General features: G+C 50.5%; 162 protein-coding genes, 3 tRNA genes and 4 pseudogenes (1 of these 169 only partly in view). 84 read left to right on the top strand and 85 right to left on the bottom strand.

The window, feature by feature from the left end; all coding sequences use genetic code 11:
- The 4 genes from C7452_RS07525 to mmp11 form a co-directional block, all read left to right on the top strand.
- The coding region (locus C7452_RS07525; RefSeq protein ID WP_245942893.1) for an isocitrate/isopropylmalate family dehydrogenase at positions 1-273 on the top strand (273 nt) is incomplete at its 5' end.
- Between the two features lie 5 nt (positions 274-278).
- Positions 279-1,472, top strand: a complete 1,194-nt coding sequence (locus C7452_RS07520) for a cysteine desulfurase (protein WP_170130328.1) — start codon at positions 279-281, stop codon at positions 1,470-1,472.
- A gap of 98 nt (positions 1,473-1,570) precedes the next feature.
- Entirely contained in the window at positions 1,571-1,990 is a 420-nt protein-coding gene (gene ribH / locus C7452_RS07515; RefSeq protein WP_010877002.1) for a 6,7-dimethyl-8-ribityllumazine synthase, read from the top strand.
- A gap of 16 nt (positions 1,991-2,006) precedes the next feature.
- On the top strand, positions 2,007-2,939 hold the full coding sequence (gene mmp11 / locus C7452_RS07510; protein WP_115892727.1) for a methanogenesis marker protein 11: 933 nt from the start codon (positions 2,007-2,009) through the stop codon (positions 2,937-2,939).
- 75 nt (positions 2,940-3,014) lie between these two features.
- Here mmp11 and C7452_RS07505 read toward each other — a convergent pair whose 3' ends face one another.
- Positions 3,015-4,709, bottom strand: coding sequence for a glycosyltransferase (locus C7452_RS07505; protein ID WP_115892726.1), 1,695 nt, complete (start codon positions 4,707-4,709; stop codon positions 3,015-3,017).
- A gap of 154 nt (positions 4,710-4,863) precedes the next feature.
- On the opposite strand from C7452_RS07505, the gene purE reads away from it, so the two are divergent.
- Positions 4,864-5,868, top strand: coding sequence for a 5-(carboxyamino)imidazole ribonucleotide mutase (gene purE, locus C7452_RS07500; RefSeq protein ID WP_048175943.1), 1,005 nt, complete (start codon positions 4,864-4,866; stop codon positions 5,866-5,868).
- Positions 5,869-5,925: 57 nt separating this feature from the next.
- Positions 5,926-7,197, top strand: a complete 1,272-nt coding sequence (locus tag C7452_RS07495; RefSeq protein ID WP_115892725.1) for a UbiD family decarboxylase — start codon at positions 5,926-5,928, stop codon at positions 7,195-7,197.
- Between the two features lie 71 nt (positions 7,198-7,268).
- Here the strand turns inward: C7452_RS07495 and amrS are convergent, their stop codons facing one another.
- Genes amrS through C7452_RS07475 form a run of 4 tightly spaced genes read right to left on the bottom strand, consistent with a single transcriptional unit; the run spans position 7,269 to position 10,100 of the window.
- A complete protein-coding gene (amrS, locus tag C7452_RS07490; RefSeq protein ID WP_115892724.1) occupies positions 7,269-8,276 on the bottom strand; it encodes an AmmeMemoRadiSam system radical SAM enzyme in 1,008 nt (335 codons plus the stop codon).
- Between the two features lie 10 nt (positions 8,277-8,286).
- Complete coding sequence (thiL, locus tag C7452_RS07485; RefSeq protein ID WP_115892723.1) at positions 8,287-9,270, bottom strand: thiamine-phosphate kinase; 984 nt, start codon at positions 9,268-9,270, stop codon at positions 8,287-8,289.
- A gap of 28 nt (positions 9,271-9,298) precedes the next feature.
- Positions 9,299-9,730, bottom strand: coding sequence for a sirohydrochlorin nickelochelatase (gene cfbA / locus C7452_RS07480; protein ID WP_048061042.1), 432 nt, complete (start codon positions 9,728-9,730; stop codon positions 9,299-9,301).
- Entirely contained in the window at positions 9,702-10,100 is a 399-nt protein-coding gene (locus C7452_RS07475; protein WP_048061298.1) for a Zn-ribbon domain-containing OB-fold protein, read from the bottom strand. Before C7452_RS07475 ends, cfbA begins: the two co-directional genes overlap by 29 nt.
- 272 nt (positions 10,101-10,372) lie before the next feature.
- Between C7452_RS07475 and C7452_RS07470 the strand changes: the two genes are divergently transcribed.
- Positions 10,373-11,275 (top strand): hypothetical protein, encoded by a 903-nt coding sequence (locus C7452_RS07470; RefSeq protein WP_115892722.1) that lies wholly within the window; start codon positions 10,373-10,375, stop codon positions 11,273-11,275.
- A 48-nt stretch (positions 11,276-11,323) separates the two neighbouring features.
- Positions 11,324-12,109, top strand: coding sequence for a hypothetical protein (locus C7452_RS07465; RefSeq protein WP_115892721.1), 786 nt, complete (start codon positions 11,324-11,326; stop codon positions 12,107-12,109).
- On the opposite strand, the gene C7452_RS07460 is transcribed toward C7452_RS07465, so the two are convergent.
- From C7452_RS07460 to C7452_RS07445, 4 genes are all read right to left on the bottom strand, one after another.
- Positions 12,110-13,441 carry a magnesium transporter gene (locus tag C7452_RS07460; RefSeq protein WP_115892720.1) on the bottom strand — a complete coding sequence of 444 codons (1,332 nt, stop codon included), beginning with the start codon at positions 13,439-13,441 and terminating at the stop codon, positions 12,110-12,112. It lies immediately after the preceding gene.
- 35 nt (positions 13,442-13,476) lie between these two features.
- Entirely contained in the window at positions 13,477-14,040 is a 564-nt protein-coding gene (locus tag C7452_RS07455; RefSeq protein ID WP_173402648.1) for a potassium channel family protein, read from the bottom strand.
- Between the two features lie 203 nt (positions 14,041-14,243).
- Positions 14,244-15,299, bottom strand: a complete 1,056-nt coding sequence (cobJ, locus tag C7452_RS07450) for a precorrin-3B C(17)-methyltransferase (RefSeq protein ID WP_115892719.1) — start codon at positions 15,297-15,299, stop codon at positions 14,244-14,246.
- Between the two features lie 78 nt (positions 15,300-15,377).
- Entirely contained in the window at positions 15,378-15,875 is a 498-nt protein-coding gene (locus C7452_RS07445) for a hypothetical protein (RefSeq protein ID WP_245942892.1), read from the bottom strand.
- Positions 15,876-16,029: 154 nt separating this feature from the next.
- Here C7452_RS07445 and C7452_RS07440 point away from each other — a divergent pair, with 154 nt between their 5' ends.
- Both C7452_RS07440 and C7452_RS07435 read left to right on the top strand, forming a co-directional pair.
- On the top strand, positions 16,030-17,478 hold the full coding sequence (locus C7452_RS07440) for a DNA-directed DNA polymerase II small subunit (RefSeq protein WP_115892717.1): 1,449 nt from the start codon (positions 16,030-16,032) through the stop codon (positions 17,476-17,478).
- Between the two features lie 48 nt (positions 17,479-17,526).
- On the top strand, positions 17,527-18,102 hold the full coding sequence (locus C7452_RS07435) for a class II aldolase/adducin family protein (protein WP_115892716.1): 576 nt from the start codon (positions 17,527-17,529) through the stop codon (positions 18,100-18,102).
- Between the two features lie 120 nt (positions 18,103-18,222).
- On the opposite strand, the gene C7452_RS07430 is transcribed toward C7452_RS07435, so the two are convergent.
- From C7452_RS07430 to cbiB, 3 genes are all read right to left on the bottom strand, one after another.
- A complete protein-coding gene (locus C7452_RS07430) occupies positions 18,223-18,477 on the bottom strand; it encodes a UPF0147 family protein (protein WP_048061044.1) in 255 nt (84 codons plus the stop codon).
- A gap of 74 nt (positions 18,478-18,551) precedes the next feature.
- On the bottom strand, positions 18,552-19,541 hold the full coding sequence (locus C7452_RS07425; RefSeq protein ID WP_115892715.1) for a cobalt-precorrin 5A hydrolase: 990 nt from the start codon (positions 19,539-19,541) through the stop codon (positions 18,552-18,554).
- Positions 19,538-20,431 (bottom strand): adenosylcobinamide-phosphate synthase CbiB, encoded by an 894-nt coding sequence (gene cbiB / locus C7452_RS07420; protein WP_115892714.1) that lies wholly within the window; start codon positions 20,429-20,431, stop codon positions 19,538-19,540. Before cbiB ends, C7452_RS07425 begins: the two co-directional genes overlap by 4 nt.
- Before the next feature lie 108 nt (positions 20,432-20,539).
- Here cbiB and C7452_RS07415 point away from each other — a divergent pair, with 108 nt between their 5' ends.
- Both C7452_RS07415 and cdc6-1 read left to right on the top strand, forming a co-directional pair.
- Positions 20,540-20,995, top strand: a complete 456-nt coding sequence (locus tag C7452_RS07415) for a DUF2299 domain-containing protein (RefSeq protein ID WP_245942891.1) — start codon at positions 20,540-20,542, stop codon at positions 20,993-20,995.
- Between the two features lie 799 nt (positions 20,996-21,794).
- A complete protein-coding gene (gene cdc6-1, locus C7452_RS07410) occupies positions 21,795-22,943 on the top strand; it encodes an ORC1-type DNA replication protein Cdc6-1 (protein WP_115892712.1) in 1,149 nt (382 codons plus the stop codon).
- A gap of 24 nt (positions 22,944-22,967) precedes the next feature.
- Here cdc6-1 and pyrB read toward each other — a convergent pair whose 3' ends face one another.
- The 6 genes from pyrB to C7452_RS07380 form a co-directional block, all read right to left on the bottom strand.
- Positions 22,968-23,906 carry an aspartate carbamoyltransferase gene (pyrB, locus tag C7452_RS07405; protein WP_115892711.1) on the bottom strand — a complete coding sequence of 313 codons (939 nt, stop codon included), beginning with the start codon at positions 23,904-23,906 and terminating at the stop codon, positions 22,968-22,970.
- 38 nt (positions 23,907-23,944) lie between these two features.
- Positions 23,945-24,676 carry a tRNA (adenine-N1)-methyltransferase gene (locus C7452_RS07400; RefSeq protein WP_115892710.1) on the bottom strand — a complete coding sequence of 244 codons (732 nt, stop codon included), beginning with the start codon at positions 24,674-24,676 and terminating at the stop codon, positions 23,945-23,947.
- 11 nt (positions 24,677-24,687) lie between these two features.
- Positions 24,688-26,904, bottom strand: a complete 2,217-nt coding sequence (locus C7452_RS07395; RefSeq protein ID WP_115892709.1) for a DEAD/DEAH box helicase — start codon at positions 26,902-26,904, stop codon at positions 24,688-24,690.
- Between the two features lie 176 nt (positions 26,905-27,080).
- A complete protein-coding gene (locus C7452_RS07390) occupies positions 27,081-27,401 on the bottom strand; it encodes a DUF5400 domain-containing protein (RefSeq protein ID WP_115892708.1) in 321 nt (106 codons plus the stop codon).
- 10 nt (positions 27,402-27,411) lie between these two features.
- The gene (locus C7452_RS07385) at positions 27,412-28,209 is read right to left on the bottom strand and encodes a DsrE family protein (RefSeq protein WP_245942890.1); all 798 of its coding nucleotides are present in this window, start codon (positions 28,207-28,209) and stop codon (positions 27,412-27,414) included.
- A 2-nt stretch (positions 28,210-28,211) separates the two neighbouring features.
- Positions 28,212-28,880 (bottom strand): DUF169 domain-containing protein, encoded by a 669-nt coding sequence (locus C7452_RS07380; protein ID WP_115892706.1) that lies wholly within the window; start codon positions 28,878-28,880, stop codon positions 28,212-28,214.
- A 116-nt stretch (positions 28,881-28,996) separates the two neighbouring features.
- Between C7452_RS07380 and C7452_RS07375 the strand changes: the two genes are divergently transcribed.
- Positions 28,997-30,508, top strand: coding sequence for a GAF domain-containing protein (locus C7452_RS07375; protein ID WP_115892705.1), 1,512 nt, complete (start codon positions 28,997-28,999; stop codon positions 30,506-30,508).
- Between the two features lie 10 nt (positions 30,509-30,518).
- Here C7452_RS07375 and C7452_RS07370 read toward each other — a convergent pair whose 3' ends face one another.
- The 5 genes from C7452_RS07370 to C7452_RS07350 form a co-directional block, all read right to left on the bottom strand.
- On the bottom strand, positions 30,519-31,700 hold the full coding sequence (locus C7452_RS07370) for an aconitase X catalytic domain-containing protein (RefSeq protein ID WP_281270466.1): 1,182 nt from the start codon (positions 31,698-31,700) through the stop codon (positions 30,519-30,521).
- A 27-nt stretch (positions 31,701-31,727) separates the two neighbouring features.
- Complete coding sequence (locus C7452_RS07365) at positions 31,728-33,101, bottom strand: single-stranded-DNA-specific exonuclease RecJ (RefSeq protein WP_115892703.1); 1,374 nt, start codon at positions 33,099-33,101, stop codon at positions 31,728-31,730.
- Positions 33,067-33,468, bottom strand: a complete 402-nt coding sequence (locus C7452_RS07360; protein ID WP_048061047.1) for a 30S ribosomal protein S15 — start codon at positions 33,466-33,468, stop codon at positions 33,067-33,069. The genes C7452_RS07365 and C7452_RS07360 overlap by 35 nt, the downstream gene beginning before the upstream one ends.
- Positions 33,468-34,031 carry an XTP/dITP diphosphatase gene (locus C7452_RS07355; RefSeq protein ID WP_115892702.1) on the bottom strand — a complete coding sequence of 188 codons (564 nt, stop codon included), beginning with the start codon at positions 34,029-34,031 and terminating at the stop codon, positions 33,468-33,470. The genes C7452_RS07360 and C7452_RS07355 overlap by 1 nt, the downstream gene beginning before the upstream one ends.
- A 61-nt stretch (positions 34,032-34,092) precedes the next feature.
- Entirely contained in the window at positions 34,093-35,697 is a 1,605-nt protein-coding gene (locus C7452_RS07350; protein ID WP_115892701.1) for a bifunctional N(6)-L-threonylcarbamoyladenine synthase/serine/threonine protein kinase, read from the bottom strand.
- A gap of 94 nt (positions 35,698-35,791) precedes the next feature.
- Here C7452_RS07350 and cobT point away from each other — a divergent pair, with 94 nt between their 5' ends.
- Positions 35,792-36,865 (top strand): nicotinate mononucleotide-dependent phosphoribosyltransferase CobT, encoded by a 1,074-nt coding sequence (gene cobT, locus C7452_RS07345; protein WP_048175971.1) that lies wholly within the window; start codon positions 35,792-35,794, stop codon positions 36,863-36,865.
- 22 nt (positions 36,866-36,887) lie between these two features.
- Positions 36,888-37,529, top strand: coding sequence for a hypothetical protein (locus C7452_RS07340; RefSeq protein WP_048175973.1), 642 nt, complete (start codon positions 36,888-36,890; stop codon positions 37,527-37,529).
- A gap of 112 nt (positions 37,530-37,641) precedes the next feature.
- Here the strand turns inward: C7452_RS07340 and uppP are convergent, their stop codons facing one another.
- Both uppP and ilvE read right to left on the bottom strand, forming a co-directional pair.
- On the bottom strand, positions 37,642-38,472 hold the full coding sequence (uppP, locus tag C7452_RS07335; RefSeq protein WP_048175975.1) for an undecaprenyl-diphosphatase UppP: 831 nt from the start codon (positions 38,470-38,472) through the stop codon (positions 37,642-37,644).
- Positions 38,473-38,516: 44 nt separating this feature from the next.
- On the bottom strand, positions 38,517-39,437 hold the full coding sequence (ilvE, locus tag C7452_RS07330) for a branched-chain-amino-acid transaminase (protein ID WP_115892700.1): 921 nt from the start codon (positions 39,435-39,437) through the stop codon (positions 38,517-38,519).
- Positions 39,438-39,603: 166 nt separating this feature from the next.
- On the opposite strand from ilvE, the gene C7452_RS07325 reads away from it, so the two are divergent.
- The 3 genes from C7452_RS07325 (at position 39,604) to C7452_RS07315 (ending at position 40,610) form a co-directional block, all read left to right on the top strand.
- Positions 39,604-39,675 (top strand) — tRNA-Val (locus C7452_RS07325).
- 24 nt (positions 39,676-39,699) lie between these two features.
- Positions 39,700-39,771: transfer RNA gene (locus tag C7452_RS07320), tRNA-Val, on the top strand.
- 218 nt (positions 39,772-39,989) lie between these two features.
- Positions 39,990-40,610 (top strand): NPXTG-anchored protein, encoded by a 621-nt coding sequence (locus C7452_RS07315; RefSeq protein ID WP_048175977.1) that lies wholly within the window; start codon positions 39,990-39,992, stop codon positions 40,608-40,610.
- Positions 40,611-40,691: 81 nt separating this feature from the next.
- Here C7452_RS07315 and C7452_RS07310 read toward each other — a convergent pair whose 3' ends face one another.
- Positions 40,692-41,456 carry a restriction endonuclease gene (locus tag C7452_RS07310; protein WP_052457394.1) on the bottom strand — a complete coding sequence of 255 codons (765 nt, stop codon included), beginning with the start codon at positions 41,454-41,456 and terminating at the stop codon, positions 40,692-40,694.
- Between the two features lie 210 nt (positions 41,457-41,666).
- On the opposite strand from C7452_RS07310, the gene surE reads away from it, so the two are divergent.
- The 6 genes from surE to C7452_RS07280 all read left to right on the top strand — a co-directional run bounded on the left by surE (position 41,667) and on the right by C7452_RS07280 (position 44,767).
- Positions 41,667-42,443, top strand: coding sequence for a 5'/3'-nucleotidase SurE (surE, locus tag C7452_RS07305; protein WP_048175979.1), 777 nt, complete (start codon positions 41,667-41,669; stop codon positions 42,441-42,443).
- A 166-nt stretch (positions 42,444-42,609) separates the two neighbouring features.
- The gene (locus tag C7452_RS07300; RefSeq protein ID WP_115892699.1) at positions 42,610-42,924 is read left to right on the top strand and encodes a hypothetical protein; all 315 of its coding nucleotides are present in this window, start codon (positions 42,610-42,612) and stop codon (positions 42,922-42,924) included.
- The gene (locus C7452_RS07295; protein ID WP_115892698.1) at positions 42,921-43,595 is read left to right on the top strand and encodes a hypothetical protein; all 675 of its coding nucleotides are present in this window, start codon (positions 42,921-42,923) and stop codon (positions 43,593-43,595) included. The genes C7452_RS07300 and C7452_RS07295 overlap by 4 nt, the downstream gene beginning before the upstream one ends.
- 195 nt (positions 43,596-43,790) lie before the next feature.
- Positions 43,791-44,075: a winged helix-turn-helix domain-containing protein gene (locus C7452_RS07290; protein WP_048061051.1), complete on the top strand. Its 285-nt coding sequence runs from the start codon at positions 43,791-43,793 to the stop codon at positions 44,073-44,075.
- Positions 44,072-44,389, top strand: coding sequence for a hypothetical protein (locus C7452_RS07285; RefSeq protein WP_115892697.1), 318 nt, complete (start codon positions 44,072-44,074; stop codon positions 44,387-44,389). Before C7452_RS07290 ends, C7452_RS07285 begins: the two co-directional genes overlap by 4 nt.
- A 174-nt stretch (positions 44,390-44,563) precedes the next feature.
- Entirely contained in the window at positions 44,564-44,767 is a 204-nt protein-coding gene (locus tag C7452_RS07280) for an LSM domain-containing protein (RefSeq protein ID WP_010877050.1), read from the top strand.
- A 35-nt stretch (positions 44,768-44,802) separates the two neighbouring features.
- On the opposite strand, the gene C7452_RS07275 is transcribed toward C7452_RS07280, so the two are convergent.
- The 4 genes from C7452_RS07275 to C7452_RS07260 form a co-directional block, all read right to left on the bottom strand.
- Positions 44,803-45,795 carry a methanogenesis marker 12 protein gene (locus C7452_RS07275; protein WP_115892696.1) on the bottom strand — a complete coding sequence of 331 codons (993 nt, stop codon included), beginning with the start codon at positions 45,793-45,795 and terminating at the stop codon, positions 44,803-44,805.
- A gap of 29 nt (positions 45,796-45,824) precedes the next feature.
- Positions 45,825-46,811: a ketol-acid reductoisomerase gene (gene ilvC, locus C7452_RS07270; protein WP_048061053.1), complete on the bottom strand. Its 987-nt coding sequence runs from the start codon at positions 46,809-46,811 to the stop codon at positions 45,825-45,827.
- Between the two features lie 90 nt (positions 46,812-46,901).
- Positions 46,902-47,399 carry an acetolactate synthase small subunit gene (gene ilvN, locus C7452_RS07265; protein ID WP_115892695.1) on the bottom strand — a complete coding sequence of 166 codons (498 nt, stop codon included), beginning with the start codon at positions 47,397-47,399 and terminating at the stop codon, positions 46,902-46,904.
- Position 47,400: 1 nt separating this feature from the next.
- The gene (locus C7452_RS07260) at positions 47,401-49,125 is read right to left on the bottom strand and encodes an acetolactate synthase large subunit (protein ID WP_115892694.1); all 1,725 of its coding nucleotides are present in this window, start codon (positions 49,123-49,125) and stop codon (positions 47,401-47,403) included.
- A 136-nt stretch (positions 49,126-49,261) separates the two neighbouring features.
- On the opposite strand from C7452_RS07260, the gene purD reads away from it, so the two are divergent.
- A complete protein-coding gene (gene purD, locus C7452_RS07255; protein ID WP_115892693.1) occupies positions 49,262-50,575 on the top strand; it encodes a phosphoribosylamine--glycine ligase in 1,314 nt (437 codons plus the stop codon).
- 13 nt (positions 50,576-50,588) lie between these two features.
- Positions 50,589-51,494, top strand: a complete 906-nt coding sequence (gene argF / locus C7452_RS07250; RefSeq protein WP_115892692.1) for an ornithine carbamoyltransferase — start codon at positions 50,589-50,591, stop codon at positions 51,492-51,494.
- Between the two features lie 239 nt (positions 51,495-51,733).
- On the opposite strand, the gene argS is transcribed toward argF, so the two are convergent.
- From argS to ilvD, 3 genes are read right to left on the bottom strand one after another with little or no spacing between them, the layout of a single operon-like run.
- Positions 51,734-53,416 carry an arginine--tRNA ligase gene (gene argS / locus C7452_RS07245; RefSeq protein ID WP_115892691.1) on the bottom strand — a complete coding sequence of 561 codons (1,683 nt, stop codon included), beginning with the start codon at positions 53,414-53,416 and terminating at the stop codon, positions 51,734-51,736.
- A 17-nt stretch (positions 53,417-53,433) separates the two neighbouring features.
- Positions 53,434-53,868 carry a signal peptidase I gene (locus tag C7452_RS07240; RefSeq protein WP_010877058.1) on the bottom strand — a complete coding sequence of 145 codons (435 nt, stop codon included), beginning with the start codon at positions 53,866-53,868 and terminating at the stop codon, positions 53,434-53,436.
- Positions 53,869-53,876: 8 nt separating this feature from the next.
- Complete coding sequence (gene ilvD / locus C7452_RS07235; protein ID WP_115892690.1) at positions 53,877-55,526, bottom strand: dihydroxy-acid dehydratase; 1,650 nt, start codon at positions 55,524-55,526, stop codon at positions 53,877-53,879.
- A gap of 84 nt (positions 55,527-55,610) precedes the next feature.
- Here ilvD and C7452_RS07230 point away from each other — a divergent pair, with 84 nt between their 5' ends.
- Entirely contained in the window at positions 55,611-56,840 is a 1,230-nt protein-coding gene (locus C7452_RS07230; protein ID WP_048175991.1) for an MgtC/SapB family protein, read from the top strand.
- A 37-nt stretch (positions 56,841-56,877) separates the two neighbouring features.
- Here the strand turns inward: C7452_RS07230 and C7452_RS07225 are convergent, their stop codons facing one another.
- A complete protein-coding gene (locus tag C7452_RS07225) occupies positions 56,878-57,174 on the bottom strand; it encodes a cupin domain-containing protein (RefSeq protein ID WP_115892688.1) in 297 nt (98 codons plus the stop codon).
- 26 nt (positions 57,175-57,200) lie between these two features.
- Positions 57,201-58,676, bottom strand: coding sequence for a hydroxylamine reductase (gene hcp, locus C7452_RS07220; RefSeq protein ID WP_115892687.1), 1,476 nt, complete (start codon positions 58,674-58,676; stop codon positions 57,201-57,203).
- 131 nt (positions 58,677-58,807) lie between these two features.
- On the opposite strand from hcp, the gene C7452_RS07215 reads away from it, so the two are divergent.
- The 4 genes from C7452_RS07215 (at position 58,808) to C7452_RS07200 (ending at position 62,704) form a co-directional block, all read left to right on the top strand.
- Entirely contained in the window at positions 58,808-59,545 is a 738-nt protein-coding gene (locus tag C7452_RS07215; RefSeq protein ID WP_170130325.1) for a TrmB family transcriptional regulator, read from the top strand.
- Positions 59,546-59,737: 192 nt separating this feature from the next.
- Complete coding sequence (locus tag C7452_RS07210; protein WP_115892685.1) at positions 59,738-61,555, top strand: threonine--tRNA ligase; 1,818 nt, start codon at positions 59,738-59,740, stop codon at positions 61,553-61,555.
- An 83-nt stretch (positions 61,556-61,638) separates the two neighbouring features.
- Positions 61,639-62,409 carry a ParA family protein gene (locus C7452_RS07205; RefSeq protein ID WP_115892684.1) on the top strand — a complete coding sequence of 257 codons (771 nt, stop codon included), beginning with the start codon at positions 61,639-61,641 and terminating at the stop codon, positions 62,407-62,409.
- 1 nt (position 62,410) lies between these two features.
- Positions 62,411-62,704, top strand: a complete 294-nt coding sequence (locus C7452_RS07200) for a hypothetical protein (RefSeq protein WP_115892683.1) — start codon at positions 62,411-62,413, stop codon at positions 62,702-62,704.
- A gap of 26 nt (positions 62,705-62,730) precedes the next feature.
- Here the strand turns inward: C7452_RS07200 and C7452_RS07195 are convergent, their stop codons facing one another.
- Positions 62,731-63,843 (bottom strand): radical SAM protein, encoded by a 1,113-nt coding sequence (locus C7452_RS07195; RefSeq protein ID WP_115892682.1) that lies wholly within the window; start codon positions 63,841-63,843, stop codon positions 62,731-62,733.
- Positions 63,844-64,451: 608 nt separating this feature from the next.
- Here C7452_RS07195 and C7452_RS07190 point away from each other — a divergent pair.
- The 6 genes from C7452_RS07190 to C7452_RS07165 all read left to right on the top strand — a co-directional run bounded on the left by C7452_RS07190 (position 64,452) and on the right by C7452_RS07165 (position 70,055).
- Positions 64,452-64,979, top strand: coding sequence for a hypothetical protein (locus tag C7452_RS07190; protein ID WP_211305662.1), 528 nt, complete (start codon positions 64,452-64,454; stop codon positions 64,977-64,979).
- On the top strand, positions 64,976-66,319 hold the full coding sequence (gene cfbB, locus C7452_RS07185) for a Ni-sirohydrochlorin a,c-diamide synthase (protein ID WP_048175996.1): 1,344 nt from the start codon (positions 64,976-64,978) through the stop codon (positions 66,317-66,319). The genes C7452_RS07190 and cfbB overlap by 4 nt, the downstream gene beginning before the upstream one ends.
- Positions 66,320-66,359: 40 nt before the next feature.
- Positions 66,360-67,439 (top strand): oligosaccharide repeat unit polymerase family protein, encoded by a 1,080-nt coding sequence (locus C7452_RS07180; protein ID WP_115892681.1) that lies wholly within the window; start codon positions 66,360-66,362, stop codon positions 67,437-67,439.
- Between the two features lies 1 nt (position 67,440).
- Positions 67,441-68,457 (top strand): hypothetical protein, encoded by a 1,017-nt coding sequence (locus C7452_RS07175; RefSeq protein ID WP_115892680.1) that lies wholly within the window; start codon positions 67,441-67,443, stop codon positions 68,455-68,457.
- 185 nt (positions 68,458-68,642) lie between these two features.
- A complete protein-coding gene (locus C7452_RS07170; protein ID WP_245942889.1) occupies positions 68,643-69,056 on the top strand; it encodes a C39 family peptidase in 414 nt (137 codons plus the stop codon).
- 168 nt (positions 69,057-69,224) lie between these two features.
- Complete coding sequence (locus tag C7452_RS07165; RefSeq protein ID WP_010877074.1) at positions 69,225-70,055, top strand: F420-dependent methylenetetrahydromethanopterin dehydrogenase; 831 nt, start codon at positions 69,225-69,227, stop codon at positions 70,053-70,055.
- 126 nt (positions 70,056-70,181) lie between these two features.
- On the opposite strand, the pseudogene C7452_RS07160 reads toward C7452_RS07165, so the two are convergent.
- From C7452_RS07160 to C7452_RS07115, 9 genes and pseudogenes are all read right to left on the bottom strand, one after another.
- A pseudogene (locus tag C7452_RS07160) lies at positions 70,182-70,939 on the bottom strand (class II glutamine amidotransferase).
- Positions 70,940-71,317: 378 nt separating this feature from the next.
- On the bottom strand, positions 71,318-71,893 hold the full coding sequence (gene hisB / locus C7452_RS07150) for an imidazoleglycerol-phosphate dehydratase HisB (protein WP_115892677.1): 576 nt from the start codon (positions 71,891-71,893) through the stop codon (positions 71,318-71,320).
- Positions 71,859-72,098, bottom strand: coding sequence for a ferredoxin family protein (locus C7452_RS07145; protein WP_342769721.1), 240 nt, complete (start codon positions 72,096-72,098; stop codon positions 71,859-71,861). The genes hisB and C7452_RS07145 overlap by 35 nt, the downstream gene beginning before the upstream one ends.
- A 47-nt stretch (positions 72,099-72,145) precedes the next feature.
- Positions 72,146-72,820: a TOBE domain-containing protein gene (locus tag C7452_RS07140; protein ID WP_115892675.1), complete on the bottom strand. Its 675-nt coding sequence runs from the start codon at positions 72,818-72,820 to the stop codon at positions 72,146-72,148.
- A gap of 44 nt (positions 72,821-72,864) precedes the next feature.
- Positions 72,865-74,421: an oligosaccharide flippase family protein gene (locus C7452_RS07135; protein WP_115892674.1), complete on the bottom strand. Its 1,557-nt coding sequence runs from the start codon at positions 74,419-74,421 to the stop codon at positions 72,865-72,867.
- A 58-nt stretch (positions 74,422-74,479) separates the two neighbouring features.
- Positions 74,480-75,064 (bottom strand): flavodoxin family protein, encoded by a 585-nt coding sequence (locus C7452_RS07130; protein ID WP_115892673.1) that lies wholly within the window; start codon positions 75,062-75,064, stop codon positions 74,480-74,482.
- 16 nt (positions 75,065-75,080) lie between these two features.
- Entirely contained in the window at positions 75,081-76,301 is a 1,221-nt protein-coding gene (locus tag C7452_RS07125) for a bifunctional 5,6,7,8-tetrahydromethanopterin hydro-lyase/3-hexulose-6-phosphate synthase (protein ID WP_115892672.1), read from the bottom strand.
- A 10-nt stretch (positions 76,302-76,311) separates the two neighbouring features.
- A complete protein-coding gene (locus C7452_RS07120; protein WP_115892671.1) occupies positions 76,312-76,596 on the bottom strand; it encodes a hypothetical protein in 285 nt (94 codons plus the stop codon).
- 137 nt (positions 76,597-76,733) lie between these two features.
- A pseudogene (locus C7452_RS07115) lies at positions 76,734-78,022 on the bottom strand (TrpB-like pyridoxal phosphate-dependent enzyme).
- Between the two features lie 148 nt (positions 78,023-78,170).
- Here C7452_RS07115 and C7452_RS07110 point away from each other — a divergent pair.
- From C7452_RS07110 to albA, 6 genes are all read left to right on the top strand, one after another.
- Complete coding sequence (locus tag C7452_RS07110; RefSeq protein ID WP_115892670.1) at positions 78,171-79,187, top strand: DUF1786 domain-containing protein; 1,017 nt, start codon at positions 78,171-78,173, stop codon at positions 79,185-79,187.
- A 43-nt stretch (positions 79,188-79,230) separates the two neighbouring features.
- Complete coding sequence (locus C7452_RS07105; protein WP_173402637.1) at positions 79,231-79,893, top strand: PHP domain-containing protein; 663 nt, start codon at positions 79,231-79,233, stop codon at positions 79,891-79,893.
- A 144-nt stretch (positions 79,894-80,037) separates the two neighbouring features.
- Positions 80,038-80,829, top strand: a complete 792-nt coding sequence (locus tag C7452_RS07100) for a DUF63 family protein (protein ID WP_010877090.1) — start codon at positions 80,038-80,040, stop codon at positions 80,827-80,829.
- Between the two features lie 142 nt (positions 80,830-80,971).
- Positions 80,972-82,489, top strand: coding sequence for a 2-isopropylmalate synthase (locus C7452_RS07095; protein ID WP_115892669.1), 1,518 nt, complete (start codon positions 80,972-80,974; stop codon positions 82,487-82,489).
- Between the two features lie 23 nt (positions 82,490-82,512).
- The gene (locus tag C7452_RS07090) at positions 82,513-83,706 is read left to right on the top strand and encodes a nitrogenase component 1 (protein WP_048061062.1); all 1,194 of its coding nucleotides are present in this window, start codon (positions 82,513-82,515) and stop codon (positions 83,704-83,706) included.
- A 79-nt stretch (positions 83,707-83,785) separates the two neighbouring features.
- The gene (albA, locus tag C7452_RS07085) at positions 83,786-84,061 is read left to right on the top strand and encodes a DNA-binding protein Alba (protein WP_013294904.1); all 276 of its coding nucleotides are present in this window, start codon (positions 83,786-83,788) and stop codon (positions 84,059-84,061) included.
- Between the two features lie 109 nt (positions 84,062-84,170).
- On the opposite strand, the gene C7452_RS07080 is transcribed toward albA, so the two are convergent.
- From C7452_RS07080 to C7452_RS07060, 5 genes are read right to left on the bottom strand one after another with little or no spacing between them, the layout of a single operon-like run.
- The gene (locus C7452_RS07080; RefSeq protein WP_010877094.1) at positions 84,171-85,112 is read right to left on the bottom strand and encodes a pyridoxamine 5'-phosphate oxidase family protein; all 942 of its coding nucleotides are present in this window, start codon (positions 85,110-85,112) and stop codon (positions 84,171-84,173) included.
- A 35-nt stretch (positions 85,113-85,147) separates the two neighbouring features.
- Positions 85,148-86,359: a beta-alanine-activating enzyme beta-propeller domain-containing protein gene (locus C7452_RS07075; protein ID WP_231855279.1), complete on the bottom strand. Its 1,212-nt coding sequence runs from the start codon at positions 86,357-86,359 to the stop codon at positions 85,148-85,150.
- Positions 86,360-86,386: 27 nt separating this feature from the next.
- On the bottom strand, positions 86,387-87,538 hold the full coding sequence (locus C7452_RS07070) for an ABC transporter permease (RefSeq protein WP_010877096.1): 1,152 nt from the start codon (positions 87,536-87,538) through the stop codon (positions 86,387-86,389).
- 5 nt (positions 87,539-87,543) lie between these two features.
- The gene (locus C7452_RS07065) at positions 87,544-88,596 is read right to left on the bottom strand and encodes a DrrA-related ABC transporter ATP-binding protein (protein WP_010877097.1); all 1,053 of its coding nucleotides are present in this window, start codon (positions 88,594-88,596) and stop codon (positions 87,544-87,546) included.
- On the bottom strand, positions 88,593-89,018 hold the full coding sequence (locus C7452_RS07060; RefSeq protein WP_115892668.1) for a PadR family transcriptional regulator: 426 nt from the start codon (positions 89,016-89,018) through the stop codon (positions 88,593-88,595). Before C7452_RS07060 ends, C7452_RS07065 begins: the two co-directional genes overlap by 4 nt.
- A gap of 252 nt (positions 89,019-89,270) precedes the next feature.
- Between C7452_RS07060 and C7452_RS07055 the strand changes: the two genes are divergently transcribed.
- Entirely contained in the window at positions 89,271-90,020 is a 750-nt protein-coding gene (locus C7452_RS07055; protein WP_115892667.1) for a sugar phosphate isomerase/epimerase family protein, read from the top strand.
- 10 nt (positions 90,021-90,030) lie between these two features.
- A complete protein-coding gene (locus C7452_RS07050) occupies positions 90,031-90,588 on the top strand; it encodes a TMEM175 family protein (RefSeq protein WP_245942888.1) in 558 nt (185 codons plus the stop codon).
- Positions 90,589-90,634: 46 nt separating this feature from the next.
- Here C7452_RS07050 and C7452_RS07045 read toward each other — a convergent pair whose 3' ends face one another.
- The 6 genes from C7452_RS07045 to ala all read right to left on the bottom strand — a co-directional run bounded on the left by C7452_RS07045 (position 90,635) and on the right by ala (position 95,262).
- Positions 90,635-90,976, bottom strand: coding sequence for a DsrE family protein (locus C7452_RS07045; protein WP_115892666.1), 342 nt, complete (start codon positions 90,974-90,976; stop codon positions 90,635-90,637).
- Positions 90,977-90,989: 13 nt separating this feature from the next.
- Positions 90,990-92,414 carry a bifunctional metallophosphatase/5'-nucleotidase gene (locus tag C7452_RS07040; RefSeq protein WP_245942887.1) on the bottom strand — a complete coding sequence of 475 codons (1,425 nt, stop codon included), beginning with the start codon at positions 92,412-92,414 and terminating at the stop codon, positions 90,990-90,992.
- A 29-nt stretch (positions 92,415-92,443) separates the two neighbouring features.
- On the bottom strand, positions 92,444-93,235 hold the full coding sequence (locus C7452_RS07035) for an HAD family hydrolase (RefSeq protein WP_115892665.1): 792 nt from the start codon (positions 93,233-93,235) through the stop codon (positions 92,444-92,446).
- A gap of 141 nt (positions 93,236-93,376) precedes the next feature.
- Positions 93,377-94,003, bottom strand: a complete 627-nt coding sequence (locus C7452_RS07030) for a LysE family translocator (RefSeq protein WP_115892664.1) — start codon at positions 94,001-94,003, stop codon at positions 93,377-93,379.
- A gap of 12 nt (positions 94,004-94,015) precedes the next feature.
- Positions 94,016-94,180, bottom strand: a complete 165-nt coding sequence (locus C7452_RS09095) for a hypothetical protein (protein ID WP_162828725.1) — start codon at positions 94,178-94,180, stop codon at positions 94,016-94,018.
- 89 nt (positions 94,181-94,269) lie between these two features.
- Positions 94,270-95,262, bottom strand: coding sequence for an alanine dehydrogenase (ala, locus tag C7452_RS07025; protein ID WP_048061064.1), 993 nt, complete (start codon positions 95,260-95,262; stop codon positions 94,270-94,272).
- Between the two features lie 230 nt (positions 95,263-95,492).
- On the opposite strand from ala, the gene gatA reads away from it, so the two are divergent.
- Entirely contained in the window at positions 95,493-96,848 is a 1,356-nt protein-coding gene (gene gatA / locus C7452_RS07020) for an Asp-tRNA(Asn)/Glu-tRNA(Gln) amidotransferase subunit GatA (RefSeq protein ID WP_115892663.1), read from the top strand.
- Positions 96,849-96,861: 13 nt separating this feature from the next.
- The gene (locus C7452_RS07015; protein WP_115892662.1) at positions 96,862-98,325 is read left to right on the top strand and encodes an AAA family ATPase; all 1,464 of its coding nucleotides are present in this window, start codon (positions 96,862-96,864) and stop codon (positions 98,323-98,325) included.
- Positions 98,326-98,399: 74 nt separating this feature from the next.
- Here C7452_RS07015 and C7452_RS07010 read toward each other — a convergent pair whose 3' ends face one another.
- The 4 genes from C7452_RS07010 to sepS all read right to left on the bottom strand — a co-directional run bounded on the left by C7452_RS07010 (position 98,400) and on the right by sepS (position 101,903).
- Positions 98,400-99,128 (bottom strand): ATPase domain-containing protein, encoded by a 729-nt coding sequence (locus tag C7452_RS07010; protein WP_115892661.1) that lies wholly within the window; start codon positions 99,126-99,128, stop codon positions 98,400-98,402.
- An 11-nt stretch (positions 99,129-99,139) separates the two neighbouring features.
- Positions 99,140-99,814: a 3,4-dihydroxy-2-butanone-4-phosphate synthase gene (ribB, locus tag C7452_RS07005; RefSeq protein WP_048061068.1), complete on the bottom strand. Its 675-nt coding sequence runs from the start codon at positions 99,812-99,814 to the stop codon at positions 99,140-99,142.
- Between the two features lie 99 nt (positions 99,815-99,913).
- Positions 99,914-100,282 carry a DUF120 domain-containing protein gene (locus tag C7452_RS07000; RefSeq protein WP_010877110.1) on the bottom strand — a complete coding sequence of 123 codons (369 nt, stop codon included), beginning with the start codon at positions 100,280-100,282 and terminating at the stop codon, positions 99,914-99,916.
- 22 nt (positions 100,283-100,304) lie between these two features.
- On the bottom strand, positions 100,305-101,903 hold the full coding sequence (sepS, locus tag C7452_RS06995; RefSeq protein ID WP_010877111.1) for an O-phosphoserine--tRNA ligase: 1,599 nt from the start codon (positions 101,901-101,903) through the stop codon (positions 100,305-100,307).
- 207 nt (positions 101,904-102,110) lie between these two features.
- Here sepS and tfrA point away from each other — a divergent pair, with 207 nt between their 5' ends.
- Positions 102,111-103,769 (top strand): fumarate reductase (CoM/CoB) subunit TfrA, encoded by a 1,659-nt coding sequence (tfrA, locus tag C7452_RS06990; RefSeq protein ID WP_115892660.1) that lies wholly within the window; start codon positions 102,111-102,113, stop codon positions 103,767-103,769.
- A gap of 23 nt (positions 103,770-103,792) precedes the next feature.
- Here tfrA and C7452_RS06985 read toward each other — a convergent pair whose 3' ends face one another.
- From C7452_RS06985 to C7452_RS06975, 3 genes are read right to left on the bottom strand one after another with little or no spacing between them, the layout of a single operon-like run.
- Entirely contained in the window at positions 103,793-104,128 is a 336-nt protein-coding gene (locus C7452_RS06985; RefSeq protein WP_010877113.1) for an HAD family hydrolase, read from the bottom strand.
- A gap of 14 nt (positions 104,129-104,142) precedes the next feature.
- Positions 104,143-104,487 (bottom strand): HAD hydrolase-like protein, encoded by a 345-nt coding sequence (locus tag C7452_RS06980; RefSeq protein WP_115892659.1) that lies wholly within the window; start codon positions 104,485-104,487, stop codon positions 104,143-104,145.
- Positions 104,484-105,767 carry an amidohydrolase family protein gene (locus C7452_RS06975; protein WP_115892658.1) on the bottom strand — a complete coding sequence of 428 codons (1,284 nt, stop codon included), beginning with the start codon at positions 105,765-105,767 and terminating at the stop codon, positions 104,484-104,486. The genes C7452_RS06980 and C7452_RS06975 overlap by 4 nt, the downstream gene beginning before the upstream one ends.
- Before the next feature lie 190 nt (positions 105,768-105,957).
- Here C7452_RS06975 and hisG point away from each other — a divergent pair, with 190 nt between their 5' ends.
- Positions 105,958-106,821, top strand: coding sequence for an ATP phosphoribosyltransferase (hisG, locus tag C7452_RS06970; RefSeq protein ID WP_010877116.1), 864 nt, complete (start codon positions 105,958-105,960; stop codon positions 106,819-106,821).
- Between the two features lie 11 nt (positions 106,822-106,832).
- Complete coding sequence (locus C7452_RS06965; RefSeq protein ID WP_048061071.1) at positions 106,833-107,606, top strand: fumarylacetoacetate hydrolase family protein; 774 nt, start codon at positions 106,833-106,835, stop codon at positions 107,604-107,606.
- Between the two features lie 166 nt (positions 107,607-107,772).
- On the opposite strand, the gene leuS is transcribed toward C7452_RS06965, so the two are convergent.
- Genes leuS through C7452_RS06950 form a run of 3 tightly spaced genes read right to left on the bottom strand, consistent with a single transcriptional unit; the run spans position 107,773 to position 111,705 of the window.
- Positions 107,773-110,619, bottom strand: coding sequence for a leucine--tRNA ligase (gene leuS, locus C7452_RS06960; protein ID WP_048061305.1), 2,847 nt, complete (start codon positions 110,617-110,619; stop codon positions 107,773-107,775).
- The gene (cutA, locus tag C7452_RS06955) at positions 110,600-110,917 is read right to left on the bottom strand and encodes a divalent-cation tolerance protein CutA (protein ID WP_010877119.1); all 318 of its coding nucleotides are present in this window, start codon (positions 110,915-110,917) and stop codon (positions 110,600-110,602) included. Before cutA ends, leuS begins: the two co-directional genes overlap by 20 nt.
- Positions 110,905-111,705, bottom strand: a complete 801-nt coding sequence (locus C7452_RS06950; protein ID WP_115892657.1) for an NAD+ synthase — start codon at positions 111,703-111,705, stop codon at positions 110,905-110,907. Before C7452_RS06950 ends, cutA begins: the two co-directional genes overlap by 13 nt.
- Before the next feature lie 133 nt (positions 111,706-111,838).
- Between C7452_RS06950 and C7452_RS06945 the strand changes: the two genes are divergently transcribed.
- Together C7452_RS06945 and C7452_RS06940 are read left to right on the top strand one after the other, a co-directional pair.
- The gene (locus C7452_RS06945) at positions 111,839-112,813 is read left to right on the top strand and encodes a TRC40/GET3/ArsA family transport-energizing ATPase (RefSeq protein ID WP_010877121.1); all 975 of its coding nucleotides are present in this window, start codon (positions 111,839-111,841) and stop codon (positions 112,811-112,813) included.
- 325 nt (positions 112,814-113,138) lie between these two features.
- Complete coding sequence (locus tag C7452_RS06940; RefSeq protein ID WP_048061073.1) at positions 113,139-114,164, top strand: H(2)-dependent methylenetetrahydromethanopterin dehydrogenase-related protein; 1,026 nt, start codon at positions 113,139-113,141, stop codon at positions 114,162-114,164.
- 161 nt (positions 114,165-114,325) lie between these two features.
- Here C7452_RS06940 and C7452_RS06935 read toward each other — a convergent pair whose 3' ends face one another.
- Positions 114,326-118,444 carry an SBBP repeat-containing protein gene (locus C7452_RS06935; RefSeq protein WP_245942886.1) on the bottom strand — a complete coding sequence of 1,373 codons (4,119 nt, stop codon included), beginning with the start codon at positions 118,442-118,444 and terminating at the stop codon, positions 114,326-114,328.
- Positions 118,445-118,862: 418 nt separating this feature from the next.
- The gene (locus tag C7452_RS06930) at positions 118,863-119,486 is read right to left on the bottom strand and encodes a cobalt-precorrin-7 (C(5))-methyltransferase (protein ID WP_010877124.1); all 624 of its coding nucleotides are present in this window, start codon (positions 119,484-119,486) and stop codon (positions 118,863-118,865) included.
- 134 nt (positions 119,487-119,620) lie between these two features.
- On the opposite strand from C7452_RS06930, the gene C7452_RS06925 reads away from it, so the two are divergent.
- The 3 genes from C7452_RS06925 to C7452_RS06915 all read left to right on the top strand — a co-directional run bounded on the left by C7452_RS06925 (position 119,621) and on the right by C7452_RS06915 (position 124,008).
- Positions 119,621-120,811, top strand: a complete 1,191-nt coding sequence (locus C7452_RS06925; RefSeq protein ID WP_048061074.1) for a redox-regulated ATPase YchF — start codon at positions 119,621-119,623, stop codon at positions 120,809-120,811.
- Positions 120,812-120,975: 164 nt separating this feature from the next.
- Complete coding sequence (locus C7452_RS06920) at positions 120,976-123,696, top strand: cation-translocating P-type ATPase (RefSeq protein WP_170130322.1); 2,721 nt, start codon at positions 120,976-120,978, stop codon at positions 123,694-123,696.
- 57 nt (positions 123,697-123,753) lie between these two features.
- A complete protein-coding gene (locus C7452_RS06915) occupies positions 123,754-124,008 on the top strand; it encodes a hypothetical protein (protein WP_143485786.1) in 255 nt (84 codons plus the stop codon).
- Here the strand turns inward: C7452_RS06915 and C7452_RS06910 are convergent.
- Positions 123,981-124,382 carry a hypothetical protein gene (locus C7452_RS06910; RefSeq protein ID WP_010877128.1) on the bottom strand — a complete coding sequence of 134 codons (402 nt, stop codon included), beginning with the start codon at positions 124,380-124,382 and terminating at the stop codon, positions 123,981-123,983. The two genes, C7452_RS06915 and C7452_RS06910, sit on opposite strands and share 28 nt — an antisense overlap.
- A gap of 125 nt (positions 124,383-124,507) precedes the next feature.
- Here C7452_RS06910 and C7452_RS06905 point away from each other — a divergent pair, with 125 nt between their 5' ends.
- Both C7452_RS06905 and mthK read left to right on the top strand, forming a co-directional pair.
- Positions 124,508-124,783: a hypothetical protein gene (locus C7452_RS06905; RefSeq protein ID WP_144245656.1), complete on the top strand. Its 276-nt coding sequence runs from the start codon at positions 124,508-124,510 to the stop codon at positions 124,781-124,783.
- A gap of 102 nt (positions 124,784-124,885) precedes the next feature.
- On the top strand, positions 124,886-125,896 hold the full coding sequence (gene mthK / locus C7452_RS06900) for a calcium-gated potassium channel MthK (RefSeq protein WP_115892654.1): 1,011 nt from the start codon (positions 124,886-124,888) through the stop codon (positions 125,894-125,896).
- Between the two features lie 13 nt (positions 125,897-125,909).
- Here mthK and sfsA read toward each other — a convergent pair whose 3' ends face one another.
- Positions 125,910-126,632 carry a DNA/RNA nuclease SfsA gene (gene sfsA, locus C7452_RS06895; protein WP_115892653.1) on the bottom strand — a complete coding sequence of 241 codons (723 nt, stop codon included), beginning with the start codon at positions 126,630-126,632 and terminating at the stop codon, positions 125,910-125,912.
- Positions 126,633-126,813: 181 nt separating this feature from the next.
- Between sfsA and cfbD the strand changes: the two genes are divergently transcribed.
- The 9 genes from cfbD to C7452_RS06850 all read left to right on the top strand — a co-directional run bounded on the left by cfbD (position 126,814) and on the right by C7452_RS06850 (position 134,901).
- The gene (gene cfbD / locus C7452_RS06890; protein WP_115892652.1) at positions 126,814-127,893 is read left to right on the top strand and encodes a Ni-sirohydrochlorin a,c-diamide reductive cyclase catalytic subunit; all 1,080 of its coding nucleotides are present in this window, start codon (positions 126,814-126,816) and stop codon (positions 127,891-127,893) included.
- Positions 127,893-128,897, top strand: coding sequence for a sugar phosphate nucleotidyltransferase (locus C7452_RS06885; RefSeq protein ID WP_115892651.1), 1,005 nt, complete (start codon positions 127,893-127,895; stop codon positions 128,895-128,897). The genes cfbD and C7452_RS06885 overlap by 1 nt, the downstream gene beginning before the upstream one ends.
- Before the next feature lie 6 nt (positions 128,898-128,903).
- Positions 128,904-129,500, top strand: a complete 597-nt coding sequence (gene hisH / locus C7452_RS06880) for an imidazole glycerol phosphate synthase subunit HisH (protein ID WP_048176042.1) — start codon at positions 128,904-128,906, stop codon at positions 129,498-129,500.
- A 22-nt stretch (positions 129,501-129,522) separates the two neighbouring features.
- Positions 129,523-130,881, top strand: coding sequence for an AIR synthase-related protein (locus C7452_RS06875; protein ID WP_048176043.1), 1,359 nt, complete (start codon positions 129,523-129,525; stop codon positions 130,879-130,881).
- A 34-nt stretch (positions 130,882-130,915) separates the two neighbouring features.
- The gene (locus C7452_RS06870) at positions 130,916-131,299 is read left to right on the top strand and encodes a hypothetical protein (protein ID WP_048176045.1); all 384 of its coding nucleotides are present in this window, start codon (positions 130,916-130,918) and stop codon (positions 131,297-131,299) included.
- A gap of 71 nt (positions 131,300-131,370) precedes the next feature.
- A tRNA-Arg gene (locus C7452_RS06865) sits at positions 131,371-131,442 on the top strand.
- 215 nt (positions 131,443-131,657) lie between these two features.
- Positions 131,658-133,019 (top strand): coenzyme F390 synthetase, encoded by a 1,362-nt coding sequence (gene ftsA / locus C7452_RS06860; protein WP_084126285.1) that lies wholly within the window; start codon positions 131,658-131,660, stop codon positions 133,017-133,019.
- A 153-nt stretch (positions 133,020-133,172) separates the two neighbouring features.
- Positions 133,173-134,420, top strand: a complete 1,248-nt coding sequence (gene truD, locus C7452_RS06855; RefSeq protein WP_048176048.1) for a tRNA pseudouridine(13) synthase TruD — start codon at positions 133,173-133,175, stop codon at positions 134,418-134,420.
- 85 nt (positions 134,421-134,505) lie between these two features.
- Positions 134,506-134,901 (top strand): DUF126 domain-containing protein, encoded by a 396-nt coding sequence (locus C7452_RS06850; RefSeq protein WP_048176049.1) that lies wholly within the window; start codon positions 134,506-134,508, stop codon positions 134,899-134,901.
- On the opposite strand, the gene C7452_RS06845 is transcribed toward C7452_RS06850, so the two are convergent.
- Positions 134,898-135,245, bottom strand: coding sequence for a DUF5518 domain-containing protein (locus C7452_RS06845; protein ID WP_115892650.1), 348 nt, complete (start codon positions 135,243-135,245; stop codon positions 134,898-134,900). The genes C7452_RS06850 and C7452_RS06845 overlap by 4 nt on opposite strands.
- A 260-nt stretch (positions 135,246-135,505) precedes the next feature.
- On the opposite strand from C7452_RS06845, the gene C7452_RS06840 reads away from it, so the two are divergent.
- Entirely contained in the window at positions 135,506-135,958 is a 453-nt protein-coding gene (locus C7452_RS06840) for a hypothetical protein (protein ID WP_147299769.1), read from the top strand.
- Between the two features lie 204 nt (positions 135,959-136,162).
- Here C7452_RS06840 and C7452_RS09210 read toward each other — a convergent pair.
- Positions 136,163-136,327 (bottom strand): annotated as a pseudogene (locus C7452_RS09210) (class III signal peptide-containing protein); the annotation flags it as partial.
- A gap of 95 nt (positions 136,328-136,422) precedes the next feature.
- Between C7452_RS09210 and C7452_RS06830 the strand changes: the two are divergent.
- Complete coding sequence (locus C7452_RS06830; RefSeq protein WP_231855280.1) at positions 136,423-137,634, top strand: metal-dependent hydrolase family protein; 1,212 nt, start codon at positions 136,423-136,425, stop codon at positions 137,632-137,634.
- Positions 137,635-137,677: 43 nt separating this feature from the next.
- Positions 137,678-140,050 carry a heavy metal translocating P-type ATPase gene (locus C7452_RS06825; RefSeq protein WP_115892648.1) on the top strand — a complete coding sequence of 791 codons (2,373 nt, stop codon included), beginning with the start codon at positions 137,678-137,680 and terminating at the stop codon, positions 140,048-140,050.
- Between the two features lie 24 nt (positions 140,051-140,074).
- Here the strand turns inward: C7452_RS06825 and polC are convergent, their stop codons facing one another.
- Entirely contained in the window at positions 140,075-143,350 is a 3,276-nt protein-coding gene (polC, locus tag C7452_RS06820; protein ID WP_048176670.1) for a DNA polymerase II large subunit, read from the bottom strand.
- A 148-nt stretch (positions 143,351-143,498) separates the two neighbouring features.
- On the opposite strand from polC, the gene C7452_RS06815 reads away from it, so the two are divergent.
- The 4 genes from C7452_RS06815 (at position 143,499) to nrdD (ending at position 148,585) form a co-directional block, all read left to right on the top strand.
- Entirely contained in the window at positions 143,499-143,657 is a 159-nt protein-coding gene (locus C7452_RS06815; RefSeq protein WP_013294958.1) for a preprotein translocase subunit Sec61beta, read from the top strand.
- Between the two features lie 15 nt (positions 143,658-143,672).
- Complete coding sequence (purB, locus tag C7452_RS06810; RefSeq protein WP_048176052.1) at positions 143,673-145,022, top strand: adenylosuccinate lyase; 1,350 nt, start codon at positions 143,673-143,675, stop codon at positions 145,020-145,022.
- A 94-nt stretch (positions 145,023-145,116) separates the two neighbouring features.
- Entirely contained in the window at positions 145,117-146,019 is a 903-nt protein-coding gene (locus C7452_RS06805; protein WP_048176054.1) for a hypothetical protein, read from the top strand.
- 280 nt (positions 146,020-146,299) lie between these two features.
- On the top strand, positions 146,300-148,585 hold the full coding sequence (gene nrdD, locus C7452_RS06800; RefSeq protein WP_173402650.1) for an anaerobic ribonucleoside-triphosphate reductase: 2,286 nt from the start codon (positions 146,300-146,302) through the stop codon (positions 148,583-148,585).
- 251 nt (positions 148,586-148,836) lie between these two features.
- Here nrdD and C7452_RS06795 read toward each other — a convergent pair whose 3' ends face one another.
- The 6 genes from C7452_RS06795 to C7452_RS06765 form a co-directional block, all read right to left on the bottom strand.
- On the bottom strand, positions 148,837-149,934 hold the full coding sequence (locus tag C7452_RS06795) for a hypothetical protein (RefSeq protein ID WP_052457411.1): 1,098 nt from the start codon (positions 149,932-149,934) through the stop codon (positions 148,837-148,839).
- Positions 149,935-149,938: 4 nt separating this feature from the next.
- The gene (locus C7452_RS06790) at positions 149,939-150,448 is read right to left on the bottom strand and encodes a UGSC family (seleno)protein (protein ID WP_048176055.1); all 510 of its coding nucleotides are present in this window, start codon (positions 150,446-150,448) and stop codon (positions 149,939-149,941) included.
- 1 nt (position 150,449) lies between these two features.
- A complete protein-coding gene (lysS, locus tag C7452_RS06785) occupies positions 150,450-152,024 on the bottom strand; it encodes a lysine--tRNA ligase (protein ID WP_048176057.1) in 1,575 nt (524 codons plus the stop codon).
- Positions 152,025-152,121: 97 nt separating this feature from the next.
- Positions 152,122-153,423 (bottom strand): phosphomethylpyrimidine synthase, encoded by a 1,302-nt coding sequence (gene thiC / locus C7452_RS06780; RefSeq protein WP_048176058.1) that lies wholly within the window; start codon positions 153,421-153,423, stop codon positions 152,122-152,124.
- Between the two features lie 229 nt (positions 153,424-153,652).
- Positions 153,653-154,582, bottom strand: coding sequence for a carbohydrate kinase family protein (locus C7452_RS06775; RefSeq protein ID WP_048176060.1), 930 nt, complete (start codon positions 154,580-154,582; stop codon positions 153,653-153,655).
- A gap of 220 nt (positions 154,583-154,802) precedes the next feature.
- On the bottom strand, positions 154,803-155,657 hold the full coding sequence (locus C7452_RS06765) for a LysR family transcriptional regulator (RefSeq protein ID WP_048176063.1): 855 nt from the start codon (positions 155,655-155,657) through the stop codon (positions 154,803-154,805).
- Positions 155,658-155,920: 263 nt separating this feature from the next.
- Here C7452_RS06765 and hxlB point away from each other — a divergent pair, with 263 nt between their 5' ends.
- A complete protein-coding gene (gene hxlB, locus C7452_RS06760) occupies positions 155,921-156,505 on the top strand; it encodes a 6-phospho-3-hexuloisomerase (protein ID WP_048061311.1) in 585 nt (194 codons plus the stop codon).
- A gap of 169 nt (positions 156,506-156,674) precedes the next feature.
- Here hxlB and fdhD read toward each other — a convergent pair whose 3' ends face one another.
- On the bottom strand, positions 156,675-157,421 hold the full coding sequence (gene fdhD / locus C7452_RS06755) for a formate dehydrogenase accessory sulfurtransferase FdhD (RefSeq protein WP_048176065.1): 747 nt from the start codon (positions 157,419-157,421) through the stop codon (positions 156,675-156,677).
- Between the two features lie 117 nt (positions 157,422-157,538).
- Here fdhD and nuoE point away from each other — a divergent pair, with 117 nt between their 5' ends.
- Positions 157,539-157,988, top strand: coding sequence for an NADH-quinone oxidoreductase subunit NuoE (gene nuoE, locus C7452_RS06750; protein WP_048176066.1), 450 nt, complete (start codon positions 157,539-157,541; stop codon positions 157,986-157,988).
- 10 nt (positions 157,989-157,998) lie between these two features.
- Positions 157,999-159,876, top strand: a complete 1,878-nt coding sequence (locus C7452_RS06745) for an NADH-quinone oxidoreductase subunit NuoF (protein WP_052457413.1) — start codon at positions 157,999-158,001, stop codon at positions 159,874-159,876.
- Positions 159,877-159,982: 106 nt separating this feature from the next.
- Here C7452_RS06745 and moaA read toward each other — a convergent pair whose 3' ends face one another.
- Positions 159,983-160,900: a GTP 3',8-cyclase MoaA gene (gene moaA, locus C7452_RS06740; protein WP_048176068.1), complete on the bottom strand. Its 918-nt coding sequence runs from the start codon at positions 160,898-160,900 to the stop codon at positions 159,983-159,985.
- A gap of 73 nt (positions 160,901-160,973) precedes the next feature.
- Entirely contained in the window at positions 160,974-161,675 is a 702-nt protein-coding gene (gene mobB, locus C7452_RS06735; protein WP_231855281.1) for a molybdopterin-guanine dinucleotide biosynthesis protein B, read from the bottom strand.
- Positions 161,676-161,735: 60 nt separating this feature from the next.
- Here mobB and fdhF point away from each other — a divergent pair.
- The 8 genes and pseudogenes from fdhF (at position 161,736) to C7452_RS06695 (ending at position 170,500) form a co-directional block, all read left to right on the top strand.
- Positions 161,736-164,390: pseudogene (gene fdhF / locus C7452_RS06730) on the top strand (formate dehydrogenase subunit alpha).
- A 95-nt stretch (positions 164,391-164,485) separates the two neighbouring features.
- Positions 164,486-164,962: a helix-turn-helix domain-containing protein gene (locus C7452_RS06725; protein ID WP_048176070.1), complete on the top strand. Its 477-nt coding sequence runs from the start codon at positions 164,486-164,488 to the stop codon at positions 164,960-164,962.
- Positions 164,940-165,989: a tungsten-dependent formylmethanofuran dehydrogenase subunit FwdF gene (gene fwdF / locus C7452_RS06720; RefSeq protein ID WP_048176071.1), complete on the top strand. Its 1,050-nt coding sequence runs from the start codon at positions 164,940-164,942 to the stop codon at positions 165,987-165,989. Before C7452_RS06725 ends, fwdF begins: the two co-directional genes overlap by 23 nt.
- Before the next feature lie 14 nt (positions 165,990-166,003).
- A complete protein-coding gene (locus C7452_RS06715) occupies positions 166,004-166,252 on the top strand; it encodes a 4Fe-4S binding protein (protein ID WP_010877164.1) in 249 nt (82 codons plus the stop codon).
- Positions 166,249-166,641 (top strand): tungsten-dependent formylmethanofuran dehydrogenase subunit FwdD, encoded by a 393-nt coding sequence (fwdD, locus tag C7452_RS06710; RefSeq protein ID WP_010877165.1) that lies wholly within the window; start codon positions 166,249-166,251, stop codon positions 166,639-166,641. The genes C7452_RS06715 and fwdD overlap by 4 nt, the downstream gene beginning before the upstream one ends.
- 20 nt (positions 166,642-166,661) lie before the next feature.
- Positions 166,662-168,371 carry a tungsten-dependent formylmethanofuran dehydrogenase subunit FwdA gene (gene fwdA, locus C7452_RS06705; RefSeq protein WP_048176073.1) on the top strand — a complete coding sequence of 570 codons (1,710 nt, stop codon included), beginning with the start codon at positions 166,662-166,664 and terminating at the stop codon, positions 168,369-168,371.
- Positions 168,368-169,180 carry a tungsten-dependent formylmethanofuran dehydrogenase subunit FwdC gene (fwdC, locus tag C7452_RS06700; RefSeq protein WP_048176075.1) on the top strand — a complete coding sequence of 271 codons (813 nt, stop codon included), beginning with the start codon at positions 168,368-168,370 and terminating at the stop codon, positions 169,178-169,180. The genes fwdA and fwdC overlap by 4 nt, the downstream gene beginning before the upstream one ends.
- An 18-nt stretch (positions 169,181-169,198) precedes the next feature.
- The gene (locus C7452_RS06695) at positions 169,199-170,500 is read left to right on the top strand and encodes a formylmethanofuran dehydrogenase subunit B (protein ID WP_255350880.1); all 1,302 of its coding nucleotides are present in this window, start codon (positions 169,199-169,201) and stop codon (positions 170,498-170,500) included.
- A 198-nt stretch (positions 170,501-170,698) separates the two neighbouring features.
- Here C7452_RS06695 and C7452_RS06690 read toward each other — a convergent pair whose 3' ends face one another.
- The 3 genes from C7452_RS06690 to glnA all read right to left on the bottom strand — a co-directional run.
- Positions 170,699-170,983 carry a DUF2097 domain-containing protein gene (locus tag C7452_RS06690; protein ID WP_245942885.1) on the bottom strand — a complete coding sequence of 95 codons (285 nt, stop codon included), beginning with the start codon at positions 170,981-170,983 and terminating at the stop codon, positions 170,699-170,701.
- A gap of 45 nt (positions 170,984-171,028) precedes the next feature.
- Positions 171,029-172,711: a DUF128 domain-containing protein gene (locus C7452_RS06685; protein ID WP_115892647.1), complete on the bottom strand. Its 1,683-nt coding sequence runs from the start codon at positions 172,709-172,711 to the stop codon at positions 171,029-171,031.
- Positions 172,712-172,784: 73 nt separating this feature from the next.
- Positions 172,785-173,847 carry the 3' portion of a type I glutamate--ammonia ligase gene (gene glnA / locus C7452_RS06680; protein WP_048176080.1) on the bottom strand. 266 nt of this gene lie beyond the right edge of the window, so 1,063 of the gene's 1,329 nt are visible here — the last part of the coding sequence; the start codon falls outside the window, past its right edge — the gene reads right to left on this strand; it ends in the stop codon at positions 172,785-172,787.

Here is a 173,847-nt window from a genome sequence, read left to right as displayed (position 1 = left end):
GCACCATCAGCAAACATAGGAGAAAAAAACGCACTATTCGAACCAGTACACGGATCAGCACCCCAAATCGCAGGAAAAAACATAGCCAACCCCACCGCCATGATACTAACAACCACACTAATGCTAAAACACCTCAACAAAAAACAAGAAGCCCAAAAAATAGAAAAAGCACTCCAAAAAACCCTTGCAGAGGGTCTTGTGACACCAGACCTCGGTGGGAAGCTTGGGACCATGGAGATGGCTGCCGAGATAGCCAGACACCTGGAGGATTGATATTCATGCGTACAGAGGACGTCAGGAGAGACATACCCCTCCTCAGGGATCATGTCTACCTCGACGCTGCCAGCACAACCCCCACTCCACTCCCGGTTGTCAGGGCCATGACAGAATACTTTGAGGAATACAATGCCAACACCGGGAGGGGCGCCTACTCCCTGGTGCTAAGGGCCACCAGGAAACTCCAGGAGGCCAGAGAGAAGGTGGCTGGGTTCATAAACGCCTCCAGTGATGAGATAGTATTCACCAAGAACACTTCTGAGGCCATCAACATCGTGGCGGGGGGTCTCAGGTTCAGGAAGGGGGACTCAGTTGTTGTGCCAAACATCGAACACCACTCCAACTTCCTCCCCTGGCTGAGGCTCCGTGAAAGGGGAGTTGATGTGAGGGTGGTGAAGGCAGATGAAGGGGGAGTGGTGGACCCCGGCAGAATAGAGGACGCCGTTGATGAGACCACAAGGCTCGTCACCGTGACCCACATCTCCAATGCCCTCGGTACGGTGCAGGACGTGGAGGAGATAGGGAGGATAGCCCATGACGTGGGGGCCCTCTACCTGGTTGATGCCGCCCAGTCAATAGGTCACATGGAGGTTGATGTGAGGGCCATTGGGGCTGACTTCGCAGCATTCCCTGGACACAAGGGGACCCTGGGACCTGTTGGCACGGGATTCCTCTACTGCAGCACTGATGTCCAGGGAGAACTTGAACCCCTTATGCTGGGGGGAGGTACTGTGCTTGATGTCTCAGAGGACGGTTATGTGCTCGAGGACTTCCCGGCGAAGTTTGAGGCCGGCACCCTCAACATTGCAGGATTCATAGGCCTCGGTGCCTCAATAGACTACATGAACAGGATAGGAATCAGGAGGATCCAGAAACATGGCATGAAGATGACAGAGGAACTCCACGCTACCGTTTCATCCATCGATGGTATTGAATGCTATGGTGACCCCCAAAATATTTATGGTATCCTCTCCTTCAACATAAATAACATGGACCCCCACGACGTTGCAAAGATTCTTGACGAAACCGCCGGGATCTGTGTTAGAAGTGGTCACCACTGCGCTATACCTGCAATGAAGCACCTGGCGCTCCATGAAACCGGCGGCACCGTCAGGGCATCCATACACTACTACAACACATCAGAGGAAATCCAGCTCCTCGGAGAGACCCTCGAGGAAATAGCAGGGATGGGGTGATTTAATGAATAAGGCACAGGCAATAGCATTACTGATAGTGATAATAATGGTCCTGAGTACCATTGCAGGTGCACTTGTACTCTAAATGGAGGTATTGAATGAAGAAAGTCAGGATAGGGGCTGTTGTAGCTGAGTTTAACTATGACATAACCCATATGATGCTGGAACTTGCAAAGGAACATGCCAGATTCCTTGATGCAGAGATAACCAGGGTGATTGCTGTACCCGGCGTGTTTGACATGCCACTTGCAGTGAAGAAACTCCTTCTGGAAGATGAGATAGACGCCGTGATAACCCTGGGGGCGGTCATCGAGGGAGCCACCGACCATGACCAGATAGTCGTGCAGCACGCCTCACGTAAAATAGCCGACCTGGCCCTTGATTATGACAAGCCCGTGGCCCTTGGAATATCAGGACCCGGAATGACGAGGCTCGAGGCCCACCAGCGCGTTGACTACGCCAAGAGGGCTGTTGAGGCAGCTGTTAAAATGTACAGAAGACTTAAAGAGGATATCTAGTTTCCGGGGAGCTTCCATGGAGATACTCAGGCCATCTGACCTGAAGGAGAGGTTCCAGGACCCCTGGATCTCACCATACCGGAAGGTCCTCACAATGGTGGACAGGGACATGGTTGAGATCCTGGAGTACCACCCCTGCGTTTCAGGGTCAGAGTGGATGATATACCAGTACCAGAGATCCAGCAGACTCATAGAGAGGGCCCGGAGAGACGGTAACAGGCACAGTTACCTTGCACGTACAGGTAAAGCTCCCATAGAACTCCAGGCCAGCCTTAACGCCGCTGGAATAGAGGAGGTGGCGGTTGAGGGTGATGAGGTCCGTGTTGTGCATGCAGGCCTTGCAGGTGCAGGTGTCGGCGCCGCCATGTGCCGGGGCATGGCTGAGGGTGTTAAGAGGATAGAACTCTACGAGGTCGGTGGTGGTTCAAAGCCGGGCCGGGCCGCTGTTATAACCCCCCGCCTTGAGAAGGTTGTTATCGGGATAGATGACACAGACACGCCAGAGAGCGGGGCCACCTGGACCCTTGCAAACAACATAGGACTGGAGGCCAGAAACCAGGGTTTTGAGTACATCGACCATGTCACGGTACAGCTCTACCCCCACAACCCACACAAGACACAGAACTGTGTGTCGGTTGCCCTTGCATTTGCAGTCAGACCCGGTGAAGCAGATAAACTGGTGGCCCTGGTAAGGGACCTCCTGAGGGATAACACCCTCTCAGATAAGACAGCCATGGCAGTCCTGAGGGGTATAGTGGTGCCTGAAAAACTGAGGGAGTACTCTGCAAAATCCAAGAGGACCCTCATGGAAGTGGAGGAAGCCGAAGGGGTTGCCAGGGAACTTGGCGTGGAGCTAATCGAGGTCACCGGTTCTCAGGGCAAGATAGGGGCCCTTGCAGCCCTTGGACTCTACGATGATCCGGAGGAGGCCGCCAGGGTCTACTACTAGTACGGAATAAATCCAGCTACTTATGGGGCCCTTCAGAGACATCAAGATGGGCTCTTAAGAACTCAGACCACCAGATCAGAGCCATACATTCAGGAACCTGCCCTCAGAGGATTTAGCAAAGCGCATATCATCCATGGCCCCGCTCCGGACCTCAATTTTTATTACATGAGCTCCCCAGTAAATCCTGTGATCGGTGTCCTTGCCCCTGAATATTATCCTGCCCGCGGCAACACCATCCACGTAAACTGTGTAGGTCCCATTCTCCATTGCCCCTGTGGTGCGGGCAACCATCCTGTCATCCAGATAGACCCGGACCTCTGCCCCCGGCGAATCATCATCCTGGATTATGATGCCATTGTAGACCGTCAGATTTGAGTCTGAGATGTTTCTCAGTGCATAGACGTTGCTGAATACCTTGCGGAGGTTCCCGTCCTGGATAACATCGCCCACGTTGAGCCCCAGGGCGTTCCTTGCCCCGGATGGTATCCTCATTATGTTGGTTTCGCCTTCCCGTGTCCTGTTAAGTGTATAGGCCTCTCCGGCCAGGAATATGCGGTCGCCGTAATTGAGGTCAAGGGTGTTTATGGCCTCCTCAGGAATTCTTATTGAATTATTTTCATTTTCAAGGGCACTGTCAACTCTGTAGGGTCCCCTGACATCGAATGTCCTGTTTTCATTGCTCTTCTTCCATATTATAAGGTTTCCAGATGTTGGCTCAATGGATATTTTCCCGTCGTCCACCTCCACGGCTCCAAGGAGGGTTGATATCATTGCAATGAGTATGAGGGCAGATATGAGTATGGGGAAGTGCATGTAGATGAAGGACCTCACTGTCTGAAGCTTACCTGCTGAACGCCTGAAAACATAGATGGATCTCCTGATGAGCCTTAAAAAATAGTAGACCGCCATTATAAATCCTGTGAGGGATATTATGACACCCAGGACTGCTGGTATGGCCCTTATGAAAAATATGCTGAAGACCCCAAGGGTTGTGAGTGATAGACCAAGGATGCACATCCTTATTGATTTCCCCATGGAATCCATCATGGTTATTCTGCCGTACTCCAGGGCCCTGTCAACTATTGTCCTCACAACCTCGTTGGCGACGACATTGAGATCCTTCAGGCTCGCCATGTCATGGTGTATGCTCCCGATATCCACCTCCCTCACGGTGAGGCCCAGGACATCGGCGTCCAGTACTATGCCAACATCAACCCCGTAGTCCTCCTCAAATTTCATCTTCTCAAGGGCCGATCTTTTAGCTGCGAACTGTCCGCTCAGGGGCTGTTCAAATTTTATCTCAGGGAAGAAGAACTTAAGAAGGGGTTTGGCTGTTAACTCAGTAACCCTCCCGGCCTTTCTTCTGAATCTGGTCTTTGTGAGGTCGGCCCTCCCCGTTATTATGGGTTTTATCATCCTTTCAATCTTCTCTGTTGTCATGTTCTCAAGGTCAGCGTCGACAAAGACCACTATGTCGCCCCGGGAATGCTTGAAACCTGTTTTTAGGGCTGCCCCCTTTCCGCGGTTGCTTGTATGCCTTATAACAGTGGCACCTGCCTCCTCTGCAGCACCAGCAGTGTTATCTGTGGATCCATCATCCACAACGATAACCTCGTCCACCATATCTGATTTTCTGGCTGCTTCAATTACACGTCCAACTGTTTTTTCCTCGTTGAATGCAGGTATAACCACCGATACAGTGTGGCTTTTATCCTTCACTGCTCTGAAAGCGCATAGAAAGAACACAACCATGAGAATGAGCCATGACATCAGTACACCTTCTGATACTCTGTAACTCTCTATTGGTAGAATCCCCTTATATACTGTTATGAAGACCTGTAAATGGTCCCTGCGGGATGGTGCCATCTATTAAATATGACCTCAGATAGATTCTCTATATATAAAGTTAAAGGTGAATCTCCAGATGAAGCCCAGAGTGATGATACTCCTTGGAAGTGCATCTGATTTCAGGATAGCCGAAAAGGCAATGGAAATCTTTGAGGAACTCAGGATACCCTATGACCTGAGGGTTGCCTCAGCCCACAGGACACATGAAAAGGTAAAGGCAATAGTCTCAGAGGCCGTGAAGGCGGGTGTTGAGGTATTCATAGGAATAGCGGGGTTATCAGCCCATCTTCCGGGCATGATATCTGCAAACACCCACAGACCCGTCATAGGGGTCCCTGTTGACGTTAAACTTGGAGGACTCGACGCCCTCTTTGCATGTTCACAGATGCCCTTCCCTGCCCCCGTCGCCACTGTGGGGGTAGACAGGGGAGAAAACGCCGCAATACTCGCTGCCCAGATAATAGGGATAGGAGATCCAGGGGTAAGGGAAAGGGTTGCAGATCTAAGGAGAGGTTTCTATGAACGCGTGCGGAGAGATGAATGTCAGGTGCTCAACAGCATAGAGGGGTCCTACTATGCACCCCTGGAGGTTGAAATGCCTCCCATGGGTGATAAGGTCCCGTCAGATTCCCAGGATGACCCCATGGTATCTGTGATACCTGGCAGCTACTCTGACATGAAGATAGCCAAGAAGACCACCATGTTCCTCGAAAGGATGGGTATAAGCTATGATCTGAACGTCATATCACCCATAAGGTACCCTGAAAGATTTGAGAGGTACCTTGAGAAGATGGAGAACGTGAAGCTCTTCATAGCCATAAGCGGCCTCTCTGCACATGTTACGGGTGCTGTTGTTGCCCTCAGCGACAGACCGGTGATAGGGGTTCCCTGCCCCCTCAAGATGAACGGCTGGGACTCACTCCTCTCAATGATCAACATGCCTCCGGGTGTGCCCGTTGGAACGGTGGGGGTAGGTAACGGTGGTAACGCCGCAATACTGGCTGCTGAAATGCTTGGAATATACGATGAAAAGATAGAATCGAGGATAAAGAGGATAAAGAGCCGTTCCGTTAAGTTCTAAATATAAAAAATGGAGACCAGGATAAAGAGCCGTTCCATAACTTCTGATGGTGATTGAATGAGAAACTTTCTTGATAAAATCGGCGAGGAGGCCCTGGTGGTTGAGGATGAAGTATCAACCAGTTTCGAGGCTGCCAGCATACTCAGAGAGCATCCAAGGGACCTTGTTATACTCAAAAACCTGAAGGAATCAGATATACCCGTCATATCAGGACTCTGCAATACCCGGGAGAAGATAGCCCTCTCCCTGAACTGCAGGGTCCATGAGATAACCCACAGGATCGTTGAGGCCATGGAAAACCCCACCCCAATCAGTAGGGTGGGGGGACTGGATGGTTACAGATCAGGGAGGGCTGACCTCTCAGAGCTCCCCATCCTCAGGCACTACAGGAGGGACGGTGGCCCCTACATAACTGCAGGGGTCATATTCGCCAGGGACCCTGATACAGGGGTGAGGAACGCCTCAATTCACAGGATGATGGTCATCGGTGATGACAGGCTGGCTGTCCGCATAGTACCCAGGCACCTCTACACCTACCTCCAGAAGGCTGAGGAGAGGGGTGAGGACCTTGAAATAGCCATAGCCATAGGTATGGACCCTGCAACGCTCCTTGCCACCACCACCTCCATACCCATCGATGCAGATGAAATGGAGGTGGCGAACACCTTCCATGAAGGTGAACTGGAACTTGTCAGATGTGAGGGAGTCGACATCGAGGTCCCCCCTGCAGAGATAATCCTTGAGGGACGTATACTCTGTGGTGTGAGGGAGAGGGAGGGCCCCTTTGTTGATCTGACAGACACCTATGACGTTGTAAGGGATGAACCTGTTATCTCCCTTGAAAGGATGCATATCAGGAAGGATGCAATGTACCACGCCATTCTGCCGGCCGGCTTTGAGCACCGTCTCCTTCAGGGTCTCCCCCAGGAGCCAAGGATATACAGGGCCGTTAAGAATACAGTCCCCACTGTAAGGAACGTTGTTCTGACGGAGGGTGGGTGCTGCTGGCTCCACGCCGCTGTATCAATTAAAAAACAGACTGAAGGTGATGGTAAGAACGTTATAATGGCTGCCCTTGCAGCACACCCCTCCCTGAAGCATGTTGTGGTTGTGGATGAGGATATAGACGTCCTTGACCCTGAGGAAATTGAATATGCCATTGCAACCAGGGTTAAGGGTGATGATGACATCCTCATAGTTCCAGGGGCCAGGGGTTCATCCCTTGATCCTGCAGCACTGCCTGATGGCACCACCACCAAGGTTGGTGTCGATGCAACCGCGCCCCTTGCTTCAGCTGAAAAATTCCAGAGGGTCAGCAGGTCAGAGTAACCGGGCCCTCAACCCTTTTCCTTGCTGCTATAAATCCATGGCTAATTCAGCATATTCGCTTGAATCTTAATTCAGTCAGTAACAATATCAATTTTGGAGTTGCAGGATCTGCATCTGCCATCAGCGAGTCCAGAGGTATCTGTGATGTAGCCGTTCCTCCTTATAACCACTTCCCCGCAGGACGGACAGTAGGTATTCTCTGCATCGGTGCCTGGCAGGTTACCGACATAGACGTACTTCATTCCAGCCTCAAGTGCCAGCTCCCTCGCCCTCATAAGTCTGTCAGTTCCTGTGGGTGGCACGTCCTGCATCCTGTAATGTGGGAAGAACCGTGTGAAGTGCAGCGGGACCCTAACTCCGACCTCAGAGACCATGAAGTTTATGAGGGCCATTATATCATCATCTGAGTCATTGTATCCTGGTATGAGGAGGTTTGTTACCTCAATGTGGATACCCATATCATGCATCCTTATGATGTTCTCAAGCACTGGCCCGGGTTTTGCATCACAGAGTTCCCTGTAGAAGGTCTCTGACATTCCCTTGAGGTCAACGTTTGCAGCGTCCAGGAGGGGGCCCAGTATGTCAAGCGCCTCCCTGCTCATGTACCCATTAGTCACATAGACCGTCGAGAGACCCTCCTCCCTTGCAAGTTCCGCTGAGTCAAGGGTGTATTCAAGCCACATGGTGGGTTCATTGTAGGTCCAGGCTATGGACCTGCAGCTGGCGCTGAGGGCATTTTCAACTGCCTCCTCCGGTGAAATGTACCTTGTGGGGAATTCGTCTATCCTGGCCTGGGATATGCTCCAGTTCTGACAGTACCTGCACCTGAAGTTACAGCCCACACTTCCAAGTGAATATGCAAGGGTCCCTGGATGGAAGTGAAAGAGAGGTTTCTTCTCTATGGGGTCAACGGCTGCCGATGACACCTCCCCATAGGTGAGTGAGTATATCCTGCCGTCACTGTTCTCACGGGTGAGACAGTAGCCCCTCCCACTTTCAGGTATCAGGCACTTCCTGTTACATACCAGGCACCTGAGCCTGTCATCGACCCCTTCATAAAGTATGGCTTCCTTCCTCATGGCATACCCCCTAGCCGGGGCTGAGATGTTCATAGCCCCTCACATGAAGTTTATATGTAACTCCATCCTTATCAACCATTTCAATTCCACCTCCACCGGTGACCTCACCGATTACATGGAGCTCCATCATGTCAGAGAGTTCTTCCATCCCGGTGAGTGGTGCTGTGAATACCAGTTCAAAGTCCTCTCCATAGTATAGGGCGAGTTCCAGTGGGTCCCTGCCGAGAATGGATGCAATTTCAGGGACCTCCCTGCCCAGGGGCAGCCTCTCCTCATATATCCTCATACCTGTCCCGCTTGCATCCATGAGCTCCCCGAGCTCACTTACAAGGCCATCGGTTATGTCAGTGGCCGAGGATACCAGACCTGATTCTGCAAGGATGAGTCCCTCCTCTATGCGGGCCACCGGTCTGAGGGATCTCTCAACCGCATTTTCAAAGCCCCCTCTATCTCTACCCGAAAGGATGAGTTCTGTCCCTGCTGCACCAACTCCCAGGGGTCCCGTGACAGCCACGAGGTCCCCTGGCCTGGCCCCGGACTTCAGGAGGACCCTGTCCTTTCCAGCCCGCCCTATGGCTGTTCCTGAGAGTATTATCTCATCGGCCTCGTTTGTGTCCCCTCCGATGAGTGGAGCCTGGTAGTGGCAGCATGCCTCTATCACGCCATCCATGAGGGAGTCAAAGAATTCCAGTTCAAGGTCGGGTAGGGCCACCGAAAGAATGAATCCTTCAGGTCTAGAGCCCATTGCAGCAAGGTCGCTCATGTTAACAGTGACGGTCTTCCAGCCCATGTCCCGTGGCCTTCCAGGGTCAGGGAAGTGTCTTGTCTCAAGGAGGAGGTCAGAGGTTAGTACCAGGAACTCTTCCCCTGCATCAATGAGGGCTGCGTCGTCCCCGAGGCCCATGACCTCTGATGATCCGAAAACTGATCTTGCTCTGGATATTATCCTGGATATGAGCTTTTTTTCTCCAAGGGAGGATATTCTATCATGCATTTTATCAAAAATAGTTGGATGGGAACAGTTAAATTGCTGATTTAACCCTGTCCCTGATTATCTCGGCTATCCTTGGATCAGCGCCGAGGGGTTCCGTATAGACTATCTCACCATCGAATTCAAATTCTTCATGCTCATGTTCGTGTTCATGGTGATGGTGACCTTCGGCACCGTTGTCAAGGCCGAGTATGTGGGGTATGTCATGTTTGGTGTGCACTCCATGGGCCAGGAAAACCGGTGTGACGATGATCTTCTCAACACCCATGGCTGCAAGTTCATTTATTGCCTCGGGTATTGATGGTCTTGACATGTTCATGAAGCCCACTGCAACGGGGTGGTCGGCCTCCTGGCGGTAGATGTCAGCTATGCCGTTTATAACCTCCTCACCGTAGGGGAGGCGGCTGCCGTGCCCCACCAGCAGAACGCCTATCTTAGGTTTTTGGTTTGAATTTGAATCCATAGGATATCACTCCATCCTCGCCCTCTTCTCTAACCTTCCTGAATACCATCTCGACCTCATCACCTATTTCTATTGAATCAGGGTCGCAGTCAACTATCTGGCTTGTTACCCTTGCACCCTCCTCCAGTTCAACTATGGCCACCACGTAGGGGGCTATGTCCTTGAACTCGTCGGTGGGGGTGTTTATGACGGAGTAACTGTGTATCCTTCCCTTCCCGCTGAACTTCAATTCCTCGAGTTTGCCCTTGCGTCTGCATTCCGGGCATATTATCCTGCTGGGGAAGAAAACATTCCCGCACTGAAGACATTTTGATCCTGTAAGATTGTAGCGCTGGGGTATATGGCGCCATGTCCTGACGGTTTCTGTCATCATGTAACCTCCATACAGTAATCACTTTTCATTATCTATCTTGGTTCATTATAATTAAATCATACGGTCATCTGATATTTAAATCACTGCCTCCCTGAGGGGATAATAAAGACCCCTCTTGCTCGCAGCTACTTTTTAATGTGTTATGGGCGTCCTTTAGTCCTAAAATGGGCCCATATTCATTCTCTCCAGCACAAAGAATTAATAATACTTTATTAATATTTAGGTAATATTTTTATATCTGTAATACTTAATTTTCATTTGGTGATATTATGGATGATTGTGGATACGTCATGGCAGGTGCATCCCTACTGCTGATGATACCCGTAATCATAACCACGGCCATGATTCTGAGTCTCGGTGAAGCACACAGTGACATGAACACGGAGAGAAAACTTTCAGCCTGTGTAGAGGGTGCTGCATGGGACATCAGGGACAACGTCCCCATCATAACACTGGATGTGCTCAATGAAACCGCAGGGGAGGCCATCAATGGGGCCCTTCCCTCAGATGATGTCAGGAATCTGGTGAGGGAGAGGGTGCAGGAGCGTATTGACCGTCTATGCAGAAGCCACAGGAACGTCAATGCAAGCTGCAGGGTGAATTCGGTTGAAGGAACAGAGGACCCCTTTCAGGTTGAGGTCAACTCAACACTTGAAATACGGGCAGGGAACATTGAACACACTGAGAACCTTTCTGTGAGGGTCACGGTTGATGGACTCCCGGATCCGCTGCCCTTCAGGGTCCTCGGGAGGCTTGAACACAGTAACACCACAATGGAATATGGTGATGCCCTTGCAGAGTATCTTAACTCCAGTGGCGTGGATGGTGGAGCCTACATCAATGCAACGGGGCCCCTCATCATAAGAAGATGCCCCTACGAACCCTACACCTCCCATGGACCTGAGGGGGTCCATGCCTGCATCCTCAATGGATACTACCATGAAAGCAGGGATGGTGCCTGTTACCTCTGCAGACTGGAGGGAAAAACATCCTGCCCCCACATGGGGCTTGAAACATTCATAATCCCGTCGAAGGAATTAGGAGAGGCCCCGGTATCCATTGACCACGTCCTCTTTAATGAAAAATACACTGGCGAAGCACTGAACATCTCAGGATTCATCATTTACCTGGACGCAGGTCACATGACAAAGTACGGGGTGAGAAGACAATGATAACCCCTGCCAGCCCTCTGCCCTCGCCAGAGTACGGATGGGGAAACCATGATACTGTCAACTGACTTTCTGCTTTCACTGATCATAGTGGCCCTTATCCTGGGAACATCTGCAGAACTTGTGGACATGCAGGAGAGTCGCCTCAGCGAGGAGTTCAGGGAGGGTCATGTGAATCAGAAAGCCGCTGCTGCAGCTGATATCCTGGTAAGCACTCCAGGGGATCCGCCCAACTGGGAAAAAATTCCCGCGAGTGCCTGTAAATCCCCTGGACTTGCAGTGCCCGGTGAGAGGGGAATGATATCCTATGAAAAGTTCAGGAAACTCCAGAGCAGGCCAGAACTCCTTGGCAGGGCCTTCCAGGGTATGAGGGTGCAGCTTGTCCTGAGACCCATCAACTCCAGCATCAGGCCCCTGGTCGCAGGTGAAAACATCAGCGGGGATGAGATCTCAGTGATGAAAATACCCGTTAACTGCAACTTCCTCTCAGGCCATGTAATAAAACTCCAGAAGGCTGTCTGTCCCTGCGGACACCCGGAGAACTGGACCTGCATGAATTTTAGATTTAACAGTTCACTGGACTACTATCTGATCTCTGACAGCCCGGACGGCTCATGGATGCTGGATACCGAGAACAGCCACATTGATGAGGTGGATCTCATATATGGGAGTGTTAAACTCAATCTGACTGGTGAAGGCGTGGCATGGCTGCATGTACATGGAGGTGGGTGGGTGTCCGTTGTGGCCCTTCCCCACGGCAGCAGGGATTATCTCATGTCACCAGCCCACTTCCGGGTCCAGCCATGCGTCCTTGAGGTCATAACAGCCCCCTTCTGATCAGAGACCCATGATTGTTATAATGGCTATGACCAGACACGTGTTTGCCACCGGATCCGTCATGCTCGTTGAGAGGGGGATCACGATGTTATCCGGGTCAAGTCTGAGTCTGTATGATGCCGAGCTGAGATAGAAGCCCACAAGAAGGAGGAATGGTGTGAGCATGTAGCCTGCCATGGAACTTATGAGAACCATCCTGAAGGGGCCCAAGGACCCTATGCCAAGGAAATCACTTACAAGGTGGGCCAGAAGCCCTATGGTAGGGTATATGAGGAGGGACAGTACAGCTATTATCCCAAAGTTCCTCAGGGCCTCCCCGTGGGGTCTCAGGGATGCTGGAATTATACCTGAGTGAAGCCCTGAGGAGAGCCTTGCACCAAGTATACTCACCAGGTCCCCGCTTTCACCTGAAAATAGGGGTACAAGTGCCAGTATTGCCGGGTTGTCCAGTATAAATGACAGTTTACTGTTCAGAACTGTACCTGCAGTTGTTCCGAGGGCCGAACATATGAGGAGGACAGGTACACTCTGCCTGATAATCTTTCTGAGATCGTATCTCCCCCTGAAGCCTGCTATGAGTCCGGCTGCACCTATCAAAAGGAATATGGCAAAGAGTATCCATTCAAAAAATCCGTTCCTGACCATCTCAAGGACTGCGAGGGTTGCAAATATTGATGGCAGGGTGAAAAGATCTCCTGAAGCTGCAATCAGGGGTGTGGTGACATTATCCGGGTCCCATCCATTTTCATAGCTCTTAAGGGATATGAGGACCGTTGCAGGGAGCAGAAAAGCCCCTGATATTATACCCCCTATGACCGAGATGACCGTGAAGTCCATTATCCCCATGCTCTCAAAGCCAAAGAGCTGGCAGAAGATCCATGCCATGAAGCCCAGAAAGAGCGACATGACCACCGTCAGTATTATGGTCCCCTCAATGTTATCTGCAAGGACATCTGATCTTCGCAGTTCAGGTGAGAGCACACCGATATGGAGGCCAGATCCAAGGCGTGAGCCCAGGGCTCCGAAGATGTTACCCCTCATACCTATGGCCCCGGGTATGAGAACAAGGAGACCCGGGTATGATTCAAGCATGGGGGACATCTTACCCAGGAATATGCCGGCTATGAGGTCCCCGATTGCACAGATGAAAAGGGCCGCGAAGCTTTCCCCGAGAATCCTCCTGGAATCCCTGAAAAAGCTACCAAACTTTCTTGATAGGTTAAATGCCCTTACCCATCCCCTTGAGGCTGCTATGGAGATGTTCACGGTGAATGTTAGCAGGGACTGAAGCAGGATCCGAGTCATCCTCAGCAATCTTTCTCTTCTCTTCATGAATATCACCTGCTAACATTTCCATCATCCCGTCACTATTCTATACTGCAGCCAATATCCTCAAGGGTCATCTCATTCTTTGCCAGTGCAAACAGTAGCTCTGCTCCCGCCTCGTTTCCCTTGGCAATGAGTGTATCCTTCTCTGCCAGCACCGTGTTCCTGTCGGGTCCATAGATCCAGGACTCACCTCTCCTGATGGCTATAACCCTCATACCAGTCCTGGTTGCAAGGAGAAGATCCCCCAGGGATTTCCCTGCGAGCTCGGATCCCTCTTCAATGGTGACCCTGACGATGATCTCGTCGGACTCCTCCATGACCATCTTGAAGACCGGATGGGGCTTTATTCCCTTGAGCACCAGGTCGGCGATATCCTTGGCCGAGTTTGCAATGCTCTCAGCAGCTTCACCCACCTCAAGAAGGGCTGTAAGCTCCTCAGCGTCCTCAACAGACCTTGCTGCAAGAAGAGACTCCTTCTTTATCTCATAGTTGAGTCTGTTAACCTTGTTCTCAAGTTTTATGACTTCTTCAGCTGCATCCCTGCTGTTGAATAGCAGTGCCGAGTATGCAAGATCCACCATGAGCTCCGAAAGGTTCTTCATCTCAATGAGGATATCCTTAACACTCTTAGACAACTTTCATCCTCCTGGGCTGGTGGGTTGATATTGGATAAATTAAAATAAATATGTTGCTGTGAGGGACGCGGGTGCTCATGAAGATCATCCAAAATCAGGTGCCATTGAGATCTTCAGGATACTCCTTTACAAATAACCTTGAGATGCCTGAACTGCATTACTTAAAGTGATCATCCCCTCATCAGGCACTCTCTACGGAGTTTCAGGAGCTCCCTCTTTTTGTCCGTGAGATCATCTGGCCCTGAAATTATATCCCCCAGGCTCCTCTTCACGCATTCAACTGCGCTGTCTGTGTGTATCCATGTGCAGTCCTGGCAGCTCCACACACCGCGGTCCCTTATCCATCGCCCGCCTGTGGATCCCTCCGCACATGGGTAGAAGGGGCAGTAGCAGAATGCACAGTTCTGGCCTTCAAAGTGACAGGGATAGAACTCACAGTTTTCATCTGGACCCGAGGCTTTTCCCAGTGGATTTTCCTCGTAGAACTCCCTTGCAAGTTCATGGAGGGGTGTCTCCACCGCGTAGCCCCTTGGTGTTATCATCTGACCATCCCTTGTGTAGGTGGTTACGTTGCCCACCAGCACTATTGTTGACATGTCCACCAGGGACTCGTCAAGGGATTCAAGGTCCACTATCCTCACATCAGGGGCCCCATCCACGGTCCTTACTATGCCAACCGGTGTCTGAGGGGGCAGCAGAGACCTCAGTATTTCAACAGCCTCCCTGAAGGGCCTCTTCCTCCTCTTTCCCAGTGGATTGTAAAGGGCTATTATCATCCCGGACTCTGCGGCGGCCCTGACCTTTGCCATTATTTCAGATAGTGGTGTCAGGATGTCACTCAGACTTATAACCGCGAAGTCGTGAAGGGGTGCTCCCAGCTTTGATGCGGCGTAGTTAACCGCTGTGACACCGGGTATGACCTCAAATTCGATGCCTGAATATTTATCGAATATCTGGAAGAACACGTTGGCCATGCCGTAAACACCAGGGTCCCCTGAACTCACAAGTGCGACGTCAAGGCCCTCACGGTGTTTTTCAATTGCAAGTTCCACCCTCTCAATCTCATCCCCCATACCACTCCTTATGACCTCCTTTCCATCAAGGAGGTCCTCTATCTGGCGGATATACCTCGCATACCCTATAACGACGTCAGAATCCTCCAGGGCCCTCAGGGCCCTTATGGTTATATCATCCCTTCCTGGTCCAATTCCTATTATCCTGATCATTAAGCCACCAACCGCCTAAGACTTGATTAAATCCCTCGCAGAAGGACACTGATCATGAAGCTGTCGCAAATGACAGACTCAGTAGATCCTTGTCACAGATAAAATCCTCAGGGTCTTCACATCGACCCAGACCCCCGAGGACCTTGTCTGTGCCCTTGCAGCTGCAATTACACTGAACTGTTCAGTTGGTCTTATTACTATCTGGCCCTCCCCTGTCTGGTTTTCACGGTAACCTGTCGCCGTTATATTGATATCAATCATCTCAAGGGAGGTATCCTGGGTGGTTGTTGCGTTGAGGGATTTTATGTTTATACCATCCAGTCCCGTCCTGGCTTTAAGGGCATCTGCAACGTCTGCATTGTTTATTATTCTAACCTCCTCGGGGCCTCCGGTAATCGTGGATGTTATGTTTTTACCGGAATCAAGGAAAGATGAGACCGTGTCTATCTGCATGTCCAGGAGTTTTTCTATATCCGGGGGCTTTGACGTTACAAGGGTGTATGAGCTTATAAGTCCCACCTCAAAGAAGGCCAGGAACATGATGAGGAAGAGGAAGAGTCTGATTATCCTTGGCAATGCATCACCTTTTTCTCTGTGATTAAACCCAAAGGGTAAATTAATATTTTGATAAAGAATATATGAACTCAATAAAATATTTTACTGCACACACATTTTAAAACTTTCTGAATTAGATGTTAACAACCACTTTACAGGGCAGTGAAGGATTAAAATGAACGAGATAATCGGAAAATTTGCAAGGGAAGGGATCCTCATAGAGGATAATGCCTACTTCCGGCTCAGGGAAATGGATGATCCTGCAAGCGTGTCCTCAGAACTCATAGTTAAGATAAAGAGCAATGGTGGTAAATTCACTGTTTTAACCTCTGAAATGCTTGATGAATTCTTTGAAATAGATAACCCCGCGGAGATAAAGGCCAGGGGTCCTCTCATGGTTCCGGCAGAGAGGGACTTCGATTTTGAGGTTATAAGTGATACAAGTAACCGGTCCTACACCAGTGGTGAGATAGGGGACATGATCGCATACTTCAACAGCCGCTACAGTCGCCTGAAGAACCTTCTCAGTAAGCGCCCTGAACTGAAGGACCACATGCCAATTGCTGACCTCCGGGGGGGAGAGGACGTCGTCAGCATCATCGGGATGGTCAATGATGTGAGGAACACCAAGAACAATCACAGGATTATTGAACTTGAGGATGATACCGGCGAAATCAGTGTTGTTGTGCACAACGAAAACCATAAGCTCTTTGAGAAGTCCGAGAAAATCGTGAGGGATGAGGTTGTGGGTGTCCATGGAACCAAGAAGGGAAGGTTCGTGGTTGCCTCCGAGATATTCCACCCGGGGGTCCCCAGGATACAGGAGAAGGAGATGGACTTCTCAGTTGCCTTCATATCAGATGTTCATATAGGAAGCCAGACCTTCCTTGAGGACGCCTTCATGAAATTTGTGAAATGGATAAACGGGGACTTCGGTTCAGAGGAGCAGCGAAGCCTTGCAGCGGATGTTAAGTACCTGGTGGTTGCCGGTGACATCGTTGATGGCATCGGAATCTACCCTGGACAGGAAAAGGAACTCCTTATAAGGGACATCCATGAACAGTATGAGGAGGCCGCAAGGCTCTTCGGTGATATAAGGAGCGACATAAAGATCGTTATGATCCCGGGAAACCACGACTCCTCGAGGATAGCGGAGCCCCAGCCAGCAATACCCGAGGAATACGCAAAGTCCCTCTACAGTATCAGGAACATAGAATTTCTCAGCAACCCATCCCTTGTGAGCCTTGACGGTGTGAGGACCCTCATATACCATGGCCGTAGCTTTGATGACATGGCCATGAGTGTCAACGGGCTCTCACATGAAAGGTCAGACCTCATAATGGAGGAACTCCTTGAGAAGAGGCACCTTGCACCGATATATGGTGAGAGAACACCGCTGGCATCTGAGATAGAGGACCACCTGGTCATCGATGAGGTCCCACACGTACTCCACACCGGCCATGTTCACATAAATGCCTACAAAAAATACAAGGGAGTGCACCTCATAAATTCAGGGACCTTCCAGTCCCAGACAGAGTTCCAGAAGATCTACAACATCGTCCCAACCTGCGGCCAGGTCCCGGTGCTTAACAGGGGTGTGATGAAACTCCTTGAATTCAGCTGAATGTTATCTACACCTGAACCCTGCAACTGTATGTTGATGTAATACAAGGTGATACACTTGAACCCGATAAGAGAAGTCGTTGATGTTTCACTTCATATTTACAGGACCGGCCTTGTATCCGGCATAGGTGGAAATGTGAGTGCAAGAATGGGTGATAGGGTCTTCATAACCCCGACCATGGTCCCCCTGGGGGAGGTTTCACTCAGGAATGTTGTTGTGGTGGACCTCAATGGAGGGGTCATCAGGGGAGGGAGGCCATCATCCGAACTGGGACTCCACCTTGAGGTATACAGGGCACGGCCAGATGTGGGTGGAATAGTGCACACCCATTCGCCCCATGCGAGGGCCTTCTCCATTGCAGGAGTCCAGATTGAGAAGATGGAGGGATTCATGGGTCTCGGGAGGGGTTACATACCCATGGTCCCGTACCACCCGCCAGGTAGCAGAGAACTTGCAGCTGAATGTGGCAGGGTAATGGTTGATGAGGATGCTGCTATCCTGGAGAACCATGGAGTTGTATGTGCAGGTGAAAGTTTAAGGGACGCCCTTCTACTGGCGGAATTCATTGAGGAGTCTGCAAGGACCCAGTTCATAGCCGAGACCCTGAAATCCATGAAAAAATAATCAGCGCTTAAGTGCACAGCCAGAACCCTCAAAAAATCCAGGGAAAAAGATATCATCACTTAAAAATAGTAAAACTATTTTTAACCTCTGGAAAACCCTGAAAAATTCAGAAACAGTTTTTTATTCCCTTATGGATTCAAGTTCGCTGAGTATCTCCCAGACCAGCGTCCTCGCATGTATGGGTATGTTGGGGTCGTTGCTTATCTCATCCAGTATGGATATAACTGTACTGGCCCTGACGGTGCTGTCCTCATCAGGGTTATTCAGAATTTCGTTTGATTCCTCTGCAGCTCTTCTAATGTTCCTGGGGACGCTGTTGTCTTCCATAATGTGCCTTAAAATTTCAGAAACGCGATTGAATGTTTCGTTACTCATATTGAGTCCTCCCTGCTGAATTCTTGAAGAATACAGAATAATGTTTATATTCAATCTGGTTTATATCATCTGGGTTAAAAAGCTTTTGGTGTCCCTGAAACTGCAAGTGCAGCTGTAACTCCAGAGGACTTTGTTTTTCTTATTACAAGTTTTGAATCCTTACCTGCACTGCTGAGGGCCGCTGCTTCACATACACTTCCCACACCAAACTTTTCATAGACGAAATCAGAAAAGGAACAGGTATTCTGGGATCTGAGTTCCTGGGGCCCTATGAATTCAAGGGGGACTCCTAGGAGCCTGGCAGCCTCCCTGATACCATCCTCATCCCTTTTCATGTAGCCTGTTGCAATGGCATCAAGCCGTTCGGGGGGTATTTTCAGCAGTTTCAGGGTCTCCCTGATGAGACCGATTACTCTATCTGATCCAACCCCCCTCCTTGTCCCTATCCCCATTGAAAGCTTGAGGGGTGCAAGCCTCATGACCCTTGAGTTGCAGTGGGCCCTCACAACCTCGTCCCCCTCCGGGACATAGGTGTAGGTTCTGCGCATATCATCATCAATCAGGGCCTCAAGGTCCCTGGAGGAGTGAAGTTCAACCCGGTGCCCCTGGATAATTGAGGAGTTGAAGTGCCTGATAAGGTGGGGATCAAGGATCCTGTAGAAGTACCTCGCTGCAAAGATATCAATACCAACAAGACCATTGACGTCTGTGGATGTTGTTATAACGGGATTAGCACCTATCAGACCTGCAAGTTTAATTGCAAAGTCATTGGCACCCCCCGCATGACCGGAAAGTAGACTTATAACATTTGACCCCTTTTCATCAACAACCAGGACCCCCGGATCTGATAATTTGTTATTGATCAGTGGTGCTATCTTCCTCACCATTATACCTGCAGCCATTATACCCACTATAATGTCGCTTTCAGCGAAAACTTTCCCCAGATCCATGTTCCGGTGTATGACTTCGACTGAAATAATGGTCGGGTCCCGGAGGAGTTTCTCCCTCATCTCCCCTGCGAGTCTTCTGGCCCTCTCTGTTAGTGTGAGTATTGTAACTATCATGGTATCACCAGCATTACCCCTGCTGCAGCTGCCGTGAACAGTATCAGGGTCAGTGAACTCAGCTTCACGGCCTCAAGAAGTTTTTCATTGTCCAGTCCATCACATGGATCCCCGAGGACGTACACGCCCGGCTTTTCCAGCTGAACAGAAAGGGCCCCTGCCGCTGCAGCCATGGTGAAACCTGAATTGGGGCTTGGAGTACGCCGGGCATCCCTCAAGAGAATCCTGAAGGATCCCCTCCAGTTCATGCCGAGTAGGAGGGCTGCAGGGACCATCAGGACACCGGTGATTCTTGATGGGATGTAGTTGAGTATATCATCCAGCCTTGCAGGGAACCACCCTATGTCCCTGTTCTCGCTGTCAAGGTAGCCCACCATAGCATCAAGTGTATTGACCACCCGGTAGAGGAAGGCCCCTGGAAGGCCCAGGAGGATGAAATAGAAGATGGGGGCTGTCACTGAATCCGTGATGTTTTCTGTGAGTGTCTCAATCGCCGCTGAGGTTATCTGTTCATCTGAGAGGGAAGTGGTGTCCCTGCTGACGAGCATTGAAAGTTTCTTCCTGGCATCTTCAATGTCCTCCTTGAGGGATCCTCCAACCTCCAGGGCAGAGGTTACAAGCATCCTTATGGATATCACCGCTGAAAGTAAGATGGAGGATATAATGAGATTCAGGGGGTCTTGAAGATGGTTGATAAGGAACAGGGGGAGTGTGAAGGGCGCTGCAACTGCAATGGTGAGTATTATGCCGGATATACGGCTGTTTCCAAGGATGTTCCGCATCCATTCCACTGCTGACCCCATCCAGACCACTGGATGAAGCCGGTGTGGTGGTTCCCCAATGAGTAGGTCAAGGATTACAGCAAGCAGGAGGACTGAAACTTCATTCATGTACTCCTCTTTTAACTGTGCTCTGTTATATATCTGAGACATGTAATAATTTTTATCTATATATTCATGAAGGGAGATAGTTATAGCCGTGATAACATGTCCCAAGAAATGATCAAGAAATGGCTTGATGAAGAGGGGTTCCTCCGCATGGAGGTTCCTGACGAAAACGCCAGATTTCACTATGTTGTGAACTACCCTGAGGATCACGTTATCGATATAATCCAGCCCGCCGGAAAGGATGACATGATTCTCATAGCCTGCGCAACCAGTGTCAGTCCAGAGCACCAGGCAGGGATCCGGGCACTCAGCATGGAGAAGAGGACTGAGTTCATATGGAAGGTCAGATTCACGCTTAACCGGTTTGGGGTTGATTTCCAGCTCGACCATCCAGAAAACGTCCTTAACAGTTACCTCGTGACAGATGAAATATTCTTCGACGGCCTTTCAAAGGACAGATTGATTTCAAATATAAAAAATGTCTTCAGGGCAAAACTTCAGGTCATGTGGATGATACAGGAACGTTTCGGTGAAGAAAGACCAGAACATGATAGCATGTATGTCTAGGGGAGGTCCGGTTCAACTGTAAGGACTCCCTGTAACCATTTTTCATATGTGGGGGATGGTTTTCAACTGTAAAATCATTTGGGTTTCCTGTTTCTCTGGGTGTGGGTCAATGGTTTCAAGTGTAAAGTTTTTTTCTCTCGTTTAGTTGCCCGGGTGAGAGAGGTCAATTTCAACTGTAACCAGCGAAACTTTATTTGGGATTAAGAGAGAGAGGTCAATTTCAACTGTAACTTTATTATTAAAAATTTGTTTAAAATGGTGACATCAGATTCAACTGTAAAGGATCTTTTCCTTATTTAGCCTGGTTTACAGAGCGAAAAAACAAAAACCCCAAATACACTTGAAATGGATGTCTCAAAAAATCGAGATCAATTAATACTAACTTACACTTGAAATGAATGTCTCCCTTACAGGTCATCAGAACCATGGCCAGATTACACTTGAAATGAATGTCTCACACATCTCCCACTGAATCAGAGAAAGGGCCGAGGAAGAGCAGGATTTTTACACTTGAAATTCATCTCTCATGAGTTCCCATCGAGGATGCAGATGGTTACACTTGAAATGGATGTCCCACATACGTTATTATCAATCAACCTGATTTTAATAAAAACTTTTATCTAATAGTTGGAATAAGAAAATTTACACTTGAAATCTACCATACTCCCACATCAGGGGATGGTAGTACGGGGCGCTGCCAGCTGAAAAGGTCATCCTGAATTTCGTGTATCCAGATTTTAGGGCCTTTATTGATAATTTGATGCAGCAGTTTTCTCTAAAAATTCGTTGAAGTGGTATCATGAACATTTTTGATGAGATAGGGGACAAAGAATCTGTTTTTAAGGATAAGAAATATCTTGATCACAGGTTCCTTCCTGACAGATTACCTCACAGGGAGGAGCAGATACGATCAATAGCCAAGTACTGGGTCGAGGCCCTCAATGGAGTGACACCTCCAGACATCACAATCTATGGTAAAACAGGTACAGGGAAAACTGCCGTTGCAAAATTTGCCATGAAACAGCTGAAGGAGGCATCAAAGGACTGTGACGTGAATATAAGGACGGAATACATCCGTTGCACAGATTACACAACAGAGTACCAGGTCATAGCAAGATTATGCCAGCAGCTCGGTCGTGATGTCCCCTACCGTGGCTGGACAAAGGCTGAAATCGTGAACACCTTCAGGAACATGTTCAAGAAAAACGCCTTTGGTCAGGACATGATACTCATGGTCGTACTTGATGAAATAGACATACTCCTCAGAAATGATGGAGATGGACTCCTGTACACCCTCACAAGGACAGATAATGTCTCCATCTTATCCATAAGTAACTACGTGGAATTCAAGAAATTCATAAAACCCCGGGTCAGGAGCAGCCTCAGGGACAGGGAGATAGTTTTCCCACCCTATGGGGCCCAGCAGCTTGTTGATATCCTTGAGGAGAGGTCAAAGATGTCCTTCAAGGAGGGGGCCCTTGATGATGATGTCATACCCCTATGCGCAGCTCTGGCAGCCAAGGAGGAGGGTGATGCAAGGTACGCCCTGGACCTTCTCAGGACAGCAGGTGAAATTGCCGATGAAAGGGACTCAGATAAGGTACTGGGGGACTTTGTGAGGGAGGCCAAGGACTACATAGAACACAACAAAATCACAGACATAATACTGACACTACCAAGCCAGCAGCAGAGGGTGCTTGAGGCCATACTCTACCTCACAAAGAGGAAGGAGGAAATAACCTCCGGGAGGCTTTATGAGGTCTACAAGGAAATAGCAAAGGGGGACTCTGTTTCCTACAGGAGGATATTTGACTTCATAAACGAGCTTGAAATGCTCGGCCTGATATCCACAAATACTGTTTCACGGGGAAGGGGAAAGGGACGTACAAATATCATAGACCTGCAGTGCGACACATCCCTCCTTGAGGACTCACTCTGGGGTGTTTAAAGCTTTTTTCTAGAGCCATCCCGCTCAAACTATCTTCTGGTTTTCAGATCCTCCCCTCTCACTTATCAGCAGCCTCAGGAGGGCCATCCTGACCGGCACACCATAGAACGCCTGCCTGAAGTACATGGCCTGTGGGAGGGAATCCACCTCTGGGGATATCTCATCTATCCTTGGGAGTGGATGCATCACAATCAGGTCCCTATCAGCCACAGTGGATCCATCTATGTGGTAGGCTCCTCTTATCCTTGAATACTCCTCAGGGTCAGGGAAACGTTCCTTCTGTATCCTTGTAACGTAGAGGACATCCACCTCATCTATGACATCATCAAGCCTTTCTGTCTCTTTAACTTCAACCCCAGCCCCCCTCAGATCATGTATGATGTTATCAGGCATTCTGAGGACGGGTGGTGATACGAAGCTCATACTGGCACCGAAAACAGCCAGGGCATAGGCCAGTGAGTGGACAGTCCTCCCGTACTTGAGGTCACCAACCAGTGCAACCCTCAGGGAACCTATCCTCCCGAAGAACCTCTTCATGGTGTAGAGGTCCAGGAGGGTCTGGGTTGGATGCTGCCCGGCACCATCCCCTGCATTTATCACTGGAACATCCACAACATCTGATATGTAACGTGCTACACCCTCCAGGTTGTGCCTTATAACTATGGCGTCAGAGTAGGCTGAAAGCATCATGGCGGTGTCAGCCAGGCTCTCACCCTTAACGGCAGATGTCGCCCCTGTATCTGCAAATCCAACAACGTCCCCTCCCAGACGCTTCATGGCAGTTTCAAAGGATAGACGTGTCCTTGTGGACGGCTCATAGAACATCATGCCAAGTATCTTTCCTCTGAGGGCGCTGGAGGATTTTTCTCCCGATGCAAATGGCTCCATCTTCTCGGCTTCCCTGAGGATGAACTCGATATCCTCCCTCTTAAAATCCTTTATTGAGATAACGTTTTCAAACATCAGTACCCCTTCCAGATTTTCATGTATAACCCTATTCCTTAAATCTTTCTCATGAAGGTGAGATACCCTGTATGGCCGACCATCCTTGTTCTGGGCCTTGTACCCTGCTTTCTGACCTCTATTTCACGTTCAATGGTTTCGAAGGTCCTTATATCTGCAAATCCAACCTTCGACCCTATCCTGTGTATCAGCTTCACCTGTTCAATGTAGGGGTTGTAGAAGACTGCCCACCCACCCCTGAGGAGGGAATCATGGACATCCTCCATCAGCTCCCAGGGCCTGGGCAGATCAAGGAAAACCAGGTCGAGGTCCTCCTCCTCTATACCCTCCTTTATATCCCTGTTCTTGACCTCCACGTTTTTGAATCCAAAGGCTGCAATGTTCTTCTCTGCTATCTCAGCAAAGTCCTCACGTATTTCATAGGTTGTGACGTGCCCTGATTCTCCCACCAGATTGGCAAGGTACATTGCAACTGTACCCGCACCGGTACCCGCATCAACAACCCTTGAACCTTCAACTATCCCTGTATATGCACATATCATTCCTATGTCCTTGGGAAGGAGTATTGAACACCTCCTCTCCATGAGTTCAAGGTAATCTGAGAGTCCGGGTTTAAGGACGTAAATCTCCCTGCCAAGGTGGGTTTTGAGGACATCCCCGGGCCCGGAATCCTCCAGGTTTTCTGCTTTTATGACCCCCATGTCACTCTGAAAGTCCTCTCCTTCTTCCAGGAGATATTTTTTACCTCTCTCATCCATAAGTATGCGCAAGTCCAATCACCTTACTCCTTGAATTTATATGTGGCTTCATCGGGTCCCTTAAATTCTGCCTCAATGACCCTCCTGATTTCCGAAGCCCTCTTTGCACCTATGCCCTCCACGCTACGGAGTTCCTTCTCTGAGGCGTTCATAACACCTTCAACTGATCCGAAGGCTTCCAGGAGCCTTTCAGCGTACTTTGAACCGATATTTGGCAGGGATTCCACGATGAAGAGCTGCTTCTCCCTGAGGGTAAGGGGCTTCTTATCCGTGCGAACACGCATATCAGGCCTGCCTTCCCTCTGTTCCCTTATGGCTATCCTCCTTATCATTGCAGCGGTATCCTCGGCTGACCTCGTGGGGATTACAGGTATTCCAAAGTCCACAGCAACAGCTGCAAGGGCACCCCTCACGGCGTCCGGGTTTATGAATCCTGAATAGAGGTCATCCCCCTCTATGATCATAACAGGCCTTTTGAAGTTTTTGACCATCTCCCTTGCCTGTTTATACAGTCTTTTATCTATAATTGAACCAATAAAGTCCTGTGTTGTCTTCCTCTCAATTATGGTGTCCTCGCTTATCTGATAGTCACCAACTGCGAGGGGTTTGAGTTCAAAATCCACTCCTATCTTTTTGAGTTCCCTGAGGACCCTTGAGTTGACCTCCCGGGAATCAGCATAGATGAAGGGTCCCTCCCCTGAGGGTTCCATTATGGGGTTAACCTCCACGTTAACTGACCCGCCCCTGAGGTTCTCCTTCATGGATCTCTCCTTCCTGATACTTGAGTAGTAGTATGCCTCGTCGCGGGTCTTCTCTGTTATGAGGACAACCATGCGGCCCTTCCTCTTCCTCCCGGTCCTTCCACGTCTCTGTATCATCCTTATCTCAGAGGGAACAGGTTCATACATCACCACAAGGTCCACCGAGGGGATATCTATACCTTCCTCAGCGACACTGGTTGATAGGAGCACGTCATGGTTCCCCATGCGAAATGATTTTATTATATCCCTCTGCTGTTTCTGGGTGAGGCCCTTCTCTCCGCTCCTGCTGTTCTGTCCATAAAATTTAACTGCGTTGATACCTTCACGTTTGCATCTCTGGTATATCTCCTCAAGGGTGTCGCGGAACTGTGTGAACACTATTATCCTTGCTTCATCTCCTTTAAGTTCCCTTTTCAGTATCTCCATTAGCCTGTCAAGTTTAGGGTGTTCCACCCCTGACATCATGGCCCTTCTTGTGAGGTGCATGGCCCTTGTAAAGTCTGGATCTGCCAGGAGACCCTTAGCAGCCTTTGTTTTCTTCTCCTTTAGCCGTAGAAGGTACTGGTGGAGTGGCCTTATGCCCTGTGTTTCAAGGAGTTCAAGGGCGTGTTCCACGTTTATACAGGATGCAAGGAGTGATATGGCCCTGTAGCATGCCCTTGGAGGGCTCGTTGATCGCGCTATCCTGTTCTGGACACGGCCCCTTGCCTTCAGAAGGTCCTTCTTACCCACACTGATGGTGTCTATAACACCGAGGTTTTTAAGCATCTTCAAGCGATTTTTAAGGACCTTCCTCAGGAGTTCCCTTATATCCTCAAGCTCCTGTGTCATCCTGACCTTTACCCATTCTATTTTTATGGGCTTGAGGTAGGGGCGCACATCAGGGTCCCCCTCTGTTTTCACCACAACCTCATTCATGAAGAGGTTCTCACAGACAGTTTTTATCTTATCCTCATCTGCACCCGGAGACGCTGTGAGTCCCAGTATGAGGGGGTGCCTGGCGTTCTGTATATAATTTGATGCAAGGAAGACGTATGAGTATGATCCAACTGCGCGGTGGCATTCATCGAATACGATGAGTGAGACGTCCCTGAGGTCGTATCTTCCAGCCAGGATGTCTGATTCAACTGTCTGGGGCGTGGCGGATATTATCTGGGATTTAATCCACCGTTCTTTTCTCTCTTCAGGTTTTATGCTGCCTGTAAGGGATGTGCAGGTTGCAAGCATGAACTCCCTGAAGCTCTCCTCATGCTGTATGGCCAGGGGTTTGCTGGGTGATAGGATGAGTACCTTTGAGCCCCTGTATTTCCTGAGTCTCTCTGCAGCCACAAGGACAGCCACAACAGTCTTTCCAAGGGCTGTGGGGGCGACTATCATTGAGTTGCCCTTTCTGATGACATCTGCTGCCAGCAGCTGCTGATAGGTCCTTGCCTCTATTTTCTCTGGCTTTATGAGGGGGTGCTCTATGTACCTTGCCATGGTCTTTTATCTGGTCATCAATTTATTTAAGGTTCAGGTTCCTTTCAGTGCTGAAAATCAGGTTACCTGAGGCTTTGGCCTTCCTAATTTGAGGTTTCAGGGATTAAAAGAAGGAGTAAATGTGGTTTTATTTGGGATGATGCGTGTTCAACCGGTCTAAAAGATTTAAGGGGAGGTTAAAGTGGGACTGAGGCAGCTGCTAGCACCGCAGCAACGGTGACTGTGCTCAGATGGCAGGCGTAGAGTGGAGCTGTCTGGAAGCTGTCCCTCAGAACCGGGAGGAACTGTGTGTAGGCTGAAATCCCTGTGAGGACCTGCAGAGCCAATGCAACGTAGTTCAGGGTTACATTGCCAGACATGATATTTGCTGCCGTTGCAATGAGGGCCAGGATAAGGACTCCGAAGTGTGGCGCCATCCTCATCCCCATTATACGGAAGGTTATGAAACCTGATGAGATTCCTGCAAATAGGAGTGCGAATATAATGACCTGATACATTTAATCACCTCTAGAAGTTCACCACTGCGTAGCTCGGGTCACTAAGCAGTGTTATGAAGGTGGCTGCACCTGCTATCTTGCAGCCCTTGACCATGTTGTCCTCTCTGAGCCCCCGGAACTGGGCGCTCATTTCACAGACGTAGATCTTAACGCCCATCTCAATGACCTCGGCCATGAGTTCATCCAGCCGCGGGAAGGCCGGGTGTTTTACGGCGGCCGCACCACCCTTCCTTGCAATGCTCACGCCATCCATGAGGAGGAATATTGTGACATCCTTTCCCATGCTGAGGGCAGCCTTTGAGAATATGAAGGTGGCGTAGGCCCTCTCTGCATTCCCTGTCCCGTTGCTCTGGACAACGAGTACCTTATCCTTTCCTGTAAATTCCCTTTCCCTGCTAACATCTGTTTTTTCAAGGATGAGGTGGCTGGCCGATTTTTCAATGACCTCTGCGTTCATTTCAGGAGCTGAAAGTGCAAGGTCATCGATCACGTCACTGCTTTCTGATTTTATCTTTATCCTCATCCCCGGCTCCATTGAGGAGAGCCTATCCCCTACGATTATAACCGGGCCGGGACAGGTTTCTCCGGTAACATCTATCTCTTCAATACCCTGAGGTGAAATGTTAACCACCAGCCCCTTTTCTGTTTCTCTGGGAGAATATTCCATATGGTGCTTCTCTGCAACTCTCCTGACCTCTTCAGAGTCCTCCTTCAGGATCAGCTGAAGGTTCTGAACACCATTTTTAAGTATATTGTCTGTTATTATGGCTGCAGCGTATCTGTTTACTCCCCTGAGGTTTAATTTCATTTTTATCCCCATTTTTCCCTGAATTTTCTGAGGGCCTCCACAATTCCCTCAAGGTCAGATACTGGTACTCCGACTGCAAGTTCCTCAGGCCTGATCCCGGCGTATTTCCTTGAACCGTTACACCCCATTGTCATGTTTGGGATGCCCCTCTCCCTTACAGCTGCAACGGCGTCTGCACAGAGTGACTGTATCCCTGAGTAGTCCCCGCTTATTCTGCCACCCCTGTCATGGAGGTATGCCTGGCTGAGTCTAAGCGCCTGGGCCGGTTTAAGTAGGAATACAACGGCATCTGGTTCGAAATCAGCCTCTTCGAGCGGCGCATAGACTGAGGCATGGTATTCCCCTTTCACCGCGGGAACGACCTCTACGGTTTCAGCAGCAGCTTCCAGTGTGCTGTAGTTTCCGAGTTTATGGTACAGGCTTCCATCCGCAACCTGGGGTGGTACCCTGCAGAGTCCAAGGACCGCTGCGCCACCCTTGCAGAGATGTTCGTCTGCAGTTGCATAGCCACAGGCACCCCTTAAGCGTGCATCCTGTATGAACTCGCAGTGCCTCTTCTTTTCAAGCTTTTCACCATATATTTCCTCATTTTTGACTAACCTGACAGCCACGGGGCTGCCCTCCATTTCCAGGAGTTTCTTAAGTTCTTCTGAAATCTTCCTGTAATCCATACAACCACCTATACATGATAGTATAACTATACGATAAAGTATAAAGATCAAATATTTAAATTTTTCTCTAAAGTTATAATTCATGGTTATACCATAGCTATCATGGGGTGAGGTCAGTGGAGAAACTCTCTGAAACCGAGAAGATGATAATGTCCTACCTGGAATCAAATCCTCCAGAGGAGTGCATGCTCGACAAGATAACCCGTGGAATAAACAGGAGCAGGGCAACGGTTCTCAAGTACCTTCACATACTGGAGGCCAGGGGTCTTGTAACATACAGGACGGTTGGCAGAAGCAAACTATGGATGCCTGCTGGAGACCTTGAGGGAACTGTGGAATACACTGGAGACACATCCAGAGATTCTGAGCTTATAAAAAACGCATCAAAAATTCACAGAAACCTCCTGGAACTCCTGGAACTTGAAAGAAAGATAGATGACCCTGATAAACTCGTCTTCACCATAAACACCCTCATGGACATAGTAGTATCCAACGGCCTTTTCAGAAGAATGTTCCCCGGTGCACAGTGCCTTGGGGACATCATGGACAGGGAGAGCCTGGTCCTCATTGAGAACAGGATGAAATCCCGGGGCACGATACAGGTCGATCTGCGGGGAAGGGATGGGATAAGGAGGAACTACAGCCTTTCAGTCACACCTGTAAACAACTTCTGGGTCATAATAGGAAGGGACCTTGCAAGTTCCTCATTTTCCAAGAATGAACTTGAGGTCCTCCTCACAATCACAAGGTTGAGATCATCCTCTGGCAGCCTTGAGGAGCTTATGAACTCAATAAGGGATGAATTATCCACCATAATGGACCTTAACCAGCTTTCGGTGGTCCTAAGCGATGCCTCCGGGTTCAGCATGGCCTACGAATACCCTGAGTCAGAGGATCTCACTGAATTTGAATACTTCATCTACAGGAGCATTGAAACCCTCGAGACGGTATCATGGAGGCATGACTCGGGTCTCATGCTTTCAGTACCCCTCATCACAGAGGAGAGGGCAAAGGGAGCCCTTATAATCAGAAGCCCCGAGGACTCCATAGCCTCACAGAGCCTTGAAATCATAGAGATGGTGGCCGACGAGGTCTCAGAGTATCTAGAAATGGAGAAACTGAGGCAGGAGAAGGATGAGTTCATAAGAACACTTCTGGCCATGAACAGGGTTTCCGAAATTATAAACAGTGATGAGGAAGAGGAAAAAATGCTTGAGAAATCCATCGAGGCCGTCATAGAAACCCTGGAATTTGAAATGGGATGCATATACCTCATGGAGGAGAAAAGGGAACTCCAGCTCAGGGTTCAGAGGAACCTGCCAGAAACACTCAGCAGAATGTGCATGGCCGGGGTCTTCACAGACCTCTTTGAGAGGTCCATTGAGAAGGAGGGGGTTATATACATAACCTCTGAGTCCCCTGAATACCGCATGATACATGAGTCCATAAGGAGAAACAATATAAGAACAATTCTAATGATTCCGATTAAGTTTTCAGGGGAAATAACAGGAATCTTAAACCTGGCAAGTTACAGTGTTAAACCCTACAACAGGATAAGCCTTGAGAACATTTCATCAATAGGGCTTCAGCTTGGAAGCGCCCTCCAGAGGAAAAGTTATAACTTATAAGTTATAACTTTTAAGGTCTGATGAGGTTCATCCAGTCATCATAGACGGCATCAAGGCCACACATACCAGGGACATAGTTGGCGGCCTTGGCAGAGTCAACACCAAGGACCTCATAGCCAAGATCTTCCACAGGTGCAACCACCATGCAGGTGTCAGATACAACCATCCCACCTGCTGCCTCTATAACGTCTGTGTAGCCCATCCTGCTGGCAGCACTTCCTATGGCAGCAGAGGTGCAAACCCAGAGGTCACAGGCAGGCTTATTTTTCCTTAAAAATGAGGCTATCCTCCGGATCTCATCCAGGGAACAGTGGGGGCACCCCAGGCATATGAGGTCAGGATCATCATCAGTGGTGGACAGCTCCTCCCTTGCCTCCAGTATATCCCCGGCATCAACCGTAATGCTCTCCCCTGCCTCATCAGGAGAGGCTTCCATGTACTCGGGTGTCACCCCATCAACATGGTAGAGTGCAACCGCACCGGACGACGCCATGGCAGCCCCAAGGGCCTTGAGGTCATCAGCTGATGGATGACCATTGAAAGTGAAATATGGGACACCCTCACCGGCAATTTTTCCTGTAATGTAACCCAGGGCCCCGTAATCCGATCCTGAGAGTTCACATTCAACATCAACCCTCAGGGTGGCCCTCCGGTTCTCCTGGAGATGGTAGCCATACTCAGGGGTCTTACCGCATATGGCGGCTGCAAGGGCCCCTGGACCACCCTCACGGTTGGTCCTGGCTCCCAGAACAGAGTTGGCATAGGAAACTGCAGAGGACTCTGACCAGGCAACATGGGAGCCCCTCAGGGGGACGTTCCCTATGAGGTAGGGGGTGCAGGTGCAGGTGTTCATGACATCCATGGCAGAGTATGCCTCCACAATCCTTATCTGTCTACTGGCGAATTCCTCTGAGAAGCCCATCTCCCTCCATCTCTGGAGGTCCATCCCCGCAGGGTTAAGGGTACTTGCAACCTTCACTCCGGCACCCCTGGCACGGAGGTCCTCCAGGTATTCAAGACCGGCGTCCCCTATTGTCTTGTAGGATACCCCTGAAACCTGGGCAGAGGATATGTCAACCATCCTCTCAGCACCATAGATATCACCCAGGGCAACAAGTATCTCCATACTCTGCTGGACTGTCTCACCGAATTCACCATCATACATCCTCTCTTCTGTCCTATCAAGGTACACTTTTCCAACCCCACACATGGTGTCTCTTCAGGGACCGGTCTGGGTCCCCAGTATCTCATCAACAAGCTGCAGAAAACTCTCCATATCCCTGTAGGGCACCATCGCCCCGGCCGCTATATCATGTCCTCCCCCGGTACCACCAAAACTTGCGGCGGCATCCCTGAGGGCAACCCCGAGGTTAACACCCCTTTCAACAGCTGGCCTGGTTGTCCTTGCAGATACCTTAACGTGCTGATCCATCCGTGAAAGTCCGAGGAGGGGGATGTCAGGGTCAAGAATTTTGAGGGAGAGTGATATGCTTGCTATGGTCCCCATGATCCCCTTGAAGGCCTTATCCTCACTGTAGATGTACTGCAGGTTCTCCAGGGTGGTGGAGCCCTCCCTCCTTATCCATGCAAGGCCCTTCACAAGCTCCTCACGGTAGTTCTTCTGGAGCTCGAGGGCCACATCAAGGGCACCTTCCCTTTCACCGAGGCACAGTCCGATTCCTATGCCATATTTACGGTTCTTTCCACAGGCATCAAGCACCCCTGCAATGTCAGAGAGGTCACCTATATTCCGGAATTCCCTGCTCGTGAATACCTCTCCGAATATCTCAGGGTTTATCCTTGTAAGTTCATCCCTCAGAACATCCCTCTCCTCAGGGGACAGGTCAGGATATTTAACGCCATAGGATACACCTATATTCTCAAGGAAGCCCATAGAAGCCTCCATATCCCCGGTGAGGCCAGGCAGGGCCGGGTTGAAGGTGTATGCAATGGAACGGTAAAGGGGCTCGGTGTACCTTGATGCCAGCTTGAGGTCACTGTGGACCTGAAGGACACCCTCTTCAACAGCCTCCTCCATGATGAACCTGTTTGCACCGGTGAATCCGTCAGTGTACTGCATGTCCCCCAGGGCACCCACAAGGGCAAGGGGGGCGGTCTCCCTGTTAAGGAGTCTCGTGGCCAGGTAGGCCGTTCCAGATGCACTGAGGTCCCTGCTACCATCAAGGCCATGCAGATGAGGGTTTATGTGAACAACATGGGGTCCTGCCTCGGATTCAGAGGGCTGATGATGGTCAGCGACGATGACATCACCCTTCAGGCGGGATATCTCCTCAAGGTAGGCGCTTCCCATATCACAGAAAAAGAATAGGGAGTATTTCTCTCCCGACAATTTCTTAATGAACTCCTTCTTCAGCCTGGAGAGGATGGAGATGTGGAACTGACCATTCATGGATGAAATGGCCCTTGCAACAACTCCTGCGGCTGATAGACCATCTGCGTCGTTGTGGGAGATGATCCTTATTATGTTTCCCCTTTCAAGGTGCTCCTCAAGGACCTTTGAGGCCTCTGCACCCCTCTTGAGAATTGAGTCGGGGAGTTTACTTGACGAGGAGGGCTGCTTTCTGTGGGTCATATCTCCATCCTTCAGGAAGGACACCTTCTCTCACATAGTACCTGACAAGGCGCCTTATCTTTGATTCAACGATCTGAAGGCCCCTCCTTGTGTGGAGGTCCTTTGGGTGTTCCTTAAGGTGATCCCTTATGTTAACAGCCTTCCTTATGAGATTCATGAGGTCCTCAGGGTATTCAGGTTTCATTTCATGCTTCTCAAGTATCTGTGTTATTTTAAGCCCTGTAACGGCCTTTACGCTGGGTATGCCGTGCTGGTCCCTCAGTATTATACCTATTTTGCTGGTGGAGTTACCCTCCCTGTATAGTTTGACTATAAGATCCTCTATTTCTTCATTTGAGTATTCAACCCAATCAGGTTTTAGAGACATCAAATCACCTCATAATTTTCAATGTACCATTCTGCAAATTTTTTAAGGGCCCTGCTTCGATGCGAAAACCTGTTCTTCTCTGAGGTACTGAGTTCTCCGAAGCTTTTATCCATCCCTTCAGGATAGAATAACGGGTCGAAGGCGAAACCCATTGTTCCGCGCTCCTCAGTACCTATACGTCCCTTCACCACGCCTAAAAAAACCTCGGGTTCGGAGTTGGGGGTGCAGAACCCAACAGCCGACCTGAACTCGGCGTAGCGATCTTCAACATTTTCCATGAGCTTTAATATGCCCTGGTTTCCTATGGTATCCTGTACATAGGCAGAATAGGGTCCTGGAAACCATTTAAGAGCCCTTATAAACAGTCCTGCGTCCTCAACGATCACAGGACCATCCATGATCCTGGCAGCATGTTCTGCACCGTAACGGGCCACCTCCTCAAGTGTTCCCTGAAGTTCCGGGTAGCCCAGATCAGCATGCATCAGTTCTATTCCAGTACCATGGAATATCTTCTCTGCCTCAGATAACTTGTGTTTATTACCAGTTATAAATGTTACCTTCATGATGAACCTCCTCATTCAGTGTATTCATGGGTTCAGTATGGTGTGGATATTAATTCTGAGCTCACTCAGTGTATCTTCCCCGGGACTCTATCTCCCTTATCTTTGACTGGATGTCAGCATCTATTATCTTGCCGTACCCCTCAAGGACCCTGCTGAAACACTCGCCGGCCAGGGCGTAGTGGGTGCTTTCAAGGGACTTTTTGAGGACAAGGAGATCCACACCCATATCCTCGATTTCATCTGAGAACCTCCCGAGTCCAAAGTCTATGAAGACCACATCACCCCCCCTGATGATTATGTTGGATCCTGTGAGATCCCCGTGTATTATACCCGCCCGGTGGAGCCTCCCTATGGCCTCACCGATCCTTGAACAGAGCTCTGTATCCTCAACAGCGTCCCTGAATGGGGTGCCGCGAACCTCCTCCATGACCATAACCCCTCCATCAGGGTCGACATCAAACAGGAGTGGTGTCTGCACACCGGCGCCCTTGGCCTGGTTGATGAGCCTGGCCTCCCTCCGGGTCCTGGATGACCTGAGCTTCTGATCAATTTCAGGTATTCTGTAACCCTTGGATATCCTCTCCTTTATTATGCAGGGCCTCCCAATCCACTGGCCCCTGTAGATATTTGCCTCGGCACCCTTGGCCAGGATGTCAGGGGGGAGCTCTATTCCTGCCTCTGATTCCCTCATCCAGGGGACATCCACCTCATCGGTCCGGTAACGCTGCACCACCGTGGTGTCCTCCAGGGCATCCGGCCCCCTGTACCTGTAGACGAGCTGACCGAGCCAGGCAATCATCGCACCGTTATCACCACAGTACTCAGGGGGAGGCATGTGGAATTCCACGTGGTGCTCCTGGCACATCTCCCTCAGCATATCCCTCAGACGCCTGTTAACAGCCACTCCACCACAGAGGAGGACCTGATTCTTTTCTGTGTATGCCAGGGCCCGCTCTGTAACCTCCACCAGCATTGAAAACGCTGTCTCCTGGATGCTGTAAGCCAGATCCTCAAGGCCTGCACCAGCCTCCATTTTTCTTAAAGCAGCTGTTAGAAGCCCTGAGAAGGATATATCCATCCCCTTAACGCTGTAGGGGAGTTCAATGTACTCTGAGGCCTTCAATGCAAGCTGCTCAATGACCGGACCGCCCGGGTGTCCCAGGCCCGATTCCCTTGCAAACTGGTCGAGCATGTTACCGACGGCTATGTCGAGGGTTTCACCGAAGACACGGTACCTTCCCTCGTTGAAGGCTATGACCTGGGTGTTCCCGCCGCTCACATAGAGTGAAACAGGGTCACTGGCCCCTGTGGTGAGCCGGCCTATCTCTATGTGACCTATGCAGTGGTTAACACCAACTATCGGAACATCAAGTGAAAGTGCGAGTGTTCTAGCTGCTGTTGCAACGGTCCTGAGTGCTGGCCCAAGGCCCGGACCCCTCGAAAAGGATATCAGTCCTATTTCCCCGAGTTCAACACCTGCATCACGGCATGCCTCAGCCATGAGACGGGGTATCCATTTTGCATGGTGTTCAGCAGCCTCCCTGGGATGTATACCTCCCTTTTCAGGTATAAGTGGCTTTCCCCGCAGTGATAGGACATTTCCAGCCTCATCGACGATACCAACACCTGTCTTCTCTGCAGTTCCCTCTATACCAAGACACAACATTTAATTAACCACCTGTGACCCTGCTCCTTCTGGAGTGTAACTAATTTATGTATCTCCGGTTATAACTATTGTATCGTTGGAAAGGTGAATGGAAATGTTTGATGGACTGAAGATCTATGGTTCTGGCAATTACCTTGAAGGTGTTACTGACAGGGATTCCCTGTTCATCTGCGCCGTTGCAACAACCGAGACATCAAGAATCCCGGGAATAACAGGGGCAGGAGCAAGCCCCGAACTCACAGAGTACACTCCAGCAGCTGATGTTGAACTCATAGTTCATGATGCCCCCAGGTGTCTTCCTGAGATACCCCAGACCATCGTGGAGGGGGAGGCAGCCCCCACACCGGCTGTGATAACCAAGGCGGCCCTGGAACTTGCAGAGGTCCCCTTCATGGTCGCCGATGCAGGCGCCTCGGTTAAACCTGATGTTCCCTATATAAACATTAACTCCGAACCCGGAGGTGATATAAGGACAGGGAGGGCGGTCACCGAACCTCAAAGGATATATGAGAGGGGGTTGATGGTTGGAAGGACCCTCTCCTCCCTCACAGAGCATCTGGTGGTGGGTGAGAGCACACCGGCAGGTACAACAACTGCCCTGGGCGTTTTAACGGCCCTGGGATATGATGCTGATTTCAGGGTCAGCGCCAGCATGCCCCACAACCCACATGACCTCAAGAGGGAGGTTGTGATGGCAGGACTCAGTAATGCAGGGATCGAGAAGGGGGACTGTTCCAGGGAACCCTTCAGGGCAGTGGAGGCAGTGGGGGACCCCATGATACCTGCGGTTGCAGGGATATGCATGGGCAGCACTGTACCGGTGACCCTTGCAGGGGGTACCCAGATGACAGCGGTCTGCGCCCTTATGAGGGCCATTGACCCGGACTTCGACTTTTCAGATACAGCAATTGCAACGACCATATTCGTTGCCGAGGACAGCACCTCCGATATAAACAGGATAGCAGAGCAGATAGGTGATATTGACATCTATGCGGTTGACCCGGACTTCGGGTCTGCCTCGCACAGGGGGCTCCATGAGTACCTCAACGGTTCTGTGAAGGAGGGTGTTGGGGCCGGCGGCGCCATGCTACTGGCACTTCTCCATGGCATACCCGTTGAAATGGTGAGGGAGCGTATCGAGGAACTCTGCAATACAATACTGGCCTGAAATCCTTTAATGGAGGTTCCAGATGACTTCAGGGTCCCGCTGGGATGGGATCATCCCACACCCTGGAATTCTTGCCTTTGCAATGGCACTCTACATTCTTGGCTTTGTACTGGATGCCTCGGGAAGACCACTGGCCTATGGGTTCCTCACAGGGGACATGGTGGTCCACTTCTCCACATTCCCTGGTCTCAGGGAGCAGTTCATCGATTACCTGTTAGCAACTGCGTTCTGGATATTCATATCAAACATAACCCAGGTTACAGTCTTCATATTCTCCCTGGCAACATTTTATCCTGTTCTTAAGATGTTCGTCCTTGCAGGGGCCATCTTACATAACCTTCTGGTGAGGTGGGGTGTCAGGGGGCTCCTGATCTATGCGGGGACACTGCACCTGCACCTTGAGGTCACAGGGTGCCTACTTTCACTTCAGGCAGCCCTTGTATTTGTGAGGTCCCTCCTCGGGGCCATCCAGCACAGGTCCAGACGACCTCTCGTCACAGCCCTCAGGGAGAACCTTGCATACCTTATCCCACTTATAATACTTTTATTCGCCATTGCAGCAATTCTGGAGGTCTTCTGGAGTACCTGGTGGGTTTATAACCTCACCCATGGACCGGTATCATGGAGATACTTCTATACCCATGTATTCTCTGTGGAACTCTGATTTTTAATCGATTCAGGAGCTTGGTATCTGAAACCCTTTAACCTTTATGCATCTGCTTTAAGAAAATGAACAGCTTTGAATAAAAAAAGGTGGTGCGGATACGTCTTCACCATTAGATGAGGGCGGCTGCAAGGATCAGGATACCCAGTGCCCAGCAGTAGTAGGCGAATATGTAGAGGTCCCTCTCCTTTATGAGTTTAAGGAGGAACTTTATGGCTATGTAACCTGACACAGCCGCTGCAGCAAACCCTGCAACCATGCTGGCACCCAGGAGGTCCATTCCGGCTCCAATGTCCTTGACCTGGATGAGGGCGGCCCCGAGTATCGCGGGTATGGAGAGGAGGAAGCTGTACCTTGCTGCAAGTTCCCTCTCAAAGCCGAGAAACAGGCCCGCAGAGATTGTTGCACCTGAACGTGATATGCCGGGTGCTATGGCAAGGGCCTGGGCACACCCTATTATGAGTGACTCCCTGACACCGAGTTTTTCAACTGGAAGCTTCTTCCTCACACGCCTGCTGATATTCTCTGATCCCCACAGCAGAAAGCCTGTGACCAGCAGGAAGAATCCCACGGCGGTTAAACTGCTGAAAAGTGACTCAAAGAAGTCCTTGAACAGTACACCAGCAAGGCCGGCCGGCACAGTACCGATGATCACCATCCAGGCAAGCCTCTTGAAGGGATCCTCAATGATTCCCCTCCTGAATCTACCTGCGGGGATGTCCCTCAGACTTGAGAGGAAGGCCCCCAGCATGTGAACTATATCGTTCCAGAAGTATCCAACGACAGCCACCAGTGTGCCCACATGCAGCACGGTGTCGAATGCAAGGCTGGAGCTAACACCCATAAGTTCCGGCACCAGCACCAGGTGGCCTGAGCTGCTTACTGGCAGGAATTCGGTCAAACCCTGCACTGTTCCAATGACTATGGCCTGAAAAACGTCCATGAACATCACTTTTAACTTATAAGTTATCACTTATAACCTCGTCATCAGATGTAGGTGAGCCATCCGAAGCTGTCCTCTGTCTCTGCCCTGATTATCCTGAAGAACTCATCCTGCAGCAGCTTTGTCACGGGACCCCTTCGCCCGGCACCTATCTCTATGCCATCAACTGATCTGATGGGTGTTATCTCTGCGGCTGTACCTGTGAAGAAGGCCTCATCTGCGATGTAGAGCATCTCCCTGGTTATGGGTTCCTCATGCACGGTAACACCCTCGGTCCTGGCTATCTTTATTACGGAGTCCCTTGTTATCCCCCTCAGAAGGGATGATGAAACAGGGGGGGTGTAAATTTCACCCTCACTGACGAGGAATATGTTCTCCCCGCTACCCTCACTTATGTAGCCATGGTAGTCCAGCATTATGGCCTCATCATAGCCGTGTCTCACAGCCTCCATCTTGGCAAGCTGTGAGTTGAGGTAGTTACCGCCGGCCTTTGCCATGTTGGGCATTGTGTTTGGTGCCATCCTCCGCCAGGTTGAAACACCAGCATCGACACCAACCTCAAGGGCCTCTGCACCCAGATAGGCCCCCCATTCCCAGGCAGCCACAGCGACGTCCACTGGGCAGTTCACCGGGTGAACACCCATCTCACCGTATCCCCGGAATACCACGGGTCTTATATAGCACTCCTCAAGTCCGTTCTCCCTGACGGTCTCAACTATGGCATCAGATATCTGATCCTGGGTGTAGGGTATGTCCATCCGGTATATCTTTGCAGAATCAAAAAGGCGTTTAACATGCTCCCGCAAACGGAAGATGGCTGACCCCTTACTGTTCCTGTAGCACCTTATTCCCTCAAAGACAGATGATCCATAATGCACAACATGTGAGAGTACGTGGACGGTGGCTTCTTCCCATTCAACCATTTCACCGTTTAACCATATCTTTCCACTGGCTTCGCATGACATGATAATAACCTCAGGTGATTTACTAGGATAGGTTATGGTTGGAGGCCTATATAATGCTCTCCATAACCGGAAAACTTTAGTGGGGTATGTTATGGTCGGAGGTTTATATTAATGCTCTCCATAACCGGAAAACTTTATATATTGTGAAAATTTAAAGTCACACTGAGGGCCGGTGGTCTAGGGGTATGATACCTCGCTTACAACGAGGTGGTCACGAGTTCGAATCTCGTCCGGCCCATTTATTATTCTTCGGGCTTCAGAGGGGCCGGTGGTCTAGGGGTATGATACCTCGCTCACACCGAGGTGGTCACGAGTTCGAATCTCGTCCGGCCCACTGGATTTTCATTTTTTCAGAGGCACACGCCACTCTCAAACTTATTTAATGCATTCAGTGCTCACAGGAATATGGTCTGGAGGCAGCACTATTAAGGCAGTGCCAGGGACCGGTGCTTTTGATTATTCACCACCAAATATATTATCAATGAAAGATAAATAACAAACAGTACATTGGAATTTATTTTTCCGATGTTAGAATTTGGGGGGGGGTGAAAAATGTACAGATTTCTTTTGGTTGCCATGATTTTCCTTGCCATGGGCGCTGCAGCTGCCCAGGAAACTGATGACAACTTACAGGCAAATTCAGATCTTGCAGTGGACGCAGAATACCTTGATCTTGATGAAAACATTATAACCACTGCCAGCGTTGGCGATGAGGTCTTTGAGGGAGTTGCAGTCACAAACCTCGGCCCTGGAAATGCAACCGGAGTGAAGGTCGATATAACAAGGAGCAGTCAGTATCCCTTTGAGTACCTTGAACATGAGGTTTCATGGGACAGTGGGGCAAACTGGATCTACAATGATCCATCCTACGACCCATTGACCAGCCGGTGGACCATCGGGAACCTACCTGTGGGCGCGGTCTACAAACTTGTTGTGCACCAGAGGGCCACGGCGTCCGGGACCTCACAGTTCACAGCAACAATCTCAGGGGATCAGCCAGACCTCAATACCACAAACAATAATGACACTGCAACAATCATAATAAAGGAATCTCAGGAAGTTCCAGCAGCTGGAGCAGGAATGGTCCCAATGCAGGAGACAGGCGCAGCAGCAGGTTTACTTGTGGCTGGAATAGGCATACTTGGAGCAGGAATGGTTATCTCAAGAAGATAACCCAAAAATTTATTTTTTTGATTCAAGGTTGCTTTGCCATTGCGCATATACTGCAGATACCTGTTTTTTTGGTGACGGGAATCAGATCAGTATCAGGATGACCAGCAGAAGGAGTGAACTGAAAAATACTATCGTACCCTTTATCATTATAACGGCACCGTCCTCCTCCACCAGGTAGGGTATACCATAGGATAGGGCTGCTGCGATCATCAGCTTCAAAACACCGGTGAGGCTCGTTCCAAGACCAGCCGCAAGCTGCAGAAGGGTCGCAATGATGAATGACACAGCAACAACTGTCAGGATAAGTATTATGGTGTTCTGCATCAGACCCCTTATAACTGGAGCCAGAGGTTTGCGGCTCTCCCTTCTTGATAGAACCCCCCTCTGGGGTGTAGTGTGGAATATGTTTGATGGGGGAGTGTAGACCTCAACCTCCTCCTCATCAGGGTACTCCTCATCCTCCTCTTCAGGGACCTGGATTTTCTTTGAGAAGTCCTCTGCAATCCGTATAAGGCCCTTCCTATCTATGAGCTTCATGTTTCTCTTCACAGCATAATTTCTTGCCTGGGATGAGAAATCAGATGTCGTTACAATTACGACCTTGGATGCCTTGAGGGTCTTTGCAGCCATTTCCATTTCCTTCAGAACATCCATTCCAACCTTCCAGTTTTCATCATAATTCTTACAGGCAACAACGACCCCGATGTCCCCGAGGGCGGTTGGAAGAATTCCGTAGATATCCACTATATGCTGGGAGGTCCTGAAGTCCTTGTAAACCTTAAAACCAGAATCCTCCATGACCTTGGCAATAAAATCCACCAGTTTCTGTTTCTTCAATTCTTCCACCTGCCGGGGTTAGACTTAATAGAGCTATGTTATAAGATATACTTAAAATTTGATATAAAGACTATAAAAAGATAGAGATGATTATTGATGAAGATCAACCATCAGTTTTTTGGATCCATAGAAGAAGATAAGGGCGAGAATTAACATAATTGAGCATAAGATAATGATGATTGGTATCAGTTTAGTTCAAATGGAGGAAGATGATCAGCAATGAAGATTCTTATAACAAATGATGATGGAGTTAACTCTTCAGGCATCATTGCAGCAAGAAGGGCCGTTGAGGACCTTGGGGAGACAATCATAGTGGCCCCCGCCACCCAGCAGAGCGGGATAGGCCATGCTCTGACACTCTTTGAACCTGTGAGGGTAAGTGAGGTCACCCTCAGGGATGGATCAGGGGCCTATGCTGTTTCGGGGACACCCACCGACGCTGTTATCATAGGGATATTCGAGCTTATGGATGAAAAGCCCGACCTCGTGATATCAGGGATAAATATGGGTGAGAACCTTGGTAAATCAGAACTGACAACATCAGGGACAATAGGGGCGGCAATGGAGGCTGCAGTGCATGGGGTGCCATCCCTGGCAGTTTCTCTCCAAGTGAGACGGGGTGATATCAAGTTCCATGACGGCCATGTTGACGTTGACTTTTCACTGGCAGCTGAACTCACAGGGAGGGTTGCATCGAGGATACTCAGGAGGGGACTCCCTGAGGGTGTTGACTTCCTGAATCTGAATGTCCCCTCTCATCCAGCAAGCGATGAGATAAGGCTCACGAGGCTGGGGGACCGGATGTACAATGTTCACATAAAGAAAAGGCTGGATCCCCGTGGACGCCCATACTACTGGATAGATGGTGACCCTGCAGGTACAGACCTTCCGGGTACAGATGTCCACACACTTAAGGCTGAAAACACCGCCACCCTCACCCCCATATCACTCGACTGCACAGCAGGCCCTGACTCAATGGAGGGCTGGCTTGATTAGAGCATGGAACTAATTTTTAAAAATTTTTTATCCACAGCCATCCAGGTCCCAACCGTGACCTGTTATACCTGTGAATCTGGTGGAGATCTGGGTCTAAATCCGGAAAAATTTCTTTTAAGAGGCATACCCATCCATTATAAAAAGAGAACTTAAAGGTGATAACAGGATGGGATACAGTATTTTACCGGCAATACCCGTCACGGGACTTTATATGGTCACCTATTTACTCTACAGGACGGGTTTTATAGGCAGGGCCCTTCATGTGAACCTCTGGAATCTCGTAATACTGCTGGCATTTACCATATCCGGAATTGGGGGCTTCGTCCTCATGCTGCTTACTGAAGCCGGTGTGAAGTTTTACCTCAACCCGCAGCTGCTCTACTGGCACGTGGAGGCCGGGATTGCGCTCATACCCCTCACAGTTTTCCACTTTCACTGCTACAGGGGGAGTTTGAAGAGAATAATTGGGGTGGGAAAATGAGAATCAGGAGAATTTTAAGAACTCTAACCGGGGTATTGCCCTTCGCAGGTATCATGGCGGCTGGCGTAGCATGTAGTGCTTCCTGTCCCTATGGACTTGTGAATGACCCCTACCCAGGACAGTGCCCCAGGTTCACGGATCTTAACGGAGACGGGATATGTGACCTATCACAGTCAACCACAGATTACAGCACCTCTGGTGATACATCCCGGGACAGCTCTAATGATCAGAGCACCTCAGATGATTCCACGGCGGCTTCAGACGATTCAGGTCACAGTGTGGGGGTTGATGCTCCAGATGAAACACTGCAGCATCCCTCAGTGGAGGAACCCACCACAGATTATCATCTCATACCCCTGAGCCTCATCCTGATCGCGGCTTATATGATCACACTCTACCTGATGGGGAGTGGCCGTATCAGGGGATCAGTGCACAGGAGGATCTGGAATATTATCCTGACAGCTGGCTATGCAGGGACTGGAGTCACAGGGGTTCTCCTCCTCCTCTTCATACGCTTCGGCATAAAAACGGCTCTTAACCCATCGTTTACCTACTGGCACGCCGAACTGGCAATCCTCATGGTCATAGGAACATTAATCCACATACACATATACTGGAAGCAATTCAGGGGGATTTTCAGGCACATCAAAAATCAGATATCATCCCCTTAAAACATGAATTCCTCTCTGGCAGCTGCAATGGCGCGGCCGAGAGCGGATTTCAGGCGGAGATCAACATTCTGCACTCAGAAAGCCAGTTGATAATCAGCTGGAGCAGCATATCAAAGACGCTGCTTCACCGGTGAATAAGAAAGTGATATCTGGAGGGACCACCATAACTCCATCCAGAACTTGAATGTGGTCCCTATGAAGAGGTTGTTATGGTGGCTTCTTGCAGGTACAAGGGGAGGTCACAACCGTGGGAGGATAATCCGGATGCTGCATGAGAGACCATACAATAACAACCAGCTGGCCGAGGCACTGGGACTTGACTACAAGACAGTTCAGCATCATCTGAGGGTCCTTGAGAAGAATAAGATCATAGTATCCTCGGGGGAGAGGTATGGTAAAATGTACTTTCTTTCAGATGTAATGGAGGATAATTACCCCCTCTTTGAGGAGATATGGAGCAGAATCGAGGTGTGCGAATGAGGGGAAGGGGTGCCCATGATTTCATTCAGGACCAGAACTTCACGTTCCTGGCCATAATAGTGGGGCTTTTGAATGTTTTCCTTCTCATGATCCTTCTCGGAATTTATCTTTCAAGCTACAGGAAGATAAAGTCCAGCTTCACACTGGGACTGGTGGCCTTCACAGTCCTTCTTATATTGCAGAACACAATATTCATAATCTTCATGATAACGAGGGAAGGATTCCGGGGTCATGGAATCGGATTTCCTGTTCTGAGTGTTAATATATGCCAGTTTGCAGCTTTAACAGTACTCCTGAGGATAGCATGGGAATAGTCTGTGTCTGGTGGCTGCGTTACCTTAGATGGGCAGTGGTCTGTGCTGAGGGAGTAAGCCTGTGAAGTGTATGTGAATCATTACAGGTGTCTGGTCCGTGCTGGAGATTTAAGGCTGTGAACTATATATATGTGAATCATTATATGATTACTAAATCAGTTAAGGGGATTAATAATGAAGGGCAGTGACAAGGAATTCAGGGTTAACAAACAGTTTCTGAAATTTAAAAATAAGAACGTTCTACTCACCCTGAAGAACAATGAAGAGACAAGGGGAAAACTCATATCAATCGACAACTACCTTAACACGGTTCTACAGACAGAAGAGGGTCTCCAGTTTATTAAGGGCACCAAGATAGCCTTCATAGCCATGGAATAAGTAGTCACTGATTTTATCTGGCAAAGAACTGGTAGCTAAACCTCCACCTCTATTCCAAGGATCTCCCTTTTACCATTATATATGTCTCTTGCTATCTGGGCACTTCCCATGGAGCCTGAGGTGGGATCCGTACACCTTACATCTGCGATTTCCTTCACCATATCCTTCAGCTTTTCATAGAAGTCATAGGGTTCCCTCATGGCACCAACAGATCCCGTGAGGACGATTCCATCGATTCCACTGGAGATACCTGCAAGTCCCCATATCTCCATGGCAATGGTCATCAGCATGGTATCGAGGGCAAGCCTCGCCTCATCCCGACCTGCAAGGTACATCTCAAGGAGTTCCTCTCTGGCCCTTGAGACCTTTGTGTCGATACCTGCTATCTTAACTGCTCCTGCATGTGAAAAACACTCATTCGCTGTTTTCTCACCATCGTCTATCTTCCTGAGCATTTCAAGGTCAAGGGGTCCGTGTATAACTCCCATGGCACCTACACATGCATCCAGGGCACCGACTATCCTGCCATCCTGTATCAGCATCGTGACGGTATTTGAACTTATGTCCGATACAATCATATTCTCCCAGCCGGTCTCAAGGTATGCATTGTAGCAGATACTCACCTTCTCGGGGCTCGCATGGTGGGAGTAGGCTGCCCTGAACCTTTCATCAAGGCAGGGCGTGTTCCGGTGGAGGCCAGGTATGAGGAGGGTGGGTATCCCCGATGATTCGATTTCACTGTATACTGCTGTTCCACCGCCTGTGACCTTACCTGCCCCTCCAATGGAGATTATACCCCTGTTCTTCACCCTCTCAATGGGCTTTATGGTGCTTATGGCGTCACCCATGGCATAGGTTATTGCCATGAGGTCTATCTCGTTGAGGGGAACCCTATCTTTGAGTTCATCAAGGGCAGAGGCTCTACCTGCTGATAGGTCCTCCCTCCCTATCTTGAAGTGTTCAGCATCATCACCGAGGATGGTGAAGGAGACACCCGTGGTCCCATGGTCCATACCCACGAATACCAAACCAACCACCTGAAAGAGGTTAAGGGGGTTTACTTCTCGAGTCCGCAGAGTTTCCTCAGCTTTGACCCGACTTCCTCTATCTCCAGTTCACTCTCCAGCTTCCTCATCCTCTTGAGCATGGGGGCACCCGCCCTGTTCTCAAGGGCCCACTCCTTGGCGAATTTACCGTTCTGGATCTCCTTGAGGATCTCATCCATTTCCTTCTCAGTCTCCTCTGTTATGATCCTTCCTCTCCTTGTAAGGCCGCCGAACTCTGCGGTGTTACTCACATTGTGCCACATCCCCCTGAATCCCCTCTCATAGATGAGGTCCACTATGAGTTTGAGTTCATGGCAGGTTTCAAAGTAGGCTATCTCTGGCTGGTAACCGGCTCTCACAAGGGTTTTGAATGCCGTGTTTATGAGTTCTGTGACACCACCACAGAGCACAGCCTGCTCACCGAACAGGTCTGTCTCTGTTTCCTCCCTGAAGGTCGTCTCAAGGACCCCTGCCCTGGCAAGTCCACATGCCTTTGCCATTGCAAGTGCCTGCTCCATTGCATCGCCTGTTGCATCAACCTCAACAGCCACAAGGCCGGGTATGCCGAAGCCCTCAAGGTAGGTCCTCCTTACCATGGCACCCGGACCCTTCGGGGCCACCATTGTAACGTTGACTCCTTCGGGTGCCTTTATGTAGCCGTAGTGTATGTTGTATCCATGTGAGAAGGATATGGTGTTACCCTCCTTGAGGTAGGGCCTTATTGACTGTTCGAAAACGGTTTCCTGTATCTCATCGGGTATGAGTATGTGTATGATGTCGGCCTCCCTTGAGGCGTCCTCGATGGTCATGACATTCATGCCATCATCATGGGCCTTCTTCCAGGAGCTACCCCCCCTTCTGAGTCCAACTATCACGTTGAGTCCGCTGTCAGCCATGTTCCTGGCCTGGGCTTCGCCCTGGCTCCCGTAACCTATAACCGCTATCTTTTTATCTGCTAGTATCTCCATGTCAATGTCATTTTCATAGTAGATCTTCATAAAAAACCTCCTCAAGTTCTAATTAACAGCTCATTTAAAATAAAATTTATGGGAGTCTCGGTCTGATCCGGAATTTTTCCGCATTGAGCATCACATTGTCCTGCTTCCACGGGACATTGCAGTTGGCCCTGTCCTTGTGAGTTCCTTTATTCCAAAGTTCCTCAGAAGCTCCAGGAAGGCGTCTATCTTTTCAGAGTCCCCTGTAACCTCAACTGTCAGGGCATCGGGACTCACATCCACTATCCTCCCCCTGAATATGTTGGTGTACTGTATTATCTCTGACCTTTCACTCTCTGATGGGGCGTGGACCTTGACCATGCAGAGCTCCCTCTTAACAGTTGCCGCGGGTTCAAGGTCCCTGACCTTTATGACGTCTATAAGCTTGTTCAGCTGCTTTGTTATCTGCTCAAGCACCCTGTCGTCGCCCCTGGCGATTATGGTCATCCTGGCAATGCCGGGGGTTTCTGATTCCCCGACCGTTATGTTTTCAATGTTGAATCCACGTCTTGTGAAGAGTCCTGCAACTCGCTGGAGCACTCCTGGTTTGTGCTCCACGAGGGCGCTTATGATATGGGTATCGGGTTCCATCTCAATCACCATCCTCCTTCCCTGGGGAGTATTTAATTTCCTGGGGGTCCTCCCTTTCAACCCGGTACTCCCCCACTATCTCGGTGAGACCACAGCCGGGGGGGACCATGGGGAGTATCTCATCAGGATCTATCACTATATCAAGGAGGGCAGGTTCACCAGACCTTATTGCCCTTGAAAGAGCTTCAGAGGTTTCACCGGGTTTTTCTATCCTCTCAGCATCCACTCCAAATGATTCAGCCAGCTTCACAAAGTCCGGAACTTCGCCCAGGTGTGTATGGGACATTCTCTCATCATAGAAGAGGCGCTGCCACTGCGCCACCATTCCAAGGTGCCTGTTGTCCATGATACATATCACCACCGGGATGTCGTATTCCCTTATGGTTGCAAGGTCCTGGCAGACCATGAGGAATCCGCCGTCACCGCACACTGCAACAACGTCACTATCAGGTAGCGCCACCTTGGCACCTATGGCGGCTGGAAAACCGAAGCCCATTGTTCCAAGGCCTCCTGATGATATGAACTTTCTGGGGGCACGGGACGTGTAGAAGTGGGCCATCCACATCTGGTTCTGTCCCACATCCGTTGTAACGACTGTCTCGTCATCAAGGACCTGGCTTATCTCCTTTATAACCTGCTGGGGCTTCAGGGGCACATCATCATAGCTCATCCTTGGCATGCAATCGGCGCGGAATTTCTGGACGCTTTCAAGCCATTGGCTGTCCCTCTTCTCATATTTTTTGAGTTTTGCTATGAGTTCCCTGAGGACGTTTCCTGCATCTCCAACGATGGGGACATCAACTCCAACGTTCTTACCTATCTCAGCGGGGTCGATGTCGACGTGTATTATCCTGGCGTTGGGGGCGAATTCTGCAACGTTCCCTGTTGTACGGTCTGAGAATCTGCATCCAACGGCTATGAGGCAGTCGCATTCGTCCACTGTCAGGTTCGCCACCTTGCGGCCGTGCATGCCGAGCATACCCATGGCTGAAGGGTGGTCCTCAGGAAAGGAACCCTTACCAAGGAGTGTTGTTGTCACCGGGGCCTTTATGAGATCTGATAATTCCTTTATCTCCCTGGACGCCCCTGATATTATAACTCCTCCACCAGCAAGTATGACGGGTTTTTCTGACCTCCTTATGAGTTCAGCGGCCCTCTTTATCTGGAGGGGGTGGCCCTTTACATTGGGCCTGTACCCTGGGAGCTCCAGGTCATCAACCTCCTCCATGATCTCCTGTTCCTGTATATCCTTGGGGAGGTCTATAACAACCGGTCCTGGCCGTCCTGTCTTTGCTATGTGGAAGCTTGCCCTGACAATTGCAGGTATCTCGCTGGCGTCTGATGGCTGGAAACTGTGCTTGGTGATGGGCATGGTTATCCCTATCATGTCCACCTCCTGGAATGCATCATTTCCAATGAGGTGTGTTGGGACCTGACCTGCAATGGCCACGATGGGGGCTGAGTCCATGTAGGCCGTTGCAATGCCTGTTACAAGGTTTGTTGCCCCGGGACCGGAGGTAGCTATGCAGACCCCCACCCTTCCTGAGGCCCTTGCATATCCGTCTGCAGCGTGTGCTGCGCACTGTTCATGTCTTACGAGGATGTGTTTAAGTTCAGAATCATAGAGCATATCATAGAGTGGCAGTAACTGTCCACCGGGGTATCCGAATACGGTGTCTGCTCCCTGATCCAGAAGTGATCTGATTATTGCCTGGCCACCTTTCATTGGAAACACCTTGAACGGAATCTGTCATTATTATTAATGACATATTTCCTATAAAATATATACTTTCAAATAAGTGCTAAGATTATATAAAACAATAGGGAGATTTAACCTTATCAATTTCCAGGAGGATTATCCGATGAAAATACTTGTTGTGGGAACAGGAGCAAGGGAACATGCCATATGCAGTGCACTGGCAGATGAAGCAACCATATACTCTGTGATGGGTAACAGAAACCCGGGTATATCAAGGCTCGCCAGGGAATTCACTGTTGCTCCTGAAGTTGACACCGAAGGGGTGGTCAGGTTCGCATCAGAGAAGGGAGTTGACATGGCATTCATAGGGCCGGAGGCCCCCCTTGAGGCTGGACTGGTGGACGCCCTTGAGGAGGCAGGTATACCCTCGGTGGGACCCACCAGGGATGCAGCCCGCATCGAAACAGATAAATCATTCATGCGCAAACTCTTTGAGGATTACAGAATACCGGGGTCAATAACCTACCGGGTCTTCAGTGACCCTGAGGAGCTACGTGAATTCATGGAAGACTTTGACAGGGAGGCAGTTGTAAAGCCAGTCGGCCTCACAGGAGGAAAGGGCGTCAAGATAGTTGGAGAACACCTCAGGGATAACATGGAGGCCCTCAAATACGCAACAGAGGTCATTGAGAAAAGGATAGGCGGTCATCCCAGTGTGGTGATAGAGGAGCGGGTTGTTGGAGAGGAATTCACTGTACAGGCCTTCTCCGACGGTGAACACATAGTGCCAATGCCAGCAGTCCAGGACCACCCCCACGCCTATGAGGGCGACCAGGGCCCCATAACAGGAGGGATGGGATCATATTCTGACTCAGACGGGCTTCTTCCATTCCTGACACAGAAGGACTATGAAGACGCCGTGGAAATAATGCAGAGGACGGTTGATGCCATAAGGAAGGAGACAGGGCCCTACAGGGGCATACTTTATGGTCAGTTCATGCTCTCTGCAGATGGCCCGAAACTCATAGAGTACAATGCACGATTCGGTGACCCTGAGGCAATGAACGTGCTCCCATTACTTGAATCCAGCATGCTGGAAATATGTGAGGGTATAGTGGACGGAAACCTTAAATCAGCAAGTTTCATGAACCTTGCAACGGTCTGCAAGTATCTGGTACCTGAGGGCTACCCTGAATCAGGTGTTGCCGGCGCCGAGATAAAGGTTGACGAGAAGAAAATAGAGGATATGGGCGTCATAACCTATTATGCGGCTGTGAACCAGGAGGATGATCACATATACACATCATCATCCCGTGCACTTGCACTCGTGGCCCCTGCAGATGACATATACTCTGCAGAGGAGCTCTGTGAGGAAGCAACGGCCCATGTGAAGGGAAGGCTCTACCACAGGAGGGATATAGGTACCAGGGAACTCGTTGAGAAGAGGATTAAACACATGGAGGACCTGCGGTCCTGAGGGAGTTGGGCAGATGAAGCACCTTCTATCTGTATGTGACATGGATAACGTGGTGGACCTCCTTGACCTCGCAGATGACTACAAGGAGGGGAGGATCAGGGAAAAGGTCCTCAGGGGTAAAACACTTGCCATGATCTTTGAGAAGTCATCAACAAGGACCAGGGTATCCTTTGAGGTTGGGGCATTCCAGATGGGAGCTCAGCCCCTCTACCTCTCTGCATCGGACCTTCAGCTTGGAAGGGGCGAACCAATAGCTGATACAGCAAGGACACTCAGCAGATACGTTGATGGAATAATGATAAGGGCCATAAGCCACTCCGATGTGGTTGAACTTGCAGGCGAGGCATCTGTCCCGGTCATCAATGGTCTGACAGACCTGGAACATCCATGCCAGGCCCTGGCCGATATGCAGACCATCAGGGAGAAGCTGGGGGGATTCGATGGAAGGCTGGTTTTTGTGGGTGATGGTAACAATGTCTGCCACTCTCTCCTCCTCATAACAGCCACCCTTGGGATGGACATGGATGTTGCCTGCCCCCCCGGCTATGAACCTGACCCCGGCATCAGGGAGATGGCAGGGAAAATAGCAGATGAGACAGGTTCACGGATAAGGGTAATTCATGATCCCTCCGAGGCTGTCAGGGGGGCCGACGTGGTTTACACCGATGTCTGGGTGAGTATGGGATACGAAGACGAGGCTGAGGACCGTTTAGAGGTCTTCAGACCATACCAGGTGAATATGGAGCTCATGGAACTTGCAGCTCCCGAAGCCATATTCATGCACTGCCTGCCGGCTGTGAGGGGCCAGGAGACAACAGCCGAGGTTATTGACGGTCCCCATTCGGTTGTCTGGGATCAGGCAGAAAACAGGCTCCATGCCCAGAAGGCCATAATGCACTGGCTCATGGGAGATATATGAGTTCCACTCAGCAGGTTTATGGGCTTAAAGCTCATTAAAACCTTATCATATTCATTCAGGACCCCAGAATCGTGACACAGGGATGTATGGCAGGATCATATTCCTGGAGTGGCAGTGATGCATGTTTAAAGGAATTTTTCATCCGTCAATTAGTTTTAATAGAAAAACCTTATGATCGTGATCCAGTCCAAAGATTCCAGGCCACTCAAAAAAATTTTAATGAAGGATCCGAAGTGATCCTACATGGTCTCCGGGGCATGGATTCCCAGGAGATTGAGGGCGTTCCTGATGGTTTTTCTAACAGAATCAACAAGTCTAAGGCGTGCACCCTCAAAATCAGATCCTATAACAGGAGTGGACCTGTAGAAACTGTTGAAGGTATTTGCAAGGTCCTGGGCATACTGTGCCACAGGGTGAACCCTCCTTGCAAGTGCAGATTCTTCAACCACCACAGGGAAACGTGCAAGAAGACGGACAAGTTCTCTCTCATCACCTTCGGGTTCCCATCCATCTTCAATATCCTCCTCACCAGTGAATGACGCCTTCTCAAGGAGTTTACATGCCCTTGCATGGGCGTACTGGATGGATGCACAGCCACGCTCAAAGCTGAGGGCATCATCCCACCGGAATACGATGTGCTTCTCGGGTGAGAGCCTTGCTATGTAGTACCTTATGGCACCGTTGCCGATGGACTCTGCAATATCATCTGCAACATCATCGGGAAGATCCCGCCGCTTTTTAACCTCATCAAGGGCCCTGCTGTGGGCTTCATCCATAAGCTCATCCACGGATATGAACACACCCCTCCTGGTTGACATTGAACCCTCAGGGAGTGTTATGAACTCATAGAATATGACCTCGGGTCTTTTACCTCCCAGGAGTTCCACTGCAATTCCCACCTGCTCGGCTGCAAGTTTGTGGTCCGATCCAAGGACATCGATGATAACATCCCCCTCCTCTGACTTCTGGAGGTGGTAGGCTATGTCCCTGGTTGAGTAGAGGGAGGTTCCATCTGACCGTGTGAGCACCAGTTCCTTCTCCAGGCCGAATTCCTCAAGGTCGAGGTATAGGACGTCGTTCTCGCCGGTGTAACCGGTTTTCCTGAGGGATTCTATCACCCTGTCAACGGTACCATCCCTTACGAACTGGCCCTCCCATACGAAGCGGTCGTGGTGAACGTGGAGCCTTTTCATGGTCTCCTCCATTCCGCTGAGGCAGTACTCAACAACCTTTCTGAATAGCTCCTCGTTCTCCCCTGCCTCATACTTCCTTATTAGTTCATCCACCTCGTCTCTGATCCCTGGATTTTCCTGTAGCCTCTGGTTGACCTCGAAGTAGAGTTTACCTACCCTGTGGTCCATCTTATCCCCGGGGTAGTCCTCAAGGTCTCTATCGAGGTTCAGCAGGCCCCAGACTATCATGGCGATCTGTCTCCCCATGTCATTAACATAGTACTGGGTTTCGACGTCGTAGCCAGCCATCCTCAGTATCCTTGCAAGGGAATCCCCTATGATGGCGTTCCTTATATGGCCTATGTGAAGGGGGCCGTTGGGGTTGGCCGAGGTGTGTTCGAGGATCACCCTCTCCTCCCGGGAGGGATGTGAACCGTAGTCATCCTGGATGGACTCCAGTAGTCTGCTGGAGAATCTGCCGTAATCGACGAAAAAGTTGATGTAGGGCCCCTTGGATTCAATGGTCTCAAATATTTCAGGGGTTTCTATCACAGACATTATATCCGCCGTTATTTCAATGGGGGCCCTTCTGAGTTCACCTGCAAGTTCGAAGGATACTGTGGATGCAAGGTCCCCGAGCTGGGGGTTTGGTGGTTCCTCCAGTTTTATTTCCGGGGGTACCTTTATTCCGAGCTTTTCAAGTGCCGCTGTTATTGAATCCCTAGCCTCTTTTTCAATGTACCTGAACATCTCTTCACCTGCCTTATTCAGAGTCCCTTAAGCCAGAGTGTTATGTATCCAACCCTGGGTATCATGAGGGGCTGTGAACCCACCGTCAGCACCCTCGCCTCAACCTGTGATGGATAGACAGGGGCCGGGTCCGGGTCCTGGTTGTTATCACCCTTTGTGATATAATATCTGGCCCCGTTTCTGTCAGTCTCAACGCCTATGACCCGGTGTATCACTGGTTCAGGGAACCAGGTGGCGTCATAGATGATTATGTCACCCTTTCTGATGCTTTCAGGGTCCATCTCCTGGACCCCGAAGAAGCTGGTCTTCTCGATTATGACGATGTCTCCACGGTAGAAGACGGGTTCCATGCTCCCTGATACAACCACGTTCATGTGCTGGGAGGCAACCACTGCCAGCACAAGTAGAAGGAGGTACGCGGCTGCCTCAATTACTTCGCGTCTGTCGTTCATATGGACACCTATCTGAGTACTGCACCTGTATCTGCGGACCCTGCCAGTTTACGGTAACGTGCAAGCCATCCCTTAACACTGCGGCGGGGTTTAACTGCACTCTGGAGTCTCTCCTCAATTTCCCGGGGACTAAGGTCAACCTCAAGTTTTCTTGAGGGTATATCTATTCTGATGATGTCCCCATCATTCACCGCGGCAAGGGGACCGTCCTCCATGGCTTCAGGCGATACATGGCCAACACAGGGGCCCCTTGTACCACCTGAAAACCTTCCATCGGTTATAAGGGCAACCCTTTCAAGGCCCATGCCTGCAATCGCAGATGTCGGGTTGAGCATCTCCCTCATGCCGGGTCCTCCCTTGGGCCCCTCGTAGCGTATGACGATCACATCACCCTCATCTATCCTGCCACCGAATATGGCCTCCACGCATTCATCTTCACTGTTAAAGACCTTCGCGGGACCCTCATGAACCATCATGTCCTCTGCAACGGCTCCCTGTTTCACGACCGATCCCCTGGGCGCCAGGTTACCCCTGAGTATTGCAAGACCGCCCTCACTGTGGACTGGACTGTCAAGGGGCCTTATGACGTCCCTGTCTCCAACCTCCACATTCTCAATGTTCTCCTGGACTGTTCTTCCTGTGCATGTTACACATTCCCTGTTTATATGGTCCTCCAGGGTTTTTAAGACGGCCGGTATCCCGCCTGCCAGGTCAAGGTCCAGCATCATGTGTTCACCTGCCGGGGAGATTGATGCTATGTGGGGTATTACCCTGCTCAGCTCATCAAAGAGGTCCAGGTTGATGTTGAGTCCATCGATCTCAGCTGCGATGGCCGGGATGTGGAGTGTGGTGTTTGTTGAACCCCCCAGGGCGAGGTCAACCATAACCGCATTCTCAAAGGCCTCCTGACTCATTATCATGGTTGGCTTCAGATTTTCCTGCACCATTTCGACTATCCTCTTACCTGAAAGCCTTGCGATCTGCCTCTTACGTGAACTTACGGCGTGGGCGGTTGCACAGCCAGGAAGGCTCATGCCCAGGGCCTCTGTCAGGCATGCCATGGTGTTGGCTGTGAATAGACCCGCACAGGATCCTGGCCCCGGGCAGGCGCATCTTTCGAGTTCTTCCAGTTCATCCTCTGACATCTCACCTGCGCTGACTGCTCCAACACCCTCATAAACGTTTATGAGGTCCACCTTCCTTCCCTTAAATTCTCCAGGGAGCATTGGCCCGCCGGTCACGACTATGGCCGGTATGTCAAGTCTGGCCGCTGCCATGAGCATCCCCGGGACTATCTTGTCACAGGTTGGAAGCAGCACCAGGCCGTCAAGGGCATGGGCCATGGCCATGCTCTCCACGGTGTCTGCAACTATCTCCCTTGAGGCCAGGGAGTACTTCATCCCGTCGTGGTTCATGGCTATTCCATCACATATCGCCATGGTGTTGAATTCAAATGCGACACCCCCCGCCGCATTCACACCCTCCTTAACAGCCTCTGCAAGTTCCCTCAGGTGGATGTGCCCGGGGACTATGTCAGTGTAACTGTTGGCTATACCTATGAATGGTTTCTCGAAGTCATCATCTGTCAGGCCGCAGGCCCTCAGGAGGGATCGGTGGGGTGCCCTCTGGATTCCCCTCTTTATTGTATCACTCTTCATGGAATCACCATTATTATCATCAACCCGATTATTATTAAATATTGGGGGATAATTAATATTAAAGTTACTGCCATATATTATAACATGGACTTCCCGGTAATTAAGTTTTTGATAGCCCTTGCAATAGGTGCGCTGGTGGGTATTGAGAGGGAGCGGCGGATCAAGAGGACAGAATTTGCAGGTATAAGGACTTTCATGCTCATATCACTTGTAGGGGCACTGTCAGCATATCTTTCAGGGAAGTTTTTCCTGGCGTTCCCTGTGGCATTCCTTGGGATCATCCTCCTCATAGTCGTAAGTTACACGGCAAGCACCAGGGAGGGCGGTGATATCGGGGTAACCGGGGAGGTGGCTGCCCTTGTCACATTTCTCCTGGGGGCCATGTGTGTTGCATATGACTACCGGCTGGCGGTGATGCTCTCAATCATAGTAACGGCCATTCTGGCCCTGAAGAGGTACATACACGTTGCAGTGAGGAGGATAAGTGAGAGGGAGATGATAGACACCATAAAGTTCCTGATAATAGCCTTCGTAATCCTCCCCCTCCTTCCTGACACCGCAACTGGCCCCTGGGGTGTCTTCAATCCCTACCAGGTCTGGCTCATGGTGGTTTTCATATCTGCAATAAGTTATGCTGGATACATAGCCATGAAAATAGCCGGACCCGAAAGGGGCCTTGGGGCTACAGGGATCATAGGGGGCCTGGTTTCAAGCACTGCAGTTGTAACTGCAATGGCAGGGAGGGTGAGGGATTCGGAGGACCTTATGGGACCAGCGGTATTCGCGGCGGTCATTTCAAGTTCCATGATGTTCTTCAGGATACTGCTGGAGGTCTCAGTTGTTAACTCCTCACTTGTGGGTTATGTGGCCCCTCCCATGCTTGCAATGGGTGTTCTGGGTGTTATGCTTGCAGCCATGTTCATGAGGTCATCATCAGGGATCGATTCAGACATCAAGATTGAAAATCCCTTCTCTGTCAAACCGGCCCTAATATTCGGGGCCCTATTCCTTGCAATACTCTTCATATCAAAGGCTGCCAGTGTCTATCTTGGCCGTGGGGGTGTACTTGTGGCCAGTGTGATCTCAGGTGTTGCTGATGTTGATGCAATAACTGTGAGCATGTCAATCCTTGCAGCAGGGGGCTCCATCTCACAATCAACTGCTGCAGCCGCCATAACACTGGCGGGGGTCTCAAACACCCTGATAAAGGGGGGAATAGCCCTTGTTCTTGGAACAAAAAAATTCGGGAAAAGGGTGGGGACCCTTTTCGTTGCAATCATAACAGCCGGGTTACTGGCTGTTCTCTTAACATAGATCAGGAGACTGGTTGTTGCTGTTTTATTGACCTGGATCAGGACCTTATCATGGTGAGGAGCATCTTGAAGGGTTTCACAGCCATCACGGCGTGGGGCTTTTCTGCAGGCATGATTATCATCTCACCTGCAACCAGGCGGTGCTTCTCTCCGCTTATGGTGACTTCGGCCTCACCATCAATGACCTGTACCATGGCATCGAAGGGGGCGGTGTGCTCACTGAGGCCCTGACCCCTGTCAAAGGCAAAGAGGGTAACTGTACCTGTCTCTTTGCGGATTATCTCCCTGCTGACCACCGAGTCGTCCTGGTAATCGATGAGGTCGCTGATCTTCATCACCTTTCCTGTGAGATCCAGTTAAATCACCCCAGTATCTTCCTGATATCCTCTTCAGGGTCACCTATTGGTGTGAGGTCATAGTTATCAACCAGGAACTTCACTATGTCCTCGTTGGCCCAGCCAGGCAGGATTGGACCGATGTACATGCCCCTGAGGTCCAGTGATAGGAGGCTCCAGAGTATGGCGGCTGCCTTCTGTTCCATCCAGCTGAGGATTATGCTGAGTGGCAGCTCATTTATATCCATCTGGAAGAGGTTGCTGAGGGCCTCAACGAGTTCAACTGCCACTATGGCATCGTTGCACTGCCCGAGGTCTATGAGCCTCGGGACCCCCTCGATGTCACCCAGGTCCATGGAGTTGAACCGGTACTTTCCGCAGGCCAGTGTAAGGACAACGGTGTCCTCTGGCAGTTTTCTCACGAACTCGGTGTAGTATTTTGCCCCGGGGAGAGGGGAGTCACAGCCACCCACAAGGAAGAATCTCCTTATCTTACCATCCTCAACCAGCTCCCTGATCTTATCTGCCAGTGAGAGTATGGTTGATAACCCGAATCCTGTTGTTAGGGTCGTGGCATCCTCTTCACTGAGTGGGGGTAGTTCAAGGGCCTTATCTATGAGGGGACTGAAGTCATAACCCTCCAGGTGTTCAACTCCGGGCAGGGCTGCAACACCACAGGTGAACATGCGATCCCTGTAATCGTCGCGGGGAAGCAGGACACAGTTAGATGTTCCAAGTATGGCCGCAGTGTAGCGTGAGAAGGTGTCCTTCTGGTCGAACCATGGGCCTCCAAGCTGGCCGGCAAGATGGGGGTACTTCCTGAGTCCAGGGTAGCCATGGGCTGGCAGGAGCTCTGAATGGGTGTAGATGTTTATGCCGGTACCCTCGGTCTGCTTCAGAAGCTCCTCGAGGGCCCTGAGGCTATGGCCGGTTGCGATTATGGCGGGACCTTCAAGGGCCCCCACCCTCACCTCGGTGGGCTCGGGTTCCCCGTAGGTGTCAATGTGGGCCTTCTTCAGGAGCTTCATGGTCCTGATGTTCATCTCACCTGCTTCAAGGGCAAGGTCTATGAATTCCCCGGCATCGAAGTTAACGTTTGTGAGGGTTGAATAGAATCCCCTCTCAAGGAAGGCGTCCACCTCCTCATCAGTGTATCCGAGTTCCCTGGCATGGTAGAGATAGGCTGAAATTCCCTTTATTGCGAATAGAAGGTTGTCCTGGAGTCTGGCAACTGTTGGTTCCTTTCCACAGACTCCCCTGATTGTGCAGGCCCTTCCACGGACGGTCTGGGAGCACTGATAACAGAACATGTCTATATCCTCAGGTCGCACGCGTTTTATTTCACCCCTGAGGGGTTCAAACTGGTCCTTGCCCACGTTGCACACAGGGCAGAGCCAGTCATCCGGAAGTTCCTCAAAGGGTGTCCCGGGTTCTATACCTGAGCGGGGGTCACCCACGTCCGGATCATATATGTAGTCACATACCTTGCAGCGGTACTTCATTTTCAATCACCATATTAAAAACTGGCAGTAAATTATATATAATTTTTGTCACTATTTCAGTATAAAATGTAACAGATAGGTGTGGATGGGGAGGCGACGGAATTCACGGATATAACGAGTGAGGTGTGTTTATGGATAGAGGTGTTAATGAAGCCCTGAAGATCATGGATCTGACAGATTATCAGGCCTCAGCCTACACTGCAATGGTCTCGCTAGTATCTGCCAGGGCAGTGGAGGTTGCCGAGGTCTCGGGCATTCCAAGATCAAGGGTCTATGAGGTCCTGAGGCAGCTCTCAGACAGGGGCTTCGTGGAGGTTGAGAGGGGTAAACCCATGAGGTACCATGTGGTGCCACCCTCAGAGGTGTTCAGGAGGGAGAAGGGTAGGATCATCAAAAAACTTGATGAGGCCATGTCCAGGCTTACCGAAATCTATGAGGACAGGGTTGCCAGGGTACCGACACCTGTATGGCTCATCCATGGACAGGAGAAGATTGTGAAGAAGGAACTGGAGATAATATCCCGTTCAAGGAAGGAACTCAAGATGAGGATGGGCTTCATATTCAGGGATGAAATAAAAGCACTCCGCCCGGCCCTTGATAGAATAACCGATCGTGGAGTTGAGGTGAGGATCATGGCCAGGGACTTAATTGATGTACCCGGTGAGGTTGAGGTGAGGAAAATACCCCCTGTAAGGATGCTTGTCCGGGATTCACAGGAGATGATGTGGATATTCTCACGCTTCACACCCGATGGTGCACCCATCCCTGAAACCGCCATCGGGATATGGAACCAGTACCCTGAGATCGCAGAGAACTATGCCCGGATATTCGACACGGTATGGAAGGGGGATGCCGGGAGGTCACCTTAAGATCCTTTCAATCGCAGAGACAGGACATTTCCATTTCAATCAGCACGGAATGTACCTCATTAAAGAGGTCCAGGAGATCCCTTAAGGGTCATCATCTGAACATTACTATGGGTTTAAAGATCCACCGGAGCAATATTTAAAAACCCTCACCTTAAAAACAATAACATTAGTTATTCTTACCAAGGTGATGGCATGAGGATACTGTTAATTCACTCTGATTACTTGAAATACGAGACAAAGAATAAAACAGGGATAGCAGAGGAAATCCCTGAAGATAAGATGCAGGGAGATTTCAGGGAGTCCCTGGTGGTTTTCACAGCAGTGGAGGCCGAAGATGAGGATAACCCTGAATCAGTAATCGAAAACGCGGTTAATGAAATAATAAAGGTTTTCAATGACGTTAAGGCAGAGAACGTCGTGATATACCCTTACGCACACCTCAGCTCCTCGCTCAGCTCCCCCAAAACAGCGGTGGAGGTCCTTGAGGGAATGGAATCAGCCCTGCGCAGCGAGGGTGTTGATGTCTCAAGGGTTCCTTTCGGGTGGTACAAGGCCTTCAAGATATCCTGCAAGGGTCACCCACTATCAGAGCTATCAAGGAGCATAAGGCCACAGCCCCCAAAGGTGGAGGAGGAGAGCGAGGAATCCGAGTGGTTCATACTCCACAGGGGAGAGACGGTTAAACCCGGAGACTTCGAGTTCAAAAACAGGGATCTTGAGAACCTGGTGAAATATGAGCTTGGGGAACTTGAATCCTCTGGTGAAGAACCACCACACGTTAGACTCATGAGGGAGAAGGGACTTGCAGACTATGAGCCATCAGCAGACGTTGGACACCTCCGGTGGTACCCCAGGGGAAGGCTGATAAGGGATCTTCTTGCAGACTACGTCTACATGCTTGTCACCAGTGAGGGGGCAATGCCAGTTGAGACACCCATAATGTATGACCTCGAGGATGAGGCAATCAGGGTACATGCAGAGAAGTTCGGTGAAAGACAGTACAGGATGAAGAACAGGAAGGAGCTCATGCTGAGATACGCCTGCTGTTTCGGAGCCTTCAGGATCCTTTCAGACTCCTTCCTGACCTGGAAGAACCTGCCTGCATCCATATATGAACTCTCGACCTACAGCTTCCGGCTTGAAAAGAAGGGCGAGGTGGTTGGTCTTAAGAGGCTCAGGGGCTTTACAATGCCGGATCTCCACACGGTATGTGCTGACCTTGATCAGTCCCTTGAGGAATTCGCCAGGCAGGTCGAGATGTGCATGAGGACCGGCCAGGACCTCCAGGTGAACTATGAGGTCATATTCAGGGCCACGGCTGACTTCTATGAGGAGTACAGGGAATGGGTACATGAAGTAGCGGATAAAATCGGAAAACCAGTGCTCCTGGAGATACTCCCATCAAGGAAGCACTACTGGATTGCCAAGATGGACTTCGCAGCCATAGACTACCTTGGAAGACCGATAGAGAATCCAACAGTTCAGATTGACGTTGAAAGCGGTGAGAGATTCGGGATAACCTATGTTAACAGTGATGAGGAGGAGGTAAACCCAATAATCCTCCACTGCAGTCCAACAGGCAGCATTGAGAGGGTCATATGCAGCCTTCTTGAGAAGACGGCCATTGAAATGGATGAAAAACCACCTATGCTGCCCTTGTGGCTCTCACCCACCCAGGTACGTGTGCTTCCAATTGCAGAGCGCCACATGGAATATGCCAGTGACCTGGTATCAGAACTTATCGCAGCTGACATAAGGGCTGACCTGGATGACCGATCAGAGACCCTCGGAAAGAAGATAAGGAATGCGGCCCAGGACTGGGTCCCCTACGTTGTTGTTATAGGTGACAGTGAAATGGAGGGCAAACTCACGGTCAATGTGAGGGAAACAGGTGAAAAGCTTCAGATGGGCCTGGATGAACTCATAGAACGTATCAGAGCTGAAACAGATGGCATGCCCTTCAGAAGACTGCCGCTACCGGTTAAACTATCCGAGAGGATAAACTTCTAATAATTTTTTAATCTGATAACTTATAACTTATCACATATACTTTATAAGTTATAAATTATAACTTAGATCCATCAGGTGATGAGATGGGAGAGGTAATTTCAATCATAAACCAGAAGGGTGGCTGTGGAAAGACAACAACAGCCGTTAATCTGTCAGCAGCACTTTCCCTCCTTGACAGGAGGGTTCTTGTAATCGACATGGACCCCCAGGGCAATGCAACCACTGGGTTCGGGATAAACAAGTCAGAACTGGAGTCAACAATATACACGGTCCTGAGCCGAAAGGCAGCACTGTCCTCTGTGATAATGCCTGCAGAGCTCCAGGACCTCTACATAGCACCCAGCAACATCTCCCTCAGCGGTGCCGAGATAGAGCTCAGCAGTGAGATAGGATACCATGCCATCCTCCAGGAGTCACTGGGGGATGTGAGGAATGACTTTGACTACATATTCATAGACGCCCCACCATCCCTGGGCATACTCACACTCAACGCCCTCGTGGCCTCTGACAGTGTCATAATACCCATACAGGCAGAGTACTATGCCCTTGAGGGCATGGCAGACCTCCTGAAGACAATGAACCTGGTGGAAGAACGACTCCAGAGTCCCTGTCCAATAAAGGGGATACTTCTGACCCTCTACGATTCAAGGACACGACTTGCAAGGGACGTACAGAGGGAGGTTGAGATGTTTTTCGGTGAAAGGGAGAACATCTTCAGGACAAGGATACCCAGGAACGTTCGTCTTGCAGAGGCCCCCAGCCACGGTAAGCCCTGCATAACCTATGACCCCGAAAGTACAGGTACAGAGGCCTACATGAAACTTGCAGCTGAAATACTTGAGATGGAGGGATAGGATGACACAGAAGAAGGGCCTTGGAATGGGACTGGATGCACTGATCCAGTCAAGGACAAGGAAGGAACCTGAAAAAGATACAGGAAGGGATGATGATGCACGCATCCAGGAGGTCATACGGGAAGTTAAGAAGAATCCCAGGGTTACCCTTTGGTCTGCAAGATCAGCAGCTGTTTTAAGGTACCTTAAAAAGACGCAGCCAGAATTCAGCATAAGCAGGGAGGCATCTGCCCTTATAGAGCAGGCGGTGAGGAATAAGTACCCGGATATATGGGAGCTGTTTTCTGAACTTTAGGCGCCCGTGGATCGCCCATGGCTGCTTCACTCCCTTCTATCTTTACCCCATTCAGCCAGTGTGGACTGGAAGCCATCAAGGTATATGAATGGTTCCGCCCTATTCATCCTCACACCCATCTTCCTGAGCCTTTCAGGTGTGAGGCGTGTCCTGCTGCGCATTTCAATTATTCTCCTGGCAGACCTGGGACCGATCCCGGGGACCCTTATGATTTCATGGTAGGGTGCGCTCTCAAGGTCAACCGGAAAGATATCCATATCCATTGCAGCAGCATATTTCGGGTCAAGGTCCGTGTCAAGGTAGCCCCCACTGAACCTGAGTTCGTCTGGACTGAAACCATAGGAACTGAGGAGGGAATCTGCCTGATAAAGCCTGAGAACCCTCATAGGATCAGCTTCATCCCTGGATTCGAGGGGAGTGCCCTCCATGGGCTGGAAGCCGCTGAAGTAAACCCTTTTAATTGAGAAACGGTCATGGATCCACCCGACTCTTTTCACTATATCCTCATCTGTTTCATCAACGGCCCCAACCATGAGCTGTGTGCTCTGACCTGAGGGTGCAAGTTCGGGGTGCCTTTTCCGTAACCTGTGTATCCACCTCATTCTCCGGAGTATATCAACACCGTAATCCTTGGTTGATGAAAGCTCATCCAGGCCGTCGGGGGTGGCTGTTTCGATGTTGATGCTCACACGGCTTGCAAGCTCCATGGCCCTCTTTATGCTATCCATGGAGGATCCCGGTATGATCTTGAGGTGTATGTAACCACCATAGCCTTCCAGACGGAGGATCCTGAGGGTTTCTATGAGACGCTCCATGGTTTCATCCGGGTCATGGCTGACACCGGAACTTAGGAAGAGACCGTCAACATATCTCCTCTCATAGTAGTCAAGGAATACCCTTGCAATTTCCTCAGGGCTGAGCTCCACCGGCATCTCGCATGAGCTGTTTATACAGTACCTGCAGTCATTGCAGCACCTGTTGGTGAGGAGCACCTTGAAGAGGGGGACCCTGCAGCCCCTGTAACTGGTGTAGTAGATGCCAGGGACAGCTGTATTCCGCTGTGATGGGTCAGCACTGTAATCACACAGGTCAAACTGGGCGCTGTCACTTAGTACCTGGACCCTTTCACCGAGACTCATGGAGGTATATATGTGGAGGCTTCTATTAATTATTTTACCAGTACATGGACTGCCAGATTTTACCATTAGATTGGACTGCCAGATGACCAGAAATTAACCATTAAATGAGTTTTAATGACAGTTGGATGTATGAACATTTTAACGGCTATTTCACGATTTAAACCACCGGATCAGGCACGAAATTCGAATCAGGCCTCTAAATGATCCAGATGGATTTTGCAGCCTCTTTCAGTATAATCCATTGGACCATCGCAACCAGAAAGGGGCTTAAAATGACTTATTTTTCGAAAAAGACGATTTAGATTGTCAAAGAGGTTTAAAGGGGAAATAAAAATGACACATCCATTATCAGCATATTTGAAAAGGGATTAAAAGGTTTTAATTGAAAAAAAGAGTTTTATGCGGGCTTATTTTTTGATTTGGAGGCAAAATATTTATATATGGCTTCGCAGTTATATTCCTACCATCCAGAGGGAATGATAAGCGTATTTCTAGATTGGAGGCGGTACAATTAAGCGATTTTTTATTACATCCCTGTTCCTCCTTTCCATGGTAGCAGCAGTTGTGGCTGCTTCCCATGATGCGGAGGATGGAAGAACTTTGTAACTGTGAAGCCGGTTAAGGTTGCTGCAGCAAAGCACACCTACAAGAAAAAGAGGGTTCATACAAAGGCCTACTACCGGAAGAAGGTCTACAAGAGGAAACACGTCAGGGTCTACAGACGCACATCCCGTGATGTGGGAGCATCTTACCACAGGGTAACTTCACAGTACGTTGAATCGGTGGGTAGATGTTCATGCTCACTCCACACAGACTACGCTGAACACAGGGCTGCCTTCAGGAACCACTGCCCCTTCTGTGGCAGGGACGGTACACTGAGGTATGAGAAGGGTCCCACCTGTCCAGAGGGTATGTGGGTATGCAGTCACTGTGACGCGGATTTCTGTCTTGTATATGGAAAGTCCCACACAGCAAGAGCAAGTACCTTATCAGGTGCTGATGCAGTCTCTAAACTCCATCATCTTCTGTCGGCCGCAGGGTATCTTACGGGGCTGATGCATTCCATCAGCTCCGGTCATTTTTCTCTGTTTGTTACAAATAATTTAAATAAATTGAGCGCTGACCATCATACATGAGAGTTGTACTTGCAGGGACAGGGAGTGCGGTTGGTAAGACCACAATAGCAACAGGGATAATGAAGGCGCTCTCAGGTAGAGGCGTGCAGCCCTTCAAGGTTGGCCCAGACTACATAGACCCATCCTATCATACCATGGCCACCGGCAACACCTCAAGGAACCTTGACTCATTCTTCATGACAGAGGCCCAGATAAGGGAGGCATTCACAAGGGCCATGAAATTATCAGGATCCAGGATGGGCATAATAGAGGGTGTAAGGGGATTATATGAGGGTATAAGCCCGATAGGAGATACAGGAAGTACGGCATCAGTTGCAAAGGCACTCGATGCTCCGGTTGTCCTTATAATAAACTCAAGGAGCCTTGTTAAGAGCGCTGCAGCAATGGTCCTAGGATTCAGAAGCCTCGACAGGGAGGTTAAAATAGAGGGCGTCATACTGAACCAGGTCAAGAACAGGAGGCACTACCTCAAGACCAGAAGGGCCGTGGAGGAACTGACCGGCACAGCGGTTATTGGGGGCATACCCCGCAGCAGTGAACTCGAGGTTGAACAGAGACACCTCGGCCTTGTCCCTGCAGTTGAGAGGGATACCATAGCAGCCCAAATCGAGAAGTGGGGCCTTGCAATGGAGGAGTACATTGACCTGGAGGCCCTTCAGGATATAATGTCCTCCGCAGGGAAGATAAGGGGTGAAAGGCAACCTCTCTGGCAGAGGGGAAACAGAAAGAGGGTTAGGATAGGTGTTGCCATCGACGAGGCCTTTAACTTCTACTACCAGGAGAACATTGAGGCCCTTGAGGACAACGCAGCATCTGTGGTTCCCTTCAGCCCCATACACGACGAGGAGCTTCCAGATGTTGACGCCGTCTACATCGGTGGGGGATACCCCGAGATCTTTGCAGCGGAACTTGAATCCAACACCTCAATGAGGAAGTCCATCCAGAGGTTCCATGCAGATGGGAGACCTATCTTCGGGGAATGCGGGGGCCTCATGTACCTCATGAGTTCAATCGATGAACGTGAAATGTGCGGTGTTTTCCCACACCCCGCTGAAATGACAGGACGCGTCCAGGGATTGAGTTACGTGATAGCCGAGGCAGTGATGGATAACCTGATCACAGAGGCCGGTGATAAATTCAGGGGACATGAGTTCCACTACTCAAGGGTCCTGGGGGCTTCAGGCGGAAAATTCGCCTTCAGGGTCCTCCGGGGGAGGGGGATAGTGGATTCCCTTGATGGTATCACATCAGGCTCATCCCTTGCAAGCTACATCCACATACATGCCGCATCCTGCCCACAGTTTGCTGCAAATTTCACAAGGAATGCCTGGGAGTTTTAGCATGGAGGGATTTCTGCTGATCCAGAAGGGGGGGCCATAAATGAGGTTTGATGTGTTTTCACCATACTCAGTGGTGGCTGTCATTATAATCTACCTTTCCCTGGCACTGACCGGAACCGGACTCGGCCTGAGGGGACTTGAACCACCTTCAGCCCTTTCCATCATATACATTGCCACCGGAACGGTCGCCCTCATTGGAGGTGTTTACCTATCATCAGGGTTCAGGATAGGGAAGATAAGGACCCATGAAGGTTCTGAACCATTCCTCGTGGCGTTAGTGATTGCCGGAATTCTCATCCAGGCCATTAACCTGTATCTTCTGGGGGGAATCCCACTCCTAAGCGGATACCTCAAGGCGAGGGCTGTCACAAAGTTATGGTTCATCTCATACCTGTTATTCCTCCCATCCATCAACATACTCCTGGCAGCGTATCCACGGAGGAAATACTACATCCCCCTCATCATGGGGGCCATTCTCTTCGCCCTCACAGGTTACAGGACAACTGTGGTGGTCATACTCCTCAGCGGCACCATAACCCTCTACTATTCAGCCAGGCCCTCCTGGAGGGAACTGGGAGTTTTAATCTCTGCGCTTGCAGTTGCAGCTCTTCTTGTTGGCTACGTTGCAGTTAAATCCATTGAGTGGCAGACCTGGACCCTTAACCCTGTGGAACTTCTCCTCTACAGGGCAGGCTACACCCTCACAGTCTTTGACAGGATAATATCCCTGCAGGGTGCAACAGGCGGCAAACTTCTCTATTACACCCTGACAGGGTACATCCACTCCACCGACCCCAGGGCAATCGTTGGGGAGGCTGTACTGGGTTACAGGCACTCCACAACCTCCACGATTTTTGGACCATCCCTCCTCGATTTCGGATTACATGCAATGCTTTTCCAGATGTTTATAATGGGCCTGCTTCTGGGGCTCATGCACCGAATTCAGGGAGTTCTCGAAGGCTTTTTCACTGGCATATACTCCATCATACTGGCCCAGACAATTGTATGGGTTGAAACAGGACCCACGGACCTTGTGGTCTGGGTATTCTACATTATAGGATCTATATCAGCAATATACGTTCTCTGGAGGTGTTACTCTGAGGCTGGCAGTTGCAGCTGAAATGGCCCCCGCGAAGACATTCCACCCCCTCATGGAAGACACTGAACATGATTATCACTGCCTCTGTCATGGTGATGGTGTTAGGGAGATCCTTGATGGCCTCTGTTCAAGATTCTATTCCATGGGTGCAGGCAGGAGCCGGTCAGGGAGGGCGGTTGAGGTTGGAGCACTTGTCATTAGGGATATCATGAGGACCTGGAGGCACCTCGGGGTGATAGAACCGGACCTGGTCCTCACATGTGGAAATGCCGGCGATGTCAGGAAGGCCATAGCGGCTTCACGTCTCAGGGGTATCGGTGTCCTCCACGTTGAGCAGGATATCTACAACCCCATCGAGATGATAGCCTTCGCAGACATTGTAACGGCACCCTCGGGACGCTACAGGGATTACCTTGAGGACCAGTACCTCCTTGAGAATGTTGAGGTCATCGGAGGATACCCCCACGCCCTCTATGTGAGCCGCCTCCAGATCGTAGACCCGGGGATAAGGGACTACACCCTCCTTGTACTTGGCGGGGACCTGAGGAGAAGGGACATACCGGAGGTGATCTCAGGGGTTGAAGCACTTGACAGGAGAGTCCTGGTTGTCCCGTTCCGCTTCAGCCCGGATTATGTCAGGAGCTTTGTAAAATCTGGCAACGTGGAGGTACTTGAGGGCTTCGTTGACCTTCCCTCCCTCATGAGCGCCGCTGACCTCATGGTATACGGTGCTGGAATGGGCATCACAATCGAGGCGGCGGTACTGGGTGTCCCCTCCATCAAGATTAAGGGCTTCCACGGGAGGCATGCCAGTGTTGACCTCGCCGGTGAGGTGGGGATACCGGTTGCTGATGCTGGTGATCTGAGGGATGTGGTGGATGATGTCAGACCACCAGCAGCATCAGACATTGTCAGAAACGCTGAAGCTGCTTTAAGCAAGCTTTCAGAGCTTGTAGAAGACTTTAATGAATTTGCCGGTCCCAGAGGCGGTTTTAAGTCCATGAAACGAATCTGGGATGCCCGCAGACATTTCAGGTAGGCTGTTCTGGCTTTCTGCGCACCTGTTTTTTCCGGTAGCTCTACCTGTATTCTCTTCTCATATTCTCAGCTGATTGTTTCTCTGGAGATCCCTGAGGTTCTTTCATATTCCACAGATCACCAACATTTATTAATAACATTTAATAATTAATTATTAACATTAGTATTAAAATGGAGGTTTTTATTATGAGCACATCTCTGGGTGATGAGGTTATAGTCATGCAGAGCAGGAGCTACAGCTGTGGACCGGCAGCGCTTGCAACGGTCCTCAGAAACCTTGGAGTGAACTGTACCGAGGCAGAACTTGCAGAACTTGCAGGTACAGACGAATCAGGTACCACAATGTATGGACTGATCCTTGCAGCAACTTCAAAGGGCCTGAGAGCAAGAGGAGTTAAAATGGAACTCAATGATCTTAGAAAAAACCACATAGTCTTTGTTAAGTATGGAGACACATGTCACTACACAGTCATCATGTCCATGGATGAGAGAAATGTCACACTTGCAGACCCTGCACTTGGGAGGATCACAGTTAAGAGGGAGATATTTTCAAGGATCTTCACGGGCAATGTCCTTGTTGTTGAAAGACCCTGTGATTAATAAATTCAATATTAAATTAAATGATTAAAATATTATTTATAATTTGAATTTTAACCATCCGCATCCCAGCAACCGTGAAAAATATACTACTGATATAAAAGCTTAATCATAATCTTTAAATCATAAAATACTTAATAAGGTGCAAAATAATAAGATTCTGGTGATCTAATGGTTGTAAAAATTGGGATAATAAGATGCGGTAACATCGGGACCTCACCGGTACTTGACCTGTTACTAGATGAGAGGGCCGACAGGCCAAACATAGATGTCTGTGTGGTTGGTTCTGGTGCAAAGATGAACCCTGATGAAATTGAGAGGGCAGTACCCACCATGCTTGAAATGGACAGGGACTTTGTTATATTTATAAGTCCAAACCCAGGTGCACCGGGCCCTGCAAAGGCAAGGGAACTCCTATCAGAGGCTGACGTCCCTGCCATGATAATTGGTGACGCTCCAGGTCTGAGGGTAAAGGATGAAATAGAGGAACAGGGACTCGGTTACATCATAGTTAAGGCGGACCCAATGATAGGTGCCAGGAGGGAGTTCCTGGACCCAACAGAGATGGCATCCTTCAACTCCGACGTTATAAAGGTTCTGGCATTCACAGGTGCATACAGGGTCGTTCAGAACACAATTGATGCCATGATCGCCGATGTTGAGGCTGGAAAGGCTCCTGAACTTCCACAGGTTGTTATAGATACCGACGTGGCTGTTGAGGCAGCAGGATATGAGAACCCATATGCAAAGGCCAAGGCCATGGCAGCATATGAGATAGCCACCAAGGTTGCAGATATAGACGTTAAGGGCTGCTTCATGGTGCAGGATCCAGACAAGTACATACCAATAGTTGCATCAGCACATGAAATGCTGGCCGCAGCAGCCAAACTTGCAGTAGAAGCAAGGGAGATTGAAAAGGCCAACGACACCGTCCTCAGAACACCACACGGTAAAGAGGGCGAAACATTAAGCAAAACTGATCTTCTGGCCAAACCAGAATAGATCAGTTCTGGTTTTACTTTTTTTCTCCCTTTAATATAATTTTAGAGGTCTCAGCTGAAAAGACATCCACACAAGTTTTGAAGTTCCACAGCAAAATGAAGTGGGGATGGAGAGGTTCAGATTAACCTATTCTCCGGAGCTGTATACCAGTTTACCATCCCTGTAGACCCTCAGTTCACCCTCCTGGAATTCTTCCCATTTTTCATTGGTCAGAGGATTGCTTGCGATGATGTAGCCCTCCTGGTCGGGTCTTTTCTCATGGGCAAGGTTTATCTCGTAGTCATCGTCCAGGAGTTTCACTTTATCATAGGGTGCCCTTCGGTGCAGCTGGCAGAGACCATTGTATCCGGCATGGTCATGGTAACAGAAGAGATGCCTGCCATCGGATAGAAGGCAGTTGAATGTTCCGCGCTGGTTTATATCCCGCAGGAGGTCCCATAGCCACCTGTATTCTGATTCATCCTTGAATGTAACCCCCTTTTCGCTGATCTGGTTCATGATATGGCAAAAGGCTATCTCAGAGTCAGTTTCACCTACTGGCCGGTATCTTCCGTCTTCCAGGTTAAATTCTGCATTTAGGGTGCCATTGTGGGCGAATACATATTCTCTACCGTCCCACTCCCTCTGGAAGGATGGGTATCCTTGTGGGAGATCTCTCCACTGCTTTTAGTCCGGACATGGGACATTATGATGCTGGATCTGATAAGGTTATAGCCCTCCATGATCTCCGCCATAATGCTTTTTCTGGATTTTACTGGCTCCTTATACACCTGGACGGATTTGTCCGGATAGAAGGCAAGCCCCCATCCGTGGGGGTTGCGCTCTGATCTCATCCTGAAACCCCTCAAGGAGAAGGATGGCTGCACCTCCTGGTTGAAACACATTCCTAAAAGTTCACACAAAACGTTCACCCCCATTCCAGTTGATAACCGCGATTTGCAGTCCTTCAATGATATGATCATGGCCGGCGAGCCTGATCCTGATACAATATATGTTAAAAAAGGTTAATAAATGTTTACAAATTAAGATTTGATATTATCAGTGAATGGATATACTTGAAGCGTGTCTGATGTTTTCTGGGTCCCCATGGTGGTCTCTGGATGAACATGGCTGAGGCACAATCCACCATGGAGGTGACTCATGGTGATCACATGAAAAAGGGGCTTACGGTTGCGTGGAGAGGTGCTTTACTGTTTCAGTGGAGCCGGAATGCCGGCTAACTTATCTGGAACTGGAGTTTTCATCCCATCTCCTGTTCCATATTACAATTTGCCCTTCGTGCTTGGAATTTCCCCGTGTTCAACCCGGACAGCGTCCCGGATTGCAAGTGCAAGGGCCTTAAATAGAGCCTCGGCCTTGTGATGGTCGTTCCTTCCCCTCACGGAGGCGTGGATGTTCATGCCTGCAGATACCGCAAGGGACTCAATGAAGTGTCCTATGTTCTGTGATTTCACATCACCTATCACAGCATCATCGAATTCCAGTTCAAGGACCGTATAGGGCCTTCCACTGAGGTCCAGGGCAACGGTTGCAAGGGCATCATCCATGGGGACCATGGCATGGGCCATCCTCCTTATACCGCTCCTATCACCCAGGGCCTCCCTCAGGGCCTCCCCCAGTGTGAGGGCAACATCCTCAACGGTATGATGGTCGTCAACCTCCAGGTCACCCCTCGCCTCAACCTCCAGGTCAAGGAGTCCATGGCGTGCAACTGATTCAAGCATGTGGTCAAGGAATCCGAGACCGGTGTTCACGCTTGATTTTCCACTCCCGTCGAGTTCAAGATCCACCTTCACATGGGTTTCAAGGGTTTCCCTCGTCTTCATACTTCTTCTCATAGTTATCATCCCGGATAATTCTTATGGCGCCCTCAGGACACTTACTTGCGCAGATCATGCACTGGTGGCAGAATTCAAGATTTGATGGGCTTGCAGGCTTCCCTCTCTGGATGGTCCATATCTTCCCACCCTTGGGGCATGCCTCCCGGCACTCGCCACATGCTGTGCACTTATCTGGATCAACAATTATCTTCAAGTGAACCACCCCCATCTTCATGAAAGGTTAATGCGTTTTGAGATTATGTGAACACCTCATATCTTCAGGACGGTAACAGCAACTGCCTTAAAACCGGCGTAGATCATTGTGCCCAGTTTAAGCTGGAGGTTCCTCTGTGAAGCCGGTGTTATATGGGTTTCAATCTCAAGTCCATCACCGGCGTCCACTCTGACCCTTACGATGTCCCCCTTCATCTCAAGACCCGTCACCCTCCCCCTGATGATGTTCCTCATGCTTGTGACCTGCCTTTCCCTCATCAGGACAACATCATCAGGTTCAACAAGGAGGATGACCCTGTCCCCGGCGGATACATCCTCTGCACGGGCGGCATCAATGGTGAAACCCCCTACCATCACCCTGAGGCCATCCGCTGAAACCTCCTTAACGACACCCTCAAGTTCATTCACAGTTCTCTGTCTTTCGAGGGCCCTCTTTAGTTTAAGGTACTCCTTGATGATCATCAGGCCTGTCTCTGTGAGCCTGCTGCCTCCACCACCTCCCCTTCCACCACGCCGGGTCTCCACTATGTTCTCGCCAAGGATATCCTCGACGTTCCGTATGTATGCAAGGGCGCTTCTGTAGGGAATTCCAGCATCCCTTGCTGCAACTGTTATGGAGCCCATCCTGTGGATGAGGTTGAGGAGCTTGAACATTCTCTCATCAACCGGAACTTCAAGATCATTGATGGGGATTCTACAGGCAAATCTCATTGTAGAACCTATGGCGCCGGTTCTTTATATCTTTATGCCATCAACTATCTCGCCCACCGGTCCATCAGATCAGCCATTCTTGCAACTGCACCACTGAGGGGCCCCATCCTTGCACCTAACCTTCGAATGAGCCTCACATCCCTCCTCTCAACACCACCGACAAGGAGAATGCTCAGACCATAAACCAGGGGAGCGAAGATGATGGCTGCAAGGAGGCCTGGGATGTTCTGGGGGAGCAGCATCATGAAACCACCCATAACCCCGGATGCAGTGGCTATCCTGATGAACGCCATCCCTGGAAGCTTCACACCTGTTATCTGTGTGGTCTTCCACAGGATTATGATCATTATAATTAGGGCTGCAAGGGTTGTTGCAAGGGCCCCTCCCTCGATCCCGAGGATGGGTACAAGGGCAACGTTGAGTACAAGGTTTATGATGGTCCCACCCACCAGGACATACATGGGGAGGCGGGGGTACCCTATCCCCTGCGTTATGCTTGATGATATCATGAAGAGGGTGTAGAAGCTCATACCCACCACGAGTATGCTGAGGGCCCCCGCCCCAAAGATGAAGTCCCTCCCAAAGAGGAGTTCAAGGAGGGGCCCTGAGAACACGGCTATACCCACACACATTGGCAGCACAAGGAGGGTCACGACCCGGTAGGACTGGACAATGTAGGTCTCAAGGAGCTTCTGATCCTTCAGGGCGAATGCCTCAGAGGCTGCTGGAAGTACAGCCGTGGCTACAGACATTGATATCACAAGAGGGAGCCTTGCAACAGGGTCGGCGGCGGTGTAGTACCCCACCGAGGTTGTTGCCATGAAGTATCCTATTACGAATACGCTTATGTCGTATATGGCCATCTCAGAGAGGGCGGTTATTATGACCGGGATCGAGAAGGATATCAGGGTCTTGACAAGTCCAAGTTCCTCCCTTAGGCCCAGTCTCTTTTCGGGTGGGGCGGGCGGAAAGTAACTGTTTATCAGTCTGCGAAAGATGATTATGGCTGATATGGCTGATGCAAGGAACCCCATGGAGGTGCCAATGACCGCCCCGGCTGCATAGAAACCTGCCATGACGAATACAACAGCCATTGTTATCATGAAAACCTGCTCAACAGCCCTTGTAATCACGACGTATTCCATGCGGTATATGCCCTGAAATGCCCCACGGAATGCCCCAACAATGACACTGAATGGTGTTATGAGGGCAACCGCCTGGAGGGGGTACTGGGCTGCTGGTTTGTGGAAGAAATCATTTGCAAGCCAGGGGGCGGTGAAAAACATGACCAGGGAAAAGGCTATACCCAGGGATATCATCACCTTTAGGGATGTCACAACGACCTGGCGCGCCATCTCCTCCTCATTCAGAGCCCTATGCTGGGCTACGTACTTTGCAATGGCTGGAGGAAGGCCCCCCGCTGCCAGTATCTGGAATATTCCCTGGAAGGGGAGTGTGAGTCCAAGCAAACCGTAGCCCTCGGGTCCAAGCAGACGCGTCATGAGCACCCTGTAGATGTAGCCCCCGACCCTGAACAGGAGGTTGCCTATCATTATAAGGAAACTGCCCTTTAGAAGTTTGGATGTGCCTGAAGATGCCATTGAATCACCAGAAATAAAGAGTTGACGGATTTAAATAAATTCCGAATAAAAAAGAATTTCAGGGTCCTTCAGAGTCCAGGAACCTTTTAAACATGCCAAGGGTCTTTTTGAGGGTTTTGAATCCATATGAGTCCTCTTTAACACCCTCAAGGGTGTCTCTTGACCAGAAACAGGCCCCCAGATTTGCGCCGAAGGAACCTCCACTTATGGGTATGACGCCGTTGAGTATGTAGAAGGTGTGGATCTGCATGAGGGCTGGCTCCTGCCCCCCGCATCTATCACCACCAACAGCTATACCCATACCAACCTTCCCGCGGAGGGAGTCATAGTCTTCAGCACCCAGTGCCCGGCAACGATCCATGATGGCCTTTATCTGGGCGCTGACACCTCCATTGTACACGGGGGTTGCAATTATGATCCCGGCGGCCCTCCGGAGGAGTTCATATAGGGGGAACATGTCATCCTTCAGCACACATTCCTTATTCCTCAGGCAGTAATCACAGTGTCTGCAGGGGGATATGTTCTTACCCCTCACCGTGAAGAACTCTGTCTCAAGGCCATCATCCTCAAGCATTGAGAGGGCCCTCTCAAGGACATGTTCTGTCGCCTGCCTCCTGGGGCTTCCACATATACCGAGTATCATGCAACCCCCTCCAGTTCTAGATTGCTTCGTCCTCGTCGAGGGGCAGTCTCATGGTGTCGGGGTCCTGGGGCATGTGCTCAAGGAAGTCCTCTGCAGCCCTCCTGACGTCCCTTGATCCTATTATGTACCTGCCAACGACTATTATGTCTGCGCCGCTGTCAAGGGCCTCCTGCATCTTTGAGGGTGTTATTCCCCCTGCCACTGCCACAAGGCCCCTGGGTCCAAGGATCTCCTTTATCTCCCTGATGTTACCCCACTCACTCATTTCACCAAGTTCCTCTCCACGTTCAGCCCTGAGGGTTTCAAGGTCAACGTTTCTGTGGAGGAGAACAATGTCGGGTTTGTATTTGAGTCCCCTGAGTTTATCGACGAAGTTTTCAACGTTCATCATGTCAAGTATGGAGTAGATTCCCTGTTTCTGGGCCTCGTGGATGGCCTTCTCAATGGACTCCACTGTCCCGAGGCCTGATATTGCAACAGCGTCTGCAGTTTCATCTGCAGCCATTTTGACCTCTATCCTTCCAACATCCAGGGTTTTGAGGTCAGCTATTATGAAGGCATCCCTTCTAAGCTCCCTTATCCTCCTGACAACACCCACACCGAATTTCTTGACAAGGGGTGTTCCAGCTTCAAGCAGTATGCGCTCCCTGTCAGGAAGGGTGTTGATGATCCTCTCCATCTCCTCCATGCTATCGAGGTCAAGGGCAACCTGCAGGTATGGGGGGTTCCAGAGCCTCACGGCCCTGAAGCCCATTATGGGATGGCTTCCACGGTCCTTTTCACTGAGGACCTTTCTGACTGATGGGTAGCCCTCCATGGCCCTTCTGAGGGCAAGCTTGGTTGCTCCGTAGTTGTACTGGTATATCTTCCTGTAGTCCTCTGCCTCAGGGTGTATGAATACGCTGACTATAACAACCAGGTCTTCAGCCTTTTCCTCGGGGATTATGCCCTCCTCAACGGAATCAGCAACTGCACGTGCCACTGCTGTCTGGGCAGGGCCAAATATCTTATCGGCATCCTCAAGGCAGCTCACCGTGACCTTTGGCACGATGAGTGTGGCGGGCTTGGTCATGAGGTTGGGTCTTACGACTGATAGAAGTGGGGTGTGACCCAGTGAAAGGTTTGTGAGACCATTTGCGAAGGCGGCCCCTGCGTTTCCCTCCTTATCCCCTATGATGAGATCTATATGCGCGACTTCATTGCCGCTTCCTATGAGTGCTTCACCTATTCTGTACATTAAAATCCTCCTATGTGGTCTGGTTTCCTGCTGGTTCTTCAGGTTCAGATGTTTCTGTGCTGTTTTCAGCACTGCTTGTGTTTGTTTTTATCCTCTTGGTGGTGGTTTTTGTGTTGTCGGTGCTGACCGGTGCCGGGGATTCATTTGCAAAACTCATATCTGTTGTTGCATTATCTGACCAGTCCAGCTGGGTTACATTCTGGTCCTGGGCCCCCAGGTACAGGGCAACATTGAAACCAACCATCAGTGCTATGATGAGAACCATGGCACCGATAACTATGTTCCTGTAGTCCATCAGATCACCTTGATGAGATTGATATAAATTAATTTTAGTGTAGGTGATGATGGTATTTATATCTATTGAAGCGGCCATCACCGTTTCTGGATGGCTCCGGGAGAAAAAAATCAGTAGGGGTGAGGTGATGGATGGGTTTAGATTTTACCCTCCAGGTAGTCACCGTATCCCTTAAGGTCGAGGAGACCATGGCCTGAGAAACTAATAACTATGGTCTTCTCTTCACCGGTTTCCCGGCACTTGCGTGCTTCATCGATTGCCACACTTATGGCATGGCATGTTTCCGGGGCCGGCACAACACCCTCTGCCTTTGCAAATTTGACGCCGCTCTCAAATATGGTGTGCTGGGGAACGGCCCTGGCATTGATCACACCCTCCCTCACGAGGAGTGCGACCTGGGGTGACATTCCATGGTACCTGAGGCCACCGGCATGGACGGATGGGGGTACAAAGTCGTGGCCGAGGGTGTACATCTTGAGGAGAGGGGTCATGCCTGCAGTGTCACCGAAGTCGTAGCGGTACTCTCCGGCTGTGAGTGTTGGGCATGACTTTGGCTCTGCAGCAATGAATTCACAGTCCAGCTTACCATCAAGCTTGTCCTTCACGAAGGGGAAGATGGCCCCCCCGAAGTTGCTGCCCCTCCAACGCACCCTATCATGATGTCTGGTGTTTCACCTGCGATTTCAAGCTGTTTCTTTGTCTCAAGACCTATTACGGTCTGGTGCAGGAGCACATGGTTAAGTACACTTCCAAGGGAGTAGTAGACGTTTTCTTTCTGGAGAGCCTCCTCCATGGCCTCGGATATGGCTATGCCCAGGGATCCAGGGTGTTCAGGGTCCTCCTTGAGTATCCGGCGACCGAATTCTGTGTGATTGCTTGGGGATGGTACAACCTCACCACCGTATAGCTGCATTATGGTTTTTCTGAAGGGTTTCTGGTTGAAGGATACTCTGACCATGTAGACCTTGCACTGGAGGTCCATCAGTGAGCAGGCAAGGGAGAGGGCTGTTCCCCACTGTCCTGCACCGGTCTCTGTTGTTAATCTCTCTGCACCATCCTCCCGGGCATAGTATGCCTGGGCTATGGCGGTGTTCAGTTTATGGCTCCCTGTGGGGGAATAGTCTTCCCTCTTGTAGTATATCCTTGCCGGAGTGTCCAGCATCTCCTCAAGGCCCTTTGCCCTGAATAGTGGTGTGGGCCTTCCAATCATCTTATAGACGTCCATGACCTCCCGGGGAATCTTTATCCATCTCTCCATGGACATCTCCTGCTCAAGCACTCCCCTTGAGAATACCCTTGGCAGGTTTTCAATGTTCTTCCCACCCTCAGGGTTTTTTGGTTCTGGTAGTGGTGAGGGAAGGTCCGGGTTAATGTTGTACCACTTCTTTGGTATTTCATTTTCATCAAGAACGATCTTATTCATCATATCACCTCATGGCTGGAACTGGTCCCTACTGATGAAATCATCATTTCCATGCAGTAAGATATCTTTAAAGAACTATTTAAAACTTTACTGTACATATATGTACATCAAAGGGAATGGTTAATAAACAGTGATGAGATATGTTTCCCACATGAAAATACTTGCAGTTGATGTGGGGGCCGGAACCCAGGATATAATGTACCATGACACGGGGATCGACAGGATAGAGAACTCCCTGAAGATGGTAATGCCCTCACCAACAAGGATAATTGCAGGGAGAATCCGGGGGATCAGTGGCGATGTCTTTATCAGTGGACAGACAATGGGAGGGGGCCCGGTTACAGGTGCAATACTTGAACACATCGGAGCCGGAAACCGGGTGGTCATGACACCTGAAGCAGCCAGGACAGTCAGGGATGATCCTGAAAGGGTCATGGCCATGGGAATAGAGATATCAGAGGAAAACCCGGGACTTCAGAGTATTGAATTCAGGGACGTAGACCTTGAGGCCATAAGAGGGGCACTTGCATGCTTTGACGTTGATCTGGACTTTAATGTGCTGGGTGTTGCTGTACAGGACCACGGGGCCGGGGGTGATATGGGTGATAGGAACTTCAGATTCATGAAGATCAGGGAAAAATTATCCGTACCCATCCCCCCGGAGGAGTTCTCCTACCTGGGAGACGTCCCTGAGTACTTCACAAGGATGAAGTCCATTGAGAAGGCCATCAGACACCCCACCCTCATCATGGATTCAAAGTTCGCCTCAGTGACCGGGGCCCTCATGGACCCTGCAGTCAGTTCAGATGAGCCGATTATCGTGGTGGACGTGGGAAATGGACACACCCTGGCAGCCAGCATCCTTGAAGGGAGGATACATGGTGTCATGGAGCACCACACCCGCATGCTCTCACCGGCTAAACTCGAGGACTTCATGATAAGGCTCTGCCTGGGTGAGCTGACCCACGGTGAAATCCATGGAGATGGCGGTCACGGTGCCCATGTCATTGATGCTGTTGGCGAACCGGTCAAAGTGGTTGCAACCGGTCCCCAGAGGGGCATACTTGACGGTATAGACCTTGATGTCCACCATGCAGCACCGGCGGGGGATGTTATGATGACAGGACCCGTGGGTCTCATAAGGAGTATTGAGTATAGGGTGAGTTGATGTTTGTGTTGTTTTGCTGGAGTATTGAGTACAGGGTGATGGGATGATCAGGATAGACCCCCACATACACAGCGTATATTCTGGTGATGCGAGGGGAACCCCCAGGGAGATCCTCAGGAGGGCCTCAGCCGTGGGTCTTGATGCGGTGGCAGTTGCAGACCACAACACAATGAAGGGATCAATAATCGCCCTCAAGGAGTCCCGGGGAATGGGCATAACCGTGGTACCCGCAATGGAGCTCAGCACATCTGCTGGACATATCGTTGCCCTTGGCATCCAGGAGGAGATCTCGAGGGGACTCACTCCGGTCGAGACCCTGGATGAGATACATGACCAGGATGGAGTCGCCATAATACCCCACCCCTTTGTGAGGTACCGGCAGGGACTCTTTGTGAATGAGCGTAACATCCGTGTTGACGCCATCGAGACCCTGAACTCCAGGTACATCGTGGGCTACTCGAACTGGAGGGCCCGGAAGTTTGCAAGGAAAAGAGGCATACCAGAGATAGGTGCAAGTGACGCCCACTTTCTGGAGGCCGTTGGAAGCTCCTTCACCCTGGTTGACTCTGAGGGCGAGGCTGATGATATAGTCAGGGCTATCCTTAAGGGAAAAACAGAGCCAGCAGGAAGCAGGACACCACTCCCACTCATTGTGAGGGAGGTCATAAACAAGAAATTACTTGGAAGGATGAGGGATTATGTCTGATCCTGATAACTCTAATTGGGCAGCACACCTCATATTTGACCCTCCCAGTGGAATCTATTCTTCAATAGCGTATGCGGGCATGGCACGGTCATCAGATGCATTGCAGCCCTCGACAGACATACCTCCTCAACATGGGGGAGTGACATGATATCTGAAATCATCGAGTTCCTTGAGAGCAACTTCTTTTACCTGCACCCTGGTTACACACCACTGAACACGGTCGTATTCGGGATTGTACTCGGAATAGCTGTTCTGATAATACTCAGGATGTTCAGATGGCTTAAAAAGGATCCAGGCGAGCTACTTGTGCCCCTGCTTCCCTTCATATTCCTGGGCTCCGGTGCAAGGGCCCTTGTTGATAACGGGATATACCCGCTAACACACCTTCTGGTAACCCCGGGCATATACATCCTTGTGGGCCTTACAACCATAGCAACACTAATAGCCGCGGTTAAACTTGAGGAGACCCGTGGCTGGGATTACAGGAAACTTATATTTGCCACGGGCTCTGTCCTCGCTGCGCCCAACCTCATCAGCATACGTCACATAGATCCGGTACCCTTCCTCTCCGTCCTCGGAGTGTTCTCAGTTTTTTCAGCAGCATTTTACGCCCTGAGCTTGAGGTGGGAGTTCCTCCGGGGCAGGATGAACCTCCCTGTTATATATGCACACCTCTTCGATGCATCCTCAACCTACGTTGCCGTTGACTGGTACGGCTATATAGAGCAGCATGTGCTGCCATCAGCCCTAACAGGCCTCACGGGCACTGCCATGGTCATGTTTCCCCTGAAGATGGCGGTTATACTGACGGCCCTCTATGCCATTGATAGATACGTTGAGTCCGATATGGATTCAGAGGCCCTCAAGCTTGTGATATTTATACTGGGCCTTGCCCCGGGTCTCAGAAATTTCCTGAGCCTGAGCATGGCGGTTTAATGGTTTTCTGTAAATTACCTGGCACCCGGGAACCCGGGTTATAACTTATAAGATATAACTTATAACATACTGTGTGTAAAAGCTTTTAATTGTAGCCCACAGAAATTTAAGCAGATAAAATGCCAGACCACGGGGAATCAAGATGTACATAGAAGAGGTTAAAGGAGAAATGAATCTCCCGGAGAATGTCAGGATATTTGACACAACACTGAGGGATGGTGAACAGACACCTGGAGTGGCCCTCACAGTGGAGGAAAAGACGGGTATAGCAAGGAAGCTCGACGCCCTTGGAGTCGATACAATCGAGGCAGGGTTCCCTGCAGCATCTCCAGGTGAAATGAACTCCATAAGGAGAATAGTTGAACTCGGACTTGAAGCAAATATCTGTGGTTTGGCAAGGGTGCTCCGTGAGGACATAGACGCGGCAATAGACTGTGGAGTTGATTACATACACACCTTCATAGGGACATCACCACTCCACCGGGAATACAAGCTCAAAATGTCCCCTGATGAGATAATAGACAGGGCGGTCTTTGGAGTGGAATATGCGGCTGAACATGGCCTGAAGGTTGAGTTCTCTGCGGAGGATGCAACAAGGACTGAATTTGATTACCTGGTTGAGGTATACCGTGCAGCCGAGGATGCCGGTGCCGAGATCATAAACGTCCCGGATACCGTCGGGGTCATGATACCCCGGGCCATGAACCACCTGGTATCCCGGCTTAAGGAGGAACTCAGGGTACCCATAAGCGTGCACTGTCACAATGACTTCGGCCTGGCAGTCGCCAACTCCCTTGCAGCGGTGGAGGCCGGGGCATCACAGGTACATGCAACAGTGAATGGTCTCGGTGAAAGGGCAGGAAACGCTGCCCTTGAGGAGGTTGTAATGGCCCTCATAACCAGGTATGACCTCCCGGTGGATATAAGAACCGTGGAACTCGTCAACATCTCAGAATTCGTCTCAAAGATAACCGGTGTCAGGATGCCCCCCAACAAGGCCATAGTCGGTGAAAACGCCTTTGCACATGAAGCCGGCATACACGTGCATGGAGTCCTTGAAAAGGCTGAAACCTATGAACCAATAACCCCTGAGATGGTGGGCCACAAGAGGAGGATAGTCCTTGGTAAACACACAGGAGCCAACGCCCTCAGATCAAAGCTCCAGGAATACGGAATAGAGATGAAGGAGGAACAGTTCTGCACACTCTATGAACAGGTCAAGAGGCTTGGAGATAAGGGTAAGAGGATCACGGATGCTGATCTGAGGGCCATGGCCGTCACCATCCTTGGAAAGGCCAGCAGGGAAATAGTGAAGCTGGAGGGCATAGCAGTCATGACAGGGGAGAGTGTGATGCCAACAGCCACAGTTAAGCTCAGAATCGGTGACGAGGTCAAGACAACATCCATGACAGGGGTTGGACCTGTAGATGCTGCAATAAACGCCATACAAAGCCTTGTAAGTGAAACAGCAGACATAGAACTCGATGAATACAACATAGAGGCCATAACTGGTGGTACAAACGCACTTGCAGAGGTCTTCGTTGTCATGAGTGACAGGGAGGGTAACAAGGCCACAGGAAGGTCCACCAGGGAGGACATAGTCATGGCGAGTGTTGAGGCAGTACTGGACGCCATAAACAAGATTCTGAGCCTTAAATAGAAAAGTGATTGAGCTGGTATGATATGGGGCCAGTTTCAACCTGCAAGCTCTTCGGTGCCGTGAGGGCGGTGACAGGCATAAAAAATGCAGTACCCCTCATCCATGGCCCCAGGGGATGCGCATACCATATAGGCTATCTACTCACAGCCAGGGGCGGGCGGAGGATAGCTGTGGCATCAACAGAACTATCAGAATCAGACGTGGTCTTCGGAGCATCAGAGAAACTCAGGGACAGGATAATAGAGGTTGACAGGACACGAAAACCTGATATCATAGTAATTATGAGTTCCTGTGCAACCAGCATAATCGGAGAGGATATAGGGCGGGTTGCAGATGAGACCTCAGAACTCGTGGACGCGGAGCTCATAACCGTCAGTGCCGGTGGATTTGAATCCAGTCAGGGTGAGGGATATGAGGAGGTGATGATGGCACTCATCCATAAATTCTGCTGGAGGATGGAGCCATCATCTAAGCCTTCAGTCAACATAATAGGTGAATTCAGGGGCGGAGCCGACCTCAGGGAGGTCAGGGAGTCCCTATCATTGATGGGGGTGGATGTGAACTGTGTCCTGACATCAGGATGCAGCATCAGGGACATGACCATGATCCCGGCGGGCCACCTCAACTGCTCCTTCTGTGATGTCTCGGGTATCGCCCCCTGCCGCTTCCTTGAGGAGAACTTCGGGACACCCTTCATCCACCACCCCATCCCCATAGGTTTTTCAAATTCACTCAGATTTTACAGGGAGGTTCTCGGGTATCTCAACCTCGATTATCCCATAAATGAGGAATTCTCAGCTTTTATCGAGGAGAGGGATCGAATAAGGGCTGAACTTGAGGGTCTGAGGGTGGCGGTAGTTTCAGGACCAACAAGGGCCGTTGCACTCACAGAATTCATAACTGAACTGCGGATGAAGCCAGTTCTTGTATCAATGGATATGATAGGTGATTACACACTGGAAAACCTTAGAGGGGTGCCTGGATTGAGGTCAGAGATACTTGTCGGGGTCGATGTTTCTGATATTGAGGAGGCCATCATCAGGACTGAACCCGAACTGATACTGGGAGGCCTTGCAGAGACCCGCATATCTGAGGTTTCAGGGGCACCCCTCATCGATGTTATGCATGGATCCAGCCTCACAGCAGGTTTCAGGGGGGCTGTTAACCTTGGTGCTAGAATGTGCGGGGCTGTTTATGGGGATCATGATTGTTATTAAATTTTTCAGTTACCATATCACAAAGTTTATATAATCTTGGGTTTCTATCTTTATTACAGACACTCTTGGAGGTTAAGTGATGTCAGAGGAGAATGTAGTATACATCGGAAACAAGCCTGTAATGAACTATGTTCTGGCCGTGGTTACTCAGATGAACGGTGGGACCAGTGAAGTGATCCTTAAAGCCCGTGGAAGAGCCATAAGCCGGGCTGTTGACGTTGCAGAGATTGTAAGGAACCGCTTCATACCAGACATACAGATAGAGAACATCGACATATGCACAGAGGAGATCATTGGTAACGAGGGAACCGCTACCAATGTTTCAGCAATAGAAATTCAGCTCCGAAAGGATTAAAAATATAAAAGATGGAAGCCACAGGTTTCCATTTTTTATATTTTATTATCAAAGGTTGCAGTGACCTCTGATTAATCATTTAAGGGTTTTTACGTGCAGTCAATTTTAATTACTCTTTTTTAACCCAGAGGACCTGCTTTGGGCATGCTGAGAGGTCCCTGAATTTACTGTTGAGGAATTCAACCTTCATGATATCAATCCTTATGACATTCATATCAATGTTCAGATCCTTCACTGCATCCGGGTTGAGACCCCTCAGCTTATAAACATGTTCAGCATCCTTTCCATGGAGTATGCTGGCAGCACCCGTTATCTGCATCCCTGCAAGGTCGCTCATGGATGTGTAGTCCTCGTATACTGCAACTGAAACCCGTTCATTCTCGGGGAGACCTGCAAATTTCTCACCACCCTCACTGATTATGAGGAGGGAATCCCCATCATATATGTACTCAAGGGGTGTGGCCCGTGGCTGTCCTCCATGGCAGGTTGCAAGGGTGCAGGTGTTGTGTGATCTGAGGAATTCGTCAATGAATCCACGGAGTTCACCCTCATCAATGGAGGTCATGAGGGAGTCACGGATGTCCCTCAGTTCAAGTGCAAATTCAGTGACCTCCCCTTTATCCAGGAGATCAACGTCACTCAACTCAATACCGGTGACCTCAGAGAACGCCTGGAGATCAGCAAGGTCCTCCTCTGAAAGTTCGCCGAGTTTCATACGTCCACCAAGCGCCCGGGAATATATGCTACCTCCGATAAGATCTTCAACTTCCTTAATGGCTCTCAGACCATCCTCTCTACTCAGGGAAACTGAGAAGAGTGCCACGGGTTTCTCCCTGAGCCATGGGTTTTCCCTTATAAAATCAGTTATTCGTGGGTGCATTCTCCCCCGGTAGACACCGGATCCAATTACAAAGAATTCAAAGTCCCTGAAGGGCTCCTGGAATTCAGGGACCCTGCAGCACCTCGATGGTCCAAGTATCATCCCGGTTTTAGATGCAACCTCCTCTGTGGACCCATAGGTGCTCTCATAGATTATGAGTGTCCTGAACATCGGATTATCCCCCTTTAAAAATTAAAATGGGTATTTTATCTTCTTCCTGCAACCTTCCTGAGTCCGATAACAGCTCCGGCGATTACAAGGATCACTGCAATGATGTAGTAGGCGAATACTGAGGTAGGAGCCTCCTTCTTCTTGGAGTCAAGGGCGTATATGTATCCGTTTTCGGTTGCAAAGTAGACTGTCTTGCCGTAGACCACTGGAGAGGAACTCACAGGTGAGCTGAAGAGGTAGTAGCCTGGGGAGTAGCTCCACTCCTCCCTGCCACTGTACTTGTTGAGGATGTAGAGTGTCCCGTCATCTGATCCCACCGCTATCATGTTCTCAAAGAGAGCCGGTGTTGAACGTACAGGGGCACCGGTATGGAATGACCATTTCAGGGCACCGGTCCTGGTGTCCAGGGATGTGATGTTCCCGTCATCGCATCCAATGAAGACACTGTTCTCCTCTGTGTCAACTGATGGGGAGGAATATACACGGTCGCCGAGGCTGTACTTCCAGATCACATTCCCATCTGACTCTGATAGGGCGTAGATGTTCCCGTCATCTGACCCCACATAGACTGTCCCATTCCAGAAGGCTGGTGAGGATCTTATGGCGTCCCCTGACGTGTAACTCCATACTTCGTTCCCGTCGGATTCTGAGAGGGCGTATACCTTACCATTGAATGAACCCACATATAAGGTGCCATTCACAGGGAGGGGTGATGATTTAACGGCGTCCCCGGTGTAGAACTCCCACTTCTTGGAGCCATCGTCTCTGTCCACAGCGTATACCCTGCAGTCATCAGATCCAATATAGACGGTGTCCCCGCTCACTGCAGGTGATGATTCTATCCTGTTACCTGTTTTGAATTTCCATTCAAGGTCTCCGGTGTCTGTGTCTATTGCATAGAGGTATCCATCCCAGGAACCCACAAATACGGTCCCATTTACAACCACCGGCGATGAGACGATGGCACCCTCTGTTTTGTAGCTCCAGACCACGGACCCGGTCTCAAGGTTCACTGCATAGAGCCTCCCATCAAGGGATCCTATGTAGGCCACCTTGTTGAATATGGCCGGGGATGACTTTATACCCCCAATGGAGAGGTACCATGTCTTTGCAGAGAAGTCGCTTGGCTCCTTTGCATAACCTGTGTGCTGTTCGTCTCCATGGAATACCGGCCAGTCAGCTGCTGATACAGGACTGAGGATCATCCCAAGGATTATGAGTGCCGCGATTAAACCTTTTCTCATCATTTCTATCACCACATTAAACTAATTACATTAAATGTCCCTGTTGAAACGGGTAACACCCATCGCAAAGAACAGGAGGGTGAATCCACCAAGCACAAGGAGGTTAACCATTATGTCCCCAGCACCGGCGCCCTTTAGCATGACTGCCCGGAGGGCATTGTTGGCATAGGTGAGGGGGACTACGTAGGCTATCTTCTGGAATATCCAGGGCATGGTCTCAATGGGGTAGAACACCCCTGATACGAACATCATGGGCATGGCGAAGGGCATGACCATCTGCATGTAGTCCTCCTGGGTCCCCACCCTGGCTGATATCATTATACCAAAGCCGACAAAGCAGAGGGCCGTCAGTATCAGTAGCAGGACCGTCAGGAGCATGCTACCATTTATCTTGATACCGAAGAGAAGAATTGCAATGAAGAGCAGGAGAAGGGCCCTTCCACTTTCTATCACAAGCTTTGAGATTATCTTACCTCCCACAACTGTGGCTACACTTGTGGGGGTCATGAAGAGCCTTGCAAGCTCTCCCCTTTCCCGTTCACCCGCAATGGACTGACCCATTCCAAACATGCAGGAGAACATTATGGTCATGGCCAGTATGGCGGGCACAAGGAAGTCCATGTACTTGACGTCCCCGTAGATTCTGTCAATCTGGAGGTTTATGGTGCTGACCATGCTCTGGAAACCTGAACTTGGAGTTGAATTCTGTGCATTCATGGATGTGCCCTGCATCCTCTCCACAGCAAGCTGCCCGGATAGCTTGCTGAAGAGGGCCTGTGTTGCCGGTACAAGGGCCTGGCTTGCCAGCTGATCCGAGGAGTCAAGGTACATGACCACGGTGGGCTCCGATGATGTGAGGTTATCATAGTTAGGTGGCAGTATTATGGCTGCCTTGACCTCCCCGGCGTCCACCATATCCCTGGCGATCTCCGGGTCCTTCAGGATATCCTTTATATCATAGAGGCTCATGTTCCTCATGGCATCAACGGTCTGGTCTGTCACCGGACCGCTGCTCTGTTCCACTATAACCACGGGTATATTCTCAAGGGTACCGCCCATACCATAACCGAAGAGGGTTATCATCAGTATGGGGAACAGTATGATGGATATGAGGCGCGGTTTGTGCCTCCAGAGGACTATCAGGTCCTTCTTAAGCATCCACATAACCTTTTTCATTTCCATAACGGTTACCTCCCTGTAACCTTCATAAATACGTCCTCGAGTGAGGGGTCCTTTGTTGAAATTGAGGTTATCCTGGCGTTGTTCCTTATAACAGCCGCCAGAACATCATTAACGGCAGTTTCGCATGTTTCATCGAGTTCAAGGATTATCCTTCCTGTATGGTGCTTCTTAACGTCCAGTGTAACCGGTAGGGCTTCCAGTTCAGATAGTAGATCATCTGTGAGGTTCACAATGAGCATGCTTATCTCCTTACCGGCACATATCCTCTCTGATTTCTTGATCTCCTGGATGGCCCTTCTCTCGGATTCAGGCGTCTCCTTGTCGATCCTGTCCAGTATCCCACCGATCTCCTTTGCTCTGAGGGATTCCTCCTCCTTTATCACTGTGTCCTTGAGCCCCTGTGGAGTGTCAAAGGCGGCAAGAACGCCCTGATTTATTATCCCCACGTAGTCACAGAGGAGTTCCACCTCGTACATGTCGTGGGAGCAGAGTATGATGGTGTGACCGCTGCTGTTCAGTTCGTCTATGAGGTCCCAGAGCACCCGCTTGGTTGTCGGGTCCAGGCCGATTGTTGGTTCGTCCAGGAAGAGGATGTCTGGTTGATGTATGAGGCTTGCAACCAGTGACACCTTCTGCTGCTGGCCACCTGACATCTGCCCGACTGGCTTGTCTGCAGCGTATTTTATGTCCACAAGTTCCATGAGCTCCTCTATCCTTGATTCCTTCAGATCCTCGGGCATGCCATAGAAGTCTGCGCACATCTCCACGTTTTCCCTTGCTGTGAGGTCCTCGTATAGGCTTACCTTCTGGGGAACCATGCCTATCTGCTGCCGGACCTCATCGGGGTTTTTGAGTATATCATAACCTGCAACCCTGGCGGTCCCTGAGCTTGGCGGGATGAGACATGTGAGCATCTTTATGGTTGTTGTCTTCCCGGCCCCGTTGGGCCCCAGGAAACCAAAGATGGAGTTCTTCTCTATCTTCATGTTCAGGCTGTCCACCGCCTTGAAGTCCCCGTAGACCTTTGTGAGATCGAAGGTTTCTATCGCATATTTCATGTTTCATCCTCCCTTTCAGCGGGGAACATGTCATTCCAGAAGTCTTCCCATATCTTTGATACATGGTCCCTCATTATCTGCCGGATCCTCTCTATCGTCTTCTCACCGAGAGGGGTTATCTCATAGTATTTCACTCTTTTCTCACCGTGCATCTCCCAGCTGCCCTCTATCAGTCCCTTCCTTTCGAGGTCATGGAGTACCGGGTAGATTACGCTGGGTCCGGGCGGTTTTATGTTCTTGCAGTGCATGCCCTTGAATGAGTAGAATCTTTCAAGGCGTCGCATTATCTCGTAGCCATGTATTTTTTCCTTGCTTATCATCCAGAGGATCATTGTCTTTCCAAATCCTCTCATGAAGCTTTTTATTATCTTTTCATCGAATTCACCCCCCTCACCGGGGAGGGGACCTTCTTCTGCGCACATAGAGTCATCTCCAGAGAAACCTGGTGTTTTCATATACACAATATATCAGTTTTACGATATATCTATTTACCATAATAAAATGTTCATGATATATAAAGTTTGTGATATATTGATGAGCCGTCCTTTAACCGGTGATGATGGGGGAGGGAATCTGGCGTTATCCCGTGGAACTGCGCGGGTAACTCGTGGGCACTGCAATCAAATGGAAAGACTCATAAGCCCCTATAAATAGAAGATCTACCGGGATCTGATATGAGACTTGGTTTTTCAACCCTGGCGCTTTTCATGGAGCCACTGGAAAACATCCTTCAGAAAGCAGAGGATGACGGGTTTGAACTTGTAGAGCTCCTCTGTGAGGGACCCTACTGGCCAAGAAGGCTACTTCAGGACGGGGATTCCCTGGAAGTCTTCGAGTCCTTCGACCTCGAGGTCCTTATCCATGCACCCACCATAGACCTGAACCCTGCAAGCATGAACCGGGGTATAAGGGAGGAGACAGGGAGGCAGATGGTCGAGACAATTGAACTTGCATCAAGGATAGGTGCAACAACAGTCACAACCCACCCGGGAGTGGTTCACCGGAGGGAGGACAGGATAAGGAGTGCTGCACTCCAGTTCGCACTTGAAACACTTGGTGAATGCGTTGAATACGCAGAGGATCTTTCCATAAAATTCTCAGTCGAAAACATGCCTGGAAGATTCTCCTACCTCTGCAATAACCCTGCAGAACATGAGAGATTTGTTGAAAAATGTGGCTCCTACGCAACGGTTGACATAGGACATGCCAACACTACAGGGCGCCTCCAGGATTTCCTGGAGATCAAAAGAACAGCCCACTATCACCTCAGTGACAATAACGGGAAGAGGGACCAGCACCTGCCCCTCGGGGAGGGCACAGTCGATCTTAAACTCCTGGGATCCATAGAGAGGGGTGTGATAGAACTGAACAGCTATGATGGTGTAATCAGGAGCAGAAGAATCCTTGAGGAGGTCGTCCGTTGAGGTGGCTTTCATGAAAAAGAAGAGACTGGAGGCTCTGGTTGATGCCATATTTGCAATCGCCATGACCATACTTGTTCTGGGCATAGATGCACCCACTGGCACCATGAGTGTTCCGGCAATGGATGCCTACATCAGGGGCCTTGCATCTGATTTGTACAGCTACTGTCTCAGTTTCCTCCTCCTCGGCGTCTTCTGGTGGGTTAACCACATGCACTTCGAGAAACTGGAGAAGGTTGACACGGGATTCATATGGATAAACATCGTCTGGCTCATGGTCGTTGTCCTGGTACCATTCTCAACAAAGCTGACAGGTAATTATGGAGACCTTGTAACACCCAATATCCTGTTCCACCTGAATATGCTCACCATAGGTCTTTTATTATCCATGAGCTGGATCTATACCCAGAGGAATGGTTTAATGGATATCGGAGAAAATGAATACCGCTTAATCCTGAAGAAGAATCTTTTAATGCCTCTTGCGGCCATCCTTGCACTCATCTTAACACCCATTGCACCGGAGTACAGCTCCACCGCCTACGCACTTATCATATTAAAAAGGCTCCTTTAGCTTCGTGGCACTTTTCAGGACTCTGCACATACTTAAATGCAATGATTCAGGGCCTTATATAGGCCCATCCCTCTGTCTGTCTTCTTACAATATGACCCACACCGGATGATACAACATCGACTCCCTCCAAGAGGTCATCCCCATCCATACCAGACGCCCTGAGGGTGTTTGAGCATGCACAGAACCTGACACCCTGATCCATGAGCTCAGCTATATCCCCTGAGTACTCAGAATTCCTCCTGAGGACATTAACTCCCATGGAGTAAGCCACAACCTCTATTCTAACGGATTCAAGGTCAACCATTAGGTTCCTGACATTGGAGATGAGGAGCAGAACCCTTGAGTCATCATCCTCATCTATGTGGAAGACCACACTGTAATCCACCATGACACCACCTACGCTACACTGGTGTTATTCTCCCCTCCAGTCCGGCGTCCACCGGGCTGTTTCTTGCGATGTATTCTTCAAGCACCTCAATGGCCCTCAGATCCGTCTCCTCATGGTCCTCACCATACCTGGAGGGGACCCCCTGGGATGTGACGTAGACGGCACTGTAGGTCCCTGATGGGTCAAGGGGTCTGCCATTTACAAATATCTTCTGTATCCTTGCACCTGGAGGGTTCTCGATCTTGAAGTACATCTCAAGTCCGAGGCACCTCTTGAGGTAGCCGCCCATCTGATTGTAGGGGTTCCTTGAGAATACGAGTTCAATGTTTTCCTCCATCATATCCCATATTTCCCTGCCGGTTAACCTTACCCTGGATAAAGGGGGATTTACAGGTATGATGTTCCAGAGATCATCAATTCTGATATCCCCTGGCGGCACAGGGGCACCGTAACGCCACCCATTGGAGAATGCAAGGTCAAAGTCCCCTGTATCCATCACGGCCTGTAGGAGGAGGTTATCCATGGTTGACTCCAGTATGGTGTACCTGTTAAGGTGGGTTCTGGTGGAGCCCACGACCGTTTCAAGGTGGTCACTGTCGGTCTCAGTTATCCTGAGCACCATCTCCTCAACATCAGGATCTGAGGGGCCCCTCACCTTCATGAGTTCATGGCTGAATCCCCTGACACCATCATCCACCTCCAGGTCAAGGCGCCCGATGAAGGAGCCATGACAGCCTGACTGTATGATTATGGTATCTCCAACGATGTGGGGCCTCTCGAGTCTGTTGTGGGTGTGTGCGCTCAGCAGCACATCGATGCCTTCAACATCAGATGCCAGCTGAACCTCCTGTGGAAAGCCAAGGTGCGAGATCACAAGGGTGAGATCCACCCTCTCCTCATTCCTGAGAATATCGATCCATCCGGGGAGCTCCTCAAGGCCAAGGGTGAATTCAAGGCCCTCACTGAAGTGGGGTGGCATGACCTTATCTACGATGTTTGATGCTATCCCTATGACACCCACCTGCAGTTCCCCAACATCAAGGATTTCATAGGGCTGGAATACCCGCCGGTCGGTACCCTCACGGTAGCAGTTTATGGCAAGTACAGGGTAATTGAGCTTCTTTGAGAGTTCAATGAACCTTTCAGGTCCGTAGGCAAACTCCCAGTGAGCTGTCATGGCATCGAATCCCATCTCATTCAGCAGTGGGACCATTGCAGCGCCCCGACTCTTCACGGCATGGTATGTGCCGTGGATGGTGTCCCCGCAGTCAAGAAGTAGAGTGGGCCTCTCTTCGCGTATTTTATCAACGAGTCCAGCCATGTGATGGTAACCACCAAGGGTCTCATATACGATTTCGCGGCCCTCCCAGAAAAGTTCGGGATGGCTTTTAATGTATCCGTGGGTGTCGTTCACCTGGATTATGCTCAGTTCAGCCAAGAAACACCCCCCCCTTACAGGTTTTAACCTCAGATCTCTATATCCAGCAGCTCTACTATATTCTCTATTACATAATCAGCGGCTTCTATAAGTCTCTGGGGAACAGGTTCCCTCTGCTGGAGTGTCAGGACCCCTACATCGGCTTCCTTGAGGGCCAGGATGTCATTGATGCCATTACCCACCATAACGACCCTGCTGTACCTCCTCCTGAGTTCACGGATTATTTCGGCCTTCCTCTCGGTGTCTGCAGTGTCAAATACGTTTTCAGTGGGGATTCCTAGGAGCTTTGCAAGTTCCATGAGGGACCCCTTCCTGTCCCCCGATGCAATGTATATGTCGATTTTCCTGTCCATGAGTTCACCGATAACATGGGGGACCTCCGGGAAGAGCTTTCCTCCTGCTGTTATGGTGAAATCCACCCTCCCCCGGTCCATGTTGACGATGAAACCTGAACCGCTGCATATCTGTATGTTGTAGTTCTTCCCTGCAACAGCATCTATGGTATCCTGTATGTCCCCCACGGTGGCCGGGTCATCCCTTAGGACCTCAAGGATTTCACCGGGATCAACTGCGGTGTTGGCGTAGCTTATATTGAACCTTATATGGTTCCTCTCTATGAATTCGTAGATTGTCTGGTGGGGCCTGGCATTCACTATACAGGTGGATGGGTCCGTCTGAAGTACCACGAGTGCTCTACGGTCCCGGTAATCAACAACATCAAGTGAGTTCATGCTGTCACATATCTTACCGGTTTTAAGATCCTTGAGGGCTCTGTACCTCCTTATGAGTGTCCCTGAATTATCAAAAACAACGGCCTTCATCGGACCAATATATGTTTTTTTATGGTATTAAGATTTTGAAAGGTAAAAACAACGGCCTTCATCGGACCAATATATGTTTTTTTATGGTATTAAGATTTTGAGAGGATATAGTGGCACCTGTAAGCGAGACCCATAAACATCCTAGGAATACCCTGAAATGGTCTTCAGGCTTTCAATTAAGAAGTAGACTCCAAAAAGAATCAGGAATAGACTTAAAATCATCATAATAATTTTGTAAGGTCTTCCATCCATTCTGAAGGATTTCCTTGATGAGAGGAATGATACGAGACTGTACCATGTGAGGTCAGATGACCAGTGACCTGCAAGGAATGCCAGGAGTCCAAGGACGCCTGCAAGCTCCAGTCCCCTGTACATCAGGGCAGCGCCCACCGCACCCCACCACAGGAAGAAGTATGGGTTCGCAAAGCTTATGATGGCCCCCCGAAGGATTGACCCACCCTCAGGGATATTTTCAGTGTCTTCAGAATCCCTGAAACCAAGGATTCCCATCCATATGAGGACTGCTCCACCTGCAGTCCCAAGGATGGCTGGAGCAGGGCCTGATCTGAGGATATAACCCAGGCCCATCAGTATCAGAGTAACAAGGAGAGCCTCTCCGAGGACATGGCCGGCCACAAGGAGGGGTCCGGCCCTGAATCCCCTCCTGATGGAATCTGAAACAGTTACGGTAAGGAGGGGTCCGGGGGCCATGGCCCCGGATAGTCCAATCAGAAATGATGTCAGGGCGAATAGCAGGATACTGATCATGATTCCACGGCTTCAGTTGTATCTGTTCAGTATCCTCATTATCTCTGAGAGGTGGTGGTCTATCTCTTCGATCTCTTCTCTTTTAAGGGACCTTGTCCGGCTAACTATCCTCATCCTCTCGAAGACATGGTCCATCCTTGTGAGGAGTTCATTCATATACGTCCTGGTGGGGTACATGCTATCAGCTCCATATCAATTTCTATCACTCATAGTATAAGGATCCTTCCAGTCATCTGTGATGATTATCGGCGGCAGGGTGCCTCCAGTCATCCCTGAAGATCCACCTCCAGACCCACTTCACCGGCAACGGCCCTCTCATAGATCATCCATGCTGTTGTTATATCCTGAATGGAGAGTCCAGTCGAATCAAATACGGTCACATCAGCGGGTGAAGTTCTACCCTCAATCTTGCCTGTCATAACATCCCCCAGGCTTCCCTGGAGGTCATCCACCCTGAGGATCCCCTCGGTGATGGGCACGTTTATTTCTCCGCTGTGGGTTGCCTGCTCCAGGCTGTCATAGAATACACGGGCATTTTTGAGTATCAGAGGGTCCAGTTCCTGCTTCCCTGGGGCGTCTGCACCCATGGCACATATGTGCGTACCCGGCGACACCCAGTCTGCCATGACCACAGGACTCCTTGATGGAGTGACGGTTACAACGATGTCCATACCCTCAACAGCCTCCCTTGGATCTGTAGCGGCCCTCACGGGGACTTCATATTCCTTTGAAGCCCTTAAGGCAAATTTTTCACGCGTTGACGGTGTCCTGCAGTAGACGCTGACCTCCTCAAGATCCGCCACCCTGCTGATTGCCATGAGCTGGGTCCAGGCCTGCCTTCCGGCACCGATTATCCCGAGCCTTGACGCGTCCCTGGATGCAAGGTACTTCACTGATACACCGCCAGCGGCACCCGTTCTCATATCGGTTATATGGGTTCCATCCATGAGTGCAATGGGGAACCCTGTTTCAGGGTCCACAAGCTCTATGACAGCCATTACCGTTGGCAGGGAATGTCTATCAGGGTTTGAGGGGTGCACATTGACGCACTTAACACCGGCCATCTCAAGCTCCTCAAGGTAGGATGGCATGACACGGAGGTCTCCATTGTATCTCCTGAAGAACAGGTACATCTTAGGGGGCATCTGAACCCTCCCAAGGGCCTCCTGGACAAAGGCACCCTCAACCGCCTTCAGGCAGTCGTCCATGTTAAGAAGGCCTTCAACGTCACTCCTGGTTAGCACAACTGTTTTTTCCATGCATCCACCGTCCCCATTTAATAACAATCAGGGTCAATCTACCAATCTTTAAATATTGAACATCTCACATTTATTAGTGTTGGAAATGAAATTAAAACCACGGATGAGTACTGTCATGGCTGTCCCGGCGGTCCATGGACCGGAAACTCCACCCTCGAGGCAGTCATGGCAGCTATTAAGGTTGATCAGACTTATATCTCACTTCAACTTGAAATATAAGGGTGTTAAAGATGGAAACTGTTGATAAGGTTGATATGATTAAGAATCATGGCCTGACCGCATCAGAAAATCTTGAAAAATTTCTTAAGAGGATTGAGGCAAAAAACGATGACATCAACGCCTTCCTGGAGGTTAGGGGTGAAGAGGCGATTAAGAGGGCTGAGGAGATAGACGCCAGGATAGCCTCCGGCAAGGAGACAGGGAAACTGGCGGGCCTGGTGATAGGAGTTAAAAGCAACATCAACGTGGAGGACTTCAACGTATCAGCAGCTTCAAAGACCCTCGAAAATTACACTGGAAGCTACGATGCAACTGTTATAAGGCGCATAAAGGAAGAAGACGGTATAATAATTGGCATGACCAACATGGACGAATTCGCTGCCGGGAGTTCAACCGAGACATCATTCTTTGGCCCAACAGACAATCCAGCAGCCCCCGGGAGGATCCCGGGAGGTTCAAGCGGCGGGAGCGCTGCTGCAGTGGCTGCTGGTATGTGTGACCTGGCACTGGGATCAGATACAGGGGGTTCAATAAGGAATCCAGCATCGCACTGCGGTGTAATGGGCTTCAAACCAACCTATGGGGCAGTATCCAGGCAGGGCCTCCTGGACCTTGCCATGAGCTTTGACCAGATAGGACCCCTGGCAGCAGATGTATCCGGGATCTCACTTGCACTGGATGTCATCTCAGGTTATGACCCGGCAGACCCCACAACCCTGGACAGTTCACCGGACCTTGAGGTGGAGAGGGAACTGAAGGGCCTCAGGGTCGGTGTTGTGAGGGAGTTCCTTGAGGTCACAGATGAGGCAATAGATGAGGTTATTCAGGGGAAACTCGGAGCCATGGAGGATGGGGGCGCCGAGATAGTTGAACTGGATTTTGGATACATAGACCTCTGTCTCCCCACCTACTACCTCATAAACTACGTTGAATTCTTTTCAGCCACCAGGAAGTATGACGGCAGAAAGTACGGTCACAGGATAGAGGATGTCTGCGGTCCGGAGGTCCTCAGGAGGATACATATGGGTTCCTACATCAGTCAGAAGGAACTATCTGGAAAATACTACAAGAGGGCCCTCCAGGCAAGATCCCTCATAAGGAGGGAGATAACAGGGCTTCTCAGCCATGTGGACATAATAGCGGGGCCAACGGTTCCAAAGCTACCCCACACACTGGGTGAGGAGCTTGAACCAATGGAGATGTACGCCTACGATGTCCTCACGGTCATAGCTAACCTTGCAGGTATACCCGCTGCAAGCATACCTGCAGGGGATGTGGGCGGAGTCCCTGTTGGCCTGCAGCTCCAGGCAAAGCCAGGAGATGATGGCATGATAGTATCGGCCATGAGGGAGATTGCTTCACTGTAAGAGAGTGTCCCCCATGAGGATTGGACTCGTCTGTATCAGGGGATCGGTCCCTGCCTTTGAGAACTTTGGATTTCTCCCCACCGATATAGTTGGAAGCAATGGTCTTGTAAACGGTTCAAGGGCCCACAGGGTCCTGGACGGGATCATAATACCAGGGGGAAGTATCGTTGAGTCAGGAAGCCTTTCACCTGAACTTGCATTTGAGATAAGAAGGATGGCATCGGACGGAAAATTTGTCCTGGGTATATGCTCAGGATTCCAGGCCCTGGCAGAGAGGACCGATATAGGGAGAAAATCGCCATGCCCTGTTTACAGGGAGGGTCTCGGGCTCCTCAACGTAACATTCCACCCCATGATAAGCAACGACAGGGTGGAGGCCACCATAACCGGCGAGTCCTTCCTGACCTCAGGGATGTCAGGTGAGAGGATAACTGGCTTCCACTGTCACACCTACGGTGAGATACGTGGTGATGCACCTGAGATAATGAGGTCCCGCATAGTCAGGGCAGACTATCATGAAAGGCCAGGGGAGATCCTATCAGGGGTCTGCAGTGATGATGGTAACGTGGCAGGGACCATGGTCCATGGATGCCTCGATGAGAACCAGGCCCTTGTCAGTAACATCCTCAAATTCCTTGATGCGGATGAAACTGCAAGGGAGAGGATACTTGAAGCCAACAGGAAACTGCGGGAAGCTCTGAGATCCGAGCTCGGGATATCAACGGGGATACGTGTTATGGATAGGGGCGGGACGAGGGGCACCCCACCAGCCATAATGATAGCATCCACGGGTTCAGACTCCGGCAAAACATTCATATTAACGGGCCTTGCAGGCGCCCTGAGGAGGAGGGGCCTCAGGGTGGGCGTTATCAAGGTGGGACCCGATGTCAGGGACATAGTCCCGGCCCTCTACCTCATAAAGGAGCCCATGGAGGAGCACTCATCCATAAGGATAGGGCGCCTGGGCTGGATGGAGCTCAGGGATGTCCTTGAATCTGTGAGGGGAAGATACGACATAATACTCATCGAGGGCGTTATGAGCATCCTCACAGGTCTCCTGAACGATATAACACCCTACTCCGGGGCTGAGATTGCCCTGGCAGCAGGTATCCCTGTGATCATGGTGGCAGGTTGCAGCAAGGGGGGTATAGAGTCTGCGGTGGTTGATCTTGACGCCCACATATCGGTACTTGAGGGACTGGGCCTTGAGGTCTCCTGCGGAATACTCAACAGGGTCTATGATATGGATATATTTGAGAGGGCATCAGGCGGAAGGTACCTTGCCATTCCGAGGGTAGAGATGAGTGAGAGGGGCGGCACACCCGAGGTTGAGCTAAAACTTGAGGACTTCTGCCTGAAGGCCATGGAGACCGTGGAGGAGCACCTCGATGTTGATACCCTCATCAGCTTCGCAAAAAAACCAGAATTCAGGGGTTACATGGGCCCTGAAGAAATCAAAAAGGTATTCAGTCCCTGAATCCCCGTCTTTGGGATCCCAGCCATCAGGGCCTGAATCCCCTATTTCCGGGAATTAAACCATCAGGTGAGGTTTTAGATTCCCATATCCTCTTCAGGGATCTCCTCACCCTCAGTTATGGTGATACCCTCTTCACCACCGATCTCATATGTGAGGAACTGGAGGGGTGTTTTTGTGCTTCTCATCTTGACTATGTCCATTATCCGCTCCCTGCGACCGGTGTAGGGGTTCTCCCTTCTACCAAGTTTTATGGCTCCGTATACCGAGAAGAGAGCAAGTTCATTGAACTCCTTGGAGGTTGCACTGTCCAGTATTATGACGGATGTTATACCCCGCTGTTTGAGCTCATATACGAGGAGATCAAACTGGTTCCTGAATTCATAGGCTGTGAGTTTGGCTGTGTAGCCACCCAGACTGTCTATGACAACCACCTCGGCCTCGGGGGGTATGTCATGTATTATCTTGGTGAAGTTGCCCTTCATGGGGTCCATGTCCATGCTTAGCTCTGTCTCGGTTATCCTCGCCCTTATACCTGTAAGTTCTATGAAGTTGAGGAGTCCCTTCTCCTCCAGCTCCTGGGTGTTCCAGCCGAAGGAGTTTGCCTGTATGTGGAGGTCATTGGCGTCCTCCTCTGCTGTTATGTAGACGGTGTTGTAACCCTCCATGCAGCTGTTTATGGCAAACCGCAGCCCGAAGATGGTCTTACCACACCCGGGCTCCCCTGTTATCAGAACGGATCTCCCCATGGGGAAACCGCCTATGGTATCATCAAGTCCATTGATCCCTATCTTCAGCCTCTCCATTATGAACACCTCTATGATCTGAACTCCATGTATGATTCAATAAGTTCTGCACCGCTCATGAAAATAAGGTCATGTTCCCTGGCGTATTTCATGGCGTCCTCTGTTGAAAGAGAGTTACCTGTCCTGTCATCCATCATCTCACAGCAGACAGCAACACCGGTAAGTCCGGCCATTTCCATGAGGGCTATGCTCATCTCGGTGTGACCCCCCCTCCTGAGTACATGGCCATCAGCGGCCCTGAGGAGGGTGACATGACCGGGGGACCTGAAGAGGTCGCCGAAGCTCTCATGTCTATCATCCCTGCAGATCCCTGCAAGTTCACCTATGGTGAGGGCACGGTCATTGTCGGTTATACCGGTGAAGGTCTTCCTGTGATTCACGGTTATGGAGAAGGCGGACTTCTCATCGTAGGGTATGTCATGGGGGGATAGTTTTCCCAGGACCGGGTACCTCCCTGACGCCTCCTCCATTATATCGGTCATGTAGGGTATTCCAAGCTTCTCTGAGTTTTCCCAGGAGACAGGCACACATATGAGTCCCCCGGCGTCGTTCCTCATGATCCTTATATGCTCCGGTTTTATCTTCTCAGCAGCAACGATCATGTCTGTTTCTCTTTCACGGTTATCTGCATCAAATACAAGGACTATTTCTCCCCTTCTAAGTGCTTTAAGGGCTTCCTGAATCATGATCACAATCTCCATTGATAATCCTGATGTATATTTTATCCTGAGATTTAATCGGCGGCTATGCTGAGCTATTATCTATTCATTCCAGCCTGATGTCTGTTATTCCTGAATTTCACTGGTGTCTATATCCAGGCTAACGGTATCTCCATCCCTTAATTTAAGGGTTTTTCTGAGGTTCACAGGGGCCACAAATTCAAGACACCCCTGCCGGTGATGGGTCTTAAGGGGGAAGAGTATGGCCCCCTCAACCACCCCGTTGAGCAGGGCCTTAACGTAGAGGACATCACCGAAGCCACCGCCTCCCTGTATCACAGGGGCCCCCTCCCTTATCCTCTCCACAATTTCAGGGTCACCGACCTCTATGTTGAGGGTGCCGGGGAAGGGATCGAAGCCCAGTTTTTCCCTGAACTGGTCCCGGTATACGCTACGGGTTATGAAGTAGGCCCCCTCACCGAAACCTGATTTCACCTTTCCTCTGATAATCAGAGGTTCACCCCCTTAACCTGCACCTTATTGTTGAGAACAGCGGTCCCCTCAGGTCGATCTCCCGGTTTTTACCGGTTATGTACCTCATGGCGGTGTCCTCAAGGGTGAGGTTCAGGTCAGAGAGGGATCTTGCTATTGTGCTCCTCACCTCAACCTCCTCGGCGCCACTTACAACCATCTCCTCTATGCGGTAGGCTGCCTCGGCTGCAAGGGCCTCCATGTAGGTTATACCGGTGTTCAGGCCCTCCTTTCTGGCCCTGGTGATGAGTTCGCTGTCGAGCTCGGTTCCAGGTGGCACACCCAGGATGTTCCCATCATGTATGTAAACGGTGTTCCATACTGCGGGTCCCAGCAGCCGTGTGTTCTCCTCCACCTCAAGGGCACTCACCTCTATCCTCCGCCCAAGGAATTCCCCACTGTAGACCTCGAAGCTGCAGGGGGACGGGGCGTCTGCATGGGCCCTCCAGGTTTTGACTATCTTCTCCATGAGCATACGGCCATCTGAGGTTACAGGGTGGAGGTTTATCCTGAGCATCTCGGCGATGTCCCTGTCAGACAGTCGCCATTCACCGTATATCTGGGGGTAGACCATTTCACGCACGTCGCTTGCCTGGTTGAGGATCATGGCAACCCTTTCAACCCCCACCCCAAGGTTCATGACCTCCTGGTCTATCCCGTACATGGAGAGGGCTATCGGTGAATAGAGGCCGAATGTTGCCACCTCAACCCACTCCTTAAGGAGGGGGTGGTAGGCGTAGACCTCTGTCTGGGTGCCGGGTATGTAGTACTTGGACTTCTTCTCATCCGGGCGGAACCTGAACCTCGAAAATCCCAGATGCTCGAGGAGCCCCTCTGCAACGGCCTTCCCCACATCAAGGGGGACCTCATGGTCAACCACCACACAGGAGGCGGAGTGATAGGTCATCAGGTGACTGGAGTCCTCCTTCTGCTCCCTCCGGAAGCAGCGGTCGATGGAGAAAAGCTTTAGTGGCATCCTGTACCTGTCGTGGATGTTCTGGAGTGATATGAACCATCCTGATGTCATGTGGGACCTGAGGGTGGTTCTCCCTGAGACTGGTTTGAGGTCCCTTATCTCAGGGAAGACCCTCTCAAGGACCCTCAGACCGTCGTGGCTCTCAACTTCAAGGGCATTGGATACCTCGAGGACGAGGTCGTCCCCTGAAAGATCCCCCTTCTTGTATGACCTGAAGACCTCCTTCAGGTTTTCTAGCTTCTCATCAGACACATCTATGCCCATATCCTCTATCATCTGGATCCTCCCGGTCCCGAGTCCGATATCGGGTCTTGGGAGACCCCCGAGGTAGAAGCACCTGTCCAGGACTGCAGGGGCCTCGGGCCCGAACTGGCGGTATATGTGCTCCTCGTCTATGAGGAGAGGGTTCACCATTTCACTGAATCCGAGGCGCAGGTAGGCCTCCCTTATCATCCAGATGGTATCATAGAGTACGTGCGATTTTCCGGTTTCGAATCGGAGGCGTGGATACTGCATGTCATGGTGGGGTTTCCTTAGACTCTTCCCACTTTCAAGCCATGCCCTTTCAAAGTCCCTCCTTGAAAGCTTCACTATATCCTTTCTTTTCAAACAGAACCCCCAGTGATCATTATCGAATAAATCAGGCGACTGATCCTGATTGAAGGCTTAAATCCATACATCACCCTCAGATTAGAACGTCCGTAGAGGACCGGGTGATGGTTCATCACCTGAGCTTGACTTTATTCTCGGTTATGGTTCATCACCTTAACTATTGACTGCCAAACCTTATAATAATGAATGCTAAAAATATTGTCCATGGAAAGTCAGGTCTATGAATGTGATGTTCTGATAATAGGCTCAGGTGGAGCTGGCTGCAGGGCAGCCATAGAAGTTTCTGAACACAATCTCACGCCATTAATAGTTTCAAAGGGATTATCATTTAAATCAGGGTGCACTGGAATGGCTGAAGGAGGATACAACGCTGCATTTGCATGTGTTGACCCCGAGGACAGTCCGGATGTGCACTTCGAGGACACCATGAGGGGTGGGGGATTCCTCAATGACCCCCAGCTTGTCCGCATACTTGTGGATGAGGCACCCGACAGGTTGAGGGACCTTGAAACATATGGAGCCCTCTTTGACAGACAGGAATCCGGGCTGCTTGACCAGAGGCCATTTGGGGGGCAGACCTACAGGAGGACATGCTACCAGGGGGACCGCACCGGCCATGAGATGATAACAGCCCTCAAGGAGGAGGTCATACGACGGGATATAGAGACAGTTGAGGAGATCATGATAACATCCCTCCTTGTGGAGGAGGACCGTGTACTGGGAGCCATGGGTGTGTCCATAAGGGACTCAAGCACTGTGGCCTTCAGGGCGTCTTCAACCATCCTGGCAGCCGGTGGGGCCGGTCACATCTACCCCGTTACCTCCAACACCATCCAGAAGGGCGGTGATGGATTTTCAGTGGCATGGAAGGCAGGGGCTGACCTCATAGACATGGAACAGGTCCAGTTCCACCCCACGGGCATGGTCTACCCCGAGTCAAGGAGAGGGGTCCTTGTGACGGAGGCCGTGAGGGGTGAGGGCGGAATACTCCTCAACAGTGAGGGGGAGAGGTTCATGAAGAGATACGACCCCCGCGGTGAACTGGCAACAAGGGATGTTGTTGCAAGGGCAATCTACACCGAGATCATGGAGGGGAGGGGCACCGGGAATGGTGGAGTCTACCTTGATGTCAGCCACCTGCCCGATGAGGTCATAGAGGAGAAGCTTGAGACCATGCTCCTCCAGTTCCAGGATGTTGGTATTGATATAAGGTCCGAGCCAATGGAGGTGGCACCCACAGCACACCACTTCATGGGAGGCGTCAGGATAGATGAGTGGGGCAGGACAAACCTCAGGAACCTCTTTGCAGCCGGTGAGGTTACCGGTGGTGTCCATGGAGCCAACAGACTGGGCGGCAATGCACTGGCGGATACCCAGGTATTCGGAAGGAGGGCCGGGATAGCAGCTGCAAGGAACGCCATCAAATCAGCCCCGGCGTCTATCAGGTCTGCTGTTGAGGAGGAGGAATACCGTATAAAGTCAATGGTGGCCGAAGGATCACACAGCCCATCCGAGATAAGGGACAGGCTTCATGAGGCCATGTGGAACGGTGTTGCCATAGTAAGGAGCCGTGAATCCCTTGAATCAGCCAGAGCAGTTATCCAGGACCTCACGACGATGATGGGGGATCTGAATGTCCCTGAGACGTCTGGCTTTAACACCTACCTCATCGAGGCCCTCGAACTTGAAAATATGCTTGTAACCTCATCAATGGTGGTGGAATCAGCCCTGATAAGGGAGGAGAGCAGGGGATCCCATTACAGGAAGGATTTCCCTGAAACCAGACCTGAATGGCTTAAGAGCATAGTCCTCAACAGGAACAGAAGACCCGGCTTCATAGAGAGGGGCCTTAAATCAGCCTAGGTCCACCTTAAACATAGGTCAGCTCATATGATCTGCTGCCGATGATCACCTGCCATGATCTTCAGCACGGTATCCCGGAGTTCAGGTTTTCTGTAATCAGGGAATACATGGCGGGCCCCTGCCGCCATCAGGGCCCGATCACTGTACCTTCCTGCTGATATGCCGATGTTAACAGCCCCAACATGGTCACCAGCCCTCATGTCATGGGGAGTGTCTCCGAAGAGCACGGTACTCCCGGTTGCACCGATCCTGAGACCCCTTCTAACCGCAATCTCTGTTAGCTTATTCCTGTCAGGACTGTCACTACCAAACCCGCCGAAGGAAAAGTAACCTGCAATACCTGCCCTTTCGAGCTTCATGAATGCTATTTCCCTCAGTTGCCTGTAACAAGGCCCATAGGTACATCCATGGATTTAAGGAAACTCAGGAACTCCTCCACGCCATCTATGAGTTCTATATTCTCTTCATTTATGTTATGTTTCACGTATTCTCTGAGTTTCCGGAGGAATCTGGGCAGCTGACCCTCTATCTCTTCACCTTCAAGGCCCCTGAGGAGGAGGACCTCCTCTGCTATCACAGGGTCTGTCTTTCCATGGTAGTCTATGAGCTCCACGCCGGCATCAACACCATAGACCTCCCTGAAGGCGTGCCTGAAGGCATTCTCATGGGCGGAAGAGCGGTGTATCAGGGTCTTATCAACATCAAAGAGGGCCATCATCCTGTTAGCTCCGCGGCAGCTGCTTCTGCGAGTTCCATCACGTATTTCTCCTCCAGGACCTCCAGTTCTCCATCCCTCAGGAGAATCCTCCCATCACATATGACGGTGTCCACATCGGCCCCTGAGGCAGAATATACCGTGTGTGACGGAGGGTTTCTCCAGGGAGTCAGGTGGGGCCTCCTGGTGTTAAGTATGACGATGTCAGCGAGCTTACCAGGCGCTATAAGACCGGCGTCGATTCCAAGGGCCCTGGCACCGTTGAGTGTGGCCATACTGAACACATCCATGGCTGGAAGCGCTGTAGGGTCTTCAAGGTTCACCTTCTGGAGCAGTGAGGCTGTTTTCATCTCCTGGAACATGTCAAGGTTGTTGTTTGATGCGGCGCCATCGGTTCCCAGTGAAACGTTAACACCCCTCTGGAGGAGCCGGGCGACCGGGGATACTCCCGATGCAAGTTTCATGTTACTTGAGGGGTTGTGTGAGACCTTCACATCTCTCTCTGCAAGTATATCAATCTCCCAGTCCTTCAGCCACACGCAGTGGGCAGCCACGGTCCGTGGGCCCAGCACCCCAACCTCATCAAGGTACTCCACAGGGGTCATTCCATGGGACCTAGAGACTTCACTGACCTCATTCTCTGTCTCTGAGACATGTATATGTATCATGAGATCATTTTTATCGGCCAGGGCAGCTGTCTCTTTAAGGAGTTCCTCTGAGCACGTGTAGGGGCTGTGAGGGCCAAGCGCAACCCTTATGCGGTCATCTGCCATCCCATGGCATTCCTTTATTATCCTGCGGCTCTCCCTCAGTTCGGCCGTCATCTTTTCAGTGTCTCCCAGGTCTATCATACCGTGGCTTATGACGCACCTGAGGCCTGCCTCCTCCACGGCACGTGCAACGTGGTCCATGTAGAAGTACATGTCGTTGAAGGAGGTTGTACCTGATCTTATCATCTCGATGCATCCCAGCAGGGCTCCGGCGTAGCAGTAATCCCCGTTGAGCCGGGCCTCGGCAGGCCATATGTGATCGTTCAGCCACCTGTCAAGGGGTAGGTCATCTGCAATCCCCCTGAAGAGTGTCATTGAGAGGTGAGTGTGGGTGTTCACAAGTCCAGGAATCAGGAGCTTGCCTGTTCCGTCAATAACGGTGTCAGCATCCCCCGGGCTGAGGGTGTTCGAGACATCAGCTATCCTGTTATCCTCAATGAGGACGGATCCCCGCCGGATTCCCCCTGCATCAAGGATCTCTGGACCGGTTATCAGTATGCTTTCATTATCCATGGAACCACCTTATAACTTATAAGTTCTAACTTATAATCCGGTCAGGGACCGGACTCCAAACCTATTATATAGGTTTCCTGAAAGAGATATAAGTTAATCTCCAGTGAAGAATGATAGATCCTGCAGATGAACGGATAAACCCTGCAGGAGCTTAATGTAAAATAAATTTAACCAGTCATCGAGGGATTTAATGAAGATAAGAATAGCGGTTCCCTCCAAGGGAAGGATAAGCGAGCCTGCAATAAGGTTACTTGAAAATGCAGGTGTCGGCCTTAAGGACACTGTTAACAGGAAATTATTCTCAAAGACACAGCACCCCCAGATTGAGGTAATGTTCAGCAGAGCAGCGGATATACCGGAATTCGTTGCCGACGGTGCCGCTGACCTGGGGATCACCGGCTATGACCTCATAGTTGAAAGGGGAAGTGACGTTGAAATCCTGGAGGACCTCAAATACGGGAGGGCCAGCCTGGTTCTTGCAGCCCCTGAGGACTCCACCATCAGGGGCCCGGAGGACATACCTCGGGGTGCAGTTATAGCCACAGAGTTCCCGGGGATAACAGAGAACTATCTCAGGGAGCATGGTATAGATGCGGAGGTTGTTGAACTCACAGGATCAACAGAGATAGCGCCCTTCATTGGAGTCGCTGACCTCATAACAGACCTCAGCAGCACAGGGACAACCCTCAGGATGAACCACCTCCGGGTAATCGACACCATCCTCGAAAGTTCGGTTAAGCTCATAGCAAACAGGGAAAGCTACGCCACCAAATCAGGGATAATAGAGGAACTCAGAACAGGGATACGTGGAGTCATAGATGCCGAGGGGAAGAGACTGGTGATGCTTAACATCGACCGCAAAAACCTTGACAGGGTCAGGGCCCTGATGCCCGGGATGACAGGTCCCACGGTCTCAGAGGTGCTCTCAGATAACGGGGTTGTGGCAGTACACGCAGTGGTGGATGAAAAGGAGGTCTTCAACCTCATAAACAGGCTCAAGGCGGTGGGGGCAAGGGATATACTTGTTGTGCCCATTGAGAGGATAATACCCTGAGGGTGATTGAATTGAAATTCCTGAGGTTCATGAAGGATGGAAGGCTCCTTCACGGGTTCACAGAGAACAGAAGGATATTGGAGATCCGGGAGGAGGAATACCTCTCAGATAACCCTGAGGTCATTGCTGAACATTCACTGGATGATGTGAGGATACTACCACCGGTATCCCCATCCAAGGTAGTCTGTGTGGGCCTCAACTACAGGGACCATGCCGCTGAACTTGGAATGGACATCCCGGATGAACCGATCATCTTCCTTAAACCGCCGACAACCGTGATAGGTTCTGGGGACACAGTGATATATCCTGAGATGTCCTCAGAAGTTGACTATGAGGTTGAACTTGCAGCCGTCGTATCAGAGAGGGCCCGGAGGGTTGACTCCTCGGCGGCATCTGAGTTCATAGCAGGCTACACTGTCCTCAATGATGTAACTGCAAGGGACCTGCAGAGGAGGGACGGTCAGTGGACACGTGCAAAGAGTTTTGACACCTTCTGCCCGATAGGGCCTGTAATAGAGACTGATGTAACTCCGGATAATCTTGATATATCCCTGAAACTCAATGGAGAGGTCAGACAGTCCTCAAACACGTCTAACATGATATTCACGGTCCACGAGCTCCTCGAGTTCATATCCCATGTCATGACACTGGAGCCAGGGGACGTCATAGCAACTGGCACACCTCCCGGCGTGGGCCAGATGGTACCTGGGGACACCGTGAGGGCCACCGTTGAGGGTGTGGGGACCCTTGTGAACCGGGTTGAAAGGTCTGTGTGGATGGATTGAGGATTTTATCGACCATTGAGAAAGGATTCTTTTTTCATAATTTTTCAGAGAAAAGAGAGATGGGTCTGGATATTCTTTTGAGGAATTCTCATTTTTTCATATGTTTGCAGAGAAAAGAGAAAAAATGGGTCTGGATTTATACTCTAGGAAAAGAGCTGTCTGAGGATCATTCAAGGTATATGGCTGGCTTCAGGGGAACGGCATTCACAGCCTTGTTTTCAGGGTCATAGTCTGGTTTGCTGTGTATCACAACCCTGGCTCCAACCTCTGATTCAATGTAATCAGATGCATCCATGAGTACGCTGTACTCGTCTATCACCGTAACCTCTGATTTACCAAGGTCCCTGATGATCCTCCTTACAAATTCAGCAACCTCCTTCATGTTATCATGGATGCCCTCAGCTGAAACCCTTCCCATTATGGAGCCCATATCTAGTTTTCCTACCTCTGCTGCGACCCTTAGCACATCCCATTTCCATTTTGGTGAGGTGTATATGTGGACCCTCTCCGGGGTGGATCCAAGGATCTTCATGATTTCCTGAATGTCTCTAACGGTATTCTGGACCATCTCCTCTGCAACCTGCACATCCCTGCTCTCTGCATCATCTGAGAAGTCAGGCCATGGAGCTTCTGCTACAAAACCCTCACCACCATACCTCTCCCACATCTCCTCAGCAGTGTAGGGTATGAATGGAGCCATGAGCCTTATCCAGGCGTGCAGAACGTTTGCAAGGACAGATTTAACCTCATCATCAACTCTACCCTCAACACGCTTAAGGTAGTGGTCAACATCCTTTTTAAGGAGATAGAGTGCCTCCTGAACTGCCTTTCTTGTCTGGAATGATTCAAGGGCCCTTGTGGCTTCACGTATCCTCTGGTTCAGCTGACCCATCATCCACCTTCCAATGAAGCTTTCAGGTTCAGCTGGAGTAACCTCACTGAGGACTGGCCTACCATCCAGGATACCTGAGACCCTCTCTCCGAATTCCCTGAACCATTCAATCCTCCTGCGGGTCCCGATGACCTCACTCTCCCTCCAGTCAAAGTCCTGCCATGGCTCTGCTGAGGACATGAGGAAGAGCCGCACCACGTCTGCACCGTGCTTCTCGATGGCATCCCTCAGGAGTATGACGTTGCCCTTGGAGGATGACATCTTGTTGCCCTCAAGAAGGCCCATACCAAAGACCACAGCCCCCCGGGGCCACCCTGACTCAGGGAATATGGCTGAGTGGTGGAATATATGGAATGTCAGGTGATTGCCTATGAGGTCCTTTGCAGAGAGCCTCCAGTCAAGGGGGTACCAGTACCGGAATTCCTCCCTGAGATCCTCAAAGGTTCCTGAATCATCTAGGAATATGGCATCAAAGAACTCATCGTCCATCTCCCCGGCATCCATCTCCCTGAGGCGGTGTGCGATGGTGTAATATGCCATGTAGATTGTTGAGTCTGTGAGGGGTTCGATGATCCACCTCTCATCCCAGGGCAGCCTTGTTCCAAGGCCTATCCTCCTTGAACATGCCCAGTCATTGAGCCAGTCGATGTAGTATTCAAAGTTGGCCCGGACCTCCTCGGGTATTATCTTCATGCCATCGAGGCACCTGTGGGCGAGGTCCTTCCAGGCGTCATCAGAGTACTTCATGAACCACTGGTCCTCCATGACCCTCACAACGCACCTGCCACCGCAGCGGCATATAACAGGTCGCTCAGCGAATTCATACATCTCATCTGCAAGGCCCTGGTCCTTCAGTTCATCAGCGATGACCTCACGGGCCTCAGAGACCTTCATACCACCATAGACAGGGATGTGGCTGCTCATAACACCCCTCGCATGCTCGATCTTGTATAGCTCCCCGGTGGCATCCTCAAGGCGGGGGTCCTCCTGGTTTCTGACACCAAATTTCTCTATAACCTCGGCCGCCGGGAACTCACCGTAGCCATCCACTGCTATGACATTCACGGGCTCAATATCAGCAACCACATCCTCAAGACCGTACCTTTCAAGGAGTTCATGGTCTGTCCTGAGGTCCTCAAGGGCTATGAAGTCTGCAGGGGCATGTGCAGGGACAGAGAACACAACACCTGTGGCATATTCAGGGTCAACGAAGGAAGCCGGGAGTATGGGGTGTTCCTGGCCCGTCACAGGATTCTCCACGCACATCCCTATCAGGTCCCCGGGGTTGACGTCACCGGAAACCTTGAGGTCCAGTTTCTGGTGTGAAAGATTATCCACGGCAGCCCTGCTTATTATCCACTCCTCACCACCTGTTTCAACCCTCACATAATCCTCATCAGGGTTCAGCCAGAGGTTGGTGGCCCCATAGATTGTCTCGGGCCTGAAGGTGGCTGCGACCAGGTATGAGTCTCCAAGTTTGAATTTGAGGAGTGTGAGCTGGTTTATGGCAACCCCCTCACCCTCAAGGAGGTCATGGTCACCCACAGGGTTTTCACATTCAGGGCAGTACTTAACAGGATGGGCGCCCTTCCTTACGAGGCCAAGGTCCCTCAGCTTCCTTATCTGCCACTGTATGAACCTGCTGTAGGTGGGATCCGTGGTTTTGAATTCACGCCTCCAGTCGATGGAGTAGCCCATATCCTCCATAACAGACCGGTATTCCCTGCTGAAGTATTCAACTATGTACTCAGGGTCACTGAAACGTTCAAGCTCATCCTCGGGGACCCTGTGGACCTCCCTGTAGATTTTGAGGGTCCAGGGATCCTTCCTCTGAATCCTCCGCGCTATCCCTATGACAGGGGCCCCTGTGACATGCCAGGCCATGGGAAACAGGACGTTGTAGCCCTGCATCCTCTTGAACCGTGCATAGACATCAGGGACAGTGTAGGTCCTCCCGTGTCCTATGTGCATCGCACCACTGGGGTAGGGGTAAGCGACTGTGAGGAATATCTTTTCTCTGTCATCAGGGTCAGCCTGAAATATGCCAGCATCTCTCCATCTATCACGCCATTTTCTTTCAATATCCACTGAATCACCGCCATCATGGCCTTTTAACTTCATCATCTAACCATTCAAGGTAATCACGAGATCCCCCGGTTATGGGAATTGATATTATGCATGGATTATCATAACTATGTAGTTCCCTGACTCTTTTAATTATTTGCGGGGTCAGTTCATGGGACGTTTTAACAATGAGGGCTGACTCTTCATCCTCCTCCATGCTTCCCTCCCAGTGATAGATGGACCTTATGGAGGGGATTATATTAACACAGGCAGCGAGTCTCTCCTCAACAAGTTTACGTCCGATGGATGCTGATTCATCCACTGAGGATGCTGTTATGTAGATCAGTGTGAACACTCCATCACCTCCCAGATATCCGGGACCTCAGGGGGTTTCAGTTTATGCTCCGATTCCTTAACCATACTGGCAATCCTTTCAACCTCTGAGGGTGGCAGTGATAGGGTGGATGCGACCTCCTCCACCGGGAGCTTCCTGTCAACCAGGAGGCAGAGGAGTTCATCCAGTAGATCGTACTTCATGCCGAGTTCCTCCTCATCGGTCTGGCCGTGCCAGAGGCCGGCTGTGGGAGGTTTTTTTATTATCTCAGGGGGAACACCCAGCCTCCCCGCAAGTTCACGGACCTGTCCCTTGTACAGTCCTCCGATGGGTAGCATATCAACTCCACCATCACCGTACTTGGTGAAGTAACCCAGAAGTAGCTCGGTCCGGTTACCGGTACCTGCCACGAGCCGGTTCAGGGAGTTGGCATGGTAGTAGAGGATCACCATGCGGGCCCTTGGTTTAAGGTTTGCCAGTGCCAGTTCATTCGCATTGTGGCTGCAGAGCCCAGTGAGGGATTCTATGATGGGGTCAATGTCTATGGTTTCACTCTCAATTCCAAGTTCATCTGCAACGGTCCTGGCATGTCTCAGATCATCCCTGGGGGTAGTACTGGATGGCATGATTAGCCCGAGGACCCTGTCAGGTCCCAGAGCATTAACTGCAAGGTATGCTACTGTGCTTGAGTCCACACCACCACTGAGCCCCAGCACCACACCGCTGGCTCCACTCTCAGCCACCTTCTGCCTTATGAAATCCTCTATTACCGATACCACTTCAGAACAAAGCCCGGGAACACACTTCATGGAACCACTCTCATCAAACAGCAATGGTTAAAAGTAAGTAGGGTATATTTTATATAACTATCAAAAGAGGTAGAAAAACTTATATCAGTGATGCTGATCTTGGATCGATGATTAATTTTACAGGAGGAGTATAATGGCATTTAAGGATCTCTTCAAGTTCAATAAGGGCAAAACAACATTTGTATTCATAGGTGGAAAGGGAGGAGTTGGTAAGACAACCATATCGGCTGCAACAGCCCTCTGGATGGCAAGGTCAGGTAAAAAGACCCTGGTGATCTCAACTGACCCTGCACACTCACTTTCAGATTCACTGGAGAGGGAGATAGGCCACACCCCCACAAAGATAACCGAGAACCTCTATGCGGTTGAGATAGACCCTGAGGTTGCAATGGAGGAGTACCAGGCAAAACTTCAGGAACAGGCTGCAATGAACCCTGGCATGGGCCTGGATATGCTCCAGGACCAGATGGACATGGCATCAATGTCCCCGGGTATCGATGAGGCTGCGGCCTTCGACCAGTTCCTGAGGTACATGACAACCGATGAATACGACATCGTTATCTTTGACACGGCACCAACCGGTCACACCCTCCGCCTCCTATCCTTCCCTGAAATAATGGACTCATGGGTCGGGAAGATGATAAAGATAAGGAGGCAGATAGGAAGCATGGCCAAGGCCTTCAAGAACATACTCCCATTCATGGGTGATGAGGAAGAGGAGGACAGGGCGCTGCAGGACATGGAGGCCACCAAGAAGCAGATAAACGCTGCAAGGGAGGTCATGTCAGACCCTGAGAGGACATCCTTCAAGATGGTTGTCATCCCTGAGGAGATGTCCATCTACGAGTCAGAGAGGGCAATGAAGGCCCTCGAGAAGTACAGTATCCACGCCGACGGCGTAATAGTGAACCAGGTCCTCCCGGAGGAGAGCGACTGCGAGTTCTGTAATGCCCGCAGAAAACTCCAGCAGGAGAGGCTTAAGCAGATCCGGGAGAAATTCAGTGATAAGGTGGTTGCAGAGGTCCCGCTTCTCAAGAAGGAGGCAAAGGGTATTGAAACCCTGGAGAAGATAGCAGAGCAGCTTTACGGCGAACCCGAGCCAGAATAGATCCCTTAAATTTTTTATGATCAGTACATTGAGCACCTGATTTTTCCTCTTTTTACCACCTTTAAGGCCACTGTATTATAGAATCACCATCTTTTATTAAAAAATTTTCCATCTCAGATGTCATTATTTCAATTTATATCATATTTAAGACCTTTAAATCTTAATATGGAATTTAAATGGGAGTATATCAAATTTTAAAATAATTTTTGACTTCTTAATGTATTTTAGGATGCTGGGGGCTCCTAATTTTTTCAAAGAAAAAAATGCCAAAATTTATAATATTCATTCAAATTACTTAACAATATATTAATGTTAGGTGAGCACTATGAAAGTTGCAGTTTATGGCGCGGGTAACCAGAAACTTTATGTGGACCAGCTGAACTTGCCTGAAAAATATGGGGGTGAGGCACCCTACGGTGGAAGCAGAATGGCAATTGAATTTGCAGAGGCCGGACATGACGTTGTACTGGCAGAACCAGCAAGGGATATGCTGGATGATGCACACTGGAAGGTGGTTGAGGATGCAGGGGTCACAGTAACAGACAACGATGCAGAGGCAGCCAGTGAGGCTGAAATAGCAGTACTCTTCACACCCTTCGGTAAGAAGACCTTTGAGATAGCAAAGAACATAACAAATCACCTGCCAGAGGGGGCTGTCATAGCAAACACCTGTACGGTCTCACCTGTGGTACTCTACTACGTACTTGAAAGGGAGCTTAGAAGGGATCGTAAGGACCTGGGTATAGCATCAATGCACCCTGCAGCCGTCCCTGGTACACCACAGCACGGCCACTATGTCATAGGGGGTCACTCAAGCAGTGAACTTGACATAGCAACAGATGAACAGATATCAAGATGCGTTGAACTCGCTGAAAGCTGCGGTAAGGTAGCCTATGTTGTACCAGCCGACGTATCAAGTGCAGTTGCAGATATGGGGTCACTTGTTACAGCGGTCACACTTTCAGGTGTCCTTGACTACTACTATGTGGGTACACAGATAATCAGGGCCCCCAAGGAGATGGTTGAAAAGCAGATCCTCATGACACTCCAGACCATAGCTTCACTCGTTGAAACCTCAGGTGTTAATGGAATGCTCAAGGCCATGAACCCTGAACTCCTTGTGAGGAGCGCTAAATCAATGCACCTCCTTGAGGAGCAGGAGGAACTGGATGCAGCACTCAACACCCTATCAGACCTTGATGATGAGGTAAATAAATGGATAGAGAAGGGTGAGATCAGGCACACGGATCTGGTTGCTGCACAGGCCCTTGCAAAGGAGATAAAGAACCTCATGGGTGGAAAGGCTGCCGAGGGTACAATAAGGCGCTGCATGAGGAAGATGTTTGAATAATAATTTTTCCTTAATCTTATTTTGTGCAACAATTTTTTTTGAGACTGATTATTCGGGGGCAGCTGATTTTTTCCTGATTTGATGTTATCCAGAATAAATTTTTTAGTAGAAGCCTGGATCGATGCTTTAATCCAGAATAAGTTTAGAAAAAAATAAAAAGATCAGGTTACGGTTATTCTCATATTAACCGCCCTGAAGGTCTTTGTTATGTACACGTACCTGTAACCCCTTATGGTGTTGCTGTAGTTGAGCGTTGCTGATAGTGTGTCGGCTCTGAAGGTCTCTGAGAGTTTTATGGTCCTGGTGTACCTGCTCGGGTTGTAGATCTTCCTTGTTGTCACTATCCTTGCATCGTATGGGTAGTATCCGATGGTTGCTGAGTAGCTTCTGCCGGGTTTCAGTGTGAACTTGAATGTCCGGTATCCAAGTTTTGCACCGGTTGATGAATAAACCGTCACATAGTATGTCACTGTGGTGGTGTACTTTCCTGTATTCCTGAATGTGAAGGAGTATGTTCTTCTGGCCGGGTTAACGTATACTGTGCTGTTCCTGAGGTTACCCAGACTGAAGGTGTAGACACCAGGTCCGGATAGGTACTGCTGGAAGTTTATGTTTCCTCTCTCGCCGGGTCCGAGTCTGATGGTTTCGTTCCTTATGAGTGACCCGTTTAGGTAGAATGGTATGCTGAATTCCCCTTCAAGGTCACCACTGTTTTCAATCTCTGCACTGACATTTGCGTTCACTGACCCCACAGCGCTTCCCGGTGTAACACTGAATGATCTTATCTCAAGTGTGGCTGGTTTCAGTGCGTTCACATTGATGCCGGGCGGATTATCTATCCACACCGTGTGGTTGCCCCTCTGCGTTATATTGTATGTGAATGACACTGTGACATCCCCACCGGCAGGCACGTTAACGGTCCTGTTCTGGACATTCACACCGTCAATGTAGAGCCTTGCGGTGTAGTTACCGGCAATGTCTCCGATGTTGGTCACCCTTACAGATGCATTGACTCTGAAGGGTATGACTCCGGTGGATGGTGAAACAGTTAGGCTGTCAACAATGAAGGTTGCGGGTCTTAGAACCCTCACCGTGACCGGGGAAAGGGAATTGACAGTCACCTGGTGCTCACCTGGTTCACTGATATCCGCTGTGAAGCTAACAAGCACTGAACCCGGACCTGTGACCCTAACGGTCCTGTTCTGGACATTCACACCGTCAATGTAGAGCCCTGCAGTGTAGTTTCCAGACCCCTCCTCAGTGGTGCTTACCAGGGCCGTGACTATTATCCTGTGTGGTGAAACACCGGTGAGTGGTGTGGCACTGAGGTTTGAGATTGCAGGTTCACTGAGTACCCTCACATCAAGTGGGGTTAGAGATCCTATTCCAGCCAGGTATATTCCGGCATTTTCTATGGTGTGATTAAATGCCACCTGGACGCTTCTACCGGCCCCAACTGTAACATTCTTCTCATCCACAGCCAGACCGTTGATGTAGAGGACTGCAGTGTAATTCCCGTCAACCTCGCCGGTGTTCCTGGCAGTGGCAGTGGCTGTTATGGTAAGAGGGCTGAAACCTGAAGATGGTGTCACGCGCAGATCTGAGAGGGTTATGCTGGCAGGTCTAAGGACACGCACGATTTTACTGAACTCATTGATTCCCACAGTATGGTTTCCAGGGGTTAGAAGTGTCCCCATGGCGATTTCCCTTGTTTCGCCCGGACTGAGACTCACAATGTTCTCCTGGACGACCACACCATCAACCATTAGCCTTGCAGTGAAACCTATAACCAGGTCGTGGGGATTTGTCACGTTCAGGGACGCCCTTACACTTAATGGGGCCGGGCCTGTCACAGGCGTGACATTGAACCCTGTGATCGTTGGATCAGGCTCAAGGACCCTGATAGTCACATCAGTGCCTGAGTTCAAACGCAGACGGTATTCACCTGGAAAGGCGAGCTCCTTTTTGAATGAAACCAGCACCGAACTCTTACCAGGGACACTGACGGTTCTGGTTTCCCAGGCTACATCATCAAGGTAGAGCGTCACTGCGAAATCACCTGCTAGGTCACCGTTGTTCCTTACTATTGCAGTGACAGTCACGTTGAGTGGTGATTTGCCCTCCACCGGGGAAACTGTAACATTGGATAGTGTGAAGTTGGCCTCACTGAGGACCCTGACGGTTCCTGAGACATTATTGTTGAGTGATATCGTGTATAATCCTCTATCAGGAAGGAGTATGCTGGTGCTGAAGGGTACCGTGCTTTCACCTGGAATATTGAGGACCTTCGTGTGATCGGGAACACCGTTGACGTATATGGTGGCTGTGTAACTCCTTGGATTTGAATCGATATTGGTGATCATGGCGCTGACCGTAACCGTCAGTGGTGCTGCTCCGCTCTGGGGTGTCAGTGTGAAGTTTTCTATGTAGAACTTCTCCCCCTCCATGACATAGACCAGCTCGGGTTCAAGGTCGTTTATGGTGATCTCATATAGGCCTGCTGCAAGGGTCCTGTTGAAGGATACGGTGGTCCTGCTGCTGGCGTTCACGGTGACATTCCTGCTGTCAAGGAGCACCCCGTCAATGTAAAGTTCTGCTGTGTAGCTGTCTGGAAGGTCGCCGTAGTTTACAAGGTCAGCTGTCACATTCACCTTCAGGGGCTCCTGGCCACCTGATGGTGTCACCCGGAGGTTCTCTGGGATTATCAGGGGCCCGAGGAATACCCTCACAGTTGCTGGTGGGAAGTTGTTCACACCCACAGAATATGCCCTGCTGTTTCTCAGGGTGTATTCAAACTCGAAGGGCTCTGTTTCCAGTGAACCAACCTCGACCCACTTTCCAGCAGTCCTGTAACCGTTTATGTAGAGGTCAAGTCTGTACCACCCTGTGGAATCACCGCAGTTGGTTATGTTACCTCTAAGGGTTACTGTGAGGGGTCCTGTCCCGTTGAGGGGTGTCACGCTGATGTTGCTTATTATGAATGGTGTGAATCTTGTAAGGAAACCATCTGAGAGTCCTGTGAGATTCTTTTTGCAGGCATCTGGAGTTACCGTGAAATTTGAGGACCAGGTTTTCCCTGCAACATAGATGTTCTGGTACCTGTCAACCGCCACACCGTAGCCCTGGTCTGCCTCAATGCCCCCCAGGTAGGAGCTGTAGAGGACGCCTTTCGGGATGCTGAATTTCATAACGAAGGCATCCACACCACTTAAGGAACTGTCGTATGCTCCGGGTGTTAAGGGGAAGTTATCTGATCCTGTCCAACCTGTGAGGTAGAGGTTTCCAAGGATGTCCTGTGTGATATCGTTTATTGAGTCGTCTCCGCGCCCACCGAGATAGGTTGAGTATTCCACTGAGTAGTCATTGAATACCATGATGAAACCGTCACTGGAGCCGTTCCTTGTTTTCTGGTAGGCGTTTGGTGTCACAGGGAAGTCAGATGAATTGGTTTTACCTGCGAGGTAAATCCGGGAGTCCCTGGATATAATTGAATAACAGAAATCCGGTCCTGAACCTCCAAGATAGGTTGAATAATCACAATTCAGGTCTGGAGTGAATCTTGATAGAAATATATCGGTGGTTCCCCTTTTATCACCGGATATGGCATCAAATGTCACTGGAAAGTCATCTGAGTAGGTGTATCCCGTAATGTATATGTTACCTGCATAGTCAATGGCGATACCCTGGCAGTAGTCGTCCCATGATCCCCCAAAGTATCTTAGATTGACAGGATTGAGGTCCTGGTCGAACCTGGCAAGAAATGCATCGTATCCACCATGATAGGTCCAGTCTGTCAGTGGAGTTGCGTTTGGGTTGGTCCCAGGCACTCTGGCTGTACCCCCACCCAGCTCGGATACATTGAGGACGGTTGAAATTGTGTAGCCACTGACGTAAATGTTGCCCTCATAATCGATGGCAAGGCCCTTTGCAACGTCATAGCCTGAGCCGCCAATGTATACCCTCTTAACTTCTTTGCCTGAGGGGTCTATTTTTGATATGAAGGCATCCGCAACCTTCAGACCGTCATGGTTTATCTCGCCCACAACGTAGGCGTATCCATCTCCATCTGCAACTATTCTGTGGCCCCAGTCGTCTCCTGATGTGTCAGTTAATATTGTGTGGTATATGACTTCTCTTGTCACGTTAAATTTGGTGACGAATACATCCTTGGATCCATTTACATGTGTAGATCCGGTCACATAGATGTACCCTGAGTCGTCCACATAGACGTCACGTGCCTCGTCAACGACTTTGTCACCGAGGTATGTTGAATAGTCCACTGTATAGTTTGATTCTGCAGCTACTGTACCCTGCAGTATCAGTAGGAGGAATATGGTGCAAAACAGAATAGAAAACCTTTTATATAGGTCTATTTTATCACCTCCCAAAGGTGAACTTTATTCTCACAGTTATAATGAATATAATTTACGGTTTGATCTTGAAATTAAGAAATTATCTTTACACTTCAAAAAAATAAACTGGATGTTTTCATGAAGTTATACAATAAGAGGGACAATCTAAAAAGGATTTTTATTAATAGAGGATTATTCAGTATTAATCAGCCTCAGAAAACATCCGGAGCATCAGCAGCTGAAAATTCGTTATATACAGTCACGGCTTCGGTGGCAGAATATTTCAGCTGATGTGTCGTTTTCAGGATATCAGAGAAGGGGATGGAATTAGAGGTAAATAAAGGCTTCAGAGGACAACGAGGATGGACATGTAACTGAATTCAGATTCACTCACATCCCTCAGTGTTGATTTCAGGACCCTCTCATCGGGATAGCTGAGCCTTTCACAGACAGCAACCCTCCTTTCAGGGTCAAGACCGCATTCAATGAGGAATGCTGCTGTCTTTGATGGATTCCTTGAGGGCAGGATTATGGTTGGCCTCCCATTATCAATTACATCCAGGATCCCCTCCTCGCCACGTCCATGAAGGGTGATGACATCTGCATCGTCCCAGGGTATCAGCAGCCTCGCAGCACATAGCTGGATTGAGCTGATTCCAGGCACCACCTTCACCCTCACCGGGAGTCCACGGGAGGATATTATCCTTTTCAGTGGTTTGAGGACCCCTGAAAATCCAGGGTCGCCTGTGGAGAGCACGGAGACCTCCATGGCGATTGCAAGTTCAGCAGCCCTTCCTAACTTCTCATCCATATCCCTGGCACCGAGGACCACGGTTTTTCTGGCGGATGGAAAAAGTTCAAGGGCCCTGCGACTTCCAAATACAACTTCTGAGTTCATAACCACATTTTTTGCAGCGGGTGTGATGTAATCCGGCGATCCTGGACCTATTCCCACTATGTTCAGAGTCATAAAATTACCCCTATTCCATCAAATCAGCACGGAGGCAGATATTCACTGGGTCTCAGCAATCTCTCCATTAAAGAGAGTGTCCCATACCAACATTTTATTATAATATCCCGGCACTACTTATTAATGTGATAACAATGATCCAGATTGCAGTCACAGGAAAACCCAACGTTGGAAAATCATCATTCTTCAATGCAGCCACCCTATCTGAGGCCGAGGTTGCATCATATCCCTTCACAACAATCGATGCCAACCATGCAGTGGCCTATGCATCCTGCAGATGCCCCTGCAGGGAACTTGGAGTTGAATGCAACCCCCGGAACTCCCGGTGCATCAATGGTGTCAGACTAATACCAGTGGAGCTCATAGACGTCGCCGGCCTGGTACCAGGGGCCCATGAGGGGAGGGGCCTCGGGAACAAGTTCCTTGATGACCTCAGACAGGCGAGGGCATTTCTCCATGTCATAGACGCCTCGGGTTCCACCGATGAGGAGGGGAGACCCGTTGAAGCAGGAAGCCACGACCCCCTGGAGGACGTTGAGTTCCTGGAGGAGGAGATAACCATGTGGCTCTACGGGATCCTCGAGAGGAACTGGGAGAGGCTCCTCAGAAAGGCTGCTTCAGAGAAGCTCGACATGAACCGAATCATACATGAACAGCTCTCAGGTACCGGAATAACACCTGAGGACATCATTGAGGCATCAAGAAAGGTGGATGCCGATGTTTATTCATGGGGGAAGGATGAGCTTCTGCAGTTCCTTGATGAGCTCCTCAGAATAGCAAAGCCAATGCTCATAGTTGCAAATAAGGCTGACCTTCCCTCAGCCGGTGAGAATATTGAGCGCCTGAAGGATGCCTACCCCCACGTGGTACCCGCATCTGCAGAGGCTGAACTGGCCCTCAGAAGGGCAGCAGAGGCGGGTTTAATCAGTTACACCCCCGGTGGCAGTGAATTTGAGATAATCGATGAATCAAAGCTCACAGATAAACAGAGGGCGGCCCTTGAGTACATACGTGAAAATGTCCTGGAGGTTTACGGAAGCACAGGTGTCCAGGAGGCCATCAACAGGGCCGTATTTGATCTTCTGGACATGATAGTTGTCTTCCCGGTTGAGGATGAGCACAGATTCACTGACCAGAAGGGGAATGTGCTGCCAGACGCCATCCTTGTACCGCGGGGCTCCAGTCCAAGGGACCTTGCCTACCTGATACACACGGAGATAGGTGACTCCTTCCTCCATGCGGTGGATGCCAGAAAGGGTATGAGGGTCGCATCCGACCATGAACTGGAGGATGGGGACATAATAAGCATTATATGCAGCAGATAGTTTCATAGGATATCACATTAATTTAATAACATGAGTGGTGCATTTCAAGTGTAAGTCCCCTTGATGAAGCTGGTGGCTGTGCAACCCCAAGGGTATGGGATGAGAGTATTACATTAATTTAATAATGAGGGTGGTGTGTTTCAAGTGTAAATGTGGTGTTAACCATGACCGCCATATATGAACTTGAAGTGGAGGAGGTCCTGCAGAGGCTTGAAACATCAGAATCAGGCCTTGACCCCCAGGAGGCGGAAAAACGCCTCAAGATCCACGGTCCAAACAAACTTGAGGAGGTCAAAAGGAGACCACTCATCCTGCTTTTTCTATCAAACCTCTACAACGTACTTGCACTGCTGCTCTGGATCGCAGCCATACTGTCCTTTATAACAGGCAATTACCAGCTTGCAGTCGCCATTGTAATGGTTATAATCATAAACGCACTCTTCAGTTTCTGGCAGGAATATGAGGCTGAAAAGGCAGCCGAGGCCCTTAAAAACATTCTGCCTGTGATGGTTAAGGTCATAAGGGCCTCAAAGGAGGTTCTGATACCCGCGGCTGATGTCGTGCACGGGGACATCATAATCCTTGAGGAGGGGGACACCGTCCCGGCCGACGCAAGGATCCTTGAATCACACAACCTGAGGGTGGATGCATCAGCACTGACAGGAGAATCAAAACCTGTGAGAAAGGTATCACACCCGGTCAGGGAGGCTGATAACTACATAGACACAGAGAACATTCTGTTTGCAGGCACCCAGGTGACTTCAGGTACAGGAAGGGCCGCTGTGTTTGCAACCGGCAGGGACACCGAGTTCAGCAGGATAGCGACACTCACACAGGAGGTGCGTGAGGAGCCCAGCCCCCTCCAGCGACAGATATCCCTGGCCGCAAGGATCATAGGGGCCCTGGCGGTCGCCATGGGGGTCATCCTCTTCCTGGTGAACCTTTACATAGTCAGACTCCCCCTTGAAACGGCATTCATATTCGCAATTGGTTTGATGGTTGCAAACGTCCCGGAGGGCCTTCTTCCGAGCGTCACACTCTCACTTGCGGCATCCGCAAGGAAGATGGCCCGGGAAAACGCCCTTGTGAAGAGACTTTCCAGTGTGGAGACACTGGGATCAACGACAATCATATGCACAGATAAGACAGGGACCCTCACAAGGGGTGAGATGACGGTCAGGAAAATATGGATCCCCCATAAGGTCATCGAGGTCACAGGGTCAGGTTACAGACCAGAAGGTCAGTTCCTCTTCAGGGGTGAACCAGTGAGCCACAGGGACATGGCCGAGCTGAAGCTGCTCATGAGGGCAGCCACCTTCTGCAACGATTCGGCCCTCATACATGAGGAAGGTGAATGGAGTGTGCTGGGTGATTCAACCGAGGGCGCCCTCCTTGTTGCAGCCGAGAAGCTGGGCTTTGATGCTGAGGCAGAACTCAAAGCGATGCCAAGGATAACAGAGCTCCCCTTTGACTCCAGGCGGAAATCAATGACCTCAATCCATGAGAAATCAGGGAAGAGGGTGGCCTACGTCAAGGGAGCGCCAAAGAAGATAATAGGATTATCGGAACGCATTTCTGTGGATGGGAGGGTCAGAGCCCTCCATGCAGATGAGAAGGAAAGGATAATAGGCATACATGATGAAATGGCCTCGAAGGGTCTCCGTGTACTTGCCTTCGCATACCGGGAACTCCCCGAGGACCTTGAAGTCAGGGACCCCGGTGAGGTTGAGAGGGACCTTGTACTGGTGGGCATGGCAGCCATGCATGATCCACCAAGGGAGGGGGTTAAGGAGGCTGTGGAGCACTGCAAGACTGCAGGTATAAGGATCATAATGATAACAGGTGACTATGGTCTCACAGCAGAGGCCATAGCCAGGGAGATCGGGATAGTGGAGGGTGAGTGCAGAATAATCAAGGGAAAGGAGCTGGATAAGCTCAAAGACACCGAACTCAGGGGTATACTGGCCAGGGAGAGGAACCTTATATTCGCAAGGGCTGTCCCTGAACATAAGATGAGGATAGCATCTGTCCTGGAGGACTCAGATGAGATCGTTGCCATGACAGGTGACGGTGTTAACGATGCACCCGCCCTCAGGAAGGCAGATATAGGTGTTGCCATGGGGAGCGGCACCGATGTTGCAAAGGAGGCAGCAGACATAGTCCTTGCAGATGACAACTTTGCAAGTATCGTGACCGCGGTCAGGGAGGGTCGTACGGTCTATGAGAATATAAGGAAGTTCATAACCTACATATTTTCTCATGAGACAGCTGAGATAGTCCCATTTATCATGATGGTTCTCTTCAGCATACCCCTCCCAATAACCATAATGCAGATACTCGCAATAGACCTTGGAACAGACACCCTACCGGCCCTGGCCCTTGGAAGATCCCCACCGGAGTCTGATGTGATGAAACTGCCACCGAGACCCCCCTCAGAGAGGCTCCTTAACAGGGAGGTCATCCTGAGGGGTTACCTGTTCACAGGAACAATTGAGGCAGCCCTCATCATGGCAGCATACTTCCTGGTTCTCTATTCAGGGGGATGGCTTCCAGGACAGGAACTTTCAGCCAGCGATCCCCTCTACATGAGGGCCACCACGGCGGTCTTTGCAGGTATAGTCATGGCACAGCTGGGCAATCTTCTCTCCTCACAGACCCTCCGTTCATCAGCACTTGAGGTGGGCCTCCTGAGGAACAGGTGGATACCGGCAGGTATGGTCTTTGCAATCTCGGTGATGCTCCTTGTTATCTATCTGCCACCACTGCAGCCCATCTTCGGCACATCCCCACCCGGAATCCGGGAGTGGTTCATCCTGATACTCTTCACACCCATCGTCTTTCTGACAGATGAGATGAGGAAGTTCATACAGAGGAGGCTGGCCTGAACATCATGGATTGTCAGGGATACTAATTTATAGGGCCAGGAGTATGTAAGGGACATGATGAGGAGAATAAAAAAAGAAAAGAGGAGGTCAGCGGAGGAGGAGTGGATCATCCTCAAAAGGCAAATCTACAGGTTAAGTGTGGAGGCGGGTTGGCCCCTGGAGTACATCCTAGAGATGCCATACTCCTCCTTCACGGAGTGCCTGCTATCATTCCAGGACCCGCCCAGGCAGGGGCCAGCAGTGAGGGATGTTGAAGCGGAACTGGATAGACTAAAAGAACTCAACTACAAGAGTATGCGATCGAGGATATAGAGGACCATGAAGAAGGGGAGAGTCATGGTAGATGGTACATGCCATAAAAGACTTGATAGGATTAAGATGAGCGCTGTGCCTAGAGAGAAGATCCATGCGATGACTGCAATGACCTTGGTCATGAATGGGGCATCATCGAAGGATGTGTCCTTCCCATTGAACCATAGTATCACCGCTAAAGCAATGCCACCCAATGTGAGTTCTGAGAATCCTATGAAGCCGTAGGGGATAGAGAACACTCCCACCCCTAGAGCTGTTCTCCTCAAGAATGTTTCCCTTTTGAGTTTTCCGCCGCATTCGCAGATGTAATCATCAGGGTCCTCCCCATCATTTAGGGTGTAGGTTTCCCCGCATTCCTCACATTTCACCTTCATAGTAGAGTATTATGTCTGAAGAATTATGTAATCCTTACGGGGAGTTGTATGGTTGATCATACAGGGATACTAATTTATAGGGCCCGGAATGAACTATGATTAATTAAAGAAATGGAGGTGCTGGTATGAGATGGTTAGCTCTTCTCATGCTCATGATATTTGTGGCGGGTTCATCGATAGGGACCTGCATGGCCCACTCAGGGGATCCCCTGAAACCAGCCATGACGGGTAAGGCTGGCGGGGGGTTTAAGAGTTCATCAGGAAAACATATTGACCTCGACGACGATGATGATTCTGGTGGCGCTGATGATTCTGCAGGTGGGGACTGGCTATGGCTTCTTGTCCTTATCATTCTAATTGTTGTGATAGCTGTGCTGATTCTCCTCTATCTGAGGCGATGATAGACGAATGGCTGGTTGCGCATTCGCTGTTTACAGACAGTAACTGGATGCTGATGGGTGGTGGAATCTTTGACAGTGATTGATGAGTCCTGAGGGGATAGGATGGTCCTTGTAATTGAGATCATAAGAAAGCATCTTCCGAGGGTCTTAAAGGTCCCGGCCACGCGCATCCTCCTCCTTGTCCTTGCTGTGATCATCTACGGCACAGCAGGGTTCCATTTCATAGAGGGGGAGTCATGGACGGTTTCCCTCTACTGGACCTTTGTAACAATAGCAACCGTTGGTTACGGTGACTACAGTCCCTCAACGCCACTTGGAATGTACTTCACGGTAACTCTGATCGTATTTGGCATAGGAACCTTCGCGGTTGCAGTTGAAAGACTTTTAGAGTTCCTCATAAACAGGGAGCAGATGAAATTAATGGGGCTGATAGATGTGGCTAAATCAAGGCACGTGGTTATATGTGGCTGGAGTGAGAGCACACTGGAGTGCCTCAGGGAACTCCGGGGGAGCGAGGTTTTTGTACTTGCAGAGGATGAGAATGTAAGGAAGAAGGTCCTGAGGAGCGGGGCCAGCTTTGTCCATGGGGATCCCACGAGGATCTCTGACCTTGAAAAGGCCAATGTAAGGGGTGCAAGGGCAGTTATAGTTGACCTTGAATCTGATTCAGAGACCATACACTGCATACTTGGCATAAGGAAGATCGATGAATCAGTGAGGATCGTAGCCGAGGCTGAGAGATACGAGAACATTGAGCAGTTGAGGATGGCAGGGGCTGATCAGGTGATATCCCCCTTTGTCATATCAGGGAGGCTGATGTCGAGGAGCATCGATGACGGCTATGAGGCAATGTTTGTACAGGATGTACTCGCAGAGGAGTCCACAAGGAGGATGGTGGAAGTTCCGGTCCCCGCGGGGAGCAAACTTGAGGGAATCTCAGTTCTTGATGCCGACATCCATGAGGTGACGGGGGTTATCGTAATCGGAGTGGGACGTGGAGATGAACTCATAATAGATCCCCCCAGGGATTACTCCTTCAGGGCAGGGGATATAATACTGGGCATAGGAAAACCAGAGGAGATTGAAAGGTTGAAGGATTACATCGGGATCTGAACTTTCAGGGCCTTCACGGTGATTCATCAGGCCAGAGTACGGGTATTCTTCTGAGGGGATACACAAGGACGCTCCCATTGAGATCAGTGGCCATGGTGTGTGCTATTACATTCACACCCGCTTCATGGGCCCTTTTTAATGCCGATGAAAACTCAGGATCCATCTCATGATTTGGAGAGAAAAAACGTGCCCCCTTACCGAATACAAGGAAGAGTACACTGCTGCGGTAGCCCTCAGAGAGGGCATGTTCCAGTTCCTCAATGTGTCTCCTGCCCCTCTCTGTGGGCGCGTCAGGGAAAAGTGCAAGGTCTCTTCTGACAAGGGTGCAACCCTTAACCTCAACGAGCATCCTTTCATCTTCAGATGCCAGCAGAAAATCGATTCTGCTTCTACCGAAGCTGTATTCTCTTTTTTCTATCCTGAAACCCTGAAACTCATCCACGGTTGAGGACTCCATTATAATGGCGGCAAGGTCACTGTGGAAGCCCGAATTTACAAGTACCCACTCATCACCCCTCCTGAGGGCTATAACATCAAACTCTGTTTTCCGGTTTCCAGGGGGAGCTTTCCTCAGTATAATATCGTTTCCAGGTATCAGAAGTTCTCTGAGCCTCCCGGGATCCCTCAGGTGGGCCAGTCGCCTCTCACCATCCACATGAACAGCGACCGTGAACCTGTTGGGCCTTTCAATGTAGCTTCCCCTTATGGGGTTCTCTATGATCACGGCAACCATCATTATATATGTAAGCTTCTAAATGAATATTAATCAATCCATGGATATGAATCATGAGGAAGGACTTCTCATCCGGGGTCCGCCAATGCACCACTACAGACCCTTGAGGGTCGTTCCTGCAGGGATCCCGGGAACGACTGAGAGCCCATGTTTGCATCACTACAGACATTTGAGGTGAAGGAATTTGCATCCAAGACCCAGCCCAATAGCTGCATCACTTTACACACTCAGAGACCTTGACGCTGACGTGATAATCCTCCACGGCCCCCACGGCTGCTGCTTCAGGACAGGGAGACTCCTTGAAACTGACGGAGTCCGTGTTCTAACAACTGCGATGTCAGAGCAGGACTTCATCTTCGGGGCATCCGATAAACTCACAGAGACCCTCAGGAAGGCATATGAAATGTTCTCCCCCCAGCTTGTGGGTGTGGTGGGAACCTGTGCCAGCATGATAATCGGAGAGGACCTGAAGGAGGCTGTCCAGAGGGCCAGTATACCTGCAAGGGTCCTCGCCGTGGAATCCCATGGCGGCTTCGGGGAGGGCGATAACACCGAGGGTGCCATAATAGTCCTGGAGGCAGCTGCGGAGCAGGGTATAATCCCGAAAGAGGAGGCAGAGCGCCAGATAAAGATGCTGAAACTCGCAACCGAAATTGAGAAGACAAGGGGCATGGCTCAGGGGGAATACATCCGCCCATCCTACGGTGATGATAAGGATGAGGTGGCTCTGAGGGTCCTTGAAGCCATAATGGAAGGTAGAAGGGTGGCATTTGTCCTCAATGCCAAGAAGGAGACATCCTATCTATTCGCTGACATCCTGACCCTGCCCTTCAGTTCACTGAACCCTGATAACTCCCCCATTATAATCGCGAATCTTGATAGGGATGTTGGTCTTCCAAGGATACGGAGGCATGCAGAGAGCATACTATCAGAGATAGAGAGGAGCGGTAACCGGGTGGATCACATAACAGGTGGCCTGGATGAGTACCCCATAACCGGTGCAAGGGCCGCAGAAATATTAAGGAATGAGAAAATAGAGTTTGCAGTGGTATCCGGAGTTCCCCATGCACTTCCAGTTGAGGAACTGAATATTGAATCCGTGGCAGTTACCGATGGACCCAGACTCGTGGAGCCACTGAGGGAACTTGGTTACACCCATGTGGTGGCCGAGCTGGATGCCCATGCAAGGACACTGGGACAGAGCAGCATAGTGGAATCTGATTTTGGAGATGCCCTTAGAAGAAACATTGAAAAGGTGATATAATGGCTGAAACAGTTGGAATGATACTCTGCGGGGGATTCGGGAAACGCCTGAGACCCCTCACCGAGAGAATACCAAAACCACTCATTGAGATAAAGGATGGCTACACAATCCTTGATAAGCAGCTCTTTGACCTCAAAAATGCAGGCATAAAAAGGGCCTACCTCCTCACAGGCTTCCTCGGGGAAAAGATAGAGGAGAGGTATGGTGATAACTACAAGGGACTCAGAATAGAGTATGTAAGGGAGGAGAAGCCACTGGGAACACTTAACGCAATAAGGCTTGGCATGGAGGCCATAGATGGAGAGAAACAGTGCATAATAAGGAATGGGGATGTTGTGGCTGACCTCAATATAAAGAAGATGATACACCTGGGTGAGATGTCAGATTACCCCCTAACCATGTTCATAACCAGGATGCAGTCACCCTACGGCATAGTTGAAACCAGCGGTGATAAGATAGTGAACTTCAGGGAGAAACCACTCCTTGACTATTACATCAACGCAGGGGTCTACTTCTCCCAGGGAAACCTCGACTTCGGCGACTTTGAGTCAGGTGACATCGAAAAGACACTCTTCCCCCTCATGGCAAAGGAGAACAAGCTGGGCTACTACAGGGAGGATGGTCTCTTCTGGATGGCCATCGACACCTCCAAAGAACTTGAGGAGATAAGGAAGGAGTACCGTAACCGGGAGGACAAGCCATGGGGCTATGAGAAGATCCTCATAAACACCGAGAAGTACCTCACAAAGGAGCTCTTCATAAGGGAGGGCTACCGCACATCATTCCATTACCATGAGGAGAAGGATGAGACGATGTACATAATCTCAGGCTCAGGTTACATAGAATTCGATAACCGGAAGGAGTACTTCAGCAAGAACGACACCATCCGCATAGAGCCGGGAGAAAGGCACTCCATAGTGGCGATGGAGAACACCATACTCCATGAGGTGTCAACACCACACCTCAACGACACCGTGAGGGTCCAGGATTACTATACAAGGTGAGCTGTCTTGATAGCCATCATAGACTATGGAAGCGGAAACCTCAGGAGCATAGCCAATGCATTCAGGAGGATAGGGGCAGATGCCCGTGTGACATCCGATCCACAGATCCTTGCAGCCGCTGACGCACTCGTACTCCCGGGTGTCGGTGCCTTCGGAAGTGCGATGGCCAAACTCGAGGACCTGAGGGAAACCCTTCTGGGGAACATAAGGGACGGGAAACCCTTCCTGGGGATATGCCTAGGGCTTCAGGTACTTCTTTCAGAGAGCCAGGAATCTCCCGGTGTCCAGGGCCTTGACCTTATACCTGGAAGGGTAATAAGGATACCCCCTGGCAATAAGGTGCCCCATATGGGCTGGAACCAGCTGGTAATTGTGAAGGATTCACAGCTCCTTGAGGGTGCTGAGGATGAGTACTTCTACTTCGTCCACTCCTACTATGCTGAACCCTCCACCGATGTGGTCGTTGCAAGGACAGATTATGGGGTTGAGATGACAGCGGCCATCGAATCTGATAACATCCATGCAACCCAGTTCCACCCTGAAAAGAGCGGGGAAGCCGGACTGGATGTTCTAAGGAACTTTGTAGAGATAATCAGGGCATGAAAGATCAGTGAGAGGTTGGATAATGGATATAGAGGGATTTGTAAGGCGAAACATGGATTCCATGGATGAGGAGTCACTCAGGAACGCACTGGCTGACCTTATACTGGAATTCAAGGATACAGACAGGGAAACATCCATCCGGATGGCGGACGCGGTTATCTATGAGGTTAAGAATACCCTTAAAACCGGCGGACTGGACGACGGCCTCAGGACCATAATATCATACCCCCCTGCAGGGGTTGGAATGGGTGAGATGGGGGTCGGGTCCCGGGGTGAGGGCGACTTTTTTGTCCACAGGAAGATCGCAGATATCGTTTCAAGCACAGGGACACGTTCATTCATAAATCCTGAGGCACAGGATGATGGTGGCGTCGTAAGGACTGAAACAGGAAGTGGGGACGTATACATAACAACCGCAGTGGATGGGATACACTCACGCCTAAGCGAATACCCCTTCCTCGGGGGCTTCCATGTCACCAGGGCAGCCCTGAGGGATGTGTGTGTGATGGGTTCAAGGCCCGTGGCCCTCATAAGCGACCTCCACCTTGCAGATGATGGTGACGTCGGTAAACTATTTGACTTCACTGCAGGGGTTGCAGCAGTATCAGAACTCGTTGACGTCCCGGTGGTCGCCGGGAGCACCCTGAGGGTCGGGGGTGACATGGTCCTTGGTGACAGGCTTGTCAGCGCAGTCGGGGCCATAGGCTTTTCAGAGACACCACCAACAGCCAGGAAGCGTGCAGAGCCCGGAGACGTCATACTCCTAACAGAGGGGTCAGGAGGCGGGACAATAACCACAACCGCCATATACCATGGACTCTTCGATGTTGTATGGGAGACTCTTGACGTGAATTTCATAAGGGCCTCCGAGGCCATAATGGATTCAGGGCTCCTGGGCGATGTCCATGCAATGACAGACGTTACAAATGGCGGTCTGAGGGGAGATGCACATGAGATATCCTCAACAGCCGGGGTTGGACTGGAATTCGATGCCGATGCGGTCATGTCCATGATAAACCCCAGTGTCCTGGCGATGCTGCAGGACCTTGAAATTGACCCCCTCGGCGTCTCCATAGATTCGCTCATGATAATAGCCCCCGAGGACGTGGCCCCTGATGTTATGGACACCATAAGGGGTGCAGGCGTTGATGTTGCAGAAATAGGAAGGGTAACTGACTCAGGGGTCCCGGTTCTCCTGAGGGACGGTTCAGAGGAGGAACTCAGGCCACTCTTCCGTGAGGCAGCATACACCCAGATAAAGAAGATGGTGGGTGATAAAACACCCCAGGACTTTGAGGAGATGAAGAGGAAGGTTGAGGATGCTGCAAGGCGTGCCATAGAGAAGAAGGACATGGTGGTCCGGATGATCTCCAGGGAGTAGATCTAAGAGAGTACAGCCTTCTTGAAGGGATATCATGGATGATGGGGGCTACATATCCACAACCGACGCGGTTCTTGCACTCACAGTGGTCTTCATAGTAACGGCATCCGTCATCAACACGGACCCCCCGCTGGTCACCCCTGAATCTCCGAAAGCAGGGGATGTCCTTGATGCCATGGCGTCCTATCCATCAGGTGAAAGCATACTGGATGGCCTTGCAGAGTCTCCTGACCCAACCATGGCATCGGATTTCCTCAACAGGACCCTTGAGGGGATGGACTACAATCTCACAGCTGACAGGGGGACCGGTGAGGTTACCGTTGCATCCCGTGGTTCAATGGAGGATGCAGAAGACATAGACGTGGCTGTGAGGTCGCGGGGAAACGTCACCTTCAGACTCTATCTATGGAAACCCTGATGCAAGACTTAAATACCTGCATGGAAAATTATTAATATAGGATGGTATAAACTACCCTTCACTCTCATTTTGCCCTGATAGTGTAGCGGATATCACGTAGGACTGCGGATCCTATTACCCGGGTTCAAGTCCCGGTCAGGGCACTCACCTTCACATTAAAATCCACTGATTCTATTTAAAGGGCGAAACCATCAAGTAACTGCGTCCGTCCCAGTGTACCGTCTGATCTGGAATCAGCGCTGGAAGCGGAACCTGAAGCGGACCGTCAGCAAATCTCTTCTCATTCTTGCTCTGATCATGTCGGGATGGAGATCATCAGCAAATCTTTATTTCATGGACGACAAACTAATGTCTGGAGATGGTGGTTGTTATGGGGACCTACTTCAATCCTGAAATAGAGACCATGGAACGTGGCGAATTGGACGCCCTTGTAGAGGAGAGGATAAGGTACACAGTTAACTATGCATATGAAAACTCTCCATTCTACAGCAAATGGTTCAGGAAGAACAATATCAGGCCCTCAGATATAAAGAGTCATGAGGACCTCAGGGAGCTCCCTATAATAAGCGGTGAAACAGTAAGGAAAAACCAGCCACCTGAAAAGGACAGATTTGAATTTAAATGCGCCCCCTGGGAGGAGATCTACACCATCCATGAGACCAGCGGCACCAGCGGAAGACCAAAGTCCTTCTTCCTCACATGGGGGGACTGGCAGAGGTACGCAGAGAAGTATGCGAGGTCCTTTGTATCCCAGGGATTTGAAACAGGTGACCGGGTCGTCGTATGCGCATCCTACGGCATGAATGTCGGGGCCAACACGATGACACTGGCAGCACAGAAGATAGGAATGACAATAATACCTGAGGGCAAATGCACATTTCCTGTGAGGATAATGGAGAACTACCAGCCAACAGGGATAGTTGCAAACGTATTCAAACTGCTGAGGCTCGCAAGGCGAATGAAGGAGCAGGGAATTGATCCCAGGGAGTCAAGCATAAAGAGGCTGGTGGTCGGTGGTGAAAGCTTTGCGCCGGAATCAAGGGCATACGTCGAGGAACTGTGGGGAGTTGATGTCTACAACACCTATGGGAGCACCGAGGGGACCATGTGTGGGGAATGCCACATCAAGGAGGGACTCCACGTCCCCGAGGACCTCGTACACCTGGATGTCTATGACCCCAACCTCAGGGACTTCGTTGATGATGGGGAATGCGGCAGGATAGTCCTGACAACCCTGCTACCCGTTGGTGAGAGGACCGGCACACTCCTGCTCAACTATGACACCGAGGACACAACCGTGGTCATATCAAGGGACACGTGCAGGTGTGGAAGGACCCACATGAGGATAATGAACCCTGAAAGGGAGGCAGAGACCTTCTGGATCTCCGGTCATCCATTCAACCGTGTTGACGTTGAGGCAGCGGTTTTCCAGAGGGAGAACATGGATTACCTCACAGGAGAATATGAGGCCTTCCTCTACGGGGACGAGGATGAGGGCACAGTGACCATGAGGGTCTCCCTTGAATGTGAGGATCCAGGAAACTGCGCCAAGGAGATAATCCAGGAGAACTTTATAGGGGCCTTCTTCAAATATAAGAGGGACCTGCATGATGCCTACCTTGAGGGAACATTTGAGATAATATTCAACTTCGTAGGGCCAGGCGAACTCGAATTTTATAAGGTTAAGGGCAGGCCCAAGCGTATAGTGGATAGGAGATAGTCCAGCTAAGGTTGGGATGTAGGGCAGACATCATCATGGACGGATAGTTTCAGGGAACTGGGCCTTCCTTCAGTGGATAGCGAATTATATAATTAAAATGGTGCTGAATGCAGAAACATTATCGACTGAGTACATAAATTCTGGAGTAAAACGATGCTGAATGCAGAAACCTATGTCACATCAACAGAGGGGACCGGTGGAAGAATAAGGGTGCATAACAGGGACTTTGAGGTGGAGGAGATCCCCCTCACAGAGCCCAGTGGCAGCGGCCCCAACACATGGATATGGATAGAGAAGGAGGGCAGGACAACCCTAGACGTCCTCCTCGACATTGCAAGGGAACTCCACCTTGACAGGAGAAGGATGGGATTCGCTGGCATGAAGGATAAGAGGGCCGTCACCAGACAGTGGATATGTGTGAGCAACACAGCACCCTCAGAGGTTAAGGCCATAGAGGAAAGGATAAGAAACGTTAAATTCCTCAGGGTCACAGCAAATGAGAAGAAACTCCGGATGGGTCAGCTGCTGGGCAACCGTTTCAGGATCCGGATAAGGGACACCGAAATCGATGAACCCCTGGAGACAGCCAAGGCCACCCTCCAGGAACTTGAGGCTAAGGGTGTCCCGAATTACTATGGCTGGCAGCGCTTTGGGAGTCCAAGGGCAAACACGCACCTTGTTGGACGGGCACTTGTCCATGGCGATGTAAAGGGCGCGGTTGACAGCTACATAGGTAACCCCCTTGAGGGGGAATCAGAGATTGTTTCAGAGGCCAGGAGGGCCTATGACAGGGGCGACCTTGAGGAGGCATATGAGCTCATGCCATCATCAATGAGGTATGAGAGGATGATGCTGAGACCGATGCTCAGGGATCTACGTAGGGGTGAGTTCTCAGACGAATCATACGTGAGGGCCATCCATGCACTTCCGAAGCCCCTGAAGAGGATGTTCGTCCACGCCTACCAGTCATACCTCTTCAACCGGGCAGTAAGTGAGAGGGTGGCCCTCGGCATAAACACCCACATCCCCGGCGATATAGTCATTGATAATGACCAGCACATAATACATGACGCTGATCAAGATGAACTGGAGGAGCTGATCCTCAACTTCGAGGCCCATCCGACAGCACCATTATATGGCAGCAAGGTCCCCCTTGCCAGTGGAAGGCCCGGTGAGATTGAGAGGAGGATACTTGAGGATGAGGGAGTGTCCCTTGAGGACTTCAACTCAATAAAGGTCCCCAAACTGGGAAGCCATGGCATGAGGAGGGCGATACGCTTCAGGATATGGGACGTGGATGCCCATGAGAGCCAGGAGGGCCTTACAGTTGAATTCTCAATACCCAGGGGGTGCTATGCAACCTCTGTTTTAAGGGAGATCATGAAAAAGGATGTTGTCTAGGTCTTCAGACATGCAGGTGGGTCCATGGATTTTACTGAATATCCGTGACCACTTACTGAATGATTAAAGGTATGGAGATGATCCGGTGGAAGTTGACTGCAGAGTTATATCACGTGGAAAGGGAAGAGGTCCAGTTCTGGTATCAACTGAACCATTGAGCTTTCTCGGAGGAGTTGATCCCGGCACGGGGAGGGTTATTGACCAGAAACACCCCCTCCATGGCAGGAGCATGAAGGGGAAGGTTCTCCTCATACCCGGCGGTAAGGGCTCCACGGTGGGGTCCTATGTCATATTTCAGATGGCAAAGAACGAAACAGCTCCGGCCGCCATAATATGCCTGAACGCGGAGCCAATAATCGCAACCGGGGCCATAATGGCCGGCATACCCATGGTGGACAGACCCTCGGAGGACCTCCTCGGTCTTCTGGAGGATTCAATGGAGGTTGAGGTGGATGCTGAGGAGGGAAAAATAAGGTTCTAGTCCCTGAAGGACCCCAGTATGCTGCCGGCGCTCCCACCAAGGAATCCAAGGCTCATATCACCTGCAAGGGCGTATATAAGTATTGAGAGGATCGGCATATTCATGATACCAGTTTTGATGTAGACCATGAGGATGTTTATGATGCCAACGGCGGCCCCCATGATAACCCCATTCACCGCACCGTTGAGATAATCCTTATCTGCGATGTAACCGCAGGCCACAGAGGCCAGGAGAATTGAAAGCACGCCCATCAATGAGGGGATCAGTAATCTGAGGAGGGGTCCAAGGATGACTGTAAGGATGATACCAGAAACAACTGCCTTCCAGTTAACTTCAATTTCCATCATCGATCACCATGAATAATAATTTATGATGGATATATAATGTTATGGTCGGATTGGTAATGATGCCCCAGATAAAAGTAAGAACTTGCTGGACCAGAGATTCATTCATGGGATAATTCGAACGGTTTTTGGGTGCTAAGGAGTTGCATTTCATGGTTATTGATGATTTTAATGATTATAAGCTCTCATTTTTTGATGATAAATGGGTACCGGTTTTTCTGATCGTCTGGTTAACGGTGTTCCTCCTTTCCCATCCTGACATGAACTTTAAGCTCCTGGCGGGACTGATCTTTTCCGCCATAATAATCGTCTATAAACCGGAGGGATTCCTTGATGGCCATAAAAGGAGGATCTTCATCTTAACAGTCATAATGTATCCCCCCGCTGAATTTGCACTGAAGCTACTGGCTGCCTCAGGGCCCCTTGCAGTGAACATGGCCGAGCACTTTACTGCGGGTCTTGTGGTGGCAATTTATCTTTCAACACTCCTCCATGGCGCACTCAAAAAACTGAGCCAGTGGGAGAGGTTCATGTTCACGGTATCGGCTGCAGTCCTCTTCTGTCTCTTATATGAAATCACAGGGTTTTTAATCTACTATGAGCCATCTGCTGCCCTGTACTCAGACACAATGAGGGACCTCTCAATGAACATGGCCGGCGCGGTCATGGTAGCTGCACTCATCTCCGACTATGAGGGAAAATCTAGAATATAGGTTTTTATGTTCTCGGTAACGATGGATGAGTTACAGCAGATAGTACTGAGAAAATCTAGAATATAGGTTTTCATGTTCCTGGATGGGGCCAGCAGTTCAAGCTGCTCACGGGAACGATGGGGGTATCGGTTCTGGCTCCGGGCCAGGGCCGGAGGTGTTATTTGTCGGGGGGTTCTCAGAGGCACTTCCACTATCGGTACTGCAGCGTACCTCCCCGGTGTCCTGGGCAGAGTTTAGTCTGCTCCTCTGGAAGTAGGACCTGTAGATTATCAGTGCGAGTATTGCAATGACCACCATGGCTCCGAAGAGGAGTATGTATTCTGAGGATGACTGACCGGATTCATCCAGTAAAAATGATTCAGAAAACATGTAGATCAGCCCCTAAATCTATATAGGTTCCGTTGTATATATATTTTCCTTACAGAATTGAAGGTGACCATAAGGGTATTTTCAGGGGTTTTTCCATGAGATTTGCAGTGAAGGGTGAAGTTCTGGACATCCATTCAGGGGAGCATGAAAGGAGGTACGTGCTTGTTGATAGGGGGAGGATAACCGCCATTGAGAGTAGTGTCACAGGTGTTGAGGTTATTGATGCCTCTGATAAGTTCATTCTCCCCGGCTTCATTGACCTGCACACCCATCTAATGGAAGATGGGTTCAGGACAGAGAGCAAACTTGAGGATCCACTCTCACTCTACTTCTACAGGGCCCTTGAGAACATGAGGGCAACCCTCCAGGCAGGTGTTACAACGGTAAGGGACGCTGGCCTTGCAGACCTCGGTGTTAAGATGGCCTCCGACAGCCACATCATCCAGGCGCCCAGGATGCAGATAAGCGTCACGCCCCTATCAATCACAGGAGGCCACTTCGACTTTCACACAAGATCCGGACTCAACATTGAAAGGAGATACAGGGGGCTACCCTCCGGTATCTGTGATGGGATCCCATCTGTGAGGAAGAGGACGAGGGAGGTCCTGAGGGCAGGGGCGGATGTTGTTAAGGTAATGGCGACTGGTGGAGTCATGAGCAGCACGGACAGACCATCGGACACCCAGTTCACACCGTCAGAACTTGCAGCCATAGTTGAGGAGGCATCATTCAGGGGTAAAAATGTTATGGTCCATGCCCATGGTCTCCAGGGGATAAAGAATTCCATAAAGGCGGGTGTTCATTCAGTTGAACATGGAACATACCTGGATAAAAGGACCGCCAGGTTGATGGCTGAAAGGGGCGTCTACCTGGTACCAACATTCCTGGTAACCCGCCTCAACAACGATAAGGCCCTGAGGGGAGAACTGGCGGAATACAGCCGCAGGGACGCCATTGAGGTGGCAGAAGTCCACAGGGAGAACATGGAGATGGCCTACAATGAGGGCGTGCGGATGGTTATGGGCACAGATTCAGGTGTTGTTGAGCATGGAATGAACCTGCTTGAACTATCCTACCTTACAGAGACCGGCATGGAACCACTGGAAGCCATAAGGGCTGGAACCATACATGCAGCCGAATGCATGGGGTGGGAGGACAGGATAGGTTCAATAGAAAAGGGTAAAATTGCAGATATTGTTGTAACTGAGGTGAATCCGGTGGAGGAGATAGACGAACTCTCCAGGCCCGGGAACGTGCTCCTGGTTGTGAGGGATGGCATAATCTACAGGGATGAGCTGGTCTCTTGATTGGCTGAAGTTCAGGTTGAATCATGGATCTGGTGGAATGTAAATGAAAAGAATAACGATAAGGATAGGCGGGATGGGGTGCGCTGCATGCGCACTGAAGATCGAGGAGGCCCTCAGAAAACTGGATGGAATCCGCGATGCTGCGGTCAACCTGGTTGAGGGAAAGGTTTCAGTTGAGTATGACCCCCGGAGGGTTGATCTCTCCGATATGGAGGGCGCCATTGAGGAAGCCGGCTACACTGTACTCAATGAGAACATAGCCATGGCTGTGGGTGGCATGAGCTGTGCGATGTGTGTACAGAAAATAGAATCCGCCCTGAGGGGACTTGAGGGCGTAAGCAATGCCACAGTCAACCTCGCAGCTGAAAAGGCCTACATCTCCTATAACCCATCCCTGACCTCTGTGGAGGACCTCAAAAGGACGGTGGAGGATCTAGGGTACACCGTGAGCGGTCTGGAGGGTGAAGAGATCAGTGAGGACCTGAAACCAAAAATTAGAAGAATAATAGTGGGTTTCGGAGTGTCAGTCCCCCTGATGGCGATGATGTACCTCGGTCTACAGCCCCCCGGCGGGGGTATATCCATGCTGCTGGTGTCAATCATACCATTCATCTATGTCTCAGGACCGATATTCAGGGGGGCCCTCAGATCACTGAGATCCGGGACACTTGACATGGATGTAATGTACTCAATGGGTATAGGAGTGGCCTTCCTGTCAAGCATCCTGGGCACCGCAGGGATTCTACCATCCGATTTCATGTTCTATGACACCGCACTTATGCTGGCATCCTTCCTCACCCTTGGAAGGTACCTGGAGGCAGGTGCCCGGGGTAAAACGTCAGAGGCTGTGAGGAGGCTCATGGAACTCCAGCCAGACACCGCCACGGTCCTCAGGGACGGCAGGGAGGTTGAGGTGAGGATCCACGAGATAGATGTGGGTGATGAGGTAATTGTGAGACCAGGGGACAGGGTACCCGCCGATGGAAAGGTTGTGGAGGGATCCTCCTATGTGGATGAGTCCATGATAACAGGTGAGCCCCTCCCGGCCCTTAAAACACCCGGATCAGAGGTCGTTGCAGGTACAATAAACACTGACGGCATCCTGAGGTTCAGGGTTGAACGCACCGGTGATGAAACCTTCCTTTCAGGTATAATAAAACTCGTTGACGAGGCCCAGGCATCAAAGCCTCCCATACAGAGGATTGCTGACCGGGCAGTATCCTATTTCATACCCGCAGTTCTGCTTGTTGCAGCATCAGCCTTCCTCTTCTGGTACCTTGTTGAGGGTGCAGGGTTACTCCTGTCCATCACGGTTCTCATATCCGTACTTGTGGTGGCCTGTCCATGCGCACTGGGCCTTGCAACACCAACCGCTGTCACAGCGGGTATAGGCAGGGGCGCTGAACTTGGAATACTCATAAAGAAGGGTGAGGCCCTTGAGGTATCCGACAGGATATCGTGCGTGATCTTCGATAAAACAGGCACACTGACACTGGGAAGGCCCAGGGTCACAGACATGGTTGGTGATGTGCTGGGCCTGGCAGCGGCTCTTGAGAGAAAATCCAGGCACCCCATTGCAGCTGCAGTAACTGAGAGGGCCGAGGAGGAGGGGGTTGACGTCCCGGAGGCCGAGGACTTCCGGGCCATACCCGGCATGGGACTTGAGGGAAGGGTGGACTCACACCATGTACTTGCAGGTAACCGGGCCCTCATGGAGAAATACGGCATCCCCCTGGAGCACTGGGACCCTGAAAAATTTGAATCAGATGGGAAGACGGTGGTCATAGTCGCAGTGGATGGCGAGGTGAAGGGGATCATAGCGGTCTCAGATGAGATAAAGCCTGGTTCAGCGCGGGCTGTCAGGGAACTGGAGAGGATGGGAATAGGCACTGCAATGATAACCGGGGACAACAGGAAAACCGCGGAGGCTGTGGCCCGTGAGGTGGGGATAGGGACCGTGATTGCAGAGGTCCTCCCACAGGATAAGGCAACAAGGGTGGCCGAGCTTCGAGAGAGGGGTGAAGGAGTCGCCTTTGTCGGGGACGGTATAAACGATGCCCCCGCACTTGCAGAGGCCGACCTCGGAGTGGCGGTTGGTAGCGGAACAGACATAGCCAGGGAGGCCGGTGAGGTGGTCCTCATGGGAGATGACCCCCTTGATGTTCCAGCGGCCCTCCAGCTGGCAGGGAAGGTCATATCAAGGATCCGGCAGAACATCTTCTGGGCCTTCGCCTACAACGTTGTGCTGATTCCACTGGCTGCCGGAGCCCTTTACCCCCTGGGAATCGTATTCAGACCAGAATACGCGGGTCTGGCAATGGCCCTCAGTTCAGTGACAGTGGTATCCCTCTCACTCACCCTCAGGGGATACACCCCACCTGCAAGAAGGTTGAGGGAGAGGCAGGGAGAAGGTTAATCTCAGGAGCTGGAGCGTAAATCGTTAGAGGAATACGTCGAGTGAGCTCTGTTTTGAGCGGTCACTTTCAAAGAGGGAGTTGACACCGTACTCCAGTATCTCGATGCGCTGCATCAGGTAAGGATCTATGGGGTACCTTGATGCGAGTTCCTTTGATATCTCAAGGTACTTTATGACGGAACCCTTGGAGACGGTGAGCACAAGGTTACCCCCGCATCTGCACTCCCCGCTGAGGGGTATGCGACGGTACTTCCGGTTGCACTTTGTGCACCGGACCTTCTGGCGTGAGAAGGCCCTTATGTTACCCATCATGTCAGGGAGGAAGTGTGACATGAGGACTCCCTCAACAACACTCCGCTGATCAACGGCCCTTATCTTCTCTGCAAGGGTTATCTGTGATTCCACCTTCTCCTTCATGGTCGGTAGCAGCTTGTAGAGGCACACCTTCGGGCCCTCATCTATCCGGGAAGTGTTATGAGAGAACATGAGGCCAGTGTACTGTTCAGGCTTCCCGAGGCGCTTCTCAACGTTGTCTATAACATCAAGCACTTCCGATGGCCTCGGGTGGTCAAAACTCCTTTCATAGACCTCCAGGGGTATCATGTCCATGGCGTCTATGTTGTGGGATTCATCATCGATTTCCTCTGGATCTATCCTGGTGGATAAAACAAGGGGGGCGTCCATGCTGCCACCCCTTGAACTGGGTAGATAGGACTTTGAAAAGTTGAGGAGGGCGTCCAGTAGGAGCATCACCGAGTCCTCATCACTGTCGCAGTTCCTCCTCTTGGCTGAATGGAAGTAGGGGTGGGCGTAGCATGCAGATGCACCTGTAAATCCTATGATTCTTCCAAGGACAGCTGCAGAGGTGTGGGGTGCTAGGCCGGCTATCAGGTGACCCACAAGGTCCTCCCTTGTTTTAACATTGTAGAACCTTTCAAGGTCATAGAACCTCTCGAGGAGGTCATCGACGAAGTTTGCAACCCTCAACAGGTAGTCTGCACAGTCCTCGGAGATGACAACATCCTGGACCCTCAGTTCAAGTATCTGGTCCTCATCCTCAAGTTCATCTCCATAGCAGTCCCTGGTGTAGCCAAGCTCCCTGAGCCTTTCAACACTCACACCCACCTCACGGGGCGTGAAGTGTGTCAGGGGGAGGTCTGTGGAATCATGGCGTATCGTGGCATCCTTGAAGGTGTAAACATCATTTTTGGCCCTCAGTATACCCTTTTCGAGGGGTTCAGGGAATTTTTCGCTGGATATCATACCCTCAACCCCCTTTATTTCATCTAACTTACGCACAGAAACATTTTCAGCCGCCCTTTTCAGAAGGGCCGCCAGGTTGATATTTCTCTTACCTGGCTCTCCTATCACGGTCCTTGAGCCGCAGCTCGGGCAGATGGACTGCATGGAGCTGACCCTGCATGATGGACAGGTGGCACGTCCTATTTCAACGGTAATGGAACCCTTCTTTGCAGCGTCGGGTATGTTACGCCGGCTACCCCCATACTTTCCGATGGGGAAGAGGACATGGGGGGCTGGTCTCATCTTTCTCTCCTTGGTCTTTTCAGGCCGCCCGACACGTGTGCCGATGTAGGTGGGGGCCTTCTTCATTATTCTGACCGGGGAGACCCTGTTCAGTGCCTCCACAGTATCAGATGAATCCTCAAGGGGCTTCCTGAGGGTCTTTATAAGTGCATGGGCGTCATCATACCCTATAACTACCCTGGAATCCTTCACCCTGTGAGGGACCCCAAGGATCTCCAGTATCCTCTTCTCTGGTCTGAGCTCAAGAACTAGTTCATCCTCCAGCTGTGAGGTGTTAAGCCACTCCCTGAGCATGTTGAGTTCCCTGACGGTCACATCATGATAGAAGTAGGTGTAGCGTGGATGCAGGGGTACATCGTATTCCTCTGAAATCCTGAAGGCATCCCCGGCACTCACCTCCAGTTCATTCCAGCGGGTCCTGTAGTATGATAGGTTGAGGGGGTCGTCCCCGGGATATTTAGGGGATGAGAGGATGGTCTGCATCCACCACTCCTCGCACCAGCCCGCCGGCATCAGGACGTGGTTGTTCCTTAAAAATTCACCGAAGGCCACCAGCATATCACCGAGGAAGAGTATCTCCTCAACCTCTGACCTGACCCGGGACGCGGTTTCAGCATCCTCAATCCGTATAACGTCACCGTTCCTGAGTTTGACCACGGGTCCATCTATTGTGTCGACCGGGACCACACAGTTACCCTTACCTGGCCTTTCGATTTTCATCTGGGTCCCGACGGCCAGAAACTGGAGGAGCTCCATTGTGGCAGGGTGCACCCCCATGGCTGCAAGGCCGGTGTTACGGGCCCTCCCGTACCTCAAACGGAAGGCACCCTTCTCTGAGGGGTAGGCAAGGACGGGTCTTCCACCTATTATATCCTCAACGTATTTGCTGTCTGCCTTCACAACAACCTTTTCCTCTCCTTCACCCTTCTTGGGTGCCTTTGAGAACTTTTCAAGCCAGTCCCAGCCCTCAAGTTTCAGCTGCTTGGCATACTTGAGGACCTTGGGTGCCTTCTGTATAACCCCCTCAACCATGGCCAGGAGGGCGCCCCCACGGATGTTGTTTGTTTCAACCCTTTCAAGGTCCCTGTGGGACACCTCCACCTTATCCGTGGGTTCCCCTGTCACCTCAACAGGGATTTTGCTGGCTGCAAGGCGCACCTCATCGGGCTTCGGTGAGTACTGGAGGTTCGTGACCTCTGATTCATAGAGTTCAACCTCCTCAACGTACCTTTCAATCTCCCTCTCTACTGGTTTGTACCTGTCCAGACCCACAGCCAGGCGTATGTAATCTGCTATGAGGACTGAGAGGGCGGCGGCTGTACCCCCTGCGCTCCTGATGGGCCCTGCGAAGTACACTGCCAGGTACCTGGATTTGTCGAAGTTTTCCTTTATCCTGACTTTGGCTATACCCTCAAGGGGCGCTGCAACCACGCCCTCAGTGAGTATTGCAAGGGCGGTCCTCAGGGCCTGATCTGCCAGTTTTTCCCTCTCCTCGGGGTCATCGTCGGGAACAGCCTGGGAGGCTATCTCAGCCGCGATCTGGAATGCAACCTCCTCACGTCCCCTGTCAGCTTCAAGTTCCTTTATTCTCCTGGCTATTCCCTCGGGACCAACAAGCCCCTCAACACGTTCAGCAAGATCCTTGGCAAGCGGTATCTCAGGGGTGGTGCTTACATCAAGCCCCCTGGACCTCGCCTTTCTTGCGATCTCATAGAGGCGTTCTGTCTCCCTTTCAAGCTCATTGAAGTAGTCCATCATGATACATCACACGTAAACCTGAACTCCATTGAATTGTCTTTCAATAATCTGTGGATGTCCTTCAGTTTCAGCTAGTGAAACTTATATTATATGGTATCTGCAGAGATATAATAAGTTTTATACATCAAACTTATGGTGATTTTTCATGGCAAAGAAGGATAAGAAGACACTTCCACCCAGCGGTGCAGGTCTTGTAAGGTACTTTGAAGAGGAGACAAAGGGACCGAAACTCACACCGGAACAGGTAGTTGTGATGAGCATAATACTGGCAGTGTTCTGCCTTGTACTCAGATTTTCGGGATGATCAAGGAGTGTTAAGATGGCCATTCATCCAGTTGAATTCAGGTACGGGACACCCGAAATGAGGGTTATCTGGGAGGCTGAAAATAAGCTCCAGAAGATGCTCGACGTTGAGGCGGCCCTTGCACAGGCAGAGGGCGAACTTGGAATTATACCTGCTGAAGCGGCCTCTGAGATAGTCAGGAAGGCCAGCACAGAATTTGTAACCCTTGAAAGGGTTAATGAGATTGAGAGGGACACAAAGCATGATATAGCATCCCTTGTAAAGGCCCTTGCAGAGCAGTGTGAGGGTGACGCAGGGGAATATGTGCACTTCGGTGCAACATCCAATGACATTGTTGACACATCCAATTCTCTGCTTCTCAGGGACTCAATCTCGGTTCTCAGGGATAAACTCACCAGGGTACTTGAGGTTCTCCTTGATCTGGCGGATGAAAACAGGGACAGGGTCTGCATCGGAAGGACCCATGGACAGCACGCCCTCCCAACCACCTATGGCATGAAATTCGCCATCTGGGCAGATGAGATCCACCGGCAGCTGGAGCGCCTTGATGCGTGCAGTGAAAGGCTCTGTGTCGGGATGATGACAGGGGCCGTCGGGACCACAGCGGCCCTGGGGGAGGAGGGCCTGGAGGTCCATGAGAGGGTCTCAGAGATACTGGGACTCAGACCGGTCCTGATATCCAACCAGGTCGTCCAGAGGGATAACCATGCAGAGTTCATAATGGTCCTTGCCAACATAGCCACAACCCTTGATAAGATAGCCCTCGAGATCAGGAACCTTCAGAGGACAGAGATAATGGAGGTTGGAGAGAAATTTGACCCTGAGAAACAGGTGGGCAGCAGTACCATGCCTCATAAGATGAACCCAATAACTGCAGAGAGGATATGTGGTATTGCGCGTGTTATAAGGTCCTATGTTGTCGCGGCCCTGGAGAACAACCCATTATGGCATGAGAGGGACCTCACAAATTCATCATCCGAACGCATAATCCTTCCTGAGGCATGCATCCTCACGGACTACATACTTAAACTGACACTGGATGTCCTCTGCAACCTCGTCTTCTACCCTGAGAATATTAAGAGGAACCTTGAATTCACAGGAGGCCTGATAATGGCGGAGAGGCTCATGGCTGAGCTAACAAGGAGGGGCATGGGTCGGCAGACAGCATATGCAGCTGTACGCCAGTGTGCCATTGAGGCCAGCAGGACAGGAAGAAGCCTCAGGGATGTGGTCCTTGAGAGATCCGAGATCATGGATTACCTTACAGTGGAGGACCTTGAGGAGATAATGAACCCTGAGACCTACATCGGATCAGCCAGGAGGATGGTTGAGAGGGTCCTTGAGGAATCAGAAAAATGGCTCTGATCGGTCTGGAAGACACATATTCTTCTTAATACCTCAAAAAATCTTCTCATAAATTTTTATATGTCCTGCCACCATAAATTAATATGGTGATAAGATGGATTTAAAAGAAATAAAGTCTGTGAGGGTTGTTCCCTACACAATAATGAACTCCTCCATAGGGGCGATATGGGCATTCATATTCGCTCTCCTGATCCTTATATTCGCTGGGGCAATTTCATCTGCCCTTCCAGCTGAAGTAAGGTCTCTTGGGGGGATAATTACTGGCATATCCGTCGTTGGACTGGTGGTCCTGCCGGTGGGTGTATTTCTGCTCAGCATCGTGGAATCTTTTCTGTGGGCATACATTTACAATGGACTGACACCACGCCTTGGAGGCATCAAGCTTGCTCTGATAGCTATGGAGAAGGTGGAGTCCTTTGACATCGTGAGCACATCACTGATACTCTCCGCGGTGGCAGCGCTTCTGAACTTCATATACCAGCTTTTAGCAGCCCCTCTCCAGTGGATATTCTTCAACACCGTGGCTAACATTGCAAAGACAGTTGAACCATCTGCTGTATCAAGCATGGCTGCGGTTGGATCTGCAACGGCACTCGGGACTGTCATAAACATCGTGTTAACACCGGTAATGACATTCATAGCATCCTTCGTGATAATTGCCATAGGCCTCCTCCTCTACAACTTCCTGGCACCCCGGATAACACCCATAAAACTGAAACTCAGCGAGTTCGGTGAGGGCCTTGTGAGTATAGATGGGATAGAGGCCATACCACTTGGACTCATAACCGGGTCAATCGCCGCGGTCCTTGGTTTAATAGTGGGGCTAATAGCACTGATCATTTTAGCCATTGCAGGAGAGTACACTGCAGGTATCCTCATACTTGTGGCTTTAACAGTCGGCGCATTCATCTGGGCATTCATAGCATATGCAGTCACAGCCCTCTTCTACAATGTACTGGCACCAAGGATAGGTGCAGTTCAGATAAGGCTCGAATAGAGGTTTTATTCCCAATTAATTTTTCTTTCTGCCAAAAACAGACCGGGTGATGCAGAGACCCTTAATTTCCCCCATACGAACAGTCCCCAATATGAATGCCTTATTAAATGAATAATATATAACATACATTTAAACCCTTATAAAGGTGTTACCAGGCAGCCGATGCTTTTCAAGGGGTCACATTTAATATGGATGCTGGACATAAAATTACTTAGACATTAGATTTTATAAGGAGTTATGTGGTGATCCTGTGATTGATGATTCACGTCTTCTGGCTGCAATGCCAACAAAGGCAGAAACATGTGTACTGAAAAATAATGGTGTAAGGGAAAAATTCAGCCATGAAAAGCTTGTAAAATCCCTCCTGAACCTGGGGGCCAGTTTATGGACCTCCGAGAATGTGGCCTCAGAGGTTGCAAGGTCTGTCTACAATGGAATAACCACCAAGGAGATAAAGATCCTGGTCTACGACTCCCTCAGGAAGGTGGATGAGGAACTGGCAGATCGTTACCTTGCAGCCAACAGGCTCAGGGTGAGGACATCAAGGGATAAGATAGAGACCTTTGACCAGAAGAAGATAGAGGACAACCTCATAAGGGAGACTGGCGCCTCAGAGGATGTTGCAAGGGAAATCGCCACCGAGGTCTGGAGGGAGCTCAAGAAACTGAACGTGGAATACCTCACAGCCCCCATGATAAGGGAGGTTGTTAACACAAAGCTCATAGAGCACGGCCTTGAGACCCTCAGGAAGAGGTACACACGTCTCGGGATCCCGGTCTACAACATCACAAACCTCATAGAGAACGGCTCCAGGGACAACGCCAACATGATCCATAACCCTGAAACCGTCCACAAGTACGTGGCTGATGAGGCCCTCAAACAGTACTCACTGCTCCACATACTCCCCTCCAGGCTCGCAGACGCCCACATGTCAGGCGACATACACATCCATGACCTCGAATTCTTCGCTGCACGGCCACTTAACTGCCTGCAGCACGATCTCCGGCTATTCATAAGGCACGGGCTCCGGGTTGATGGTACAGGGGATCACACATCAGTTGCAGGACCACCAAAGCACCTGGAGACCCTAATGAACCATGCAGGGGAGATAATGCTTGCATCCCAGCAGAACATGTCCGGCGGCCAGGCCATGAGCCTCTGGAACGTCTTCGTGGCACCCTTCGCCTCAGGGCTGCCCTATGAGAAGATCAAACAGGCGGTCCAGATGTTCATATTCAACCTCAACATGGCCTACGCTGCAAGGGGAAGTCAGGTACCATTCACAAGCATAAACCTGGAGTTCGGGGTCCCTGAGTTCCTTGAGGACGAACCAGCCTATGGGCCCCGCGGGGAGTATGCTGGTGTATACGGTGACTTCGCTGAGGAGGCAAGGCTGCTCACAAGGGCCTTCACTGAGGTCCTCCTGGAGGGTGATGCCGATGGGAAGCCCCACCTCTTCCCCAACACCATATACTCCCTCCGGAGGGAGACCTTCAGGGGGGAATTCGATGAGGAACTGAGCCTGGTCCATGAACTGGCATCCAAGTACGGGACAGCCTACTTCATAAACATGCTGGCGGATTACAGGGGCAAGATGGCAAACTACATGGGCTGCCGTACGAGCCTTGCAGATAACTGGACAGGTGACTGGGAGAAGGACTGCCTCAGGACAGGAAACCTTGCCTACATAACCCTCAACCTCCCCAGGATAGCCTACCAGTCACGGGATGATGATGAACTATTCGAGTACCTTGATGAGTACATTGACATGGCGGTTGAGGTGCTCAGGATAAGGAGGAGCCAGGCTCAGAGATGCCTGGACGACTACCACCTGCTCCCATTCCTCTCCCAGGAGATAGACGGTGAGAGGTACTACCGTATAGAGAATGCGACAATGAGCTTCGGATTCACGGGACTCAATGAGATGCTCGAGTACCACCTCGGGGCAGGTATACAGAGCCCTGAAGCCAACAGGTTCGGCCTGAGGGTCATAGAGCACATAAATGAACGTGCAGCTGAACTCAAAAAGGAGACAGGATGGCGGTGGAGTGTCCTCCAGACACCTGCGGAGTCCACAGCCCACAGATTCGCAATGCTGGACCATGAGCATTACCCTGAGGAGGCTGTGCTCCAGGGCACCGAGGGGGCATACTACTACACCAACTCCAGCCACACACCTGTGAATGCAGAGGTGGACCTTGTTGAGAAGATAAGGATCGAGGAGAAGTACCACCCATTGACACCTGGCGGGCACATATTCAATGCATGGCTGGGTGAGGCGAAACCTGACCCAGCAGCCCTTGAGGGCCTCACCAGGAGGATCTGCAGGAGGAGTGACATAGGATTCTGGGCGTACAGCAATGCCCTGAGCTTCTGTCTGAGGTGCAAGACCCTCATGAGGGGTCTGCAGGATTCCTGTGCACGTTGCGGCGAGAGGGATGAGGTTGAGTGGTATGACAGGATCACAGGTTACGTACAGCAGGTGGGCCGTGCCAAGTCCTCAAGCGGTGGCTGGAACAGGGGTAAACAGCAGGAACTTCTTGATAGACGAAGAATAGACCTCTGAGTTTAATATGGTTTCAGCCACTAACTGAATCTCTTTTATTTTTGCCGGTATGCCAATAGCTAATTTCTCAGTTGAATGACAGAGAACAAACCAGTGCCTCAATTTTCAATATTAGAAGGTAGCCAGCCGTGACAGAATAAAAAATAGAAGAGAAGCTGATGTTCTTTTTCAAGTGCTTTGGTGTCTATCCTGACCGTGACAGAATAAAAAAATAGGAGAGAAGCTGGAGAACCACTGGGAGGATTCAATCTTCAGGGAAACCTCACAGGAACGGTCTGGGACTCTGATGAGCCACCGAATCCATGTGCTATCATGGTGTGCCTTCCTGCATCGCCTGCCACAACGAGAACAACATCAGCGGGGCTCCTGGTTATATGGACCATGCCATCCACAATGAGACCCTCATCCAGCTTCCTCCCCCCACGGTCAGCCATCTCTGCAGGTACAACAGCTCCCTCATGGATATAGTTTTTAACATCATCCCGTGTCCATCCATGGGATGCAAGTGTCTCTGCATGTTCCGGGCTCATAATCACAAGGAGCTCCCCAGGGACGTGGCTGTTGTTACAGCCGGCGGTGGAAGCTGTATGGATTATGGTGTCAAGGAGGTCCTCGGGTCTCTGGCTACGGTGGTCATTCACGTTATGGGGAGCCTCAACCCCCAGGAGGGTCACCGCACTATCTTCACCTGATAGGCCCCTCTCAACGTGTAAAGGTTCCCAGGGGCTCTCCTCCTCATTCTCTGCAAGGCAGTAGGTGTACTTTGCAGGGGAACCCATGGTGGCATGGTCCCCAACACCGGGCACAGCCCCGGCTATGTTCATGAGGCAGAGCCTCAGTGCACGCCCAAGGCTTGCACCTGGAAGGTTTCCAGGTCCAAGGCACCCTGCCCCTGGATTGAAGTTCAGATCCCTGACCACGGGTCCGTTGACCACCACCGCGACTGATACAGGATGGGTTGTGGCGTTTATACCTGCAAGGTTGAATTCATCCCTTCCGATACCCTCAATGCATGATTCAAGGAGCGGCATCATCTGGGGTATGCAGCCAGCCATGACAGCATTAACAGCCACCTTCTCCACAGTCGCAATCCCCATCCGGGGGGGTAACGTCGCTATGACATCCCCGGGTTTTCTGGCTGTGTATCTGTAGAATTTCTCCACACGTCCCCTTGTGGGGGGTATGATGGGGAGACCATCGGTCATCCTCTTCTCATAGAACTCAAGGCTGACCCTCTCAGGGTCGGGGTCTACCATGACCTTCATATCCTCCTCTGATGAACCGCAGAGCCTGTTATCATCCAGGAGGTCATCTATGAGGCATCCGCAGGATTTGTCAATTTTAACCAAACTATCACCTCAGATGGTCCACTATGGCGGGCATAATCTTCCTGGCCTTCCTGAGGATCTCCTCAGTTTCCAGTCCAGCCACGGGATGTTCTATCTCAACTATCCGGAGGCCCGGCATCCCATGGGCGGCTGCAAGTTTCTCTGCATATTCCCTGAAAGTGTCTGAACAGATGGAGATTGTTGGAACCCCCATGCCCTCCAGACGAATCGCGTCAAGGATCACCCAGGTTGTGCAGGAGCCGCAGTCACCCAGGGCGAGTATGCAGAGGTCCCCCTCCCCGGCCCTGTTTATCTGGTCCTCTGATGCAGGCGCACCGGCGGGTTTCTCAGACCACAGGAACCTTAAACCTTCAAGGGAGGACTCAACAGCCTCAAGTATGGTCCTGGCCCCGGGTTTGGTGTTGTCGAGGAGGGTGACTGTCTTAACATCACCCACCCCGTTGACAGGCATCTCATCCATGCATGTATCTGCCAGAGGGTCCATCACATCCCTTTCAACAATCCTGACCTTCATTTCAGGCCTCCAGTCTTAGCCTCCTTATCACGAAGTCCCTCTCAAGTGAGAGGAGGAATGAAGCCGCCCTTGGCCCCATCTTCTTACCTATGAGGACCCTGTATATTGCCTGGAATGCCTTCTGGGGTTTAAGTCCATGCCTTCGGAGTATGCTGTACATCTCGTCGTGGAGTTCCTCGGCGGTCATCTCCCTGGACTCCATGAGGTCCGCAACGTCCTGAAGGAATTTCAGCTGCGGCTCTGATAATTCAACATCAGGGAGCTCCTCCCGAACCTGGAACTTGACGAATTCAGGAGCATAGAGTCTCAACCAGTTTTTAACGTTCTCTATACGCTCATTCAGCTGTTCGAGCTGTTTATCTGTGAGCTGATCCAGTTCAAGGTCCATTAACTCCTCTGGAAGCTGTGAGTTTCTCCTGAGGATATCATAGAGCCTTTCAGGGTCATCACCCGCGATCTGGCAGGCAACCGTCATGAAGCGGTAGGAGGGCCGGAGGGGTAGATCGAATTCCTCTATCATTGAAACCCTGTAGATGTTCCTGAGCTTCTGCTCCTCCTTCTCTGATGCAGCATCCTCCATCCCATAGTAGATCCTCTCTGTCCGGTCGAACTGGTCCATCAGGTCAAGGAAGGGCATGTCCGGGTTGAAATCCTTGTGCTTCATGGGCTTGCTCCTGAATATGAAGTAGTTGAGGCTCTCAGGAGGTCCTATCTCAAGCCACTGGCCCGGTGTGAAGAAGACACCCCTTGACTTGGACATGGCCTCACCCCGGAGGGTTATCCACTCGTAGGGAACAGGGTAGGGTGCAGGATAGTCAAATATCTCCTCGGATATGATGCTGCTGACGTCATAGGAACCGCCACTTGCTGCATGGTCCTTACCGAAGGGTTCACAGGTGACGCCGAGGATCTTCCACCTTGCAGCCCACTCAACTCTCCAGGTGAGTTTACCGAGCCCCGATTTTATATCCATCTCCCCATCGAAGCCGCATTCGCACCGGTACCAGACGGTATCCCCACTAAAGTCATAGGCCTCCGTCGTGTTCACGCGGCCACACTTCTCACAGATCGGGTTGTAGGGTAGCCAGTCATCCCGCAGGGGCCTGTCCCTGAACCTGTTGAATATCTCCCTTATCTCAGGGGCCCTTTCAAGGGATGTTCTTATGTAGTCATTGTAGAGGCCCTCGGTGTACATACGGGCCCCGGAGTAGTGTTCGACGCCTATCCTGAACCTTCCAAGGGCCTCCAGGAAGGGCCTCTGGAAGTGTTCGACGAAGCTCTCACAGCAGCCCTCAGGGCAGGGTATCATGGAGTAGGGCACCCCGAGGTACTTCTCGTAGCTTTCAGGGAGGGGGTAGGGTACCTTTCTGAGGGGGTCGTGGTCGTCGGCTATCCAGACGGTCCTTGATTTGAACCCGTCCTTTTTGAGGGATTTGGCTATGGAGCTTGCTATGAAAACGTCGCAGGAATTACCTATGTGTATTGAGCCGGATATGGATGTTCCGCTGGCAACAACGTGCTCTTCAACATCTCTCTCCTTCAGTTCATCAGCTATCCTTTCAATCCAGTGCTTCAAAGAGATCACCTGTAAAAAACGTGATAGAATCAGTGCAACAAAAAAGTGTGTGAACTTCAAAATATATTAATCTTCTCTAAAAAAAGGAGTGGGTGGTTCAGTCGAAGATCCTTGTATCTGCACTGTCAAGCCACTCGTTAACGATCTTGACCGCGCAGTATTCCCCACACATTGTACAGGTATCAGGGTCCTCAGGGGGCCTCTCATCCCTTATACGCCTGGCTTCAGCAGGGCACATCGCGGCATCGAACTGGGCCTCCCAGTTGAGCTTCTTACGGGCGTTGGCCATTTCGAGGTCCTTCTCCCCGTTGTGGATACCCTTGACCATGTCCCCCACATAGGCACCTATCCTTGTTGCTATGACACCCTCCTTCACATCATCCGGGTATGGGAGGGCAAGGTGCTCCGCCGGTGTGACGTAGCATATGAAGTCTGCACCTGCAGCAGCTGATGCGGCAGCCCCTATGGATGACACTATGTGGTCATAACCGGCCCCTATATCCGTGACTATGGGTCCCAGCATGTAGAATGGGGCTCCCCTGCAGAGTTTCTTCTGGAGTATCACATTGGCCTTTATCTCATTGAGGGGTATGTGGCCCGGGCCCTCAACGATGGTCTGGACACCGGCCTCCCTTGCCCTGTCAATTAGTTCACCGAGTACTATGAGCTCCTGTACCTGGGCCCTGTCGGTTGAGTCTGCGATGGCACCGGCGCGCATGGCGTTGGCCATGGAGAGCACAAAGTCATGTTCCTTTGCAATCTCCAGTATGTAATCGAAGTTCTCATAGAGGGGGTTTTCCAGTCCATTCTCAACCATCCAGGCGGATACAAATGCGCCTCCCCTGCTCACAAGGCCACCCTCACGGCCCTGCCTTTTGAGCCTCCTCAGGGTTTCCCTGTTGACACTGCAGTGGATGGCCATGAAGTCTATACCATCCTTTGCCTGTTTCTCGATGGCCCTGAACATAACGTCCTCGTCCATGTATATGGAGGCTCCCTTTTCCCTTATGGTCTCAATGGCTGCCTGGTAGACAGGTACGCTTCCAACGGGTATGGGTGAGATGTCAAGGATTCTTCTCCTTATCTCATCCAGGTCCCCGCCAACTGAGAGCTCCATGAGGGTGTCTGCCCTGTTTTCAATTGCAATGCGGGCCTTCTCCTCCTCCATATCAAAGTCGACGATGTCTGTGGATGTTCCTATGGTGGCGTTGACCTTGGTCCTCAGACCGGCGCCTATACCGACAGCTGCAACCTCTTCACGGTTAAGGTTGCTTGGGATGGCTATTTTACCACTGGCAACTCCTCTTCTCACAAACTCTGGGGTGACGTTCTCTGCCTCCGCCACCGCTTTCATTTCATCTGTTATAACACCTTTTTTAGCTTCATCCATTTGAGTCATGTAATCACCCTTCTGGTTTGACCCTTAACCCGTGAGGGTATGATCTGGATCAGCGGAAATGAGATATATGGATATCATATTGATTGGTTCCATCCAGTTATAAAAACTACTGTTTCAGTCCCCGTTAATACTCTTAAGGAGTCTTTGATGTCTCCCCTATCGCCGGGACCATGGCTTGCTGCCTGCTACGCCTGGTGTATCATGTTTGTCAGAGTCTGGGTGGGCCCCCTCATATCGGGGGTTCATAGCCCCACTGTGCAGTGAAGCGTTTCACGGCCTTTCCTGTGTCAGGGATGTTTGTCTGGGTACCCTCATCCTCGACTATGAATGATGCAACTGCAGATGCGAACCGCCCACAGGTTTTGAGGTCCGCGCCCCGGAGGTAGGCCCTCATGAAGCCTGCCCGGTAGGAGTCCCCGGCCCCTGTGGGGTCAACCGCCTCCCGGGGTATTGCGTCTATCTTTATCACATCATCGGAGTATATGATGCTCCCCTCTTTCCCGTAGGTCTTAACCACCACCCCCGGTCCCATCTCCCGGAGTCCATGGATATCCACCGACAGTTTGCTGCATATGCGATCTATTTCATGGTGGTTCCCAAATAGTATGTCGCATACACCAACGGCCCTTTCAAGCTGGCTGCGGGAGTACATGTGGAGGTCCTGCCCCGGGTCAAAGCTTATTATCTTACCGAGGGACCTTGCAAATTCACCGCACCTGCAGTTGAAGGATGGGTCACCGGTTGCAAGGTGCACTGCACGGGCAGATTTTATGGCATCCTCAGGTGTCTCGGCGTCTTTGAAGTACCTTGCAGCGCCCCAGTAGAAGTAGCTTATCTGGTTGTGATCAGAATCGGTCATCACAAAGGCTGTTGGGGTGCTTTCATCCGCCACCAGGATCATGGATTCAATATCTATACCACTTGACTCCAGGAGCTCCCTGTACTCTGAACCCTCAAAGTCGCCTCCAACCGCGGATACAAGGGATGTTCTAAGACCAAGCCTTGATCCCACCAGGGCGACATTTGCGGCTGCTCCCCCATGAAGGTTCCTCATGCGTTTTATGGCTGTTGATGTGTTTGGTTCTGGAAATTCATCCAGATGTATTATGTAATCGAAGGCGGTATGTCCAACAGCAAGAAGGTCTCTGTCTTCACTCATATGATCACCTGAAAAATATGGGGTTAATTCTGTTGGGGTTGGTTTATAATGTGATTGGATTATTCGTTATAGATGGATTGGGCCTAGTTCTGTTGAGCATCCTTTATTGGTTGGGGCTTTATAATTTGAGGCGGATTAAGGTGATTGTTATAAAAATGTGGTCCTCAAATTTCATGCAGGGAACTGATCCCAGAAATGGTTTTTCAGCGGGGTTTCATGCTCAGTGAAGCGGCTCAAAGCCGGATTCAGCAACCAGGGCCTGGCCCTCACCAGTGATAAACTCAATCAGTTCATCGACCCACTCTCTATCACGGCACCTCACTGCACTTATAACGTGCCTTGTCTCCTCCCTCAGGATGTCCGAGCCACTGAACTGACTCGCACTTAAGAACGTAAGCAGCTCCGGGTCATTCATGACAATTCTGTGGGCATGATATGGGGATCTCACCTCCCTGACAACCTCAAATTCCACACCAGCCTCTGAGAGGACCTCCCATGCCAGCCTCTGGGCAGAACCCGAAACCCCCACAAAGCAGGAGCCATCAAGGGCCCTGATATCACTGATACCCCTGCCAACAAGGACCAGGTGGTCATAGGCGACAGGAACAAAATCCAGGTCCCTCCGGTATGCCTGGAGGGGATCATCCAGGAATACGGCATCAAGCATGCTCCTCTCTGCTAGATGGAATGAATCCTCATCACAGCATGAAAACAGGGATGCTGACACCCCCAGACCCTCAATGGCGGCCTCTACAAGGTTTGAGGATATGTAACCAGCAGCTATCATCAGGGGCCCTGAACCCTCCAGTATTTTAATCTGGCGCATGTAGGCTCCCAGGATTTCCATGGCCTCCGGTGTGAGTTCTGATCCAGCCCCACTGCTTCTCACAAGTTTCACACCAAGGAGGGACTCGGCCCTGAGCACCCTCCTGTTGAGCACCTGTGGTGATATCCCGAGAACCATGGCGGCCCTTCTCTGTGAGAAGGTCTCTCCTATAACCCTTAGGGTCTCAAAGAACCTGTGATCAAATCTGTGCCCATTGATTTCCATTCCAGGGAGGGGCTTCATATCCATATTGACACCTTTCCTGAGCACCTATGATATTTCTGTGGCTTCAGGGTTTCATAATCAACCGGAGCATATTCCAGGCCCTTTACCGTGGCCTGGGTTTCTCAGATCCTTCTTCAGTCATGGGTTCAGGGGTAGCCCGGGGTCCTATGGGTTCAGTACATTTTATGATCATAGTAATACATTTCATCTGGATTGGAATAAGGTCTCATGGTCCGTTCCCCACTGTTTTTATATCATACAGAGTATATATTGATATAGGTGTTGCGATGATAATAAAAGAGGCTATCAGGGACATAATCCATAATCTGGAGAAGATGGAGAGGGATATTGATGAGAGAACCCTTGATAATTTCATAGAAATCCTGACGTCTGCAGCCAACGTCTTTGTCCTGGGACTTGGGAGATCGGGCCTCGTTGCCAGGGCATTTGCCATGAGACTTATGCACCTTGAAATAAACGCCTTTGTGGTGGGCGAGACCATAACCCCTGCAATAAATGAGGGTGACGTCCTGATAGCAATATCAGGTTCGGGCAGGACAAGTTACATCGTGAATGCAGCATCCATCGCCCGGGAGAGGGGTGCAAAGGTCGTGGCAGTAACATCATACCCTGACTCTGACCTCGCAGGGCTGGCAGATCTTACTGTGACCATAAAAGGAAGGACAAAGATTGACGGTGAGAAGGATTACATGAAGAGGCAGATGAGGGGCAACCATCACTCAAGAACACCCCTTGGAACACTCTTTGAGATATCAGCCCTGGTATTCCTGGACGGCATCATAGCTGAACTCATGGAGAGGTTTGATAAGAGGGAGGAGGATCTGCACCACAGGCACAGCTCCTTTGATTAGCCATCATGGCAGAACAGTGAAATGGAGCATCATTAACAGGCCACGGGGCATCGGATTCAGAAACTCAGGTTTTTCAGGATGTCCCGGTTCAGTTAATTTTTATTATCTGTTTATCTGTTCAGTCTGGTATTACCAGGGTGTCCAATCTCTCTATTCTGAGAACCGATCCCTAAATTATCCTCTCAGGGTGGCTGTATATATTGAATCTCTTCCCGCGGACGAAACCGAGCATTGTAAGACCCGTCCGCTGGGCAGCATCATACCCTGAGGATGTTGGGGCGGCGTTGGACGCTATGATCGGTACCCCTGCACGGACGACCTTTATGAGCATATCCGCGGGCATTCTACCACTATAGACAATGAAACTCTCCCCGAAATTAACACCATCCATCGCACCGGAGCCTATCACCTTATCGACAGCCACATGCCTGCTGACATCCTCAAAAACCCTGAATTCATCACCTGTTACAAGTGCAGCCACATGGGTACCTCCGGTCATCCTCCAGACAACCGCAGAGTTCACCATACGCTTGAATGCCCTGAATATGTCATCAGCCCTGACCCTGAAGTCTGAATCAACGGGTTCCACCATTTCCACCCTCTGCCTCCAGCCACCGAAACAGTCGGAGCCCATCACAAGCTCCCTTCGTATATCAAGATCTCCTGATTCTATCTCAGCATCGATTATGTTATCACTGATTTCAATGGATAATATATCATCGACGGAGTCCACCAGACCCTCACCAAGGAGGTAACCTGTTGCAAACTCCTCAAGGGCCTGGGGGCTTGCAGTGAAGCGCTGATCCATACCACCATTTATCCTTATACGCACCTCAATGTCATTAACGACTTTTTCAAGGACCCTTCTCCTTTCATCGTCCACACGGAAAGCATCAACCTCTCTGTACAGTGACATGCACCCACCACCTCACATCTAAAAACATATATCCATCTTTGCTTAACAGTTAAATAATCTTTTGTCCTTAATCTATAATAGATTTGAGTTCATGACTCTCTAACCTGGAGGTTTTGAATGGATGAGGAATTAAACAGAATATTTGCGGGTTACAATGGCCATAAATCTGAAATCATACCCATACTGCAGGATATACAGGATGCATACGGTTATCTTCCAGAGGATGCCCTGGAAGAAGCAGCTCGCTTCACAGGGGTTAGCAGGACCCATGTATACGGGGTCGCCACCTTCTATGCCCAGTTCAGGTTCAAACCAAGGGGGAGAAAGCACATAATGGTCTGCACAGGAACGGCATGTCATGTCAGCGGAGCGGAACAGGTTCTCGATGCACTTGAGAGGCACCTCGGCATAGAGGAGGGGGACGTTACAGATGACATGGAATACTCACTCGAATCCGTGGGCTGTATAGGGTGCTGCTCCCTTGCACCCTGTGCAATGGTGAACGATGAGGTTGTATCACGCATAAAACCATCAAGGGCAGGTAAAATATTCCCAAAAAAGTCTTAGAGTGTCTTAAATGATCGAAAAAATTGCAGGGGACTCCCTGAAGGAATACATGTCCCTCTTCAGGGGCGAAGCTACCATACTTATAGGTTCAGCCACCTGTGGAAGGTCTGCAGGGGCCCAGAAGATAGAGGAGATAATGAGGCAGAGGGCAGCAGAACTCTCAGTTGAGTGCAGGATCATACACACAGGCTGCATGGGCCTCTGCTACGCCGAGCCCATGGTGGTCGTGTTCAACGGGGATAGCCGTGGTTACATCTACGGCCCGGTGAACCGTAAACTCGCAAAGAGGATAATCCAGGAGCACCTGGTGGAGGCGGGGGAGGCTGGACCCATAGGTTCTGTGGACATCGCCTTCAATGGCGACTCATTTGAACCGGTTTACACTCTGGAATTCATGGAGGGACAGTCAAGGAGGATACTCCGAAGATGCGGCCTTATAGACCCTGAAAACCTGGGACACTACCTTGCAACCGGAGGCTACAGAGGCCTCATGAGGGCCCTTGAAATGGAACCTGATGAGGTAATTGAGGAGATTAGGGGCTCCGGCCTCAGGGGCCGCGGAGGCGCAGGATTCCCGACATGGCTCAAATGGAGTCTCTGTCGCCAGGAGGCCTCAGAAATGAAGTACCTCATTTGCAACGCCGATGAGGGAGACCCGGGGGCCTTCATGAACCGTTCACTCATAGAGGGGGATCCACATGCCCTGCTTGAGGGGATACTCATAGCCTCATATGCAGTGGGTGCCAGGGAGGCCTACATCTACTGCAGGGCAGAGTACCCACTTGCCCTTGAGAGACTCAGGGGAGCCATATCTGATCTGAGAAATCTGGGACTCCTCGGTAAGGATATCCTCGGGTCAGGTTTCGACCTGGATATAAAGATAAAGGAGGGTGCAGGGGCATTTGTCTGTGGAGAGGAAACAGCCCTGATATCCTCAATTGAGGGTAAGAGGGGAATGCCAAGGACAAGACCCCCATTCCCAACAACAAGGGGCCTCTGGGGCAAACCCACCGTTATAAACAATGTTGAGACCCTTGCAGCTGTTTCAATGATAATGCAGCACGGTGCAGACTACTTCAACTCCATGGGAACCCCTGAAAGCAGGGGAACCAAGACCTTCTCCCTTGTGGGCGATGTCAGAAGAACCGGCCTCATTGAGGTCCCACTGGGCACAACCCTGAGGGAGGTCATCTTCGATATTGGAGGGGGAGTTGTGGATGGAGAGCTGAAAGCGGTACAGATCGGGGGACCTTCAGGGGGATGCCTCCCTGCTGAACTTATCGATACCGGTATAGACTATGACTCCCTCACATCTGCAGGGGCAATAATGGGTTCAGGTGGCCTTGTTGTTCTATCGGACCGCACATGCATGGTTGAACTTGCAAGGTACTTCCTTGAGTTCACACAGAGGGAGTCCTGTGGAAAATGCGTACCCTGCCGCGTGGGGACAAGGCAGATGCTCATGATACTCAATGATATCGTGGAGGGTTCGGGAAGACTTGAAGACCCGGAGATCCTCAGGGATGTAGCTGAAGGTGTCAGGGCAGCCTCACTATGCGGCCTCGGCCAGACATCACCAAACCCGGTTCTGACGACACTCAGATACTTTGAGGACGAGTATCGTGACCACATAAACGGCAGGTGCACAGCCGCAGCATGCAGTGAACTGATGCACTACATCATAGACCCTGAAAAATGTGATGGATGCATGGCCTGCATCCGGACATGCCCGGCGGAGGCCATAAAGGGTTCAAGGGACGAGGTGCATGTTATAGACCAGGATGAGTGCCTCAAGTGCGGGTCATGTCTTGATATATGTAAAAAGGATGCTGTCAGGAGGGTTCCCGGCCCCTACCGCCAGGAAAACCTATTCAGCAAGGATTCATGAGAAGGAAGATGGGCGGCAGGGTACACTTCAGCTGCAGCCTTCAGGCCACACTAAGTTAGTATATTTAGATGATCCTCAAACAGCATATCCTGTTCTCAGAAACAGTTCATGGAGTGTAGTAGGGGGATCTCCTTCTTATGGCCTCAAAGAATAGTTCACGAAGTCTGTCAGTATCGTTTTCCCTCAGGGCGTCCCTGGTATCCACGAGGTTGTCGTTTCTGAGGAGGCAGGGTTTCAGCTTCCCATCAGGGGTTACCCTGAGCCTTGTGCAGTTTGCACAGAACCTTGTGTTGTCCATGGGCCTCACAACCTCGATTTCCCCCCCATCTATATAGTACTTCTTGCGGTCCTGCATGAATTTTCTGGTTCTGATCCGGTCCGCCCTCTCTGCAAGTTCCGCCTCGATGGGGGTGATGTCGCAGTGGTATCTTTCGACGGCGTCATCATGGCAACTTTCTGTTTTGAGGAGTTCAATTATCTGGAGCACAGCGCCCTTCTCACGGCAGAATTCAAACATGTCCCATATCTCGTGGTGGTTCACACCCCTGAGGATCACCATGTTTATCTTGACCGGATCAAGCCCCAAATCAACGGCACTGCTTATACCAGACTTAACCCTTTCAAGGTAATCCTTCCGGGTTATGAAGCGGTAGGTCTCAGGGTTGAGGGTGTCAAAGCTCACGTTGACCCTGTCAAGTCCAGCTTCGCTCAAAGCAGCGCTGTACCCTTCAAGGAGGGTGCCGTTGGTTGTTATGGATATGTCCCGGAATCCGATGTTATTTATCCTCTCAACTATTTCAACTATATCATCCCGTATGAGGGGCTCTCCACCTGAGAGACGTATCTTCCCCACACCGAGGTCGGAGGCAACCCTGCAGAGCTTCTCTATATCTGCAGCCGACAGCTCTTCCCTGGATGAGATCATTCCGTCCTTGTGGCAGTAGATACAGTTAACGTTGCAGCGAACTGTTATGGATAGCCGCAGTGACATAACCGGTCTTCCGTGTCTGTCTTGGACATGCATTTTTTACCTCTGAAATTGGGTGGATGCCATTATATGGTTTCAGTCACCTGCCCATGACTGAGCTCCATGTGGACTATTTTATGATGAGATCAACCCTTCCATTCTTAAGGCTTTCTGTTTCGAGGGCATCAATCATACCCCTCACAGTCTTTGATATGAACTCCTGGACGAAGGGGTTTAGAGGGACAGGTTTTCCATCGATCCTGAGGAGAACCCTCTCGGGCTGACTCCTGCAGTCAACATCATCAGCCTCTCCACGGATCTTGGCCTCTCTGAACTCTCTGCATGAGCTGAAACCGCATTTCTTGCAGTTGAGGTCCTGCAGCAGACCATAACTCCTCCTTTTCAGGAGATCAATGAGCTCATCCACATCCTCCAGGGTGAATGGATCAACAACCTTCACTGTGAAGTCGCCGGGCGTGGAGGTTGATACGCTGGCATACTCCATCTCCTTGAAGCCTTCAACTATGAGGAAGTCCAGGTCATCAAGGATCTCAAGGGTGCCAGCTATCTCCTCAAGGCCCATCTCCCTTTCAAGGAGGAAGAAGGTTTCCCTCCCACTCCCGGCGACGATCTCTGCACCGGCCCTCCTGTGCTTATCAGTATCCTTCCCAGGGAAATCAAAGCCGGTATGGGTATGTTTAAGTGTCGCGACCCTGTAGCCCTCATCAGTGAGTTTTCTCACGAGTTTTTCCACAAGTGTGGTCTTTCCAGTGTCCTTTGTACCGGTAACGCCGATGATCTTCATCCTCTTCACCTCACCCTCTCTACTCATAACTTTTATCTATATCTCTTGATAAATTCCTAATCATAAATAAAATCAGCTGAAAATGATATGAAGTGGACTGTTAATTTTAGAATAGATGGAAGGGAACTTGAGGCTGAACATGGCATGACCGTCCTTGAGGCGGCCCTTGCAAATGACATATACATCCCCCACCTCTGCTTCAGGGAGGGTATCGAACCCTTTGGGGGATGCAGGCTGTGTCTGGTGGAAAACGATGAGGGACGTCTTGTAACGGCCTGTGAAACTCCTGTAGAGGATGGTGCGAACTTCGTATCTGAATCAGAGAGGATAAATAGTATCAGGAGAACTGTGCTATCCCTTCTGATATCAGAGCACAGCAGGGACTGCCTTTCATGCCCCTCATCAGGGGACTGCCGTCTCCAGGAGGTCTCATCCTATCTTAATCTGACAGAGGATGACCTTTCGAGACTCAGACCCGATTTACCTGAAGCAGAACCAGATGAATCAAACCCCTTTTTCGTTAGAAACCATGATAAGTGCATTCTTTGCGGTTTATGCGTAAGGGTCTGCAAGGCTACCGGTGCAGAGGCCATAGATTTTGCCTACAGGGGACATGACACCAGGATATCCACCTTCATGGACAGGGCCATCATCGAATCAAGCTGTGTGTCCTGCGGGGAATGCGTGGAGGTCTGCCCTGTGGGGGCCCTTGTTTCAAGGAGAGAGAAACCCTTCACCGAGGTGAAGACGGTATGCCCCTACTGTGGTGCTGGCTGCGGCATCTACCTTGGTGTGAGGGGGGACCGGGTTGTGAGTTCAAGGGGAGACCCTGATAATCCGGTTAACAGAGGTAAACTATGTGTTAAGGGTAGATTCGCATTGAATTTTGTAAACAGCCCTGAAAGACTTAAAAAGCCACTCATAAAGGTCGGTGACAGCTTCATTGAGGTGGAGTGGGAGGAAGCCTTATCCAAAGTGGCCGAGAGGTTATCAGAGTACAGGGGTGATGAGTTTGCTGCAGTTGCATCTGCAAAGTGCACCAATGAGGAGAACTATATCCTTCAGAAGTTTACGAGGACCGTGATGTTATCCGGTAACATCGACCACTGTGCAAGGCTCTGCCATGCACCCTCCATAAGGGGCCTCAGCATGACGCTGGGTAGCGGTGCAATGACAAACTCAATAGCTGAACTTGAAGATTCAGCATGCATCCTGGCGGTGGGGACCAACCCCACCGAGACACACCCCATAACGGCCTACAGTGTAATCAGGGCCATCAGCTCAGGTGCAAAGCTGGTGGTCATTGACCCAAGGAGGACGAGGATCTCGGAGCTTGCAGACATCCACCTCCAGAACAGGCCCGGGTCTGACATTCCATTGATCATGGCAATGTGTCGTTTCATCATTGAGGAAGGCCTCCATGACAGGGTATTCGTGGAGTCAAGGACAGAAGGCTTTGATGAATTCAGGGATGCGGTCATGGCCCTGGACCTGGAGGAGGTTGAAAACCTCACCGGTGTTGAAGCCGAGGATATAAGAAGGGCTGCAATCACCTACGCATCAAACCAGCCGGCCTCCATCATATACTCAATGGGCATCACCCAGCACGTTGATGGTACCGCCAATGTGATTGCACTTAGCAACCTCGCCCTCCTTACAGGTAACCTCGGTAAACCATCTGCAGGCATAAACCCGCTCAGGGGCTAGAACAATGTCCAGGGAGCCTGTGATATGGGGGCACTTCCGGATCTACTCCCCGGCTACCAGGGACTGGATGGGTCATCGAGGTTCTCTGATAGATGGGGTTCACCCATACCGGGACCCGGGATGACGCTACCTGAGATGTTTGACGCCGCCCTGGAGGGACGTTTGAGGGCCATGTACATAATGGGTGAGAATCCCCTGATCAGTGAACCTGATGCTGAGAAGACCCGGAAGGCCCTTGAAAGTCTTGATTTTCTTGTTGTCCAGGACATATTCCTGACAGAGACTGCTGAGCTTGCTGATGTCGTTCTTCCGGCATGTGCATGGGCAGAGAAGGATGGGACATTCACCAACACCGAGAGGAGGGTTCAGCTGCTCAGGAAGGCCCTCGATGCCCCCGGGGAAGCAAGGACTGACTGGGAGATACTCTGTATGCTGGCAGAGAAGATGGGGGCTGAGGGCTTTGATTATGGATCATCCTCGGAGATATTCAGTGAGATAGCAGCACTCGTGCCATCATATGCCGGCATATCATATGAGCGGCTTCAGGATGGTGGCATACAGTGGCCCTGCACATCTGATGAGCATGAGGGCACACAGTACCTGCATTCTGAGAGATTCTCAACACCCACAGGCAGGGCTTCATTTATCCTGCCAGAGTATCAGGAAAGGGATGTCTCAGAGGAGTATCCATATGTCCTTGTAACCGGTCGCAACCTCTACCAGTACCATACAAGATCCATGACAGGGCGCGTGCCGGAACTTGATTCATTCTCTGAGAGTGAGGAACTTCTCATTAACCCTCTGGATGCAGCAGACCTCGGAGTTGAGGATGGTGACACGGTCCTCGTGAAATCAGAGAGGGGGTCTCTGGAGGTGAGGGCAAGGGTTGCAGGGGAGGTCATGGAGGGTGTTGTCTTCATGACATTCCACTTTGCAGAGACCCCGGCAAATCTCCTCACCGGGGGAGGGCGTGACCCGGCATCAGGGATGCCTGAACTGAAATTCACACCCGTCACCATAAAGCCTGTGGGGTAGCCACACACCTCTATATATATTTTTCTATTTGATTTTTGTAGAAAATTATTATATGGGCGGCGGTCAAATGTGTGATTAACACACATGGTGACCCTATGCCGAAACATATAGTTTCTGGACTCAAATACATAGCAGCTGTAAATCTGACAAAGCAGGGCCATTCACAGAGAGAGATAGCTAAGGCTCTCAACATGAACAGATCAACTGTTTCTCACTACCTCAACGGCAGGAACCTCTCCTGGAGGTCAATAGAGGTTGCAAAGGTAATAACAGAGATGTGTCCAAGGGACTTCCTTCTTCTCACCCACTCCCTTACACAGAACACAGAGATGACAAGGACCATCATAAAAACGTGCCAGAAGCAGAAATTTCAGGGAAAGGTCAGGAACTCATGTATTGGGTGCGGGCTATGTGTGGACACATGCCTTATGAAGGCCATAAGTTTAAGAGACCTCAAGGCACATATAGAATCCGAATGGTGCTGCGGGTGTCTCATCTGTGTTGATATGTGTCCAACTGATTCTATAGAAATAAAGGAGGTAGAACTTGATGGAAACAACCGAAGTAATTGAAGGTAAGAACATTACCGTGGAGCGAACCGGTGAAGAAGACAGAAAGTTAATCTTCCAGGATTGCCTCTGCGCTGTTTGCGGACTCTGCGGTGAAATCTGTCCTGTGAACGCCATTGAAGTCAACCCGACAGGCGCAATGGTGAGAACCGAACAGGACGAGTCAAAGATATGCATCGATGAGAACAAATGTGTCCTCTGCGGTATGTGCAGTTCAATCTGCCCATTCCAGGCACTGGACCTTCAGATTGACGGAACATCAATAAAGGAACTTGCAGAATACCCAAAAATCATCAAATCAGCTGAGATAGATGATGAAACATGTATACAGTGCAAGGCCTGTGAAACAGCATGTCCACAGGATGCCATAACCATAACAAGGGACCTGCCCGAAAGGAAGGACCTCATAACAGGTGAGATCGAGATAGACAAGGAAACCTGTATCTACTGTGGAATGTGTGAGGAGATGTGTCCGGTTGATGCGATAGAGATAGACCACCAGGTGCCGACCTCCTCAAGTCCAGCAGTCGCGACTGACATACGAGTCGATGAGGATAAATGTGTCCACTGCGGTATATGTAAGAGGATATGCCCTGTTGACGCCATAACTCAGGTCTGCAGGATATGCCCATACGGTGAATACGAGATCAAGGTCCCGGAGGTCACAGGAACATCCTACATCGACCCTGAACTCTGTGTGAACTGTGGATGGTGCCAGGAGATATGTCCTGTTGACGCTGCAACGGTGACAAAGCCCTTCGAGGGAGAACTCATTATCGACGAGGACACCTGCCAGGCCTGTGAAACCTGTGTGATGGCATGCCCATGCAACGTTTTATCATTCCCTAAACCAGAAAAACCAGGTGAAAAACCAGCCAAGCTCTACAAGGACGAAAGGTTCTGCATATACTGCGGTGCATGTGAGAGGTCATGTCCCGTTGACGCAATAGAGGTTAAGAGGAGCAGGATAAATACCACTCCAATCAAATCAAAGGCCTGGAAGAACGCCTTTGAATCATTACTCAAATAAATGGAGGTAATCAGATGGCAATAGGACTTAAGGCATACCCTGAACTCTGCCATGGATGTGGAAACTGCGTGATCGCATGTCCAGTGAACGCCCTCAGAAGCCCCGAGGTTGCAGGTGGAAAGGGGCCAACAGATGATGTGGAGATCATCATGATAGTTGAGGACGGGGTTGTTAACATAAAGAACCCTGATCTCTGTGGAAAGTGCGGCACATGTGTTGAAAGCTGCCCTGTTGATGCAATCAGGCTGGAGGAATTAGAATGAGAGTCATACTAAACACAGGAAGGACCATCTGGCAGGGACAGGCTATAGAGTCCGGTAAGGACCTTAAGATGTACGTCGATGCAGCTGCCATAATTCAGATGAACCCTGACATGATGAAGCAGCTCGGAATAAGCGAAGGAGACAACGTGAAGGTCATCTCAGAATATGGGGATGTCGTTGTAAAGGCTGTTGAAGCTAAGGAGCCACTCCCAGAGGGAATGGTTTACATACCAATGGGGCCCTGGGCCAACAGGGTTATAAGGCCAGATACTGATTCAACAGCAACACCCAGCTTTAAGAACATACCGGTGGAGATCATACCCACCGATGAAGAGGTTCCTGACATGCCAACCCTCATGAAGGTCTACGGTAAGGTAGGTCAGATCTAAAGCTCAGCGGGAGGATTCAAATGGAATACATAATCAAAAACGGATTTGTTTACTGTCCTCTTAACAACGTCGATGGAGAAAAGATGGACATCTGCGTCAAGGATGGTAAAATAGTTGAAAGTGTCAGTGACAGCGCAAAGGTCATTGACGCATCTGGAAAAATGGTGATGCCCGGAGGTGTTGACCCTCACGCCCACATAGCCGGTGCAAAGGTCAACGTGGGAAGGATGTACAGGCCAGAGGACAGCCGCAGGGACGCTGAAAAATTCAGGGCTGGAAGGGCTGGAAGCGGTTTCTCAGTACCCTCAACCTTCATGACAGGTTACAGGTACGCCCAGATGGGTTACACCACAGCAATGGAGGCAGCCATGCCACCACTGCTTGCAAGGCACACCCATGAGGAATTCCACGACACACCGATAATAGACCACGCAGCATACCCACTTTTCGGTAACAACTGGTTCGTGATGGAGTACCTGAAGGATGGCGACGTGGATGCCTGTGCAGCCTACGCATCATGGCTCCTCAGGGCCACCAAAGGTTACGCAATAAAGATAGTTAACCCTGCCGGTACAGAGGCATGGGGATGGGGTGGAAACGTCCACGGAATCTATGACCCCGCACCCTACTTTGATATAACACCCGCAGAGATCATAAAGGGACTCGCAGAGGTCAACGAGAAACTCCAGCTACCACACTCAATACACCTCCACTGTAACGACCTTGGACACCCTGGAAACTACGAGACAACCCTGGCATCCTTTGACGTGCCAAAGAACATAAAACCAGACCCTGCAACCGGTGAAAGAGACACAGTACTCTATGCAACCCATGTCCAGTTCCACAGCTACGGCGGAACAACCTGGAGGGACTTCGTGTCAGAGGCACCAAAGGTTGCTGACTATATAAACAGGAACGATCATGTTGTGATAGACGTTGGTCAGATAACCCTGGATGAGACAACCACCATGACCGCAGACGGTCCAATGGAATACGACCTCCACTCACTCAACGGCCTCAAATGGGCAAACTGTGACGTGGAACTCGAAACAGGTTCAGGTGTTGTACCATTCATATACTCTGCAAGGGCACCGGTCCCAGCGGTCCAGTGGGCAATCGGAATGGAACTCTTCCTCCTCATAGACGACCCCTCCAAGGTGTGCCTCACAACAGACAGTCCAAATGCAGGGCCATTCACACGGTACCCGAGGGTCATCGCATGGCTCATGAGCAACAAGTACAGGATGAACCTCATTGAGGGAGAACTGCACAAGTGGGCCCAGAGGAAGAGTACAATAGCAACAATTGACAGGGAGTACACATTCTCAGAGATAGCACAGATCACAAGGGTAACATCTGCAAAGGTCCTGGGTCTCAGTGAAACCAAGGGACACCTCGGTGCAGGTGCAGATGCAGATATAGCAGTCTACAACATCAACCCTGAAACAGTCGATCCATCAGCAGATTACATGGCCATTGAGGAAGGATTCTCAAGGGCAGCATACGTCCTCAAGGACGGAGAAATAGTTGTTAAGGACGGAGAAGTTGTGGCCTCACCACACGGAAGGACCTACTGGATTGACACCCAGGTGGATGAGTCCCTCTACAACGAGGTTCTCGCCAGTGTTGCGAGCAAATTCAAACAGTACTACTCTGTCAACTTTGCAAACTACCCTGTGCAGGACGAGTACCTGCCAAAATCTGCTCCAGTTAAAGGGGTGATGTTATGAGTGAAATAATACTAACTCCAAAGGAACAACCCGAAGTGCCACTGGAGGCACCAAACATCAAACCTGATGTCTTCGCAGGAAAGTCAATAGATGAGATCAGGAACATCCAGATAATGCACGGTAACGAGGTAGTTAAGCTCGAAGACTTCTTCGAGGTCAGCGGTGAACCAGCAGACTCAGCAGCCGACATAAAAATCATAATCGACGGCGATGTCTACAACACCAAGAGGATAGGCCAGGATATGACCGCCGGTGAAATCCTGGTGAAAGGTAACGTGAACATGTACGTCGGCGCAGGTATGAAGGGCGGTAAGATCACAGTGGAAGGCAACGCAAAATCCTGGGCAGGACAGGACATGAGAGGGGGAGAACTCGAAATCCTCGGAGATGCGGGCGACTACGTCGGATCCTCCTACCGTGGTGATTGGAGAGGTATGAGCGGTGGAGTCATAACCGTACATGGAAACGCTGGAAACGAGATCGGAGAGTACATGAACGGCGGCAAAATCATCATCAAGGGTGATGTTAACATAATGCCTGGAATACACATGAACAACGGCCTCATAATAATCGAGGGCAACGCCGTTGCAAGGGTCGGCGGTGAAATGGCAGGCGGGACAATAGTCGTCAAGGGAATGATAGAGGAATTCCTCCCAGGATTCAAGTACCTCGGTGTTGAAAAGGACATAGAGGTTAACGGGGAAACCTTCCCTGGAGCATACTACAAGTTTGAAGGAGATCACGCAATTAAAGGAGCTAAGGGTATGGTCTATGCGGCTGTCGGATGCAACGGCCACATAGAACCCTAAACTTTCTTGGAGGTAATTATCATGGAATATGTGAAAAATGTGGTCTGCCCCTTCTGCGGAACCCTCTGTGACGACATCATATGTAAGGTTGAGGGCAACGAGATCGTTGGAACCATCAACGCATGCAGGATAGGTCACAGTAAGTTCGTGCATGCAGAGGGTGCAATGAGGTACACCAAACCACTCATAAGAAAGAACGGAGAATTCGTCGAGGTTAGCTACGACGAGGCCATAGACAAGGCAGCAAAGATTCTTGCAGAATCAAAAAGGCCATTGATGTATGGATGGAGCTGTACCGAGTGCGAGGCACAGGCCGTCGGGGTTGAACTTGCAGAGGAGGCCGGCGCAGTAATCGACAACACAGCATCAGTATGCCATGGACCATCAGTCCTCGCCCTCCAGGACGTGGGTTACCCCATCTGTACCTTCGGTGAGGTCAAAAACAGGGCAGATGTTGTGGTATACTGGGGATGCAACCCGATGCACGCCCACCCCAGGCACATGTCAAGGAACGTCTTCGCCCGCGGATTCTTCAGGGAAAGGGGAAGATCAGACAGGACACTCATAGTGGTGGATCCGAGGAAAACCGACAGTGCAAAGCTTGCAGATATACACCTGCAGCTCGACTTTGACCATGACTATGAACTCCTCGATGCAATGAGGGCATGCCTGCTTGGACATGAGATACTCTACGATGAGGTGGCAGGTGTTCCAAGGGAACAGATCGAGGAGGCAGTTGAGGTACTCAAAAACGCACAGTTCGGTATACTCTTCTTCGGTATGGGTATAACCCACAGCAGAGGTAAGCACAGGAACATCGACACAGCCATTATGATGGTGGAGGATCTCAATGACTACGCCAAGTGGACACTCATACCCATGAGGGGTCACTACAACGTTACAGGGTTCAACCAGGTCTGCACCTGGGAGAGTGGATACCCATACTGTGTTGACTTCTCAGAGGGCGAACCCAGGTACAACCCGGGTGAGACAGGTGCAAACGACCTCCTCCAGAACAGGGAAGCTGACTCCATGATGGTGATAGCCTCTGACCCGGGAGCCCACTTCCCGCAGAGGGCCCTTGAGAGGATGGCTGAAATCCCTGTGATTGCCATTGAACCCCACAGGACCCCAACAACCGAGATGGCTGATATCATAATTCCACCGGCCATCGTGGGTATGGAGGCAGAGGGTACCGCCTACCGTATGGAGGGTGTCCCTATAAGGATGAAGAAGGTCGTTGACACAGACCTCCTCTCAGACAGGGAGATCCTCGAGAAACTTCTTGAGAAGGTAAGGGAGTATAAGGCCTCTAAGTAGGTCTAATCCTGAATTTATTTTTTTATATTGCTTTATTTTAACAAAAGAGCCTATCTGGAAAAAAATTACCTTACTGGTCGTATATAAAAAAATTTATTCTATGGGATTTCTGTTCATGAAATGTGCCATGAGACTCACAAGTATAAATCCCGCCACTATGAGTGAAACTATCTGAATGGCTGCATTCACAGTATCACCTCATTCATCAACTGCCTCGATCAGGCATACCCCACCTTCACATTCATGTTCAAGTTCGATGAGGTACTCCTTCAGCTTCTCAACATCAATTGTTGTAAGGCCCTTTATCATATCACTGTCGATCTTTATCTGCAGAACCCCTGCGTTGTTGGTGACGACCTTTCCGGGTATATACACACGGCCGAGGGATAGTCTCACGGTATCCCCTGGCTTCACCTCCTCCTTTATGTACCTGCAGAGTTCCTCACAGGTTGCTATTCTATTTTCCTTTTTCAAAGAGATCACCTTCCACTGGATTATATGCACCTATGGTGCTTATAAAAATAAGGTTTACACTTCATCCACATATCTGAATTCCCTGAGATCCATGAGTCTCTCGATGGCCTTCATCCTTATCTCAACACCCGCCTCTCTGACAGCTGCAAGGGGGTTCAGGCCGCCGGGTGTGACTATACCTGCGTGATACTTCTCCACACGGGCATTGTACAGTATCTCGCCGGGGACGCCGATTTTGAGCACACTGAATCCTGCTTCAGAGAGTTCTTCAATCAGGCCCTCAGCATGGTCCCTTGCAAGGTACGGGACCTCCCTCAGACTCGCAAGGACCCTGCCCTGTCCATTGAGGGCTTCAAGGACCGCAGTCATATTCTTTGATACGTAGATCTCATGGGGGTCAAGGGAGGAACCACTGTAGGCTGTGAGCTCAACAAAGCGGGGGGCCCTGCCGCCGACCTCAAGCAGACCCCCGTACTTTGGTGTGGACATGATACCGCTCTTTATCAGTACACCATCCAGTGTGAGACTGCATACAGTTGCAATTCCAGCCATGCCCCCCTCATCGGTGACTCCTATCATGGGGAGGGTGGAGAATTCTGGCCTCTCACTGAGGACCTGACCTATGACTTCAAGGGCATAATCCAGATCATCCCTGCTTATGAGGGATATGTTGGCTATAACCCTCCCTGAAAGGTCCTCTGGATTTAAATCCACTCTGTTTATGAGGTTCCAGGCCTTTGACAGGAGGAAGCGGACCTTGACACCCCTTTCAGGTGCAGAAACCATTAACTTTCTCTCAGGCTTTACAAGGGGCTTCAGGCTCTGGAATTCTATGAGGTTCTCTGCCAGTTTAATTTCTGCACGGTAGCCGGCCTCCTGGATGGCGCAGAGGGGAGTTATACCCCCTATGATTGCAACACCCACCATTCCATCTGCAACCGGGACACCTAGGACGTCCTCTCCGGGTTCTCCAACCTTGAGCACCCCTGATATCCCGATTCCCTCAAGTTTCCTCAGAATTTTCACGGCGTCCTCCCTTCCGGTTCCGGGTATGAGGCGGAGATTTGCCGGTACCAGCCCATCCCCCTCCTCAATGACACTGAGAACCGAGGTCATGTTCTCTGAGGTGAAGGCCTCCAGGGGTGTCATCGATGTTTTCTTGTAGGCTATGAGCTCTGTGAAGTTCACTGGCTGATGGTCCTCAAATCTCACAAGGCCCCCGAACTGGGGTATGACAGGTATGCCACTGGCGAGCAGGATGCCGTCGACGGTTGTCCCGCATATGGTGCTTATTATGCACCCATCACCATCCCTTTCAAGCTTAACCCTTGGGCTGAGGCAGAGCCCATTTCTCATAACATGTTTGAGGGTCTCAATGGACCGGGGGGATATCCTTGACGTGTTAACGACAACCTTCCCCTCGAGGGTGTCAGGGTTGAAGCTTGTATTGTATATCATGCTCTCAAACTTTGAGAATATGAAATCGACCTGGTCATAGACGAGGCCACGGTTTATCTCCTGCAGCCCCTTATATGTTATTTTCCTTCCAGCATAACCAACCCTTTCTGTGAAGCCCTTTTCGTCAAGTATGCGCATGTGGTATCTGACGGCCCGTTCCCCGAGGTTGTACCCTTTCTTCCTGAGTTCAGATGCTATTATCTTTGCCCCGAGGACATCATCATGCTCTGCAAGGATCCTTAAAATCTCCATCATCTTCTGGTTGGTCTCATCAGCCATCAGAAACACCATATAAAAAGTAGGGGGAGGGTTTATTTAAAGGTTAAGAAAAAAAGGAAGTAAATTTTGAGGCTTAGATGTCAAGGTACCTTTCAAGTTCGTACTTGAAGACCCTCACACGGTAGTCGTCCCATTCCCTGTGCTTGATCTCCATGAACTTCTCGTAGACGTGACCACCAAGGGCGCCCTTGATGACATCATCCTCCTCGAGGGCATGGTATGCCTCCCAGAGGCTTGATGGGAGTGTCTCGATGCCCATCTCCCTGAGCTCACTCATTGATTTTTCATAAACGTCGATCTCGGTTGGTTCACCGGGGTCGATCTTGTTCTGTATACCGTTCATACCTGCCTCCAGCATGGCTGCAAATGCAAGGTATGGGTTGCATGATGGGTCAGGCATCCTTAACTCGACACGTGTACCCTTTCCACGTGATGCAGGGATCCTGATGAGGGTTGACCTGTTTTTAAGGCCGTAGGCAATGTAGACCGGTGCTTCATAGCCAGGGACAAGTCTCTTGTAGGAGTTGACTGTTGGAGCACAGACAGCTGTGAGCGCAGGGGCGTGTTTCAGAAGCCCCCCTATGAAGTACAGGGCCTCCTCTGAGAGCTGTGTCTCTGTGTCAGGGTCATAGAAGACGTTTTCACCATCCTTGAAAAGGGACTGGTGGCAGTGCATACCGCTACCGTTTTCACCAAAGAATGGCTTTGGCATGAATGTTACCATGTACCCCATCTTGTCGACTATGGCCTTTATGGCCTGTTTGAAGGTTATAACTGCGTCTGCTGTCTTCAGGGCCTTGTCGAATTTGAAGTCTATTTCGTGCTGTCCAGGGGCAACCTCGTGGTGGCTGACCTCAACGTCGAAGTTAAGGGCCTCAAGGTCCATGACGAGTTTTCTCCTGAAGTCGGTTCCCTGGTCCACCGGTTCAACATCGAAGTATGCACCGCAGTCGTGGGGTATTATGTTGCCATCCTCGTCCTGGTCGAGGATGAAGAACTCTGGTTCCGGTCCGACATTGTATTCATATCCAAGGTGGGCGTACTTGTCGAGGGCCCTCTTGAGGACGTACCTCGGGTCCCCCTCGAAGGGTTTTCCATCTGGCCAGTATATGTCACAGATGAATCTGCACACACCC

The organism is Methanothermobacter defluvii (genome assembly GCF_003385755.1).
In the GTDB taxonomy this organism is placed as follows: domain Archaea; phylum Methanobacteriota; class Methanobacteria; order Methanobacteriales; family Methanothermobacteraceae; genus Methanothermobacter; species Methanothermobacter thermautotrophicus.
Note: the sequence above shows the minus strand (reverse complement) of the source record. Positions and strands in the feature narration are given on the sequence as shown.

Bases quoted from the DNA above. Each gene is read 5' to 3' on its own strand.
- C7452_RS06920 (WP_170130322.1), top strand. From the start codon at position 120,976: ATGACCGCCATATATGAACTTGAAGTGGAGGAGGTCCTGCAGAGGCTT.
- fdhD (WP_048176065.1), bottom strand. From the start codon at position 157,421: ATGTCACTGTACAGAGAGGTTGATGCTTTCCGTGTGGACGATGAAAGG.
- C7452_RS07165 (WP_010877074.1), top strand. From the start codon at position 69,225: ATGGTTGTAAAAATTGGGATAATAAGATGCGGTAACATCGGGACCTCA.
- C7452_RS06830 (WP_231855280.1), top strand. From the start codon at position 136,423: ATGAGATTTGCAGTGAAGGGTGAAGTTCTGGACATCCATTCAGGGGAG.
- C7452_RS06775 (WP_048176060.1), bottom strand. From the start codon at position 154,582: ATGAGTGAAGACAGAGACCTTCTTGCTGTTGGACATACCGCCTTCGAT.
- C7452_RS07045 (WP_115892666.1), bottom strand. From the start codon at position 90,976: ATGGTGGATTACAGTGTGGTCTTCCACATAGATGAGGATGATGACTCA.
- C7452_RS07395 (WP_115892709.1), bottom strand. From the start codon at position 26,904: ATGGCAAGGTACATAGAGCACCCCCTCATAAAGCCAGAGAAAATAGAG.
- C7452_RS07390 (WP_115892708.1), bottom strand. From the start codon at position 27,401: ATGTATCAGGTCATTATATTCGCACTCCTATTTGCAGGAATCTCATCA.
- cfbB (WP_048175996.1), top strand. From the start codon at position 64,976: ATGAGAGTTGTACTTGCAGGGACAGGGAGTGCGGTTGGTAAGACCACA.
- C7452_RS07205 (WP_115892684.1), top strand. From the start codon at position 61,639: ATGGGAGAGGTAATTTCAATCATAAACCAGAAGGGTGGCTGTGGAAAG.
- C7452_RS07070 (WP_010877096.1), bottom strand. From the start codon at position 87,538: ATGGAAATGAAAAAGGTTATGTGGATGCTTAAGAAGGACCTGATAGTC.
- C7452_RS07170 (WP_245942889.1), top strand. From the start codon at position 68,643: ATGAGCACATCTCTGGGTGATGAGGTTATAGTCATGCAGAGCAGGAGC.
- mthK (WP_115892654.1), top strand. From the start codon at position 124,886: ATGGTCCTTGTAATTGAGATCATAAGAAAGCATCTTCCGAGGGTCTTA.
- C7452_RS07180 (WP_115892681.1), top strand. From the start codon at position 66,360: ATGAGGTTTGATGTGTTTTCACCATACTCAGTGGTGGCTGTCATTATA.
- C7452_RS07365 (WP_115892703.1), bottom strand. From the start codon at position 33,101: ATGACCCACAGAAAGCAGCCCTCCTCGTCAAGTAAACTCCCCGACTCA.
- hisG (WP_010877116.1), top strand. From the start codon at position 105,958: ATGAAGATAAGAATAGCGGTTCCCTCCAAGGGAAGGATAAGCGAGCCT.
- C7452_RS06885 (WP_115892651.1), top strand. From the start codon at position 127,893: ATGGCTGAAACAGTTGGAATGATACTCTGCGGGGGATTCGGGAAACGC.
- C7452_RS07130 (WP_115892673.1), bottom strand. From the start codon at position 75,064: ATGATACTCGGTATATGTGGAAGCCCCAGGAGGCAGGCGACAGAACAT.
- C7452_RS07050 (WP_245942888.1), top strand. From the start codon at position 90,031: ATGAAAAAGAAGAGACTGGAGGCTCTGGTTGATGCCATATTTGCAATC.
- C7452_RS06685 (WP_115892647.1), bottom strand. From the start codon at position 172,711: ATGGCTGATGAGACCAACCAGAAGATGATGGAGATTTTAAGGATCCTT.
- C7452_RS06940 (WP_048061073.1), top strand. From the start codon at position 113,139: ATGAAAGTTGCAGTTTATGGCGCGGGTAACCAGAAACTTTATGTGGAC.
- purB (WP_048176052.1), top strand. From the start codon at position 143,673: ATGGCCATTCATCCAGTTGAATTCAGGTACGGGACACCCGAAATGAGG.
- cbiB (WP_115892714.1), bottom strand. From the start codon at position 20,431: ATGAATGAAGTTTCAGTCCTCCTGCTTGCTGTAATCCTTGACCTACTC.
- pyrB (WP_115892711.1), bottom strand. From the start codon at position 23,906: ATGTTTGAAAACGTTATCTCAATAAAGGATTTTAAGAGGGAGGATATC.
- mobB (WP_231855281.1), bottom strand. From the start codon at position 161,675: ATGAGTAGAGAGGGTGAGGTGAAGAGGATGAAGATCATCGGCGTTACC.
- polC (WP_048176670.1), bottom strand. From the start codon at position 143,350: ATGGACTACTTCAATGAGCTTGAAAGGGAGACAGAACGCCTCTATGAG.
- surE (WP_048175979.1), top strand. From the start codon at position 41,667: ATGAAGATTCTTATAACAAATGATGATGGAGTTAACTCTTCAGGCATC.
- C7452_RS06875 (WP_048176043.1), top strand. From the start codon at position 129,523: ATGGATATAGAGGGATTTGTAAGGCGAAACATGGATTCCATGGATGAG.
- C7452_RS07295 (WP_115892698.1), top strand. From the start codon at position 42,921: ATGAGAATCAGGAGAATTTTAAGAACTCTAACCGGGGTATTGCCCTTC.
- C7452_RS07465 (WP_115892721.1), top strand. From the start codon at position 11,324: ATGATACTGTCAACTGACTTTCTGCTTTCACTGATCATAGTGGCCCTT.
- C7452_RS09095 (WP_162828725.1), bottom strand. From the start codon at position 94,180: ATGTACCCCACCAGGACGTATATGAATGAACTCCTCACAAGGATGGAC.
- C7452_RS07010 (WP_115892661.1), bottom strand. From the start codon at position 99,128: ATGGAGAGGCTGAAGATAGGGATCAATGGACTTGATGATACCATAGGC.
- ftsA (WP_084126285.1), top strand. From the start codon at position 131,658: ATGGTGGTTGTTATGGGGACCTACTTCAATCCTGAAATAGAGACCATG.
- C7452_RS07120 (WP_115892671.1), bottom strand. From the start codon at position 76,596: ATGGACTACAGGAACATAGTTATCGGTGCCATGGTTCTCATCATAGCA.
- C7452_RS06950 (WP_115892657.1), bottom strand. From the start codon at position 111,705: ATGAAGTGTGTTCCCGGGCTTTGTTCTGAAGTGGTATCGGTAATAGAG.
- C7452_RS07110 (WP_115892670.1), top strand. From the start codon at position 78,171: ATGAAAATACTTGCAGTTGATGTGGGGGCCGGAACCCAGGATATAATG.
- ala (WP_048061064.1), bottom strand. From the start codon at position 95,262: ATGGAAAAAACAGTTGTGCTAACCAGGAGTGACGTTGAAGGCCTTCTT.
- hxlB (WP_048061311.1), top strand. From the start codon at position 155,921: ATGATAATAAAAGAGGCTATCAGGGACATAATCCATAATCTGGAGAAG.
- nrdD (WP_173402650.1), top strand. From the start codon at position 146,300: ATGCCAACAAAGGCAGAAACATGTGTACTGAAAAATAATGGTGTAAGG.
- albA (WP_013294904.1), top strand. From the start codon at position 83,786: ATGTCAGAGGAGAATGTAGTATACATCGGAAACAAGCCTGTAATGAAC.
- C7452_RS07385 (WP_245942890.1), bottom strand. From the start codon at position 28,209: ATGAAATTAAACCTCAGGGGAGTAAACAGATACGCTGCAGCCATAATA.
- C7452_RS07065 (WP_010877097.1), bottom strand. From the start codon at position 88,596: ATGAAATATGCGATAGAAACCTTCGATCTCACAAAGGTCTACGGGGAC.
- C7452_RS07030 (WP_115892664.1), bottom strand. From the start codon at position 94,003: ATGATCAGTATCCTGCTATTCGCCCTGACATCATTTCTGATTGGACTA.
- C7452_RS07475 (WP_048061298.1), bottom strand. From the start codon at position 10,100: ATGACAGAAACCGTCAGGACATGGCGCCATATACCCCAGCGCTACAAT.
- C7452_RS07090 (WP_048061062.1), top strand. From the start codon at position 82,513: ATGGGGCCAGTTTCAACCTGCAAGCTCTTCGGTGCCGTGAGGGCGGTG.
- C7452_RS06905 (WP_144245656.1), top strand. From the start codon at position 124,508: ATGAGATGGTTAGCTCTTCTCATGCTCATGATATTTGTGGCGGGTTCA.
- C7452_RS07300 (WP_115892699.1), top strand. From the start codon at position 42,610: ATGGGATACAGTATTTTACCGGCAATACCCGTCACGGGACTTTATATG.
- C7452_RS07095 (WP_115892669.1), top strand. From the start codon at position 80,972: ATGTACATAGAAGAGGTTAAAGGAGAAATGAATCTCCCGGAGAATGTC.
- C7452_RS07415 (WP_245942891.1), top strand. From the start codon at position 20,540: ATGATCAAGAAATGGCTTGATGAAGAGGGGTTCCTCCGCATGGAGGTT.
- C7452_RS07105 (WP_173402637.1), top strand. From the start codon at position 79,231: ATGATCAGGATAGACCCCCACATACACAGCGTATATTCTGGTGATGCG.
- C7452_RS06945 (WP_010877121.1), top strand. From the start codon at position 111,839: ATGGCATTTAAGGATCTCTTCAAGTTCAATAAGGGCAAAACAACATTT.
- thiL (WP_115892723.1), bottom strand. From the start codon at position 9,270: ATGCATGATAGAATATCCTCCCTTGGAGAAAAAAAGCTCATATCCAGG.
- C7452_RS07100 (WP_010877090.1), top strand. From the start codon at position 80,038: ATGATATCTGAAATCATCGAGTTCCTTGAGAGCAACTTCTTTTACCTG.
- cfbA (WP_048061042.1), bottom strand. From the start codon at position 9,730: ATGGATTCAAATTCAAACCAAAAACCTAAGATAGGCGTTCTGCTGGTG.
- C7452_RS06910 (WP_010877128.1), bottom strand. From the start codon at position 124,382: ATGAAGGTGAAATGTGAGGAATGCGGGGAAACCTACACCCTAAATGAT.
- cobT (WP_048175971.1), top strand. From the start codon at position 35,792: ATGTTTGATGGACTGAAGATCTATGGTTCTGGCAATTACCTTGAAGGT.
- C7452_RS06985 (WP_010877113.1), bottom strand. From the start codon at position 104,128: ATGAAGCTCGAAAGGGCAGGTATTGCAGGTTACTTTTCCTTCGGCGGG.
- C7452_RS06805 (WP_048176054.1), top strand. From the start codon at position 145,117: ATGGATTTAAAAGAAATAAAGTCTGTGAGGGTTGTTCCCTACACAATA.
- C7452_RS07520 (WP_170130328.1), top strand. From the start codon at position 279: ATGCGTACAGAGGACGTCAGGAGAGACATACCCCTCCTCAGGGATCAT.
- C7452_RS07135 (WP_115892674.1), bottom strand. From the start codon at position 74,421: ATGGCATCTTCAGGCACATCCAAACTTCTAAAGGGCAGTTTCCTTATA.
- C7452_RS07225 (WP_115892688.1), bottom strand. From the start codon at position 57,174: ATGAAGATCAGCGACCTCATCGATTACCAGGACGACTCGGTGGTCAGC.
- C7452_RS07080 (WP_010877094.1), bottom strand. From the start codon at position 85,112: ATGTTCAGGACACTCATAATCTATGAGAGCACCTATGGGTCCACAGAG.
- C7452_RS07015 (WP_115892662.1), top strand. From the start codon at position 96,862: ATGAGGATTGGACTCGTCTGTATCAGGGGATCGGTCCCTGCCTTTGAG.
- C7452_RS06725 (WP_048176070.1), top strand. From the start codon at position 164,486: ATGCCGAAACATATAGTTTCTGGACTCAAATACATAGCAGCTGTAAAT.
- ribH (WP_010877002.1), top strand. From the start codon at position 1,571: ATGAAGAAAGTCAGGATAGGGGCTGTTGTAGCTGAGTTTAACTATGAC.
- thiC (WP_048176058.1), bottom strand. From the start codon at position 153,423: ATGACTCAAATGGATGAAGCTAAAAAAGGTGTTATAACAGATGAAATG.
- C7452_RS07280 (WP_010877050.1), top strand. From the start codon at position 44,564: ATGAAGGGCAGTGACAAGGAATTCAGGGTTAACAAACAGTTTCTGAAA.
- C7452_RS06825 (WP_115892648.1), top strand. From the start codon at position 137,678: ATGAAAAGAATAACGATAAGGATAGGCGGGATGGGGTGCGCTGCATGC.
- fwdA (WP_048176073.1), top strand. From the start codon at position 166,662: ATGGAATACATAATCAAAAACGGATTTGTTTACTGTCCTCTTAACAAC.
- C7452_RS06815 (WP_013294958.1), top strand. From the start codon at position 143,499: ATGGCAAAGAAGGATAAGAAGACACTTCCACCCAGCGGTGCAGGTCTT.
- tfrA (WP_115892660.1), top strand. From the start codon at position 102,111: ATGGAAAGTCAGGTCTATGAATGTGATGTTCTGATAATAGGCTCAGGT.
- C7452_RS06915 (WP_143485786.1), top strand. From the start codon at position 123,754: ATGAGGAGAATAAAAAAAGAAAAGAGGAGGTCAGCGGAGGAGGAGTGG.
- moaA (WP_048176068.1), bottom strand. From the start codon at position 160,900: ATGCATGTCCAAGACAGACACGGAAGACCGGTTATGTCACTGCGGCTA.
- C7452_RS06980 (WP_115892659.1), bottom strand. From the start codon at position 104,487: ATGATGGCCCTCTTTGATGTTGATAAGACCCTGATACACCGCTCTTCC.
- C7452_RS07290 (WP_048061051.1), top strand. From the start codon at position 43,791: ATGAAGAGGTTGTTATGGTGGCTTCTTGCAGGTACAAGGGGAGGTCAC.
- nuoE (WP_048176066.1), top strand. From the start codon at position 157,539: ATGGATGAGGAATTAAACAGAATATTTGCGGGTTACAATGGCCATAAA.
- C7452_RS07470 (WP_115892722.1), top strand. From the start codon at position 10,373: ATGGATGATTGTGGATACGTCATGGCAGGTGCATCCCTACTGCTGATG.
- C7452_RS06870 (WP_048176045.1), top strand. From the start codon at position 130,916: ATGGATGATGGGGGCTACATATCCACAACCGACGCGGTTCTTGCACTC.
- C7452_RS06745 (WP_052457413.1), top strand. From the start codon at position 157,999: ATGATCGAAAAAATTGCAGGGGACTCCCTGAAGGAATACATGTCCCTC.
- uppP (WP_048175975.1), bottom strand. From the start codon at position 38,472: ATGGACGTTTTTCAGGCCATAGTCATTGGAACAGTGCAGGGTTTGACC.
- cobJ (WP_115892719.1), bottom strand. From the start codon at position 15,299: ATGATCAGGATAATAGGAATTGGACCAGGAAGGGATGATATAACCATA.
- C7452_RS07340 (WP_048175973.1), top strand. From the start codon at position 36,888: ATGACTTCAGGGTCCCGCTGGGATGGGATCATCCCACACCCTGGAATT.
- ilvD (WP_115892690.1), bottom strand. From the start codon at position 55,526: ATGAAGAGTGATACAATAAAGAGGGGAATCCAGAGGGCACCCCACCGA.
- C7452_RS07495 (WP_115892725.1), top strand. From the start codon at position 5,926: ATGAGAAACTTTCTTGATAAAATCGGCGAGGAGGCCCTGGTGGTTGAG.
- C7452_RS07215 (WP_170130325.1), top strand. From the start codon at position 58,808: ATGGATAGAGGTGTTAATGAAGCCCTGAAGATCATGGATCTGACAGAT.
- argF (WP_115892692.1), top strand. From the start codon at position 50,589: ATGAAGCACCTTCTATCTGTATGTGACATGGATAACGTGGTGGACCTC.
- C7452_RS06930 (WP_010877124.1), bottom strand. From the start codon at position 119,486: ATGACTCTGAACATAGTGGGAATAGGTCCAGGATCGCCGGATTACATC.
- C7452_RS07315 (WP_048175977.1), top strand. From the start codon at position 39,990: ATGTACAGATTTCTTTTGGTTGCCATGATTTTCCTTGCCATGGGCGCT.
- ilvE (WP_115892700.1), bottom strand. From the start codon at position 39,437: ATGTCATGCGAAGCCAGTGGAAAGATATGGTTAAACGGTGAAATGGTT.
- C7452_RS07505 (WP_115892726.1), bottom strand. From the start codon at position 4,709: ATGTCATGGCTCATTCTCATGGTTGTGTTCTTTCTATGCGCTTTCAGA.
- ribB (WP_048061068.1), bottom strand. From the start codon at position 99,814: ATGATTCAGGAAGCCCTTAAAGCACTTAGAAGGGGAGAAATAGTCCTT.
- C7452_RS07440 (WP_115892717.1), top strand. From the start codon at position 16,030: ATGAACGAGATAATCGGAAAATTTGCAAGGGAAGGGATCCTCATAGAG.
- C7452_RS07125 (WP_115892672.1), bottom strand. From the start codon at position 76,301: ATGTACAGAATAGGTGAAGCACTCATAGGAAGCGGCAATGAAGTCGCG.
- C7452_RS06840 (WP_147299769.1), top strand. From the start codon at position 135,506: ATGAACTTTAAGCTCCTGGCGGGACTGATCTTTTCCGCCATAATAATC.
- gatA (WP_115892663.1), top strand. From the start codon at position 95,493: ATGGAAACTGTTGATAAGGTTGATATGATTAAGAATCATGGCCTGACC.
- C7452_RS07380 (WP_115892706.1), bottom strand. From the start codon at position 28,880: ATGGATTACAGGAAGATTTCAGAAGAACTTAAGAAACTCCTGGAAATG.
- C7452_RS06975 (WP_115892658.1), bottom strand. From the start codon at position 105,767: ATGGATAATGAAAGCATACTGATAACCGGTCCAGAGATCCTTGATGCA.
- leuS (WP_048061305.1), bottom strand. From the start codon at position 110,619: ATGAAGTTAAAAGGCCATGATGGCGGTGATTCAGTGGATATTGAAAGA.
- C7452_RS07350 (WP_115892701.1), bottom strand. From the start codon at position 35,697: ATGTTGTGTCTTGGTATAGAGGGAACTGCAGAGAAGACAGGTGTTGGT.
- C7452_RS06790 (WP_048176055.1), bottom strand. From the start codon at position 150,448: ATGAAGGTCAGGATTGTTGAAAGGGATGTGATGGACCCTCTGGCAGAT.
- argS (WP_115892691.1), bottom strand. From the start codon at position 53,416: ATGTTCAGGTACATTGAAAAAGAGGCTAGGGATTCAATAACAGCGGCA.
- amrS (WP_115892724.1), bottom strand. From the start codon at position 8,276: ATGAGGAAGGAAGCCATACTTTATGAAGGGGTCGATGACAGGCTCAGG.
- cdc6-1 (WP_115892712.1), top strand. From the start codon at position 21,795: ATGAACATTTTTGATGAGATAGGGGACAAAGAATCTGTTTTTAAGGAT.
- C7452_RS07060 (WP_115892668.1), bottom strand. From the start codon at position 89,018: ATGTGCGCAGAAGAAGGTCCCCTCCCCGGTGAGGGGGGTGAATTCGAT.
- C7452_RS06715 (WP_010877164.1), top strand. From the start codon at position 166,004: ATGGCAATAGGACTTAAGGCATACCCTGAACTCTGCCATGGATGTGGA.
- C7452_RS07200 (WP_115892683.1), top strand. From the start codon at position 62,411: ATGACACAGAAGAAGGGCCTTGGAATGGGACTGGATGCACTGATCCAG.
- truD (WP_048176048.1), top strand. From the start codon at position 133,173: ATGCTGAATGCAGAAACCTATGTCACATCAACAGAGGGGACCGGTGGA.
- C7452_RS07075 (WP_231855279.1), bottom strand. From the start codon at position 86,359: ATGATGAGAAAAGGTTTAATCGCGGCACTCATAATCCTTGGGATGATC.
- C7452_RS07285 (WP_115892697.1), top strand. From the start codon at position 44,072: ATGAGGGGAAGGGGTGCCCATGATTTCATTCAGGACCAGAACTTCACG.
- C7452_RS07430 (WP_048061044.1), bottom strand. From the start codon at position 18,477: ATGAGTAACGAAACATTCAATCGCGTTTCTGAAATTTTAAGGCACATT.
- C7452_RS07195 (WP_115892682.1), bottom strand. From the start codon at position 63,843: ATGAGTCTCGGTGAAAGGGTCCAGGTACTAAGTGACAGCGCCCAGTTT.
- fwdF (WP_048176071.1), top strand. From the start codon at position 164,940: ATGGAAACAACCGAAGTAATTGAAGGTAAGAACATTACCGTGGAGCGA.
- C7452_RS07355 (WP_115892702.1), bottom strand. From the start codon at position 34,031: ATGAAGGTAACATTTATAACTGGTAATAAACACAAGTTATCTGAGGCA.
- purD (WP_115892693.1), top strand. From the start codon at position 49,262: ATGAAAATACTTGTTGTGGGAACAGGAGCAAGGGAACATGCCATATGC.
- C7452_RS07455 (WP_173402648.1), bottom strand. From the start codon at position 14,040: ATGAAGAACCTTTCGGAGCTCATGGTGGATCTTGCATACTCGGCACTG.
- C7452_RS06765 (WP_048176063.1), bottom strand. From the start codon at position 155,657: ATGGATATGAAGCCCCTCCCTGGAATGGAAATCAATGGGCACAGATTT.
- hisB (WP_115892677.1), bottom strand. From the start codon at position 71,893: ATGAGAAGAAGTATGAAGACGAGGGAAACCCTTGAAACCCATGTGAAG.
- fwdC (WP_048176075.1), top strand. From the start codon at position 168,368: ATGAGTGAAATAATACTAACTCCAAAGGAACAACCCGAAGTGCCACTG.
- C7452_RS07260 (WP_115892694.1), bottom strand. From the start codon at position 49,125: ATGAAAGGTGGCCAGGCAATAATCAGATCACTTCTGGATCAGGGAGCA.
- purE (WP_048175943.1), top strand. From the start codon at position 4,864: ATGAAGCCCAGAGTGATGATACTCCTTGGAAGTGCATCTGATTTCAGG.
- fwdD (WP_010877165.1), top strand. From the start codon at position 166,249: ATGAGAGTCATACTAAACACAGGAAGGACCATCTGGCAGGGACAGGCT.
- hcp (WP_115892687.1), bottom strand. From the start codon at position 58,676: ATGAAGTACCGCTGCAAGGTATGTGACTACATATATGATCCGGACGTG.
- mmp11 (WP_115892727.1), top strand. From the start codon at position 2,007: ATGGAGATACTCAGGCCATCTGACCTGAAGGAGAGGTTCCAGGACCCC.
- ilvN (WP_115892695.1), bottom strand. From the start codon at position 47,399: ATGGAACCCGATACCCATATCATAAGCGCCCTCGTGGAGCACAAACCA.
- C7452_RS07175 (WP_115892680.1), top strand. From the start codon at position 67,441: ATGGCCCCCGCGAAGACATTCCACCCCCTCATGGAAGACACTGAACAT.
- C7452_RS07140 (WP_115892675.1), bottom strand. From the start codon at position 72,820: ATGAGATTTGCCTGTAGAATCCCCATCAATGATCTTGAAGTTCCGGTT.
- C7452_RS07035 (WP_115892665.1), bottom strand. From the start codon at position 93,235: ATGAAGGCCGTTGTTTTTGATAATTCAGGGACACTCATAAGGAGGTAC.
- sfsA (WP_115892653.1), bottom strand. From the start codon at position 126,632: ATGATGGTTGCCGTGATCATAGAGAACCCCATAAGGGGAAGCTACATT.
- C7452_RS07460 (WP_115892720.1), bottom strand. From the start codon at position 13,441: ATGAAGAGAAGAGAAAGATTGCTGAGGATGACTCGGATCCTGCTTCAG.
- C7452_RS07360 (WP_048061047.1), bottom strand. From the start codon at position 33,468: ATGTCTCTAAAACCTGATTGGGTTGAATACTCAAATGAAGAAATAGAG.
- C7452_RS07055 (WP_115892667.1), top strand. From the start codon at position 89,271: ATGAGACTTGGTTTTTCAACCCTGGCGCTTTTCATGGAGCCACTGGAA.
- C7452_RS07240 (WP_010877058.1), bottom strand. From the start codon at position 53,868: ATGAACGACAGACGCGAAGTAATTGAGGCAGCCGCGTACCTCCTTCTA.
- C7452_RS06925 (WP_048061074.1), top strand. From the start codon at position 119,621: ATGATCCAGATTGCAGTCACAGGAAAACCCAACGTTGGAAAATCATCA.
- C7452_RS07210 (WP_115892685.1), top strand. From the start codon at position 59,738: ATGAGGATACTGTTAATTCACTCTGATTACTTGAAATACGAGACAAAG.
- C7452_RS06845 (WP_115892650.1), bottom strand. From the start codon at position 135,245: ATGGAAATTGAAGTTAACTGGAAGGCAGTTGTTTCTGGTATCATCCTT.
- ilvC (WP_048061053.1), bottom strand. From the start codon at position 46,811: ATGAAGATCTACTATGAAAATGACATTGACATGGAGATACTAGCAGAT.
- C7452_RS07230 (WP_048175991.1), top strand. From the start codon at position 55,611: ATGGACTTCCCGGTAATTAAGTTTTTGATAGCCCTTGCAATAGGTGCG.
- C7452_RS07425 (WP_115892715.1), bottom strand. From the start codon at position 19,541: ATGATAGTTACAATACTCACACTAACAGAGAGGGCCAGAAGACTCGCA.